Here is a 227,838-nt window from a genome sequence, read left to right on the forward strand (position 1 = left end):
CGTCCAGCAACGGCCAGGTGACGAGATCACGCACCATCGCAAGGGCCTCGGCCTGGCCAAGGCTGCCGTCCGGTGGCAGCAGGCGCATCGTCGTGTCCTTGAACAGTTCGGCCGTGACGCCGCCCATTCCGAGGAGGATGGCCGTTCCCAGAGGATCGCGATGCATTCCGAGAATGATCTCGACGCCATCGGAAACCATCTCCTGAACCAGGAATTGGTCGGGCCGCGTCCCGACCCTGGCCTCGACCTCGTCTGCCATCGCCGTCAGGCGGCCGCCGATCGTCTCGGCAGTCAGGTTGACCGCGACGCCGCCGACATCGCTCTTGTGCGCGATCTCGCGAGAGAGAATTTTGAGCACGACCCGGCCGCCGAAGTCTCGTGCGGCCTGTTCCGCTTCGCTCGCCGTTGCGACCACTTTCTCTGCCACGACCGGAACACCAAAGCGGGCGAACAACGCCTTGGCTTGAGCCTCATCCAGCGATCCTGCCGGGAAGTCGCCGATGTCGACCATCGTCTCGATCGCACCGGAGGTCTGGACCTGCTCCGGCATTGCGGCCCGCAAGAGCCCGTTGAGCGCAGCCGTGCAGCTCTCAGCGGATGTGTAAGCGGGGACGCCTCGGCGGGTGAGGACGGAAACCACCTCGGGCGCGTAGGGGCTCACATAGGCAATGACGGGCTTGTCGCTCAGCGGCAGGCAGTCGTGGATGGCATCGGCCATCAGGCTCGGCGATCCCACGGCCGACGAGCCGGCAATGACGACCAGCGCATCGTAGGAGGGACTTGCGAGCAGGATGCGGATGGCGGCGCGCAGCAGATCCGGCTGCAGGCCGGCGAGGGTCACATCGATCGGGTTGCGATCGAGGTTGGCTTGCGGTCCCGACTGCAGCGCGCGCAATTGCGCGGCCGTCTCAGCATCGGGGGCGGGTGTCACAAAGCCGGCGACGCCGAGACTGTCTGATACGATCGTGCCGGCGCCGCCGGTCGAGGTGAGGATCGCAACACGCCGGCCTGACAGCTTCCGTCCCGCACCAAGGGCTGCGGGAATATCGAGCAGGTCTTCGAACGTTTTGGCGCGGATCACGCCGACTTGCCTGAACAAGGCGTCATACATGCGATCGGAGCCGGCCAGCGCGCCGGTGTGCGAGACCGCCGCCAGTGCGCCCGCTTCCGATCGACCGATCTTGAAGGCCACGATGGGTTTGCCGGCGCGGCGCGCTTTCAAAACCGACTCGCGAAAGCGAGCCGGTTTGCGGATCGCCTCGACATAGAGCGCGATGACCTTGGTTGCGCTGTCGTCGGCGAGAAAATCGATGAAATCGGCGAGGTCGAGATCGGCCTCGTTGCTGGTCGACACCAGCTTGGACAGACCGACCCCGCGCGCCGCGGCGCGCGACAGCAAGGCGCCGAGAATGCCCCCGCTTTGCGAGATCAATCCGATGGACCCCGCCGGGAAGTCATCCATCGCCAGCGCGCCCGACGCCGACAGCACGATATTGTCGGTGAGATTGACGAGGCCGATCGTGTTCGGCCCGAGGATCCGCATGGAGCCGGCGGCCTGCATGAGCTGCTTCTGCCGCTCGGCGCCTTCCGCCCCTGTTTCAGTGAAGCCACTGGCAAGAACGATCGCCGCGGCGGCCCCCCGCTCGGACAATTCGCGCACCGCGACGTGCGCGCGCTCGGCACCGAGCAGGACAAGGCCGACGTCAGGCACATCGGGCAGCGAGGCGATGTCGGGGTAGCAAGTCAGACCGCCGATGCTTGCGACCTTCGGATTGACGGGATAGATCGCGCCCGCAAAGCCATGCTTCCGGAGATAGGACACCGGCCGCCCCGACGTCTTACTCGGGTCCGCGGAAGCGCCGATGATGGCGACGCTGCGGGGCCGGATCAGGCGTTCGATCGCATCCATGGCTCAATCCTTCGACGCGGATTGCGCAAGGAACGCGGTCACCGCGTCGCGATGCTCCGCGCTGGTGTAGCAGATGGCCTGCGCCTGGCTGCCGAGACTGAAGATGTCGTTGGCGGAATGCTCGAACGTCTCGTTCAGGATCTTCTTGCCCAGCGCCAGCGCGGTGGGAGAGCCTTGAGCCAGTTCGGCCGCCCAGGCCTGCGCGGCCGGCAGGAGCTCGCTCGAGGCCACCTTGCGATCGACGATGCCGAGCGCGAGCGCTTCGTCGGCCTCGACGACGCGTCCGGTGAAGATCAGCTCCTTGGCCTTGGGAAGCCCCACCCGGCGCGGCAGGAAATACAGGCCGCCGCCGTCGGGGATCAAACCGCGCTTGATGTAGGACCAGGTGAATTTCGATCGCTCCGTTGCCATGACCAAGTCGCAGGCGAGCGCAGTGTCCGCGCCGAGACCCGCCGCGGCGCCGTTGACGGCGGCGATCGTCGGTTTCGGCAGCCCGAGCAGGAACGACTGCACGTGATGCACGCCCTGCTGACGGCTCCATCCGTTGAATGCGACTTCGCCCTGCGGCGCCTCGAGCCGGCGCTTCATTCCGCTGATGTCGCCGCCGGCGCAGAACGCACTGCCGCGCCCCGTCAGCACCAGAGCCTTGATCGCTTTGTCCCGAGCCACGGTTTCGAGCGCAGCAACGAACTCGGCGCGCATGTCGTCGCTCATGGCGTTGCGCCGGTCCGGCCGGTTGAATGCAATCGTCGCGACACCCGCCGCGACTGAAAATTCGATGAGCTGATAGGACATGGCAAGCTCCTTGGTTGGAGTCGGATCGATCGCCGCGACGCATTGCGGATGTCGAATGCCGATTTCAGGCGGTGCCGTTTCCTCGTTGAGCCCCAGCACGGCCGGGCATTCTTCTTGCCGGTGCTGATAGCGGCTTGCGCCCGCCGGAACATCCCCCTAATTTCACTTAGTGGAAACGCTGGACGGAGGCTGGATGTGGCGCAGGTGCGCACATATGCGGGCGGGGTTGACGGCAACCGGTCGCTCGAACGGGGCATCGAGATCCTCCGGGCGTTCCGGCCCGGCGTCGACACGCTGGGCAACGGCGAGATTGCGGAGCGAACAGGACTGCCGCGATCGACGGTCAGCCGGCTGACACGAACGCTGGTCAACTCCGGGATGCTCGACGAAGTTCGCGCGAAGCGGACCTACCGGCTTGCCGCGTCCGTCATCAGCATCGGTCACGCGATGCGGACGGGATCACCGGTGCTCAACGCGATCGGACCGATAATGCGGGCCGAATCGGCCAAGCGCCGGCTCAACGTGGGCCTCGCGACGGCGGATCGAGCCATGATGGTTTACCTGGAGTCGATCCGCTACAGCCCCCGAGCGGCACTGCGGAACGTCGTCGCGGGTCAGCAGGTCCCGATGGAGTTGACGTCGCTCGGGCGCGCTTATCTGGCCGGCATTGCCGAGGCCGAGCGCGAGCGATTGCTGAAGCAGTTCAAGCGGCGCAGCGCGGCGGCCACGAAGGCGCTGCTTGCGGACGTCAGGGCATCGATACGCTCAGTCGAACGCAACGGTTATTGCGCAGTGTCGTGGCAACCCGGCGTTCTCGCCGTTGCCACGCCCATCGTGCTGGCCGGGCTTCCGGTCTACGCCCTCAACATGAGCCTGCAAAATGTCGAGCGGTCCGTTGCGCTGGCCAGCGAACTCGGCGCGTACCTCAACGCGTTTGCGGCAAAGTGCAAGGAGGTGCTGGGTTGAGGAGATCACACGCCTATGGCATGATATGCCATAGGTTGCCTGGCTTTGAGCAACAGGGAAATGCCGATGCCCACCCGAAACGTCGTGCTGACTGAGCGTCAGGAAGAGCTCCTTGAGACCCTCGTCAAGTCTGGCCGCTACCAGAATGCCAGTGAGGTGCTGCGCGACGGGTTGCGGCTCGTGGAGCAACGCGAGGCGGAGGATGCAGGCAAGCTGAAAGCCCTGCGGGCCGCGGCGCGCGCCGGTGTCGGGGCATTGGACCAGGGAGACTTCAAGGAATTCGGAAGTATCGAGGACCTGCAAACTTATTTGAACGATCTCTCGGAGAAGATCATCTCCCGAACCGCCGAATAGAGCCGTCATGGCCGGGCCGAGATGGCGCGTTCGTCTCGGCGCAGCCGCAGAGGTCGATTTCGCCAACATCCTCAGGTGGACCACAGAGAATTTTGGCGCGCGACAATCTCGAAGCTATCGCGACACCCTTGTTCAGGCGATGGGCGAGCTTGCCGACGGTCCCAATGTTGCGGGCTCCAGGCCGCGGGACGAGATCATGGCAGACCTTCGCACGCTTCACGTGGCGCGGCACGGCCGTCGCGGAAGCCATTTCCTGATGTATCGGGCCGCGGCGGACAGCACGATCGAAATCGTGCGCATCCTTCACGACAGAATGGACTTTCGGCGCCACGTTCCACCCGCCAGCGACGAAGGGCACAGAGTAGGCTCGCGGCATTTCAGAGAGCGCTCTCGAGGCCTCTGGATACGCCAGCATGCTCTGGCGTGGAATTGCGCCGCTACAATTTCCCATAGACCCGCCCGGCGACCGCCTTCAGGCGCTCGACCGAGCCGGATTCCGGATGCGGCTTGACCGGGGCAAACACGATCGAAGCCTGCCTGCCGTTCTTCCAGACATAGATGGTGACGGCGTTGCCGTTGCCCTTGGTGCAGGAATGCTCACCGAACGCCTCGCTGCCAAGCTCGGGGATCGCCGCGTGCTTGCAGGGACCTGCGCGCTTCATCATGCCGATGGCGGTGTCGCGCGAGGTCGCGATCACCGCGACGATCATGGTGTTGGCGTCGCGATCGAACATCATGCAGCTGCCCGCGCCGGTGCGCTGGACCGTCAGCGTGCTCTTGTCGAGAAAGCCGTCGGCATCCGCGGCCGTGAGCCACTCGCAATTGCCGAACCGCTCGCTGCTCTTGCTCACGCTGGCGATGGCCACGCGCGCGGCTTCGGTGACCGGCTCGAGCAGCGCGTCGTCGGCACGCCGGCCGACCGGATAGACGGTGATCTGCAGAATGTAATCGCCGGACAAGGCGACGACCGAGGCCTCCTGGCGCTCTGCGCCGGCCGCGCTCGTTCCGCCCTGGCCTTCGTCGCCGATCCCCGCGACTGCGTTAAGCGGCATGCGCTCGCCAAGCGTCTTGACGAAGGTCGCGTACAATTCCCTGGCGCGGTCCTTGTCCGGGTTGCGGAACACGGAGAGCATCATCGTGTCGCCGCGCCCGGCCTGGTAGATGCAGCCACGGCCGTCCTGATTTGAAATCAGCGACCATTTGAGCGCCGGCATCGCGGCGGCGAGATCCTTGGCGCTGATGAACGGGCAGGTTTCGGCCGCGCGCGCGGGAAGCGCGGGGACGGCTGCGATTGCAAGGAACAGAACGAGGCAGGAGAACAGGCGATCGATGGTACGCATGGGACGTACTTACTATCGAAAGGGCGCGTCCGGAACAATTCGAACGTCCGCCCCTCAGATCCGTCGTTTGATGCTCTATCCAGCCGAGCCAAGGACGGCCCGCGCCGGATCAGCGCAGGGCCATCGCTACTGCCCGTTATATTCGGCCCAGCAGTCCGCCGTTTCATAGACCCGGACCGCCGACAGCTGTCGAAGGCTCGGCTTCAACTGGTCCCAGATCCAGATCGCGATATTCTCGGCGGTCGGGTTCTCGAGGCCTTCGACCTCGTTCAGGCAGTGGTGATCCAGCGCGCCCAGGATGTCGGCGAAGCTTTTTTCGATGTCGAAGAAATCCGCGACGAAGCCGGTATGCGGGTCGACCGGCCCGTCCAACTGGACCTCGACCCGATAGGAATGACCATGCAGCCGGCGGCATCGATGGGTCTCGGGCACGTTCGGCAGCCGATGCGCCGCCTCGAACTTGAACGCCTGCGATATCTTCATTCCGCTCCTCACACGGCGTCGCCATCCGGTCTCGGGCCCGTCTGGCGACCAGATGCTGCTAGGTCCTGACCTTTCGGCGAAGAATGGCGCGCCCGGAACGATTCGAACGTCCGACCCTCAGATTCGTAGTCTGATGCTCTATCCAGCTGAGCTACGGGCGCGTTTTTCGCAAACAGCGCGGGCTTGGCCCGCAGGCAGCCCCCGGCAAAGCCGGAGGGGGTGCGAAAGAGCGCTCTGACTAACCGCTCTTGCCCCGATTGGCAAGGTCCGGGATGGGGAGATTTTGCAGGGAAATGACGGTTTGGATGTCATTCCGGGGCGATGCGCAGCGTCGAACCCGAAATCTTGCGCCAAAGCTCGGGAGGGTTCTCGCTACGCGAGCCCCGGAATGACGGGAGATTATAGGCCTCTGGCCGACTAGGCCCTCTGCCGCTCGTTGCGGATGGAGAGGAGCTCGACGGGGCGGTCGGGAATGACGATGCGGAAAGTGGCGCCGATGGTGCCTTCGACCAGGTGGATATCGCCGCCATGGGCGCGGACCAGCTCGGCGGCGATGGCGAGGCCAAGGCCGCTGCCGCCGGGGCGGCCGGAGGTCTGGAACGCCTCGAACAGGTGCTCCCGGGTCTTCGGGGGGACACCGGGGCCGGTATCGGAAACCTCGAGAATTGCGACCGCGCCCTCGCGTTTTCCCGTGATCCGGATCTGCTGCACCCCGCCCTCGCCGGAGGCGTGACTTTCCAGCGCCTGGGCGGCGTTGCGGACGAGGTTGAGCAGCACCCGGAACAGCTGATCGGGATCGGCATCGACCGCAAGCCCGCGATCGATCGCGGCGACCCAGGCGATCGAGGCGTCGGAGGCGAGGCCCGCGGTCTCGCGCACCTCCAGCACGACAGGCTCGATCAGGATCATGCGCCGGTCCGGTGCGGCCTCCTGGGCGCGGCCGTAGGACAGCGTCGACTGGCAGAAGGCGATGGCGCGCTCAAGCGAGCGCACCAGCTTTGGCGCAAAGCGCTGCACCCGCGGATCCGGCACGCTGGCGAGCTGGTCCGACAGCAGCTGGGCCGAGGCCAGAAGATTGCGCAGATCGTGGTTGATCTTGGACACGGCGAGGCCAAGGGCGGCGAGCCGGCTCTTCTGATGCAGCATCGACATCAAATCGCGCTGCATGTCCGACAATTCGCGCTCGGCGACTCCGATCTCGTCGCTGCGCTGGCTCGGCACGATGATCCCCGCTGAGCTTTCGGGGTTCTCGTGGAAGCCGACCAGGCTCGCGGTCAGCCGCCGCATCGGGCGCACGAAGAGATAATGAAGCGCGAGATAGACGAGGCCCGCGGTCAGCGCGGCGATGATCAGCGCGACCACCACGACGTTGCGGGAGAACCGGTACATCTGCTGCCGCAGCGGCAGCTCGTCGGTGACGATCTCGATGAACTGGGCATTGCCGACGCCGGGCCCGACGATGCGGATGGCCTGATTGCCGGTCTCCAGCATCATCCGGAACGAGCCGGTGATCGCCTCCCATGCCGTCATGTCGCGCAGGTCGATGTCATGCTCGATGGCGGCCGGAATGTTGTCGCTGGCGAGCAGCCGGCGCTGCTGGCCCATCTTGATGGCGACGGCGCGGGCATTGATGCTCTTCAGGATCTGCCGCGACAGCGAATCAGGAACCATGCCGAGCGGAGCCGCATCGAGCACCAGCGCCGCGGTGTTGGCGGCGGCGACGCGGTCGTTCAGCCGATTGACCCAGAAGTTGGCGATGGCGGGCACATAGAGCAGGCTGGCCGCGATCATCACCAGGGGAACGGTGAGCAACAACAGCTTGCCTGACAGCCCGAGGCCGCGCGTCCCACGGGGGCGCATCGCCGGCTGGTCCGGCTGATCCTGATCCTGGATCGGCTGGAGGTCTGTCGCTGCCACGAAAGTCGCCCTCGCTGCCTTTGGCCGGTAAAGGATTGGCGGTATGAAGATGCGACCCGACCCCGGTCCGGTCAAATTACGGATCGCTAATCTGCCAAGGTGGGATGTAAGCGCTGATATCGCGAGTCGCCACCTCAAGGGTTAAAAACCCCGCACAAACAGCGATATTCACCGGAATCGTGCGCTTGTGCGGCGTTGACGAAAAGAAGGCACTCCCTTATAAGCCGCGCAAATTGTCCGCGATGACCCGGTGCGACACCGGGAGCGGCTCTCTTGGGGCCGGAAACGGCTCGTTTTGGGCCGCATCTTCCGGACTTTACCTTCAATTCTACAGGCAAATTGCCCGGTCAGCGGAGAAAAACCCGTGAAGCGGACTTATCAACCCAGCAAACTGGTGCGCAAGCGCCGTCACGGCTTCCGTGCTCGTCTCGCCACTGCCGGCGGCCGCAAGGTTCTCGCCGCCCGCCGCGCCCGCGGCCGCAAGCGTCTGAGCGCCTGAGCCGGACCCCCTTTTCCGGGATTTCATCATGGATCGGCTGAGGCAGCGGGCGGATTTCCTCGCCGTTGCCAATGGCGCGCGGGTGAACAGTCCCGCGTTCGTCCTGCAAAGCCGCCCCCGCGATGACGGCGGCCCGATCCGGATTGGCTTCACCGTTACCAAAAAGAACGGCAACGCCCCCGCGCGCAATCGTATCCGGCGCCGGCTTCGCGAACTGGTGAAGCGGCTCGATCCGGTGTCGATGCAGCCCCATCATGATTATGTCCTGGTCGGACGAAGCGGCGCGCTCTCGCGCGACTTCGCCACCATGCTCGACGATCTGCGCATGGCGTTCACGAAGCCGGCGCGGCATACGGCCAAGGGACCTGCGAAGGGACGCAGCCCGAGGACTGACCGTACCGGGCCCAGCCCCGCTCCTGCTGCCAGCCGCAAACCGGATTGATGACGAGACCCCAGAGATGACCGACAATCGCAATACCATCCTCGCCGTCATTCTGTCGGGCCTCGTCCTGATCGCCTGGCAATATTTCTACAATGTTCCGCAGATGGAGAAGCAGCGCGCCCAGCAGCAGACGCAGGCCGAGCTCCAGAAGACCACGCCGCAGCCGTCGGCCTCCGCGACGCCGGGCGCGGCGCCGCAGCAGCCGGGCAACGCCGCTCAGCCGGCAACGCCGGGCGCGAACCAGCAGGCCCAGCCCGTGGTGGCGCGCGAGGCCGCCATTGCAGCCAGCCCGCGCGTGAAGATCGACACGCCGCGGATTGCCGGCAGCATCGCGCTGAAGGGCGGCCGCATCGACGACATCGCGCTGGTGCAATTCCGCGAAACGGTCGATCCGAAATCGCCGCCGATCATCCTCTATTCGCCCTCGGGCACCGCGGAGCCCTATTACGCCGAATTCGGCTGGGTGGCGGCAACGGGCGTGACGGCGAAGATGCCTGATGCCCAGACCGTCTGGCAGCAGGACGGCAGCGGCAGCCTGACGCCGACGACGCCGGTGGTGCTGAAATGGGAGAATGGCGATGGCCTCACCTTCCGCCGCACCATCGCAGTCGACGACCATTATCTCTTCACCATCAAGGACGAGGTGAGCAATGTCGGCAATGCGCCGGTTACGCTCTATCCGTTCGCGCTGATCTCGCGCCACGGTGCGCCGCAGGTCTCCGGCTACTACATCCTGCATGAAGGCCTGATCGGCTATCTCGGCGACCAGGGCCTGCAGGAATATGCCTACAAGAAGATCGACGAAAGCAAGAAGGTGGACTTCAAGGTCACCAACGGCTGGCTCGGCATCACTGACAAGTACTGGGCCTCGGCGCTGCTGCCCGATACCAATGCCCAGTTGCAGGCGCGCTTCTCGTCGAACCCATCCGGCAACGTCCACACCTACCAGACCGACTACCTGCTCGACCCCGTCACCGTCGCGATCGGCGGCACTGCGACCGCGAACGCGCGGCTGTTCGCCGGCGCCAAGGAAGCCGGCGTGGTCGGCGTATTCCCGTTCGCCGGCCTCGGCGGCTACAACAAGGAGCTGGGGCTGAACCATTTCGATCTCTTGATCGACTGGGGCTGGTTCTACTTCATCACCAAGCCGATGTTCCTCGGCCTCGACTTCTTCTACCGCTTCTTCGGCAATTTCGGCATCTCGATCCTGCTCGTGACCGTGATCGTGAAGCTGCTGTTCTTCCCGCTGGCGAACAAGTCCTACGCCTCGATGGCGAAGATGAAGTCGGTTCAACCGCAGCTTCAGGCGCTCAAGGAGCGCTACCCCGACGACAAGGTGAAGCAGCAGCAGGAGATGATGGAGATCTACCGCAAGGAGAAGATCAATCCGGTCGCCGGCTGTCTTCCCGTGCTGATCCAGATCCCCGTGTTCTTCTCGCTCTACAAGGTGCTGTTCGTCACCATCGAGATGCGGCACGCGCCGTTCTACGGCTGGATCAAGGACCTCTCGGCGCCGGATCCGACCAACCTCTTCAACCTGTTCGGGCTGATCCCGTTCGATCCGACCACGATCCCGGTGTTCGGCCATTACCTCGCGCTCGGCATCTGGCCGATCATCATGGGCATCACGATGTGGTTCCAGATGAAGCTGAACCCGACGCCGCCGGATCCGACGCAGCAGATCATCTTCAACTGGATGCCGCTGATCTTCACCTTCATGCTGGCGGGCTTCCCCGCGGGCCTCGTGATCTACTGGGCCTGGAACAACCTGCTCTCGGTGATCCAGCAGAGCTACATCATGCGCCGCAACGGGGTGAAGGTGGAGCTTTTCGACAATCTCAAGGCGACGTTCGCGAAGAAGGCGACGTAAGTCTCACACTCTGTCATTCCGGGATGGTGCGAAGCACCAGACCCGGAATCTCGAGATTCTCAAGTGCGCAATAGCGCACCAGAGCTCGATGCTTCGCATCGCCCCGGAATGACAGGAAGCAAAGAGCTTCGCATGACCGACGACAAAGATGCGAAGCTGATCGAGGCCGGGCGGAAGCTGTTCGCACGCGACTGGCAGTTCATCTGGGCCTCGCCCTCGATCCAGACGCTGCCGCCGATGGCGGGGCTGGAAGTCGCCTTTGCCGGGCGCTCCAATGTCGGCAAGTCGAGCCTGATCAACGCGCTGACGGGGCGCAACGCGCTGGCGCGCACCTCGCATACGCCGGGACGCACCCAGGAGCTGATCTTCTTCGAGGTGCCCGGCAAGACCGACCTGCGCCTGGTCGACATGCCCGGCTACGGCTATGCCAAAGCGCCCAAGAGCCAGGTCGCGTCCTGGACCGAGCTGATCCACAAATTCCTGCTGGGACGCGCCTCGCTTGCGCGCGTCTACGTGCTGATCGACGCGCGGCATGGCCTCAAGGAGGTCGACCTCGAGGTCCTCAAGACGCTCGACCGCTCGGCGGTCAGCTACCAGATCGTGCTGACCAAGGCCGACCAGGTGAAGGCCTCCGAGCTGCAATCGCGCATCGCCGAGAGCGAGGCGGCGCTGGCCAAGCATCCGGCCGCCTTCCCGAACGTGCTCGCGACCTCGTCACGCAGCTCGACCGGCATGGAGAGCTTGCGCGCCGCGATGGCCAAGCTGCTGGAAGAGCGGGCCTCGTGATGGTGGCGCAGCGCCTGCTGATCGGGCTTGCCGGCTTGATGGGCGCCGCCGGCGTCGCGCTGGCCGCCGCCTCGGCGCATGGCGGCGATGCGAGCCGGCTGGCCTCGGCCAGCGCGATGCTGCTGTTTCATGCAACTGCCATACTTGCAGCTGTCGCCTTGCTCGCGCGCGGCCTTCTGCACGGCGGAATTGGCCTGATCGGCGCATTCGGCTTCGTGATCGGCGCCATGCTGTTCGCGGGCGACCTCACCTTGCGGCAATTTGCCGGACACTCACTGTTTCCGATGGCGGCGCCGACGGGCGGGACGGTGATGATTTTGGGCTGGCTGGCGGTGAGTGCGGCGGCGGTGGCGGCGAGGAAGTGATACGCCTTCTTACCCTCCCCTGGAGGGGGAGGGTCGCCAGGCATGCAGCGAAGCGAAATGCGTAGCGGGGTGGGGTGACAGTCTCTCCATAGAAGTAGTGCCCGTGTGGAGAGATCACCCCACCCCGCTCGCGCTACGCGCGATCGACCCTCCCCCTCCAGGGGAGGGTAAGAACGAACACCACACTTTGCGCCACGCCCGCCAATCGGATAGAACGCAGGCCGCTCCAGTCCCGCCAGCGAGATCCGCGACATGACCGACATCTCCCCGCTCGACCAGGCCCGCATCCTGTCGGAAGCGCTGCCGCATATGCAGCAGTATGACGAGGAAACCATCGTCATCAAATATGGCGGCCATGCCATGGGCGACGAGGAGACCGCGAAGAATTTTGCCCGCGACATCGTGCTGCTGGAGCAGACCGCGATCAATCCGGTGGTGGTGCATGGCGGCGGGCCGCAGATCGCGACCATGCTCAAGCGTCTCGGCATCGTCTCGGAATTCGCCGCCGGCCTGCGCATCACCGATGCGGCGACCATCGAGATCGTCGAGATGGTGCTCGCCGGCTCCGTCAACAAGCAGATCGTCGGCTACATCAACGAGGCCGGCGGCAAGGCCGTGGGGCTGTCCGGCAAGGACGGCAACATGGTGAAGGCGTCGAAGACGACGCGCACCATCATCGATCCGGGCTCGAACATCGAGAAGGCAATCGATCTCGGCTTCGTCGGCGACCCCGAGAAGGTCGACCTCACGCTGCTCAACCAGCTGATCGGCTACGAGCTGATCCCGGTGCTGGCGCCGCTCGCAACCTCGAAGGAAGGCCAGACGCTGAACATCAATGCCGACACTTTTGCCGGTGCGGTTGCCGGCGCGCTGAAGGCCAAGCGGCTGTTGCTGCTCACCGACGTGCCCGGCGTGCTCGACAAGTCGAAGAAGCTGATCCCGCAATTGTCGGTGAAGGATGCCCGCAAGCTGATCGCCGACGGCACCATTTCCGGCGGCATGATCCCGAAGGTCGAGACCTGCATCTATGCGCTCGAGCAGGGCGTCGAGGGCGTCGTCATCATCGACGGCAAGATGCAGCACGCCGTGCTGCTCGAGCTCTTCACCAACCAGGGCACGGGAACACTGATCCACAAGTGAGAGACGAGCGGACAAAGAAAACCGTCATGGCCGGGCTTGTCCCGGCCATCCACGATCTTTCGATCCGCGCCAAGAACGTGGATGGCCGGGACAAGCCCGGCCATGACGAGCGGAGAGAGCGGAGAAATCGCCGCTCGCCCCTGACCCGCTTCCTGATGGCGTTGCCGGCGGCGGCCGTCTCGTTCCTGTTCTCCTCGGTGCCGGCCTTCGCCGATCTGAAGATCTGCAACCGCATGTCCTACGTCGTCGAGGCCGCGATCGGCATCGACGACAAGGCGGCGACCGCGACGCGCGGCTGGTTCAGGGTCGATCCCGCCGCCTGCCGCGTGGTCGTGCAGGGCACGCTGACCGCCGACCGCATCCTGCTCAATGCCCGCGCGCTCGGTGTCTATGGCGCCTCCCCGATCCCGCAGAACGGCAGCGACATGCTCTGTGTCGCGCAGGACAATTTCGTCATTGCTGCGGCCCGGCAATGCCGCACTGGCCAGATCCAGGCCGCGTTTACGCAAGTCACCCCGACGCAAAGCGCGGACGGCAACCTCATTGCCTATCTCGCCGAGGATTCCGAATATGACGACGAGCAGGCCCGCCTCGCCGGCATCCAGCGGCTGTTGGTCATTGCGGGCTACGACGCCGCGCCGATCGACGGCGTCGACGGGCCGAAGACGCAGGCAGCCCTGGCCGCGTTCCTGAAGAGCCGCGGATTGTCCTCGGACATCGTGGGCTCGCAAAACTTCTTCAAGACCATGGTCGATGCGGTGCAGACGCCGTCCGCGACCGGCCTCACCTGGTGCAACGATACGCCGCACAAGGTGATGGCGGCGATCGCGACCGACGACGGCAAGTCCGTGACCAGTCGCGGCTGGTATCGCATCGATCCCAAGACGTGCCTGCATCCTGACGTGTCCGGCCAGCCGAAGCAGATCTTCAGCTTCGCGGAGGCCGTCGACGCCGACAACCGCGCCGTCAAGCTGAAGGACCGGCCGCTGAACTGGGGCGGCGACAGGCAGCTCTGCACACGCGAGACCAAGTTCGAGACCGTTGAGCAGACCGATTGCGGCGCGCGCGGTTTCGGGGCGACGGGATTTGGCGCGGTGGACATGTCGAGCGGCGGCAAGACGCTCCGCTTTGCGGTGCCGTGATGGTGTTGCTGTGATGGTCGCGGCGCCACAAACTCCGCTGTCGTCCCTGCGAATGCAGGGACCCATAACCACAGGGAGTGGTTGTGGCGCGAAGCTGGTCACCCCGAATCTTCGCCAAACCACTCCCTGTGGTGATGGGTCCCGGATCGCGCTTCGCTTGTCCGGGACGACGAGCTGAGAAAGTTGATATGAACCAACCCCGCACCTTTGCCCATGTCGACACCTGGGTATTCGACCTCGACAACACGCTGTATCCGCATCACGTCAATCTGTGGCAGCAGGTCGATGTGCGGATCACCGAGTTCGTGTCGAGCTGGCTGCAGGTGACGCCGACGGAAGCGCGAAAACTGCAGAAGGATTATTACCTGCGTTTCGGCACCACGATGCGCGGCATGATGACCCTGCATGGCGTGTCCGCCGACGACTATCTCGCCTACGTCCACAAGATCGACCATTCGCCACTGGAGCCGAACCCTGCGCTCGGCGAGGCCATCGCAAAATTAACGGGGCGCAAGCTGATCCTGACCAATGGCTCGGTCGACCATGTCGATGCGGTGCTGGCGCGTCTCGGCCTGGCAACGCATTTCGACGGCGTGTTCGACATCATCGCCGCCCAGTTCGAGCCGAAGCCGGCGGCGCAGACCTATCAGAAATTCCTCGCCGACCACGCGGTCGATCCGACCCGCGCCGCCATGTTCGAGGACCTCGCCCGCAACCTCACCGTCCCGCACCAGCTCGGCATGACCACCGTGCTGGTGGTGCCGGACGGAACGAAGGAGGTGGTGCGGGAGGATTGGGAACTGGAAGGCCGGGATGCCGCCCATGTCGACCACGTCACGGATGATCTGACGGGGTTTTTGGCGGGGTTGTCGCCCAAATAACCGCTGTCGTCCCGGGCTCGCTTCGCGCCCCGGGACGAAGGCGGAGTATGCCTTGACTCTCCCCCGCCAAATCCCGAAAAAGCGCTCCAATTCACACGAAACCACGCCTTCCCCCAGAGGAAATCCCGATGTCTCTTGCAGCCCTCGAATCCACCATCAACAGTGCCTTCGACGCGCGTGACGGCATCTCGACGTCGACCAAGGGTGAGGTGCGCGAAGCCGTGGACCAGGCGCTGGAGACCCTGGACAGGGGTGAGGCACGCGTTGCCGAGCGCGGGGCCGACGGCAAGTGGAAGGTCAATCAATGGCTGAAGAAGGCGGTGCTGCTGTCGTTCCGCCTCAACGACATGGACGTCATTCCCGGCGGCCCCGGCCAGGCGAGCTGGTGGGACAAGGTGCCCTCGAAGTTCGAAGGTTGGGGCCCGAACCGCTTTCGCGACGCCGGTTTTCGCGCGGTGCCTGGCGCCGTCGTCCGCCGCTCGGCCTTCATCGCCAAGAACGTCGTGCTGATGCCGTCCTTCGTCAATCTCGGCGCCTATGTCGATGAGAGCACCATGGTCGACACCTGGGCCACGGTCGGCTCCTGCGCCCAGATCGGCAAGCGCGTGCACATCTCCGGCGGCGCCGGCATCGGCGGCGTGCTCGAGCCGCTCCAGGCCGAGCCCGTGATCATCGAGGACGATTGCTTCATCGGCGCGCGCTCCGAGGTCGCCGAGGGCGTGATCGTGCGCAAGGGCGCGGTGCTGGCGATGGGCGTGTTCCTGGGCGCCTCGACCAAGATCGTCGACCGCGAGACCGGCGAGGTCTTCATCGGCGAAGTGCCCGAATATTCGGTGGTGGTGCCCGGCGCGCTGCCCGGCAAGCCGATGAAGAACGGCCAGATCGGCCCGAGCACCGCCTGCGCCGTCATCGTCAAGCGCGTCGACGAGCGCACGCGCTCCAAGACCAGCATCAACGAGCTGCTGCGGGATTGAGCTAGAGCGACGATCCCAGACCCATCCCCGTCACCCTGAGGTGGCCGCTCCTTCAGCGGCCCTCGAAGGGCGACGGCCCGGCTGGCGGCGACATCGCGGGCCGTTCATCCTTCGAGGCTCCCGGCGCGATGCTTTGCATCGCGCCACTCGCACCTCAGGATGACGGGTTCGAACCCCCTCTCCCTCCATCGCGACCAATCCTCGGGCGGCTCCTCCCGCCCGGAGCCGTTCGCATGGACTGGACCTGGTATCTGTTCCGCTTCGACGGTCGCATCAACCGCGCCCTGCTGTGGCAGGCGCTGCTGATCGTCGCGCTGCTGGCGGGCTTGCTCGGCGTGATCGGTCAGGTGATCCACCTCCTCAATGCCGACGGATCGTTGAAGCTATCCATCAAGCTCGATTTCGACTTCGGCCTCGACGACCTCTTCAAGCTGGTCGATCCCCGGACCTATCGGTCGCTGGCCTCCTTTGACCGCACGAATCTGATCCTGAAGTCGTCCGGCCTTTCGCTGTTCTCATGGATTTTCCTGGCGACGGCCATCAAGCGGCTGCACGATCGCGACAGGAGCGGCTGGTGGATCGTTCTGTTCTTCTTCGTGCCCGGGCTGTTCAGCCAGTTCTCGGACCTGCTGCCCGACGCCAGTTGGGTGCTTCCCTTCAGCCTCGCCGCGTCCGCTCTGTGGCTGTGGGGAATCATCGAGCTGTTCATCGTGCCCGGCACTGCGGGCCACAACCGCTTCGGCCCCGATCCGCTCGCCGACTTCGACGATGGCTCCGCATCCGCCGTTCCCCCTGCGAAAAGCTGGGACCAGAGCCGCGAGATCGAAATTGTCCCGCCCCGCGCTAGCCCACCCGGCGGCATGCATGTTAAGCGGGGCGCATGACCGATGCTCTGTCCATTGCCCGCGATCTGATCCGCTGCCCCTCGGTAACCCCTGAAGATGCCGGTGCGCTCGGGGTGCTCGAAAAAGCCCTCACCGCCGCCGGCTTCACTTGCCACCGCGTGACCTTCAGCGAGGAAGGCACTGCCGACGTCGACAATCTCTATGCGCGGATCGGCACTGAAGGCCCGCACATCACCTTTGCCGGCCACACCGACGTGGTACCAGCAGGTGACGAGAGCGCCTGGAGCGTCGGTGCGTTCTCCGGTGAGGTAAGGGACGGCGTCCTGCACGGCCGCGGCGCGGTCGACATGAAGGGCGGCATCGCCTGCTCGGTCGCCGCGGTGCTGGAGCATCTCGCCGCCAATGGCGGCCAGCCGCGCAGCGACGGAAAGGGCTCGATCTCGTTCCTGATTACGGGCGACGAGGAAGACGTCTCCATCAACGGCACCATCAAGCTGTTGAAATGGACGGCCGAGCGCGGCGAAAAATTCGACCATTGCGTGCTGGGCGAGCCCTCCAATGTCGAGACGCTCGGCGACACCATCAAGGTCGGCCGCCGCGGCTCGCAATCCGGCACGCTGTATGTGGATGGCGTGCAGGGCCATGTCGCCTATCCGCACCGCGCCTCCAATCCGGTGCCTGACATCGCAAGGCTGATCGTGGCGATCTCCGACGAGCCGCTCGACCATGGCAGCGCACAATTCCAGGCCTCCAATCTCGAGTTCACCTCGGTCGACGTCGGCAACAAAGCCAACAACGTGATCCCCGGCGAGGCCCGCGCCAAGTTCAATATCCGCTACAACGACAACCACACCCAGGCCTCCTTGCGCGAGCTGGTCGAGACGCGGCTGACAAAAGCCTGCGGCAACCGCATCAGGGCCCGCATCGTCTGGGAGCCCTCGAACTCCAACGTGTTCGTCACCAAGCCCGGCCCGTTCACCGATCTCGCGGTCTCTGCGATCGAGGAGGTGACGGGGCGGAAGCCCGAGCTGTCGACGTCAGGCGGCACGTCGGACGCGCGCTTCATCTCGAGCTATTGCCCGGTGATCGAATTCGGGCTGGTCGGCCAGACCATGCATCAGGTCGACGAGCGGGTGCCGGTTAAGGATCTGGAAAAATTGACGCAGGTCTATCGCGGGATTTTGACGCGGTATTTTGCTTAATACTCCGCTGTCATCGCCCGGCCAGTGCGCAATTGCGCACTAGGACCGGGCGATCCAGTATTCCAGAGACGATAGTGATCGAACCGAAAGGCCGCGGCGTACTGGATGCCCCGGTCAAGCCGGGGCATGACAGCGAGGGTGTGGAGAGAGCGCGCAGTCTCTGCGCTCTCACACCTCTAATAATCCACCTTCATCAGATACAGCCCATCCGGCGGGGCGACGATGCCGCAGGCGGCGCGGTTGCGCGCCTCCAGCGCTGCGGAGAGATCGTCGGCGGTCCAGCGGCCCTCGCCGACCCAGACCAGCGAGCCCACCATCGAGCGCACCTGGCTGTGCAGGAACGAGCGCGCCGAGGTGACAATGGTGATGTCGCGGCCGTCACGCAGCACGTCGAGCTGGTCGAGCGTCTTCTCCGGCGACTTGGCCTGGCACTCGGTGTCGCGGAACGTGGTGAAATCGTGCTTGCCGAGCAGGCGCTGTGCCGCCGCATGCATCGCATCGGCATCGAGCCGGCGCGGCACGCGCCAGGCGTGGCCGATGTCGAGCGCGAGATTGGCGCGGGTGTTGACGATGCGGTAGCGGTAGTGGCGCTTCACCGCCGAGAAGCGCGCTTCGAAGGTGTCAGGCACGATCTCCGCCTCCAGCACCGCGATCGGATGCGGGCGCAGATGCGCGTTGAGCCCGTCGCGAAACCGGCCCGGCGGAAACTGCTTGTCGATGTCGACATGCGCGACCTGGCCACGCGCGTGCACGCCGGCATCGGTGCGGCCGGCGCCGTGCACCCGCAAATCCGCGCCGGTCATCGCCTTCACGGCCGCCTCCAGCGCACCCTGCACCGAGGGCAGCGTGTCCTGCACCTGCCAGCCGAAGAACGGCGCGCCGTCATATTCGATGGTGAGCTTGTAGCGGGGCATCGCTGATTAGTTGAACCTCGCTCCCGCCTTCAACGGCACGCCGCGCAGGAAGTCCGCGGCCTGCATCCGGCCCTTGCCCTCGCGCTGGAGCTCGATGATGCGGATGGCGCCCTCGCCGCAGGCGATGGTGAGCTTGTCATCGAGCACTTCGCCCGGAGCGCCCTCCCCCTTTGCCAATTCACACCGCAAGATCTTGACGCGCGCATTCTCGCTGACGCCGGCAAGCTCGGCCCATGCGCCGGGGAATGGCGACAGGCCGTGGATGTGGCGCAGCACCGCGCGCGCCGGCCCCGTCCAGTCGATTCGCGCCTCGGCCTTGTCGATCTTGGCGGCGTAGGTGACGCCGTCCTCGCTCTGCTTCTTGAGCTGGAGCCCATCGCGGGCGAGTGCGGCCATCGCGCGCACCATGAGATCGGCGCCGAGGCGGGAGAGACGATCGTGTAAATCGAGTGCAGTCATATTGTCGGTGATCGCGAGGCGCTCGGCCATGGCGACATCGCCGGTATCGAGGCCGACATCCATCCTCATCACCATCACGCCGCTCTCGGCATCATCAGCCATGATCGCACGGTTGATCGGCGCTGCGCCGCGCCAGCGCGGCAGCAGCGAGGCGTGCAGATTGTAGCAGCCGAGTTTTGGCGCATCGAGGATCGCCTGCGGCAGGATCATGCCGTAGGCGACGACCACGGCGGCATCGGCATCGAACGTGCTGAACTCGTCGAGCGCTTCCTGGGTCTTCAGCGTCTTCGGCGTCAGCACGGGAATGCCGAGCTTTCGCGCAGCTTCTTCGACCGGGGTTGGCTGCAATTGCAGGCCGCGCCGCCCGCCGGGCTTCGGCGCGCGGGTGTAGACGGCGACGATCTCGTGGCCGTGCGCGACCAGCTCGAGCAGCGTCGGCACGGAGAAATCGGGCGTGCCCATGAAGATCAGGCGGAGGGGCATGACAAGGACTCGATGCGTTCCCTCCCCCCTTGTGGGGGAGGGCTAGGGAGAGGGGTGCCACACGACGCGCTCTTTCGGGACAAGCGTTCGCGGCACGCACTCGATTCAGATGACGGATAGACTTCCGCCTGGGCTACCCCTCTCCCCCGCCCTCCCCCACAAGGGGGGAGGGAGCGCAGGGGAATGCGGGCAGCACCAAAACTCACTCCGCGCGCTTGGCGGCTTTCTCGAACTTCTTCATGACGCGGTCGCGCTTGAGCTTCGACAGATAGTCGACGAACAGGACGCCGTTGAGGTGGTCGATCTCGTGCTGGATGCAGGTGGCATAGAGGCCTTCTGCGTCCTCCTCGTGCACCTTGCCGTCGAGATCGGTGAAGCGGACGCGCACCTTCGCAGGGCGCTCGACCTCCTCGTAGTATTCGGGGATCGAGAGGCAGCCTTCCTCGTAGACCGAGAGTTCCTCCGACGAGGCGATGATCTCGGGGTTGATGAAGACGCGCGGAAGCGGCGTGGTCTCGCCGTTCTCGTCGCGCTTGGCGAGGTCCATGGTGATCAGCCGCAACGGCTGCGCGATCTGGATCGCGGCGAGGCCAATGCCGGGCGCGTCGTACATGGTCTCGAACATGTCGTCGGCAAGCTTGCGGATCTCCGAGGTGACTTTCTCGATCGGCTTGGAGACCAGACGCAGCTGCCTGTCGGGCAGGATGATGATTTCTCTGAGGGCCATGGCCGCGATTTAAGCCCCGCGCCGGGTGCGGTCAATGCGGCCGGGAACCCCGTTAACTCTCCGCTAACCATAAAACTTCGCTTTTCATTAACCATGAAAATTAGGGGACCATTAACTGTCAACGTTCCCTCTTCGTTCGCGGGAGCCAGCGAATCGGCTAGAAGGGCGGCATGAATGAGATCATTTTCATGCTGGGCGACTGGCCGGTGCGCACGATCGATGCGCTGATCGGCTTCGGCGCGCTCGTCCTCATCCTCCTGGTGGTCATCGCCGTCGTGATCGCCCGCTCGGGCCGGCGCGGCGCGGAACTCGCGATGGCGCATGCGATCCGGGCCGACGAGCTCGAGGAGCGCCTCAGCGAGGTGCTGCGCGCCCAGAGCGAATCCTCAGGGCGGGTCGACGCCATGACCCAGGCGCTGGCGGGACGCCAGGCCGAGATGGCGCGCGCGGTCAACGAGCGGCTGGATTCGGTGACCCATCGCGTCGGCCAGTCGATGGAACATTCGACCCGCAACACCATGGAGAGCCTGCGCGCACTGCACGAGCGGCTCGGCATCATCGACAGCGCCCACAAGAACCTCACCGATCTCACCACCCAGGTGACGACCCTGCGCGACGTGCTCGCCAACAAGCAGTCGCGCGGCGCCTTCGGCCAGGCGCGGATGGAGGCGATCGTCCAGGACGGTCTGCCGAAGGGCGCCTACGAGTTCCAGTTCACGCTCTCGACGGGAAAGCGGCCGGACTGCGTCGTGTTCCTGCCCGACCAGCGCCCGCTCTGCATCGACGCGAAATTTCCGCTGGAGGCGATGACGGCGCTGCACGACGCCCGCACCGACGAGGAGCGGCGCGTCGCCACGCAGCGGCTGCGCGGCGACGTGATGAAGCATGTCAGCGACATCGCGGAAAAATATCTCGTCACCGGCGAGACCCAGGAGATGGCGCTGATGTTCGTGCCGTCGGAATCGGTCTACGCCGAGATCCACGACGGTTTCGACGACGTGATCCAGAAGGCCTATCGCGCCCGCGTGGTGCTGGTGTCGCCCTCGCTCTTGATGCTCGCGATCCAGGTGATGCAGCAGATCATGAAGGACGCGCGCATGCGCGATGCCGCCGACCAGATTCAGACTGAAGTGATCAAGCTCGGCGACGATCTGGGACGCCTCAGGGATCGCGTGGTCAAATTGCAGAAACACTTTTCCGATGCGAACGAGGACGTCCGCCAGATCCTGATCTCCGCCGACAAGATCGAGAAGCGTGCCGGAAGGATTGAGGAGCTCGATTTCAGCAAGAGCGATGCGGAAGGGCCGCGGCTGGTGGCGACGGGCGCGGGTGAGCTGTTCGCGCGGAAGCTCCAGGCGGGGGAGTGACATCTTCACCTCTCCCCGCTTGCAGGGCGAGGTCGGATCGCCTCGGCGATGCAAAGCATCGTCCGGTGCGATCTGGGTGAGGGGGTACGGGTCCCTCCGCGACTTCATCCGCGGAGAGAGGCCCCTCACCCCGCCCTCTCCCCGTAAGAACGGGGAGAGGGATACGAGGCATCACGGCCAGAATCTGCTAACACCGTCCCATGACCGCTCCCGACGCGACCTCCCCCGCCGCGACCTCCGCTCCCGCCGCCTCCTGGCGCGATAGCCTTGCCGTTTACCTGCAGCCGCGGGTGCTGATCGTGCTGTTTCTCGGCTTCTCTTCCGGCCTGCCGCTGGCGTTGTCGGGCTCGACGCTGCTGGTGTGGATGCGCGAGGCCGGGGTCGATCTGAAGACGATCGGGCTGTTCGCGCTGGTCGGCACGCCCTACACGCTGAAATTCTTGTGGGCCCCGCTGGTGGATGCGCTGCACGTGCCGCTGTTCACCCGGGCGTTCGGGCGGCGGCGCGGCTGGCTGGTGTTTTCGCAACTACTGCTGATCGTCGCGATCCTGCTGCTGGCGATGACCGACCCGGCCAGCTCGCCGTTCTACGTCGCGCTGGGCGCGCTGCTGGTGGCGACGACGTCGTCGACGCAGGACATCGTGGTCGACGCCTTCCGCGTCGAGAGCTTGCCGGAGAGCGAGCAGGCCGCCGGCATGGCGGCTTACGTTGCGGCCTACCGCATCGGCATGCTGGTCTCGACCGCGGGCGCGCTGTTCATCGTCTCGGGCTTCGAAGGCACCGGCATAGCCCGCACCTCGGCGTGGATGTGGGGCTACGTGGTGATGGCCGCGATGGTGCTGATCGGCACGATCACCGCGCTGGCGGCGACCGAGCCGGCGCAATCCGCACAGGCGGAAGCTGCGACACAAACCGAGACCGCATTTGCGCGTGTGTTGAGCGCGGCGATTGGCGCGTTCTCCGAATTCCTGTCGCGCAAGGACGCACTCGCCGCGCTCGCCTTCGTCGTGCTGTTCAAGTTCACCGATGCCTTCTCGGGCACGATGACGGCGCCGTTCGTGATCGACCTCGGCTTCACCCGCAACGATTATGCCGCGATCGTGAAGGGCGTCGGCCTCGCCGCCACCCTGATCGGCGGGTTTGCCGGCGGTTTCGTCGCGCGGCGTTATTCGCTCGCGACCAGCCTCTGGATCGGCGGCGTGGTGCAGGCGCTGGCCAATTTGTCCTTTGCCTGGCTCGCAATGGTCGGCACCAATCAATGGGCGCTGGCACTCGCGATCTGCGCCGAGAACTTCACCAGCGCGATCGGCACCGTGATCTTCGTGGCCTACCTGTCGGCGCTCTGCCAGAACCCGCTGCACACGGCGACGCAATATGCGCTGCTGACCGCGCTCGCGGCGGTGGGGCGGACCTATCTGTCGTCGAGTGCGGGCTATGTCGCGGAGACGACGGGCTGGCCGCTGTTCTTCGTGATCTGCGTGCTGGTGGCGATTCCGAGCCTGCTGCTGCTCGCTTGGTTGCAGAAGCGCGGGCATTTTGAGGCGCTGGGGCCAGTCAGGGTGTGATGGTCTCGTAGTTTGAAGGTCTCGTAGGGTGGGCAAAGGCGCGACGCGCCGTGCCCACCATCGCGCCAGGAATTCCAGAGAGGTGGTGGGCACGCTTCGCTTTGCCCACCCTACGGCATGTCGCCTCGCCGCCCCCTACTGCTTCTTGATCAGGCTCCACTTCGTGATCACGGCTTCGCTCATCTGGCCGGGATCGCTGGCGCAGGCGACTTCGTCGACCTTGACCGAGATTTCCTTGCCGACGAACGTCTTCAGCTGCGCCGCTTGCGCATCGCCGCTCGGAACGAGCTGGAAGGTCTCGGGCCCGGTCTCGAGATTGCACAACCCATTCGGCGGCGGCAGGCGGCGCGGCTCGGACGTGATCTGGTAGGTCGCAACCCGCTTGCCGGCATTCTTGACGTCGCGCACTTTCAAGGCGTTCAACTCGCCGGACAACACCTCGCCGGCGTTGATCGGCTTGCCCGGCTTGGACGGCGGCGGCGCCCCGTCGTCCTGCTGCGCGGAGATGGCCGGGCTCGCCAGCAGCATCATCGTCGCGACCAAAGCCAAGCGTGTGGCGAAAAGTTTCGTCATGTCGTCCGTTCCGTAAAGTCTGGATGGCTAGAACAGGGTACGCTGCCGCATCGCGGCCGATAGCGTACCTTCATCGAGATAATCAAGCTCGCCACCGACAGGCACACCATGGGCCAGCCGGGTTACTTTTACGTTGGCGTCCTGAAGCAGGTCGGTGATGTAGTGCGCCGTGGTCTGGCCGTCTACCGTCGCATTCAGCGCCAGGATGATTTCATGCACCCGAGAATCATGTGCGCGCGCGACCAGCGCGTCGATGGTCAGATCCTGCGGGCCGACGCCGTCGAGCGGCGACAATGTCGCGCCCAGCACATGATAGCGACCCTGGGTCGCATTGGCGCGCTCCAGCGCCCAGAGATCGGCGACGTCGGCGACGACGACGATGATGGCGTCATCGCGCTTCGGATCGGTGCAGACAGTGCAGGGATTTTGCGTATCGATGTTGCCGCAGGTCTTGCAGACCTGGACCTTGTCGAGCGCGACCTGCATGGCCGAGGCCAGCGGCATCATCAGCGCTTCGCGCTTCTTGATCAGATGCAGCGCCGCGCGCCGCGCCGAGCGCGGACCGAGGCCCGGCAGCCGCGCGAGAAGCTGCACCAGCCGCTCGATTTCAGGACCCGCAACCGCGCCCATCTTACTGGCCGAACAACCCCGGCGGCAGGCCGAGCCCGCCGGTCAGCGACTGCATCTTCTCCTGCATCGCAGTCTCCGCCTTGCGGCGGGCATCACTGAGCGCGGTGACGAGCAGATCTTCGAGCACTTCGCGCTCTTCCGGCTTCATCAGCGAGGGGTCGATCTTGATGCCCTTGACGTCCATCTTCGCGGTCATGCGCACGGCGACGAGGCCGCCGCCGGAGATGCCCTCGACTTCCACGTTGCCCAGCTGCTCCTGCATCTCCTGCATCTTGGATTGCAGCTGCGCCGCCTGCTTCATCATGCCGAGAAAATCAGCCATCGGTGCTCGTCCTTGGAAAAAGATGGGCTCAGAGATCGTCGCCGTCGGAACCGTCGGGCGGATCGTCACTGCCATAGTCAGCGTTTATATTGGCTTCCGGCGTCTCGGGGGCAAGCCTGCGGACCTCGACAACCTTGGCGCCAGGGAAACGCGACAGCACCTCCCGCACGCGCGGATCGGCCTCCGCGGTACGGGCATGCTCCTGCTTCGCCGCCTGGTTCACCGAGCGCAGCGTCGGCTGGCCCTGCTCGTTGGAGACAATCACTGTCCAGCGGCGGCCGGTCCACAGCTCGAATTTCCTCGCGAGCTCGGAGATCATGGTCTTGGAGGCGTTCGGCTCGAGCGCGACCTCCAGCCGGCCCTCCTCGAAACGGACGAGGCGCATGTCGCCTTCGAGCGCGCTCTTGGTCATGATGTCGCGCTTCTGCCCGGCCAGCGCGACGAGCTGGGTGAAACTCGTGATGCGCAACGCCGGCGCCGCGCCTTGCGGATCCGGCGCAGGTGCGGCCATCTGCGGCCGCGCACCACCACCGCCAAATGAAGGCGACGAGGTCGGCATGCGAACAGGCGCTGCGGAGGCCGTCGGCGCGGCCGGTACGCTGCGTGCAGCGCCGCCGCCGCTCGCGACCGGCGAGCCGCCGCCGTTCTGCTCCAGCATCCTGATCGCTTCGTCCGGCGTCGGCAGGTCGGCGACATAGGCGATGCGCACCAACACCATCTCGGCGGCCGCAGCCGGGCGCGTTGCGGCCTGCACCTCGGTGATGCCCTTGAGCAGCATCTGCCACATCCGCGACAGCACGCGCATCGAGATTTTCGAGGCGAACTCCTTGGCGCGAACCCGCTCGGTCTCGCCATAGGCGACGTTGTCGGCAATCGCCGGAATGACCTTCACGCGGGTGACGAAATTGACGAATTCGGCAAGGTCCGAGAGCACGACGATGGGATCGGCGCCGACGTCGTACTGGTCGCGGAACTCCTTGAAGGCGGCGGCGATATCGCCGCGCGCCAGCGAATCGAAGAGGTCGATGACGCGGGTGCGGTCGGCGAGCCCCAGCATCTGCCTGACCGCGTCGGCCTTCACCGTGCCTGCCGCATGGGCAATGGCTTGATCGAGCAGCGACAGCGAATCACGCACCGAGCCTTCGGCGGCGCGCGCGATGATGCCGAGCGCCTCCGGCTCGATCTCGACGCTTTCCTTCGCGGCGATATTGGCGAGGTGCTTCATCAGCACGTCGGCCTCGACGCGGCGCAGGTCGAAACGCTGGCAGCGCGACAGCACGGTGACGGGAACCTTGCGGATCTCGGTCGTCGCGAACACGAATTTGGCGTGCTCCGGCGGTTCCTCCAGCGTCTTCAGGAAGGCGTTGAACGCCGCCGTCGACAGCATGTGGACTTCGTCGATGATGTAGACCTTGTAGCGCGCGCTGGCCGGCGCGTAGCGCACGCTGTCATTGATCTGGCGGACGTCGTCAACGCCTGTGTGCGAGGCCGCGTCCATTTCCAGCACGTCCATGTGCCGGCTTTCCATGATCGCCTGGCAATGCACGCCCAGGGTCGGCATGTGGATGGTCGGGCCCTTCACCGAACCATCCGGCATCTCGTAGTTGAGTGCACGTGCCAGGATGCGCGCAGTGGTGGTCTTGCCGACGCCGCGGACGCCGGTGAGGATCCAGGCCTGCGGAATTCGCCCGGTCTCGAACGCATTGGAGACGGTGCGGACCACCGCTTCCTGGCCGATCAGATCGTCGAAACTGGAGGGACGGTATTTGCGCGCCAGCACCCGGTAGGGCGCGTTGCCCGGGCCGGCGCTGTCGGGGTTGGGAGGGGCGCCAGCGTCGGTCATCGGTCGATCCGCAATGAAATGTCTCTTGGCCGGCTTTTGCGGAAAGGAGCGCGCTGGCGGCTGGTGCCGCCGGCGCTGATTCGCTCGAAAAACAGGTAGGAGACTGACGAGCGACCCGATCCGGACCTCGTTAGGGCTGCTTCCTTCCGGACCTGACCCGGTTGGCGAGTGGCTCGTCCACCGCCAATCTCCCGGTCCCTATTTGGGGCCAAAAGGGTCGGAAAGCAAGCGGCGATCGCCCTTGATCGACGGTGCCTGCCCAGCATCCGGGCAATTCCCGATCTGCCCAGCCGATAGGCTGTGCTTTCACTGAAAGTGCGACCTTGGTATGAACCTGCCGGAACCTGTCTCAACCAGAAAAGCGATTGATCCCAATGGTTACACGTCGTGATGTTGCATCGATTGTCGGACTTGGCGCGATGACCGCGGCCGTGCTGGCTTCGCCCGCTGTGGCCCAGACCGCCGATCCGAACGAATCGACCTTCGCCCGGATCCGCCGGACCAAGAAGATGCGGATCGGCGCGGTCGGCGGCGGCGCTCCCTATTACATGAAGGATCTCTCCAGCGGTCAGTGGAAGGGCTTCTACATCGACATCGCCAAGGGGCTCGCCGACGATATGGAGGCCGAGCTCGAGATCACCGAGACCACCTGGGGCAATTCGGTGCTCGATCTGCAGGCCAACAAGATCGACATCTTCTTCGGCCTCAACCCGACCCCGAAGCGCGCGCTGGTGGTCGACTTCTCGGTGCCGGTGTTCAACAACGCCTTCGCCATCCTCTGCAAGAAGGACTTCAAGCCGAAGAGCTGGGCCGAGCTGAACTCACCCGACATCAAGATCGCGGTCGACCAGGGCTCCTCGCACGATCAGGTCGTCAGCCGCCTGACACCGAAGGCGCAGATCACGCGGCTGAAGACCGCGGACGACGCCACCGCCGCGCTGCAGACCGGCCGCGTCGACGCGCAGTGCCTGATCACCATGCTGTCGTTGACCGTGCTGAAGAAGAACCCCTCGCTCGGCCAGCTCGTGCTGCCGACGCCGATCTTCGCCACGACGTCGAATGCCGGCTTCCGCCGCGAGACCGACAAGACCTGGCGCGACTACGTCAACACCTGGATCGACTTCAACAAGGGCCTCGGCTTCATCCGCAACGCGATCATCACCAACATGGAGCTGGTGGGCGTGACCGAAGCGGACATTCCGCCGGGCGTTTCGCTGTAACAACCGGTAAGGTTAGGCTGGCTATCTCCGCGCACTCCGCTCTGTCCCCTCTCCCGCTTGCGGGGGAGGGTTGGGGTGGGGGTCTCTTCACAAAGAGACTCCCCTAGAGGAGAGAGCCCCCACCCGCCGCGCTCTGGCGCGCAAGTGCGCTGCCGAGCGCGTCGACCTCCCCCGCAAGCGGGAGAGGTGCACCGAGAACGACGCAACACCGTTCCAAGCTTTTCGCCGGCTGAGTAAAAACACACATGTATCAGTGGGACTTCGGCATCCTCTGGAGCTATCGCTGGCTCTTTCTCAACGGGCTTGGCGTCACCGTCGGCTTCACCGTGGTCATCGTCGTGTGCGGGCTGCTGTTCGGCCTGTTTGGGGCGTTCGGCACCCTGTCGCGTTTCAAGGCGCTGCGCCTGCTCGCCCTCACCTTCATCGAGGCGTTTCGCTGCACGCCGATCCTGGTGCAGCTGATCTGGTTCTATTACGCGCTGCCGATCCTCGCCGGCGTCGAGATGACGCCGATCACGGCCTCGGCGCTGGCGCTCTCGCTCTATGGCGGCTCGTTCTATTCGGAAATCATCCGCGGCGGCATCATCTCGATCGACCGCGGCCAGTCCGAAGCCGGCGCCGCGCTGGGCATGACGCCGATCCAGACCATGCGGCGCATCGTGCTGCCGCAGGCGATCAAGCGCATGATCCCGGCGCTGATGAACCAGTCGATCATCCAGTTCAAGAACACCTCGCTGGTCTCGGTGCTGGCGGTGCCTGACCTCGTCTATCAGAGCCAGGTCGCCGCCCATGACAGCTACCGGCCGCTGGAGACCTACACCGCGGTCGCGGTCGCCTATGCGGCGATCCTGATCCCGCTCACCATCCTCGTCCGCCGCGGCGAGAAGCGATTGGCGGTCAGCGAATGAGCGAGACGCAAAAGATCGAGATCCGCAGCCTGCGCAAGAGCTTTGGCAGCAACGAGGTTTTGAAGAACATCAATCTCGACGTCGCCAAGGGCGGCGTGGTCGCGCTGATCGGGCCATCAGGCTCGGGCAAGTCGACGCTGCTCCGCTGCATCAATCTGCTGGTCGTGCCCGATGGCGGCAGCGTTCGTGTCGGCGACACGCGCTTTGCGTTCGGTGACGGTGCGAAGCTGCCCGACGTGAAGACGCTGGCAAAATTCCGCGCCACCACCGGCATGGTGTTCCAGCACTTCAATCTGTTCCCGCACATGACGACGCTTGAGAACGTGATGGAGGGACCGGTCACGGTGCGGCGCATGGCCAAGGCCGACGCCGAAAAGCTTGCGCGGACGCAGCTCGCCAAGGTGGGGCTTGCGGAGAAGGCCGACCAATATCCGGCGACGCTGTCCGGCGGACAGAAGCAGCGCGTCGCGATTGCGCGCGCGCTCGCGATGGAGCCTGACGTGATGCTGTTCGACGAGGCGACCTCGGCGCTCGATCCCGAACTGGTCGGTGAGGTGCTGAATGTGATCCAGCAACTGGCCTCCGAAGGCATGACCATGGTGATCGTGACCCACGAGATCGCCTTTGCCCGCGAGGTCGCCGACCGCCTCATCTTCATGCGCGATGGCGTCGTGGTCGAGGAAGGCCCCGCGCGGCAGGTGATCGACAACCCAACGGAGGCCGCCACCCGCGCCTTCCTCAGCCATTTCCACCGCACCGGCGCATTGCCGCCGGCCACAACGGCATCGTGATGTCCGACATCAACCGCGTCTATCTCGTCACCGGTGCCGCCAGCGGCATCGGCCGTGCCACCGCCAAACTGCTCGCCGCGCCGGGCGTAGGGCTTCTGCTCCACACGCGATCGAACGCAGAAGGTCTTCAAGCCACCGCGGCGGACATTGAAGCGAAGGGCGCCGTGGCAGCAAGTTGCCTTGGCGATCTCGCCGAGGAGAGCGCGGCCACCGACGCCATCGCCGCCGCGAAGGCCGCCTTCGGCCGGCTCGACGGATTGATCCTGGTCGGCGGCCATGCCCGCCGCGGCAGCGCGATCGGCACGCCGGCGGATCAATTCCGGCAGGCGATGGACGAGTCTGCGCTGGCCTTCACGCGTCTGGTTGATGCCGCGCTCCCACTGCTGCGCGCGGGGCATGATGCACGGATCGTCGCCGTGTCCTCCTTCGTTGCGCACGCGATCCGGCCCGAATTCGCGCCGTTCGCGGCAACGGCCGCAAGCCGTTCCGCGCTGGAAGCGCTGGTGCGACTGACCGCGATCGAGCTCGCCAGCGACGGCATCACCGTCAACGCGGTGTCGCCCGGCCTCATCGTCAAGGACAAGCCGAGCGAGAGCCGGCTGTCGCCCGAGCAGATCGCCGCGACCGAAGCGCTGATCCCGATGCGCCGCCGCGGGCGACCGGAAGAGGTCGCCGAGATCATCGCCTTCCTGGCATCCCCAAAAGCATCCTACGTCACCGGCCAGGTCTGGCACGTCAATGGAGGCCTGACATGAGCGAAGCAACCGTCGAACGTCTCAGGCTGTTCCTGATCGAGAGCCCGATCAAGATGGCGCGCCTGCAGGGCGTCGGCAACGTCAAGGGCACGGTGAAGCGCGTGCTGATCGAGCTCACCGCGAGCGACGGCGTGGTCGGCTGGGGCGAGGCGGCGCCGTGGGAAGTGTTCACGGGAACGCCGGAAGCCGCGTTCGCCGCGCTCGATATCTACTTGCGTCCCATCGTCCTCGGCAAGCCGGTGCGCCGCATCCGCGCACTGATGGCCGAGCTCGACCGCGCGCTGGTCGGCCATGCCGAAGCCAAGGTCGCCATCGAGATGGCGCTGCTCGACATCGTCGGCAAATCGTCGGGGCTCTCGGTCGCCGACCTCCTCGGCGGCCGCGTGCGCGACACCATTCCCCTCTCCTTCTCCATCGCCGATCCGGATTTCGCCGCCGATCTCGAGCGCATGCGAAAGATGGTTCCGGACGGCAATGTCATCTACAAGGTCAAGACCGGCGTGAAGCCGCATCGCGAGGATCTCGACCATCTCGAAGCGATCCGAAAGGAGTTCGGCGACAAGGTCGATCTGCGCGTCGACTACAACCAGGCTCTCGCGCCGTTCGGCGCCATCAAGATTTTGCGCGACGTCGAAGAGTTCGCGCCGACCTTCATCGAGCAGCCGGTGCCGCGCAAATATCTCGACGTGATGGCCCAGCTCACCGCGGCGCTGGAAACGCCCGTGCTGGCCGACGAAAGCTGCTTCGACCGCCGCGACATGATGGAAGTGGTGTGCCGCGAGGCGGCCGACGCCGTCTCGATCAAGCTGATGAAGGCCGGCGGCCTGTTCGAGGCGCAGGCGATCATGGCCATCGCCGACATCGCCGGCCTGCCCGGCTATGGCGGCACGCTGTGGGAAGGCGGCATTGGCCTAGCCGCCGGCACGCAGCTGATCGCGGCAACGCCGGGCATTTCGCTCGGCTGCGAATTCTACATGCCCCACCATGTGCTGACCGAGGACGTGCTGGAGGAGCGCGTCGCCAACCGCGCCGGCCATGTCGTGGTGCCCGACGGCCCCGGCCTCGGCATTCGCGTCAGCGAGGCCTCGATCCGCGCCAATGCAAGGGTGCTGGCGGAGGTGTGAGCCTGCGGTCGCAGCTACAAACTCCGCTGTCGTCCCGGCGAACGCCGGGACCCAGACCGCGTGATCTAACGATGAACACAGGTCGTTGTACCGCGGAACGACGCTTCAAACGACGACCGTGTATGCAGCAAGAGCGGGGCGCCATCCTTCCCCTTGCCAACTCCCTATCGTATGGTCGGGCCAAACACGCCCGAGCCGATCGGGCCATCCGGAAACCTTCATGCCCGAACCCGCCTGGACGCTGCACTCCCGCCTGAAAGAGGACACCATCGACATCGGCGATCTGCCGCTGTCGAAGGTGCTGGTCATCAAGGACGCGCATTATCCCTGGCTGCTGCTGGTGCCGCGGCGCACTGATGCGGTCGAGATCATCGATCTCGACGAGGTGCAGCAGGCGCAGCTGATGACGGAGATCTCCCGCGTCTCGCGCGCGCTGAAGGAGATCACCAGTTGCGACAAGCTCAATGTCGCGGCGCTCGGCAACCTCGTGCCGCAGCTTCACGTCCACATCATCGCGCGGCGCACCAGCGATGCGGCCTGGCCGCGGCCGGTCTGGGGCGTGATGCCGCCATTGGCGCATGACGCCGCAGAGGTTCAGAATTTCATCAGCGCGCTTCGCCGCAAGATCTGGTTGGGTTGAAAGAACGATAATGTCAGCATTCAACGCATTTCCGCTGGGACAGCCGGCCTTCGTCACCAACATCCTCGATCGCGCCGCGCATCTGCGCCGCGACGACCAAAAGCTGTTCGCGATGGAGCAGAAGCCCTCCTCGCGCGCTTATGTCGTTTACCGCGACTCGCTCCTGATCAAGCGCGAGGGCGACAAGATTCGCGCGCTGCTCTCGATCGACGAGGCGCTGAAGTGCGGCGCCAATCCCGGCACGATCTTCCTGGGGCTGCGGGACGGCGCTGCGATGTTCGGCATGGGGCTGTCGCAGGCCGCGGCCGAGAAGCTGGTCGGACGCGAGGACTACACCGTGACCGAGCTGCGCGGCATGGCGATGCAGGGCGCGATTCCGCCCGAGGAGCTGTCGGCGATCGCGATGGCGAAGTCGATGGTCGGTTGGCACCAGCGCCATGGCTATTGCGCCAATTGCGGCTCTCGCAGCGCGATGAAGGAAGGCGGCTGGAAGCGCGAGTGCCCGGCTTGCAAGGCCGAGCATTTTCCCCGGACTGACCCTGTCGTGATCATGCACGTGGCCACCGGCGACAAGTGCCTGCTTGGCCGCCAGAAGCAGTTTCCGGCAGGGATGTATTCCTGCCTCGCCGGCTTCGTCGAGGCCGCCGAGACCATCGAGGACGCGGTGCGCCGCGAGATCCTGGAAGAATCCGGGATCCGCTGCACCGACGTGCAATATTACATGACGCAGCCCTGGCCCTATCCATCGTCGCTGATGATCGGCTGCAGCGCGCGAGCCGTGAGCGAGGACATCGTCGTCGATCACTCGGAGCTGGAGGATGCGCGCTGGTTCACGCGCGAGGAGGCCGCCCTGATGCTGACGCGGACGCATCCGGACGGACTCGCCGGCCCGCATCCCTTCGCCATCGCCCATCATTTGCTCGGCCGCTGGGTGCACGACAAGAGCTGACCGCCGTGGCCGCACCTGGGATCGCGCCGCGCATCCTCTGCATCGGCATTCCCGTGCGCGACCTCACCTTTCGGGTCGAGGCCGTGCCGGCGCGCGGCAGCAAGGCCAACGCCAGCCACCTCGCCGAGATCTGCGGCGGCAACGCGCTCAATGCCGCCATCGCGATTGCGCGACTTGGTGGCCGTGTCTTTTTCGCAGGTCCCATGGGCGATGCGCGGGAGACGTCGAGCGGCTTCATCCTCGACCAAATGGCGCAGGAGGGCATCGACACCACGCACATCGTGCGCATGCCTGATGTGACCACGCCAGTCTCGGCGATCATGATCGAGCCCTCGGGGGAACGGACGCTCACGATCTATCGCGATCCCGGCCTGTGGAGCGTGACGCTGCCTGATGCCGACGAATTGCTGGCCGATTGCCGCGCCGTCCTCGTCGAAAGCCGTTGCGCCTCATTCTGCATTGATCTCTGCGCCGAGGCCCGGCGACGTGGCATTCCCGTCATCGTCGGCGTCGATCGCGTGATGTCGTTGCAGGACGGCCTGCTGACCGCCGCCTCGCATCTGCTGTTCGCCAGCGAGCAGGTGCAGGAGACCGCCGGCATCGCCGACGACGCCGAAGCGTTGCAACGCCTGGCCAGGCTGACGCCCGCCTTCCTTGCCGCAACCCGCGGCCCGCTCGGTACCATCTGGCTGAACGAGGCAGGCGAGCTGGAGGAGACCGCGGCCTTCCCGGTCCAGGCTGTCGATACGCTCGGCGCCGGCGACGTCTTTCATGGCGCCTTCGCGCTCGGCCTCGCTGAGAGCGGCGACGTGGGGCAGGCGCTGCGATTCGCCGCGGCCGCGGCAGCACTGAAATGCACTCGCCATGGCGGTGGCATGGCTGCACCCCAACGCATTGAAGTTGAAGAGTTTTTGCGAGGGAGGCCCTAGAGCAATTCCATGGATGAGCCGAGATTATGGGCTTGCTGGGGAAAGATTTTCTCTATATCAGGGAAATCGGCCCCTGAAATGGAACAAAGTTCTTCAAATGACCGACGTCGCCGTCCAGATCCCCGAGACCAGCCGCCGCCTCGATGCCATCGACCGCAAGATCCTGATGGTTCTGCAGGAGGATGCCTCCCTGTCCGTCGCCGAGATCGGCGACCGCGTCGGACTGTCCTCGACCCCCTGCTGGAAGCGCATCCAGCGCCTGGAGGCTGACGGCGTGATCCTGAAACGGGTGGCCCTGGTCGACCAGAACAAGATCGGGCTCGGCATCTCCGTGTTCGTGTCGGTGGAAAGCTCCGATCATTCCGACGCCTGGCTGAAGAAGTTCGCCGAAGCCGTCAGCGCCATGCCCGAGGTGATGGAATTCTATCGCATGGCCGGCGACGTCGACTACATGCTGCGCGTCGTGGTCGCGGACATGCAGGCCTATGACGTGTTCTACAAGAAGCTGATCAGCGCCGTGCCGCTGAAGAACGTCACCTCGCGTTTCGCGATGGAGAAGATCAAGTCGGTCACCGCGCTGCCGATCCCGGCGGTGGTGGCGGCGTAGGTCGCGCCACACAGACGCTGTCATCGCCCGGCGAAGGCCGGGCGATCCAGTATTCCAGAGACAGCGATTGGATACGGAGAAGCTGCGGCGTACTGGATTCCCCGCTTTCGCGGGGAATGACAGCGGAGAGACAGGCACGGATCGTGCCTCACTCGAGCAACCTCAAATTTTCTGATTGTACTCGCCGACCTCGGGATGCGTGCGCAGCACGCTGTTCACCATCTCGAACATGTCGTGCATGCGCTGCTCGGATACCGGGCTCTCGACCACGACGACGAGCTCGGGCTTGTTGGAGGAGGCGCGCACCAGGCCCCAGCTGCCGTCCTCGACCGTGACGCGCACGCCATTGACGGTGACGAGATCGCGGATTGCCTGCCCGCCGATCTTGGCGCCCTTGGCCTGCAAGCCCTCAAAATGCTTCACCACCTGGTCGATGACGCCGTATTTGGTCTCGTCGGCGCAATGTGGCGACATGGTCGGCGACGACCATGTCTTCGGCAGCGCGTTCTTCAGGTCCGCCATCGACTTGCCCGGCGCGCGGTCGAGCATGTCGCAGATCGCGATCGCCGACACCAGGCCGTCGTCATAGCCGCGTCCATACGGCTTGTTGAAGAAGAAGTGGCCGGACTTCTCGAAGCCCGCCAGCGCGCCGGTCTCGTTGGTGCGGCGCTTCATGTAGGAATGGCCGGTCTTCCAATAGGCGACCTTCGCGCCCTGCTTCTGCAGCACCGGATCGGTGACGAACAGGCCGGTCGATTTCACGTCGACGATGAACTGCGCGTCCTTGTGGATCGCCGACATGTCGCGCGCCAGCATCACGCCGACCTTGTCGGCAAAGATCTCCTCGCCGGTATTGTCGACGACGCCGCAGCGGTCGCCGTCGCCGTCGAAGCCGAGGCCGACATCGGCCTTGTGATGCAGCACCGCATCGCGGATCGCGTGCAGCATCTCCATGTCTTCGGGGTTCGGATTGTATTTCGGGAAGGTGTGGTCGAGCTCGGTGTCGAGCGGAATTACCTCGCAGCCGATCGCCTCCAGCACCTGCGGCGCGAAGGCGCCGGCGGTGCCGTTGCCGCAGGCCGCAACGACCTTGAGCTTGCGCTTCAGCTTCGGACGAGAGGTGAGATCGGCGATGTAGCGCGCCGGGTAGTTCTCGTGGAACTGGTAGGAGCCGCCGGCCTTGTTCTTGAATTCGGCGCCCAGCACGATCTCCTTCAGCCGCGTCATCTCGTCAGGGCCAAAGGTCAGCGGACGGTTGGCGCCCATCTTCACACCGGTCCAGCCATTGTCGTTGTGCGAGGCGGTCACCATCGCGACAGCGGGCACGTCGAGATCGAACTGCGCGAAATAGGCCATCGGCGTCACAGCGAGGCCGATGTCGTGCACCTTGCAGCCCGCCGCCATCAGGCCGGAGATCAGCGCGTATTTGATCGAGGCCGAATAGCCACGGAAGTCGTGGCCAGTGACGATCTCCTGCTTCACGCCGAGCTCGGCGATCAGCGCGCCCAGCCCCATGCCGAGCGCCTGCACACCCATCAGGTTGATTTCCTTCTGGAACAACCAACGCGCGTCGTATTCGCGAAAGCCCGTGGGCTTCACCATCGGCTCGGATTCGAAGGCGTAGGTGTTGGGCAGCAATACGGATTTCGGCTTGGGGAACATTGAGACGGTCTCGTGAAAAAGGGCAGGAATTGATGCAGCCTTAGCGAATGCCAGGCCGCAGCGGAAGGCGGGAATGAAGGCTTATGGCCGATAATTGCGGCAGTTTGGTAACGAAGAAACGTTACCGCGAGGGCGGTCGAGGCAAATAGCTATCTTGAAATGGACCGCGCTTGATCGCGAAAGGCTCCGCCTATTGCTCCAGCACCATCTGGCCGTTGGAATATTCGAAGCGCTTCAGGCGGGAGAGGAAGGAGAGGCCGAGCAGGTTTTCCGACAGCGCCTCGTCGGGCAGCACCATGGCATCGACGTCGCGCACGACCAGACCGCCGACCTCGAGCATCGCGATACGGGTGCGCGCGGCCTTGATGGTGCCGTTCGCGGTGGAGACGGTGGCGTTGTAATCGCCGCGCGAGGGACGCAGGCCGAAGCGGGCGGCCGAGGTCTCATTCAGCGCAACCACGGAGGCGCCGGTGTCGAGCATGAAGCCTATGCGCTGACCGTCGATCCGGCCCTCGGTCTGGAAATGACCGCGGCCATCGCGGGAAATGGCAAGGCTGCGGCCCCCGGCGGGTGCAGTCGCCGCGACGGCGATCGTGGTGCGCGGCACCGAGCTTGCGGAGGCGGAGCTCATCTTGTCCGCCATCTGCGCCATGAAGGTGCCGAGGCCGATCATGACGGCTGCGATGATCATAATGTTACGCATCACACCACTTCCGAGCCGGAAAGCCCGATTTCAACACGCGACACGCCAGGCCGCGAGCATTGCTGCGGCCAGAGCGATGCTATTTTGACGAAAAGGATGAGCGGACGGTTAACGCGCCCTCACGTTCCGCGCGGCTTGGCGCGTCGGGTCGGCACTGCGCTGGCCGGATCGTCCGGCCAGGGATGACGGGGATAGCGGCCGCGCAGGTCGGAACGGACCGCGGCGTAGCTGCCGCGCCAGAAACTGGGAAGGTCGCGCGTCACCTGCACCGGGCGCTGCGCCGGCGACAGCAATTCCAGCACCAGCGGCACCTTGCCGGCCGCGATGGAGGGATGGCTGTTGAGGCCGAACAATTCCTGCAGCCGCACCGCGATGGTCGGCCCCTGCTCGGCCTCGTAGTCGATCGCGAGCACGCTTCCTGTCGGCGCCTCGAAATGCGTCGGCGCCTCGCGCTCGAGCCGCGCGCGCATCTCCCACGGCAGCAGCGCCATCAGCGCGTCGGAGAGATCGCCGGGCGAGACGTCCTTGAGCGCGATCTTGTCGTAGAGCGCCGGCACCAGCCAGTCGTCGCGGCGCGCGATCAATCCCTCGTCGGACAGGTCGGGCCAGCTGTCGCCCTCGGCCTTGCGCAGGAACAACACCCGGTCGCGCCATTGCTTTGCAGCCTTCGACCAGGGCAGCCGATCGAGGCCGGCGGCGATCAATCCATCCGCGAAAATGCGCGCGGTGTCCTCGGAGGGCGACACGGCCAGTGTCGCCTCGGACAGCGTGATCGCGTGCAGCACGCGCTTGCGCCGCGCGCGCAGCGCCATCGCCCCGCGATCGAACGAGATCTCGTCGGCGCTCTCGATATGCTCGGCGAAATGCCGCTCGATCTCGCTCTCAGTGATCTGCGCAGCGAGCAGGATGCGCCCGCTCGCCGCCGTTCCCGTCATCTCGCCGATCGCGATGTAGGGCGCGCGGGCCAGCGATGAGGTTTGCTCGACGGCGGCGCCGCGGCCGTTGGCCAGCACGAAACTGCCATTGCCGCGATTGCGCGCGACGCGGTCCGGGAACGCATAGGCGAGCATCAAACCCGTCGAAAGATCATCCTGCGGTCCCGCCTTCTCCGAAGCCGCCACTTGCGAGGCCCAGCGCCGTGCCAGATCGCGGGCGCTGCCGGCGCGGGGCGAGCGGTCGCGGCGGAATTGATCGCGCCGGTGCTCGAGATCGACGCTGTCACCGCCAAGCCCGCGCTCGGTGATGATGGCCGCGATCTCGGCGGCGGCTTCGCCCTCGCCTGCGCGATGCGAATCCACGATCATGCGCGCCAGCCGCGGCGGCAGCGCCAGTGCACGCAGGCTTTTTCCCTCTGCGGTGATGCGGCCATCGCCATCGAGCGCGTTGAGCTCGGAGAGCAGGCTTTTTGCCTCCTTCCAAGCGGGCGCCGGCGGCGGATCGAGGAACGACAGCGCGGCAGGATCGCTGACGCCCCATTGCGCGAGATCGAGCACCAGCGAGGAGAGATCCGCGCTGAGAATTTCCGGTTGCGTGTACGGCGCGAGTGAAGCCGTCTGCGGCTCGTCCCAGAGCCGGTAGCAGATACCTGGCTCGGTACGGCCGGCGCGACCGCGGCGCTGATCCACTGCCGCGCGCGCGGCGCGCACGGTCTCGAGCCGCGTCAGCCCGATGTCCGGCTCGTAGCGCGGCACGCGGGCAAGACCGGAATCGACCACGATGCGCACGCCTTCGATCGTCAGCGAGGTCTCCGCGATCGACGTCGCCAGCACCACCTTGCGCGTGCCCTTGGGCGCGGGCGCGATGGCGCGATCCTGCACGGCGGCATCGAGCGCGCCGAACAGCGGCACGATCTCGATGCTGGCGTCCTGCACGCGCTCGCTGAGGAAATTCTGGGTGCGACGGATTTCGGCGGCGCCGGGCAGGAACGCCAGCACCGAGCCGCTGTCGGCACGCAGCGCGGATGCAATCGCATCCGCCATCTGCCGCTCCACCGGCGCGTCCGCCTTTCGGCCGAGATAGCGCGTCTCGACGGGGAAGGCGCGGCCCTCGCTCGCGACGACGGGCGCATCGCCAAGCAGCTTTGCAACGCGCGCACCATCGAGCGTGGCCGACATCACGAGGATGCGCAAGTCCTCGCGCAGGCCGGTTTGGGCGTCACGGGCGAGCGCCAGGCCCATGTCGGCATCGAGCGAGCGCTCGTGGAATTCATCGAACAGGACGGCGGCAACGCCTGACAGCTCGGGATCGTCGAGGATCTGGCGGGTGAAGATGCCCTCGGTCACCACCTCGATGCGCGTGGTGCGCGAGATCTTCGAGCCGAACCGGACGCGGTAGCCGACGGTCTCGCCGGCGCGTTCGCCCAGCGATTTGGCCATGCGGTCGGCACTGGCTCGCGCCGCGATGCGCCGCGGCTCCAGCACGATGATCTTCTTGTCCTTCGCCCAGGGCGCATCGAGCAGCGCCAGCGGCACGCGCGTGGTCTTGCCGGCGCCGGGCGGCGCCACCAGCACGGCGGCATTGTTGGCCTCCAGCGTGCGCGACAAATCGTCGAGCACGGCATCGATCGGGAGGGGCGTGTCGAAACTGCGGGGCAAGATCTCGTATCCGTCATCACCCGCCTTGCGCGCCGGGCGGGTGATCCAGTCAACTCAGATCCCGATCATCACGAAGATCGGGATTACTGGATACCCCGCCTTCGCGGGGTATGACAATCGTGTGTGGCGATCAGCCCTGCACAGGCGGCCGGCCGATGCTGTCATAGGTGAAGCCGGCGGCTTCCATGTCCTCGGGGCGGTAGATGTTGCGCAGGTCGACGATCACGGGCTGCGCCATGACGCTCTTCAGCCGGTCGAGATCGAGCGCACGGAACTGCACCCATTCGGTGACGATGACGAGCGCATCAGCGCCTTGCGCGCAGGAATAGGCGTCCTCGCAATAGGTGATATCGGGCAGCTCGCCCTTGGCCTGCTCCATGCCGACGGGATCGAAGGCTTTGACCTTCGCGCCCATGTCGATCAGGCCCGTCACCAGCGGGATCGATGGCGCATCGCGCATGTCGTCGGTGTCTGGCTTGAAGGTGAGGCCGAGCACCGCAATGGTCTTGCCGCGCAGCGAGCCGCCGAGCGCCTGGCTCACCTTGCGCGCCATCGCGCGCTTGCGATTTTCGTTCACGGCCAGCACGGATTCGACGATGCGCAAGGAGACATCGTAGTCCTGCGCGATCTTGATCAGGGCCTTGGTGTCCTTCGGGAAGCACGAGCCGCCGAACCCGGGACCGGCATGTAGGAATTTGGTGCCGATGCGGTTGTCGAGGCCAATGCCGCGCGCGACCTCCTGGACGTTGGCGCCGGCCTTCTCGGAGAGATCGGCGATCTCGTTGATGAAGGTGATCTTGGTCGCGAGGAACGCGTTCGCGGCGTATTTGATCATTTCGGCGGTGCGACGCTCCGTGAACATCAGCGGCGCCTGGTTCAGCGACAGCGGACGGTAGATATCGCCCATCACCTTGCGGCCCCGCTCGTCGGAGGTGCCGACCACGACGCGATCGGGAAACTTGAAGTCGCGGATCGCCGCGCCTTCGCGCAGGAACTCGGGGTTCGAGGCGACCACGACGTCGGCGTTGGGATTGGCCTCGCGGATGATGCGCTCGACCTCGTCGCCGGTGCCGACTGGCACGGTCGACTTCGTCACCACGACGGTGAAACCGGTGAGCGACCGCGCTATCTCTTTCGCTGCGGCGTAGACATAGGAGAGGTCGGCATGGCCGTCGCCGCGCCGCGACGGCGTGCCGACCGCGATGAACACGGCATCAGCATCGGCGACCGGCTTGGACAAATCGGTGGTGAAGTCGAGCCGCTTGGCCTTGACGTTGGTCGCGACCAGCTCGTCGAGCCCGGGCTCGTAGATCGGGATCTCGCCGCGATGGAGCGCCGCAATCTTCTTCTCGTCCTTGTCGACGCAGGTGACGTCGTGACCGAAATCAGCAAAGCAGGCTCCGGACACCAGTCCCACATAACCCGTGCCGATCATCGCGATGCGCATGAAAATCCCTGTTTTAGATTGGTTAACGAAACCCCGACACGGGGCGGTTTAGCATTTTCCCGAGGGGAGGGAACAGTCCGCAGGCAAAAAAGCGGCATGGGAATTGAACCGGTAAAGAAGTCGGAAACCGTGCAGGCCCCACACTGCCCCGCCCCCGAACAGGACGGGCGGAACGCGCCTCGAAAAGAGACACCATGGCACCATCTGGCACAATCGCAGGGAGCGGAGGCAGCCAAGCCCCTTCTGCCGCGCGTGTCGACTGGATCGACTACGCTAAAGGCATTTGCATCATCATGGTCGTGATGATGCATTCGGTGCTGGGGGTCGAGCTCGCCGCCGGCGAGACCGGTTTCATGCATGTCGCCGTGGCCTTCGCAAAGCCGTTCCGGATGCCGGATTTCTTCCTGATCTCGGGCCTGTTCCTGCCGCTGGTGATCGATCGGGACTGGCGAACCTATCTCGACCGCAAGGTGGTGCATTTCGCCTATTTCTATGTCGTCTGGGTGACGATCCAGTTCGGCTTCAAGGCGCCGGCTTTCGCGGCGGAGTCGAGCTGGCACCACGTTGGCCTCCTGTATCTTGAATCCTTCATCGAGCCGTTCGGCACGCTGTGGTTCATCTATCTGCTGCCGGTCTTCTTCGTCGTCACAAAACTGACACGCAAATTCCCGCCGCTCGCGATCTGGCTGGTCGCCGCCGCCCTGGAGACGGCCCGCATCTCGACCGGCTGGACCGCGATCGACGAGTTCTGCTCACGCTTCGTCTATTTCTATTCGGGCTATCTGTTCGCACCTTACGTGTTCGCGCTTTCGGATCGCGCGCGGAAACATCCCGCCCTTGCGCTCGCAGCGCTCGCGACCTGGGTGCTGGTCAATGCCGGCCTGGTCGGGTCGGGGGCCAGCGAATGGAAGATCGTCTCGCTCGTGCTCGGCTTTGCCGGTGCCTGCGCCATCATCACGATGGGCACGCTGCTCGCGCGCGCGCAGTGGCTAAATTTTTTCCGCTTCTGCGGCGAGCATTCGATCGTGGTCTATCTCGCCTTCTTCCTGCCGATGGCGGCGACGCGGACGCTGTTGCTGCGCACCGGCATCATTCCCGATATCGGCACGGTGTCGCTAATCGTCACCATTGTCGGCGTGGTCGGAGCGCTCGCGATCTGGCGGGGCGCCTTGCTGTTCAATGCCCGCTTCCTGTTCGAACGGCCGGACGCGTTCTGGATCGCGCCAAAGAAGGCCGGGCCGGTGTTGCAGGCGGCGGAGTAGCCGCCCTCGCAGTCGTCCCTGCGAACGCAGGGACCCATACCGCGTGATCTGTCGATGGATCGCGGTCTTCGTACCGGAGCCTGGTCACAGTCAGCCTTCGCCAAACTAATCCCTGTGGTTATGGGTCCCCGCGCCCCGTGCGCAATTGCGCACTAGGCGGGGACGACGAGAGGTGTGGGAATCCGCCCAAAAATCCCCCTCCCAAGGCTGTCAAAGCCCGCAAAAATTCATACATTGCGGCCATGCCAAAGACCTCCCCGAAGACCTCCGCCAAAGCCGATACCCCCACTGCCGCGACAGCTGCTGCCAAACCTGTCGCGGCCAAACCGGTTGCAGCAAAGGCGGCCGGCAAGGGCGACCACGTCTTCCTGGTCGACGGTTCCGGCTACATCTTCCGCGCCTATCACGCGCTGCCGCCGCTGAACCGCAAGTCCGACGGCCTGCAGGTCAACGCCGTGCTCGGTTTCTGCAACATGCTGTGGAAGCTGCTGCGCGACATGCCGGAAGACAACCGGCCGACGCACCTCGCGATCATCTTCGACAAGTCGGAGGTCACGTTCCGCAACAAGATCTACCCCGAGTACAAGGCCCACCGGGCGCCGGCGCCTGACGATCTCATCCCGCAATTTGCGCTGATCCGCGAGGCGGTCCGCGCCTTCGACCTGCCCTGCCTGGAACAAGTGGGCTTCGAGGCCGATGACCTGATCGCAACCTATGTGCGACAGGCCTGCGAGCGCGGCGCCAGCGCGACCATCGTGTCCTCCGACAAGGATTTGATGCAGCTCGTCACCGATTGCGTCACCATGTACGACACCATGAAGGATCGCCGCATCGGCATCCCCGAGGTGATCGAGAAATTCGGCGTGCCGCCGAACAAGGTCGTCGAGGTGCAGGCTTTGGCCGGCGATTCCACCGACAACGTGCCCGGCGTGCCCGGCATCGGCATCAAGACGGCGGCGCAGCTGATCACCGAATATGGCGACCTCGATCAACTGTTGTTCCGCGCCGGCGAGATCAAGCAGCCCAAGCGGCGCGAGGCGCTGCTCGAGAATGCCGAGAAAGCGCGGATCTCGCGGCAGCTCGTGCTACTCGACGACAAGGTCGACCTCGAGGTGCCGCTGGACGACCTCGTGGTCCATGAGCCCGACGCACGCAAGCTGGTCGCCTTCCTGAAAGCCATGGAATTCACGACGCTGACGCGGCGCGTCGCCGAATATTCGCAAATCGATCCCGCCAATGTCGATGCCGACCCTGGCTATGCCAGCGGCGCCAGCGTGTTCACGACGCTGCCGCCCTCGGATGTCGTGCCTGCGCCGGGCGGCGATACGTCGGCGCAAGCCCGGGCGAAAGAGCCCAACAAGTCAGCGGGCAAGGAGGACAAGGCTGCGAGCGCGAAGGGCGCCCCGATCTCGCTGGCCGCCGCGCGCGAAGAGGCGCTGCGCAAGCTTCCGGTCGATCGCGCCAAATATCAAACGATCAAGTCGCTCAAGGAGCTCAACGCCTTCATCGCGCGCATCCACGATACCGGTCATGTCGCGGTCGAAATCCGCGGAAACTCGATCGATCCGATGCAGGCCGACTTCTGCGGCATCGCGCTGGCGCTGGCGCCGAACGAGGCCTGCTATGTGCCGCTGGCGCACAAGCAGTCCGGCGGCGGCGCCGGCCTGTTCGACGCCGGCCTTGCGCCGGATCAGGTCAGGCACACGGATGCGATCGAAGCGCTGCGGCCGGTGCTGGAATCGGCGGGCATTCTCAAGATCGGCTTCGACCTCAAATTCACCGCCGTCATGCTGGCGCAGCACGGCATCACCTTGCACAACACCGACGATGCGCAGCTGATCTCCTACGTGCTCGATGCCGGCCGCGGCTCGCATGCGATCGAATCGCTGTCCGAGCGCTGGTTCGGACACGCCATGCTGAAGGAGAGCGAGCTGCTGGGCAGCGGCAAGGGCAAGATCACCTTCGACCAGGTGCCGATCGACAAGGCCGCGGCGCTGTCGGCCGAAAGCGCCGATGTCGCCTTGCGCGTCTGGCGCGTGCTTAAGCCGCGCCTCGTCGCCGAGCACATGACCGCGGTCTACGAGACGCTGGAGCGGCCGCTGGTCGCGGTGCTTGCGCGCATGGAGCGGCGCGGCATCTCGATCGACCGCCAGGTGCTGTCGCGCCTGTCCGGCGACTTTGCCCAGACCGCAGCGCGCGTCGAGGCCGAGATCCAGGAGATCGCGGGCGAGCCGGTCAATGTCGGCAGCCCGAAGCAGATCGGCGACATCCTGTTCGGCAAGATGGGACTGTCAGGCGGCACCAAGACCAAGACCGGGGCCTGGTCGACCACCGCGCAGGTGCTGGACGAGCTCGCCGAGCAGGGCCACGACTTCCCGAAGAAGATCCTGGAGTGGCGCCAGGTCTCGAAGCTGAAATCGACCTACACCGACGCGCTGCCGACCTACGTCAATCCGCAGACCCATCGCGTGCACACGACTTACGCGCTGGCGGCGACCACGACGGGCCGGTTGTCGTCGAACGAGCCGAATTTGCAGAACATTCCGGTGCGCACCGAGGATGGCAGAAAAATCCGCCGCGCCTTCATCGCAACACCGGGGCACAAGCTGGTGTCCGCCGATTATTCGCAGATCGAGCTGCGGCTGCTGGCGGAGATCGCCGACATTCCCGTGCTGAAGCAGGCGTTCCGCGACGGTCTCGACATTCACGCCATGACGGCGTCGGAGATGTTCGGCGTGCCGATCAAGGGCATGCCGAGCGAGATCCGCCGCCGCGCCAAGGCGATCAATTTCGGTATCATCTACGGCATCTCGGCCTTTGGCCTCGCCAACCAGCTCGGCATCGCCCGCGAGGAAGCCTCGGCCTACATCAAGAAATATTTCGAGCGCTTCCCCGGCATCCGCGCCTATATGGACGAGACGCGCGATTTCTGCCGACAGAATGGCTACGTCACCACGCTGTTCGGCCGCAAATGCCACTATCCCGACATCAAGGCCTCAAACGCCTCGGTGCGCGCCTTCAACGAGCGCGCCGCGATCAACGCGCGGCTGCAGGGCACCGCGGCCGACATCATCCGCCGCGCCATGACGCGGGTGGAGGATGCCCTCGCCGAGAAGAAGCTGTCGGCGCAAATGCTGCTGCAGGTGCATGACGAATTGATCTTCGAGGTCCCCGACGCCGAGGTCGAGGCGACGCTGCCGGTCGTGCAGCACGTGATGCAGGACGCGCCGTTCCCGGCGGTGCTGCTGTCGGTGCCGCTGCATGTCGATGCGCGCGCCGCGAATAATTGGGACGAGGCGCATTAGTTCTTCTTTTACTTCTCCCCGCTTGCGCTCGCTGACGCCACACAGTCGGTGTCGTCCCCGCGTTCGCGGGGACGACGTTGGAGTGACATGCGAGAACCTGAATTGTCCTCCGAGCAATTGCGCGATGGCCCCAACTCGCCTCGCATATTAGAACCGTGCCATCTCCCGCACCGGTTCACCCATGCCCCACACCTCTGCCCTGCTCGGCTTCGCCCTCGTCTGCCTTGGCCTCGTGCTCACGCCGGGGCCGAACATGATCTACCTGATCTCGCGCTCGATCACGCAAGGACCGGCGGCGGGCATCGTCTCGCTCGGCGGCGTGGCGCTCGGCTTCGTGTTCTACATGCTGTGCGCGGCGTTCGGCATCACGGCGCTGCTGCTCGCCATTCCCTTCGCCTATGACGCGCTGCGCTTTGCCGGCGCGGGCTATCTGTTGTGGCTTGCCTGGCAGGCGGTGAAGCCGGGCGGACGCTCGCCATTCCAGGTGAAGCAGCTCGCGATCGACAGCCCGCGCAAATTGTTCGCGATGGGTTTTGTCACCAACCTGCTCAACCCGAAGATCGCGATGCTTTATCTGGCGCTGCTGCCGCAGTTCATCGATCCCACCGCCGGCAGCGTGCTGACGCAGTCGGTCGTGCTCGGCGCAATCCAGATTGCGATCAGCGTCAGCGTCAACGCGATGATCGCGCTCGCGGCGGGATCGATCGCGCTATTCCTGGCGAACCGGCCAAGCTGGATGCTGGTGCAGCGCTGGCTGATGGGCACGGTGCTGGCCGGCCTCGCGGTGCGGATGGCGGTCGAAGCGAAGAAGGTGTGATGTTCTTTCTTCACCCTCCCCTGGAGGGGGAGGGTCGGCTCACGTGGAGCGGAGCGAAACGTGAGACGGGGTGGGGTGACGGTCTCTCCCCATCCAACGGTGCCCGAGCGGAGAGACCACCCCACCCCGCTCGCGCTGCGCGCGATCGACCCTCCCCCTCCAGGGGAGGGTAAGCGAAGATCAATCCAGCTTCGCGTCCATGCCCCGCTTCACCGCCGGGCGGGCCATCAGGGTCTCGTACCAGCGCTTGACGTTGGGGAAGTCCGCCAGCTCAACCTTGTGGCGAGGGTGGCGCCAGGCCCAGCCCAGGATGGCAAAATCGGCAATCGAGAGCTCGCCGGCGACGAAGTCGCGGCCGTCCAGCTGGCGGTCGAGCACGCCGTAGAGCCGGCGGGTCTCGGCCATGTAGCGCTTCAGGCCGTAGGCGCGGTCGTGCTCGTTCTCGAGTGCGATGAAATGGTGCACCTGGCCCGGCATCGGGCCGAAGCCGCCCATCTGCCACATCAGCCATTCATAGACCGGGATGCGGGCGCCCAGCGATTTCGGCAGGAATTTGCCGGTCTTTTCACCGAGATAGAGCAGGATCGCGCCTGATTCGAAGATGCTGACGGGCTTGCCGTCCGGGCCCTCGGGATCGACGATCGCCGGGATCTTGTTGTTCGGGGAGAGCTTGAGGAACCCCGGTGCCATCTGCTCGCCCTTGGTGATGTTCACCGGGATCACCTTGTAGGACAGCCCCATCTCCTCCAGCGCGACCGAGATCTTGCGGCCGTTCGGCGTGTTCCAGGTGTGCAGCTCAATGGTCATTCCCATGTCCTTCCCCAACAGATTGGCATTCCACCTACTCCAGAAGGTCGCGCCCCCACAACCGGCGGTCCGGGATGGCCGATCCCTGTTGACGAGGGACGCCCCCTCTGGAATGTCGCGGCCGTCGCGGATAAATTCCGCCTCCTCCAAAAACGCTCCCGAGGGACCGCCGTGTCGAAATCAGCCTCCCGCGCTCGCCTGTTCGAAATCATCCGCCGGCGCTCATTCGGCCGCGGCGAGGTGACGCTCGCGTCGGGCCGCAAGAGCGATTTCTACTTCAACCTCAAGCCGACCATGCTCGACCCCGAGGGGGCGACCCTGCTCGCCGAGCTGACCTATGAGGCGCTGAAGGACGACAATCTCGATTTCATCGGTGGCCTCGAGATGGGCGCGGTGCCGCTCGCCGGCGCGCTGGCGCAGATCTCCTGGATCAAGGGCCATCCGATCGCGGCGTTCTTCGTGCGCAAGAAGCCGAAGGAGCATGGCGCGAAACTCGCGATCGAGGGCCTGCCCAAGGGCGAGACGCTCGCCGGCAAACGTGTCGTGATCGTCGAGGACGTCACCACGACAGGCGGCTCGGCGATGAAGGCGGTGGAATCGGTGCGCGAGACCGGCGCCGAGGTGGTGCTGGTGCTGACCATGGTCGACCGCGAGGAAGGCGCCACCGACACGTTCGGTGCGGCCGGCCTGCCGTTCCGCTCGCTGTACAAGGCCTCGGAATTCTTGAAGGCCTGACGCGGCGAAACATCCCTTGCCGTCATGCCTCAGTGTGCCCCGGACGCAACCATCCGTCCAAAGCTGCGCCCGGCCCTAAAGAGGCCACCGCCTCGTCTTGAAACCGCCTCCGCTCAACTGCTCATTTACCATCGCGCCTTATGGTGAATCATGTGCTGAGACCCCTTGAGGTCCCAGCCGGTTCGGAAGCGTCGGGTGGAGTAAGCGTTTGCGTACAGTCCTGTCCCATGCGCGCCGGCGGCGTCGCGCGATGCTTGTGGCCGCCACCCTTGGAGCACTTGCGGCTCCGGCCCCGGTTTCGGCCGAGGGCCTGTTCGATTTCTTCTTCGGCGGCATGCAGCAGCAGCGGCCGCAGCGCGAGGTGCCGCAACAGTCTAGCTCCTACGCCGATCCCTTCACCGGGCAGCAAAATGCCGCAACCCCGCAATATGTGCCGCCGACCCGCGCGGCGGCGGCCGGCGGCTCCGGTCCGGCCTTCTGCGTACGCAGCTGCGACGGCAAATATTTTCCGCTGATGCGCGGCCTCGCCTCGCCGGCCCAGATGTGTCAGGCGTTCTGTCCTGCCAGCGCGACCAAGGTCTATTTCGGCTCCTCGATCGACGGTGCCGCCTCGCAAACCGGCGAGCGCTACGCCGACAGCGAGAACGCGTTCGCCTATCGCAAGGCGCTGCGCGCCGATTGCACCTGCAACGGCCGCGAGCCGGTCGGCCTTGCCCCGGTCGATCTCGCGCTGGACTCATCGCTGAAGGCCGGCGACGTGATCGCCACCACCGACGGCCTCGTCGCCTATACCGGCATCCGCGTCGGCAACGACCAGGCTGCGGACTTCACCCCGGTCGCCTCCTATCCCGGCCTCACCGCGCAAGTCCGCGCCCGCCTCGGCGAGATGAAGGTGGCCCCGGTGCGGGCGGAGACGGTGTCGGCAGATGCGCCGGCTGCGGAGATCGTGCGTGAGACGCTGCCCGATGTGACGGTGCCGAAGTCGGCGGCGCAGAAGCCGGCGAAGCGGGCGGGGCTGGATTAAAGTCGCTTTCGTGTCCCGGACGCGCTGCAACGCTAATTGACGTTGCTGCGCAGAGCCGGGACCCAGAATGCCGCGAGCATGGGCCCGGCTCTGCAGCGCACCGCTGAACCGGACGATGCTTCGCATCGCCGGGAGAGCGTTGCACTGCGTCCGGGGCACGAGACTATCGTCCGATAATCACCCCGATCACGTTCGGCGCTGCCAGATATTTCTCCTCGATCGCCGCGCGCGCGGCGGCGCGGTTTTCCGCCGTCAGCAGCCCGCGCTTCTCGGCCAGGATCATCCAGCAGAAGCCCCACCAGTCCGTCAGCATGCCCTGATCGCCGACGAGGTCGTAGCCCTGCTCGGCCGCGAAGATGCGCGCCTGCGCTTCATCCAGCGTGTCCAGAAACAGATGATCCTCGGCCGAGAACAGATCGTCGCTGACGTCGTCGATGGTGTAGCCCCAGATCGACTGGCACACCGCGTTGAACTCGCGGTCGAACTGGTCGTCGTCGACCCTCTGGCGTCGTGCCGCCTGATGCAGGCGCGACAGCGAGCGCGCGAAATCGGCGATCCGGGTGAGGGCAAATTGATCGAAGGCGATGGTGGACATGTAGTCCTCGCAAAGTCTGACAGACGCTAGATATTGTGTCGGCGACGCGCCGAATCACAATGATATATCAAAGACTTGCTAAAGTGTTCTTAATTCGTTCTATGGCGGAGCGGGAGACGGCCCCGAAGCCGGCTACGGGCTGCCAGAATCGAAAGGGGCCGCTTCGCAGCGGCCCCTCGCCGGTTACAATTCTTGTTCGGGATGAGAAATTCCAGCCCCGGCAAGCGTAACGTTAGAACCGGCAACGGGCTTGGGCGATTCCGGAAAACTACTGAACGTAGTGCTGTCCCAATTTTTGGCGTCAGAAGCAGCGTGAAGCCGCAATGGCGTGGACGCGGCGGTCGCCCAGCAAATGGGCGACAAAACCATTGGCCGGAAAGATCTTCGCGAAGGCGACGTCGCGGATGCTGAGGCCGCCGGCATAGGCGCCGAACGCCGGCATCACCGCACGCATCCCGTCGGAGGCGAAGCAGCGGCGCTCCAACGAGCGGCCGCGCGCGGAGACGCGCGCCTTGGGATGGAGATGGCCGGCGATCTCGCCGCACGCACCGGTCGGCTCGTGACGGAAGGTGATCGGGCCGATCGCGACCTCGTCCGCGACGGTGCCGCCGAGATCGCGCGGCAGCATGGGATCGTGATTGCCGGAGATCCAGATCCAGTCTCGGCCGGTCTGGAGGGCGGCGACGGCATCGCGATCGTCGACCGACAACCGCTCATGCGCCGTGCGGTCGTGAAAGCTGTCGCCGAGTGCGATGACGGTGCGCGGATCATGGCGGGAGATGACAGCAGCGAGACGGCTCAGGGTCGCGAGCGTATCGTAAGGCGGCAGCAGCACGCCGCGGGTGGCGAAGCTGGAGCCTTTTTCCAGATGCAGGTCGGAGACCACGAGCAGGCGCTGCTCGTCCCAGAACAGCGCGCCGGAGAGATCGGCGGCGAAGGTTACATCGCTGATGGTGACTGTTGACACGCGCATGTCGTCGACATCTCCTGAAACCTGCGCGCCAATCGTCACGTCTTACCCGCTTCTATCCATCGCCTCTTTGACGAGCTCATCGGCGGCTTCGGCCAAGAGTTCGTCTGCAGCTTCGCCATAAACTGACTCGCGGCCGATTTCCAGCATCACGGGCACGGCGAGCGGAGAGACGCGGTCGAGTTCCCGGTGGGTGATGCGGCCGTGGATGCGCGTCAGCATGTCGCTGAGGCGGCGCAGATCGAGCAGGCCGGTGGCGGCATCGGCGCGGGCGGCGCGCAGCAGGACGTGATCGGCCTGGTGCTTGCGCAGCACGTCGTAGACCAGATCGGTCGAGAACAGCACCTGGCGGCGGCTCTTCTCCTCGCCGGTATGCCGGCGCGCGATCAGCCCGGAGATGATCGCGCAGTTGCGGAACGTGCGCTTCATCAGTGCTGACTCGGCGAGCCAGGCCTCCAGATCGTCACCGAGCATATCAGGGTCGAACAGCGCGTTGAGGTCGATCCGGCCATCACGGATCATGAAGGAGAGATCACCGAGCGCCCAGATCGCGACCGCATATTCGTTGGCGACGAAGCCGAGCGGCCGGGCGCGGGCGCGCTCCAGCCGGCGCGTCAGCAGCATGCCGAGGGTCTGATGCGCGAGACGGCCCTCGAACGGATAGCAAACGATGTAGTGCTTGTTGGCGCGCGGAAAACTCTCGACCAGGAGCTCGCGCACCGCCGGCACGCGCGAGACGTCCTTTTGCAGCGACAGCCAGTCGCGCACCTGCTCCGGCAAGCCGCCCCAGGCGCGGCCGTCATCGAGCAGCCGGCGCACGCGCTCGGCGAGATAGGTCGAGAGCGGAAACTTGCCGCCCATATAGGACGGCACTTTCGGGTCCTTGTCGTTGGCGCGGGAGACATAGACCTGGTCCTCGACCAGCGTTTCATAGCGCACCACCTCGCCTGAGAACACGAAGGTGTCGCCGGGGCTCAAGCCCTCGATGAAGGCCTCCTCGATCTCGCCGAGCAACCGACCCCCGCGCGCGATGACGCCGGTCGAGCCCGCTCCGCCGCCGCGCGAGCGCACCAGGCGCACCTTCAGCATGTCATCCTCGACGATGGTGCCAACATTCATCCGGTAGCTCTGCCGCACCTTGGGATTGGCGACGCGCCAGCGCCCCTCCTTGTCCTGCTTGATGCGGGCAAAGCGTTCATAGGTCTTCAGCGCGTAGCCGCCGGAGGCGACGAAATCGACGACGTCGTCGAAATCCGGCCGCGACAAGTCGGCGTATGGCGCTGCGGTGCGCACTTCGGCATAGAGTTCATCAGAGAGGAACGGCTCGCCGCAGGCACAGCCGAGCACGTGCTGGGCCAGCACGTCGAGCGCACCGGTGCGCAGGGGCGGCGTGTCCTGCGCGTTCTCGGCAATGGCATCGATAGCGACGCGGCACTCCAGCACTTCGAAACGATTGGCCGGCACCAGCACCGCGCGCGAAGCTTCGTCGAGACGGTGATTGGCGCGGCCTATCCGCTGCATCAGGCGCGAGGAGCCCTTTGGCGCGCCGATATTGACGACGAGATCGACATCCCCCCAGTCGACGCCGAGGTCGAGCGAGGAGGTGCAGACCACGCCGCGCAGGCGCCCCGCCGACATCGCGTCCTCGACCTTGCGGCGCTGGGCGACGTCGAGCGAGCCGTGATGCAGCGCAATCGCGAGCCCGTCGTCATTCATGCTCCAGAGATTCTGGAACAGCATCTCGGCCTGGCTGCGGGTGTTGACGAAGACCAGCGTGGTCTTGTTCGCCTTGATCAGCTCGTAGATCTCAGGGAGCGCATGGCGCGCGCTGTGGCCCGCCCAGGGCAGGCGCTCGCGCGTATCCAGCATCTCGACCAGCGGCGGCGCCGCGCCGCCGGCGATGACGATGTCGGCTGCTCGCTCCTCGCCGTCGGGCTGCGGCACCAGGAAGCGCGCGAGCTGATCCGGCTCAGCGACCGTCGCCGACAGGCCGATCGCACGCATCTGCGGGGCCAGCCGCCACAGCCGCGCCAGCCCGAGCGAGAGCAGATCGCCGCGCTTGGACGTCACCAGCGCGTGCAGCTCGTCGAGCACGATCCGCTTCAGCGAGGAGAACAGGAACGGCGCGTCATCCGAGGACAGCAGCAGGGCAAGCTGCTCGGGCGTCGTCAGCAACACATCAGGCGGATAGCGCCGCTGCCGCTGCCGCCGCGACACCGGCGTGTCGCCGGTGCGGGTCTCGACCTTGATCGGCAGCGCCATCTCCGCGATCGGCCGCTCCAGATTGCGCGCGATGTCGACGGCAAGCGCCTTCAGCGGCGAGATGTAGAGGGTGTGCAGGCCGCCGGTCCGCTGCACGCTGCGGCCGGTGGAGACGAGGCTTTGCTTCTGACCCGCCTTCCGTTCGGCCGCCTCGGTCGAAAGCTCCACCAGCGTCGGCAGGAATCCCGCCAGCGTCTTGCCGGCGCCGGTCGGCGCGATCAGCAGCGCGCTAGCGTCCTCGCGCGCCTTCTCCAGCAGCGCCAATTGGTGCGCGCGCGGCGACCAGCCGCGGGCTGCGAACCATTGCTGGAAGCGGCTCGGCAGCAGCGTGGCCGGCTCGGCCGATGTTTGGAGGATACGGGGCGGCACGGCATGACAGGTAAGCCGTGAAGATCACTTCGTCGAGGGGTGCCGCCCTCCCCGCCTGCACGAGGAGGGCCAGCGGTCTCACGCCCCGGCCGGCACCTGATCCAGAAATCCGGTCACGCTTCTGATGCGGCCGTCCTTCAGCACCGCGAAATCCGTGCCCTTGATCGGGCTGTCGGTGCCATCGGCACCAAGTCCCCATGAAAAGCGGATGTGATCACCGTAGCCGTTGGGCTCGCCGATCAGCTTGAACCTGAAATCGGGAAAGCGCTGCTGCACGCCTGCGATCAGCGCCTCGATGCCGTCGCGGCCGTCGCCCTTCATCAGGGGATCGACATAGCTCGCATCGCTCGTCCAGTTTTCGCTGAGCAGCTCGCGGCGCCGGCCGGCGGTGCGCTCGTTCCAGAGCTCGATGTAGCGGCGGGCGATGGTGATGGGGTCGGTCATGGTGCTCTCCTTCAATGACGCCGTGGTTGGCTGTCCCTGACTATCGAAGGATCGCGCGCGCCGATCGATTACCTCGCAGGTCATGCGCATGATCCGGAAAAGTGTAGAGCGGTTTTCCGGCCAGATCATGCGCAAAAAGAACTGAGCCGCGCGAAAAAAATGGAGCGCGATGATGTTGTCATCGCGCTCCATTCGCATGCGAATTGATCGTGAAGATTACTTCGCGGCCGTGACCATGATCTCGACGGTGTATTGCGGCGCCGCCAGCTTGGCTTCGACGGTGGCGCGGGCGGGGGTATTGCCGGCCGAGACCCAGGCGTCCCACACTGCGTTCATCTCGCCGAACGTCTTCATGTCGGTGATGTAGATCGTGGCCGAGAGCAGCTTCGACTTGTCGGTGCCGGCCTTGGCGAGATGGCCGTCGATGGTCGCCAGGATGTCCTGGGTCTGCTTCGTCACGCTTTCGCCGGCGGCCTTGTTGGCGACGACGCCGGCGAGATAGACGGTGTTGCCATGCACGACGACCTGGCTCATGCGCGGGCCGGTTTCGAAACGCTGAATGCTCATTTACGGATCTCCTCACTGGAATGGCGGCCCTGTCTAGCCCAGCACCTCGCGCCGTGCCACCCCGGGCACGCATGCGTTGCCTGCGGCGCATGCGTTGCCGGGCACGCATGCCGTCAACGCCGAGCATGTGCGCCTCATGGAAACCGACTGAAAAAAGCCCAGATCGTCTCGGCGCCATCGATGTCGCCGTTCTGCGGCCCGAGCAGGCCGGCTGCGACCCTCGGGAAGCGGGCATCCGGAGAAAATCCAGGCATGCGGTGGCCGCCATGGTTGATGCGATAGAGCACGACGTCGTGTCCCCTCGGGCAGCGCGATGAGATCCGGGTCACTGTCGATTGGTCTGCAGGCGCCTTGTCGGGCAAGTCGGTCACGCTGGCATCGTCGGTCTCACAACCATTGAGCTTGCGCCAGAACGCCAGCGTCTCCTCGGTCGACCAAAACCCGTCCGCGGCAAAATAGCTCGATCCGCGACCGCCCTCATACGGGACCAGCTGGTCGGCCGTTCCGTTCATGAGCAGCATCGGCAGAGGCCTTGACGGATGGCAAGTGACGGCGGCCTCATCGGTGAGATTCATGATCACGCTCGCACCGGCCGCAAACAGATCGGCGCGGGCGCAGACCATGGTCATCGCCATGGCGCCGCCATTGGAGACGCCCGCGACGAAGACGCGCTTTGCATCGGCCGTGCCGTCGGCCACCAGCTTCTCGACGAGCTTTGCGAGGAAGGCGACGTCGTCGGTGCCCGCGGGCGGTCCGCGCAGCGCAGGCCCCGCCTTGGTTCGCGCGTCCGCCCAGGCATTGTTGAGCCCGTCCGGAAAGACCACGGCCAGGCCCTCGCGCTTTGCGACCTGCGGCCAGGCCGTCCGCGAGATCATGTCGGCGCCGCGCTGGGTCTTGCCGTGCAGCACGATCACGAGCGGTGCCGGCTTCTTCGCGGGAAGCTGCGCGGTGTAGGACCGCTTCACGCCGTTGACGTCGATCGTCTCGGCGGATGCGACCGACGCGGCAGCCAATGCCGCGAGCAGCGCGCCGATGCGCAGCATCCACCGCCGCATGACCTACCCCACCGCTTTCGCCGCGGCCCGGCCGGCATTGCGGCCTGAGAACAGGCAGCCGCCGAGGAAGGTGCCTTCCAGCGAGCGATAACCATGCACGCCGCCGCCGCCGAAGCCGGCGGCCTCGCCGACCGCATAGAGACCGGGAATGACGGCGCCCTCGCCGCCGAACACACGCGAGTCGAGATCGGTCTCGAAGCCCCCCAGCGTCTTGCGGGTGAGGATGTTGAGCTTGACCGCGATCAGCGGCCCTTGCGCGGGATCCAGGATCCTGTGCGGGGAGGCGGTGCGGATCAGCCTGTCGCCGATATATCGGCGCGCATTGTGGATGTTCATCACCTGCGCGTCCTTGACGTAAGCGTTGGCGATCTCGCGGTCGCGCGCCTCGATCTGCATCCTGATGTGCTCGAGCTTGAGAAGGTCGCTGCCGGCAAGCTTGTTCATCTCCGCAACAAGGTCCTCGATCTTGTCGCGCACGATGAAGTCGACACCATGGCTTTTGAATGCTTCGACCGGCGCGGGGGCGCCCTTGTTGGTGGCGCGGCGCAAGGTCATGCGCCAGCTCTTGCCGGTGAGGTCGGGATTCTGCTCCGAGCCCGACAGCGCAAACTCCTTCTTGATGATGCTCTGGGTCAGGATGAACCAGGAATAATCATAGCCGGTCGACATGATGTATTTGAGCTGGCCGAGCGTGTCGGAGCCCGGGAACAGCGGCGCCGGCAGCCGCGTGCCTGTGGCGTCGAACCACATTGAGGACGGGCCGGGCAGGATGCGGATGCCGTGGCGCGGCCAGATGGGATTCCAGTTCTGGATACCCTCGACATAATGCCACATGCGGTCGCGATTGATCAGCCGCGCGCCTGATTTCTCGGTGATACCGATCATGCGGCCGTCGACATGTTCGGGCACGCCGGAGATCATGAACTTCGGGGGATCACCGAGCCGCTTCGGCCAGTTCTGTCGCACCAGCTCGTGATTGCCGCCGATGCCGCCGGACGCCACGATCACGGCCTGCGCCTTCAGCGCAAACTCGCCGACGACGTTGCGCGAGGAGCTCTTGCCGCGCTCGACGTTGTCAGGCGCGAGGACGGCGCCGCTGACGCCATCCACGGTGCCGTTGGTGATCGAGAGCGCGTCGACGCGGTGGCGGAACCTGAAGCTCAGCCGGCCGCTTTTCATTGCCTCGCGCGCACGGCGCTCGAACGGCTCTACGAGCCCGGGCCCGGTGCCCCAGGTGACGTGAAAGCGCGGCACCGAATTGCCGTGGCTCATCGCGTCATAGCCGCCGCGTTCGGCCCAGCCGACCACCGGGAAGATGCGATGGCCCATCGCCCGCAGCCAGGCGCGCTTCTCGCCGGCCGCGAATGCCACATAGGCCTCGGCCCATTGCCGCGGCCAGAAGTCCTCGTCGCGGTCGAAGCCGGCGGCCCCGATCCAGTCCTGCATGGCCAGGTCGAAGGAATCCTTGATGCCGAGCCGGCGCTGCTCCGGCGAATCGACCAGGAACAATCCGCCGAACGACCAGAACGCCTGGCCGCCGATCGACTGCTCGCCTTCCTGGTCGACCACGATCACGCGCTTGCCCGCATCCGCGATCTCGGTTGCGGCAACCAGTCCCGATAGGCCCGAGCCGATAACGATGACGTCAGCATCTTCAGCCATGTGTTTCCCCCTCCATGATTCCCCCGCCACAGGTTCCTCCCTGTAGTCGCCCGGATTGAAGCCAGCGGTTGTAACTGAGATCAAGGGTGTGGCGCATAAGACATCATTAACTTGTTCCACTTTGGGATAGAGACCCATCGGGTGCAGCGCGGACGCAACACTGGATTTGAATTTGTTTTGAGCGAGCCGGCCTGCCTAGACAAAACCGCGGTTACGACAGACGCTAGTCGCGCATCACCACCGAACACGCAGATTCGAATTCGACTGGGGCGGGGGACAATGAAGTTTCTGACGGGGTTGCTTGCGGCGGTTCTCCTGATCGCTTGCATGGGGGCTTCTCACGCGGTGGTTCGGATCGCGGATGACCGCGGTGGCCGGATCGGAACCTATGTCGACAAATACCAGGACCTGCGGCAGTCAGGTGACACCGTCATCATCGACGGCCTCTGCGCCTCGGCCTGCACCATCGTCCTCGGCGCCATCCCGCACGACCGCATCTGCGTGACCTCGCACGCGACGCTCGGCTTCCACGCCGCGTGGGATTTCGGCACCAACGGCCGAGCCGTCACCAACGCCGAAGCCACCCAGATGCTCTACGCGATGTATCCGTCGCAGGTGAAACGCTGGATTAGTCAGCGCGGCGGCCTCACCCCGCACATGCTGTTCCTGAAGGGCAAGCAGCTCCAGGCCATGTACAAGCCCTGCTACCTGGACGCGCAAGCCTCGGCCAACAAGCCGTCGTCGCGGTAGGCGCACATTCGTCCCTTCCAGCGCTGTTCTTTCGTCACGGCCGGGCTTGTCCCGGCCATCGACGTTTTTGGGCTCGGTGAAAAGCGCGTGGATGCCCGGCCCTTCGCCGCGCCGAAGCGGCTTCGGCCGCGCAGGCGGGACAAGCCCGGGCATGACGAGAATGGGACGTACTTCCGCACCCCGTGATCCCCCTCCCGGCCGCCGCGCTTGCCCGGCCACGCCCCAGCGCCTATTTGAAAGGCAGGGAACCCCGACCTTCGCCCCGATCGTTGCCATGGCTCAACCGCTGCACCCCTCGCATCCGCTACAGGACAATTCGCCCACTGCCGGCCGCACGCCGTTCGTGCTGCTGTTGGCGGGCGCGGGGCTCAGCGGATTGCTCGTGCTCGGCGCGCTGGCGCTGTGGTTCCACTACGGCCCGCAGATGTTCTTCGAAATGATCAGGACCGGTTTCGCCGCCTGCTTCTGATCCGCCACAGGAAGTTTTCCGCTCATGAGTTCCGCCGCCCGTCCGCTGGTGATTGCGACCGCCTTCGCTGCAAGCCTCGTTGTCGGCCTCCTGATCATGTTCTGGGCCATGGGCGGTGTCAGCAAGGTGGCGCAGCCGGCCGCGATCGGCGGCCCGTTCCAGCTGACCGACCAGAACGGCAAGGCCGTCACCGACAAGAGCCTGAAGGGCAAGCCGACCCTGATCTTCTTCGGCTACACCCATTGCCCAGATGTTTGCCCGACCTCGCTGTTCGAGATCTCGGAAGTGCTGCGCGCGATGGGCAAGGATGCCGACAAGGTCAATGCCGTCTTCATCTCGGTTGATCCCGAGCGCGATACGCCGGCGACCATGAAGGAGTATCTGTCGAGCTTCGATCCGCACCTCGAGGGCCTCAGCGGCGATCCCGCCGAGACCGCCAAGGTCATCACCTCCTACCGGGTTTACGCCAAGAAGGTCCCGACCAAGGACGGCGACTACACCATGGACCACACCGCGCTGATCTATCTGATGGACCGCGACGGCCGGTTCGTCTCGCCGTTCAATTTGAAGCGGACGCCGGACGAGGCGGCGGCGGATTTGAAGAAGTATCTCTGAGAAGAGCGCAGGATCGAGCGGCATTCTCGGTGCAACCTCTCCCGCTTGCGGGGGAGGTCGGCGCGCACAGCGCGCCGGGTGGGGGCTCTCTCCACATTGGGGCTCTCGCCCGCGGAGATACCCACCCCGGCCCTTCCCCGCAAGCGGGAGGGGGGGCGCACCTCGACTTGGCTGCATTCCATGCTCGCGTTCCCGTCGGGATCGTCTATAACGCCCTCCGATCCCAATGAAATTCGTTCATTTCCGGCCGATGGCTCCATCGCAACAGGCGAAATCGCCCAAATCTGCCCGTAGCTTGCTGGCGGGGCTAGCCGTCGGCGCCTGCCTGCTCATGGGCTTGCCCGACGCCCAGGCCCAGGCGCCCGCCAAGCGGCCCCCGGCGGCGCCTCAGGCCACGCCGCAGGTCGCGCCCCAGGCCGCCCCGCAGGCCGTGCCCGGGTTCTGGGACCCGCGGCGGCGACCGGAGCGGCCGGACCTGTCGCGCCTGACCGTGATCCGCTTCCTGACCGAGACCGACTATCCGCCGTTCAATTTCACCGGCGCCGACGGCAACCCGGCCGGCTTCAACGTCGATCTGGCCCGCGCGCTGTGCGAGGAGATCAAGGTCACCTGCACCGTGCAGATGCGCCGCTTCGAGACGCTGGTCGACGCGCTCTCCTCCAACCGCGGCGATGCCATCATCGCCTCGATGGCGGTCAGCCCGCAGCTGCGCGCCCGCGTCGACTTCACCGACCCCTATTACCGCGTGCCGGCGCGCTTCGCCTCGCGCAAGGACGCGGTGATGCCGGAGATCCGCCCGGAATATCTCGAGGGCAAGAAAGTCGGCGTCATCGCCGGCTCCGCGCACGAGGCCTATCTCAAGGCGATGTTCACCGACGCCGAGCTGCACCCGTATCCCAACGACGACGCGATGCGCGCCGCCCTTCGCAAGGGTGAGGTCGATTTCATATTCGGCGACGCCATCTCGCTGGCGTTCTGGATCAACGGCACCGATTCCGGCGATTGCTGCGCCTTCTCCGGCGGCCCCTTCGTCGAGAGCCGCTTCTTCGGCGAAGGCATCGGCATCGCCGTGCGCAAGGGCAACGACGTGCTGCGCCAGGCCCTGAATTGGGCCCTGTTCCGCGTCTGGGAAAAAGGCCGCTACACCGATCTGTGGCTGCGGTATTTCTCGGTGAGCCCGTTTTAGCCCTGCGCTCGCGACGAGCAAACTGCCGTTGGGTGGGCAAAGGCGCGTCAGCGCCGTGTCCCACGTCTTTGAGGTGGTGGGCACGCTTCGCTTTGCCCACCCTACGATCCCCGCGATAGTTGCTCCGCAACTTTTGCATTCTGCCCGGAAATCGCTATTTTCCGCGGCCCGGAGGCCCCCTTGATGTCCGTTATCGATCCCAACATGAGCCCGAGCGATTTGCGCGCGCTCGCCGAACAATCCAACGCCTGGCCGTTCGAACAGGCGAAGGCCATTGTCGCGCGGCTGAAGAAAAGCCCGAAGGACGAGGTGCTGTTCGAGACCGGCTACGGGCCGTCAGGCCTGCCGCATATCGGCACGTTCGGCGAGGTCGCGCGCACCTCGATGGTGCGCCATGCCTTCCGCGTGCTGACCGAGGACAAGGTCAAGACGCGCCTCCTGGCGTTCTCCGACGACATGGACGGGTTTCGCAAGGTGCCAGACAACGTCCCCAACAAGGAGATGCTAGCCGCGCATCTCGGCAAGCCGCTGACGCGGGTGCCGGATCCGTTCTCCAACGAGTACCCCTCGTTCGGTGCACACAACAACGCGCGCCTGCGCGCGTTTCTGGATCATTTCGGCTTCGACTACGAGTTCGCGAGCTCGACCGACTATTATACGTCCGGCCGCTTCGACGCGACGCTGCTCAAGATGTTGGCTGCCTACGACAAGGTGATGGCGATCATTCTGCCGACGCTGGGACCCGATCGCCGCGCGACCTATTCGCCGTTCCTGCCGATCAGCAAGACCAATGGTGTCGTGCTGCAAGTGCCGATGATCCGCCGCGACGTCGCCGCCGGCACCGTGACCTATGTCGACCCCGACACGAACCAGGAAGTGGAGACGCCCGTCACCGGCGGCAACGTCAAGTGTCAGTGGAAGGCCGACTGGGCGATGCGCTGGGTCGCGCTCGGCGTCGATTACGAGATGGCCGGCAAGGATTTGATCGATTCGGTGAAGCTCTCGGGCGCGATCGCCAGGGCGCTCGGCGGCACGCCGCCCGAAGGTTTCAACTACGAGCTCTTCCTCGACGAGCAGGGCCAGAAGATCTCGAAGTCGAAGGGCAACGGCCTCACCATCGACGAGTGGCTGCGCTACGCCTCGCCGGAATCGCTGTCGCTGTTCATGTATCGCGAGCCCAAGGCGGCCAAGCGGCTGTATTTCGACGTCATCCCGCGCAACGTCGACGATTATCAGCAGTTCATCGACGGCTTCGCCAGGCAGGATGGCAAGCAGCAGCTCGGCAATCCGGTTTGGCACATCCACAACGGCAAGCCGCCGCAGGGCGACATGCCCGTCACCTTCCAGCTCCTGCTGACGCTGGTGTCGTCGTCGAACGCGGAGAATGCCGAGACGCTGTGGGGTTTCATCGGCCGTTATCGTCCGGGCGTCTCGCCGCAGACGCATCCCAAGCTCGATGCGATGGTCGGCTACGCCATCAATTACTACCGCGACTTCGTCGCGCCGACGAAGCAGTTCCGCGTGCCCTCGGACACCGAGCGCAGCGCGCTGCAGGATTTGCGCGATGCGCTGTCACAGCTTGCGCAGGACGCATCTGCCGAGGACATCCAGAACGTCGTCTACGAGATCGGCCGCCGCGAGCCGTTCCTCGATCAGGTCAAGAAGGGCAAGGACGGCCGTCCCGGCGTCACGCTGGACTGGTTCAACATGCTCTATCAGGTCCTGCTTGGCCAGGAGAAGGGCCCGCGCTTCGGCTCCTTCGTCGCGGTGTACGGGGTGCAGAACGCGGTCAACATGATCGACGGCGCGCTGGCGCGGAGCGCGTGAGGCAAGAGGTAGCCCGGATGGAGCGAAGCGCAATCCGGGGTTCTCGCAAATTGCACGCCTGGTCCCGGATTACGCTGCGCTCCATCCGGGCTACGGACCGTTTGCTTCAGCTCAAATCGATTTCAGCACGTAGCGCCGGTTGTCCTTCTGCACCGGGCGCGCGTTCATCGGATAGAGTTTTGCGAACGCAGCGACGTCAGCGGCGGACACCTGAATCGGGGTGGTCAGCAGCAACCATTCGACCACTTCCGAACAGGGCGGGGTCGTCAGCGAGCCGGGATAGCGGAAGTAGCTCAGCTTTTGCGGCAGCATGGCGTGCGGATCGATGCTCGCATCCGCCTTCACCGCCGGGCCTTCCGCCGCCGGCATGGTCTTGACGATCTTGCCGAACGCCGGGTTCGGCCTGCCCTCGGCCATCAGCACGCCGACCACGGCGAGGCCGCCGGCTTCGTTGCGATGGACGAAATGCGCCTCCATCGGAAAATTCTTGCCGCCGATCATGTGCTCGCTCGGCCGGTGGAAGTGCACCTGGAGCAGCTTGTACTTGACGTCGCCGAGCATCAACGTGCTGCCCTCGGCGAAGTTGAGCTGGATCGTGTGTCCGTTGTTGACGATGGTGTCGGCGCTCTTGCCCCAGTTCAGCTTCAGAACCGGCAATTGCGACTTGATCGTCCCCTCGATGTCGATCGGCGATTGCTGCAGGCCGACCGCGCAGGCCTTGTTGGCCGCATCGAGATCGCCCCATTTGGCCGGTCCGCCGACGCCCTCATAGCTCCAATGCGCGCCTTCGGCTGCGAAGGCCGGCTTGCAGAGCGGACAGAGCGCAAGACCCGCGAGAGCCTTCAATGCGTGACGGCGATTCATCGTATTCCCCCAGAGATGAATTTGACTGGCAATATCGGCCGCAACCTATGCGAGAGCGGCGGTGAGTCGCAATGGCGATGCAAGAGTGACGCGAGCCGGAAGCGGATTCAGACCTTCTGGCGAAAGGTCTCCAGCACGGCCGCGACGATCTTCTGCCCGTTTCTGCGCAGCTTCCTGGAATCCTCGGCGTGGGGCAGCAGCAGTCCGATCTTGCAGATCATCGCGTCGATCATCCGGCTGAGCAGATCGACATCGTCCGCGTGCAACTCCCCATCGCGCTTCAGCGCACGCAGCGTCGCGATCAGGAGCGCGGTCGGGTAGGTCTCCTCGATCTCGCGATAGCGCGGCTCGCCGAGCACGGCCTGCGCTTCCTGGATGACGATGCGCGCGTAGTCCGGCTCTTCGCAGGCGTCGAGATAGGCGTCGATGCCGGCGCTGAGACGATCCCAGATCTTGCGCTCATTGCGCGCCGCGATCTCGATTCTGCCGGCCGCCTCGCGCTGCATGGCGACGACGACGGCGTCGAACAGCGCCTTCTTGTCCTCGAAGTGATGGTAGAACGCGCCGCGCGTGACCCGCGCCGCCCGCGAGATCGCCTCCATGCCGGCGGCCTGAAATCCGTGGGCTGCAAACGCTTCGCGGCCGGCATCGAGCAGCGCCTGCCTGGTGGCCTCGCTGTACTCTTCCCGACGACTTCTCGGAGGATCCTTCGCCCGCATCGCGCGCAACCTAATGCTTGACGCGTCGGTATCAAATCGCATATAACATACATGACGTATGTATTATACGCACAGAATGTAAAAGTTGTCGAGGTAGCCATGGACGGCAAACGCATGTTCGAGCTGGCGGAAGGGCTGGCGATCGCGAAGAGCCGGCAGGACGTCGCTGCGGCGCTGGAGGTTCTGCATCCCGACATGGTGCTGGAGACGCCGGCCTTCGGCACGAGGGCGCAGGGTCTTGCCGAAAACGAGCGCATCCTGACAAGCTTCTTCAAGTCATTCCCGGACTATCACGTCACCCTCGACGGCCACGCCAATTCCGCCGACACGCTGGTCTGCTGGGGCACCGCGCGGATGACGATGACGGGGGATCGCTTCGGGGCCGTGCCGAACGGCCGTCGCGCCGAGCTGCCGGTGTTCATCGCCTTCGCCTTTCGCGACGACAAGATCGCATATGAGCGCTTCGTCTTCGATCTCTCCGAGCTCTGCGCCCAATCCGGCGTCTCGACCGACGCGGTCAGGCGCAAGCTGTTCGGCGAAGCGACGCAGGCGGCGTAACTCCATCCACGCAACAGGAGCGTCAGACCATGGCCGATCCCCGCATCAAGCCCGTCGGTGACCTCGCGACCAGACTTCTCTTCGACATCGTTGTCGACCTCGATCCGCGCCTTAATTTCGGCGCCGGGCCGGTCGGGCAGCGCGTGCTGTTCGGGGCGGCCAAGGGCTCGTTCGAAGGCCCGCGCCTGCGCGGCGAGGTGCTGCGGGGCGGCGGCGACTGGGCCTTGTTCCGCGCCGATGGCACCATGACGCTCGATGTGCGCCTGTCGCTGCGGACGCATGATGGCGAGCTGATCTACATGACCTATGGCGGCCGCTGGGTGACGCCGCAGGCTTTGCGCGCCGAGATGGCGGATCCCGCGCAACGCACCAAGGTCGATCCCGCCGGATATTACTTCCGCACCAATCCGCTGTTCGAGACCGGCTCGCAGACCTACGCCTGGCTCAATGACATCGTCTGTGTCGGCAAGGGTTATCTCGTCGAGGGCGCCGTCGCCTACAAGGTCTTCGAGGTGCTGTGAGAGCTTCCGTGGATGCGTTGAGTGCGGTGCACGTGAGTAACCCCCTCGCCTTCACTGGCTCGCCCACATGATGCGCGCCATCCACGCCACATCACTCGCCGCCATGGTGCGCCTGGCCTGCGACGCATCGAGCGATTGAAGCTCCAGCGCCTTCGCGGTGCGGCGCCCCAGCGTCGCGACCATCACCTCGCCCGCCCTGGTTTTCACCACCACGCGATCGCCTTTGCGGATCGGCGCGCCGGGTGAGACCAGAATGAGGTCGCCATCGCGATAGGCAGGTAGCAGCGCATCGCCGGAAATCTCCAGCGCAAAGGTGTGGCTGTCCTCGGTGGGAAGCGCGATTTCGGTCCAGCCCTTGCCGGATGGAAGGCCGGCCTCATCGAAAGCGCCGCTCGCGCCGGCCAGCGCGAAGCCGAGCAGCGGTACCGAGCGGCCGTCGCCGGCGTCATCGTCGATCAGCCGCGCAAAGCTCTCGATCGAGGACTCGGCCGCGGCCAGCGCCTTTGCGATCGATTCGGTCGAGGGCCAGCGCTCGCGGCCGTTGGAGGTGACGCGCTTGGACCTGTTGAAGGTGGTGGGATCGAGCCCGGCGCGCTTCGCAAGACCGGACGGCGACAGACCGGCGCGCGCCGCCAACCGATCCAGGGCGACCCAGATCTGGTCGTGCGTCAGTATCCTCTGCGCTTTGGCCTGCCTGACCATGCAAGGTCCAGCCCGTCGCAACTCAGGAAAACTATCCTCAAATCAACCGGTTTTCCGTTTTTCGCGCAAGAGGCGGCGGGGCAGCCGCCCTCAAGCGAAATGGATACCGGCTGGCCCCAGGAAAACGCCGCAAGAAAACGCACCAAAACAGGAATTTAGAGACCCGTTCCGATTTCATCGGAGCGGAATAGGCTCTAAGCCTTGAGTTCGGAAGGGGCGGCCTTTACGGTCGCGCCCGGGTTTCGGGGACCCGCACGCGGCGAAAAAACCCAAGAAACTCAACGAGCTGACTCAAAGAGCAAACAGGGCTGCGCAAGCGGTGGTCAAGATCTACAAAATCTGTCCGGCCTCGGCCTGGCGTGAGGCGGAACGGCAGGGTGTCTACCGGGGCAGCGCGGACGATGCGCGCGACGGCTTCATCCATTTCTCCACCGCTGCCCAGGTTCCCGAGACCTTGCGCAAGCACTATGTCGGACAGCGCGCGCTGTTCCTGGTCGAGGTCGATGGCGACGCGCTCGGCAGCGAATTGCGCTGGGAGCGCTCGCGCAATGACGAGCTGTTTCCACATCTCTATGGCGAGCTCGACCTCGGCGCGGTGCTGTCGGTGATGAACCTCAACATCCGCTCGGACGGCGGCCACGACACTCCGGAGCTGCTGCCGTGATCCGCGCTTTCGACGCCTTTTCGCTGCCGGTGCTGCGCTGGCTCGATCCGGAAGACGCCCATCGCCTCGCGATCCAGGGATTGCGCTTCCTGCCGCCGGTCAAGCCGCGCGCTGACGATCCCAAGCTTGCGATGCGCGCCTTCGGGCTCAACTTTCCCAATCCGATCGGCATGGCCGCGGGCTTCGACAAGAGCGCCGAGGTGCCCGACGCGCTGCTGCGGCTCGGCTTCGGCTTCGTCGAGATCGGCTCGGTGACGCCGAGGCCGCAGAGCGGCAATCCGCGGCCGCGGCTGTTTCGTTTGGAGCGCGATGAGGCCGTCATCAACCGCATGGGTTTCAACAATGACGGCGCGGACGTTGCCTTGCGCCGGCTCGCCGCGCGCGCGCAGCATGGCGGCATCGTCGGCGTCAATGTCGGCGCCAACAAGGATTCGCCGGACCGCGTCGCCGATTACGTCAAGCTGATCGAGACCTTTGCGCCGGTCGCGAGCTATTTCACCGTCAACGTCTCCTCGCCGAACACGCCGGGCCTGCGCAATTTGCAGGAAGGCGCCCTGCTCGACGATCTCCTCGCCCGGGTGATCGACGCCCGCGAGCGTGTGCGTCAGAAGGCCGGCGACACGCCGGTGCTGCTCAAGATCGCGCCTGACCTCAGCCTCGCCCAGCTCGACGACGTCGTGCAGGTGGCGCGCTCGCGCCGGGTCGACGGCATGATCGTGTCGAACACGACGATCGCGCGGCCGAGCACGCTGCGCGAGGAGATGCGCGCCAAGGAGCAAGGCGGTCTGTCGGGCCGGCCGCTGTTCCGCCTGTCGACGCGGATGGTCGCGGAGACCTATGTGCGCGTCGAGGGCGCATTCCCGCTGATCGGCGTCGGCGGCGTCGATTCAGGCGGTGCCGCGCTGACCAAGATCCGTGCCGGCGCGAGCCTGATCCAGCTCTATTCGTCGCTGATCTACAAGGGCCTCGGCCTCGTCGACGAGATCAAGCGCGACCTCACCTCGACGCTGCTCCGCACCGGCCGGGATTCCCTGTCCGAGATCGTTGGCGCGGACGCCGCGACGCTGACCGCGGAAGACTGGCCGGGGATGTAAGGCGGTCTCGCGCCCCGGACGCAGTCATCGTCCGGGCTACGGTTCTTCTACGATTTCGAAAACGTCGCCCTGAACTGCGCGGGATAGCGTGCGGCCTGCAAGCCGCCGCGCGAGAGGTAGGAGGCCATCAGCGCCGACCACAATCCGGCATTGCCGAGCGATTGCAGCGCCCACCAGGCGGCGAGGAAGATCAGCAGCGAAGCCAGCATCAGATTGCGCATCTCGCGCGCCCAGGTCGCGCCGATATAGATGCCGTCGAAGCCGAAGGCGAACACGCCGGGGATGGGCACGAGCACGACGAACGGCAGGAATTCGCGCGCGGCACGGCGGACGTCGTCACTCGCCGTCATGAAATCGATCAAGGCGGGCCCGAACAGCGCGAACAGTCCCGACACCACCAGCGCGAAGCCGAGCCCCCATAGCAGCACCAGCCGGGTCGAATCCGCAAAGCCCTTTGCATCGCGCGCGCCAACGGCGCGGCCGCACAGCTGCTGCGCTGCGTTGGCGAGACCGTCGAGGAAGAAAGCGCTGACCAGCAGGAAATTGTTGAGCACGGAGTTGGCGGCCAGCGTGACGTCGCCGGCCTGCGCGCCCTTGGCGGTGAAGAACAGGAATACGGCGATCAGCGCCGCAGTGCGGATCAGGATGTCGGTGTTCACCGCCAGCATCCGCAACAGCTTGTCGCGGTCGAGCAGGGTCGCGTACGGCACGGCAAAGCCGCCATCGGCATAATGGCGGCAGACGATCACGCCGAGGGCGAACCCGACCGCTTCCGACAACAGCGCGGCGATCGCGGCACCGGCGATGCCGGTGTCGTAGATCAGCACCAGCAGGATCGTCGCCGCCATGTTGACGAGGTTGATGACGACCTGAAGCATCAAGGCCGAATTGGCACGCGTCTGGCCGATCAGCCAGCCGAGGATGACGTAATTGGCGAGCGCGAACGGCGACGACCAGATCCGGATCTTGAAGTAGGTCTTCGCGGCCTGCGTCACACCCTCGCTGCCGCCCATGAGATCGAACAGCAATGCGGCCAGCGGCAGTTGCAGCACGATCAGCGCGGCGCCGATCAGGCCGGCAACGATGAAGCCGCGCGCCAGGATCGCGGTCGGCTCGCGCGTGTCGCCCGCGCCCAGCGATTGCGCGGTGAAGGCGAGCGTGCTCATCCGCAGGAAGCCGAACAGCCAGAACAGGCAGTCGAAGATCACCGAGGCCATCGCGACGCCGCCAAGCAGCGCGGCATCGTCGAGGCGGCCGATCGCCGTGGTCGAGACAATGCCGATCAGTGGCGTGGTCAGGTTCGCGACCATCGCCGGCCCGGCGATGGCGAACACTTCACGTGTGCCGACTTTGGGATGGACGGGCGCGTGCATGGTTCAGAACACGACGACCATGCCGTCCTCGGCCGCCATATGGGGCAGCGTGTCGAGGCGCGACAGCATGTCGTCGCTCATATGGGTGAGGACGAGCCGCTTGGCGCGGATGTCGGGCAGATGCTGTTCCAAGGTCTTCAGGCTGAGATGGTTCTTCACCACCTTCTCGTACATATAGGCTTCAGCGATGAAAATATCCGCGCCATGCGCCAGCGGAATGAGCGTCTCCGTCCATTCGGTATCGGCGCTATAGGCGAGCGTGCGGCCCTCGGCCTCGACGCGGTAGGCGAGGAAGGGGCCGCCGGATTCGCCGTGCACGACCGGATAGGGCGTCACCGTCACGGCACCGAAAGTCCGGCTTTGCTCGGGCGAGAGCTCGACGACGGAGAGCTCGAAGCGCTGCTTCGTCTTTGAGGAATGCTCGAACAACACATCCATCACCTCGCCGAGCCGCGTCTCGATGCCTTGCGGGCCGGCGATCGTGAGCGGCCGCGTCCGCCGCGAGAATTGCGCGTCGAGCAGGACAAACGGCAGCCCGGCAAAATGATCACCGTGGAAATGCGTGATCAGGATGAGATCGATGTCCTCGCACGCGATCTCGAGCCGCTTCAGCGCCGGCAGAGCCGACGCACCGCAGTCGATCAGGAAGTTGGCCTCGCGCCCCGAGACATGGAAGCAGGTATTGAGCCTGCCGCCGGAGCCGAAAGCATCGCCGCAGCCGACAAAACGCAATTGCATCGGCTGCGGACCTTCAAAATCTCACCGGCCGCGCGGCGTGCCGAACACGCGCGAGAGCAGCCAGATCGGGATCACGATGACTGCGCCGAGCAGGAAGTAGCGCCACAGCCAGTTGATGGTGTCGAAGCCGAGATCCCAGAGCCGCTGGAACAACAGGCGAATGCTGGTGAGGATGTTCCAGGGATCGAAGCCGATCGCGGCGAGCACGACGCCGACCAGGATCGAGAGCAGGACCAGGCGAAACGCGACCGCCAGCGGCGAGCCGCCGAGAAAGCGGTTCAGCCCGTCGTTGCGGCCGGCCGGCAAATCTCTGACGTCTTGGACCATCTCAAACTCCTGTAGGCGGATCCGACCCATTATAGGGCACGGCGAGGCAGATGGGGAACCCGTGACGGACCGTCAATCGGGTTACGGGAGTTTAATTCGGGTAGCCTCGGTTTGGGAGCGCTGCCGGCCGCGGTCGCCAACCTCTCCCGCTTGCGGGAGAGGTCGCGCCGAAGGCGCGGGTGAGGGCTTTCTCCTCTAGGGGATTGTCCCATCGCGGGGACAGCCCTCTCCCCAACCCTCTCCCGCAGGCGGGAGAGAGAGCGCATCTCCGCCTTGGCGACAATCGAGCGCTCTCATAAAACGCACTCACATCTCAATCTCCGCCGCCTCCGCCTTCAGCATCCTCTCCAGCGTCTCCAGCCGATCGGCCTCGCGCGGCGGCTTGTCCCAGCGCAGGCGGCTGATGCGGGGGAAGCGCATGGCGACGCCGGATTTATGGCGCGGCGAGCGCTGCAGGCCCTCGAACGCCACCTCCAGCACCAAGCCCTTGTCGCCCTCGTGCACGACATGGCGGACGGGGCCGAATTTTTCCGTGGTGTTGCGGCGGACGAAGCGGTCGATCTGCAAGAGCTCCTCGTCGGTGAAGCCAAAATAGGCCTTGCCGACCGGCACCAGCTCGTCGCCGCCCTCGCCCGCGGTCCAGACGCCGAAGGTGTAGTCGGAATAAAAGGACGAGCGCTTGCCGTGACCGCGCTGCGCATACATCAGCACGGCATCGATGATGTGCGGATCGCGCTTCCACTTCCACCACTGCCCCTTCGGCCGGCCCGGCAAATAAGGCGCATCGCGCCGCTTCAGCATCACGCCCTCGACGGCGTCCGCGTCTTCGCCGGCACCGGCGCTTGCGGGATCGGCGCGTGCGGCGGTGAGCGCGTCCCAGCTTGCGAAGGCGACGGTGGGCGACAGATCGATGCGGGGATCGTCGAGCTTCTTGATGAAGGTCTCCAACCATTCGCGCCGTTCCGCGAACGGCAGCTCGCGCAAATCGTTCTCGTCGTCGCCGAGCAGATCGTAAGCGCGCAGGTGAATCGGAAATTCCTTGATCAGCTTTGGCGAGACGACCTTGCGATTCAGCCGCTGCTGCAGGACGTTGAAGCTCTGCACACGGCCCTCGCGCAGGATCAAGAGCTCGCCGTCGATCGCGCCGGGCAGGCGCAGCGACGGCACGAGATCGGGAAAGCTCCCCGTGATGTCCTCGCCGGTGCGTGAATAGAGCCGCGCCGTGATGTGGCCGCGATCATCGCGGCCCGCCACCGCCTGCACGCGGATGCCGTCCCATTTCCACTCGGCGATGTAGTCGGCGGGATCAAGGCTTTGGAAATCGCTGTCCTCGATCGCATGCGCCAGCATCACGGGCCGGAACGGCGCGGGATCGCGGTTGACCGGCTTTTCGGCACGGCCTTCCAGCCATGCGAACAGGTCGAGATAGGGTGGCGCAAGGCCAGGCCAGATCAGCTCGACCTCATGCGGATCCTTGTCGCCGAGCGCGGCCGCCGCGGTCTTCGCCAGCCGCGCGGAGATACCAATCCGAAGCGCGCCAGTGACGAGCTTCAGCAGCGCCCAGCGGCCGGTCTCATCAAGCTCGTCGAGCCAGCGCTCGAGCTGCTTCGGCAGCTCGGTCTTGCCGAGCGTGCGCAACGTGGTGACGACTTCGGTCAGGGTCGGCGGCGGTGGATTGTTGTGGTTGCGGGCGTGAGGGGACTCATTGGCATCTCGCCCGCGGGACCCCCCTCCCTGACCCTCCCCCACAAGGGGGGAGGGAACGGAGAGGCTCGTGCGTCCCTCACTTTGGAAATCGCTGAGAGATATTGTGCTCGCTGACAACGCCGCACTGCGCTGCGCTCCCTCCCCCCTTGTGGGGGAGGGCGGGGGAGAGGGGTGGCCCGGAAAAGACTGCGAATTGTTTTGCGCCTTCGGCCACATCAGCGCCACCGTCTCCGAGAGATCGCCGACATAGTCGTAGCTCAAACCGAACAGCACCGGATCGGTGCGCGCGGCGATGAGATCGCGGATCAAGGCGGGCTTGGCGTGCTTGAAGCTGAGCGCGCCGGTGAGCGCGGCCAGCGCGTAGCCGCGGTCGGGGTCTCCAACCTCGCGGAAATAACCGGTGAGCAGCCGCAGCTTGTTGTTGCGGCCGGGCTCGTAGGCGAGACGGTCCAGGAGTTCGGCGAAGCGGTTCATGCCTCGGCCTCGTCTGTGGCCGGTGTCTCGCTCTCCTCCTCGTCGCCATAGCCGACGAGATCGAGCGGCTGCGCGCGCAGGCCCCTGCTCTGGCACCAATGCACCAGCGCATCTTCCTGGCCGTGCGTGACCCAGATCTCGCCGGCGCCGGTCGCGGCGATGGTGGCGGTGAGTCCGTCCCAGTCAGCATGATCGGAGATCACCAGCGGCAGCTCGATGCCACGCTGCCGCGCCCGGGCGCGCACGCGCATCCATCCCGAGGCAAACGCGGTGACGGGATCGGGAAACCGCCGCGTCCAGAGATCGGAGGTCGCCGAGGGCGGCGCCAGCGTGATGGTGCCGGCGAGCGCCGCCTTCTTCACGCCCTTCACTGGCCTGAGCTCGCCGAGATCGATGCCGCGGCTCTGGTAGTACTCGGTGATCTTCTCCATCGCGCCATGCAGATAGATCGGTGCGTCATAGCCGGCCTGCCGCAGCAGCGCGATCACTCGCTGCGCCTTGCCGAGCGAATAGGCCCCAACGAGATGCGCGCGCTCCGGAAACAGCGTGACCGAGGCCAGCAGCTTCTTCACCTCGTCGCTCGCATCGCCATGCCGGAATACCGGCAACCCGAACGTCGCCTCGGTGATGAAGACGTCGCAGGGCACCAGCTCGAACGGCGTGCAGGTCGGATCGGGCGCGTCCTTGTAGTCGCCGGAAGCGACGATGCAGGTGTCCTTGCAGGTCACAGCAATCTGTGCCGAACCCAGCACATGGCCGGCCGGGTGGAATTTCACGCAGACGTCGCCGAGCCGGATCTCCTCGCCATAGTTGATGACTTGCGTCGATCCGGCAAAATTCTCGCCGTAGCGCAGCCGCATCATGTCCAGCGTTTCCTGCGTCGCCAGCACCGCACCATGGCCGGCGCGGGCATGGTCGGAATGGCCGTGGGTAATCACGGCCCGCTCGACCGGGCGAACGGGGTCGATATGGAAGCCGCCGGGCTTGCAGCACAGGCCGGCAGCAACTGGCAGCAGGATGTCTTGGGGGCGCATGGTGGTCATATAGGAAGCGAGCGCCTCCAATTCACCCGTCATGCGCGGACTTGACCCGCGCCTCCATCCACTTAAACAGTTGCTTTTTTGATGGATTGCCGGCGAGCCGGCACGACGAGTGTTGGTTCCCAATGCCCCTCCGCCTGTTCCAGACCTCCGGCGATCTCATGGCCGACCGCCGCTTCGAGTTCGCGCGCGACCTCCAGCTCAAGGGCGACCTGCCCGCCGCCGCTGACCTCATAGAGCAGGCGATCGAGCTTGCGCCGAACTTCACCTCGGCCTGGTTCACGCTCGGCGAGATCCGTCAGCAGCTCGGCGAGCGCGACAAGGCGATCGAGGCTTTCCGCAAGGCGCGCGATTCCGATCCTGATGACCAGCACGGCGCCGGCCTGCATCTGATGCGGCTCGGCGACGCCGAGATGTCGGAGATGCCCAAGGCTTACGTGCAGGCGCTGTTCGATCAATACGCGCCACGCTTCGAGCATGCGCTGATCAACGATCTCGGCTACCGCGCCCCCGGATTGATCTTCAAGGCGGTGCTGGCCGCGCGCGTCGCGGCGAAGAAGCCAGCCTTCTTCAAGCGCACCATCGATCTCGGCTGCGGCACCGGCCTCGCGGCCGCCGCCTTCGCCAAACAGGTCGACCATTTCATCGGCATTGATCTGTCGCCCGGCATGATCAAGGAGGGGCGCGCCACCAACCTCTACGCCGAGCTCGAAGTCGCCGACATGATCGACGGCCTGCGCAGCAAGGACGACGGATGCGCGAACCTCGTCGTCGCCGCGGATGCGTTCGTCTATCTCTCCGATCTCGCGCCGGTGCTGAGCGAAGCCAAGCGCGTGCTCGTATCCGGCGGCGTGCTCGCCTTCACGCTGGAGACGCATGACGGCAGCGGCATCGTTCTCGGCGAAGGCCTGCGCTATGCCCATTCGGCGGAATATGTGCGCGGCGCCATCGCCAAGGCCGGCCTCAAGCTGCTGACACTGGAGCCGGCCTCGCCGCGGATCGAGAACAACGAGCCGGTGCGCGGCCTTGTGATCGTTGCCGAAAAAACTTGAGTTTAGGCGCTAACGCCCCGTGATTTGAGCGTCATTGCGTCGCAAAGCCGTGACTTCCCACTTGCGAGCCGTGCTGCGTTCCCAGCACAATGCGCGCATCAGGGAGAAAACAACAATGACCAAGAATCCATCGCGGCGCGATTTCAGCGCCGCCGCGCTCGCCACCATCGCCGCATCCACCTTGCCCGCGCCTTACGTCTGGGCTGCGGAGAAGAAATATGATGCGGGCGCCAGCGACACCGAGATCAAGATCGGCCAGACCGTGCCGCATTCCGGCCCCGGCTCGCTCTACGGCGTGCTCGGGCGCATCGGCGAGGCCTATTTCCAGATGCTGAACGAGAAGGGCGGCATCAACGGGCGCAAGGTCAAGTTTCTCACCATGGACGATGCCTATAGCGCCCCGAAATGCGTCGAGGCGACGCGGCGCCTGGTCGAGCAGGAAGAGGTGCTCGCGCTGTACGGCTCGCTCGGCACCGCGCCGCAGACCGCCGTGCACAAATACCTGAACTCCAAGGGCGTGCCTCAACTGCTGCTCAACACCGGCGCGTCGAAGTGGAATAACCCGAAAGAGTTCAAATGGACGATGGCGGGCCTGCCGCTCTATCCGACCGAGGCGCGCGTCCTGGCGCGGCACGTCGTCAGCGTGAAGCCGAATGCCAAGATCGGCATCCTCTACCAGAACGACGATTTCGGCCGCGACTTTCTCGGTCCCTTCAAGAAGGTTTTGGAGGACGCCGGCGGCACCGCAAAGGTGATCATGGAGCAAACCTACGATCTCACCGAGCCGACCGTCGATTCCCAGCTCATCAATCTCTCCAAGTCGGGCGCCGACGTTTTCTACAACATCTCCACCGGCAAGGCGTCGTCGCAGTCGATCCGCAAGGTCGCCGAGCTCGGCTGGAAGCCGCTGCAGCTTCTTTCCGCCGGCTCGACCGGCCGCTCGATCCTCAATGCCGCGGGCCTCGAGAATGCCACCGGCATCGTCGCCATCCGCTACAACAAGGAGGTCGGCCTGCCCAAATGGGAGAAGGACCCCGACGTGATGGCGTTCGAGGAATTGCGCAAGAAGTACACGCCGGCCATCGACCCCGACAACACCATCGCCTTCGCCGGCTATGGCCAGGCCGTGACCATGGGCGAGATCCTGCGCCGCTGCGGCGACGACCTCACCCGCGCCAACGTGCTGAAGCAGGCTTCGACGCTGGCGGGCTTCCACTCGCCCTACTTCCTCGACGGCGTCACCTACAGCTATACGCCCGGGGACTACACGCCGATGAAGACGCTCTTCATCTCCACCTTCACCGGCAAGGACTGGGACATCTCCGACAAGCCGACGTCGGAATAGGCTGAGGCGCACGCCGCGGCTTCCTCCCTTCTCCCCTTGTGGGAGAAGGTGGCGCGAAGCGCCGGATGAGGGGTTGCTTCAGCAAACTCAAATGCAAACGATAGCTCGCGGAGAGAGACCCCTCACCCGTCTCGCCGCTCCGCGGTGAGCCACCCTCTCCCACAAGGGGAGAGGGTAAGAGCGCGCATTTGCTGCAATTAACTTAACCGATACGCAGCCTTGGCATTCGCCCCAAAAGCCTTGTCCCGCAGCTGCGGGCCAAGCTTCGCCAGGCAGGCTTCCAGCGCGCTCTTGATCTCGCCATAGCTCCCCGCAAGCAGGCACACCGGCCAGTCCGAGCCGAAGATCAGCCTGTCTTCGCCAAAACACCTCGCGGCGTGCGCGACGAATGGAAACAGCCGCTCCGCATCCCAGTCGTTCCAGACCGCTTCGGTCGCAAGCCCTGAGATCTTGCACCAGACATTGCCGCAAGCCGCGAGCGCCTTGATGCGATCGGCCCACTCGTCGCTGCCGCCGTCGGCGATCGGCGGCTTGGCCGCGTGGTCGAGCACGAACCGCGCTTGCGGAAACGCCTGAGCGGTTGCGATCGCCGGCGGCAGCTCGCGGGCGCGGACGAGGAAATCGTAGGTGAGATCGCGGGCGAACAATGCGGTGAGGCCGCGCTGGACGTCCTCGCGCAGCAGCCAATCGGGATCGGCTTCATCGTGGACCTGGTGGCGGATGCCGACCAGCTTGCCGCCGCCGGGTGAAGCGCGAAGCCGATCAAGGGTTTCGCCAAGCGTACCATCCGTCAGATCAGCCCAGCCGACCACACCAACGACGAAGGGATTTTCGTGCGCAATGCGCAAGAATTCCTCGGTCTCCTCCAGCGCGGAGCGACATTGCACCACGATGCTGGCGTCGATGCCGTTCGCTTTCAACAGTGGCGCGAGATCGGCCGGACCGAAGGCGCGGCGGATCGGCGTCAGCTCGTCCGCTGCCATCCAGGGATAATCGGCGCGTGCAGGATCCCAGAAGTGTTGATGGGCGTCGATGATCATGCCTTACGCCCCGCCCGGCAGCGGCGAGCGCGCATCGACGAGGTTCCGTGCCCGCAGCTCGTGTCAGAACGCGGCCGGCACCGCACTCTCCGACATCGCGATGTTGTCGGAAACTTCAGCGGCATTGCGCGCGCCCATCACGGCGACCGTGACGGCCGGATGCGCCGTGCAGAACTGGAGCGCGGCGGCCTTCAGCTCGGTGCCATGCTTGCGGCAGAGCGCGTCGAGCTCCAGCGCTCGCGCCACCAGCGTTGCGTCGGCGTCCTGATAATTGAACTTCGCACTGGTGTGCGGATTGGCCAAAATGCCGCTGTTGTAGATGCCGCCGAGCAGGATGCCGATGCCTTTCGCCGCGCAGAGCGGAAATAGCGCATCCAGCGCCCCCTGGTCGAGCAGCGTGTAGCGCCCGGCGAGCAGGAAGCAGTCGACCGGCACGGCCTCGGCGAAACGGACCTGCATCTCCGACTGGTTCATGCCGGCGCCGATCGCCTTGACGGTGCCGTCCTCGCGCAAGCGCTGGAGCGCGCGAAAGGCACCATTGACCGCCTCGTCATAGTGATCGTCGGGATCGTGCACCAGGAGGACGTCGACACGGTCGAGCCCAAGGCGACCCAGGCTCTCCTCCACCGATCGCAGCACGCCGTCATAGCTGAAATCGAACACGGGCCGCTCGCGCGGCGTACCCTTATAGTGCTCGTCCTCGGCGGCGCCGCCATCTGGCGCGCGCAGCAGGCGGCCGACCTTGGTCGAGATGGCGTAAGACTCGCGCTTCTGCTGTCGCAGGAAGGCCCCTAATCGCCGCTCGGCGAGGCCGAAGCCGTAGAGCGGCGCCGTATCGAAGAAGCGCACCCCAAGCGACCAGGCGCGCGCGATCGTCGCTTCCGCATCGGCATCGCTGACCGGGCTGAACAATCCGCCGAGCGGGGCGGAACCGAGACCGATTGAAGTGACGTCGAGCGAGCCGAGCCGCGACCGTTTCATTCCCATTGCCTTGTCTTCATTCCAACAGTCCAGATCATCTCCCCCGCTTGCAAAAATCGCAAGCGGGGGAGGCATGCAGGAGCGCGGGGCTGGCGGACGCTCCTACTTCAACATCTGCGCGACGTTGTCCTTGGTGACGAGATCGAGGCCGGTGTAGACGATCTCCGGCACCTTCTCGCCCTTCTTGATGGCGAGCAGCGTGTCCATCGCCTTCTCGCCCATCTCGAACGGACGCTGGCCGACCAGCGCGTTGGCATAGCCGTCGCGCAGCAGCTCGAGCTGCATCTTCAGCGTGTCGGCGACGACCAGCGTGAACTTGCCGGAGTCAATGTCCTTCTTGTTCCTCGACGCGAAGGCCTTGAAGCCTTCAGGGGCGAACATCGGCCAGCCGCCGATAGGAACGATGGCGGCAAGATCCGGCGTTGCGGTGCGCATATCCGTCATCTGCTGGACCGCGAGTGCCGGATCGTCGTTGCAGAAGGTCGGAGAGCCCGCGACCTCCGTCCATTTCGAGCCCTTCAGCGCCTCGCGCACGCCGTCGACACGCTCGGCGAGGTTCTTGGCGCCGGGGCCGCCCGAGACCATGGCGTATTTGCCGCCATCGGGCCGCATCTTCACCAGCTGCTTGCCAAGCGCGACGCCGAACTCCTTATTGTTGGTGCCGATATAGGCGATGCGCTTGGAGCCCGGCGCATCGGCATCGAAGGTGATGACGGGGATGCCGGCGGCCGTCGCCGCCTCGATCGACTTGGTCATGGCCGCGACGTCGGCGACCGAGATGGCGAGACCGTCGACCTTCTGCGTGACGAAGTCCTGGATGATCTGGGCCTGCGTCGCCGGCTCGTGCTCGACCGGTCCCTTGTAGATGCACTCGATATTGCCGAGCTCCTTGGCGCGCTTCAGGCAGCCGTCGCGCGCGAAGTCGAAGAACGGATTGTTCATCGCCTTGGGCACGATGACGAAGCGGTAGTTCGCGGCCAACGCCGGCGTTGCCATCATTGCGACGGCGATGCCGGCAAGAAGAAGTTTCCTCATTGTCTCCTCCACCCTTCTCTGGCGCCCGTCCTCTTTGAAACGTCCGGGAAGCGGACAGGCGGCATCTTCGTTGTTTTCCCGGAACGACGTCACCTTCAGCTCATCTGCGAGCGGATGCGGTCGACCAGCACGGCCAGGATGATGATCACGCCTACCAGCGTCTGCTGCCAGTAGGAGGAGACCTGCGCCAGCACGAGGCCATTGCGGATCACTTCCAGCAGCACGCAGCCGACGATGGCCCCGAGCGGACCGCCGATGCCGCCGGCGAGGTTCGCGCCGCCGATCACGGCCGCCGCGATCACGTTGAGTTCGTAGGACGTCGCCATGTTGGCGGGCGCCGATCCGAGCCAGCCGGAGATGATGATGCCCTGGAGGCCTGCGGCGAGGGCGCAGATCACATAGACCTCGATCTTCACCCGCACGACCGGGATGCCGGTCAGCTCCGCCGCCTTCTCGTTGCCGCCGAGTGCGAAGACGTGGCGGCCGAACGAGGTGTGATGCAGGACCACGGCCATCGTCAGTGCGAGGATCACGAGATAAATGAAAGGCACGGGCACGCCGAGCACGTCGCCCGAGGTGAGCGCGTAGAAACGATCGGCATCGGGCCCGCCCGGAAAGCTGCCGCGGCCGTTGGAGACGACATAGCCGAGCCCGCGCACGATCGAGAGCATGCCGAGCGTGGTGACGAAGGGCGACAGGCCGAGCACGGCGATGCAGAAGCCGTTGACGAGGCCGGCGATCAGCGCGACGCCGAGGCCGGCGAGGATCGAGATCAGCAGGATCAGGCCCGGCACGTTGGCAATTACGGTCTTGCCGTCGGCCGCCAGATGCACGAACAGCGCGCCCGCCGGCGAGCCGGGCGCCGACAGCTCGGTCATCACCATCGAGGTGATCATGGCCGAGAAGCACATCATCGATCCCACCGACAGATCGATGCCGCCGGTGATGATCACGAAGGTGACGCCGAGCGTCGCAATGGCGATGAAGGAAAAATTCTTCGCCACGTTCTGTATATTGCCTTCGGTGAAGAAATAGGGGCTGGCGAAATGCATGATCACCAGCAGCACCGCGAGCGCGAGCAGCACGTAGCCGGTCTGGGAGGCGAAGATGCCGCGCTGCCACCATCTGATCCGGCCGACATTGGTGAAGCTGATCGGGGATTCCATGGGCATGGCCATCACGCCGCCTCCTTCGCGCCGGTGATGAGCGCGGTGACTTCCTCTGGCGAGGTCTGGTGGATCGGCTTGTCGGCCCGCTTCTCGCCGCGGCGCATGACGATGACGCGGTCGCAGACCGCGAACACGTCAGGCATGCGGTGCGAGATCAGCATCACGGCGACGCCCTGCTCCTTCAGCCGGTGGATCAGGCCGAGCACCTGCTCGACCTGGCGCACCGAGATCGCGGCGGTGGGCTCGTCCATCATCACCAGCCGCGCATTGGAGAGCCGCGTCCGCGCGATCGCGACCGCCTGGCGCTGGCCGCCCGACATCTGCTTGACGAGATCGTCGGGACGCGTCTCCGAGCGCAGCTCGCCGAACAATTCCAGCGCACGCGCCGCCATCGCCTTGTGGTCGAGCAATGCGATGGGCCCGAACCTGCGCTTCAGCTCGCGGCCGAGGAACACGTTGGCCGCCGCCGTGAGGTTGTCCGATAGCGCGAGGTCCTGGTAGACGACCTCGATGCCGACGGCGCGGGCATCGACCGGCCGGTTGAAATGAACCGCGTTGCCGGCAAAGCGGATCTCGCCGTGGCTGGGGCGGAAATTGCCGGCGATGATCTTGACCAGCGTCGACTTGCCGGCACCGTTGTCGCCCATCAGGCCGACCACCTCGCCCGGCATGACCTGCATGTCGACGCCATGCAGCGCGCGGATCGCGCCGAACTCCTTGCCGATGCCGGTCAGCTCGAGGACCGGTGTCGCGTCAGCGTTTGCCATCAGCAGCCTCGCTCAGACATAGCGGTTGACCAGGGATTCCAGATATTCCTGCCGGCCCGAGCGCGGCTGCGGGTCGAAGCCGGGACGAAGCGCACGGTCGGCGAGATCGGCGAGCGAACGCTGGCCACCAAGAATGGCGCGGCCCTCGGTGCCGGCCCATCCCTCGTATCGCTCGGTGAGCGGCGCCGTGAGGGCGCCGGCATCGAGCATGTCGGCGGCGGCGAGGAACGCGCGCGCACAGGCATCCATCGAGCCGACATGGGCGTGGATCAGATCGTCCGGGTCGATCGACTGCCGCCGGATCTTGGCATCGAAATTGAGCCCGCCGGTGGTGAAGCCGCCACGGTTCAGGATCTCGTGAAACACCAGCGCCAGCTCCGGGACGTTCATCGCGAACTGGTCGGTATCCCAGCCGAGCAGATCGTCGCCCCGGTTGACGTCGAGCGAGCCGAACACGCCGAGCGCCTCGGCCAGCGCGACCTCATGGTGGAAGGAGTGACCGGCGAGGATGGCGTGGTTCTGCTCGATGTTGAGCTTGACGTCTTTCAAGAGGTCGTAGCGCGCAAGGAAGCCGTAGCAGGTGGCGACGTCGAAATCATATTGATGCTTGGTCGGCTCCTTGGGCTTCGGCTCGATCAGGATCGGCCCCTTGAAGCCGATCTTGTGCTTGTGCTCGACGACCAGCGAGATGAAGCGGCCGAGCTGGTCGAGCTCGCGCTTGAGATCGGTGTTGAGCAGCGTCTCGTAGCCCTCGCGCCCGCCCCACAGCACGTAGTTCTGGCCGCCGAGCCGGTGCGTCACCTCCAGCGCGGCGCGGACCTGGCCGGCGGCATAGGTGAATATCTCCGGGTCCGGATTGGTCGCCGCGCCCGCCATGTAGCGGCGATGCGTGAACAGGTTGGCGGTGCCCCAGAGCAGGCGGACCTTGCTCGATGCCATCTTCGCTTCGAACAGATCGGCGATCGCATTGAGATTGGCGACGGACTCGGCGAGCGAAGCGCCCTCCGGCGCTGCATCGACGTCGTGGAAGGTGAAGTAGGGCACGTCGAGCAGGCGAAACAGCTCGAAGGCGATATCGGCCTTGGCCCGCGCCTGCGCCATCGCGTCACCGCCCTGGTGCCACGGCCTCAGGAAGGTCTCGCCGCCGAAGGGATCGCCGCCCGGCCAGCAGAACGAATGCCAATAGCAGACCGCAAAGCGCAAATGATCCTCGAGCCTGCGGCCGTGTACGAGGCGATCCTTGTCGTACCAGCGGAACGCGGGCGCCTGTCCCGCGTCCTTGCCGGCGAAGGCGACAGGTGTGGTTGCATCGAAGAATTTGGCTGACGCGTTCACTTAAGGAGACTCCTTCAATGCGGGATAAAGCTCGCGCCATCGCCGGTAGGCCTCGTCATAGGCTTCCGTGACGGATGCGCGGGGCGTGAAGCTCGCGAGCCGCCGCGGGTGGGTGCAGACAGCTGCGGGTCTTTCGCCGGTGGCGGCGAGCCGGCCGAGCCTGGAGGCACCGAGCGCCGCCCCCACCTCGCCTTCCTCGATGCGATGGACGGGAACGCCGAGCACGTCGGCACAGATCTGCGCCCATAGCGGTGAGCGCGAGCCGCCGCCGACGAGATCGAGCTCGGTGATCGCCCCGCCTGCCGCGCTCAGCGCCGCCAGATTGTCGCGCGCGGCGAAGGCGACGCCTTCGAGCACGGCCTGCACGATCTGCGTCCGCCCGGTCGCACCGCGCAGGCCGACGAAGGCGCCGCTGGCGGCGGCATCGTTGTGCGGCGTGCGCTCGCCGTCGAGATAGGGCAGGAATTTGATCGGGCTCGGCCCATCGACGCGCTCGCCGAGCGGCGCCAGCAGCGCTGGGGCCGGCGTCTCCATCACACCGGCAAGCCAGGCCAGCGAGGCCGCCGCCGAGAGCATCACGCCCATCTGGTGCCAGAGGCCGGGCAGCGCGTGACAGAACGCATGCACCGCCGAGGCCGGTGCCGGCGCGAAGCGGTCGGTGACGCGGAACACCACGCCGGACGTTCCCAGCGACAGGAACGCATCGCCCGGCGCGATCGCGCCGAGCCCGATCGCGCTCGCGGCATTGTCGCCGGCGCCTCCGGCGACAACGACGTCCTTCGCCATGCCCCAGCGCTGCGTGAATTCCGGCGCGAGCATCGCGCTGACCGCGCTGCCCTCGACGAGGCGCGGCATGTGGTGGAGATCGAGCCCGGTGGCATGCAGCAACAGCGGCGACCAGCGGCGCAGACCGACATCGAGCCACAGCGTGCCGGCCGCATCCGACATATCCTCGATCATCTCGCCGGTCAGGCGATAGCGTACATAGGCCTTGGGCAGCAGCACCTTTGCGACGCGCGCGAAGATTTTTGGCTCATGCCGCGCGAGCCACAACAGCTTCGGCGCGGTGAAACCCGGCATCGCGAGATTGCCGGCAATCGCATGCAGCGAGGGGCACCGCTGCTCCAGCACGGCGCATTCGGCCTGCGAGCGGCCGTCGTTCCAGAGGATCGCCGGACGCAGCGGCCGTCCATCCTCGTCGAGCAACGTCGCGCCATGCATCTGGCCCGACAGGCCGATGCCGCGGATCCGCGTGACCTCGCGTGGATGGCGGGCGGCGAGATCGTCGACCGCACCGATGGCAGCATCGACCCAGGAATCGGGATCCTGCTCGGACCACAACGGCGCCGGATGCGACAGCGCAAGCTCGCGCGCCGCCGTCGCGAGGATCGCGCCGGCTTCGCTCACGAGCACCGCTTTCACGCCGGACGTGCCGATGTCCAGTCCGAGATACAAATCGTCCTCCTCTTTGCCCTTTTGCGAGGCGCGATCTTGACGTCACGCTCTCCGCCACGGCCGTTCGATATCCACCTGCCGCTAAGGCAGATTGTCCCGCATCACGATGTCGATCCTGATCTTCTCCTGCTCGCGCAAGATCGGCTCGCCGCGGGCGAGTGCGAGCAGCACGCGCACGGCGGCGCGCGCTTCGTGTCCGGGGTTCTGCGAGATCGCGGCATCCATCACGCCCTGCAGCAGCAGCCGGCGGGTCAGCACGGTGACGTCATGACCGACAAACACGACCTTGTCGCGGCCGGCATCGCTCAACGCCTTGTCACTCAAGGCCTTGGCGACGCCCTGGGTGCCGGCGCCGACGTTATAGAGGCCGACGATGTCGGCATGCTTGCCGAGCAGCCGCGCCAGCACCTGTTCGGAACGATCGTCCTCGTCGCGCCCTTCCAGCACCGGCAGCACGCTGAGGCCGGAAAATTCCGACGCCATCACCTGGTTGAAGCCGAAAATGCGCTCGGCATGGTCGCGCAGGCCCTGCGAGCCCGCGACGATCGCAACCTTGCCGGATCTTTGGCCGACCAGCCGTCCGACCAGCGCGCCGGCGGTGCGGCCCGCCGCGATGTTGTCGATGCCGACATAATGGTGGCGGCGCGACGACGGCACGTCCGAAACCAGCGTCACCACCTTGGTGCCGGCATCGACGAGATCGTTGATCGCGGCACGGACGCTCGGATGATCCAGCGCCACCACGGCGACGCCATCGTAATCGCCCGACAGCGCCTCCAATGAGGCCGCGAGCACGGAGGGGTCAAACACGTCGGTCGCGACCATCTCGACGCTGAGCCGGCGGGCCGACAGCCAGGCGGACATCTCGCCGAGATAGGCCTCGATCTGCTGCATGAACGGGTTCGGCCCCGAGGGCATCACGAAGGCAAAGCGGCGGGCGCGGCCACGGGCGAGCTCGGCGGCGGCGACGTGCGGCTGGAACGCGTTGCGCTCAATGGCCGCCTGGACGCGCCGCACCGTGTCCGGCCGCACCCCCGGGCGATTGTGCAGCACGCGATCGACCGTCGCCAGGCTAACGCCCGCCTCGCGGGCGATGTCCTTCAGCGTCAGCGCGGTCGCGGTGAGGGTCTCGGCCATCGCTGAAGGTTAGCAGAGGTGTTTTGAGGTACGCAACTCATTTTGAGGATCGTCGCCGCAGCGCCTCGAGTTGCGGTTGTAACCACAGAGGTAAACACGCCCCCTGCCCGACCCGTCTCGCTCGAACCCTGGACGCGCGGCTACCACCGCCTTGCCTGGTCGGCAAGCGGGTCAGCCGCTCCCGCAGCCAGCCAGAGCGTTGACCGGACTTGTCGACAGCCACAGGGCCTGCTCTGATCTCACATCTTCCCGTAGGAGGCGCCGCGCCGCGTGATGATGACGTAGCGCGCGTCCTGCCTGGTTTCGTTCTCGAAGATCACCGCGCGCATCACGTCGAAATCCAGGCAATCGCCTTCGCGCAGCCGCACCGCCTTGGCGTCGATGTGCACGGCGATCGCCCCCTCCAGCATCAGCAACTGCTGGGTAAAGGCGTTGCGGCCCCAGGGGCTGTACGGCACCCGCGCGCCGGCCGGCAGATCGACGACGATGATCTCGATGCCGCTCGCCGCATCCGTCGGCGAGGCGTGCCGGCGGCGATAGCCGCTGTCGGGGTCACGCCAGTGCGGCTGGTCGGCAAGCTGCACCAGCCGCTCCGGCGGCTTCTCGGCGAGCGCGACGACATCGCTGAGCGACACGTCGAGCGCCGCGCAGAGTCGTCCCAGCAGCGCAGCCGTCGCGCTGCTCTGCGCCCGCTCCACCCGCCCGATCATGGCGCGGCTGACGCCGGAACGCGCGGCGAGCTCGTTCAAGGTCATGCCGGCCTGCGTCCTCAGCGTCTTCAGGCGGCGACCGATCGCACGGTCGAGTTTCTGCTGGTCCATTTTTTCCGGTCTTGGCCTTCATCCGAACATGGCCCGGCACAAGGACCACAAGCCGCCGGGCGAGAGCAGCTTAGGGCGAGTAAGCAGTCAGCGCCGGGAGCGAGGAGCTAAGATATTGGAATCTCATGCACCGCGAATGCGCGCATTGTCAGGTTGTCGAACGGGACATTTCAATCGGGGAAGCTTGGAGCGGGCGAAGGGAATCGAACCCTCGTATGCAGCTTGGGAAGCTGCCGTTCTACCATTGAACTACGCCCGCTTATGCGCGGCTTGCGCGCCCGTCCTGATTAGCCGAGACGGCGCCTCCCGCCAAGCGGTTTGGCGCAGCCAGCCGGCCGGTTATTAACGTCTTGGCAAGATTTTGGGTGCGTCGGATTGTGGCGGTGTTATGATCGCGTGTCTGGGGAGAGACGTGCACTGAGTGGGGCGTGTGCATGGTGGGGCGTGGCTACACGATATTCGACACGGCGATCGGACGCTGCGGCATCATCTGGAGCGACACCGGCGTGGTGGCTGTGCAATTGCCGGAGGCGCGGGAGATCGACACTCGCCGCCGCATTTTTGCGATCCATCCCGAGGCGCGCGAGCAGCGCCCTTCCAACAATGCCGAGCTTGCGATCGAGGGCATCGTGAGCCTGCTGCAGGGCAATGATCCCGATTTTTCCGAGGTCAGCCTGGATGCCGGCGGGGTGCCCGGCTTCAACCGCCGCGTCTATGAGTTCGCCTGCTCCATTCCGCGCGGGGAGACGCGGACCTATCACGAGGTCGCCAAGGCGCTGGGGGCTTCAGGCGCGGCACATTCGGTGGCACAGGCCATCGCCAAAAATCCCTACATGCTGATCGTGCCCTGCCACCGGGTGCTGGAGGACGGCAATTACACCGATCGGCTCTCGCCGTATGGCGGGGTGATCTCCAAGCGGCGGCTGCTGGCGCTCGAGGGCGCCCAACCGGTCGCCAGCAAGACGCTGTTCGAGGTGCTGCTCCCCGTTGCTCCGCCGCGCGCGCCCAGCTAGGGCGCGATCATGGTCGCACCCTAGCTTTTTTGGGCATGATCTTATCGGACAACCGCTACACACTTGTCCGGATCATGCCTAGATAGGCGGGATGGACGCGACCACACTGCTGACGTCACAATCGATGATCGTTTCCGAGTTTCGCTGCGACGCGGGACCGGACGACACGCCATTTGCCGAATGCCGCACCGGGCATTCCATTGCCTATGTCCGCTCGGGCAGCTTCGGCTGCCATTGCCGCGCCGGCTTCTTCGATCTGGTGGCGGGGTCGATGCTGGTCGGGGCGCCCGGCGAGGAATACACCTGCACGCATGAGCATGTCAGCGGCGATGTCTGCCTGTCGTTCTTCCTCAGCGCGGACATGGTCGATGCCCTCGGCGGGAGGCGCGAGATCTGGCAGGTCGGTGCCACGCCCCCGCTGCCCGAATTGATGGTGCTGGGCGAGCTCGCCCAGACGGCGGCAGATGGCAACAGCGATATCGGCCTCGACGAAGTCGGCCAGATCCTGGCCGGCCGTTTTATCGACGTCGTTTCGGGCAGGGCGCGCAAGCCGGCCACCCCCACCGCCCGCGACCGCCGCCGCGCGGTCGAGGCCGCGCTGTGGATCGACGACAACTCGCATGCCGAGGTCGATCTCGAACAGGCCGCCAAGCAGGCGGGCCTCAGCCCGTTCCATTTCCTGCGGCTGTTCTCGAGCGTGCTCGGCGTCACCCCGCATCAATATCTGTTGCGCTCGCGGCTGCGGCACGCCGCGCGGCTGCTCACCGATGACGACATCGCGGTCACTGATGTCGCCTACGACGTCGGCTTCGGCGATCTCTCCAACTTCGTCCGCACCTTCCACCGCGCTGCCGGCGTATCGCCGACCAAGTTCCGCCAGGCCTCGCGCGGGGAGCGCAGAATCTTCGCTGAACGCCTCGTCCTCAACTGAGACAGGTCGGCGGAATGGCGGGGTAATAGTCTGTTGACCAGACGGGCGCGTCGTACTGGGCTTACGGCACGCCGCGCGATATTACAACCAAAGAGCGAATCAACGCTCTTTGAGTGCGGCGACCCGGCAGATGAACAGTGCCCCGAGTGACGTGATTGCGGCCACACTGATCGCGCTTGCCGTCGGCCTCGCCTTCATCGCCGGCTGTGCCGTCTATTATGGCCGCCAGATCACCTCGCGCAGGATTCCGATGCAATGGGGCACCGACGGTCAGCCGGCCTGGTTTGCACCACGCCTCATCGGGCTCTGGTTCAGCTTCGGCGTCACGGCCGCCCTCTCCGCGTTCCTGCTCGTCCTCGCCCTTCATGACCCGCAGAAGCTCACGGCCCTGATCGTCGCAACGGTCAGCGTGATCGGAACGAACATGTGGGTTCACGTCTATCACCTGAAACGGGTGATCCGGTGGCAGTCGGAGGTGCCGGCGAGCTAAAGCGCGATGCGATGAGGATGAATCGTCATCGCGCTTTGGTTTATTGTTTGAGCATGATCTTTTCGGAAAACCGCTGCGCACTTTTCCGGAACATGCTTTAGCCGGCTGCCGAGCGCAAGATTCTCCAAGAGTCGCCCGCCTCACCCCGACTAGGGTTGTCTCCGGCGCGCGCCATTTTCGGCACGCTTTGCAAATGGAGACGATCATGTACGACCACATCGGACTTCGCGTTGCCGATCTCGACGCCGCCACGCGCTTCTATACCGCGGTGCTGGCGCCGCTCGGTTACGTCCTGTGCTCCAGCGGCGACGGCTATGCCGGCTTCGGGCCGAAGGGCCAGCCGGCGCTGTGGTTGCACCTGAACAAGGGCCGCAAGGCCGACGGCGCGCACATCGCGTTCCGCGCCGGAAATCATGACGCGGTCAAGGCGTTCCACAGCGAAGGTCTGAAGACCGGCGGCCGCGACAATGGCGGCGCCGGGCCGCGCAAGGATTACAGCCCGACCTATTACGCGGCGTTCCTGATCGACCCCGATGGCAACAATGTCGAGGCGGTCTGTGTGTAGAAGCCGCCGCGCACGAGCACTCGTAGGGTGGGCAAAGCGACTTGTCCGACGTAGCTCGAAGAGCGAAGGCGGAAGCGTGCCCACCAACTGTCCCGTCAATCCAAATGGTGGGCACGGCGCTACGCGCCTTTGCCCACCCTACAAAATTGCTTTTGAGGAAACTCCATGGCCTCCATCCACAACGACATCTCCATCAACGCCCCGGCGCGCGACGTCTGGGATGCGGTGCGCGATTTCGGCGCGCTGCATGAACGGCTGGCACCCGGCTTCGTCACCGCCTGCACGCTCGACGGCGATGCGCGTATCGTCACCTTCGCCAACGGCTCGGTGGCGCGCGAGGTGCTGGTCGATTGCGACGACGCGCGGCAGCGCCTCGTCTATGCCATCAACAACGAGCGGCTGAGGCACTACAGCGCGTCGGTGCAGGTGATCGCCGACGGCGAGCGGAGAAGCCGCCTGGTGTGGATCATCGACATGCTGCCGAACGAGCTTGCAGCCTACGTCCAGGGCCAGACCAAGGACGCCGTCGTTGCGATACATAAAGCGTTTCCGCCCGCTGCAGCCTAGCGGCGGTCCGCGCGGCTCTGTGAGTTTTCTCACAGAGCTCCGCCCTCGCCAGCCGTAACCATCGCGGCGTGCGTCCTGTTGGCTCCACTCTCCCGGCGGCGCCACGCACGCGAGGAGCATGTCATGCGAGGTGCGGACAAGGTGATTTGCCAGGCGGCCGCCGTGCTGCTGCTGTTTTCCGTCGCGAGCTCGCCGGCGAAGGCGCAGTTCTTCGGCGGCGGAGGTGCCGGCGGCGAGGACATGATGACCCAGATGGCCCCGATGCTGGAGATGATGAAGGCGAAGATGGGCAAGCGCCGCTTCGCCATGATGATGCAGACCATGGGCCCAATGATGAGCCGCATGATGGAGAATGGCGGAGGAGGGCTTGGTGGCATGATGGGCAGTGGCCTCGGCGGCCATCTCGGCGGCGGCTTTGGCGCACCTAATTACGGCGGCTACACCCCGATGGCTGGCGGCACCATGCCGGCCGGTTATGGCGGCGTTGGTGGCGGCGACGTCATGGGCATGCTCGGTGGTGCCGGAGGCGGCGACATGATGGCGATGATCCCGCAATTGATGCGGCTCGCCAATGTCGGCGGCGGCCATCGCCGCCACAAACATCGCTAGTCGGCAGCGCCCGAGAGAGCCGGCTTGATCGCAGCCTTGCTCGCGCGCGGTCCCCAGCGCGTCAGCACCACGCTGGAGAATGAGAGCAGGCCGAGCACGACCATCGAGCTTGCGGCCAGCCAGAAAAAGCTCTGTGCGGTCGCCTCGTGGGTCGACAGCCACCAGCCCGCCGCCGAGATGTAGATCAGTCGCGCCGTCTGCGCCAGCACCGGACCGATCACCTTGGCCGCGCCTTGCGACGAGAAATACATCGTCGTGGCAATGCCGAAAAAGGCGTAGAACGGTCCGACCGTCGAGAGATATTGATGGCTCGCCGCGCGCACGGCCGCGCTGTCGGTGAAGATGTTGATCCAGAGATCGGGGAACATCGCAACGACGCATGCCGGCGCGCCGACGGCCACGAAGGCGGCAGCACTGGCGATCCAGGCGACGCGCCGCGCACGCGCGATGTTGCCTGCGCCGATTGCCATGCCCACCATCGGCACGCAGGCGATACCGAACGAGAACGCGATCGAGGTCAGCAAAAATTCCAGCCGCGCGCCGATGCCGTAGCCGGCGAGGATCGTGGTGCCGAATGTTGCCAGCATGTGGGTGAAGATCGAGATCGTCAGCACCGATTGCAGCGGCGAGAAGCAGGCGATCGCGCCGACCTTCAGGATGTCGAAAAACATCGCCCACTGAATGCGCAGGCCACGCAGCTTTGGTGTAACCCGGGCGCGGCCGGAGAACAGGTACCAGCCCATGATGCAGATATTCATGGAATAGGCGATCAGCGCGCCGGCCGCGACGCCGCGCATGCCGAACTGCGGCACCGGCCCGAGCCCAAGGCCGAGCGTGCCGCCGAGCACGATCTGCCAGGCCGCCGAATTGAGGATCAGGAACGACGGCAGCTTCATGTTGCCGGTGCCACGCAGCACGCCGGCCATGGTGTTGAGCAGCCAGGGCAGCACGGCGCCGCCGAAAAATACCTGCGTGTAGGCGACCGCATGAGTCAGCACATCGCCGCGGCCGCCGAGCATTTCCAGCACCCGCGGCCCGAAGATCAGCATGCCCAGCATGAAGACGAGGCCGAAGCTGATGCCGATCAGGATCGCATGCATGGCAAGCGTGCCGGCACGCTCGCGATCGCCAGCACCGAGCGCGCGTGCAATGGCGGACGCGACCGCACCGCCCATGGCGCCGCCCGACATCGTCATGGTCAGAATGATTGTCGGAAACACCAGCGCCATCGCCGCCAATGCCTCGACGCCGAGCCGGCCGATATAGGAGGTCTCCGCGATTACCGTACAGGTGCCGGCCGAGAGCGCGATCACGTTGGGCCAGGCGAGGGAGAGCAGCGTGCGCAGGATCGGCCCGTCTACAAGCGCGCTTCGCACCGGCCGCGGGGGCGGCGGCAGCGGACGCTCTTGCTCATCGACCGGGATTTCGGCGATGTCGGACATGTCCTCTCCGGGGCACGGGGCGCCATTTGCGGCGCGGCAATGCGTAGCTGTGCCAATTATTTTCTTCGCGCAGAAGGCGCGGCGAGAGGCTTGTTAGCACGGCCCGCAGCGATTTCTCCTGCGCCAGTTGCAGGCGTGCCCTGCGGCAGCGCATTTCAGCCCGTGAAATTGCGCCTGTTGTTCTCCCTCTCCCCGCACGCGGGGAGAGGCGAAGCGCGCGGCGGCGCCATCGCCTATTCCACGACCCAAACCAGCGGAGGACGGCCGCCAGCAGCAGTGCGCATGTGCACGCCGATGTGCCGCCCGCATCCCGCAGCCAGGCCTTCGAACAATCCCTCCAGGACCTTGGCGCAGGCGCCGTGATAGTCGGCGACGTCGTCCATCAGCTTCCAGCTCTGCTGGTGGATTTCGAACGTGCCTTCGGATTGCGAGGTCTCGGCCGTGTCATCCTGCGCCGCGAACAGGGCGCCCAGGAATGACGCGAACGCGCTTGCCCCGCCGCGGCTCATCGCCAGCGCGGCGGCGACTTCGTCGAAATATTGCATGCCGATCAGCTTACCGGTGAGGTGCAGCAGATAACCGGCGTCTTCCGGGCCAAACAGCTGCACCATCACGGGCGCGGCGGTGCGGACATATTCCATCGCGTACTTGCGGTAGGCCTTTTCGAGGCGCGGTTTTGGCCAGCTCGCAACCGGCAAAGCCGGCGCAGTCTTCGCATCGAACAGCGGCGCTTCGAGGTGGCGCGCGAACACGAGCCGCTGATCGAGCTCGAGCGGATGGTCGTACTGGTGGTAATAGCCTTCCAGCCCATCCTGGCCGTCGACGCTCTGCTTGGTGCAGACGAAGCCGAGCCTGAGATCGCCGAGCGCAACGCCATTATTGGCGTGCCATCCCCGCAGCATCGCGCGGGAGACCTCGCCCGGCACGCCGCAGATCGCGGTGCCCTTCCAGATCCAGCGCGGCGGCGGATAACGGATCCAGGCCTTGGCGTCGCTCTCATACATGTATTCGACATGCACGCCGCCGATCCAGTTCGAGAGATAGTGATATTGCGCGGCCGCCACCGCCGGCGGCAGATGATCGATCCCGAGCTTCCTAAGCCCGGGCAGGAAGCGCTCCTGCTGCTGGCGGCGGAATACGCGGAAGACGAACTCCGCTGCATCCGCAGTGCCGCGCCGCGTGACGACGGTGAGGATGAGGCCGGTGAAATAGGCGTGGTAGAGGTCGGCGACCGCCCGCCAGCGCTTCCATTGGGCTTCCTGCGCTGCGTCAGCTGCGGCGGTCATTCGTTTCGCTCCCGATCGTTGTTGCGATCGAGTGTGTCACCGCGCCTTCCGGCAGGCAACATGACGCCCGTGCAGGGCGCCCTGCGCGGCCACCCGCCAATTCCGCATCACGAAGTTTGCTGCGGTGGCGTCTTGGCCGCGCGCTCTCGCTCGACCCGTTCGGTGACATCGCGCGCCATCGCGACCGATCCCAGGACGGTGCCGCCGGAATCCCGCACCAGTGCGAACGTCATCTCGATGTAGAGCTTGCGCCCGCTCTTGTGCAGCGCGCGGGTCAGGGTCGGCCTGCCCGCAAGCTTCATGCTGCCGCTGGCCAGCGCAGCTTCAAAGCCCTTCCAGTGCGCGGCGCGCAGATGCTCGGGAATGATCAGGTCGAGATTCTGGCCGAGCGCTTCCGTCGCGGAGAAGCCGAACAGCGCCGCCGCTGCACGGTTCCACCGCATGATCGTGCCGGAGCGATCCGAATAGATCAGCGCATCCGCGACGTCGTTGAGGATGTTTGCGTCGAGCTGGGATTGATCGGTCATGTCACCACCTCGTGTGGACTGTAGCCCGGATGGAGCGAAGCGTAATCCGGGATCGTGCCACAAGCGAGGGTGTCCCGGATTGCGCTTCGCTCCATCCGGGCTACGGAATTACACCCGAAAATGCTTGCTCAGCTTCAGGCCCTGGGCCTGGTAGTTCGAGCCGATGCGCTGGCCGTACATCGCGTCGGGACGGGCCAGCATCTTCTCGTAGACGAGGCGGCCGACGATCTGGCCGTGCTCAAGGATGAACGGCACTTCGCGCGAGCGCACTTCCAGCACGGCGCGCGCGCCTTGCCCGCCGGCGCCGGCATAGCCGAAGCCGGGATCGAAGAATCCGGCATAGTGCACGCGGAATTCGCCGACCAGCGGATCGAACGGCACCATCTCCGCGGCGTAATCGGGCGGCACCTGCACGGCTTCCTTCGACGCCAGGATGTAGAACTCGCCGGGATCGAGGATCAGGCTGCCGTCGGGGCGGGCCGAGATCGGCTCCCAGAAATCTTCCACCGCGTAGCCGGAGCGACGATCGACGTCGACGACGCCGGTGTGGCGCTTGGCGCGGTAGCCGACGAAGCCGTTTGCCTTCTCGCCGGAGAGATCGACGGAGACGGCGACGCCGCCCGAGAGATCAGCATCGTCGATGTCGACGAGGCGCTCGGCGGCATGCAGGCCATCGAGCTCGTCGGCGTTGAGGATGGCGTCGCCGGTGCGGAAGCGCACCTGCGACAGACGCGAGCCCTCGCTGACCAGCACCGGAAACGTCTTCGGGCTGATCTCGGCATAGAGCGGGCCGTGATAGCCGGCGCCGATCATATCGAAGCGGCGGGTGCCGTCGGCGATGACGCGGGTGAAGACGTCGAGCCGGCCGGTCGAGCTCTTCGGGTTCGCCGCCGCGACGATCTCCGGCGGCAGCGCGAGGCTCTCCAGCAGCGGCACGATGTAGACGCAGTTGGTCTCCAGCACGGCGCCGTCGGCGAGGCTGAACTCGTGCAGCTTCAATTCGTCGATGCGCTCGGCGACGGTGGCGCCGGGACCGGGCAGGAAGCTGGCGCGGACGCGATAGGCGATGTCACCGAGACGCAGATCAAGGCTCGCCGGCTGGATCTGGCTCTCGACGAAGTCATAGGCGGGCAGGATGAGCCCCGCCGCCGCCATCGCCGCGATCATGCGGTCGGGCAGGATACCATTGGCGTCGGGCGCAACCGTGAACGTCAACCGGGGGTCCTCATCAGGGGTCAGATGCATCCGGACATGCCGGAAATACAAGTCTTTTACGGCTATCCGATGGACGCCTTGACGGAAAGGGCATTGCGGAATATGAGCATCACTTATCCCGTGGTGATTTGAGCCGGCCGGCTTGCAGCCACGTTAAATAAGTCGCTAAACAGGCCGGGGACCTCTGTGATCCCGGCCCGTGGATATATCCAGGCCGGTTTTTTTGTGACCGTTTTCGACGAGACGGTCATGTCGGAGGTACCTATGTCGAAGTCGACCACCAACTACCGTCCCGAAACCCGCCTGGTCCATTCCGGCACCCTGCGCTCGCAATATGGCGAGACGTCGGAGGCGCTGTTCCTGACCCAGGGCTACGTCTACAACAGCGCCGAGGAGTGCGAGGCGCGGTTCAAGGGCGAGGATCCCGGCTTCATCTATTCGCGCTACTCCAATCCCACCATCGCGATGTTCGAGCGCCGCATGATCGAGCTCGAAGGCGCCGAAGCCGCACGCTCGGCGGCGACCGGCATGGCCGCGGTGACGACGGCGATCCTGGCGCCACTCAAGGCCGGCGACCACGTGGTGGCCTCGCGCGCCCTGTTCGGCTCGTGCCTCTACGTCGTCCAGGACCTGCTGCCGCGCTACGGCATCGAGACCACGCTGGTCGACGGAGCCAATCTCGATGAATGGCAACGCGCGGTGAAGCCCAACACCAAGACGTTCTTCCTGGAGAGCCCGACCAACCCGACGCTGGACGTGCTCGACATTCCCGGGATTGCCGAGATCGCGCACAAGGGCGGCGCGCGACTCGTCGTCGACAACGTGTTCGCGACCCCGATCTGGCAGAGCCCGCTCGCGCTCGGGGCCGACGTCGTGGTCTATTCCGCGACCAAGCATATCGACGGCCAGGGGCGCTGTCTCGGCGGCATCATCCTGTCGTCGGAAGCCTTCATCGCCGAGCACATCCACAATTTCATGCGCCAGACCGGCCCGTCGATCTCGCCGTTCAACGCCTGGGTCCTGCTCAAGGGCCTGGAGACGCTGGGCGTGCGCGTGCGCGCGCAGACCGAAACGGCCGCGCGCATCGCCGACGTGCTGGCGAGCCATCCGAAGATCTCGCGACTGATTTTCCCGGGCCGCGCCGATCATCCGCAGGCAGCACTGGTGAAAAAGCAGATGCGCGGCGGCTCGACGCTGGTCGGCTTCGAGGTGAAGGGCGGCAAGGCCGCGGCGTTCCGCGTGCTCAATGAATTGAAGCTGGCGAAGATCTCCAACAATCTCGGCGACGCCAAGAGCCTCGTCACGCATCCGGCGACCACGACGCATCAGCGCCTGAAGCCGGAGGACCGCGCCGCGCTCGGCATCAGCGAAGGGTTCATCCGCTTCTCGGCGGGGCTCGAGCATGCCGACGACCTGATCGAGGATCTGACTGCGGCGCTGGAGAAGGCGTGAGGCGAAGCGAGATCTCGTAGGGTGGGCAAAGCGAAGCGTGCCCACGTCTTCTTCCTTCGTATCACTGAGCGATGGTGGGCACGGCGCTTTGCGCCTTTGCCCACCCTACGGCAGCGTGCCTACATCGGCCGATACGTTCTTACGTCCGCGGGCACGTTCACGCCCAGCTTGATCTGCCCCACCGAGCGGATGATGTCGTCGCCGAGCAGCTGGGCGAAGCAGGCATAGCCCCAATCGTTCATGTGCAGACCGTCGGCGATGACGAAGCTCTCGACCGGAATCGACTGGTTCTCGTGCCAGTCGCGCATCACCTCGAAGCGCGGGAAGATGCCGACGTGACGAAGCTCGGCGACCTTGCCGAGCAGCTTCACCATCTTGCCGGCGCTTTCGCCGCGCTGGTTGACGGCCGGCGAATATTGCGGATCGACCAGCACGATGTCGGCGCCGCCGGCGGCCTGGATGCGGCTGATGCCGTCCTCGACCAGTTTGGCGGTGTCGCCGGGATCGAGATTGCGCAGCACCGCGTTGGTGCCGACCTGCCAGATCACGAGATCCGGATGCACGTCGATCACCTGGGTCTGGAGGCGCTTCATCATCTCGGGCGCATCCTCGCCGCCGACGCCGGCATTGACGACGGTGATGTCGGCGGTCGGATAGTGTCGGCGCAGCTGGGCGGCGAGACGGTTCGGATAGTTGAACTCCGGCGAGCTCGCGCCGAATCCTGCGGTCGACGACGAGCCGAACGCGACGATGAGGACGGGCTGGCCGGCGACGAGCTTGCCCGCGACATGCGGCAGCGAGCCCATCGCCTTCGAGCCGCCCTTCGGCGGCAGGCAGGGCACGCGGTTGAAGACGTCGCCGGCGGATTTGGCGACCTGCTTCACCTTGTCGATGGCGCGCGCGGTGATGCCGCGCTGCTCGGGCGAGGTCACGGCAACGGTGGTCTGGGACGGCGAAGCGGGAGCGGGATCAGCCGACTGCGCCGGTGCTTGTGTCGCCTGCGCGGCTTGGGTCTGCGCATGGGACCGCGGGGCCGGCGCCAGCAACAACAGCACTGCTGCTGCAGGCGCGGCCAGCCATGCCGTCAGGCAAAAAGGGCGGAGAGAACTCATTAACACTAGACCTCAATTTTGCTGCTGGGCCGGCTCCAGATGGGCTGCGTCGATCACGAACTGTGCCAACGCCCGGCCAAGGCAATCATGAACCTGCTTCGCCAGTTCGGGCCCGCGGGACGGGCTGAACAGGTCGAACTGACCCTGATCATTCCACTGCCGCATGATCGTGAAACGATCGAACAGCGGAATATCATGCTCCTGCGCCACGACGCGCATATTATCGAGAAACGGTTGGGCCGAGATCATCGTTTCGGTACGCGGGCTGTACTGCAAATTCATCAAGACGACGTCGGCCCCTGCCTTTTGCAACGCAATAACCCCCTCGGTGACGGCGCTGCGAAATTCGTCGGGATCGATGGATCGGATGGCATCCACGGTCCCGGTCTGCCAGACGACCAAAGTAGGCGTTTTTGCTTCCATCAGCTTAACGAAGGTCGAGGCGGCCTCCTCCGCCGTTCGCTTGCTCTGTATTTCTACGGAGACGTGCACTGCTTCCGACGGCGGCAGCTTTTCCTTCAGAATCGCTTCCATACGCGCCGGATAGGAGCTGCCCTCCGAGGATGGAATCGTGGTCGAGCGGCTGCCGACGACCAGGATTTCGAGCGGCTTGCCAGCCTTGACGGCCTCGGCGACCTTGGGAAGCTGGCTTTCGCTGGTAAGCAGATAAGACGGCAATTCGCACGCCGCGGGCGCGGTGGCAGCGCCAGACGCAGCATCGCCCGCGCGCGCCACAGGCGCGGCGAGGCTACCGCATAGCAGGACCAGGCTCAGGAGAACCTTCGCCTTCATCAGCCCCCTCCCGCCAGATCGGCGTTGCCGACGGCGTTTTTGGTTTTCGCACCGCTCTTGTCAGCCACGCGCTTGTACCACGAAATCACCCAGGCCACGCCCCACATGATCAGGACCCCGGAGAGACTAATCAGCGCATGCATGGCTGCGCCGCCGGAGACTTCGGCGAGAATGAAATGCCCGGCGAAGGCCAGGAAGACGCCGAGGCAGAAGATCTCGAGAGAATGCTGGCCACATAGAATCAATGGTCGTAGCCAGCGCGATTTCAAGCCCGGCCAATCCCGGGGTAGGAAGCGTACGGTGAGCGCGGCCAGCGCCAGGAAATGCGTGAAGCGCAGCACGTCGAGATCGGTCTTGTCGATCGGATACATCCACTTCTCGACCCGCTTCGGCATGAATTGGGAGAGCTGCGGCACGTACCAGGTCAGCGTCACGTAGAACGCCGCGGCGAGGTATGCGATCGCGATCCACATTGTCACGGGCGAAGCCAGGATACGCGACATCCGTCGCGCACCTCCGAGCGCGCACCATGCACCGAAGACGAACAGCAATTGCCAGGCGAAGGGATTGAAGGCCCAGAAGCCGTTGGGATAGGCCGACAGGTAAAGATCGTATTCCCACGTGACCGCGTAGAGCGCGACCGAGAGGCCGAGCGTGACGTCGGGACGCCATTTCATCGACCACAGGATCAGCGGCAGCGCCAGCATCAGCACGATGTAGAGCGGCAGCACGTCCATATTGACGGGGCGGAAACGCAGCAACAGCGCCTGCACGATGGTGACGTCGGGCTGCTTGAGGAAATCCATGATGCCCATCTCTTCGGTGTAGAGCGGGTTCTCGAACCTGGTCGCGACATAGGAGATTTCGGCGAGGAAGATCGTGAACAGGAAGACGTGGGCGACGTAGATCTGCCAGACCCGGCGCAGGATGCGCGCGGTGGCGATGACGACGCCACTCTCCAGCATCGCCCTTCCGTAGACGAAGGCGGCGGTGTAGCCGGAGATGAAGATGAAGATCTCGGTGGCGTCGCTGAAGCCGTAATTGCGGATCGTGAACCAGGTCAGCAGGCTCGGCGGCAGATGGTCGATGAAGATCAGCCACAGCGCCAGCCCGCGAAACAGGTCGAGCCGGAGCTCGCGCTCGCCGATGGCAGGCAGCGTGATGGCCGGCGCGGTCGCGCGCGGCTTCGCCCCCGCGGGCTTGCTGTCCCCAGGCGTGCAATCTACAGGCTTGCTGTCTACAGGCTTGGCGTCTGCAGGCTTGGCGGTTCCCGCGATCGTCGATCCCGTCACATGGTCGGCAATGGTCATCGGGGCCTAGAAACCCTTCCGCAAATCGCGACGTTGAGGAGTGTACCGGTCCGGTCGTCATCTCGCAAAGCCGCCGGATCACGTCCGGGTGTCATTCCCTTCGAATTCTGGCGGGACGATGTCGCCAAAGCCGCCTCCGGCGTTTGGTTCCAGCGCCGGATTTCGGTATGATAGCAATCATGTACCGCGCCGTGACCCGCCAGATCGAAGTGACCGTCGAGCCGAACTTTGTTCCGGAGCAGTCGTCGGCCGACCGCTCCCGCTACTTCTGGTCCTACACCATCGTCATCGTCAATTCGGGCGAGGAGACCGTGCAGCTCAAGACGCGGCACTGGATCATCACCGACGCCTCCGGGCGCCAGCAGGAGGTGAAGGGCGAGGGCGTGGTCGGCGAGCAGCCGATCCTGGCCCCCGGCGAGCGCTTCGAATACACCTCCGGCGTCCCGCTCTCGACCGCCTCCGGCTTCATGACCGGCCGCTACCAGATGGTCACCGAAAGCGGCGAGCGCTTCGAGATCGACGTGCCGGCGTTTTCGCTGGATAGCCCGGACAATAAGAGGGTGCTGAATTAGGGCCTCGCTCTCGTGTCCCGGACGCGCTGCGGCACGTAGTGGCGCTGCGCAGAGCCGGGACAAAGGAGCGCCACGGCACGCGGCGAGATGGGCCCGGGCTCTGCAGCGCATCACTTCGTGCTGCGCAGCGTCCGGGGCACGAGATCGGAGAGGGCGCATGCATTGCGATGCTCCCCTGCACATCCCAGCGGCGCTGCCGTAGGGTGGGCAAAGGCGCATAGCGCCGTGCCCACGATCTCTTTCCATCAACAACAAGGCGTGGGCACGCTGCGCTTTGCCCACCCTACGATATCGAGTTTGTGGCACGCAGCTCAGCTTGCAGACACGCCTTGGCGGCCTCGCGGCTTGAATCGCCCGAGATTTGCTTGGTCTCGCTACCCTCTAAAGCCAAGAGGGCGCAGGGAAGGCCGGGTGCCGGCTGGCACCCGCGGTCTGCTGCGCGAAAAGCGCACGCAAGAAGACCGCACAGCAGCATACAGGTGTCGCCGATCACTCGGCCTTCCCTGCGCGATGGTTGGACGGCTTATGCCGTGATCTCCCGGGAGCCGACCATTCCTTCTGGCCTCCCTCGCCGTTCGAATTGACGATGCCGTCCACCCGGTTGGGCTCGCGCGCATCTTCGAACAGCTTGACCGTAGCAACGACGGCCAGGACCACACGGTTTTGCCGTACGCGCGTTCGCTGGTCACCACATTATCTCCCGGCCTTGTCGACGTTGCCGAAAGAATGTGGCGAGACGAACTGAACAGCGCCGCTCATCTACACGCGGTTTCGGGCTCACAGGGACTACCCGCCCTGCCCGCACCTCTCGTGCCGACGCTGCCGCGTCCACCGCAAGCCCGGCTCGCGACAGTGACGACACATAGTCGCCCCTCTTGGGTGAGCCGGGATGGGCAACACATACGCCGAAACCGAATTTCGGTAAAGTGGAATATTTTTAGCGAAGCGGATTGACAGAGCGCGACACAGGGCAGGCGCCGTAGGGTGGGCAAAGCGAAGCGTGCCCACGTCTTTCGCCGCCGTCGAGAGCTCGTGGGCACGGCGCAAGTGCGCCTTTGCCCACCCTACGAGAGCTCGCTACGCGCCTTCGACGCCCGCCTCGTCCGGCGTGAAATCATACACCGAGCTGCAGAACTCGCAGGTGACGACGACCTTGTCGTCCTTGACCATGGCGGCGCGGTCGTCGGGCGAGAAGCTCTTCAGCATCGCGGCGACCGCATCGCGCGAGCAGGAGCATTGCGCCTTGAGGACCATCGGATTGAACACGCGCACGCCGCGCTCGTGAAACAGGCGGAACAGCAGCCGCTCGCCGGAGAGCTCGGGATCAATCAGCTCGACGTCCTCGACGGTCTCGATCAGCGAACGCGCCTCGACCCAGGCGTCGTCTTCGGCAACGCTGTGCACCTCGACGCCATCGGGGGCATCGCCGGGATGCAGATCAGCCTGCCGCGCGCGCTCCGCCGCCTTGGGCAGAAACTGCATCAGCATGCCGCCGGCGCGCCAGCGATGCTTGCCGCCGTCGTTGGAGCGCCACTCCTCGCCAACCGCGAGGCGCACGCGCGTCGGGATCTGCTCGGAGCGCAGGAAATATTCGTGGGCGGCGTCTTCGAGGCTGCCGCCGTCGAGCGCGACCAGACCCTGGTAGCGACTCATGTCGGGGCCCTGGTCGATGGTCATGGCGAGATGGCCGCGGCCGAGCAGCGTGCCGGAATCTTTGGTATCGCCGAGACGCGCGGCATCGAAGCGCGCATAGGCCCGCAGGCGATCCGGCGCCATGTAGTCGACGACCAGGAACGACACCGGGCCGTCGGTCTGGGCCTGCAGGATGAAGCGCCCCTCGAATTTCAGCGCCGAGCCGAGCAGCGTCGTCAGCACGATGGCCTCGCCGAGCAGCTTGCCGACCGGCGCGGGGTAATCGTGCTTGGTCAGGATCTCGTCGAGCGCCGGGCCAAGCCGCACCAGGCGCCCGCGCACGTCGAGCGCGTCGACCTCGTAGGGCAACACGGCGTCATCGATCGGAACCGCTGATGGCGCGCGAACCGGGCCTTCGGGGCCGGCTTTCATCTGAGGGGATTGGGAAACCATGGGTCGTTATCTGGGGTCGGTCGGTGGGAAATGGAAGGGGCGCGGGGTGGTGGGTTCGGGGGCGATAAGGTTGCACAACGTTGCGGCAAATTCGATGTCGTCCCGGACAACCGTAAGCGCAGCTCCGGGGCCCATAACCACAGGATGCGGTTTGGCGAAGACCGCTCGCCTCCGCCAGCCCGCCACAAGAGAGATTCCGCGGTATGGGTCCCTGCGTTCGCAGGGACGACAGTTGTGTGTGAGGCGGCCGTCGGGCTTGCAGCGCCCTTACTTCACCGCATCGAAGCACCAGGCCAGGATGCCCTTCTGCGCGTGCAGGCGGTTTTCGGCCTCGTCGAACACGACCGATTGCGGACCGTCGATCACGTCGTCGGTGACTTCCTCGCCGCGATGGGCGGGCAGGCAGTGCATGAACAGCGCATCGGGCTTGGCCAGCGACATCAGCTTGCCGTTGACCTGATAGGGCTTGAGCACGTTGTGGCGGTGCTCGCCTTCCTTGTCGCCCATCGACACCCAGGTGTCGGTGACGACACAGTCGGCGCCGCGCACGGCGGCTTCCGGATCGGTGCCGAGCATGATCGGCGCGCCGGTCGCCTTGATGAAGTCGCGCATCACTTTTTTCGGCGCGAGCTCCGGCGGCGTCGCGACATTGAGCTGAAACTTGAAGCGCTCGGCGGCGTGAGCCCAGGACGCCAGCACATTATTGTCGTCGCCGGTCCAGGCCACCGTCTTGCCCTCGATCGGGCCGCGATGCTCCTCATAGGTCATGAGATCGGCCATCACCTGGCAGGGGTGCGAGCGCCGCGTCAGGCCGTTGATGACGGGCACCGTCGCGTTGGCCGCAAGCTCCAGCAGCGCGTCATGGTTGAGGATACGGATCATGATGGCGTCGACATAGCGCGACAGCACGCGCGCGGTGTCGGCGATGGTCTCGCCGCGGCCGAGCTGCATCTCGGCACCGGTGAGCATGATGGGCTCGCCGCCGAGCTGACGCATCGCGACGTCGAACGACACGCGTGTCCGGGTCGACGGGCGCTCGAAGATCATCGCCAGCGTCTTGCCTTCGAGCGGCCGCACCGGCTGCTGCGCCTTCTGCTTCGCCTTCATGGCGGAGGACGCCGCGAGCATGGTCTTGAGCTCCGACAGCGGCAGCTCGTTGATATCCAGGAAGTGCTTCGGGGACTTGCTCATCAGCTTGCCGCCCGCTTGGTCTGGCTGGACGAGATCGCGGCGCAGGCGCGCTCTAACCGCCCGACGCTGTCCTCGATCTCGGCTTCGGTCACGATCAGCGGTGGCAGGAAACGCACGACATTGTCTCCGGCCCCGACCGTGAGCAGTTTTTCATTGCGCAGCGCCGCGACGAGATCGCCGGAGGGCACCACGGCCTTGATGCCGATCAGAAGGCCCTCGCCGCGCACTTCGCTGACGACATCGCCATGACGGTCGATCACGGCGGCGAGCTTCTGCTTCAGCAGCAGCGACATCTTCTGCACGTGGTCGAAGAAGCCGGGCTTGAGCATGACGTCGAGCACCGCATTGGCCGCGGAGATCGCCAGCGGATTGCCGCCGAAGGTCGAGCCGTGCGAGCCGGGCCCCATGCCGGCTGCCGCATCCGCGGTCGCCAGCACAGCGCCGATCGGGAAGCCGCCGCCGAGCGCCTTTGCCAGCGACATCACGTCAGGCGTGACGCCGGTGCGCCGATAGGCGAACAGATCGCCGCTGCGGCCCATGCCGGTCTGCACCTCGTCGAAGGCCAGCAGCAGGCCCTTCTCGTCGCAAAGCTGGCGCAACGCCTTGAGGAAGGTCGGCGTTGCCGAGCGCACGCCGCCCTCGCCCTGGATCGGCTCGATCAGGATGCCGGCGGTGTGCGGGCTGATCGCCTTCTTGACGGCCTCGATATCGCCATGCGGCACCTGGTCGAAGCCTTCCATGGGCGGGCCGAAGCCTTCGAGATATTTTGCAGAGCCGGTCGCGGCCAGCGTTGCCAGCGTGCGGCCGTGAAAGGCGCCTTCGAAGGTGATGATGCGATAACGTTCCGGATGCCCCTTGGAGAAGTGATGATGGCGGACCAGCTTGATCACACCTTCCAGCGCTTCGGCGCCCGAATTGCAGAAGAACACGAAGTCGGCAAAGCTCTCGTTGCAAAGCCGGCTCGCGAGCTTCTCGCCGTCCGGGCTCTGGAACAGGTTCGACATGTGCCAGAGCTTCGTCGCCTGCTCCTGCAGCGCCTTGATCAGATGCGGGTGGCAATGGCCGAGCGCATTCACAGCTACGCCCGAGGTGAAATCGAGATAGCGATCGCCATTGGTCGCGATCAGCCAGCAGCCTTCGCCGCGCTCGAAGCCGAGGTCGGCTCTGGCGAAAACGGGGAGCAAATGCGGCGCTGCGCTGTTAGTCATGATGTCACTTGAATGTTGCGGACGGTGTGACGCGTGCATTGCGCAACGCACCATCGACCGGCCCGGAAAACGAAACGTGCCGCCTTTTAAGGGCGGCACGCGGGACTATCTTATGCTTGGCAAGACGGGTGTCAATGCCGCCCGGAAAGCCTCAGGAAACGCTGAATCCGTAGTCTTGCGGTGCCGATTTTGCGGGTTTTCACCACGGAACATGTGGAAGCGAGTCGGCGGACTCTTGCGCGGGAGTCACGCCATATTGTAGCGTTTGGATTGTCAGATACGACATCTCGTGCAGCGGTTCTGATCCCAAGAGTCCTCTTGTACCGGCGTAAACGTTCGGGCGTCAGTCACGCGCCCGGCGAGCCTTAAGGGATTCTGACGGCACGGGTTTTTGAAGGCTTAGGCAATCGCTGCGAGGCCCCAGGATGGCTGGCGCGTAGCGAGGGAAAGGGTGCAATGACGGTTTTGACCTGGTCCGACGATCGCGTCGAGCAGCTGAAAAAGCTCTGGGAGGCCGGACTTTCGGCCAGCCAGATCGCAGCTGAGCTCGGCAATGTGACCCGCAATGCCGTGATCGGCAAAGTGCACAGGCTGGGTCTGTCCGGCCGCGCCAAGAGCCCTTCATCGGCAGCGCCCCGGCCGCGCAAGGCGCGTCCTGCGCAGCACATGATGCGGGTGACCCGCCCCATCGCGCGCGGCAACACCGCGCTGGCGCAGGCCTTCGAGGTCGAGGTGGAGGCTGAACCCGTCACCTACGACAACGTGGTGCCGATGGGCCAGCGGCTGTCGCTGCTCGAGCTCAACGAGGCGACCTGCCACTGGCCGGTCGGCGATCCCTCGAGCCCGGATTTCTTCTTCTGCGGCGGCAAGGCACTGTCCGGCCTGCCCTACTGCGCCCAGCACTCGCGCGTGGCGTATCAGCCGGCGGCGGATCGCCGGCGCGCGCCGGCGAAGCCGGGTCCGCGCTGAGTTCGCGGAATTCTCTGATCGTCAAGACTGCAGCCGTCACACGATGACGGCTCCACCAACTCGGTGTCATCCCCGCGAACGCGGGGATCCATAACCACAAGGCGCAGTTGTCGCGCGAGATGGTCACTCCGAGTCTTCGCCAAACCACTGCCTGTGGTTATGGGTCCCTGCTTTTGCAGGGACGACACCGGAGAATGCGGCGGCAGCCCGCCAAAGCCAACGCCAGCAAACCTTACGTCTGCTCCGCCTTCGCGAAGCGGTCGTCGAGCGCGTAGCCGGCGCCGCGGACGGTGCGGATCGGGTCCTGCTCGCGGCCGAGATTGAGCAGCTTGCGCAAGCGGCCGATATGGACGTCGACAGTGCGCTCATCGATGTAGATGTCGCGACCCCAGACGCTGTCGAGCAGCTGCTCGCGCGAGAACACGCGGCCGGGATGCTCCAGGAAGAACTCCAGCAGGCGATATTCGGTCGGGCCGAGATCGATCGGCCGGCCCGAGCGCGCCACGCGGCGCTTGTCGCGGTCGAGCTCGATGTCGCCATAGGCCAGCACTGTCGCGAGCCGCTCAGGACTGGCGCGCCGCAGCAGGCCCTTCACGCGCGCCAAAAGCTCCGGCACCGAGAACGGCTTGACGATGTAGTCGTCGGCGCCGGTCGCAAGCCCCCGCACCCGCTCGCTCTCCTCGCCGCGCGCGGTGAGCATGATGATCGGGAGCTGCTTGGTGTCGGGGCGGGTGCGCAGGCGGCGGCACAGCTCGATGCCCGACAGGCCCGGCAGCATCCAGTCGAGCACGATCAGGTCCGGGATGTGCTCCTTGAGGCGGGTGTCGGCGTCGTCGCCGCGCATGACCGTCTCGACGTCATAGCCGTCGCCTTCGAGGTTGTAGCGAAGCAGCTCGGTGAGAGCTTCCTCGTCCTCAACCACCATAATGCGTGCGCCCATCGGGTCGTCGCTCCTTCAAGTCTTCAGGTATTCGGGACCGTCGTGGCGAAGGTGGTCATGTCGCCCTTCGGCCGCTTGTCGGTGATCGCCTGGCCCTCGATCATGTAGAACACGGTCTCGGCGATGTTGGTGGCGTGGTCGCCGATCCGCTCGATGTTCTTGGCGCAGAACATCAGATGGATGCAGAACGAGATGTTGCGCGGATCCTCCATCATGTAGGTGAGGAGCTCGCGGAACAGCGAGGTGCAGATCGCGTCGACCTCCTCGTCGCCCTTCCACACCGCCATCGCCGCCGGCAGGTCATGCGCGGCATAGGCGTCCAGCACCGACTTGACCTGCTGCTGCACGAGGTCGGTCATGTGCTCCAGGCCGCGGAACAGCTTCAGCGGATGGAAGTCGGTCTCCAGCGCGGCGACGCGCTTGCCCATGTTCTTGGCGAGGTCGCCGATGCGCTCGAGGTCGGTCGCAACGCGCATGGCGCCGACGATCTCGCGCAGGTCCACCGCCATCGGCTGGCGGCGGGCGATGGTGAGCACCGCGCGTTCCTCGATGCGCTTCTGCAGCGCGTCGAGCTCGGCGTCGATGGTGACGACGCGCTGGCCGAGCGCGACGTCGCGGCGGATCAGCGCGTCGACGGAATCGACGATCATGCGCTCGGCGATGCCGCCCATCTCGGCGACCAGGCGGGTGAGCTCCTGGAGGTCGGTGTCGAAAGCCTTTGCGGTATGTTCAGTACCCATGTCGCGTCTCCTCAGCCGAACCGGCCGGTGATGTAATCCTGCGTGCGCCGGTCGCTCGGCGACGTGAAGATCTTGCTGGTGTCGTCGAACTCGATCAGCTCGCCGAGATACATGAAGGCGGTCTTGTCGGAGACGCGCGCCGCCTGCTGCATGTTGTGGGTGACGATCGCGATCGTGTAGTTCTCGGACAGTTCCTGGATCAGCTCCTCGACCTTGGCGGTCGAGATCGGATCGAGCGCCGAGCAGGGCTCGTCGAACAAAATCACTTCAGGGCGCACCGCGACGGTGCGGGCGATGCACAGGCGCTGCTGCTGGCCGCCGGAGAGCGACAGGCCGGAGGCGTTGAGCTTGTCCTTGACCTCGTTCCACAGCGCGCCGCCGCGCAGCGCCTTCTCGACGCGGTCGTCCATCTCGGACTTCGAGATCTTCTCGTAGAGGCGGATGCCGAAGGCGATGTTCTCGTAGATCGTCATCGGGAATGGCGTCGGCTTCTGGAACACCATGCCGACCCGGGCGCGCAGCAGATTGAGGTCGAGCCTGGGGTCGAGGACGTTGGTCTGGTCCAGCATGAGCTGGCCGGTGGCGCGCTGGCCCGGATAGAGATCGTACATCCGGTTGAAGATGCGCAGCAGGGTCGACTTGCCGCAGCCCGACGGGCCGATGAACGCCGTGACGCGGTTGGCGCCCAGCGTCAGGTTGATGTTCTTCAGCGCGTGGTGCTCGCCGTAATAGAAATTGAGATTGCGCACCGTCACCTTGGCCGGGGCTTCCGGCAGCGGCTGCGAGGCCAGATGAGCGTTGGAACTCATGGATACGGACAGGTCGGTCATTTTGCAGTCCTCTCGGCGCCGAGGATGCGCGCGCCAATGTTCAGGGCAAGCACGGTGAGCGTGATCAGCAGCGCGCCGCTCCAGGCGAGCTGCTTCCAATAGGCGTAGGGGCTCTGGACGAAGTTGTTGATGGTAACCGGCAGGTTGGCCATCGTCTTGTTCAGGCCGAGGCTGAAGAACTGGTTCGACAGCGCGGTGAAGAGCAGCGGCGCGGTCTCGCCGGCGACGCGGGCGGTGGCGAGCAGCACGCCGGTGATGAGGCCCGACCGGGCCGCACGATAGGCGATACGCTTGATCACCAGCGAGCGCGGCAGGCCGAGCGCCGAGGCCGCCTCGCGCAGGGGATTCGGCACCAGCAGCAGCATGTCCTCGGTGGTGCGCAGCACGACCGGGATCACGATGACGGCGAGCGCGAGCGCGCCCGCGATCGCGGAGAAGCCACGCATCGGCACCACCACCGCGCCATAGATGAACAGGCCGATGATGATCGAAGGCGCCGAGAGCAGGATGTCGTTGATGAAGCGGATCACCGAGGTCAGCTTGTCGTTGCGGCCGTATTCGGCAAGGTAGGTGCCGGCGAACAGGCCGAGCGGCGCGCCGATGCCGACGCCGATCAACGTCATGATGATCGAACCGACGATCGCGTTGCGCAGGCCGCCTTCGGTCGAACCGGGCGGCGGCGTATCCGCGACGAAGATCTGAAGATTGAGGCCGGCCAGGCCGTTGAAGAGCAGCGTGACCAGGATCAGCGCGAGCCAGGTGACGCCGAAGGCGGCCGCGGCGAAGCAGAGCCCGCGGATGACGATATCCTTGCGGCGACGACGCGAATAGATCGGATTGAGCGCCATGACGTTACTTCCCCGCCTTCTTGTCCAGCCGCATCAGCATCAGCCGCGCTGCGGCCAGCACGAAGAACGTCAGCACGAACAGCAAGAGGCCGAGCAGGATCAGGCCGGACTGGTGCAGGCCGTCGCTCTCGGCGAACTCGGATGCGATCGCCGCCGAGATCGTGGTGCCCGGCGCGAAGATCGATGAGGAGATGCGGAACGAATTGCCGATGATGAAGGTCACCGCCATGGTCTCGCCGAGCGCGCGGCCCAGCGCCAGCATGACGCCGCCGATGATGCCGACGCGGGTGTAGGGGATCACCACGCTGCGGACGACTTCCCAGGTGGTGCAGCCGACGCCGTAGGCGGCCTCCTTCAGCACCGGCGGCACCGTCTTGAACACGTCGACCGAGATCGAGGTGATGAAGGGCAGCACCATGATGGCGAGGATCAGCGCGGCGTTGAACGTGCTGAGATAGGACGGCGGACCTGCGAAGATCGCGCCCAGCACGGGCACGCCGTCGAAGATCCTGATCATGAAGGGCTGGAAGGTGTTGGCCAGGAACGGGCCCAGCACGAAGAAGCCCCACATGCCGTAGATGATCGAGGGAATGCCGGCGAGCAGCTCGATCGCCATGCCGATCGGGCGACGCAGCCATTGCGGGCAGAGCTCAGTGAGGAAGATCGCAATGCCGAGACCGACGGGAATGGCGATCAGCATCGCGATGAAGGAGGTGACGAGCGTGCCATACATCGGCCCGAGCGCGCCGAGCACGGGCGGATCGGCCGACGGCGCCCAGCGCTGCGTCCACAGGAAGGAGAAGCCGTATTCCTTCATCGCCGGGAACGCGCCGACGATCAGCGAGACGATGATGCCACCGAGAATGAGGAGCACCGAGATCGCGGACAGCCGCGTGATCCAGTAGAAGGTGACGTCGCCGAGCTTGAACGCACTCAAGGCCTTGGCGCGGTCATACGGTCCGGCGTCGTCGATTACATCGCTCTGAACGGCCATTTCTGCCACGCCGATCCCCTGTGCCCGATAATATACGCTTGTTGTCAGTCTTTTTGTCGGTCTCGCGCTCCGGACACGGCATGACCGATCCGGAGCGGAAGTCTTGCGGGTCCCGGCTCTCGCGGAGCGGCACCTGGACGATGCTTCGCATCGCCAGGGCCGCGCCGCGTCCGGGACGCGAGAGCCCTACTTAGCTCTTGATCTCGGCAGCCCAGGTCTTCTCGATCAGGGTCACGACGCCTTCGGGCATCGGGATGTAGTCGAGCTCTTCAGCCGCCTTGCCGCCGCTCTTGAAGGCCCAGCGGAAGAACTTGATGGCTTCCTGCGAGGCCGCCTTGTCGGTGGCGTCCTTGTGCATGAGGATGAAGGTCGCCGCGGTGATCGGCCAGGACTTCTCGCCGGGCTGGTCGGTCAGGATGACGTAGTAGCCGGGCGCCTTGGCCCAGTCGGCGTTGGAGGCGGCCGCCTGGAAGGCTTCGACGGTCGGCTGCACCGGCTTGCCGGCCTTGTTGACGAGACCGGTGTAGGTCAGCTTGTTCTGCTTGGCATAGGCGTACTCGACATAGCCGATCGAGTTCTTGGTCTGGCTGATGTTGCCCGACACGCCTTCATTGCCCTTGGCGCCGACGCCGACCGGCCACTCGACCGCGGTGCCCTCACCGACCTTGCTCTTCCAGTCCGCGCTGGCCTTGGAGAGGTAGTTGGTGAAGTTGAAGGTGGTGCCCGAACCGTCCGAGCGGCGGACCACGGTGATGGCGTCCGAGGGCAGCTTCACGTTCGGATTGAGCTTCTTGATCGCGGCGTCGTCCCACTTGGTGATCTTGCCGAGATAGATGCTGGCGAGCGTCTCGCCGTCGAACACCATCTCGCCGGGCTTCACGCCCTCGAGGTTGACGACGGGGACGATGGCGCCCATCACCATCGGCCACTGGACGAGGCCGTCCTTCTCGAGCTGCTCGGCCTTGAGCGGCGCGTCGCTGGCGCCGAAGGTCACGGTCTTGGCCTGGATCTGCTTGATGCCGCCGCCGGAGCCGATCGACTGGTAGTTCAGACCGTTGCCGGTCTCCTTCTTGTAGGCGTCAGCCCATTTGGAATAGATCGGGAACGGGAAGGTGGCACCGGCACCCGTGATGTCGGCAGCGAAGGCCACCGTCGTCGATGCGGCGAGCAAGCCGGCAGCGACCATGGTTTTGATGAAATTCATGCTGGTCTCCATACAGGGGAGCGAAGCGCCAACCGCGCCCGATCGCGCTCCCCGCGCCGCCCCTTTAGGAGCGGTCGGCTGTGCTTTTACGAAGGTTTCGTGACAGTCGGATGACACACTCAAGCGATTGAAATCGCTGGAGTTTCAGGCTTAAACTAAGTCTTAGCCTGGGGAAAACAGGCGGTGAAAGTGGCCCCCTGACGGGGCACGCTTTCGATCAAAAGGCGGCCGCGATGGCGGTTAAGAATATGTTTCACCAGCGATAATCCGAGCCCGGTGCCGCCCTGCGAGCGACTGTCGCCGACGTCGACCCGGTAGAACCGCTCGGTCAGCCGCGGCAGGTGCTCGGGCGCGATGCCGGGGCCGAAATCGCGGACTATGATCCGGATTTCCTGAGTTCCATCAGTGGCTGCGGCTGAGGTCAGCGACACGATGACGCGTCCGCCGGAGGCGCCGTATTTGAGCGCGTTCTCGATCAAATTCTCGAACAGGCGGAGCAGCTCCTCGCGGTCGCCCGCGATCATCACCGGTCCCTCGGGCAGATGGATCTCGACCTCGACCTGACGCTCGCGCGCCAGCGGCTCGAGCCCGTCGGCGACCTGGCGGATGATCGGCAGCAGGTCGACCAAGGTGTCGGGCCGGACATGGGCCGACAGCTCGACCCGCGACAGCGACAACAGGTCGTCGATCAGGCGCGCCATGCGGGTGGCCTGGTTGTGCATGATGCCGAGGAAGCGCTCGCGCGCCTTGGGATCGTCCTTGGCCTGGCCCTGCAGCGTGTCGATGAAGCCCGACAGCGCGGCCAGCGGCGTGCGCAGCTCGTGGCTGGCATTGGCGACGAAGTCGGCGCGCATCTCCTCGACCCGGCGCAGCGGCGTCTGGTCGTGGAAGGTCATCAGCATGCATTTGTCGGCGCCGCCGAAGCTGGTCGGCACCGGCACCGGCGTGATCATGAGCTCCAGCCAGCGGTCGACCGGGACGTGGTCGAGATAGGTCGCGCGCCGCGGCTCGGTGGTCGCGATCGCTTCGCGCAGCGCCGTGATGATCTCCGGCGAGCGCAGCGCGAACTGGGCGAGCTCGTTCCGGCGCAGCGCCGGCGCGAGCTGAGCGGCGGCGGCGTTGAGGTGGATGACGCGGCCGGCGCGGTCGAGCAGCACCGCCGGATCCGGCATGCCGGCGACGACCGCGGCCACCGCCGCGCTCTCGACCGGGTTGATGCGCCTGACGTCGTCGCGCGAGGCGGCGGGATCATGCAGTCGCCACGGGACCAGCGCCGCCGCCGCGATACAGAGGAACACGATCGCGGCGTGCAGCGCCGACAATTCGCCGAGCGAGACGACGACGGACAGCGCCAGCGCCGCGGCGATCAGGATCACGGTCGAATGCCGCAGCCGGTCGGACCAGGGCTGGGCGGAGGGAGAAGATGGGGCGTCGATCGCCATCGGGGCGGACTTCTCCTGGGGCTTGTCTGAAGGCCTGTCCAAATAAGGCTTGGCGCCGTCAGGCACCGCTGTCGCTGCGCTCTCTCACATAAGCGGCTTCACGCGCCGGGCCGGGGTCGAGCTTGAGCGCCGCCTGCTGCAAGCGCTTCGATCGTGCGCCGATGATAACTTCGCGAAACGTCAGCAAGATTACAGATATGACGAAGGGCGACAGATAATAGAGGACGCGGAACAGCAGCATGCCGCCCAGAAGTTCCTCGCGATCCATCTGCCAGAGACCGACCAGCATGGCGGCGTCGAACACCCCGAGCCCGCCGGGCGAGTGGCTGGCGAAGCCGAGCAGGGTGGCCGAGACGAAGATCACCGCGACGACCACGAAGCCGAGATTGGGCTCGTCCGGGACCAGCACGTACATCGCGAGCGCGCAGAAGCCGAGATCGACGATGCCGATCGCGATCTGCAGCAGCGTCAGCGGGCCGCCCGGCAGCACCACGGTCCAGGGCCCGCGGCCGACCACGCGCGGCTGGGTCCAGACCCAGACCACGTAGCCGACCAGCCCGACGATGATCATCAGCGCCAGCGTCCGGTTCAGCCATGGCGGCAGCTGGTCGATCGAGGCGGCGGCCTCCGGATGATAGGAGATGCCGAGGCCGAGCACGGCGGCATTGCCGAGCCAGAAGGTCAGGCCGGCGAGGAAGCAGATCTTCGCGACGTCGATCGCGTTCAGCCCGTAGGCCGAATAGATGCGATAGCGCACCGCGCCGCCGGTGAAAACGGATGCGCCGACATTGTGGCCGATCGAATAGCTGGTGAAGGCCGCGAGCGCGTTGACGCGATAGGGCACATGGGCATGGCCAATCGCGCGCACGGCGAACAGGTCGTAGAAGGTCAGGGTGAAATAGCCCGCGGTGACGAACAGCGCCGCCATCGCGATCTGGGTCGGCTCGGTGCTCTTGATCGCTTCGAGGACTTCGTTGAAATCGATGCCTCGCAACATGTGGTAGAGCACATAGCAAGCGATGCCGATGACCGCGACGCTGATCACAACGCCAAGCTTATGCAGGACTTGCTTCTGGCGCAGAAACGACGTCGCCCTGCGTATGGCTTCCAGCATCTAGACCTCGAACAACGCTTCAGCGGCCAGGGTGGCCGGCGAACAGGCGGACGACGCACTGGCACTCAACGAACCCTCGCCGCCGGCTCCGGTATCGCGCATGCCCCCTGCCCCTCCACTAGCGCGTTTTGGGACGAAGTGGAATTCGCCAATTCGAACAAAAACACGTGCATTCAATATTTTAGGCAGGGTTGCGGGCTCCTGATGCACGGTTTGGCGCCTTCGGCGGCAGGACTTGAGGCGAATCTCCATGGCGATCCTGCGCAGGCGCCATGAAGTTTTGATGATTTCGGCCGCACAATGTTCCTTCACGCCTTAAGCCGACGTCAATCTATGGACCGCGCCCGCCTGTTGAAAGAGGGGGCAATCCCGGCGTCCGTCCGACGGGTTGTCCGATGCGCCGGAAGGTCGCGGGCCCCGGGCGCGGCCTCAAGGCGCGGTCAAATAGCCGCGGCCATAGGCGCCGGCCTGATCCTCGAAGATCGCCATGGCCGTGGTCATCCGCCTGAAACCCAGGCGTTCATAAAACCCTTCCTTGCCCGGGACGGCGTAGAGGATGATCTTGCGATGGCCGCGGCAACGCACAAGCAAACGCTCGATAATGTCGCGGCCGAGACCTCGCCCCTGGCGGTCCGGGTGCACGGCGATATCACAGAGATAGGCGCAGTCGCGGCCGTCGGCCAGGACGCGTCCCGCAGCCACGATGCGACCATCCTCATTGGCGAAGGCGCGAAACATGCTGTTGCCGAACACCAGCGCGAGATCGGCCGGCGCCTTGTTGCCCAGCGGCGCGATGCGATAGAGCTCGGATAGCTCATCCCAGTCGATCCCGGCGAGATCGTCGGCCCAGACAATCGACATCGCAAAGGCCCTCCTCAGTCCCGCGCGGCGGTGACGGCAGCGACGATTTCGTCGCCATCCGGAAAATGTCCTTTGCTGCGGCTGGCGACGATCCGGTCGCCGAGCTTGACCTGGAAAACGCCGCCCTTGCCGGCGACGAGATCCGCTTCCAGCCCGAGCTGCCGGCGCAACGCCGCGGCCGCCTCCTTGGCACGCTTCTCGTATCCGCACGGCCGGCAATAGATGATGGTTACCTCGGACATCTCGTCCTCCTTCAGGCCGCAAGCTGGGGACGCACCGCTTCAATGCCGGCGATCCAGCCGGCAACGGAACGGCCGATCGCGTCGGGGTGATCCTCCTGGAGGTAATGCCTGCCAGGCCCGAGGCGGACGAGCGCGCAGTGCTGCAGCGAGGCCGCAAAGGTCTCGGCAAATTCGGGAGCGACGACGGCCCCCGGCTCCCCTGCGAACAGCAGCTTCGGATATGCAGACGCCTTAAGCGACGCATGAGCCGATTGCAGCGCTTCATAGACATCGGCGGGTTCGCCCGCGATCGGCAATTCCCGAGGGAATGCAAGAACGGGACGGCGGCTGTCCGGCGTCGGAAAGGGCGCGCGATACGGCTCCATCTCGTCGTCGCTCAGGGTGCGCATGATGCCGCCGGGCAGCACGCGTTCGACGAAGGCGTTCGCCTCCAGGATCATGGCCTCTCCCTCGCCTTGCGTCCTGAATTTGCGGAAAGCCTGGCGCGCGGGTTCGGTCTGGTGGAAATCCTGCCAGGTCGGCATCGGCCGGATGAACTCCATGAAGGCGAGCCCGCGCACGAAGGCCGGCCGGCGCGCCGCGAGATGAAATGCGAGCGCCGTGCCCCAATCCTGCGCAACGAGATAGGCCGAGGTGAGGCCGAGCTCGTCGATCAACGCGTCGAGATAGCGGACATGGTCGAAGAAGCGGTAGGCGATGTCGGGCTTGCCGGAGCGGCCGAAACCGATGAGATCGGGCGCGATGCAACGCGCCACAGGCGCCACCAGCGGCAGGATGTTTCGCCAGATATGCGACGACGTCGGATTGCCGTGAAGGAAGAGCGCGACCGGCGCATCCTGCGTGCCCGTGTCGCGATAGGCCATCGTGCTTCCCAGCACGGCGGCGCTGCGGATCTGGATCTCGGAATGCTGGCTCATGTCGGCTCCTTGAAGACGGTCTTGAATGCGATGGTCTTGAAGCGCTCGAGCGCCTTGGGCGTGCGGTCGACCTTCATGCGCAGGATCGCGCCCTGCCAGGACGCGAGCAGGAAATCGGCGAGCTCCTCGGGCTCGAACTCGGAATCGATCTCGCCGCTTCTCTGCGCCTCGCTGATGCAGGCGGCGAAGGGCATGCGCCATTCGGCGAAAATTTCGGCAAGGCGGCTGCGCAGCATCTCGCTGCTGCCGGCCGCCTCCAGGCTGAGATCGCCGATCAGGCAGCCGCGTCCATAGCCGTCGGCTTCGAGCCGGCCGGTGATGATGTCGAGATAGCGTTTGAGCCGCGCCCGCGGGGTCAGGGAGGCGTCTTCAAGGGCCTCCGCGACCAATCCCTTCGTGATCTCGAAATAGCGATCGAGCACCTCCGAGGCGAACGCTTCCTTGGAGCGAAAATGATTGGTGAAGGACCCCTGCGGGGCGCCTGCCGCAGTGGTGACATCGCGCACGCTGGTGCCGTGATAGCCGGTCCGGAACATGACCTTGAGACCGGCGTCGAGGATGGCGTCTTTGAGTGAGGGCTTGGACATGGCGGAATAATACGTACGTACGTATTATTGTCAAGCGGAGCGTTTGACGTCTCTCTCAACGACGTGTCCAAAGAGAAAAAGGGGGTTGGCGGCGGAGCTTCAGCCGGTCCGCATGCTGCGCGAGACCACGCGGTCGCGCAGCCAGGCGCCGATGGTGCAGCCGACCAGATAGCAGGCGAACATGATCAGGCCGAGGTCGAGCCAGTAGCCGAAGCGGCCGGGGACGATGTGTGCGAACGAGGCCGCGACCAGGGCGGCAGCAAGCGCGGCGAGCCAGCGCGCCGTCACCTTCGAGGTGCCGTTGCCGCGCTGGACCACCGAGATCCAGCCCATGCAAAAGCCCAGCAGCAGCGAGCCGATCAGCCAGCCCAGATGGAACGAGACGAGATAGGGCATCGTCACCTCACCAGGAATTCGATACGGCGGTTCTGCGCCTTGCCTTCGTCGGTGTCGTTGCCGGCAAGCGGCTGCGTGCTGCCATGGCCGACCGCGGTGAAGCGGCTGGCGGGCAGGCCGGCCTTGACCAGATAGTCGATCACCGCCTGTGCGCGCTTTTCCGAGAGAGCGCGGTTGAAGCCGTCCTCGCCGTCGGCATCGGTATGCCCGGCGACCTCGACATTGGTGGTGGGGCAGCGCAGCGCCGTCTCGATCAGATGATCGAGAATGGCGGCGGAATCCGGATCGATGTCGGCGCGCTTGGCCGCGAAGCGGATCTTGCCCTTGGCCAGAAGGTCCGTGAACAATTGCTGGCACACGGTGCCATCGACCGGGCCTGCCGCGGGCTTCACGGTGATCTCCGGCTTGTACTGCCAGTTTTTCGGGAAGTCCTTGCCGAGGCCCGCGCGGATGTCGTTGGCGGCGCCCTCGTAGAGCGCATCGCCCGACAGCTTCACCTCGCGGTCGGAGACGACGAGCGTGCCGGTCGACAGCCGCGACAGCGCGCCGAGCGCGGCGATCACGGCGGTGTTGAAGGAGCCGGGCGCGCCGATGCTGGCCTTGAGATTGTCGACGACCTTCTCGGTGAAGAACTTTCGCGCGGCGCTGGTGGCGATTGCGGCGTGGATGGTGTTGTCGGGAACGTAGCCGGTCAGCGTCACGGTCGCGGCGACCGGATCCTTGTAGGCCTGGAAGATATAGGGCGGCGCCTTGACGTCGTTGGCGGCGATCGAAAAGCCCTCGGGCAGGTTCTTCAAAGCTGCCACGATGGCCTCGCGGCCACCGAGATCGCGCGCCATGCCCGACAGATTGACCTTGGTGTCCGTGATCGTGATCTTGCCGTCCTTCAGCTTGCCGATCTGGTCCAGCAACAGCGTCGCTGCGGCCTCGAACCGCGGCGGCGCACCGCGCGCCAGCCCCATCTGGTCGGCCACCTCGACGCCGCCGACTTCCTTGCGGGCCGCCTCGGTCAGCCGGCCCTTCATCGACGGCAAGGGCGCGGAGCCTGACAGCGTCACCCGCACCACGTCGCGCTCGGCGTTCCAGACGAAGGGTTTGGCCTCGGGAACAAGGCGGGTCCGGTCGTCGACCAGGCGGACGCCGGGGACGGTCTCCACCGCCATCACGGCATCCCGCCGCCCCTCCTCGGAGAAGGCGTCCGCGGCCAGGCTGACATCGCGGCCATCGACCGCGATCCGGGTCTTGTCCAGGACGGTGTCCTTCAGCGCAGCCGAGCTGCGCGCCGACAGGTCGGCTTCGACCGGTAAGGTATTATTCCAAGCCGCAAATCCCCACATGACGGCCAAGGGGATCAGCCCGGGCCACCATTTGCTGGCCCACCTAAAAAGCTTCTTCATTCGACGACCCGAACTCTGGAACCGGAGACAAAACAAACCCTTGGCAGGCTGTCAAACCGGAAATGTTGCCCTTGCGAAGGCCTTAGCCGGACAATCGGAATAACTTTTTCTTCAAGGGTTCTTCCGTAAGTTGAAAGCGGAATGCCAGAGTCCGCCAGCGGGTCATGAAACAACTGCGTAACAACGTCATCCGCGCCGGGCTGGGAGCACTCTATTTCAGCGGGGCGCACCACCTGCTGCGCCCGCTTTTGTCGGGCGTCGGCGCCATTTTCATGCTGCACCACGTGCGACCGGCCCGCGAGGCCGTGTTCCAGCCGAACCGGCATCTCGAAGTCACCCCCGAATTCCTGCGAGCGACGCTGTGCCATCTGCGCTCGCGCGACATCGACATCGTCAGCATGGACGATCTGCATGAGCGGCTGGTGCAGGGCCGGTTCGACCGCCGCTTCGCCGCCTTCACCTTCGATGACGGCTATCGCGATAATCTGGACTACGCGCTGCCCGTGCTGCGGGAATTTGACGCGCCTCTGGCGGTCTATGTCGCGAGCGATTTTGCCGAGGGCACTGGACGGTTGTGGTGGGTGGCGCTGGAGGCCGTGATCGCCAAGGCCGAGCAGGTCGACGTCAGAATAGGCAATTCCGCGCTGCGGCTCGATGCGACGAGCCCCGCCGCCAAGCAGGCAACCTTCGACCGCCTGCACGACTGGCTGCGCGCGCTGCCGGGCGACCACGATCTGGCGCGAGAGATCGAGGCGCTCTGCACGACATACGACGTCGACATGGCAGCGCTGTGCCGCAGCCTCTGCCTGTCCTGGGCCGAGGTGAAGAGCTTTGCCGCCGACCCGCTGGTCACGATCGGGGCGCATAGCGTCAGCCATTGCAATCTCGCCAAGGTGGCCGAAGACGTCGCCGCGCAGGAGATCGCCACGAGCCGCGCGCGGATCGAGCAGGCGCTGCAGCGCCCGGTGCTGCATCTCGCCTATCCCTATGGCGACCGCGAGGCCGCGGGGATGCGCGAATTCGGCCTTGCTGCAACCGCGGGCTTCAAGACCGCGGTGACGACGCGGCCCGGCATGCTGTTCGCCGACAATGCCGCCCACATGACGGCGCTGCCGCGCGTCTCGCTCAACGGCAATTACCAGGACGCAAGAATCCTCCCCGTTCTGACCTCGGGCGCGGCGACCGCGATGTGGAACGGCTTCCGCCGGATCGCAGCGGCGTAGGCGCTGCTCCAATCTCCGCCGTCGTCCCTGCGAAAGCAGGGACCCATACCGCGTGATCTATCGATTGCGATCGAAGACCTACCGAACGACCAGCCTTCGCCAAACTACTCCCTGTGGGTATGGGTCCCCGCGTTCGCGGGGACGACACCGCCTTGGATGGAGCGCTCTCGCGCTACACTCCTATCGCATCCAGCGCCTTTCTTGACTCCCCACCCCTCCCCGCCCAAAACATCGCCAACCAAGGGAGGAGGCACCATGTTCAACAATCTGTTCTCGCTCAAAGGCCGCGTCGCACTGGTGACCGGCGGCTCGCGCGGCATCGGCAAAATGATCGCGGCAGGATTTCTCAGCGCCGGCGCCGCGAAGGTCTACATCACCGCGCGCAAGGCGGGACCGTGCGAGGAGACCGCCAAGGCGCTCACCGCGCAATATGACGGCGAGTGCATCGCGCTGCCGATCGACATCTCGACGCTCGCCGGCGCCGAGCTGCTGGCAACCGAGTTCAAGAAGCGCGAGCCGAAGCTCGACATCCTCGTCAACAATGCCGGTGCCGCCTGGGGCGCGGAGTTCGACGAATTCCCGGAGAGCGGCTGGGACAAGGTGATGAACCTCAACGTCAAGGCGCCGTTCTTCCTGACCAAGGCGCTGGCCGGCCCGCTGCGCGCAGCCGCAAGCGCGGAGCGGCCGGCGAAGGTGATCAACATCGCCTCGATCGACGGCATCTTCGTCAACCCGATGGAGACCTATTCCTACGCCGCGAGCAAGGCCGGGCTGATCCATCTGACCCGGCGCATGGCGGTGAAGCTGATCTCCGACCACGTCGTGGTCACGGCGATTGCGCCGGGCCCGTTCCAGTCCGACATGAACCGCGCCGCGCGCGACCATGGCGACGAAGTCGCAACGCGCGTGCCTGCGGGGCGCATCGGCACCGACGAGGACATGGCGGGCGCCGCAATCTATCTCGCCTCGCGCGCGGGCGATTACGTGGTGGGCGCGACCATCGCGGTGGACGGAGGCATCGTCTATGCCAACCCGGGGATCAAGGGGAGCGGGTGGGATAGCTGAGGGGGCGAATGGTAGTTCGCCCTCACCTCACCCTCCGCGGTCATGCCCCGGCTTGACCGGGCATCCAGTACGCCGCGGCCTCTCGATTTATCTCTGACGCCTCTGGAATTCTGGATCACCCGCTTTCGCGGGTGATGACACCATTTGTGTTGCGCCGGCGGCGGCCCTGACGCCTACGACTCGATCTTCACGTACTCGAAATCGCCGGGCTTGTTGTCGATACCGACCTTCGGCGGCGAGATCCAGGAGGCGAACTTGCCGCTCTCGGTGACGGGCTGCATCAGGGAGGTGATGAAGTCGCCGTCGGCGGTCGAGGGCAGCCATTCGTCCTTGCGCTTCGCCCAGGTGGCATCGTCGATCAGAAGGCCGTCGGGCGTCGCGTGCACGTCCTTGAACTCGCCGATGTGGCGGTGGAAGGCGACGTTGGGCAGGGTCAGCTTGAAGTCGTAGCCCGCGGTCGAGATCACCTTGTTCCAGCGCAGCATGCCCTTGACGCAATCCTGGCTGTAATCGTCGCGCAGGCGCATGTTGAGCGCGGTCAGCGCCGGCTCGTCGACCAGCTTGATCTCGCCGTTGATGAACTTCAGCACCGGATAGGTGGCGTTCTTGAGCTGGTGATCGTCCTCGATCTGGGTCTCGTGATAGCGGCCCTTGATGCCGGCATTGAAGGCGTTGGCTGCGTTGGTCGAGACCTCCGAGCCAAACAGATCGAGCGACAGCGTGTAGTGCAGGTTCAGCTTCTTCTGGATGGTCGGCAAGTCGATCACGCCGAGCGCGCGGACTTTGGCGATGTCGGTCGGATCGGTGATGCCGGCCTCGCGCATCGCATCGCAGGTGCGCTGCACGACGCGGGTGATGCCGGTCTCGCCGACGAACATGTGGTGCGCTTCTTCCGTGAGCATGAAGCGGCAGGTGCGCGACAGCGGATCGAAGCCGGACTGCGCGAGCGAGTGTAGCTGCATCTTGCCGTCACGGTCGGTGAAATAGGTGAACATGAAGAAGGACAGCCAGTCCGGCGTCGCCTCGTTGAAGGCGCCGAGCATGCGCGGCGCATCGGCATCGCCGGAGCGGCGGCGCAGCAAATCATCTGCTTCCTCACGGCCGTCGCGGCCAAAATATTTCTGCAGCAGATAGACCATCGCCCAGAGGTGGCGGCCTTCCTCGACATTGACCTGGAACAGGTTGCGCATGTCGTAGAGCGAGGGCGCGGTCTTGCCGAGATGGCGCTGCTGCTCGACCGAGGCTGGCTCGGTGTCGCCCTGGATCACGATCAGGCGGCGCAGCATGGCGCGATGCTCGCCCGGGACTTCCTGCCAGGCCGGCTCGCCATAATGCTCGCCGAACGGCACGACGCGGTTCTCTTCCTGCGGCGCAAGCAGAATGCCCCAGCGATAGTCGGGCATGCGGACGTAGTCGAACTTGGCCCAGCCGCGCGGATCGACCGAATAGGCGGTGCGCAGATACACCAGCGATTCCTGGAAGCCTTCCGGCCCCATGTCGCTCCACCAATCCATGTAGCCGGGATGCCAGCCCTCGAGTGCTTTGAGCACCTGGCGGTCTTCGGCGAGATTGACGTTGTTGGGAATCTTGGTCGAGTAGTCGACGTTCATGATGTTCATGTTCATGTGGACCTCCCGTGGGGGACTAGCTCGTTAAAGGGGCGAATGGCGAATGGCGAGTAGCGAATGGAAACTCCTATTCGCCATTCGCCACTCCCTACTCGCTAGACTCGCGTCATATCGAATTTCGGCTTCTGGCCGCTGCCATAGCGGCGCAGCGCGCCTTCCTCGCCGACCGCGTTGGGGCGCTGGAAGATCCAGTTCTGCCACGCGGTCAGGCGCGAGAAGATTTTCGATTCCATCGTCTCCGGGCCGACGAAGCGCAGGCTTGCTTCCATGCCGGTGAGGCTGTCCGGCGAGAAGCTGGCGCGCTCCTCCAGGAACACGCGGACCTCGTCGTCCCAGTCGATGTCGTCGAGCGCGAAGGTGACCAGGCCGAGCTCCTCGGCCTGCTCGGCGTCGAGCGCGGTGCCCATCGTGGCTTCGGCGCGCTCCACATCCGACGGATCGGCCTGGAAGCGCGACTCCAGCCGCGTCAGGCCGTGGCTCATCGGATACGGGCCGAAATTCATGGCGGAGAGCTCGATCGACGGCGGCGGACGGTTGTCGCCCTGGCGCGTGCCGATCAGCATGTAGGAGCGGTCGGCGGCGAAGACGAGCTCGGCGAGCGTGCCGGCAAAGCAGGAGCCTGGCTCGACCAGCGTCACCAGCGTGCGCGAGGTGACGTCGATGCGCTTGAGCACGCGCTTCCAATAGTGCCTGATTTCGTTGACCAGCCAATGCGCCTTGTTGGCTTCGAGGAACGCGTCGTGCGCGAGCACATGGGCGCGGTCGCCATGGCTCTTGAACACCAGCATCGCGATCTCGAGCTCGTTGATGCGCAGATGAAGGATGGCGTCGTCGAGCTCACGCGCCACTTGCAACGGCCAGAACGAGGCGCCTTGCGCCATCATGCCGTCGATATCGGCGGGCGGTGCCACCTCCGGCGCCTTGATCGAGATGGTAGCGATGCGGGCCGTGCGGTCGATATCGACCGTGACGAAGCCGTAGCGGATGCTGTTTTCGTCGATGAGGCGCTTGAGCTGCGTCAGCGCGATGCCCTTGCCGCTGCCCTTGCGCTTCGAGGCGGCCGCGAACTCCTTGGCACGCTCGGCGATCTTGGCCTCTAACTTCGAGTTCGGCGCAATCTCGTCGACGAGACGCCATTGCACGGCGCGCTTGCCCTTGACGCCTTCCTCGATGGTGCAGAAGAAATCGGCATGGTCGCGGCGCACCTTGCGCTTGTCGACGACGCGGGTGAGACCGCCGGTGCCCGGCAGCACCGCGAGCAGCGGCACCTCAGGCAAAGCAACGGCAGAGGAGCCGTCGTCGGCGAGGATGATGTGGTCGGTCGCGAGCGCCAGCTCGTAGCCGCCGCCGGCGGCGGAGCCGTTCACCACCGTGATGAAACGCTGGCCGGAATTCTCCGACGAATCTTCCATGCCGTTACGGGTCTCGTTGGTGAACTTGCAGAAGTTCACCTTGTGGGCATGGGTCGAGCCCGCGAGCATGCGGATGTTGGCGCCGGCGCAGAACACGCGGTTCTTGGCCGAGCGCATCACCACGACCTTCACCTCGGGATGCTCGAAGCGCAGCCGCTGGACCGCATCCGCCAGCTCGATGTCGACGCCGAGATCGTAGGAATTGAGCTTGAGCAGATAGCCCTCGAACAGGCCGCCATTCTCGTCGACGTCCATGGTCAGGGTCGCGACGTCACCCTCGACCGCGAGCTTCCAGTGCTTGTAGCGGGACGGTTCGGTCTGGAAATCGATGAATGTCGCGCCGCCTGCGAGGCGCCGATCTTCCCCGGCCATGGGCCACCCTTGAGCTCGTTTTGGTTTAGCGTTAGATGCACAATAGTGCATCTTTTTGGATGCGTCTAGCCCTTAACCGCCGGCGCATGCACTTTGTTTCATGCAGCGGGCCAAGACCGCACGATCGCGCCAAGCGCGATCCAGTCGGCTTTTGCGAGCTGCGGGCGGCCGATCTTGGCCTGAAGCAGCGCCATCAGGGCCGCGACCGGAAAGCTCTCGACGAAACCGTCGCCGCCGCTGGCGACCTTGCGTGCGCTCAACGCGCGTAGCTCGGTCAGAGCGTCGCCGAACAGGCGCGCGGCCGAATGCGCCTTCTGCATGCGCAGGCGCAAATTGGCATTGGCGATGTGGATGCAGGCGCGCAGCAGGATGCGTTCGCGGCCGCTCTGCGGGGCTGCGGCCCACACCGTCTCCAGCACCTCCTGCGCTTCCCAGAAATAGCCGCGATCGTTGAGCGCGAGCCCGTAGCGCAGCGCCGGATGGCGGGCCGGCACGTAGCCGCGAAAGGCCGAGGGCACCAGCGCCTTGGCCAAGCGAAGCGTCTCGTCATCGGCCTCGATGGCGCCGGTCTCGCCCGGCACATAGGCCCATTGCGGCCATGGCAATTGGCCGCTCGCATGTGAAGGCACATTCATCGATGTGCCTCCGCATGGTCATGCGGCGCGTCCCTGGAATCCCTGATCGTCGCGCAGGGCCGCTTTTGCAAATTGCTCAATCGCGTCAAGCGTCGCCCCCGGCGCTTCACGATGCGGGGAATGGCCCGCGTCTGAAATGACTTTAAAATCTATCGGACAGTAACACTCTTCCTGCGCAATTTCGACCTGACGCAATGTCCCATATTGGTCGCCTGCACCTTGCAGGACCATCATGGGGACGCGGATATAGGCCAGATATTCCGAGATGTCCCAATCGCGGAATTTCGGATCGAGCCAGGCGCCGTTCCAGCCGTAGAAGGCGTTGTCGACATCCTTGTGCCAGCGCGACAGCTTGGCCTTGAGGTCGGTGGTCTCGAAGCTGGTCTTGATCTCCGCGATGGATTTCACCGAGATGTCCTCGACGATGAAGTGCGGCGCGATCAGCACGAGGCCGCTCAGGCGGTGATCCTGATGCGCGCCGGCATAGATCGTCGCGATCGAGCCGCCGTCGGAATGGCCGAGCAGCAGGCCGCGCTTGAAGGGAACTGCGTCGAGGATTTTCGGCAACACGTCCAGCGCCTCGCGCTGCATGTAGTCGAGCGGCCGCGGCAATGTCACCGGGCTCGACTGGCCGTAGCCTGCCCGCGAATAGGCGAAGATGCCGGCACCGGTGGCTTGCTGCAGCTTCTCGGGAAAATCGCCCCAGAGCCCAACCGAGCCGAGGCCCTCATGCAGCATGACGATGGTGGGGGCGTCGGCCGATGCAGGCGCGAGCCATTTGTATTCGAGGCTGGCGCCGCCGATGCTGAGGAAGCCGGTGGGGGTGAGGTTGGTCATGGTCTTCTTCCTGTTCGCTCCGTCTGCACCCTCCCCTGGAGGGGGAGGGTCGGTCACATCGAGCGCAGCGAGATGTGAGACGGGGTGGGGTGACAGTCTCTCAGCGGATGCGGTGCCCGTGTGGAGAGATCACCCCACCCCGCTTCGCATTGCGCTTCGCTCCATGCGAGCGACCCTCCCCCTCCAGGGGAGGGTAAGCAAGCGTGTCCGGCGTCTGCGTTGTCAATTCGCCCCTGCCCGCAGCTTGAACCGCTGGATCTTTCCCGTCGCCGTCTTCGGCAGGGACTCCACCACGTCGATCCAGCGCGGATATTTCCACGGGCCGATCTTCTGCTTGACGTGCTCCTTCAGCATTTCCTGAAGATCGCTAGTCGTCGCGCCGGGGCGCAGCACGACGAAGGCCTTCGGCTTGAGCAATCCTTCCGGATCGGCCTCGGGCACGACGGCGGCCTCCAGCACGGCCGGATGGGTGATCAGCGCGCTCTCGACCTCGAACGGCGAGACCCAGATGCCGGAGACCTTGAACATGTCGTCGGCGCGGCCGCAGAAGGTGTAGCGGCCGTCTCCATCGCGAACATATTTGTCGCCGGTGCGGGTCCACGGTCCCTCAAAGGTGCGGCGGCTCTTGTGGCGCTGATTCCAGTAGCCTTCGCCGGCGGAGGGCGCATCGACCAGGAGCTCGCCGACCTCGCCGTCGGCGACATCCTGGCCGGCCTCGTTGACCAGCCGCACCGCATAGCCCGGCACCGGCTTGCCGGAGGAGCCGTATTTGATGTCGCCGGGCGCGTTCGACAGGAAGATGTGCAACAGCTCGGTCGAGCCGACGCCGTCGAGAATGTCGACGCCGAAGCGCGCCTTCCAGCTGGTGCCGACGGATTCCGGCAGCGCCTCGCCGGCCGAGGTGCAGATGCGCAAGGCGCTGCCGCCACGCTCGGCCTTCATGGTCTCGTCGTTGAGCATGGCCGCGAACAAGGTCGGCACGCCGTAGAAGATCGACGGCCTGTAGCGGTTCATCAGATCGAACATCCGCGCCGGCGTCGGCCGTTCGCTGTTGAGGATCACGCTGGCGCCGACCGACATCGGGAAGGTCAGCGCGTTGCCGAGGCCATAGGCAAAGAACAGCTTTGCCGCGGAAAGACACACGTCGCTCTCGCGGATGCCGAGCACCTGTTTTGCGTAGGTGTCGGCGGTCGCCTGCAAATTCGAATGGATATGGCGCACGCCCTTGGGCATGCCGGTCGAGCCGGACGAATAGAGCCAGAACGCCGGCTCGTCAGGATGCGTCGCGGCGGTGGTGAACTGATCGCTCTCGCCCGCAAGCTCTTCAGCGAGCTGCTTGTGCCCGTTCTGCTTGGCGCCGGAGACCACGACATGCTCGAGGTCGAGCATGCGGCCGACCACGTCCTTGATGACAGGGTAGAGCGCCTCGGAGACGAACAGCACACGCGCGCGGCAGTCGGCGAGGATGTAGGCGTATTGATCCGCGGTCAGCAGCGTGTTCAACGGCACGGGCACGATGCCGGCGCGGATCGCGCCCAGGAACACGACCGGAAAGTCGATCGTATCCAGCATGATCATCGCCACGCGCTCCTCGCGGCGGACGCCGAGCCGGCGCAGCATGTTGGCGGCGCGTCGGCTCTCGCGCTGAAGCTCGCCATAGGTGAGCCGCGAGACGGTGTCGTCGAAGGCCAGCTTGTTGCCGCGGCCCTCCTCGACGTTACGGTCGAGCAGCCAGGTCACCGCGTTATAGGATCCCTCGCTCACGGACTTCTCCCCGAATTTAGAATTATAATTCATAGAAAGACACCGCAGCGGCTTGCTGTCAATGCTAGCAGGCATTATGTTTCATTAAAATGCGCCGCAGGACACCCTTCAAAAAGACATCCCTTAAAGAAGGCTCATGACCGAAAGTCCCGACGCCGAATCCCGATTTCTCGAACAGCTCGGCCAGCGCGTGCGCACCATGCGCGCGTTGCGCGGCATGTCGCGCAAAGTGCTCGCCAAGGTATCGGGGATTTCGGAGCGCTACATCGCGCAGCTCGAAAGCGGTAAGGGCAATGTCTCCATCGTGCTCTTGCGCCGCGTCTCGGACGCGATGGGCGCTCATCTCGAAGATCTGCTTCCCAGCGCCGACCCGACGCCGGACTGGCAGATGTTTCGCGATCTGTTGCGCAAGGCCACGCCTGCGCAGATCGCGCAGGCAAAAGATCTGCTCACTGGGGGCAGCGCGTCGGCACCGCGACGCGCGCCGTTCTGCGGCATCGCGCTGATCGGCCTGCGCGGCGCCGGCAAGTCGACGCTGGGGCGCATGCTGGCGAAAAAGATCGGCTGGAGCTTCGTCGAGCTCAACAAGGAGGTCGAGCAGCAGAATGGGCTCTCGGTCGCCGAGATCATCGCGCTGTACGGCCAGGAAGGTTTTCGCCGCATGGAGCAGGCGGCGCTGCAGCAGCTGCTCGCGCGCAACGAGCTGATGGTGCTGGCGACCGGCGGCGGCATCGTGTCCGAGCCTTTGACGTTCGACCAGATCCTGACCTCGTTCTACACGATCTGGCTGAAGGCCGAGCCCGAGGAGCACATGGCCCGCGTCCGTCGCCAGGGCGATTTGCGCCCGATGGCCGACGACCGCTCCGCCATGGCGGAGCTGCGCAACATCCTGCTCAGCCGCGAGCCGCTGTACTCGCGCGCGACGGCGGTGGTGGACACGGCAGGTCTCTCCGTCGATGCGGCGGCCGCACGGCTGATCGATGCGGTACGGCCCGTGCTGCAGAACGAGGCCCGCAGCTTCGGCCTGCGGAGTGTGGCGCTGTAGGGCGATTGGATCTCGCTGGAGCTACACTCTCCGCTGTCGTCCCTGCGAAAGCAGGGACCCATACCGCGTGATCTATCGGTAGCGCGCGCCGCCCATCCCGAACGACCAGTCTTCGCCAAACTCCTCGCTGGGGTAATGGGTCCCTGCGTTCGCAGGGACGACAGCGGAGATTTGTGATCGAGCTGCGATCATCATATATGCTGGCCCAGCAGCAAACATCCGGACCACCAATGACCTCCACCGACGTCACCACCTCCATGTTCGATCGGATCGGCGGCAGTGCGACGATCGACGCTCTCGTCGACCGCTTCTACGAACGCATGGACACGCTGCCGGAGGCGAAGATCATCCGCGCAATGCATACGGACGACCTCGGCCTGATCAGGGATGTGCTGAAGCGCTATCTCACCGAATGGACCGGCGGCCCGCGGCTCTATACCCCCGAGAAGGGCCATCCGCGGCTGCGCCAGCGCCACATCGGCTTTGCCATCGGCGATGCCGAGCGCGATGCGTGGATGCTCTGCATGCGCGGCGCGATGGAGGAGACGGTGACCGACACGGCGGCGCGGCTGGAGCTCGACAAGGCGATATCGGGCCTCGCCGACTGGATGCGTAACCGGCAGTGACAGGGCGGCAGCGCCTCGACGCAATTCGAAGGCGTATCATGGACCCGCATCGCGTGATTTGAGTTCCGCGGCGATCGCCTGCTAAGCTCCAGACATGACCGACATCCTTCCCGATACCATCCGCCGCCTCTACACCGATCCCGGCGAGTACATCGACAGCGATCATCCGGCCGTGCAGCAATTTGCGGCCAACGCCGTGTGCGCGGATGCGAGCGCGCGCGAAAAAGCGAGCGTGCTCTACAAGGCGGTGCGCGATGGTATCCGCTACAATCCTTACGTCAGCATGCGCCTCGCCGAGACGTTTCGTGCTTCGAGCGTTCTCGCCGCGGGCCAGGGCTATTGCGTCGGCAAGGCCGCGCTCTATGCCGCCGCCTGCCGCGCGCGCGGCATTCCGGCACGGGTCGGCTTTGCGGACGTGAAGAACCATCTCACCACCGAGAAGCTGCGCACGAGCATGGGCACGGACATCTTCACCTGGCACGGCTTTACGGAGGTGCATGTCGATGGCGCCTGGCGCAAGGCGACGCCGACCTTCAACGACACGCTCTGCGCCAAGGTCGGCGTAGCCCCGCTCGATTTCGACGGTCATACCGACGCACTGCTGCATCCCTTCGACGGCGAGGGGCGCGCCTACATGCAATATGTCAATGACCGCGGCACCTATCACGACGTGCCCGCAAAATTCCTGATGCGCGAAATGGCGCGCGACTACGCCAACATGCAGGGCGAAGATCTGTCGGGCCGTGACATGGAGCGCGAAGCGGCGGAGCGGTAGCACACGATGGACGCACCTGCCGATGTCATCCGTCGACCGGCCTCGCCGCGCCTTGCACGGCTGATCTCGAGCATCTCGTTCTATCGCGAGCGCGGCCTCGGCCTTTCCGCCTTCCGGCACGCCGCGCCGCTTGCGCTGCCGCTCCTGGTGAATCTGGGAACGCCCTTCCGCATTGCGCTCGGACACCAACCGGATCGTGCCGACGCGCAGCCGAGCTTCGCGGCGGGTCTGTTTCCCGGACCGGTCGTGATCGAATCCGACGGCCGCGCCGAATGCGTTCAGGTCGATTTCACGCCGCTCGGGGCGTATCGCTTCTTCGGAGGCGCCGTGCCCGACCTGACCGCGCGCATGGTCGGCCTCGACGACATTCTGGGACGGGATGGCGAGAACCTCCGCGCCAGGGTCGCCGAGGCGGTCGGCTGGCAACGGCGGTTCGAGATCGTGGAAGACTTCGTGCTTGGCCGCGCCGTGCACGAGCCCTCGCCTGCGGTGGCTTTCGCCCTGGAGATGCTCTGGCGAGGCGCGGGCGCGGTCAGGATCGCCGACATCGCCTCAGACATCGGCTGGAGCCGCAAGCATCTCACGCGCCGCTTCCACAACGAGATCGGCGTTGCGCCGAAAACGCTGGCCCAGATGCTGCGCTTTCATCGAGCCTGCGCGCTGGCCCGGACGGACGGCACGGGCGGCTGGGCAGCCATTGCCACGGACGCCGGCTATGCCGACCAGGCACATCTCGCGCGCGATTTCCGGATCTTCAGCGGCGAGACGCCGACCGGATGGGCCGCGCGGCTCGACGTCGTCGATCCCCGCCTGATGCGCGACGGCGGCGGCTAGCGCCAAACAGCGGCCAGGACGGCGCGAGACGGTCAGGTCCCATTTGTTCAAGCCGGCCGCCGCGATCCGAACTAGGGTCAGCTCTGCAGCAAGCTTGCACGCACTTGCATCGAACGTCTTGCATCAAACCTGGAGAGTTTCATGAACCAGCCGAACGGCTATGAAGCGCCGCGCCTCTACCACACCATGCGCTGCAGGGATGCGGAGGCGATGATCGCCTGGCTGAAGAACGTTCTCGGCTTCGCCGAACGCGTAGTGTACCGCAACGAGGGCACGGTCGTTCACGCCGAGCTGGCGTTCGGATCGTCGATCCTCATGCTGGGCGCGCATCGCGACGATGCCTACGGCAAACTGGTTGGCGATATCGGCGGCCGGCGGACGGATGCCGTCTACATGGCCGTTGATGATCCCGACGCGCTCTATGCGAAGGTGAAAGCCGCTGGTGCAGAGATCGAGATGGAGCCCTACACGACCGATTATGGCAGCCGCGATTTCGCCGCGCGCGATCCGGAGGGCGGCCTCTGGAGCTTTGGCACCTATTGGCCCAAGGTCGGCGAACAGCCGCTCGCCGGATAGGTGGACGCTCACGTCAGCGACTGCTCGGCGGCCGCGGCTCGAGCCCAGCCGCGTCCGCGCCGGGAATGCGGGCGGCCCGGCCGTCTTGCTTGCTAGATCGACCAGTAGTTCGGATGCTGGTAGGGCCGCGAGCGGTCGCCCCAGTCGAACTCATCGCCATCGAATTCGCAGGGACCGCTGCTCAATTGCTCCGGCGTCAGGTCGGCCTGGAAGGCCTGGCGTCCCGGATCATATTTCAACGCGCTCCACTGCACGGGATAATGATGATGTGTCCCGAGCAGCCTGCCGGTCTTGACCACCGCGTAAGCGACCGTTCCACTGACCTTGTCGAGCATCAATCGCTCGATCGTGCCGAGCTTCGTGCCGTCACACCCATAGACGGCGACGTGCTCGACGCGATCACTGGGAACCATGGTGTGTTGCATGGCGTGCTCCCTGGGTTCTTGCGTTGCGGGCATTATAGTCCTGTAGCCCGGATCAGCGAAGCGACATCCGGGGCCTTGCGATGCTTCCCGGGGTATCGCGACGCTCGCCCGGGCTACAGCTAGAGCAGTTGCGAACGCACGGAGTCCGCGCCTTCCCGCAACAGCGGCAGGAACCGGTCGATCAATTCCTGCGCCGGCACGCGGTCGACATGGGCGCCCATGTTGATGGCGGCGACGATCACGTCGTCGTAGCGGCGCACCGGAACCGAGATCGAGCGGAAATGCGGCTCGGCCTCGCGGTCGACCAGTGAATAGCCTTGCGTGCGATCGGCGGCGATGCGCGCGAGCAGCGCCTTCGGGTCGGTCTGCGTCTGCGGCGTCAGCGCCCCGCGCGTCATCGCCTTCAGGCGCGCGGCAAGGTCGGCATCGTCGAGCTGGCCCAGCATGGCGCGGCCGACCGAGGTGCAGAACGAAGGCAGCCGATAGCCGATCTCCAACCCGCCCGAGAAAACGCGCGCCGGGCTGCCTCGGGCAATGAACACGACATCATCACCGTCGAGCACGGCGAGCGAGGAGATTTCGTTCGCCGCGGTCGCAACGCGATCGAGCACGGGTTGGAGCACCGCAACGAGCTGATTGGAACGCAAGTAAGATGCCGCCAGCGTCAGCACGTGCGGCGTGAGCGAGAACAGCTTGCCATCGCCGCTGACAAAACCGCCGCGCTGCAGCGTGAACAGCATGCGCCGGGCGGTCGCGCGCGGCAGGTCCGCGGCGCGGGCGAGATCGCTCAGCGTCATCGGGCCTGCATTGCTGCCGAAACATTGCAGCAGGCGCAGGCCGCGATCGAGCGCCTCGACGAAATCCGTCGCGCGCTCATCGCTCTCACTGCGCTTCAGCTTGGGCATGTCCGGGACAATCCTGCAAAATAGTGCTTGCTGCCTTTCCAAGGCATGTCATAATTCGCCCATTCGTTCAATAGGCGAACAAGCGCCACTCCACAAGGATGCACCGCCATGATGAGCCAGGAGCAGAACGACCTGATCACCCGCACCGGGCCGAAGGACCCGTGTGGCAAGCTGATGCGGAGCTACTGGCAGCCGGCGGCGCTGGTGGATGAGCTGGAGGGCGAGCGGCCGATCCGTCCCATCAAGCTGCTCGGCGAGAACCTGGTGCTGTTTCGCGACGAGACCGGACGCTACGGCCTGATCGACCGCCACTGCGCCCATCGCGGCGCCGACCTCGCCTTCGGACGGCTCGAGCATGGCGGTCTGCGCTGCGCCTTCCATGGCTGGCTGTTCGACGCGACCGGCCAGTGCATCGAGACGCCGGCCGAGCCGAAGGACTCAAAACTCTGCCAGAACATCCGCCAGCGCTCCTATCCCGTGGTGGAGAAGAGCGGCATCCTCTGGGCCTATCTCGGCGAGGGTGAGCCGCCGGCTTTTCCGGAGCTCGACTGTTTCGTCGCCCCTGATACTCACACCTTTGCGTTCAAGGGCCACATGGCCTGCAACTGGCTGCAGGCGCTCGAAGTCGGCATCGATCCCGCGCACGCCTCCTACCTGCATCGCTTCTTCGAGGACGAGGACACCTCTACCGCCTACGGCAAGCAGTTCCGCGGCGCCTCCGCGGGCTCCGACCTGCCGATGACGAAAATCCTGCGCGAATACGACCGCCCGATCATCAATGTCGAGCACACCGAATATGGCCTGCGGCTGATCGCGCTGCGCGAGATCGACGAGGAGCGCACCCATGTGCGCGTCACTAACCAGCTCTTCCCGCACGGCTTCGTCATTCCCATGAGCACGGAGATGACGATCACGCAGTGGCACGTGCCGGTCGACGACGAAAACTGCTACTGGTACGCGATCTTCACCAGCTATTCGAATCCGGTCGACAAGCAGAAGATGCGCGACCAGCGGCTCGAGCTCTATGAGCTGCCCGACTACGTCTCGCGCAAGAACCGTAGCAACGATTACGGTTTCGATCCGCACGAGCAGCAGACCGCGACCTATACCGGCATGGGCACCGACATCAACGTCCACGACCAATGGGCGGTGGAATCGATGGGCGCGATTCAGGATCGCACCAAGGAGCATCTCGGCTCGAGCGACAAGGCGATTGTGCAATATCGCCGCCTGCTGCGACAGGAGATCGAGAAGGTCGGCGGCGGCGAGAAGCCGATGCTGTTTCTGGACGAGAGCAGAGCACGCAGCATCCAGGGACCGGCCACCATGGACGGCATCGGGCCGACCCAGGGGTGGGAGCTCTACTGGATGGAGGTCGACGTCAAGCGCCGCCGCGGCGCACCTTGGGCCGCACCGGTGCCGAAGGAGATCGCCGACAACGTGCACCGGCTAACGGCGGCGGAGTGACGTTCGTGCACGGACCCCGTAGGGTGGGCAAAGGCGCAAAGCGCCGTGCCCACCATGCTTTCGTTCAGATGACAGACTGCGTGGGCACGCTTCGCTTTGCCCACCCTACGGCAGTTGAGGGAGTAGCACAGTGACTTTCGTCGCGCGTCATGCGCTGTGGTCGGATGAGCAGAGGGACGCGGCGACGCGCATGCGCCGCATCGTCGAGGACAAGAATCTCGAGGTCATCCGCCTCGCCTTCCCCGACCAGCACGGGATCTTGCGCGGCAAGACCATCATCGCCTCCGAGGCCATCGCCTCGCTGGAGAGCGGCTGCTCCATCACCACCACCATGCTGGCCAAGGATACTTCGCACCGCACGGTATTCCCGGTGTTCACCGCGGGCGGCGGCTTCGGCATGAAGGAGATGGAAGGCGCGGCCGACGTGCTGATGGTCGCCGACCCCACCACGTTTCGGGTTTTGCCATGGGCGCCGACCACGGGCTGGGTGCTGTGCGACCTCTGCTTCAATGACGGCCGCCCGGTGCCGTTCGCGACGCGCGGGCTCTATCGCAAGGTGCTCGACGAGCTCGCGGGCCGCGGCCACGATTTCGTCGCCGGCCTCGAGGTCGAATTCCACATCTTCAAGCTCGACGACCCGCATATGCGCCCCGAGGACGCCGGCCAGCCGGGCACGCCACCATCAGTGAGCCTGCTCAGCCACGGCTATCAATATCTCACCGAGCAGCGCTTCGATCAGATGGAGCCGGTGCTGGAGATCCTGCGCCGCGACATCGTGGCGCTCGGACTGCCCTTGCGCTCGGTCGAGGTCGAGTTCGGGCCGAGCCAGTGCGAGTTCACCTTCGCGCCGCGGAAGGGGATCGAGCCCGCCGACAACATGGTGCTGTTTCGGAGCGCCGTGAAGCAGATCGCGCGGCGGCACGGCTATCACGCCACCTTCATGTGCCGGCCGAAACTGCCGAACGTGTTCGCGAGCGGCTGGCATCTGCACCAGTCGATCGTCTCGCGCGCCAGCGGCGAGAATCTGTTCATGGTGAAAGACGGCGGCGAGCCGCTCAGCGCCTTCGGCCGCTCATACCTCGCCGGCCTGCTCGACCACGCCCGCGCCTCGACATTGTTCACCACCCCGACCATCAACGGCTACAAGCGCTACCGTTCCTACTCGCTGGCGCCGGACCGCGCGATCTGGGGCCGCGACAATCGCGGCGTGATGATCCGCGTGCTCGGCGGCGCCAATGATGCCGCAACGCGCCTGGAGAACCGCATCGGCGAGCCCGCCGCCAATCCCTATCTCTACATGGCCTCGCAGATCCTCTCGGGCCTCGACGGCGTCGACCGCAAGCTCGATCCCGGTCCCTCCGCCGACACGCCCTACGAGACCAAGGCGCCGCTGCTGCCGAAATCGCTGCGCGATGCGGTCAGCGCGCTGAAGGACGATCCGTTCTTCCGCGAGAAGTTTGGGCCGGAGTTCGTCGACTATTACACCCACATCAAGAACGCCGAGATCGACCGCTTCCTGTCTGAAGTGACCGACTGGGAGCACCGCGAATATTTCGAGGTGTTTTGACATCCTGTCTGGGGATTCCTCTCAAGGCGAGTACGGCTCACGGCCGTGTGAAGCGACTTCGTCGCGCCGGTTCCGACGACATCGCACCGCTGCCGGACGAAGCCATTTTCCATCCCCGCGAAAACCCATGGAAAGACTCCTGCGCTAGGATTGCTGCATGTGATCAACAGTGGAGTTCGATCATGTGGGAACAATTATTCAGTCTGATCTACCGTCTGTCCTGCCGGACAACCTTGATCAACATCGGTGTGCATCGTCTGGCGCGCTGAAACTCAATGGATGCGCGATAGGTAAGACGGATTGACCAGATTAGGAGCGTTTCCATGCGCAAGCTGATCCTGATCGCGACGGTATCCCTGCTTACAAGCCAGGCCTATGCGGGTGGGTCGCGGAGCCTCAGTCTCGCAGCGAGCAATTCAAGCCAGCCGGCGACCGAGCAAGCCGCCACGGCGGCAACGGTCTCGCCGCAAACCACCCAGGCGCCGTCGCAGCCGGCAGACATCCAGACTGCGACCACCGCACCAACCTCAGCGACGGCACCGGCGGCCACGACGGCACCAGCATCAGCCACGCCATCACCGCCGCCGGCAAGCACGGCCGGAACGACCAAGCCGAAGCGCCGCCAGCTGTCCACCGAAGCCCAAATCGTCCGCGCGCTTCATCGCCACGGGATCTATTGGTGAGATCGGCGGCCGGCTCCGGTCTTCACCATCGCCATACTCACCAGCGATAGCCGAGCGTTGCGATGACGGTCAGTGGTGCGCCGCGGTAGCAGTACCCAACCTGGCACGTCGTGTAGTGCAGATTGAACAGGTTCTTGGCGTTGACCTGGAACTGCAGGCCCTTCAGCTCCTTCGCCGCCTGGCCAAAATCATATTTCAGCGCAGCATCAACCAAGGTCACCGAGCTGTTCTTGAACGTGTTCAGATCGTCACCATAGCTCCAGGACATGTATCGCACGCCGCCACCGATGCTCAAGCCGGCAAACGGGCCGGCGAGCGGCAGGGCATAATTGCCCCACAGCGTCGCGGTGTGCGGCGGATTGCCCGACGGAAACTTGCCGATCTGCGCGCTGTCGCCGGCCTGCTTGGTGACCATGTCGAGATAGGTGTAGGACGAGGTGATGTCGAAACCACCGCCGAGGCTCGCCAGCGCCTGCAATTCGAAGCCGCGGCTTTGAATCTCGCCGCGCTGGACCGTGACGCCGGTCCCGGTCGTGACGAGGCCCCCGCTCTGGGTCAGGTCGAACACCGCAGCAGTGATGAAGCTCCTCGTCCCCAGCGGCTGGTACTTGACGCCGATCTCGGTCTGCTTGCCGGTGGTAGGCTTGAAGAAGGCGCCGGTGGGATCGACGCCGAGATTGGGAAAGAACGAGGTTGAATAGGCGACATAAGGCGCAACCCCGGAATCGAATACATAGGTCAGCCCGGCGCGCCCGCTATAGGCCTGTTCGGACTGCTGCTGGCGGGTCAGCGCGAACTGATCCTCGCCCGTGGTGCGAACCCAGTCGCTGCGGCCGCTCAGTGTCAGGATCCAGTGGTCGAGCTTGGCCTGGTCCTGAATGTACACGCCGGATTGGGTCTGCCGCTGCTGCGTCGAGGACGAGATCGCGGGATCGGGAATGGATTCCGGCGCGTAGACCGGGGCGGCCAGATTGAGGGGGGAAACCCCGAAGCCAAATCCCTGCTTGTCGTTGAATTTCGACGCCGTGTAATCGGTGCCGACCAGGAGCGTGTGCTGCACCGGGCCGGTCGAGAGCTTTGCCTCGACCTGGTTGTCCATGATGGCCGATTGCAGCGTGTCGTGGACGTAGCCGGTATAGCGCGAGACGACATTGCCGACGGGAGCGCCGAGAAAGCCGACATAGCGCGTGACCGCATCGACATCGACATAGCGGAATTTCTGGCGAACGGTCACGGCGTTGTTGAACGCATGCTCGAACAAATAGCCGACGCGTCCCTGCTCCTGGTCGAGCGAATTGTAGGACGGACTGCCGGTGAAGATGTCCGTCGTGGTGCCGGTGCCCGTGGAATAGGTGAACATCGAGCCCGGCGTCTTCGATTTCTGGTAGGCGCCGAGAATGGTGAGGGTCGTCGATTGGTCCGGCTTCCAGGTGACGGCGGGAGCGACATAGACACGATTGTCCTTGCCGCCGGGCACGAACACGTCGGCGTCGCGCACGACGCCGGTCAATCGATAGGAAAATTGACCGTTGGGATCGACCGGACCCGAGAAATCGAAATTGCCCTGCACGCGCTCGCGGTCGCCGAACACCGTCTGCACCTCGTGGAACGGCTGGCTGGTCGGCAGCTTGCTTTGCAGGTCGATCAATCCGCCGGGCGAGCCGAGGCCGTAGAGGGCCGAGCTCGGCCCGCGGACCACGGTGATGCTGTCGACGCCATAGGGCTCGGTCTTGAACACGCCGAGACCGGCGCCGACGAGGCGCAAGCCGTCGAGATAGATGCCGTTATAGGTGATGTCGAAGCCGCGGATCGAGATGGCATCGAAGCGCGGATCGTAACCTGAAGCATCGATGCGGACGCCCGGTTCATAGCCGACCGCCTCGGTCAGCGTCTGCACGGCGCGATCGTTGAGCTCCTTGCGGGTCACGACCGAAATCGACTGCGGCGTCTGGAGCAATGGCGTGTTCGTCTTGGTGCCCGCCGAGCTGCTGCTTGCGACATAGCTGTTCTCGCTCGACGGATTGGCGCGGCCGCTTCCCGCCTCGCGCGTGTCCGCGTTTCTGGCTTGTCCGGACCCGGCATTGCGCGGCGTCGCGGCGCGGCCACGCTGCGATTGTGAGGCGCGCTGGACAGATTGGGCACGCGGACGCGCCTGGCTCGGTGCCTCCACCGTGACCGGCGGCAATGTGCCCGCCGTCGAAGGCGAATTGGTTCCGGAGACCTGTGCGGCCGAGGGCGTCGCGTGCAGGACCATTCCCAAACCGGCCGCTCCCAGACCAGTTCTCACCAACCGTTCCCAGCCGAGCGTCTGCCCGTCGTTCCGCCTCATCGTCTTCCCCGAGTTCCGTGTTCAACAACCCGGGTGTAACCAGATCAAAGCGGCCGCCGCCTTTGCGCGCGCGCAAATCACCTTTGATCCCACGTGGAGGCTTTCAAGTTTACTGATAGCGGCTCGGCGAATGGCCAAAGCGCCTGCGGAAAGCCGTCGCGAAATTTGCCGGATGGGCGTAGCCGACCCGATAGGCCGCTTCGGTGACGGACAAGCGCTGGTGAATCAAATAGGCACGTGCGGCATCGAGCCGCTGAGCCCTGAGATAGTCGATCGCGCTCTGGCCATATGCCATCCGGAATTTCTGGTTGAAGGACCTGCGGCTCAGCCCCGCGTTCCGCGCCAGTTCGTCGATGCTCCAGGGATAGGCGAGATCGGCATCCATCCGCTGCTTCACCGATTGCAGCCGCGTCCACTGCAGATCGGTGGCGGGATCGGCCGCAATCCGGCCGCGCTCGCCGAACAGGGCGTGGACCACGATCTCGGCGGCATGCGCCGACAGCAGCAATTGCGCCGCGCTGCCGGTGACCGGCGGCGAAAACATTTCTGCCGCGACCGCCTGTATGCGCGCAGATGCCCTCAGCGAGACGATCGCTGCGCCCGAGACGTCGTTCGCAAACAGCGCCCGAAACTCATCGCCGAGTCCAAGTCCATCGATCGAGGTTTGGGGAAACGCCAGGCCGATTGCGGAACGCTCGCCGGAATGAACCGCGCGTTCCGCTGCGCAGGTCTCGCGCACGGCAATTGCCGTCATCTGCCCGTCGCAGCCAGCGCTGCGCGTCAGAATGCCGCGGCCTGCGCCACCATCAACGGAGACCGAGATGAACAGACCCGGGGCTGCGATCGCAGAGCCTTCGGCATCGGCTCGAAACTCGCCTCTGACAAACACGCAGCCCGGAAAATCCAGCCATTGCGCTGTCGAAGCGCCCGGCTGTGCGGAACCGATGTCGTCTTGAGGCCGTCCGACAATTTGATCGTAGAAGTCCCGCATCGAATCCGCTTACGCCGCGGCTTCTTTGACCGCTTGACGGCGGCGCGCTCAAGAGCTCTACGCGCGGTTTGGAGGGATTCGAAACTGGATTTGCTCGAAGAGAATCTTGCGCGTCGCGCGCGGTCGGCAGGAACGCGCCTCAGATGCCGAGATATTTGTGCTGGAGATCCGGTTCCGCCATCAGCTGATCGGACGTGCCGCTCCACACCGTCTTGCCGCGCTCGATGATGGTGTGGCGGTCGCAGATGCGAGCGAGATGGTCGACGTTCTTGTCGACGACCAGGATCGACTGTCCGCGGCTCTTGAGCAGCGACAGGCAGTTCCAGATTTCCTCGCGGATCAGCGGCGCGAGGCCTTCGGTCGCTTCGTCCAGAATCAGGAGTTTTGGATTGGTCATCAGCGCGCGGCCGATCGCGAGCATCTGCTGCTCGCCGCCGGAGAGCTGGTTGCCCATGTTGGCGGCGCGTTCGGCAAGGCGCGGAAACAACACGTAGATCGCGGCCAGCGTCCAGGGATTGGGGCTGCCGAAGCGGTCGGCGGCGGCCGCGACCAGGTTTTCGCGCACGGTGAGGTTCGGGAAGATCTGGCGTCCCTCGGGGACCAGGCCGACGCCGAGCTTTGCGATCCTGTAGGAGGGAAGCTGCCTGACCTCGGCGCCCGCGAAACGAATGCTGCCGGCGCGCGCCGGCGTCAGGCCCATGATGGAGCGGATGGTCGTGGTCTTGCCCATGCCGTTGCGGCCCATCAGCGAGACCATCTCGCCCGGCTTGATCGACAGCGACAGGCCGAACAGCACCTGGGAGAGGCCGTAGCAGGTCTCGATGCCGTCGACCTCGAGCAGCGTGTCAGCCATGATGCGTCACCACGTGCTGGTCGCCGAGATAGGCGCGCTTGACGTCCTCGTTGGCCCGGATCGCGGCCGGATCGCCCGAGGCGATGACGCGGCCATAGACCAGCACCGTGATGCGGTCGGCAAGCGCGAACACCGCCGGCATGTCGTGCTCGACCAGCACGATCGAGACTTCCTTGCGCAGCTCCTGGAGCAGCTTCACCATGCGCTGGGATTCGGTGACCCCCAAGCCCGCCATCGGCTCGTCGAGCAGCAGGAGCTTCGGCTTGCTCGCGAGCGCCACCGCGAGCTCGAGCTCGCGGCGCTCGCCATGGCTGAGCCGGTTCACCACGACATCGGCACGATGCAACAGGCCGACGCGATCGAGCGCGGCGTGGGCGGCATCGCGCAGGGATCGCTCCTTGCGCGCATTGGCAAAGAAGCGAAACGAGGTGCCGGCATGGGCTTGCGCCGCCAGCGCGACGTTGTCGGCGGCGGTGAAGCCGAGCAGCAGCGAGGTGATCTGGAACGAACGTGCCAGGCCCAGCGCGCAGCGGCGATAGGCCGGCAAATAGGTGATGTCGCGTCCCGCCAGCGAGACGCTGCCGGAATGCGGCTCGAGATGTCCGGTGAGCTGGCTGATCAGCGTGGTCTTGCCGGCGCCGTTCGGGCCGATGATGGCGTGCAGCTCGCCCGCGGCGACGTCGAGCGAGACATTGTCCGTCGCAACGATGCCGCCGAAGCGACGCACCAGCTTTTCGACGCGAAGCAAGGGTTCAGCCACGGCCGGCCCTCCCGAGCATGCCCATGATGCCGCCGCGCCCGAACAGCACGATCAGCAGCAGCAGCGGGCCCATGATCAGCGCCCAATATTCGGTGATCTGCGACAGGAATTCCTCCAGCAGCAGGAACACCACCGCGCCCATGATCGGGCCGAACAGCGTGCCCATGCCGCCCAGGATCACCATCACCATGAGATCGCCCGAGCGCGTCCAGTACATCACGGCCGGGCTGACGAAGTCGGTGTTGTTGGCGAGCAGCGCGCCGGCGAGGCCGCACATCGTGCCTGAGATGACGAAGCAGACCAGCTGGTAGCGCTTTGCCGGGAAGCCGATCGCCTGCATGCGCTGCTCGTTGGAGCGCAGCCCCTGCACGACGAGGCCGAAGCGCGAATTGACGATGCGCCAGATCAGGAAGACGACGCCGAGGAGGCAGGCGAGGCAGAGATAATAGAACTGCGTGCGGTTGGACAGGTCGATCAGCCCGGAGAAGTCGCTGCGCTTGTAGACGGTGAGGCCGTCATCGCCGCCGTAGCGCGCCAGCCCCGAGGCGACGTAATAGGCCATCTGCGCAAAGGCCAGCGTGATCATGATGAAATAGACGCCGCGGGTGCGCAAAGAGAGCGCGCCGATCACGAGCGCATAGATCGCGGAGGCCGCGAGCGCGACCGGAAACTGGATGAAGCCGGAACCGACGCCCTCCTGTGCCAGCATGCCGACGGCGTAGCCGCCGATGCCGAGATAGGCGGCGTGGCCGAAGCTCATCATGCCGCCAAAACCCATGATGAGGTTGAGGCTCGCGGCCGCCAGCGCCAGGATGATGATGCGGGTGAACAGCGTCAGGATGAAGATGTTGCCGGAGAGCTGCGAATAGAGCGGCAGCAGCACGAGGCCCGCCAGCACCATGGCCGTGACGGCCTTGCTCACAGTGAAAGACTTCATCGACGGTTGGCCGGAAACAGCCCCTCCGGCCGCACCACCAGCACGATCGCCATCAGGAGATAGATCAGCATGGAGGACAGCGCGGGCGCTGCGGTGGAGGCGGCGGCGCCGCTCAGCACCTGCCGCAGCAGATTGGGCAGGAAGGCGCGACCGAGCGTGTCGATCATGCCGACGAAGATCGCGGCCAGGAACGCGCCGCGGATCGAGCCGATGCCGCCGATCACGATGATGACGAAAGCGAGGATCAAAATGTTCTCGCCCATGCCGATCTGCACGGTGAGGATCGGCGCCTGCATCAGGCCCGCAAGGCCGGCGAGCGCGGCCCCCAGGCCGAACACCAGCGTGTAGAGCAGCTTGATGTTGATGCCGAGCGCGCCGATCATCTCGCGGTTGGAGGCGCCGGCGCGGATCAGCATGCCGATGCGGGTGCGCATCACGCCGAGATAGAGCAGCAGCGCCACCAGCAGCGCCACGATGATGATGGCGAGGCGATAGGCGGGATAATGAATACCGGGCAGGATTGGCACCGGCACGGTGAGCCAGGCCGGCAGCGGCAGCGCAAGGCCGGCCGGGCCCCAGATCAGCCGCACGGCTTCGTTGAAGAACAGGATCAGGCCGAAGGTCGCCAGCACATGGTCGAGATGGTCGCGGCCGTAGAGATGCCGCAGCGCGCTCATCTCGAGCACGATGCCGAGCACCAGCGTAGCCCCCAGCGCCATCAGCGCCCCGAGCAGGAAGCTGCCGGTCCACGCCGCGAAAGTCGCGGCGAAATAGGCGCCCATCATGTAGAGCGAGCCGTGCGCGAGGTTGACGAGATCCATGATCCCGAACACCAGCGTCAGGCCGGCGGCGAGCAGGAACAGCAGCAGGCCGAACTGCAATCCGTTCAGGAACTGTTCGACGACGAGCAGCATCAAGACTCTTTCAGGCGCACGCGGTGTCGCGCCGATGTTCGAACACGGTCGCCATCAGTGAAAGAGCTCCCCCTGCCTGTTCAAGGCGGAAAAATGGGTAATGGCAGTATCGTTCAGAGGCAAGAGCGATTCGACACCAAACATGCACTTTGTTGCATGCGGGTGCATGCGGTCGAGACGCTCCTGCAAGAAGGCTGCCGTGCAGGCTGGGGCAACCTGCCGCACCCAAACGATGACCCCCTCGCCGGTGGCCGGCGAGAGGGTGCGACTTCGTCGGAATGCAAGGAAGGATTACGTCTAGTGCGACGTCATCTGCTGGGGAAGATCGTCCGGTTCGGCGAGCACGCTGTTGGCCGTCGAGGCCTCCAGCGCCGCCATCCGGAACAGATAGGCGAGCGTCGCCAATCCGGTGTCTTCCGCCATCTGCGCCAGCTCGAGCGCCATGTCGGACATGTAGCCGAGATTCTCGTCCCTGATCTGCGCCATGATCTGGCTGTCCCGCATCATGTTCGACATCTCAGGCGCTCTTTCGTTGTGCGGCAGCAGCGCCGCAGAGGTTGGCACGGGCGACGGCGTCCAGACGCGGGCCGTCCTGGCGCACGACCGAGGTCATGCCGATACGATCGTGCAGGGCATCGAGGGTCTCGCGACGAATGTCGATGGTCGCCGCCATGGTCCATGCATCCTCCACCAGAGCCGGCAGGCCAAGCGGGGTCACCATGAAGCCGGCCTCGTGGAAGCGCGGCAGCCACCAGGTCTCCATGATCGCGCTGACCTGCGCGATCCCCTGATTGAGGCAGAACTCCTGCACCGCCGCCATCAGTTGCAGGTTGAGCGCGCCGTCGCGGCGATCACGCACGACGAAGTAGCGCGACCATTCCCAGACCAGCGGATCCGCGGGGCAGCCGCGCACCGACGCCAGATGCGGGAACACCTCGCTCATCATCGAGGGCTTGGTCGTCGGGTAGAGCCGGTGGCCACCGATGACGCGCCGTCCCTCCAACGCAAGCAGATAGACGGTATCCTCGTCGTCATAGGAATCGATCTCGCGGCAATCCGGCCTGCGCAGCGTCTCCCAGCGCCGCTCCTCGACGAAGATATCGTGGCGCAATCGGAAATGCTGCTCGATCACGTCTTCATAAAGGTGACGATTTACCGCAGAAATTGCGTGAATCATGAAAACCCCCAATCATCCTCAATGGGGGCAGAGTCTGCGAAAAGAGCCGGATTCGATATTGGGAAATTTCCCAGTACGGCGCTTACGGATTGATGATTTTGTTCCGAATCGCCAGCGCTACCGCATGCGTGCGGTTGACGGCACCGAGCTTGCGCGCGGCAGTTGCAAGATGCTCTTCGGCCGTGCGCTGCGTGATGTGCAAGATCTCGCCGATCTCCCAGGCCGACTTGCCCTGCGAGGCCCAGGAGATCACCTCGCGCTCGCGCGGGGTGAGGCGCGTCGAGGGATAAGGCGTCGGCTCGAGCAGACGGCGTATGTGGTCGAAGCCATACATCGCCATCAGATGCAGTGCCGGCTTGCTGCGCGGATTGAGGTCGAGATGAACGCCGCCAAGCGACACCGCCGCTTCATAGCCGGTGAGCCCGTGGATCGGCACGATGAAGCCCCGCGACATGCGAAAATCGGTGGCGCGGTTCATCACCTCGGCCGCGTTCGGCTCGAGTTCGGCGTCATAGGGCGCTTCCGACCATTCGAACGGATTGACCGATTGCCGACACAGCCGCACCACCGGATCGAAGCGGTCGTAATTGTTCTGGGTGTAGAGGCTGAACCAGCCCGCCGGCCAGCGCTTGGCAAGCACCATCTGCGCAAACCGCTGGTCGGGATTGGGCAATCCCGTCACGATGATGGTTTCGAAGCCGAAACGACCGAACGCCGTCTCGAGCGCATTCATGGCATCGGGCACCTTGCGATAGGTCCCCAGGCCTTCAATGAAGTCGAGCGCCTCCCGGCCATAATCTACGGCGGACATCGGTGCGTTTCCTGCCCCACACCGCCTCGTATAGCACGTATTTGGGGACTGCCTCAATTCGCTGCGGCCGTAGTTTCCCGGTGCTCATCTGCCCTGAAGATTTAAACTACTTGTGGCAGAATTGGCCTCACGATACACCTGAGACGACCGAAGCGGGAACACCACGATGGAAGACGAGGATATTGCCCTCAACAGCGTGCTCGGCCTGGAATTGAACCGCGTGTTTTTCGCCGTCCGCGAAACGGCAAACAAGCAGAAGATCATCGAGTTCGCGCGCGCGGTGCTGGAAAGCGAGCGCGAGGAGCTGGCCGAGAGCGTATTGCCCGAGGGCCCGGCGAGCTGAGACACAGCCGCAGCGCCGACGAACCAATTCGAGCGCCGCCGCCCTTCTGTTCGAACGCGCTGATTTTAGTCGAAAACAATCTGACAGCGAACTTGAGTTTCCCTTCTTCCCTTGTGGGAGAACGTGGCATAGGCGGCCTTCGGCCGCCGTTCTAAATGGACGCCGAAGCGACACTTCGGCTATGGCGCCGGATGAGGGTCTCTATCCACAAGTGCAGTATCGTAGGGTGGGCAAAGCGACTTGTCCGCCATAGCTCGAAGAGCGACGGCGGAAGCGCGCCCACGTCCTGCCTGTTTGGTGAGACGACGTGGGCACGGCGCAAGTGCGCCTTTGCCCACCCTGCGATTCCGGACTCGCTGAGAGAGACCCCTCGCCCGTCTCGCCGCTTTCGCGGCGAGCCACCCTCTCCCCCAGGGGCAGAGGGTAAAAGCTCCCCTCCGCCATCCACATCCACCCACACTTGCCGCTGGATGACAGCGCAGCTCTCGTGAGATGATTGCCGCCATGATCATCTTTCGGATGCCAAGGACATTTCACGAGCATGATGACGCTGCGCCAGGTTGAAGTGATCCGTGCCGTGATGGTGACGGGCACCATCGGCGGTGCGGCGAAGCTGCTCAACGTCTCGGCGCCCGGGATCAGCCGCCTCGTCAAATACACCGAGCGCTCGCTCGGCATCCGCTTCTTCCAGCGCCAGAACGGGCGATACTTCCCGACGCCGGAAGCCGAGAACATCTTCGAGCAGATCAACGGCGTCTACAAGAAGGTCGACGATCTCTCAGAGATCATCTCCAAGATCGGCCGTGGCGGCCTGTCGGAGCTGCGCATCGGCTCGGTGCCCAGCATCTCGCAGGTGATGGTGCCCCGCGCGATCGAGCGCGTCCGCCGCCGCTATCCCGATCTCGGCATCGACATCAACATCCTCAAGCTCGAGGAGGCCATCGACTATCTCATGCTCGGCCGCGGCGAATGCGTGGCGATGAGCTACCGGCTGGAGCATTCCGGACTCGACTTCATGCCGCTGGCCTCGGGCGAGCTGTACTGCATCGTGCCGCCGGGGCACGAACTCGCCGGCCGCAAGCAGGTCTCGGCCGCCGAGATCACCCGCTATCCGCTGATCGGCATCGATCCCAACGATCCCTACGGCCGGATCATGGCCGAGATCTTTGCCCGCAACCGTCTCGCCTACAACATCACCATCCGCGCGCGCTTCGGCACCACGGTCTGCGCGCTGGTGAAGGCGGGCCTCGGCATCGCCATCATCGACCAGTTCACCGTGGCCCATGGCGGCTATCCCGGGATCGAGCTTCTGAAGATCACCGAGCCGACGCGGTTCGATACTTACATCGCGGTCAAGCGCGGCGCGCCGCTGTCGCTCCATGCCGAGTCTTTCATCGAGTCGCTGCGCGCGGAGATGCGGGCGGTCGAGCCATCCCGCGGCAACGGCAAGGCCGCCGGTGCGCGCGGACGGAAGAAATAACATCATGTTAGGTTTGTCGGATAAAAGGGTAATTGTGTTAGGCGGGGGAAAGACTATCGTCGCAGCTGGAACTCCCTTGGACTTGCGGAGATTTCCCCGCTAATGGCCGGGACCGAACGGGCCCAACGAGACGATAGCGAACCATGTCCAAGCGCGGATACGCCGCCAGCAAGAAGCTCCTCACCGGCCTGATCGGCGCGCCGATCGTGCATTCCGCGTCCCCCGCCATGCATGAGCGCGCCGCCGAAGCGCTTGGCCTGCGCGGCCACTACCAGCTCATCGAGGTCGCCGGCGCCGATGCGGCCGGGCTTCGCATGATGCTCGAGGGCGTGCGGCGGCTCGGCTTTGCCGGCGTCAACGTCACCTACCCCTACAAGGAGGCCGTGGTGCCGCTGCTCGACGAGCTGGCACCGGCTGCGGCGACCATGGCGGCGGTCAACACCGTCGTCGTGAGAGACGGCCGGCTGATCGGCCACAACACCGACACGACCGGCTTTGCCCGCGCCGTCGCGCCGCTGCTGGCGTCTTCCGGAAATGCGGTGGCCGTGATCGGCACCGGCGGCGTCGGCAAGGCGATTGCCTTTGCGCTGGCGAGCCTGAAAGTGACGAACCTCCGAATCTTCGACAGCGAGCCGGCACGCGCCGAAAAACTCGCCGCGCTGCTGGCCAGGCATGGCGGCGCGCGGGTGGCTACGAGCGTGGAAGACGCGCTTCGTGGCGCAACCGGCCTCGTCAACGGCACGCCGGTCGGCATGCTGCCGAACCGGGACATCCCGGTCCCAGCCTCGCTGCTGCGCGAGAACCTGTGGGTCGCCGACGCCGTCTACTCGCCGTTGATCACGCCGCTGCTGGCGGCGGCGCAAGCCAAGGGCGCGCGGATCATGACCGGGCGGGAGCTCGCGATCTATCAGGCGGCCGACGCCTTCGAACTGTTCACGGGCCTTGCCCCATCGACCGAGATCATGGGACAGGCATTCGACGAGGTGATGGCGGCACGAAGCTCGGCCTATCACGCTGCGTAACCGAAGCGGCCGACACAAGGCCGCGGACAATCTCGACGAAAAATGGGAGGAGAAACCATGAAATCGACCCTGCTGGCAGGCGCCCTGCTTGCCTTCGCGACTGCAACCAGCGTCCACGCCCAGGCCATCAAGCTCGCCAACGTCGCCGAGCTCTCGGGCGGCGGCGCCACCGTCGGCACCAACTGGAAGAACGGCATCGATCTCGCGATCGAGGAGATCAACGCCAAGGGCGGCGTGCTCGGCCGCAAGCTGGAAGTCAGCCATGCCGACTCGCAATCCAACCCCGGCGTCGCCCGCGCCCAGGTGCAGAAGGCGCTCGACGCCGAGCCCTATGTGCTGCTCGGACCCGGCTATTCCGGCTCGGTCAAGGTCACCGCGCCGCTCGCCGCCGAAGCGGGCATCGCGCAGATCATGGGTGGTGAGGCCGCCGAGTTGACGCAGGCCGGCAACAAATTCCTGTTCCGCACCTCGTTCGGCCAGCAATCCTCGATGCCGAAGGTCGCGAAATACATCCACGACGAGATGAAGGCGAAGACGGTCGCGGTGGTCTGGGTCAACAACGACTTCGGCCGCGGCGGACGCGACGTCGTCGTCAAGGAGCTCGACCGGCTCGGCTCCAAGGTGGTCGCCGACCTCTCGACCGAGGCGGGCCAGGCCGATTTCGCCGCCGACGTCGGCAAGATCAAGGCCGCCAATCCGGATGCCGTGTTCGTCTACCTGAACGAGGAAGAGAGCGCGCGCATCCTGAAGGAGCTGAAGCGCCAGGGCGTCACCGCGCCACTGATGGGCGAGACCACGCTGATCGGCCAGAAGGTGATCGAGCTCGCCGGCGACGCCGCCAACGGCGCACGCGGCCATGTCGGCCTCACCACCGATGCACCGGTCGATCTGATCAAGGTATTCCGCGAGAAGTTCTCCAAGAAGTACAATTACGTGCCTGACCATAACGGCCTGAAGGGCTATCTCGCCGTCTACATGGTGAAAGCCACCACCGAGAAGATGGGCAAGGTCGACCCGAAGAAGTTTGCCGAGACGCTGCACGGCCTCACCATCAAGGCCGCGGACGAGCCGGGCATCCTGATGGACGTCACCTTCAGCGACACCGGTGACATCGACCGCCAGAGCTTCCTGGTCGAGGTGGTCGAAGGCAAGCAGGTGGTGAAGCAGGTGCTGCCCAAGGTGAAGTGAGGTCTTCTTCACCTCTCCCCGCCTGCGGGGAGAGGTCGGATCGCATCAAGATGCGATCCGGGTGAGGGGGAGCCTCCGCGAGTCCAACCATCAGCGACCTCGCGGAGATTCCCCCTCTCCCCGCAAGCGGGGCGAGGGAGACGGGACACGAGAGGGGAACATGTCCAACCTATTCGATCTTCTGGTCGCGGGACTGGCCACCGGCGCGATCTATGCGCTGGTCGCGGTCGGCTTCACGCTGCTGTGGCAGACTTCGCAGACCATCAATTTCGCGCAAGGCGAGTTCGTGATGCTGCCGGCGTTCCTGATGCTGGCGGCGATGCATGCCGGCGCGCCGTTCTGGCTCGCGATCATCCTCGGCATCCTCTTGTCGATGATCCTGCTCGGGCTCGCTTTCAAGATGCTGCTGGTCGATCCGATGATGCGCCATGGCGTGCTGCCGCTGGCGATCGCGACCATGGCGCTCGCGATCGGCCTCAAGGAAGCCGTCAAGCAGTTCTTCAGCGCCGAGGCCTCGCCCTTTCCCTCGATCGTGCCGACCGGTGACATCTCCATCCTCGGACACGCGGTGTCGCTGCAAAGCATCGGCGTCCTCGCCGTTGCCATCGTTGCCGTGTTCGGCTTGACCGCCCTTCTCAACCGCACCTCGCTCGGCCACCAGATGCAGGCGGCGGCGCAGAACCCGACGGTCGCGCGCATCATCGGCGTGCCCGTGGAGCGGATGATCCTGCTGACGTTCCTGATCAACGCCTTCCTGGTCGCGCTGGCGTCGCTTTTGATCACACCGATTTACCTCGCAAAATTCTCCTCCGGCGAGGTGCTGGGACAGGCGGCTTTCATCGCGGCGATCGTCGGCGGCTTCAACCAGGTCCGCGGCGCTATCGCCGGCGGTCTTTTGATCGGCGTGCTCGACAATCTCGCGGCCGCCTATGTCTCGACGCAGTACCGCGCCGCCGTGCCGATGATCTTCCTGATCGTCGTCATCCTGTTCCGGCCGCAAGGACTGCTCGGCCGCGCCGAGGAGCGCACGGTATGAGCAGCTTTGCCAAGCCCCTGAAGATCGCGCTCGGCCTCATTGTCATCGCCGGCCTGATCATCGTTCCCATGAACTTCAACCGCTACGGCTTGTTCATCCTGAGCCAATGGGCGGTGATGACCATCGCCGCGATGGGGCTGAACCTCACGCTCGGCTATGCCGGCCAGGTCTCGCTGGCGCAGGGCGCGTTCGTCGGCATCGGCGCCTATGCGGCAGCGATCATGACCACCCATGGCTGGCCGCTGCCGGCGGCGATCCTGGTTGCGATCGTGCTCAGCTTCGCGGTCGGCTGGGTGCTCGGCTATCCCGCGCTGCGCGTGCAGCATCACTACCTCGCCTTCGTCACCCTGGCCTTCTCCACCCTCGCCTTCCTCGTGTTCCGCAACGAGAGCTGGCTCACCGGCGGCATCTACGGCATCTCCAACATCCCGCGTCCGCATATCTTCGGTTTCGCGACCAACAAGCCGCTGCCGTTCTACTATGTCTGCCTCGGCTCGCTCGCGATCGTGTCGCTGGCGGTGTGGTGGCTGATCCGCTCGCCCTGGGGCCGCGCCTTCATGGCGCTGCGCGAGAATCCGCTGCGCGCGCAATCGCTCGGCATCGACACAAGGCGCTACACGCTGATGGCGTTCGCGATCGGCTCGGCGCTCGGCGGCGTCGCCGGCGCGCTCTATGCGCCGCTGACGCAATATATCGACCCCGTGCCCTTCAACCTGTCGCTCTCGCTTGACCTCCTGATGATGGTGATCGTCGGCGGCGCGGGCTTCTATTTCGGTCCCTTCCTCGGCGCGATGATCGCGGTGCTGCTGCCGGAATGGCTACGCTTCACCGAAGGCTATTATCTGATGCTCTACGCGGTGGCGGTGATACTGCTGCTGATCTGGTCGCCGACCGGCATTCTGGGAATCCTCGACCGCTATCTCGCCGAACGCCGGACCAAGGCGGCCTCCGCGCTGCGCGCCGTCGCAAAATCCCGCCTGGAGACGGTGCAATGAGTGCGGTGCTCGAAGTCTCCGATATCAAGAAGAACTTTGGCGGTATCAGCGCCGTCGACGGTGTCTCCTTCGACGTGCGCGAGGGCGAGATCCTCGGCCTGATCGGTCCGAACGGCTGCGGCAAGTCCACGCTGTTCAACTGCATCCTCGGCCAGCTCACGCCGTCGGGCGGTGAGGTCAGGCTCGACGGCAAGCTCGTCACGGGCCTCCGCCCGTCCGAGCTCAACAAGCTCGGCGTTAGCCGCACCTTCCAGCTGCTGCAGGTGTTTCCAAAGCTCTCGGTGCGCGAGAACCTGATCCTCGCGGGCCAGGAGCACCAGGGCAACATGGCCTCGCGCCTGGTCGGCCGCTCCGATGCCGGGTTGACCGAGACCGCCAACCAGATGATCGGCTTCTTCAAGCTCGATCATCTCGCCGACGAGCCGGCCGGCGGATTGTCCTACGGCCAGCAAAAACTGCTAGACGCCGCCATGACCTTCATGGGCGGCCCGCGCCTGGTGCTGCTCGACGAGCCCGCCGGCGGCGTCAACCCGTCGATGCTGGCGGACCTGAAGGACCGCCTGGTCGCGATCAACCGCGAGAAGAACGCCACCTTCGTCGTGATCGAGCACAACATGGAGTTCGTGATGTCGCTGTGCTCGCGCGTGATGGTGATGGCGGAAGGCAAGGTGCTGGCGATGGGACGGCCCGACGAGGTCCGCAAGAACCCCGCCGTGATCGAAGCCTATCTCGGACATTGAGGAGCCGATCATGAGCGAGCCAATCCTCTCGGTTCACAATCTCGTCGGCGGCTACGGCAAGATGACGATCCTGAACGGCACGAATTTCGCCGTGCCGCAGGCGACCATCACCACGATCATCGGCCCGAACGGCGCCGGCAAATCCACCGTGTTCAAGGCGATCTTCGGCTTGTTGAAGCTGCGCGAGGGCAAGATCAGCTTTGCCGGCCGCGACGTCACCAATCTGAGCCAACGCGCGCTGCTCAATGCCGGCATCTGCTACGTGCCGCAGGGCCGCAACATCTTCCCCGAGCTGTCGGTGCGCCACAATATCGAGCTCGGCGGCGTCGCCGCAGGCAAAGGCCTCGACCTGCCCAGGCGGATCGAGGCGGCCCTCGATCTATTCCCCGCCTTGCGCCGCAAATCGACGCAGCAGGCGTCCACGCTATCAGGCGGCGAGCAGAAGCAGCTCGAGATTGCCCGCTCGCTGCTGCTCGAGCCAAAACTGGTGCTGATCGACGAACCCTCGATCGGCCTGTCGCCGCTGATGGTGCAGCAGACCTTCGACATCCTCAAGAGCCTGCGCGACCGTGGTGTCACCATCCTGATGATCGAGCAGAACGCGCGCTCGGCGCTGGAGATCTCCGACATCGGCATCGTGCTCGAGCTCGGCCAGACCCGCATGGTCGACGACGCCAAGCGCATCCTGAACGATCCGCGCATCGGCCAGCTCTTCCTCGGCGGTGCCATGGAGGAGAGCGCGGCATGAGCGGGCGTATGCGCATCGCCGTCGCCGGCGCCGGCCTCATCGGCCGCCGCCACATTGAACTGATCCAGTCCTCCGGGGATTGCGTGCTGGCCGGCATTGCCGACCCCTCGCCTGCGGCCAGGGAATTCGCGCAAGCACGCAACGCTCCCTGGTACGCCGATCATCGCGCATTGCTGGAGCAGGAAAAGCCCGATGGCCTGATCATCGCCTCGCCCAACGCGCTCCATCTTCAGATGGCGCTCGACTGCGTGGAGGCGGGCGTGCCCGCGCTGATCGAGAAGCCGGTGACCGACAGCGTCGCGGCGGCACGTCGTCTCTGCGAGGCAGCCAAGCGCAGCGGCGTGCCGATGCTGGTCGGCCACCATCGCCGCCACAATCCCATCATCAAGGCCGCCCGCGAGGCCGTCGTGGCCGGCAAGCTCGGCCAGCTCACCGCCGTGGCCGGGCTGTGGCTGCTGAAGAAGCCCGACGATTACTTCGAGATCGCCTGGCGGCGCGAGCACGGCGGCGGGCCGCTGCTGATCAACCTGATCCACGACATCGACAATCTCCGCTTCATCTGCGGCGAGATCGCCGAGGTGCAGGCGCTGACGTCGAACATGGTGCGCGGCTTTGCCGTCGAGGACACGGCCGCGCTGCTGCTGCGCTTCGCCAATGGCGCGCTCGGAACCATGACGGTCTCGGATGCGACGCCCGCACCATGGAGCTGGGAGCTGACCTCGGGCGAGAACGCCGCGTATCCGAAGCAGGATCAGCCCTGCTACATCCTCGCCGGCACGGGCGGCTCGCTGTCGGTGCCGAACATGGAGCTGTGGTCCTATCCACAAAATCCCGGCTGGCACGCAGCGCTGGTTCGCGCGCCCGTCGCACTCTCCGCTTACGATCCACTCGTTGAACAGCTCCGGCATTTCCTGGCGGTGATCGCAGGCCGCGAACAGCCTCTGATTCCGGTCGAGGATGCGACAGCGACACTCGCCGTCGTCGAAGCCGTCAGCGAAGCGGCACGCACGGGCCAAAAAATCTCACCGGGGCGGATCATGGAGCAGGCAACATGAACAAGCGCTCGATCGCAACCGTCTCCCTCTCAGGCGCCCTCGACGAGAAGCTCCGCGCCATCGCATCCGCCGGCTTCGACGGGGTCGAGATCTTCGAGAACGATCTGCTGTCGTTCGGCGCCGGCCCACGCGACATCGCAAAGCTCTGCCGCGATCTTAACCTGAAGATCTGCGCGTTCCAGCCGTTCCGCGATTTCGAAGGTGTGCCCGAGCCGCAGCGCGCGCGCAACTTTGCCCGCGCGGAACGCAAGTTCGATCTGATGCAGGAGCTCGGCACCGATCTGCTGCTGATCTGCTCCAACGCCTCGCCCGCCTCGCTCGGCGGCATCGATCGTGCTGCGGACGATTTTCGTGAGCTCGGCGAGCGCGCCGCCAAGCGCGGCTTGCGCGTCGGCTACGAGGCCTTGGCCTGGGGACGCCATGTCAACGACTATCGCGACGCCTGGGAAATCGTACGCCGCGCCGATCATCCCGCGATTGGCGTCATCCTCGACAGCTTTCATGCCCTGGCACCGGGCTTTCCGACCCGTGCGATGGCCTCGATCCCCGGCGACAAGATTTTTCTGGTCCAGCTTGCCGACGCGCCGAAGCTCGATCTCGATATCCTGTCGTGGAGCCGGCACTTCCGCTCCTTCCCCGGCCAGGGCGATCTGCCGGTCGGCGAGTTCATGGCGGCGATCGCGGCAACCGGCTATGCCGGGCCGCTGTCACTGGAGATATTCAACGACCAGTTCCGCGCCGGCTCGGCCGCGCAGACCGCGCTCGACGGCCTGCGCTCGCTGATCCTGCTGGAAGACCAGCTTGCGCCGGATTGGCCGAGATTCGCCGCCGAGCCGCTGGCGCCGAAGGCGAAGAGCCGCGGCACCGGGTTCGTCGAATTTGCTGTCAATGAGACCAAGGCGGGCGAGCTCGGCCGCCTGTTTTCGCAACTCGGTTTCCGCAAGACCGGCGCGCATCGCAGCAAGGCGGTGGAGCGCTGGTCGCAGGGCAAGGTCGAGCTCGTCATCAACAGCGAGACCGACGGCTTTGCGCATTCGCACTATGTGACGCACGGGCCCGGCGTCTGCGCGATTGCGCTCGATGTCGACAATGCCGGCCTTGCCATGCAGCGCGCCGAGATGCTGAAGGCGCGCACCTTCTACCAGCCGGTCGGACCGGGCGAACTCGAGATCCCGGCGATCCACGGCGTTGGCGGCAGCCTGCTGTATTTCCTGGACCAGGCCGGCAAGAACTGGGACACGGATTTCGAGCCTGTTGCGAGCGACGAAGGCGCGGACGCGCTGCTCGCGGTCGATCACATCGCGCAGTCGATGCCCTATGACGAGATGCTGTCCTGGCTGTTGTTCTACACCGGCATCCTCGACCTCAAGCGCCTGCCGCAGATGGAGATCGCCGATCCCCGAGGCCTCGTGCAGAGCCAGGCCATCATCAACGCCGACCAGAGCCTGTGCTTCGTGCTCAACGGCTCCTCCGCCAACCGGACGTTGCCGGCACGTTTCATCTCGGAGTTCTTCGGCTCGGGCGTGCAGCACGTCGCGTTCTCGTGCCGGGACATCTTTGCGACGGTCGCGGAGATGCGCAGGCGCGGCGCCGATTTCCTGGATATCCCCGCCAATTACTACGACGACATCGAGGCCAAATACGACCTCGCACCCGACCTGATGGCGCAGCTGCGCGCCAATCACATCCTCTACGACCGCGAGGGCGACGGCGAGTTCTTCCAGGTCTACACCCACATTTTCGACGAGCGGTTTTTCTTCGAGATCGTCGAGCGCAGGGATTATCAGGGGTTCGGCGCGGCGAATGCCGGGATCAGGCTCGCAGCCCAGGCCCGCGAAGTGCGGCCCGTCAGCATGCCAAGAGTGTAGGCACTTCTTCCCCTCTCCCCTTGTGCGAGAGGGTGGCTCGCCGCAAAGCGGCGAGACGGGTGAGGGGTCTCTATCCGTGCGATCACCTCGCAGGGAATCTGCGGAGAGATACCCCTCATCCGGCGCTTCGTGCCACCTTCTCCCACAAGGGGAGAAGGGGCAACGTCGCGCGTGGCTAACACCTCACTTCATCTTGCACTTGTCGTGGAAACGATCCTGGTCATTCTCCACGATGGTCGCGACAGTCTTCAGCGAGAGCTGGCCTTCGGCGTCCTTCACGACGTCCTGGAGATAGAAGCTCTGCACCGGGATGTGGTTCTTGCCGTATTTGAACGCGCCGCGCAGCGACTTGAAGTTGGCCTTCTCCATCTCGGCCTTCATTGCGTCCTTTTTGCTGGTGTCGCCCTTCACCGCGACCACCGCGCTGTTGATGAGCTGGGCGGCGTCATAGGATTGCGCGCCGTAATAGGTCGGGCGCAGGCCGGGATATTTCTTGCGGTAGTCGGCGACGAAGCGCTTGTTCTGCTCGTTCGGGAGGTCGTTGACCCATTCCTGCGCGCCGGGAACGCCGAGCGCGTTCTCCTTCTGCAGCGGCAGCGAGAGCTCGTCGACGGTGAAGGCGGTGTAGAGCGGCATCGTGCTCTTCAGGCCGGCCTGCGCATATTGGTTGAGGAACTGCACGCCGGCTGCGCCCGGATAGAACACGAAGATCGACTCCGCGCCCGAGGCGCGCGCCTTGGAGAGCTCGGCGGAGAAATCCAGCTGGCTCGGCCACACCGTGTATTCCTCGCCCTTGATCTCGCCCTTGAACGTGTTCTTCAGGCCCGCGAGCATGTCCTTGCCGGCCGCGTAGTTCGGCCCGATCAGGAACACGCTCTTGACGCCTTTCTGGTTCATGTAGAGGCCCATCGCCTGCGGCGTCTGGTCGTTCTGCCAGGAGGTCGAGAACACGTAAGGCGAACAGAGTTCGCCGGCGAGCTGCGACGGGCCGGCATTGGCCGAGATCAGGAAGGTCTGCGAGTCGACCGCGGTCTTCAGCGAGGCCAAAAGCACGTTCGACCAGATGTAGCCGACGATGAAATCGACCTTGTCCGACTGCACCAGCTTCTCGGTCTTCTGCTTGCCGACATCGGGCTTCTGCCCGTCATCCTCGTAGATGACCTCGACCGGCTTGCCGTCCATCTTGCGGCCCATGTGGTCCAGCGCGAGCTCGAAGGAGTTGCGCATGTCGTTGCCGATCACGGCGGTCGGGCCGCTGAAGGTCGAAACGAAACCGATCTTGATGGTGTCGCCGGCGAATGCCGGGCTCGCCAGCACCAGCGCCGCTGCGCCCGCCAGCCAGAATGCCGTCCTCATAACCACTCCCCTCCTTATTATCGGTCCCGGAAAACGGGGTGATCGCCGCCCCGGGCCTGTCTCTATTGAACGCAAAATCTGTCGCGCCGCCAATGGCTCAGCGGCCGCTGCTGCACCATATTTCGCTCCAATCGGCGATGGCAAGAAATATAATTCTACTCACTTCGACCAACCCTGCGGCGCTTTTTCGCGCCCGATCGATACATCCGGCCTATGCGGCGATTGATGACAGCTATTGGACCGCAGTGTCCGATCCGCACTTAAATGGGAGTGTGGAGCAGCGAGATTCGAGGGCACATCATGACCACGACACCGCATCGCGTCGTCATCGTCGGCGCCGGCTTCGGCGGGCTGGAGACGACCTACCGGCTTGCGGGTGCGCCGGTCGAGATCACGCTGATCGACCGCCGCAATCATCATCTGTTCCAGCCGCTGCTGTATCAGGTCGCAACTGCCTCGCTCGCGACCAGCGAGATCGCCTGGCCGATCCGCCACCTGATGCGAGACAGGCCCGAGGTGACGACGCTGTTCGCGACCGTCAGCGGCGTCGATGCGGCAAGGCGCTGCGTGCTGATCGACGACGGCAGCGAGGTGCCTTACGACACGCTGGTGCTCGCCACCGGCGCGCGGCACGCCTATTTCGGCCATGACGAATGGGAGCAGTTCGCACCTGGCTTGAAGACGCTGGAGGACGGCACCACGCTGCGCCGGCACATCCTGGTGGCGTTCGAGCGCGCCGAGCGCGAGACCGATCCAGCCAAGCGCGCGGCGCGGCTGACCTTCGTCATCGTCGGCGCCGGCCCGACCGGCGTCGAACTCGCCGGCACCATCGCCGAGATGGCGCGCCACACGCTGCCCGGCGATTTCCGCAACATCGACACGACCAAGGCGCGCGTGGTGCTGATCGAGGCGGGGCCCCGCGTGCTCGCAGGCTTTGCCGACGACCTCTCGGCCTATGCGCAGGCCTCGCTGGAGAAGATCGGCGTCGAGGTCGTGCTGGGACAGGCCGTCACCGAGATCAATCGTGAGGGCGTGGTGTTCGGCGGCAAGCTGCTCGAGGCCAAGACCCGAATCTGGGCGGCCGGCGTGCGCGCCTCGCCCGCCGCAGAATGGCTGGACGCGCCAGCCGATCGCGCCGGGCGCGTGCAGGTGGAAGACGACCTGACGATACCGGGCCATCCCGAGATCTTTGCGATCGGCGACACCGTCTTGATCAACGCCTGGGACGGCAAGCCGGTGCCCGGCATCGCGCCGGCTGCGAAGCAGCAGGGCCGTCACGTCGCCGAGACCATCAAGGCGCGGCTGCGAGGCGAGACGAAGGGCGCGTTCCGCTACAAGCATGCCGGCAGCCTCGCCCAGATCGGCAAGCGCCTCGCCGTGATCGACTTCGGCCGCTTCAAGCTGCGCGGCGCGATCGCATGGTGGATCTGGGGCATCGCCCACATCTACTTCCTGATCGGCCTGCGCCACCGCCTCAGTGTCGCGCTGAGCTGGCTGTGGATCTACGCGCGGGACCAGCGCGCGGCGCGATTGATCACGCAGGGGTCAAGCAAGGTGGTGTAGCCTTCTTCCTTCTCCCCTTGTGGGAGAAGGTGGCGCGAAGCGCCGGATGAGGGGTATGTGTCCACTCGCACGGCCGCTCGTGAAGAGAGAGACCCCTCACCCGGCTTCGCTTTGCGAAGCCACCCTCTCCCACAAGGGGAGAGGGTGCAGCGGTGCCCTTCGCTAAATTCACTTCACCAGCTCGCATCCACCCTCCGCCAGCGGCCGAAACGCCTGCTCCGCGGGAATCGTCGAGACCAGCTTGTAATAATCGTACGGGTATTTCGACTCCTCCGGCTTCTTCACCTCAAACAAGTACATCGGATGCACGACGCGGCCGTCCTGGCGGATGGTGGTGTCGCCGAACAGTTTGTCCTTGCCTTTGAACTTCTTCATCTCGGGCACGGCGTCCTTGGCATTGTCGCTGCCGGTCGCGGCGACCGCGTTGAGATAAGCGAGCGTCGAGGCATAGACGCCGGCCTGGTTGCCGCTCGGCATCTTGCCGTTCATGCCCGGCCGCGCGGCGAAACGTTTGGCAAAGGCGCGGGTGTCATCGTTCATGTCCCAGTAGAAGGCTTCCATGAGCTGGAGGCCCTGGGCGACCTTGATGCCCATGCCGTGGACGTCGTTGATGAAGAGCAGGAAGGCGACGAGCTTCTGGCCGCTCTGCTGGATGCCGAACTCGGCGGCCTGCTTCACCGCGTTGATGGTGTCACCGCCGGCATTGGCGAGGCCGATCACCTGAGCCTTCGAGCTCTGCGCCTGCAACAGGAAGGAGGCGAAGTCGGAGGTGCCGAGCGGGTGCTTGGAAGAGCCCAGCACCTTGCCGCCATGCCCCTCGATAAATTTCTGCGCCTCCGCCTCGATGCCCTTGCCGAGCGCGTAGTCGACGGTCAGGAAATACCAGTCCTTGCCGCCGCGCGACATCATCGCGGCCGCGGTGGTGTTGCCGGTTGCCCAGGTGTCGTTGACCCACTGAATGGTGTTGGGCGAGCAGGCCTTGCCGGTGAGATCCGAGCTTGCGGTCGATGACGCCAGGAACGTCATGCGGCTGTCGCGCAGCAGCGTGTTGATGGAGAGGCCTACGGCCGAGTTCGGCACGTCGACAATGGCATCGACGCCCTCGACATCGAGCCATTTGCGCGCAATGGCGTTGCCGACATCGGCCTTGTTCTGGTGGTCGGCATAGACGATCTCGACCTTGATGTTCTTGCCGCCGCCGTTGAAATCCTCCGCCGCCATGCGCGCGGCTTCCACCGAGCCCATTCCGTTGGTGTCCTGGAAGATGCCGGAGATGTCGTTGAGCACGCCGACGCGCACGACATTGTCCGAGATCTCGGCGCTCGCCGCGCCGGTCACCAGGCTGGCGGCCAGCGCAAGCGTCCATTTCAGATGTTTCATCGTTCCCTCCCCTGTTTGATGGATTGCCGCGCCGGTCGCTGCCGGCGCGTCGAGACTCAGACTTGCCGCTGCGGCAGCTTCACCACGAGCCCGTCGAGCTCCGGCGTGATTGTGATCTGGCAGGACAGCCGGCTGTTGGGCAGCCGCTCGCTCGCAGTGCCGTCGAGCAGCGCATCCTCATCGTCAGCCACCGCGGGAAGCCGCACGAGCCAGCTCTCGTCGACATAGACGTGACAGGTCGCGCACATGGCGTTGCCGCCGCATTCGGCCAGAATGCCGTCGAGACCGTGTCGGGTCGCCGCCTGCATGGCGCTCTCGCCGTCCGCGGTCTCGACGCGGTCGGACTTGCCGTCGGGATGGATGAAAGTGATGGCGGGCATCAAAGCTCCTGGTCAAGCCGGGGTGATGGTGACGGGCAGGCTGTCGAGCCCGCGCAGCGTGTTGTTAAAGCGGCGCTTCGGCTCGCCCGTGATCTCGATCTTCGCGATGCGCCGGGCCAGCGCCGTCAGCATCACCTCACCTTCGAGGCGGGCGACGAGCTGGCCGACGCACATGTGGATGCCCGAGCCGAAGCCGACATGACCGGAAGTGCGGCGGGTGATGTCGTAACTATCAGGCTCGTCCCAGCGTCTGGGATCGCGATTGGCGGCGGCGAGAAACATCAGCACTTTCTCGCCCTCGCCGATCGTCGCGCCTGAGAGCTCGACCTCCCGCGTCGTGGTGCGGAAGAAGGTCTGCACCGGGCTTTCGAACCGCACGGCCTCCTCGAAGGCGTTGCGCGCCAACGTCAGATCAGCGCGCAGGCGCTGCCACTGGTCGGGGAAGCGCGCGAGGCAATAGACGGCAGCACCGATGCCGTTGACGGTGGTGTCGAGACCGGCCGACAGCAGCGAACGCACCAGCAGCGGAGCCTCGGTCGCGGTGATCTCGCCGTCGTCGACGCGGGCGTGGATACAAGCACCGAAGCCGCCGGGCGCTAGGTTGTCGCGCTGGCATTGCTCGGCAACATAGGCCTGGTGCGGCGTCGAGCGCGCGATCGCCTCCTGGCGCAACTGGTTGGGCGGGCCGAACGCGTTGAACACGACGCTCGCGTAGGGAATCAGATGCTCGCGCCCCTCCACCTTCAGGCCCAGCGCATCCGGAAAGATCGAGAGCGGATAGGCCTCGGCAAGATCGGTGATCGCATCGAAGCTGCGCTTGTCCAGCAGTGCGTTCACGCGCTCCTCCGCCGCGGCGGCAAAGCGATCGCGCACCTGCTTCATCACGGTCGGCGACAGCACCTTCGACAGCACGGCGCGGGTGCGGGTGTGCGCAGGCGGATCGGCCTCGAGGATCAGGCTCGGCGGCCGCCACGGCGTCTCCTTCTTGAAGTCAGACAGGCCGACGCCGCGGCTGGAGCAGAAGGTCGCGGGATCGTTCAGTACCGCATGGACCTCGGCATAGCGCGCCACGCCATAGACGTTCCACTTGTCGAGATAGACCACCGGACCGGCCTCCCGCAGCCGGTGATGCGTCGGATACGGGTCGGCGAAGAAATTCATGTCGAAGGGATCGACGTCGATTTGCGGAACGGCCGCAGAGCCTGTCGATGCAGGGCTGCCGGATGCGGTCATGGGAGACCTCTCTCATTTTGATCTTGTGAAAGCGCAGCGCATGCCTTTAGGTCGGTGGCCTCACCGCGAGACAGAACGCCGACATGCCTGCGCCTTCGACCAAACCCCGCCACAAGCCTGCGCCCGCAGAGGCCGGACCGACGCTCGATCTCGAGCGTTACGTCCCGGCCTTCGTCACCTTCATCGCCAACAAGCTCTCGAACAGCGCAACCGCGCTCTATCAGCGCGAGTTCGGCGTCAACGTCACGGAATGGCGGGTCATGTCGCTGCTGGCAATCGAGCCCGGCATTCCGGCCTCGCGCATCTGTCACGTCATCGGCTTCGACAAGGGGCCCGTGAGCCGGACGCTGGCGGGCCTCGAGAAGCGCGGGCTGATCTCGATCCGCACCGACCCGAACGACGGCCGCACCCATTCGATTTCCCTGACGGCGAGGGGCCGCGCCACCCATGACAAGGTGATCGCCGCGGCGCTCGAACGCGAGCGGCGGCTGTTGTCCTGCCTCAACAAGGACGAGCGCGAGGTGCTGATCGGCCTGCTCCGCCGGCTGCACGAGAATCTCGGCGCGGTCACCGGCGGCACCGAGACCTGACGGGGCGCGCTTCAGGCACCGTCCTCCGTCACGTCCAGGCATGCGCCGGCGCTTGCCGACGGCACCGTTCGGGCCGAGCATCGTTTCCTCCAGGATCAGACGCGGCAGTTTTCCCGCCGTCATCGCTCTCTGGAACGGTTCGCATAAATTAGTTGCTTAGGCAACAAACGAATCAGCAATATATTGCGGCAGGGTAACTGGCCTATGGGTGAGATGTCTCGCTTGCTTCCTTCTCCCCTTGTGGGAGAAGATGGCGCGAAGCGCCGGATGAGGGGTTGTCTCCGCGACTACACGTGGCAGTGTGAGACCCGGAGAGAACCCCTCACCCGTCTCGCCGCTGCGCGGCGAGCCACCCTCTCCCACAAGGGAGAGGGAAACGCGGCCAGCTACAGCCCGATCCACTCCGCCGACGCATCATCATTCAACCGCGCCACCGCATCGGCGCGGCGCGTCAGCACGGCGCGCTGGTTGATGTAGCCCTTATCGGTGATCTCGCCGCCATCGACCGATGGCGGCTCGGCGAGAAGCAGCGCGCGCGTGGCGTGGCCGGAGGAGTTGGGGCCCTGCTGCCTGAGTTTCGCCAGGCCGTGTGCGATCGCGCTCCTGACCTTGTCATGCGCGAGCACCTCGTGCAGATCCGCCGTCTCGCCCAAGCCGGCATGGGCACGGCAGGCCGCGATGTTCGGGAACACCAGAAAGCGCACCTCGTCGCCGCCATGACCTGCGACGACGATGTCCTGCGCCAGCGGTGCCAGCGCGGCGATGCCGGCGACACGCAGTGTGCCGACGCTGACCCAGGTGCCGGAATTGAGCTTGAAATCCTCGGCGACGCGGCCGTCGAAGAACAGTCCGCGCTCCGGCCGCGCGTGATCGGCAAGCTTCACCGCATCGCCGATGAGATAAAAACCCTCTTCATCAAAGGCCTGCTTCGTCAGCTCCGGCGCCTTCCAATAGCCCGGCGTGACGTTGGGACCGCGCACCCGCACCTCCAGCTTGTCGCCGGAGGGGACGAGCTTCAACTCGGTGCCGGGAATGGGGACACCGATATTGCCGGAGCGCTCCGCGAGGAAATGGCAGTCGGCCGCCAGCGGCGACGTCTCGGTCGAGCCCCAGGCCGAAACCATCGGCATCGCGCGGCCCACGGTCTTAATCGAGAGGTCTTCGAGCGCATCCCAGAGATTCTGCGGCAGTGCCGCGCCGGCATAGAAGGCGAACTTCACCTCGCTGAAGAAGCGGCGGCGCAATTCCTCGTCGCCGCGCAGTGCCGCGATCAGCATGTCGAAGCCGCGCGGCACGTTGAAATAGACCGTCGGCATCACGCTTTTCAGATTGGCCAGCGACGTCGCAAACAACCCGGGCGCCGGCTTGCCGCCGTCGATATAGAGCGAGCCGCCATTGCGCAGCACGAGATTGAAATTGTGGTTGGCGCCGAAAGTGTGGCTCCAGGGCAGCCAGTCGAGGATGACGAGGTCGCCGCGGCTTTGTTCGAGGAAGGTCCAGGTCTGCGCCTTGGCCTGCTGGCTCGAGGTCAGCATGCGTTGAGTGTTGATGACGGCCTTGGGCGCACCGGTTGACCCCGAGGTGAACAGGAGTTTTGCGATCGTATCCGGCGTCACCGCGGCGAACGCCGTTGCGACGTTGGGCGTTTCGGGCGTCGCGGCGATGGTGTGGAACGCGAGCGCACCGACATCGTCAGCGTTCCCGCTGATGATCTGCGCCTTGTGCAGCGGCTTGATCGCCGCCAGCGCTGCCGCAAATGGTTTCGTGGCGGAGACATAGATCGCGCCCGGCTCGAGCAGCGCGATCATACTCTTGAGCTTGTCAAAGTCTTTCGACATCAGCGAATAGGCCGGCGAGATCGCGGCCGAGGGCACGCCGACATGCTGGGCGGCGAGCGCGAGCAGCGCGTGGTCGATGCTGTTGTCGGAGAGGATCGCGAGCGGGCGCTCGGCGCTGAGGCCCTGCGCCAGAATCCAGGACGCCGCCGCACGCACCTGGCGCAGCGCCTGCGCATAGGTGACGTTGGTCCAGGGTGCATCGACGTGGCCGCGCTCGGCAAGGAAGATCGTGTCAGGCGTTTGCCGCGCCCATTGCTCCAGCCAGTCGCCGACACAGCGCGCGCCATCGCGCAACGGTTCGGGCGAGCGCAGCACGATGCTGCCGTCGGCGCGATGCTCGGCGACGGTTCTGGGTGTTGCGAACAGGCTTGCAGCGTCGCCGTGTGGCGCGACTGTCATGTGTTTCCTCCTCCGCCCGGCCCCCGGGATCGGCCGCAGCCTCGTTCCGGGCTGCTTTGGCCATAATGTTGGGCATGACAATTGTTGTCGTCAACAACAATCTTTCGCCCGGGCAACAGAGACGCTACAACAGGTGCGGCAGGAGACGCGATTTGACAGCCACCGCAGCCCAGACCTCCGCACGCAAGCGCGCCGGCAACGGCGCGGCGCCGCGCGATATCGCCGACGATGTCGGCCTCGACGCGCTGGTCGGGCACGCCGGCTATGCGGTGCGGCGCTTCCAGATCTGGATCTTTCAGGACTTCATCAGGACGCTCGGCGATGTCGACATCCGGCCGACGCAATATTCGGTGCTGACGGTGATCGGCACCAATCCGGGCCTGTCGCAGATGGCGGTGGCAAAGCGCCTCGGCATCGAGCGCGCCCGGCTGGTGCATCTGCTCGACAGCCTCGAGCAGCGCAAGCTGGTGAAGCGGGTCAAATCGAAGGCGGATCGTCGCTCCCACGCGCTGCATCTGACGACCCAGGGCGAGACGGCGCTGGCGAAATTCAAGCGGCTTGCGGCCGAGCACGAGCGACATGTCGAAGAGAAGATCGGCAAGGAAAACCGGGCGCAGCTGCTGCGGATCCTCGCTGGCTTCACCTGATCTCGACTGCCCATGATTTGAGCAGATGCCCGTCACAGGGCGCTGACATCGCTGCCCGCCCGCCTGTCGAAATATCCCCCAAGCCACTGATCACACGGATAATATCCGCAGCAGGATTCCTGCCCGGATAATGTACACAATGGCACATCGCTTGCTTCACTCCGGATGAAGCAGTTGCCGGAGTTTTTGTCGCCATGAGGGCTGAAATGGGGGCTGAGCAGCCTGAAACGATCGCCGCGATTGTGGCCGCGCATCGCGCGGGCACGCTGACGCCGGCGCAGACGATCGCGCGGACCTATCAGCGCATCCGCGACCACAATGACCCCGCCATCTTCATCAGCCTGCGCGACGAAAAGGATGCGATCGCCGAGGCCGAGAGGCTTGCTCCGAAGGACGCCGCCAACCTGCCACTCTACGGCGTGCCCGTTGCGGTGAAGGACAATATCGACGCGCTGGGCTTTCCGACCACGGCGGCCTGCCCGGCCTTCTCCACCACGCCGACGCATGACTCGACTGCGGTGGCGCGGCTGCGTGCCGCCGGCGCGATCATCATCGGCAAGACCAATCTCGACCAGTTCGCCACCGGCCTCGTCGGCGTGCGCTCGCCTTACGGCATTCCCAAAAATTCGATCCGCGACGATCTCATTCCCGGCGGCTCCAGTTCGGGCTCCGCTGTGGCGGTCGGCGCGGGGCTCGTACCGCTGTCGCTGGGGACCGACACGGCCGGCTCCGGCCGCGTGCCGGCGATGGTCAACAACATCGTCGGGCTGAAGCCGAGCCTCGGCATGATCTCGAACGCGGGCCTCGTGCCGGCCTGCCGCACGCTGGACTGCATCTCGGTGTTCGCCTTGACGGTGGATGATGCTGCGCTCGCGCTCTCCGTGATGGCGGGGCCGGACCCGGCCGATCCCTTCTCGCGCGACCGGCCACTGGGCGCGCTCACGCCGTTCCAGGCAGGCTTGCGCCTCGGCGTGCCGCGCAACGGACAGCTGATCTTCTTCGGCGACAAGAAATCGGAAACCGCCTACGCCGATGCGCTGAAGCGCTGGACTGCGCTTGGAGCCAGGCTCCTCGAGTTCGATCTCGAGCCGTTCTATGAGACCGCGCGGCTGCTCTACGAGGGCCCCTGGGTCGCCGAGCGCTATCTGGTGATCAAGGACTTGCTCGCGTCCGCGCCTGATACGATCCATCCGGTGACGCGCGAGATCACCGCGGCCGGCGCGCGGCTCACCGCTGCGGACACGTTCTCGGCGCTCTATCGCCTGCAGGGCCTGCGCAAGATCGCCGAGCGCACGTTCGCCAATATCGACGCGCTGGTGTTGCCGACGGCGCCGACAGCCTATACGACCGCGCAGGTGCTGGCCAATCCGATCGAGCTCAACAGCCGGCTCGGCACCTACACCAATTTCGTCAATCTGCTCGACCTCTGCGGCCTCGCCGTGCCGGCATCGATGCGCGCTGACGGCATTCCGTTCGGCATCACGCTGCTGGCGCCCGCGGGACATGACGCGCGGCTCGCGAGCATCGGCCGCGTCTTCCATGCCGATACCAAGCTGAGCCTCGGCGCGAACGGCACGGCGCCAGCGCCGCTTCCGTCGCTGCCGGCAAGCAGCGGCGACGAGATCCCCATCGCCGTGGTCGGCGCACATCTATCCGGCATGGTGCTCAACGGCGAATTGAAGGCGCTGGATGCAAAGCTGATCGAGGCGACAAGAACCGCGCCCGACTACAAGCTCTACGCGCTCAAGACCACGCCGCCGAAGCCCGGCATGCTGCGCGTCGAAGCCGGCAAGGGCGCTTCGATCGAGCTGGAGATCTGGTCGCTGTCGCCGTCCGCCTTCGGCAAGTTCGTCAATGCGATTCCTTCGCCGATGGCGATCGGCGCGGTGCGGCTGGCGGACGGACGCAGCGTAAAGGGGTTTCTCGTCGAGCCCGAAGTGCTGGGTGACGCGCGCGACATCACCGCGTATGGGGGATGGCGCGCGTATATGAAGGAAGCTGCGACAAAGTAGGTCTCGTAGGGTGGGCAAAGCGAAGCGTGCCCACGATCCCGACCTTCATGAAAAACCGTGGGCACGGCGCTTTGCGCCTTTGCCCACCCTACAGCACCGATCGCGCGGCGCTACACCGACACCGCGTAAATCTCGTACTCCCCGCGCACCAATTCGATATGCGCGCGCATCGCGGCGGCTGCGCCCTGCTTGTCGCCGCGCATGATGGCGACGACGACGCGGTCGTGCTCGGCTTGCGATTTTGCGAGACGGCCGAGGTTGCGGAACTGGGCGCGACGGAACGGTTGCACGCGTACCCGCGTCGCCAGCGTGATCTCGGCGATGTAGCCGTTCTGCGATCCGGCATAGATCGCGTTGTGGAAGCGTTCGTTGACCTCGTGAAAGCGATCGGGATTGCCGGTGTAGCTCAGCACCCGCAGCTCCTCGTGGATGGCCTCCAGGCCGTGGCGCTCGGCCGCGGACATGCGCTCGGCGGCGAGCCCGGCGCACAGCGCCTCGAGTTCGGCCATCGCCTCGAACATGCTCGTCAGACGCTCGATCGAGGGCTGCGCCACCACCGCGCCGCGATGGGCACGCGCTTCGACGAGGCCGCTGGCCACGAGCTGACGCAGCGCTTCGCGTACCGGCGTGCGCGAGACGCTGAAGCGGCGCGCGATGTCGGTCTCGTCCAAGGGCGCGCCGGGCGCCAGGGTGCCGCGCACGATCTCGTCGGCGAGCTGCAGGCGCAACTCCTCGGCGCGCGTGACCTTCAGCACCGATGGCGAGGCGCGGTCGACGCGCGGCACCACCGGCTCGGCCGGCAGTGCTCCCTGCGGAAGATCCTCAAGCGTCATGCGGTCAGGTCTCTTTCGGCTCGTCGATGATGCTGACATGGGCAGCGACGACGCGCCAGCCCTCCGGGAAGCGAATCCAGGTCTGCATCTGCCGGCCGACCTTGCCGGGCGCGGTGTCGCGATAGAACAAAGTGGAGGCCACGGCCGTGTCGCGGCCGTAGCTGGAGATGACGGTCTTTGCGGTGCGGCGGTTCAGGCCGACCGGCGAGCGGCCGGCGCGGAAACCGCTGATCGCCTCATAGCCATAGAGATTCTCGCCGATGCCGTAACGCAGCGTGCGGGGATCGTTGCGGAAGAGCTCGCCGAGCACGGCCACGTCGTTGCTGACGAGGGCCTGCTCATAGCGATCGAACGCGGCTTTGACTTCCGCGATCACCTCGGGGAGATCGATCTCCATGTCAGACTCCTCTCGGCGCGGGCGCTGCGGCGACGCCCATCTTTTCCAGGGCGTAGGCAACGCGGAGCGCAATGTCCTCGCGCCAGGGCGCCGCGATGATCTGCACGCCGATCGGCAGCGGCTCGAGCGGCACTGGCACGGCGACCACCGGCAGGCCGATGAAGGAGATCGGCTGGGTGTGGATGCCGATATTGGCGCGCACCGGCAGCTCGACGCCGTCGAGGTTGAAATTCACCTGACCGAGCTTTGGCGCGGTGCAGGGCGTCGCCGGCGCGAGCAGCACGTCGACGGTCTTGAAGATCTCGGCGAGCTGCGCGCGATACCAGCGGCGGAATTTTTGCGCCCGATCGACCATCGGCGCAGGCACCATCGCACCCGCGATCAGCCGGTCGCGCACGGCCGGATCGAAATCGTTCGGCCGCTTGCGCAGGCGATCGAGATGCAGCGAAGCGCCCTCGGTGGTGGTGATGACATAAGCCGCCGCGCGGGCGCGCGCGGCTTCGGGGATATCGACCACCTTGGTTGCGCCAAGCGCCTTGGCAACGCGGCTGACGGCCTCGACCGCTTCCGGAAACACGTTCTTCTGGAAATACCCGCCGGCGATGGCGATGCGCAGATCCGAGACCGGGTTGGCGATCAGCGGCAGCGTCGGCTCCAGACCGCGCGTCGTGCAGGCGCTGTCCTCCGCGTCCGGGCCCTGCATCGCGTCATAGGCGAGCGCGAGATCGGCGGCCGAGCGCGCGAACGGGCCGAGATGATCGAGGCTCGCGACGAACGGGAACGAGCGCGCCCGCGACAGCCGGCCATAGGTCGGCTTCAAACCAAAAATGCCGCAAAACGAGGACGGCACGCGGATCGAGCCGTTGGTGTCCGAGCCGAGCGCGATCGGCACCAGCGCGCCGCCGACGGCGCTGCCCGAGCCGCCGGAGGAGCCGCCGGTCATCCGCGTTGTGTCATGCGGATTGCGCGAGGGACCGTCATGGACGTTCTCGCCGGTGAAGTCGTAGGCGTATTCGCCCATGTTGAGCGCACCGACCAGCACCGCGCCGGCCGCCTCCATGCGCTCGATCAGCGTCGCATCGCGCGCTGCGGGGACGCGATCCCGGTTGATCTTCGAGCCCGCGCGCGTCGAAAGGCCCGCGACGTCAAACAGGTTCTTCACCGCGAAAGGCACGCCGGCGAGCGGGCCGACTTCCTTGCCGGCGGCGATGTCGGCGTCGATGGCACGCGCCTTCGCACGAGCGCGATCGGCGGTGACGTCGGTGAAGGAATTGAGGATGCCGTCGTGCTGCTTGATGCGCGACAGCGCGGCTTCCGTGGCGTCGAGCGCGGACATCCTGCGGCCCGCGACTGCACTCGCGATTTCGGCGCCCGTCATCTCTGGCTTGCTGGTCATGGCAGCATCACGCCGTGAAAATCGGTGCCGGCTCGGTCTCGTCCGGCAACGCGAATTCGTCGACGAGGCGGGCGAGCCGCAGCGAGACTTCGAGGTTGGCGCGCACCGCCGGCCTCCAGGCCTCCTCGACCGGCAGCGCCAGCGCTTTCGATACGGCGTCGATATAGTCGTCCAGCGGCTCGGCCATCACGCTCCCAAACTATCTCTCTAGGTTGTTATTTGAGCATGATCTTTTCGGAAAACCGCTGCGCACTTTTCCGGATCATGCTCTAGTGTACCTGCAACGGCGGATGCGGGATCGCCGTCAGCAGCTCCTTGGTGTAGTCGTCCTGCGGATCGCTGAGGACCTGCTCGGAAGAGCCCTCTTCGACGATTCGACCGGTCCGCATCACAATGACACGATCGCACAGCAAGCGCACTACGTTCAAATCATGCGAGACGAACAGATAGCTCATACCTAGCCGCGCCTTGAGATCCTGAAGCAGGTTCAGAACGACAGCCTGCACAGAGACGTCCAGCGCCGCCGTCGGCTCATCCAGGATGACCAGTTTTGGATGCAGCGCAATGGCGCGGGCAATGCCGACGCGCGCCTTCTGGCCGCCGGAGAGCTGGTGCGGGAAACGATCCAGCAGGTTGTGCGGCAGGCCGACCATGGTGGCCAGCTCCTCACAGCGGGCGCGAAGCGCATCGCGTCCCCTGATGTCGCCCAATTGCATGATCGGGTCGGCGATGGCGCGCGCAGCGGTGAAGCGCGGGTTGAGGCTGTCGGTCGGATCCTGGAACACCATCTGGATGCGGCTGCGCTGCGGCAGTCGGGCGAAGGACGCAGGCTGGATGGCGCCGATGTCCTCGCCGTCGAACTGGATCAGGCCGGAGGTCTGGTCCAGGAGCCGCATCACCATCATCGACGTGGTCGACTTGCCGCAGCCGGACTCGCCGACGAGGCCGACGCTCTCGCCATGGCCGATCGAAAAGCTGATGCCGTCGACGGCGCGGAACACGTCCGGCTCCAGCGGCGGCTTGCGGCCGAACAGTTTTCCGAGCGTCGCGGTGGCACCCTGGCGCGGGTATTCCTTGACGAGCTTTTCGACGAGGAGGAGGGGTTTCTGCCGCTCCTCGGCGGCGGGAGCGGTTTCCACGAGCAACGCGCTCGCGGCAGGTGAAGCACCCTCCTCCTCCGGCAACAGATCCCGCAAGCTCACACCCAGCCGCGGCGTCGCGCGCATCAGCTTCTTGGTGTAGGGGTGTTGCGGGTTCGCAAAAATGTCGGCGGCCTTGGCGGTCTCGACCACGCGGCCCTTCTCCATCACCACGACGCGGTCGCAATGGGCGGCGGCGAGGCCGAGATCGTGGGTGATCAGGATGGTCGACATCGCCTTGCGTTTTGTGAGCTCGACGATCAGGTCCATCACCGCTTTCTGTGTGGTGACGTCGAGGCCGGTGGTCGGCTCGTCCGCGATCAGCAGCTGCGGATTGCAGGCGAGCGCGAGCGCGATAACGACGCGCTGGCACATGCCGCCCGAGAGCTCGAACGGATAGGCGTGGTAGCGCTCGCGCGGACGGGCGATCTTGACCTGCTCCAGCGCCTCGATCGCCTTCTCGCCGTGATCCTTGACCTGGGCCTGCTGCACATGGGTGCGCAAGACGTCCTCGATCTGGTCGCCGACTTTTCGGATCGGGTTCAGCGCCGCGCGCGGGTTCTGAAAGATCATCGAGACTTCGCGGCCGCGCAGGTCGCGCATCTGGTCTTCGGTCGCAGCCTTCACGTCGATGCCGGAGAACATCACCGAGCCCTCGGCGATCTTGCCGGCGCGATCGAGAATGCGCATCACCGCGTAGGACGTCACCGACTTGCCCGAGCCTGATTCACCGACGATGGCGAGCGTCTCGCCCTTGGCGACGGAAATATTGACGTGCTGTACGGCCTTGACGATGCCGCGGCGGGTGGTGAATTCGACGGTGAGGTCCTGGACATCGAGCAGCGGCTGGGCGGTCATGCGGGCCTGCCGATCAAAAAACGCGAAAACAACCCCATGCGCAGTAGAAAGAGGTTGGATTCGTTGGGGAATTTTTGACGTAGATTTACGCGTGAGGCAGGCACCGGCCTCTCGCTCCCTCCCCCCTTGCGGGGGAGGGTTGGGGAGAGGGGTGGCTCCAAGCGAAGTCGGAGTTCGTGGCTACCCCCCTCCCTTCCCCTCCCCCACAAGGGGGGAGGGAATGAGAGAGCCGTGGCAACCACACTCCCAAGCGTCCCGATCTTCTCTCTGCCCCCAACCATCATCACGTCCTCCGCTGGGGGTCGACGATGTCGCGCAGGCCGTCGCCGAGGAGATTGAAGCAGAACACGGCAATCATCAGCGCGAGACCGGGGAAGAGTGCGATCCACCATTCGCCTGACACCATGAAGCCGGCGCCCTCGGCGACCATGATGCCCCATTCGGCGGTCGGCGGGCGAACGCCAAGGCCGATGAAGGACAGGCCCGCGGCGTTGAGGATGGCGTAGCCCATGGTCAGCGACATCTGCACGATCATGATCGGCATGATGTTCGGCAGGATATGCACCAGGAGGATGCGGAATTCGCCGTTGCCCGACAGGCGCGCGGCCTGCACGAAGCCGGCATTGCGGCGGACATTGGCCTCGGCGCGCGCGACGCGGGCGTAGAGCGGGAAATTCACGATGGCGGTGGCCAGGATGATGTTCTGCACGGTGTTGCCGAGCGCGGCGACGATGCCCATGGCCAGCACGAACAGCGGGAAGGCCATGATGGTGTCGGCGATGCGGCCGACGATGCGATCGGTCCAGCCGCCGAAATAGCCGGCCGCGATACCGGCAAGGCCGCCCATCAGGAACACCAGCGCGACCGAGGCGACCGCGATGAACGTATCGAGCCGTGTCGCGACGACGACGCGGCTGAAGATGTCGCGCCCCAGCTGGTCGGTGCCGAACCAGTGCGCGGCCGACGGCGGCTTCAGCGCCGCGGCGGTGTCGGAGGCGAGCGGATCGTACGGCACGAGATAAGGGCCGACGATCGCGGCGGCGAGGATCAGGATCAGCAATGCGAAGGCAAAACCGGTGACCTTGTTTTCGCTGAGGACGTAGCGGGTCTGTTCGAGCACCGCGACGAGGCCGGAGGTGCGCGCGGGACCGACGGGTTCAACAGCAGGCGCAACGGAGCTCATGGCTTTACTCCTGGAGCTTCTGAGCGTGGGGACGAACGGCCAAGCGGCGAGCGCGCTTCACCTCTCCCGCTTGCGGGAGAGGTCGCGCCAAAGGCGCGGGTGAGGGCTCTCTCCTCTTGGGGGCTCTCGCCCGCGGAGACCCCCCTCCCCAGCCCTCCCCCGCAAGCGGGAGAGGGAGCGGACCGCTCGCGTGGCTCGTATTGGGCGAGATCATGACGGTCTACCCTTCCAACCGCACGCGCGGATCGATCACGCCGTACAAAATGTCGATCACGAGATTGAGCAGCACGTACATGACCGCCATGGTGAGCACAAAACCCTGCACCGGCGCGAAGTCCGACGAGATCAGCGCTTCCACCGCATAGGAGCCGATGCCCGGCCAGGCGAACACTTTCTCCACCAGCACGTTGGCGCCGAGCAGGAACGAGAACACCATGCTGAGCGTGGTGATCACGGGCAGCATCGCGTTCCGAAACGCGTAGGTGACGATGACGGTCGACGGCGACAGGCCACTGGCGCGCGCGGTGCGGACGAATTCGGACGCGAGCACCGCCAGCATCGAGGCGCGCGTCATGCGCGCGATCGGCGCCAGCGAGAAGATCGCCAGCGTGGTCGCCGGCAAGATGAGCTGGCTCAGCGCCGAGCGGAACGCTTCGAGATCGCGCGCGATCAGGGTGTCGATCAGATAGAAGCCGGTCACCGTCGGCGGCGCGCTGGTGAACACGTCGAGACGCCCGAGCGGCGCCGGCGACCAGCCGAGCCGGAAATAGAAGACATAGACCAGCACGAGGCCAGTGAAGAACACCGGCAGCGAGACGCCGGCCGTCGTCGTGACGCGGCATAAATGATCGACCCACGATCCCGGCCGCGTCGCCGCGAGGACGCCGAGCGGAATTGCAATCACGACGGAGACGATGAGGCCGAGCAGCGTGAGTTCAGCCGAGGCCGGCAGGCGGTTGCGGATCTCGGCCGCGACCGGCTGACCCGTCGTCAGCGAGTTGCCGAAATCGCCGTGGGCAAGATCATTGGTGTAGCGGAAGAACTGCTCGATCAGCGGCTTGTCGAGGCCGAGCTTCTTGCGGATCTGCTCGACGGCTTCCTTGGTCGCGGCGGGACCGGCGAAATAAGCGGCGGGATCACCGGGCAGCGCGCGTGTCAGCAGGAAGGTGACGATGACCACGCCGATCAGCGAGGGAATCGCGAACATCAAGCGCTTGCCGATCATGGTCAGCATGGGCGACTTCCCGTGATGAGAGGAGATGACGCAACAGGCACAACTGCGCCCCCTCTCCCGCTTGCGGGGGAGGGTTGGGGTGGGAGTGCTTCCGCATTGGGGTTCTCCGTGTGGAGAGAGCCCCCACCCGCCGCGCTCTTCGAGCGCGTCGGCCTCCCCCGCAAGCGGGAGAGGCGGACGGAGCCAGCCGACAAGCTTTTGAACATCATGTTCGACTGCCTAGCGCTCTCGCTATTCGCTACCCTCACCCCTTCGCCATCGCGCGATAATCGAGCCGCCGGTGGAACCAATACTGATAGCCGCTGATGTTCTTCTGCATCGCGACGTTGACGAAGGGCTGGTACAGCGGGATACGCGGGATGTCGGTGTAGGCGAGATCGACGAAGCCCTTCACGTCCTTGTCGTAGGCCGCTGTATCGCCGGCCGCAGCGGCGGTGCGCGCGCCGTCGATCAACTTGTCCATCTCCGCCGACTTGTAGCTCATGGTGTTGAAGACGGAATTGTTGCCGTGATAGCACCAGTAGAAGAAGTATTCGGGGTAATCGAGCCAGCCCGAGAATACGTTGGTGAAGAGCGGCATCTCCTTCTTGTTCAATTCGGTGCGCCAGTTGGCGCCGGGCACCTTGTTGATGGTGGTCTTGATCCCGATCTGCGCGAGGCTCTCCTGCACCAGCACGCAGAGCGGCTCGTTGACGCCGGCGAAATTCAGATCGAACGAGATCGTGGTCTCGAAGCCGCCTGCGTAGCCGGCTTCGCTAAGCAGCGCCTTCGCCTTGTCCATGTCGGTGTTGTATTTGTGCGGCTGCGGCCAGGCGACTTCGGTGGCCTTGTCCGCAGGTGCGCCGAACATCGGGTTGGCAAGGCCGAACATCACGGCCTCCATGATCTTCTGATAGGGCAGCGCATAGGCGACCGCCTGACGCACCTTCGGATTGTCGAAGGGCGGCTTGGTGACGTTCATGCCGATATACTGGATGCCGTTGGAGAACGGCAGCGACACCACGTTGAGCTTGCCGTTGGCCTTCATCTCCTGAAAGTCCTTGTTCGGCAGTTCGTAGGAGATGTCGGCATCGCCGCGTTCCAAGAGCGCGCGGCGGTTGCCGGCCTGCGGCACCATGCGCCAGATCACGCGCTTGATCTTCGGCAAGGGGCCGCCGACCCAATCCTCGTTGCGCTCCATGATGACTTCGGTGCCCGCGGTCCATTTCGTCACCTTGTAGGCGCCGGAGCCAGCGGTCTGCTGTTTTGTGAACTCGAGACCCCAGGGGTCCTTCTCGCTGGCGTTCTTCTTCACCAGCTCGGAGTTGACGATGCAGGGCACGATCACGGCGAGATCGGGGATCGTGAGCTTGTCCTTTTTCAGGAAGTCGACGCGCACGGTGTAGTCGTCGATCACGACGAACTGCTCCGGCTTGGTCAGCGAGCCCGCGCTCATCTGGAAGGTCGGGAAGCCGCCGACGCTGACGGCGCGGTCGAGCGACCATTTCACGTCCTTGGCGGTCACCGGCGCGCCGTCGTGGAATTTGGCGTTCTTCTTCAGCTTGAAGGTGACCGACATGTCGTCGATCCTGAAATCTTCGGCGAGCTCGCCCTTGAACTTGTCGCGGTCGTAATAGGGCACGCCGCCCGGGCCGCTCTTCATCGCGTGGCTGATCAGGCGGTCGTAGCAATTCCAGGACACCTCATAGCCGGGCACGTTGGTGCCGACGCCGTGGATGTCGAGATTGTTGGGGCCGCCTTCCGAGACGATCAGCAGCGTCTCCGAACGGGCGTCGGCATAAGCGGAAGAGATGACCTGGGGCATGGCCGGAAGCGCCGCTCCGGCGGCCAATCCGGAAACGGACTTGAGGAAATCGCGGCGCTTCATGAAATCGCTCCAACACAACGTTTTTGGTTGGAACCGGATTCGCAAGGTTCGTGCCAGAGCTTAACGGATGTTTACGATCAAGTTAATGAACTGATATCGCTTATGAAATGTCGATTTAGGCGCGTCGCGGCCTTCGTCTCGATCTCCCGATATTGCATACAAAGATACAGATTTGCCTATTCAATGAGCTTAATTTGATTGGCGCCCGCCCAATAAGCACGGCTGCCATCCGGGGCGATGCGCAGCATCGAGCCCGGAATCCATCGGGCGGCAGCACGCACAGGATCATGGATTCCGGGCTCGCCGCTCCGCGGCGCCCCGGAATGACGGAGAGAGGTGGGGCCGGCGCTCACCCCGCCCAGATCAGCTCCTGCAGCTCGACCAGATCGTCCGCCTGCTCCTGCCAGCCCGCGATGCAGATGTGGCTGTTGAGGTCGCTGGCGCGGTGCAGCAGCATCAGGGCCATCAGCCGGCGCTTGAGCGTGTAGTCGAGCTTCGCATAGCCGAAGCCTTTGAGCAGGCTCTTCACCCTTCCCGGCCGGCCCGCCGCCATGAACGCCCCGGGGCCGAGCAGGTCGTAATCGCGCCATCCCGCCAGCACGTCCCCGAAGTCGAACAGGCCTTTGAGCGACCACTGGCCGTCATCGCAGGCGAGCAGGAAGTTCTCCGGAATGTACTCGCCGACCAGAAAGACCGGCGGCGCATCCAGCGGGATGAGCTTTTCCGCATCGCACAGGAGATCATCGAGGCCGGCAAGAAATTTCGGCGCGAGGCCGAGACGCGTGTGCCGCGCCCTGCAGCCCTGCATCTGGGCACGCATGAAATCGTCCCAGCGCGGCTCGATCTCTGCAAGCGGCCCGAGCGGGGCGCGCTGGACGCTCGCAATGGTCTCGCCGATCTGGCGCAGCAGGCGTTCCTTCTGCGCTTCCGGCAGGTGCGGCCACACCTCCGAGCCGAGCGTGCCTGATAGCCGCGTGATGACGAGATAGGGCCAGCCGTCGCGTATCCCTTCCGCGACGATCTCGGGGATCGGCAGATCGAGATGGCCTTTGAGCTGCATCAGCGAGCCGCGCTCGGAGACGAATTGTGCGTACAGCATCGGCGGGAAGATTTTGAGGATCGGCCCCTCGCCGAGGCCGACGACGAGGTTGGTGCCGGTCGCGAACACATGCGGCGCGCTGATATCGAGACCGTGGCTGCGCGCAATGTCGAGCGCGATCGGAAGCCATTGCGAGGAAGCGGAGCGAAAGGCGCGGAAGCTTTCGGCGTCGGTGAAAGCCGGGAGTTGTTGCGATGGAGCGTTAGTCATCATCGTTACGAGCTTGATTGATTCGTCAGTGCGAGCCGAGGAGACGGTGCACCTCTTCCGCTTGCGGGGAGGTCGACGCGAAGCGTCGGGTGGGGGCTCTCTCCCCGCGGGGACACTCTCCGCAGACGTCAGGCAATCCCAGCGTGGAGAGCGCCCTCTCCCCAACCCTCCCCCGCAAGCGGGGGAGGGAGCGCCTCCCGCGCGGCCACAGCGAAGCCCAATCGCAACATGCACTACCGTTCCGGGCTGGCGCGCTCGAACTGGCGCAGCAGTTTGTTGCCGCGCTCGACGGCGGAATCCAGGGCGGATTGCGCGCTCTTCTGGCCGGAAAAGGCCTGCTCCAGCTCGTCCTCGATCGCGCCGCGGATCAGGACGAAGGAGCCGAGCCGGATGCCCTTCGAATTCTCCGTCGGCGGGTTGAGCGTGATCTCCTCGAACGAGATCGACGAGCCCGGGTTGCGCTCGTAAAAGCCCTGCGCGCGCGTCAACTCGGAGGCGGCGCGGGTGATCGGCAAGTACCCCGTGTTCTGATGCCAGGCGGCCTGCACGCCGGGCTGTGACAGATAGGCGAAGAACCGCGCCACGCCCTTGTATTCCTCGCGCGGCCGGTCGCGCAGCACCCAAAGCGTGGCGCCGCCTATGATCGAGTTCTGCGGCGCGCCCTTCACGTCGGGCCAATACGGCATCATGCCGTAGCCGATCTCGAATTTCGAATTCGCCTTGATGTCGGCGCGCGTCGCCGAGGAGCCGATGAAGATGCCGCATTCGCCGCTCTGGAAGCGCGGCTCGGCCGCTTGGCCGCGGCCGCCATAGTCGAACAGTTTTGTCTTTTGCCATTCGGCGAGCTGGGCGATGTGCTTGACCACGACCGGATTGTTGATGGTCAGCTCGGCATCGAGCCCGGCAAAGCCGTTCCCGCGCGTCGCCAGCGGCAGATTGTGGAAGGCGGAAAAATTCTCGACATGGATCCAGGACGGCCATGATGTGGTGAAGCCGCAAGCAGCGCCGCGGTCGCGCAGGCGCTTTGCAGCGGCCCCCAATTCCGGCCAGGTCTTCGGCGGCGTCTCCGGATCGAGGCCCGCGTCGCGGAACATGGTCTTGTTGTAGTAGAGGATCGGCGTCGAGGAGTTGAACGGGAACGACAGCAGGTTGCCGGCCGCATCGGTGTAGTAGCCGGAGACGGCTGGCAGGTAGTCATTGAGCGAGAACGGCTCGCCCTGGTCCCGCATCAGGCTGAACACCGGATAGATCGCGCCCTTGGCCGCGGTCATGGTGGCGGTGGCGACCTCGTTGACCTGGACGATCGCGGGCTGGCTGCGCGAGCGGAAGGCGAAGATCGCCGCCGTCACCGTCTCGGTGTAGTTGCCCTTGTAAGCGGGCACGATGCGGTAATCGGACTGCGAGGCGTTGAAGTCCGAGGCGAGCTTTTCCAATTGCCGCCCAAGCTCGCCGGACATGGCGTGCCACCACGCGATGTCGGTGGCGGCGCGCACGGGCGCGGCCAATGAGAGGGCCGCCAAGGCGGCGACGAGCTGCAAAAGGCGCAATGCTGAAGTCACGATGGCGCTTCCCATGCCGCGCGACAAAGGCGGCTGCCCTGCTTAAGGCGCGGCATTTGCGGTTTCAACCGGGAATGAGCGCCGGCCGCGCCGCACAATTACACGGCCGCGCCGGGCGGGATGGCCTTCCCCCGACCATCTGCTAGATTGCATTGAACCTTTTGCCTCCGCCATAGACTCCACCACTGAGGGGTTGAGTGTGCCAGTGTTGAGCCGTGCCGAACTCTCGCGGACCGGAGTGATCGTCGTCGCGCTTCTGCTTGCCGTCTGTGCGACGGGCGCCGTCGCACGCGAATTTCGCGCCGCCGATACCCAGACCGAGGATTACCCGACCGTCCAGGCGCTGCGCTACATGGGCGCGCTGATCGCCGAGCGCAGCGGCGGCCGCCACGAGATCAAGGTGTTCCATTCCCGCCAGCTTGGCGAGGAAAAGGAGACCATCGAGCAGACCCGGGCCGGCGCGATCGACCTCAACCGGACCAATGTCGCGCTGATCGGCAACTTCGTTCCGGCGATGAACGTGCTCGCCATGCCGTTCCTGTTCCGGTCCATCGAGCACATGCAGAAGGTGCTGGACGGCCCGATCGGCAGCGAGATTCTGAACAGCTTCGAGCCCTATGGCTTCGTCGGGCTCGCCTTCTACGATTCCGGGGCGCGGTCGATCTACAATGGCGCCCGCCCGGTGAAGACCATCGCGGATCTCAAGGGATTGCGGATCCGGGTGCAGCAGTCGGAGTTGATGAGCCAGATGATCCGCTCGCTCGGCGCCGAGCCGGTCGAGATGCCCTATGGGCAGGTGCTCACCGGGCTCGCCAACCATCTGATCGACGGCGCCGAAAACAATTGGCCATCTTTCGTGACGACGGATCATTACACGCATGCCGGGCATTATACGCTCACCGAACATACGATGAGCCCCGAAGTGCTGGTGATCTCGCTGAAGGCCTGGCAGAGCCTGTCGCCGGACGACCAGAAAATCTTCCGGGAGGCTGCGCAGCGCTCCAGCCGGTTCATGCGCGAGAAATGGCGCGACCTCGAGGAGCAGTCGCAGCGCAAGGCGCAGGAGGCCGGCGTCACCATCATCAGGGATATCGACCGCAAGCCGTTTGAGGACGCGATGGCCCCGATCTACGCCAAGGCCGGGCGCGATCCCGCCGCGGCCGCGCTGATCGAACGTATTCGCAAGGTGGAGTGAGCCGCGTTGGCTGCACTTGGACATACCGAGCACCCAGACCGGCCGTCCGGCCCGATCGGACGGCTGCGCGCACGGCTGGTCGGCGTGCTGCGCGCGGTGCCGATCCGCTGGCGCATCCTGTCGATCGCGGCGCTGAACTCCGCCGTGGTGGTGGTGCTGGTGGGGATGATCTGGAACGGCGCGCAGGTGCTGGGCTCGGCCTGGGGCGACGTCCGCCAGGTGCGCGAGTCCGACCGGATCCTGGCGCTGCTCGAAAGCGAGACCGGGCGCCTGCACAATCTGATCCACCGCTACATCAACCAGCCGAGCCCCGACCTGTTCGCCGAAATCCTGCTGCTGCGCGAGGCGGTGTTGGGCACGCTGACCAACCGCGCCGCCAAGGACCCGATGCTGTCGGGCTCGGTCGAGGAGCTGGAGCGCACCACCGACCGCTTCCTCAACGGTTTCGGCGAGCTGCGCAGCGTGCAGGCCACCATTGCCAAGACCTATGAGGATCAGGTGCAGGGCCCGGCCAGGGACATGGCCGGCCTCTATTCCATCATCGAAGGCGCCACCGGCCATCGCGACGCGCTGATCTGGCCCTCGCTCGGAAAATCCCGCGAGGCCTTCACCGCGATGCTGGTGGCGGCCAATTCCTATTATCTGTCGCTGTCAGCGGGCGCGGCCGACGACGCGCGCCGCAACACCGAGACGATCGAGAAGACCATCCCCGTCATGATCGATCTCGCCGACAACGATCTGCAGAAGATGGCCTTGCGGCGGCTCGGGGCCCGCACCGCCGCACTGCGCGAGGGCTTTGCAAAGCTCTCCGAGCAGCTTGCCAGCCGCACCGAGCTGCTCCGCAATAGCATCGACGCCAGCCAGGCCGAGGCGATCGGCGCCATCGACGACCTCTCCACCAAGATGCGCAAGCGCGAGCAGAAGGCGCAGGAGACATTTGACCGCACGCTGGCGGACATTTCCCGCCGCGTCCTTTCCATCGCGGTGATCTTCCTCGGCATCATCCTCACCGCCGGCGTGATGATCGCGCTGTCGATCCGGCTGCCGCTGCAGCAGATCATGGCGGCGATGCGCGCGATCACGCTCGGCGACCTCGACCGCGAGGTGCAGGGCACCAAGGCCCGCGACGAGGTCGGGGCCATGGCGCGCGCGGTGGAGGTGTTCCGCGAGAACGCGATCGCAAAGCGCGAGACCGAGGACGAGCTGCGCGCGTCGAAGGAGAAGGCCGAGAGCGCGCTGCTCGAGCTCAATACCGCGCAGCAGAATTTGATCGATGCCGAACGGCTGGCGGCGCTCGGCGGCCTCGTCGCCGGCGTCGCGCATGAGGTCAACAACCCGATCGGCATCAGCCTCACAGTTGCCTCGAGCTTTGCCCGGCGCACCGAGATCTTCGAGGCCCAGCTCAAGGGCGACGGGGGCCTGCGCCGCTCGCAGCTGGAGGAGTTCGTGCAGTCCTCGCGCGACGCCTCGCAGCAACTGGTCGCCAATCTGCAGCGCGCCGGCGAGCTGATCCAGTCGTTCAAGCAGGTCGCGGTCGACCGCTCCCATGCCGAGCGGCGGCAGTTCTCGCTCAGCGAGGCCACCGACCAGATCATCGCCAGCCTGCGCCCGGTGCTGAAGCGCTCGCCGATCACGCTGCAGGTCGACGTGCCGGAGGGGCTGCTGCTCGACGGCTATCCCGGCTCCTATGGCCAGATCCTGACCAACCTCTTCCTCAACGCCGCCAATCACGCCTTCGCCGACGGGCGTGCCGGCACGATCATCATCCAGGCGCGGCCGCGCGGGACCGAGGACGTCGAGCTTATCTTCACCGACGACGGGGCCGGCATGACCCCCGACGTGCAGCGCCAGGCCTTTGACCCTTTCTTTACCACCCGGCGCAATGAAGGCGGCACGGGACTCGGGCTTCATATCGTCTATAACCTCGTCACCCAGCAGCTCGGCGGGCGCATGATGCTGGAATCCAAGCTGGGACAAGGCACCACTTTTCGCATTATCATGCCCCGGGTCGCCAAGGGCGGCGCGCAAAGCACAGAAAGTGACGGGACTTCTCAATGGCCGAACAGGACGATGTCCTCCACCTGATCGACGATACCGGTACCGCGTCGGAGGATGCCAACGCCCGGAAATGGAAGATCGCCGTCATCGACGACGATCCGGCCGTGCATGACGGCACCCGTTTTGCGCTGTCCGACTATAGCCTCAACGGCCAGAGCCTGGAGATCCTGTCGGCCTATTCCGCGGCGGAAGGCCGCAAGCTGATGGCCGAGCACAGCGACATCGCCGCCGTGCTGCTCGACGTCATCATGGAGACCGACGTCGCCGGCCTCGAGCTGGTCGAGTTCATCCGCAACGAGATCCGGAACGAGACGGTGCGCATCATCCTGCGCACGGGACAGCCCGGCCAGGCGCCCGAGCGGCGCGTGATCGTGCAGTACGACATCAACGACTACAAGGCCAAGACCGAGCTCACCGCCGACAAGCTGTTCACCTCGCTGACCGCGGCGCTGCGCTCCTATCAGCAGCTTGAGCGCATGGTGCAGACAAGGCGCGGGCTCGAGATCATCATCGACGCGGCCTCGACGCTGTACGACTTCAAGTCGATGCAGCGGCTCGCCGAGGGCGTGCTGACCCAGCTCGCCTCGCTGCTCAACGTCGATTGCGCCGGTATACTGGTCTTGCGCGACAATGGCGGCATCGACCCGGAGCTCTCGGTGCTCGCCGGCAGCGGCTGCTACAGCCGCTTCATCGGCACCACGACGTCGAAGGCGCTCGACCCCGAGCTGCGCGAGATGGTGGAGGCCGCGTTCCAGCGCCGCAAGAACGAATTCGCCGACCACCGCAGCGTGATCTATTTGCGCACCGGATCCGGCCGCGAGGTGGTGGTGCTGCTGCAGGCCGAGCGCGAATTGTCCGAGACCGATCGCTCGCTGGTCGAGATCTTCTCCTCAAGGCTCTCGATCGCCTTCGACAACGTCATCCTCTACCAGCAGCTCCAGGCCGCCAACACCCAGCTGGAGGACCGCGTCGCCCAGCGCACCCGCGCGCTGATGCAGGCCAATCGCCGCCTCTCGGCGCAATGGCTGCGGCTGCAGCGCGCCAACGGCTTCAAGAACGAGATTTTGGGCACGGTCGCGCACGATCTGAAGAACCCGCTCGGCGTCATCCTCGGCCGCACCGAGATGCTGAAGGAGCTGATCTCGACCGGCGCCTCGGAAAACGGCGTGGTCGCCCAGGTCGACCACATCCGCGACGCCACCAAGCGCCTGACCACGATGGTCGACCATCTGATCTCGGATGCGATGGCTGACGCCTTCGACATCACCATCCGCCGCGAGCCGGTCGACGTCGCCGCCCTGGTCAAGGAGGTCGCCGAGGCCAACCAGCCGCTCGCCGTCAACAAGCAGCAGGCGATCAGCGTCGCCGCGCCGGCCAACATCGTCACCATGTGCGACACCGACCGCATCCGCGAAGCCATCGACAATCTCATCAGCAACGCCATCAAATACTCACCAATCGGCGGCAAGATCGACGTGGTCGTCAGCCACGAGGGCAGCGACACCGTCGTCCGCGTCAGCGACGAGGGCGCCGGCCTGTCGCCGGAAGATCTCGGCCGCCTGTTCGGCCGGTTCCAGCGGCTGTCGGCCAAGCCGACCGCAGGCGAGAGCTCGACGGGGCTTGGGCTCTCCATCGTCAAGCGTATTGTCGACATGCATGGCGGCGAGGTGACCGCCGACAGCGAAGGGCCCGGCAAAGGCTCGACCTTCACCATCACCCTTCCCGCGACCGAAATGCCGTGATCTCAAGACCATGACCCAAAGCCAGCACATCATGATCGTCGACGATGAAGCCCCGGCCCGGGAGATGGTCGGCGATTATCTCAAGATGCACGGCTTCACCGTGACGCTGTGCGACGGCGGCAAGTCCTTGCGCGCCGCGATCCAGGGCAGCATGCCTGATCTCGTCGTGCTCGACCTCAACATGCCCGAGGAAGACGGCCTCTCGATCATCCGCGATCTCAAGAGCCGCATCAACGTGCCCGTCATCATGCTGACGGCAACCGCGAGCCCGATCGACCGCGTGGTGGGGCTCGAGCTCGGCGCCGACGATTACGTAGCCAAGCCCTGCGAGCTGCGCGAGCTGATGGCGCGCATCCGCTCGGTGCTGCGGCGGAGCGGGCCGGCCAAGGCCGCCGCGCCTGATGCGGCGGCGGCGAAATCCGACAAGGAGCAGCTGGTACGGTTCGGGACAAAGTGGCTCGACCTCGAAGCCCAGGCCTTGCGCGACGACGAGGGCAACGAGCATCCGCTGACCGCCTCCGAGTTCGGATTGCTGAAAGTGTTCGCGGCCAATCCGAAGCGCGTGCTATCGCGCGAGCGCCTGCTGGAATTGGCTAACGCGCGCGACGCCGAAGCCTTCGACCGCGCCGTCGACCTGCGCATCATGCGCATCCGCCGCAAGATCGAGCCCGATCCGGCAAAACCCGCCGTGATCCGCACCATCCGCGGCGGCGGCTATCTGTTCTCGCCGGCGGGCGAGAAGGCGTAAGTCGCGCGGGCGGCAGCCGCGGTGCCGTAGGGTGGGCAAAGCGAAGCGTGCCCACGCGTCTGTCGCCATATCGGAAAGATCGTGGGCACGGCGCGCAAACGCGCGCCTTTGCCCACCCTACGAGATCACCGTCCCGGCTGCCTGTGCCGGCCCCGGGACGACGGCAGTGGGTCTGGCGCGACCGAACGCAAGTCACCGAGATTCGTTCCGTGGCGCCTCCGTCCGGCTCAAAACCCTACCCCCGTATTTTCCGTACATTGAAATTCCACGCTTTTTCGTCCCGAATGTTTCGTCATCCCTTCTCCGACGAAACAATTTGGCGGCGCACGAAACCATTTTCCGCTTTTCGTGCAGACGTCCCGAAACGTTGGCTCATTAACACTTTGGTCCAAGGAAACGCCGCTCGGTCGCGGCGCTACGGGGAGCCAAGTCAATGCGGAACGTCATCGCCATCAACGCCCAGGCCAGCCAGAGCATCATCGCCGCTCAGGCGACTTCGGACGACATGCTTCTCGAAAGCATTGCCGACGGCAACCGGACGTCGATGCACATCCTTTATTGCCGGCACAGCGTGCGGGTGTACCGCTTCATCCTGCGCATCGTGCGCGACGCTACCGCGGCCGAAGACCTCGTCAGCCAGGTGTTCCTGGACGTGTGGCGGACCGCCGGCCAATTCCAGGGCCGCTCGCAGGTTTCGACCTGGCTGCTCTCGATCGCCCGCTTCAAGGCGCTGACCGCGATGCGCCAGCGCCGCTTCGAGGACATCGACCAGGAGGACGTGCGCCAGATCCCCGACGATTCCGACACGCCGGAGACCTCGCTCGACCGCAGCGACACCAGCGCCATCCTGCGCGCCTGCGTGCAGAAGCTGTCGCCCGCGCATCGCGAGATCATCACCCTCGTCTACTACCACGAGAAGTCGGTGGAGGAGGTCGGGCAGATCATCGGCATCCCCCAGAGCACCGTGAAGACGCGGATGTTCTACGCCCGCAAGCAGCTGGCCGAATTGCTTAAGGGTTGCGGCGTCGAGCGCTTCGCTGCCTAAGTTAAATGAACTCAAAGGGATAGGGCCGCCGATCTGGCCCTCTCCCGGGACACGGAAGTGTTACTGCCGACGAAACAATTGAAACAAAGCACAACATCAGGCGGAAAAACTTCCCTCCTATAAAGCTCACATACGGTTTCGTTAAACCTCCCAAGACTTCCAGCGACCCGGACGGGATGCCCCCCTCCGGGTCGTTTTGTGTTTGGGCTTGAAGTGGCAGCCTCGGGCTCCCGCCTCTCCCGCCTGCGGGAGAGGCCGACGCGCCCCGGGCGATGCGAAGCATCGTCCCGCGCGCGGCGGGTGAGGGTTCTTTCCTCTGGGGGGATGTCCCGTCGCGGAGAGACCCCCACCCCAGCCCTCCTCCGCAAGCGGGAGAGGGAGCGCACCGGCCGTGCGATTGGCAGCTCCCGTCACGAAGCCGTGACGCTCCGTAACGACCGCTCCATGCCGCCCGAACCATCCTCGTGACCTCCTTCACGAGTGCCCCATGCTCGAACTTGTCTTCGCCGTCCTTGCCGGCATCCTCACCATCGCCGCGCCCTGCACGCTGCCGATGCTGCCGATCCTGCTTGGCGCCTCGATCGGGCGCGCGGGACATCTGCGCCCTGCGATGATCGCGCTCGGCTTCGTCATCTCCTTCTCGGCGACCGCGCTGCTGCTGGGCGCAATCACCCGCCTGTTCGATTTCGATCCGAACGTGCTGCGCGAAGCCGCCGCGATCCTGCTGCTCGGCTTTGGCCTGCTGATGCTGTGGCCGGCGCCGTTCGAATGGCTGTCGAGCCGGCTCAATGGCTGGCTCGATCTCGGCAACACCGGCGCTACCCAGCGCGAGGGTGCGCTCGGCGGGCTCATCCTCGGCACCACGCTGGGCCTGGTCTGGACGCCATGCGCCGGCCCGGTGCTCGGATCGATCCTGACGCTGGTTGCGACCTCGAAGAACCTCAGCTGGGCCGGCACGCTGCTGATCGCCTATGCGATCGGCGCCGCGATCCCGATGCTGGGAATAGCCTATGGCGGGCAGGCCGCGACCACGCGGGTGCGCAGCCTGGCGCGGATCTCGCCGCGGCTGCAGCAGGGCTTTGGCATCGTCGTGATCGGCTTCGCGCTCGCCGCCTATTTCCAATACGACACGCTGATCGTGGCGTGGCTCACCGGCTTCTATCCCACCGGCCAGATCGGCCTGTGATCATCCCTCATCTTCACCGGAGGACGCTTCCATGACTTTCAAGCTGCTTGCCGTCTCGGCCGCCCTGATCGGCTTCACCGTTACCGGCGCCGTCATTCCCGGCATCTGCGAGGAGGCCGCGCGCGCCGCGCCAATCGTCACCGCCGCAGGCCAGCAGACCGCGCCCGACTTCACCGGCATCACCAACTGGTTCAACTCGAAACCACTGAGCATGGCCGGCCTCCGCGGCAAGGTCGTGCTGGTCGATTTCTGGACCTATGGCTGCGTCAACTGCGTCAACACGCTGCCGCACGTCACCGAACTCTACGCCAAATACAGGGACAAGGGCCTGGTCGTGGTCGGCGTGCACACGCCGGAATTCCCGTTCGAGCGCTCGGCCTCCAACGTGCAGGCCGCGCTCAAGCGCCACGGCATCACCTATCCGGTGGCGCAGGATAACGATTCGAAGACCTGGAACGCCTACAGCAACCAGTATTGGCCGGCGCAATACATCATCGACCAGCACGGCAAGATCGTGTTCCAGCACGCCGGCGAAGGCCGCTACGACGAGATCGACCGCACCGTGGCGAAGCTGCTCAACGCCAGCAGCTGAGCACGACGGCCAATCCTGAGGTTGCGGCAGGGACCAGACACTCTTCTTGCTTGACTCCCCCGGGCCGTTCGCGGAGCTTCCGCCGCGACGGGGGAGTTTGACGCACGCAATGACCGACGTAACGACCGGAAGCGAAGTTCGTCTCCGCAAGAATACATCTTCCGAAGGTCGCCTTGTTGGGGCTGGCTTGGCGACCTTCGTATTGTTTATTTCTGTTTGCAACCTCGCAACCTGGAACGGATACGCAGAAATCGTTGCAGCGTTGGTCGGCCTGGTGATCGGCGTTGCAATGCTCTACGAAGCAGCCTTCGGCGCCGATGAGCTTTGGACCATCGCCCTAGACATGATCGTCGTCGAAAAGACGCGACCATTCGGCCAGCCTAACACCCGATTCATCCGGAGAGAGGAGATATCTGGAATTCGGATCAATCGCGACAAGGCCGACCCAACGTGCTTCCGCCTCGCTTTGCAGCTGACGTCAGGTGAGCGCCTGATCTCGCCGCAGCTTCCGGAGGTCACGCACGTCCGTGAGACCACAGCGCGGATCGCCGAACAGCTAAGCTTCGTCGATATCGACCCTCCGGTGAACCCGCTTGACGCCACCAATTTGGAGATGCGGATCGGCGAACCTGTCCGAAAGGCCGCCGGCACGGAGCGGCGAATCGTCGCCCTGATCATCGCGGGCCTCTGCGCCATTCGCTATGCGTACAGATTCTGGAACGGCGCGCCTCTCACGACTGCCGAAATCATATTCGGGGTGGCCGTCGCCGTCATTGCCCTCCTCTCTTTTCGATATGCGCACACGTCCGCCGGCGCATTCTGGATTGTCCACCACGGCGAACTGCGCGTCGAACGGCTGACACGTGACGGCAAGCCAATTGTTGATACGATCACAGGCAGCGACGTTGCTACGATTGGGCTGGCGCCCGACAGCAGGGCCGAGGGGGAGCTCTACGTCGTCAGGATCGACCTTTTGAGTGGGCAGAAGTTCCTCAGCCAGAGCATCGGAACGAAGGAAGAGACGCAGGCGGTGAGCGACGAGATTGCCCGACGGCTGGGGATCGCTCCTGAAGGGGTGTGCCGCTGAGTCACATGACCGGCGCGAGTCTCGCCCTTGTTGCTTGACTCCACGGACCCGTCCGTGGAGTTTCCAACGCGACGGAATCAGCCGCCCGCGATGGACGATACAACGACCGCTCCCGACATCCGCCTTCGTGAAGGCTCCTCGATCGCGCAGCGGCTGGTGATGTCCGCTTTTGCGGCGGCCGTTGCGCTGTGCTTCACGCCCGGCCTGTTCACGCGCGACACGCTGGAGATCATCATCTCGGTGGTCGCGCTGCTGGTGGGAGCGGGATTCGTCGTCGGCATCATGATGGCGCCGGCGGTGGTGTGGATCATCACGGCGAACGAGATCCTGATCGGGCGGCAAAGTCCGTTCGGCAAGCTGCGCACGCGGATCGTCGCGAAAGACGACATCACGGCGTTGCAGGTTCCCGGCAGCAAGCGGGTGAAGGCCCGCTTTCAACTCGTCTTCACGCTGGCCTCGGGAGAGCGCCTGACGTCGCCGCCGATCTCCGACGTCACCCATGTTCGCGATACCGTGGCCCGGATCGCGACGCAGTTCGAGGTTCCCAATGTCGAGGAGCCCGTCAACCCGCTCGATGCCAGCAATCCCGAGATGCAGCTCGGCGAGCCGCTCGAGGCATTTTCCGCGCGGGACATCCGCATCGTGTCCCTGATCGCCGTCGCATTGTCCGCCCTGCCCTATGCCTACAAGCTGTGGCGCGGATGGCCGCCCACCCATGTCGATATCCTGCTGCTTCCGCTTGGTGTGATCGCGGCGTTCGCCGTGCATCGCTATGCCAACCTCGTCACCGGCGCGTTCTGGATCATCCGCGAGCACGACATCCGCGTCGAACGCCTGTGGGGCGACGGCACGCCGCGCGCCGATCATATCGAAGGGCACGACGTGAAGACGATCACGGTCGACCGTCGCGGCCGGTCCGAGGACGAGCACTGCATTGTCACGATCCGGTTGCACTCGGGGCGAAGGTTTCGCAGCCCGCGGATCGGCTCGCGGGTGGAAGCGCGCGCGGTGGGGACGGAGATTGTGCGGCGGCTGGGGATCGCGCCGGAGAGCAACAAGATCTGACATCGATGCCTGTTGGCTCAGGTGATCTAGCTGCGGGCTCGCTGCAACCTCTCCCGCTTGCGGGGGAGGTCGGCGCGTAGCGCCGGGTGGGGGCTCTCTCCTCTGGGGAGTCTCCCTAGAGGAGACACCCTCTCCCCAACCCTCCCCCGCAAGCGGGGGAGGGAGCGCACCCCGCCCAGCCGCAACATCCTAGGCTTTTCGCGCCATCCCCTGTTTGTGGCATTGCCGGGCGGGCGTCAAAAAACCAAAGCATTCTCGTGACATATCAGGACGGCGCGCCATCAACTTGCCATGAACATGCCCCTCAGGTTTGATGGTTCCGAATGATTTGCGCCGTGGCAGTGGGGAGAGCTTGAAATGACGGATTTTCGTCGCCTGACCGGGATGTTCGTGGCCGCGATCGGCCTGATCCTGTCCGCACCACAGGCCATCGCGCAGCAGCCCGACCGCGGCGACGAGCCGGGCTTGGTCGCCGACGACGGCTACCAGCTCGAGCCGGAATGGCAGAAGCAGGTCGTCTACTTCCGCACCACCGAGGCACCGGGCACCATCATCGTCTCGACCGCCGAACGGCACCTCTATCTGGTGCAGCCGGGCGGGCGTGCGATCCGCTACGGCATCGGCGTCGGCCGCGACGGCTTCCAGTGGCAAGGCCTCGTGACCATCACCAACAAGAAGGAATGGCCGGACTGGACGCCGCCGCCGGAAATGATCCAGCGCCAGCCCTATCTGCCGCGCTTCATGGCCGGCGGCCCCGGCAATCCGCTCGGGGCCCGCGCCATGTATCTCGGCACCACCGTCTACCGCATCCACGGCACCAACCGCCCCGACACGATCGGCACCAAGGTGTCCTCGGGCTGCTTCCGTCTCGTCAACAACGACGTCGCCGATCTCTATGAGCGCGTCCCCGTCGGCACCAAAGTGGTGATCCGGCAGAAGCCCGAGCTCTGAGGTTTTTGATCCGGGCATGGTCCTCCGGACCATGCTTGTCGCCTTCCCTCCTGATTCCTTTTCCCGATTTTTCGAGAGAGCAACATGATGCGCACTTTTCGAGGCGGCCTGCTGATCGGGCTCGCGGTCGCCGTGCTGGTCGCCGTTCTGGCCATCATCTACGAGTTCTACGATACCCGTACGCTGAAGCGCACCGTTCGCCGCGGCGAGGTGCTGTGCGGCGTCAACAAGGGCCTGCCGGGCTTCTCGTACTCCGAGGACAACAAGAACTGGACCGGCTTCGACGTCGATTTCTGCCGCGCGGTGGCCGCGGCGATCTTCAACGACCCGGGCAAGGCGAAGTTCATCCCGCTCGATGCAGGCGAGCGCTTCAAGGAATTGCAGAGCCGGAAGGTGGACATCCTCTCGCGCAACTCGACCTGGAGCATGGCGCGCGAGCTCGACTACGACCTCTATTTCCCCGCGGTTGCCTATTACGACGGTGCGGGCTTCATGCTGCCGCGTTCGCGCAACAAGGAGACCTCGCTGGACCTGACCGGCAGCAAGGTCTGCGTCCAGGCCGGCACCACGACGGCACTCAACGTCACCGATTACTTCCGTGCCAACAACATGAAGTATGACGAGGTGAAGTTCGACAAGCTCGACGACGTCGTGAAGGCCTACGACACCGGCAAGTGCGACACGCTCTCCGCCGACGTTTCCCAGCTCTACGCGCTGCGGATCAACCTGGCGAAGCCCGGCGACCACATGATCCTGCCGGATATGATCTCCAAGGAGCCGCTCGCCCCCGTGGTGCGCCAGCGCGACGACGACTGGATGATGATCGTGAAGTGGACGCTCTATGCGATGATCAACGCCGAAGAGCTGGGTGTCACCTCGGAGAACATCGACGAGGCCCTGAAGTCGAAGAAGCCGGAAGTGATGCGGCTCGTCGGCACCGAAGGCAATTACGGCGAGCAGCTCGGCCTCACCAAGGACTGGGCCGTCCGCATCATCCGCCACGTCGGCAATTACGGCGAGATGTACGAACGCAACATCGGCGAGAAGTCCAAGCTGAAGATCCCGCGCGGCATGAACCAGCTGTGGAACGCCGGTGGCGTGCAGTACGCGCCGCCGATGAGGTAAGGAAGAGGCGGCTCTCTCCGCTGTCGTCCCGGCGAACGCCGGGACCCGTACCGCGTGATCTATCGATAAGCACAGGTAACAGTACCGCGGAGAGACTCTTTAAACTCCGAGCCTTCGTCAAAGTACTTCCTGGGGTTATGGGTCCCGGCGTTCGCCGGGACGACACCGAGGGGTGAGGCGCGCGCTCGCGTCTCACGTCTATCGCCTCAATACCCCCGCGCCCGCGCCAGCTGCTCGGTGTGGTAATTGGCGTCGCCGAACAATTCCTCGCACACCCGGGCGCGCTTCATGAAGAAGCCGATGTCGAATTGGTCGGTCATGCCCATGCCGCCATGCATCTGCACGCCTTCCTGCACCGCGCGGGTGGCGGTGGTGCCGGCGCGGGCCTTTGCCACGGCGACGGCTGAGGCCGCCTTCGCGACATCGCCGTCCAGCGCCTGCAGCGCCTTCATGGTGGCGGCGCGGGTGATCTCGATGTCGACATAGAGCTCGGCGGCGCGGTGCTGCAGCGCCTGGAATTCGCCGATCAGCTTGCCGAACTGCTTTCTGTTTTTGAGGTACTCGACGGTGCGGTTAAAGACCTCGTCGCTCAAGCCCACCATTTCGGACGCGACCGCGCCACGGCCGATGTCGAGCACGCCGTCGAGCAGCGCGGCGCCCTGATCGACCTCGCCGAGCACGCTGTCGGCATTGACCTCCACATTCGCGAGCGCGATCCGCGCCGCATTGTGCGAATCGACCATGATGGTGCGCTCGATTGCGACGCCCTTGGCTTTGGGGTTGACCAGGAACAGCGTCAAGCCTTCGCGCTCGCCGGCGGAGCCGGCAGTGCGCGCGGCCACGATGAGCAAATCAGCAACATGGCCATCGACGACCAGCGCCTTGGCGCCGGAGAGCTTGAAGCCGTTGCCGGCGCGCACGGCCTGCAGACTGGTCTGCAGCGGACGATGCTTGGGGCCTTCGTCGATCGCCAGCGTCGCGAGCAGCGAGCCGCTCGCGATCTTCGGCAGATATTCCGACTTCTGCGCAGCATTGCCGCCGCGGTTCAGCGCCGAGGCCGCGACCACGCTGGTGGCGAGAAACGGCGACGGCATCAAGGTGCGGCCGATCTCCTCCATCACGACACCGGCCTCGACATAGCCGAGCCCGCTGCCGCCGAATTCTTCCGGCACCAAAAGGCCGGCAAAGCCCATCTCGGCAAAGGAATGCCAAAATTCCTTGGAGAAGCCGGTGGGGTCTTTGCTGTCGCGCAAATGGCGCAGGTGCGACACCGGCGCCTTGTCGCTGATCAGCCCGTGCGCGCTATCGCGGAGCATTGATTGTTCTTCGGTGAGGACGAGGGCCATGGTGTGTTTCCGATTCGAAATCTATTTGGTTCGTCATTCCGGGATGGCCCGAAGGGCCAGGCCCGGAATCCATAACCACGATCGGGAGTATGGATTCCGGGCTCGCGCTGCGCGCGCCCCGGAATGACGGGTGGTGAGAACGTGCGCCCTAAGCCCCCGGCAAATCCAGGATGCGCTTGGCGACGATGCCGAGCATCACCTCGGTGGTGCCGCCCTCGATCGAGTTGGCCTTGGTGCGCAGCCAGGCGCGCGGGCGGGCGCCCTGCTTGGAGCGCTCGCTCTCCCATTCCAGTGCATCGACGCCGCCGGCTGACATCAGGATCTCGTAGCGGCGCTTGTTGAGCTCGGTGCCGTAATATTTCATCGCGGAGGAGAACGCCGGATGCGCCTGTCCCGCCTTGGCGAGATCGACCGCGCGCTCGGCGCAGGCCGCAAGCGCGGCTTCATCGACGTCGAAGCTGGCGATCTTGCCGCGCAGCATGGAATCATCGAGCCGCCCCTGCGCATCGGTGCCGACGGAATCGGCCGCGATCTGACCGAGCGGACGGCCGACGCCGCGCTCGCCCATGCCGGAAATCATCGCGCGCTCGTGCTGCAGCAGGTATTTCGCGACGTCCCAGCCGCGGTTGACGGTGCCGACCACATGCGATTTCGGCACGCGGACGCCATCGAAGAAGGTCTCGCAGAACGGCGAATAGCCGGAGATCAAGAGGATCGGCTTGGTCGTCACGCCCTTCGAGGTCATGTCGAACAGGATGAAGCTGATGCCGTCATGTTTCTTGGCGGCGGGATCGGTGCGCACCAGGCAGAAGATCCAATCGGCGTAATTGGCGTAGGAGGTCCAGATCTTCGATCCCGTGATGACGAAATCGTCGTCATCGCTTTCGGCGCGGGTCTGCAGCGAAGCCAAATCAGAGCCGGCGTTCGGCTCGGAATAACCCTGGCACCAGCGAATCTCGCCCGCCGCGATTTTCGGCAGGTGCTCCTTCTTCTGGGCCTCGTTGCCGTATTTGAGCAGCGCCGGCCCGAGCATCCAGATGCCGAAGCTCGACAGCGGCGGGCGCGCGCCGATCCGTGCCATCTCGGCGCGCAGCACCTTGTGCTCGGCCGCGCTGAGGCCACCACCGCCATATTCCCTAGGCCAATCCGGCACGGTCCAGCCCTTGTCGCGCATGCGCTCGAACCAGATGCGCTGCGGCTCGGACGAGAACTTTGCGTTACGTCCGCCCCAGAACACGTCGGCATCCGACGTTGCGGGCTTGCGCATCTCCGGCGGGCAATTGGCTTCCAGCCAGGCGCGCGTCTCGTTGCGGAATGATTCGAGATCGGCGGTCTCAGATTCGCTGGTTTTGGAGTCAGTCATTGGTCGTTTCCATCAATCAATCGACTTGTTGGGCGCGACTCTGGGCCAAGCTCCCGCGGAATTCAACCACTTCCGCGAGCCCGCATTCCGCTATAGTCGCGACCAAGACGGTGCTTGAAAACAAAGAGGAAACGACGATGCGCCTGAAACTTCTTTCGCCTGGCGAAATGAACGATAGCCAGCGGCAGACCTACGACGAGTCGATTGCCGGCAAGCGCGGCAAGCCGCCGGCGCCGATGATGGCCTGGCTGAACAGCCCCGACATGGCCCGTCACGCCACGCGGCTCGGCGAGGTGCTGCGTTACGATACCATCTTCCCGGCAAAGCTCTCGGAGATTGCGATCCTGGTGACGGCGCGGCACTGGACCGCGCATTACGAATGGTACGCGCATAAGCGGCTGGCACTGGCGGGCGGCATGAAGCCTGAGATCATCGACGCGATCCGCGACCGTCGCACGCCCGAGTTCGACGATCCCAAGGGCAAGATGGTCTACGACGTGGCGAAATCGCTGCACGAGGGCCACGGCGTCGAGAAGGGTCTGTATGATGAGGCGGTGAAGCTTCTCGGCGAACGCGGCGTGGTCGAGGTGATCGGGCTGTGCGGCTATTACACGATGGTGTCGATGACGCTGAACACGTTCGAGTTCGAGCTCCCCGAGGGTGAGGTGCCGGAACTGGCTTAGTTTCCGATCCTGATGCGCAATTGCGCATCAGGAAACGCTGGGTTTCGGGAACGGCCGTAGCAGAGCCCCGGAGCCCGCCCTATGTGCATGCTTTCAACGGAGCATTCCCATGTCGCAAAGCCCAGCTGTCGCCGCCGGCACCAGGATCGGCCACGTTCACCTCAAGGTCGCCGATCTCGATCGCGCGCTCGGCTTCTATTGCGGCGTGCTCGGCTTCGAGCTGATGCAGCGGATGGGCTCGGGCGCCGCCTTCATCTCGGCCGGCGGCTATCATCACCACATCGGGCTCAACACCTGGGAAAGCAAGGGCGGCTCGCCGCCGCCGCCGGGCACGACCGGGCTCTATCACACCGCGATCCTCTATCCGACGCGCGCCGCGCTCGCTGATGCGCTGCACCGCGTGCGCTCGGCCGGCATTGCGCTGGATGGCGCCAGCGACCACGGCGTCAGCGAGGCGCTGTATTTGCGCGATCCCGACGAGAATGGTGTCGAGCTGTACTGGGACAAGCCGAGGGAACAATGGCCGTTCGAGCCGGATGGCAAGCTCGCGATGTTCACCAAACGGCTGGATGTGGAGGGACTGCTGAGGGACCGGCAAGGATAGTCTCGTAGGGTGGGCAAAGCGAAGCGTGCCCACGAAACCCTGCTGACTCATCGAAAAATCGTGGGCACGGCGCTTTGCGCCTTTGCCCACCCTACGCGAGCTTCGTCCGCGGCGTCCCGCGCACCATGATCAACGCGGCGGCCGCCACTTCCAGCGCGATACAGAGATAGAACGGCAACGCGTAGCCACCGGACCAATCGCGCAAGGCCCCGACGACACCGGGGCCGAAAGCATACGTCACCTGGTTGATCGCGGTGTTGAGGCTGATCAGCACGCCGAACGAGGCCGAATCGAACTCCCGCTGCACGATCAGCGACGGCAGGGTGATGAGGTTGCCGACGGAGAAGCCGAACACCGCGCAAGCCGCGATCAGCACGTAATCGTTGTGCAGGTTGATAACGACCAGAAGCGCCGCGGCCTGGCTGAGGAACGACAGCGCGGAGGCCAGCCGCTGGTTGAGACGATCGATCACCAGCGAGAACAGCACGCGGCCGACCACCGCCATCGCAGTCAGCACCGCGACGGCGACCGCGGCGCGTTCGCGGCCGATCACGGGATCGAGGAACGAGATCAGATGCACGATGAAGCCGACCTGCGCGAACAGCACCAGCGCAAACGCAATCGTCACCGTGAGGAAGCCGACGTCGCGCAGCGCCCATGCGCGAATCTGCGTCGATGATTGCGGCTTCGCCTTCGCCGCCGCGTGCCAGCCATGGTGATCGGGCGGCCGGCCGACGAGAACAAGGATCACCGGCAGCAGCAGCACCAGCATGGCGCCGGCGGCGTCGTACATCGCGCTGGCGAAGCCGACATGGCCGATCAGGGTCACCAGCAGCGGCACGCCGACGATGCCGCCGAAGCTGGCGCCATTGAGCGCCAGGCTGATCGCCATGCCGCGCTTGTGGTCGAACCACAGGCTGATCGTGTTGGTGATCATGGCGAGACTGGTGCCGGCCCAGCCGAAGGCGAGCACGGCGTTGGCGAGATAAAGCTGCCAGGGCTCGCGCACCGCGCCGATCGCGACGCTAGCTGCCGCCATCGCCAGCGTGCCGGCGATCAGGCAGAGGCGCGGGCCGTATCTCCTGACGGCTTCGCCGACGAACACGACGAGCAGCGCGCCGAACAGATAGAAGAACGTGGTGCCTGACGAGATCAGCGTGGTCGGCCAGCCCCGCGCGCGCTGCAGCTCGGCGACATAGACGCTCTGGCCGTAGAAGCCGAGCCCCCAGCCGAAGGTCGCGAGCAGGAAGCAGACCGCAACGATGCGCCAGCCTTCGTAGCGGAGGGAGGATTCATCGAGCGCTGGGGTCTGAGGATTGTCGAGCATCGCCGCTTACTCCGTCATCCCGGGCATCCACGTTGTTCGATCCGAGCACCTAAGACGTGGATGGCCGGGACAAGCCCGGCCATGACGACATCTAAATGGCCCTTACCTTAAAATCACTTCGACCTGGATCGAAGTATCAAGGTTGCTGACAGCCTCCTGCCAGTCAGATCGCATCCGGGAACTCGCCCATCGCCGCCTCCAGCCGCGCCTTGCGGCGGCGGGCCCAGGAGACCAGCGAGAGCACGGCAAGGCCCAGCGCCACCGGCGGGAACACCACCAGGTTCACCGCCGACCAGCCGTAGCTGGCGAGCAATTGCCCGGAGGAGAACGAGCCGATCGCCATCATGCCGAACACCAGGAAATCGTTGAAGGCCTGCACCTTGTTGCGCTCCTGCGGGCGGTGCGTCTCCAGCACCAGGGCGGAGGCGCCGATGAAGGAGAAATTCCAGCCGACGCCGAGCACGATCAGCGTGGCCCAGAAATGCATCGCGGTGAGACCGGAGAGGCCGATGCCGGCAGCGCCGGCCTCCAGCAGCAGGCCGGCGGCCACGACTTTCGGTGCGCCGAAGCGGGCGATCAGCGTGCCCGTGAAGAAGCTCGGCCCGTACATCGCGACGATGTGCCATTGAATGCCGAAATTGGAATCGGACACGGACAGGCCGCACATCTTCATGGCGAGCGGCGCCGAAGTCATGACGAGGTTCATCATGGGATAGGAGATGATGCCGCACAGCGCCGCGGCGATGAAGCGCGGCTGGCTCACGATGGTGAGCAGCGGCCGGCCACCATGCAGATCGGCCGGTGCGGGCTTGGGCATATCGACGCCGGCGACGATGCCCATCGCGATCAGCGCCACGGCGGCCTGCACCAGGAAGCTGAAGGCGAACAGATAAGGCTGCCAGACGTCCATGGTCCATTGCACGAGCTGCGGACCGAGCACACCGGCGAACACGCCGCCGGCCATCACCCAGGATACAGCTTTCGGCCGGTAGGCCGCGCTGGCGCCGTCGGCGGCCGCGAAGCGATAGGATTGCGCCACGGAGCCGTAGAGGCCGCCGAGGAAGGTCGCGATGCAGAACAGCGCGAACGAGCCGTGCAGGATCGCGAACGAGCCGAGCACGCCGGTGAGCGTGCCGAGAGCGGTGCCGATGACGAAGGCCGCGCGGCGGCCGAAGCGGTGCGAGATCGCGCCGGTCGGCAGCGTTCCGGCGGCGAGTCCGACCACATACATCGAGATCGGCACCGTCGCGAACGACATGTCGGGCGCGAGCGTGGAGCCGACGATCGCGCCGGTAGCGAAGATCACCGCCGAATTGGCACCGGTCAGCGCCTGGGCTGCAGCCAGGCGCACCACATTGGCGCGCACGCGGGCGTCGTCGGCGATTGCATGGGCAGAAGTCACGTCAAGCATCGGCTTTTTCTGCCCGAACGGGCTCAAGGGCTGGTTGATTCCCGGCACTATGGAGGGACGCGAGTGGCCGGACAACCGGCGCAAACGGGCGCTGGCCATGCCTCTGACGCAATCGGTGCGATCATAGCAGGCCGCGCACTTGACGGCTTGCGCTCGATCAAATCCTATCCGCCGCTATTTTTCGGAGTTTCGTTCATGACCGTCGACGACAGGCCCACGCTCAGCGCTCCCGACGACGATCCCTGGCTCTGGCTGGAGGAGATCGAGGGCACGCAAGCGCTCGATTTCGTCGAGCGGCAGAACCAGCTGACGCTCGCGGCGTTCGGCGGCAAAGCCTTCGGGCATGACCGCGACATCCTCGCAGCGATCTACGATCGTCCCGACAACATTCCCTATGTCAGCCGACGCGGCAGCGACCTGCACAATCTCTGGAAGGACGCTGCCAACCCGCGCGGCCTGTGGCGGCGGACCACGCTGACGGAATTTCGCAAAGCTACTCCTGCGTGGGAGACCATGCTGGATATCGACCAGCTCGCAGCGCGCGAAGGCGAGGATTGGCTGCTGAGCGGGATCGCCACGACGCCGGGAAGCTCGCGCGCCATTTTGAGCCTGTCGCGCGGGGGCAGCGACGCCGTGACCTTGCGCGAATTCGACCTCGTTGCGAAGGGCTTCGTGGCGGACGGCTTTACACTGCCGGAAGCCAAGGGCGGCGCGGACTGGCTCGATGCCGATACGCTGCTGCTGTCGAGCGCCCATGGCGAGGGTATGGTGACGGACTCCGGATACTCGCGGACAGTTCGCCTGTGGCGGCGCGGCCAGCCGGTCGATCAGGCTGAGATGATCGCCGAGACCACCGCCGATCACATGATGATCTATGGCGGCGCCGACGACACCGGACCTGAGCCGCGGGTCTGGATCGTCGAGCAAATCGACTTCTTCAATCACGCGGTCTGGCTGCGCGATGCCGCCGGTCGCATGACCAAGCTCGATCTGCCGACCGGCATCTGGCTGCAGGCCCATGGCGACTGGTTCGCGATGAAGCTGCGCAAGGGCTGGACGGCCGGCGGGCGGACCTACGCCACCGACACCGTGCTCGGCATCTCGCTGTCGGCGTTCCTGAACGGCAGCCGCGATTTTGCGGTGCTGTTCGAGCCGGCGCCGCGGCGCGCGTTGCAAGGCCTGTTCTGGGCCGCGGGCAAGCTCGTGCTGTCGATCCTCGACGAGCTGCGCCCGCGCTTCGAGATCTGTGCGCCGTCCGCCGCGGGCTGGAGCCGCGAGACGCTTGCCGGCCTGCCGCAAATCGGCGTCGTCGACGTCTGGCCGCTCGATCGTCATCCCAGCGAGAGCAACGGCGATCTGCTCGCCAATGTGCAGGATCCACTCACCCCGCCGTCACTGCTGTTGATAGAGCGCGGCGTCGCCAGCCCGATCGTCCTGAAGCAGGCGCCGAAGACGTTCACCGCCGACGGGCTCGTGGTGACGCAGCACGAGGCGGTCTCTGTTGACGGCGAGCGCATTCCCTATGTCCAGACCGGGCCGGCAGGCGAGACCGGCGACACGCCGGTCTATATGAGCGCCTATGGCGGCTTCGCCCATTCTGTGAAGCCGTACTACAATTCCTCGCTCGGCAAGCTGTGGCTGGAGCGCGGCGGCACCATTGTGCAGGCGAACTTGCGCGGCGGCGGCGAGTTCGGCACGCGCTGGCACGACGCCGGCCGCCTCGCCGGCAAGAAACTCTCGCACGACGATTTCGCCGCGGTTGCGGCCGATCTCGTCCGCCGCGGCGTGACGCAGCCGAAGCGCATTGCGGCACAGGGCGGCTCGAACGGCGGCATCCTCATCACCAACATGCTGGTGCGCTACCCCGAGCACTTCGGCGCGCTGTTCTGCACCATCCCGCTGATCGACATGCGCCGCTACACAAAACTGCTCGCGGGCGCGAGCTGGATCGCGGAATACGGCGATCCCGACAAGCCCGAGGAATGGGAGTGGCTGAAAACCTACTCGGCCTACCACAATGTGAAAGCCGGCCAGACCTATCCGCCGATCCTGATCGCCACCACGCGGCGCGATGACCGCGTTCATCCCGGCCACGCCCGCAAGATGACGGCCAAGCTGCAGGCCATGGGCTATGAGGCCTGGTTCTACGAGCCGGAAGCCGGCGGCCACGGCTACGGCAAGGACAACAGGGAACGCGCCGGCTTCGAGGTGCTCGGCTTCCGGTTCTTGAAGGAGAAGATCGGGTGGAGGGATGAAGGGTGATGGGACTCGTTTGGTCGGTGCAGACCAAGGCCGGCTCTTACCTCTCCCGCTTGCGGGAGAGGTCGACGCGCTCGAAGAGCGTGGCGGGTGAGGGTTTTCTCCTCTGGGGGATGTCCCGTTGCGGAGACACCCTCTCCCCAACCCTCCCCCGCAGGCGGGGGAGGGAGCACACCTTCCGAGTCGCTTACCGCTCGAACACCAGCGTCAGATTGTTCGCGGGCATGTCGATCGTATCGACGAGGCGAAGACCTGCAGCCTTCGCGAGCGTTTCGACATCGCTGATGTCGCGCACGCCCCATTCGGGATTGCCTTCACGCAAGGAGGTGTCGAACACCGCATTGCTGAGCGCGGTGTGCTTGCCGTCGCGCTTGAACGGGCCATAGAGGAACAGCTTGCCGTCGGGGCGTATGTAGCGGCCGGCGCCGGCGAACAGGCCCTCGGCCACGGCCCAGGGCGCGATGTGAATGACATTGGCGCAGAACACCGCCGCAAGGCTCGTCGGCGCCTGTCCGCTTTTCATCTCTTCGCACCAGTCGGGATCGGTGAGATCGATCCGCAGGGGGCTGCGGATGTTCGCGAGGCCTGTATGGACGCGCCAGGCCTCAATGCTCTTGAGGTGGCGCTGGTTGAGGTCGCTCGGCCACCAGATCAGGCCGGGCGTGTGGCGGGCGAAATAGACCACGTGCTGGCCGGTTCCGCTGCCGAGCTCGACCACGTTGCCGGTCAGCCCGGTGAGGTGCTTTTCCAGCGCCGCCCAGATCGGCACATGGTTGCGATGGAACGCCGGTGCATCGAGCCGTCCATCCGGCTCGACCCGTCCGCCATCCCTGCCAAATTCGACGACATATTCAGCCAAGTCAGTCCCCAATGAATGTGAAACAGAAAAGACGGCCCGTAAGGGCCAAACGCCCTAGAATAATTTGCTAGTGCCAACCTGTTAGGATGAACAAACTATCTCATCGGTTGCAATGCGCAGGATATTAACTCCATTTTGCCGCGTGCATAGTCTTGATTGTCAGGCGATGCCCTTTGTGCTTTGGAACGCTTATATTTCCGCAAACGAGATCATCGACATAACGCCTGGGACGATGCCTTGACCGCCTTTCCTTGCAAGCTTGCCGTCCTGGTGGCGCTGGTCCTTTCCGCCGGCGCGGCTGTGGCTCCGGCGCGGGCACAATCCGCTGTCGCCGACGGCCAGAAGCTCGCCTTCGATCGCGGCAAGGGCAATTGCCTGACCTGCCACGTCATCAAAGGCGGCGACCTGCCGGGAACAATCGGGCCGGAACTGAAGGACCTCAAGGCCAAATACCCTGATCGCAACGAGCTCACCGCGATCATCTTCGACGAGACCAAGCGCAATCCGCAGACCATGATGCCGCCGTTCGGCCGGAACCGGATTTTGACCGAACAGGAGATCAGCGCGATCGTTGATTTCCTGCAGACGCTGTAACGGCCGGCTGCCAGGAGATTTGAGATGACCACGACCACCGGCCCGCTTGCGACAAGGCGCCTGATCCTTCAGGGCGCGGCCTCTGTCGCCCTGCTCGGCCTTGGCAATCTGCCGTTCGCGGCGGCGCCCGCGCGCGCCGCGGCCAACGACAAATATCCGGACGAAGCCTTCAAGCAGAAGAACGAGGCCGACGCGATCAAGGCGCTCTATGGCAAGACCGCCGAGCCCTCCGACAAGGTCAAGCTGGATGCGCCCGAGATCGCCGAGAACGGCGGCGTGGTGCCGGTCTCGGTGACGACGACGCTCGACAAGGTGACCTCGATCTCGTTCCTCGTGACCGAGAACCCGTACGCGCTCGCAGCGTCCTACAAGGTCGCCGACGGCACCATTCCGCACGTCGCCAACCGGCTGAAAATGGCCAAGACCACCAAACTGGTCGCCATCGTCGAGGCTGACGGCAAGCTCTACAGCGCGACCAAGGAAGTGAAGGTCACCGTCGGCGGCTGCGGCGGCTAGGAGGATCGGTCCGATGGCATCAAGCATTCGCGTGCGCGCAACATCCAACGGCGACATCACCGAGGTGCAGGCGCTGATCCAGCACCCCATGGATACCGGCCTGGTCAAGGATCCCAAGGGGGAGCTGATCCCCGCGCACTACATCCAGCAGCTGAAATTCGAATGTAACGGCAAGGACGTCTTCGTCGCCGAGTGGGGCACTGCGGTCTCCAAGGACCCCTATGTGAAGTTCAGCTTCAAGGGCGCCAAGAAGGGCGACGACCTCAAGATCTCCTGGACCGACAACAAGGGTGCGTCGGATACGACCACCGCGAAGATCGCGTGATGAAGACCCGGTCTGCATTGCTGCTTGGCTCGCTCAGCGCCGCACTCGTTGCGTTCGCCCTCACCTCTCCGCGCGTCGTCGCGGCCGACAAGGTCGATCCCGTTGCCGACGCCAAGGCGTTCCAGAACTTCTTCTTCCAGAAGTTTCCCGACGTAAAGCACGAGGACTTCGTCAACGGTCCGTATTCCATGAACGCGGACATGAAGCGGCAGTGGCAGGAGAAGGAAGAATTCCCGCCTTACGAGTTCGCGCTCGACGCCGGCAAGGAGATGTTCGCCACCCCGTTCAAGAACGGCAAGACCTATGCCGATTGCTTCCCCAACGGGGGCGTCGGCATCCGCCAGAACTATCCCTACTTCGACGAGAAGGAAGGCAAGGTCGTCACGCTGGAGCTCGCGCTCAACCGCTGCCGCGAGGCCAATGGCGAGGCGCCCTACTCCTACGTCAAGGACGAGATGGCCTCGCTCACCGCCTACATGGCCTTCACCTCGCGCGGCAAGCCGATGGACATCAAGATTCCCGACGATCCTCGTGCGCTCGCGGCATTCGAGAACGGCAAGCGCTACTTCTATACGCGGCGCGGCCAGATGAATTTCTCCTGCGCCAGTTGCCATGTGCAGAGCCCGGGCGAGCGCATCCGCGCCGAGGTCCTGGCGCCGGCGCTCGGCATCCTGAACGCGATGCCGATCTACCGCTCCGAATGGAGCGGCATGGGCACGACCAGCCGCCGCTTCGTCACCTGCAACAGCCAAACCCGCGCGGTTCCGCTGGAGCCGCAATCGGACGAATATCGCGACGTCGAATATTTCCTGTCCTATGTCGCCAACGGCCTGCCGATATCTGGCCCGGGAGCGCGGCCATGAAGCGGTCACTTCCCCTCGCCATGCTGCTGGCGTTCGGCCTCGCGCCAGCGGCGCGCGCGGCAAATGAAGCGGACTACAAGGCGGCCTACGCCACCGCGGAAGCCGCATCGAAGGAGGCTGCCGGCTTGCGCAACCAGTGGACCGTGACCGTCTCGACGCTGGCCGCGGCCAAGAAAGCGGCGGATGGCGGCGATTTCGACCGCGCCACCGCCGCGGCCAGGGAGGCCGAGGCGCTGGCAAAGGCGTCGATCTTCCAGGCGGCGTCCGAAAAAGAAGCCTGGAAGGCGATGGAAATCCGCTAGACTGGCCTGAACTGAAACAGTCTTGCGACATTGAGGGCGCGGAGAATTTTGGTATGGCGATCCGCCGCCGCGATTTCCTGAAGAGCGCAGGCCTTGCCGCTGCATCGCTCAGTCTGCCGCGGCTTGCGCGGGGCACTGAGTCCGCGAGCATTTACGACCTCGAGCGCTTCGGCAACGCGCGCATCCTGCACATCACCGACACGCATGCGCAGCTCAACCCGGTTTATTTCCGCGAGCCCAGCATCAATATCGGCGTCGGTGAGATGGCCGGGCGGCCACCGCATCTGGTCGGCCGCGCCTTCCTCGATCGTTTCGGCATCCGTCCCGACAGCGCCGATGCCTATGCATTCACCTGCGTCGAGTTCGAGAAGTCGGCAGGCCGCTTCGGCAAGCTCGGCGGCTTTGCCCATCTGAAGACGCTGGTCGATCGCTTGCGTGGCGATGTCGGCGAGAAGCGTTCGCTGCTGGTCGACGGCGGCGATCTCTGGCAGGGCACCGGGCTCGCCAACGTCATGCAGGGCCGCGACATGGTCGAGGTCGCCAATCTGCTCGGCATCGAAGCGATGACCGGGCACTGGGAATTCACCTATGGCGAGCAGGCGCTGCGCGACAATCTCGAGCGCTTCAAGGGCGAGTTCCTGGCGCAGAACGTGTTCCTGACCGAGGAAGCCGCGTTCAACGATGCCCCCGCATTCGACAAGGCCACCGGGCGCGTGTTCAAGCCGTCTGTCATCAAGGAGATCGGCGGCCATCGGGTCGCGATCGTCGGCCAGGCCTTCCCTTACGTGCCGATCGCGCACCCCAAGCGGTTCACGCCGGACTGGACCTTCGGCATCCGCGAGGAGGAGTTGCAGAAGCATGTCGATGCCTTGCGCGGCACCGATAAGGTCGACGCCGTCATCCTGCTGTCGCACAACGGCATGGATGTCGACCTCAAGCTCGCAAGCCGCGTCACGGGCATCGACGTCATTCTTGGCGGCCATACCCATGACGCCGTACCGCAGCCGATTGCCGTGAAGAACGCGGGCGGGACCACGCTCGTCACCAATGCCGGCTCCAACGGAAAATTCCTCGCCGTGCTCGATCTTGCGATCGACAAGGGCAAGGTCAGCGACATTCATTATCATCTGCTTCCTGTTTATTCCGAACTGCTGAAGCCCGATCCTGGAATGGCCGAGCTGATCGGCCGGCTGCGCGCGCCGCATGTGACCGACTGGTCGGCAAAGATCGCAACGCCTGACCGCCTGCTCTATCGGCGCGGCAATTTCTCCGGGCCCGTCGACGAGCTGATCTGCACGGCGCTGCGCACCGAGCTCGATGCCGAGATCGCGCTGTCGCCGGGGTTCCGCTGGGGCGTCACCGCGCTGTCGGGCCAGGCGCTGACCATGGAGGATCTGCTCACGGAGACGGCGATCACCTATCCCGAGACCTATGTGCAGGAGATGACGGGCGCCCAGATCAAGGACGTGCTGGAAGACGTCTGCGACAATCTCTTCAACGCCGATCCCTATTATCAGCAGGGCGGCGACATGGTGCGTGCCGGCGGGCTCAGCTACACCTGCACGCCGACCGCCGCGATCGGCGGCCGCATCTCGGAAGTGAAGCTCCATGGCGGCAAGGCGTTCAGCGCCAGCCACCGCTACAAGGTCGCAGGCTGGGCTTCGGTCAACGGCCAGCAAGGCGCGCCGGTGTGGGACGTCGTCGGCAAATATCTGCGCTCGGGCCGGATGTTCCAGGAGCGGCTCGGCTCCGGCGTGACGCTGAAGGGCGTCGAGGACAATCCGGGCATTGCGGGACAAGGATGATGCGGGCGCAAATGTTTCGCGCGATGCTACTGACGCTGCTGGCCTGGGCCGCGGTGCCGCCAGCATTTGCGCAGCAGATGCCGCTTCAGGACAAGCCGTTCGCCGAGCACAAGATCGTGCTGCAGCTTTCCGACGGTGATGCGAAGAAGCAGGCGCTGGTGCTGAGCGTCGCCAACAATCTTCTGAAGGCGTACGACCCCGACAAGATCGCGATCGAGGTCGTCGCGTTCGGCCCCGGCGTCGATCTCCTGCTGTCCGGCAGCGAGCGCCGCAAGCAGGTCGAAAGCCTGATCGCGCAAGGCGTGCGCTTCGACATCTGCCTCAACACGGTGGATACGATCGAGCGCGAGACCGGCAAGCGGCCGGAGTTCATCCAGGCCGCGACCCCGGTGCAGGTGGGCGTCGGGCAGATCCTCTTCCTGGCGGAGAATGGCTACACGCTGGTGCGGCCGTAGGGGGCGTTGTCCCGCCGAACACGCGTGTACCCAATCCGTCCGGCGGACGACGTCCGCATGACCGTCGGAAACAGACAAAGGAGGCGCGCTTGGTCATGTCGGCCAAGGACCAGATCCGGACTCATGCTGCGAATTTCAAGAAGGTGTGGCGGACCCGGCGAGGTATCCACGCTTGCCTCACACGGCATAACGCCGGTAGAGCACAACGATTACAGCGAGTACCGTCCCGGCATAAATGATCCGCGCTGCGTGATCCAAAACAATAGCGGCGCGCTTTCGGCCGGCGTCTCGAAGTTTTTCATGTTTGTAGCCCGCCAATATCGTCATCAGGCATAGTATGAAGAAAATGTAGAACATCTCTTCGACGACCACCGTATATCCGACATCGCCGACCTGACTGGCGACCGTCACGAGCAGCACCGCGCTCGCCAGGATCGAGGTCACTGGAATCGTCACGCGTTCACGAAACATGGTTTCGGGAAAGAACAGCGTCGCGAACACGACGAGCACGAGCAGAAACAGCGGCAATAGGTTCTTCAGCATGTAGATGGCGGAGCTGCGGCGCAGCATGATGGTCGCATCGAAGCCTGCGAATTCCGTCATTGCCTCGGCACCAAACGAGGACGCCTTTCCGAGCGTCGATCCGCTGGACTGAGATTCAACGAAATAGTTCAGTCCGAGAAATCGCCAGAGCTGAAGTCCGGAATAGGCCCCATCCTCGGCCCGCGAGCTTCCGTCGCCGGCGAGGCGCAAGCCGAACCGATCGATGACATAGGTGATGAGTTCCCGCCGCTGCTCCGTGTTCTGGAAACGTAGACGCAATTCCTGCGTGTCGAACGGATAATCATGGAGATCGAAACGGGCTTTGAAATCGCCGTTGATTCGATAGAGCCGATAGCTCAGGCCGTCTTCCTGTCCAATCTGAATCGGCCGAGCCGGATCGAACGCCCCGCGATCCAGCAAGGCCGGGAATTCGACGTGCGTCTGCGCCTCATCGTCCCCGGCGAACCGCATCCAGAGATAGAAGTCGACGTTGAACGAATTTTGCTTCACGTCGACCCGGCTGACGCGAATGATGTCGATGCCGGTATAAACGACGCGCTGAATCCAGTAGTGTCGGTCGCCGAACGTGACGACATGGCCCTTCTCTCGTTCCGCGGCGAGATCGATTCCTTTGGGCTGATCGATGCGCACGAGTTGCAGCGGCGCAGTGACGAACAAACCGTAACGGAAGAAACCCAGTCGAATCGGGCGCAGAATGTCGCGGTTCGTGTTGAAATAGAGCCGCCCAGTCAGCCCGACGACCGCCGATTTCGGATCGTTGATCGCGGCGAGCGCGACGCGCACACGGTCGCGATCTGCGACCTTGCTGTCGGATCGTTTCTGAATTCCCTGCCCCATAAACCGGGGATGTACGGCGGCTCGTTTTAGCGCATCGATCATCAGGCGCGCAGCGTCATACGAGCCGCCGGCAACCCAGCTTGGCAAGGTTCCCGCTTTCGCTTTGTAGTCGGCGGCAAAGACCTGCGCTGCCACGCCGGCACTGTCGAACATCAGCGAGGAAGCAGCATACAGATTCTCGCTGAAGAAACCCGGCTGCGCTTTTTCCTCGGGCTCATTGGCGAAATTCTGCAAATAGCTTTCGCGGGCCGCGGCTTGGGATGCAATGATCATTCCCTTGATACCGCGGCGGCGGAGCGCCTTGACGATGTCTGCGCTAAAATCGGTTGCCGCGCCGACGACAATAACACCGGGCCCGGGCTCCTGCGCGGCAGCGTCCAGCGCCTCATCCGTCGATCCGATCTGACCGGCTGCGACGTCCAGTCCGAACACACGCAACTGCTCCGCCGGATAGGCCGTCGCAAATCCATGCTCAAAACTCTTGCCGTAGGAATCGCGCGTGTGAACGAGACGGACTTTTGGCTCCCTCATCACGGCGCGCAGATGTTCCGCGATCGAGCGCGCCTGCACGGAGACCGGCGACAGCGCACGAAAATAATATTCACTGTTGTTTGTCAGATCGTCGGCAGCCGAGCTTCCCGTGAGTGCCGGTATCCGCGCATCCTTGTATATCGGCGCCGCCGCGAGCGACGCGGAACTAAGATAATGTCCGAGCACAGCGACGCACGGGCTGTCGGCAATCGCCTGCGCATTCGCGCGCGCCACAGCTGGATTGCTTGCGTCGTCGAACAGAACGAGCTCAATCAGCCGTCCGTTGACACCGCCCTTGGCGTTCACCTCGTCGATTGCAAGCTGCGTAGCGACCAGGCTTTCCGCCCCGATCGGGGCGGACGGGCCAGAGAGCGAATTGGCGAACGCGATGCGAATAGGCTCTGGGCGCGTCCAGAGGATGGCGGCCCAGGCGACAGCAAGCACCAGGACCACGCCCGCGACAACGGCAAGCCACACTATCGGCCGCTGCTTCATCGTCGATCCTCGCATCGGTCGGCATAAGCCGAGATTCGTCAGATCGAAGCCTCAATCAGGCCGAGACTGCCGCCGCTGACAGCGTTTTTCAAGCCCGCCCCATCGCCACCGGCCGTCCGCTCACGTCCGGCCCACCCTGATAAGCCGACGAGAAGCGGCTTGGCCCCGGTGTCACGCTGAAGGGCGTCGAGGACAATCCAGGCATTGCGGGACAGGGATGATTCGAGGTCCGATCTTTTGCGCGCTGATGCTGGCGCTGCTGGTCCGGGTCGCGATCCCAACGGCCTCGGCACAGCAGGTACCGCTGCAGGACAAGCCGTTCGCCGAGCACAAGATCGTGCTGCGACTCTCCGACGGCGACGCCAGGAAGCAGGCGCTGGTGCTCAGCGTCGCCAATAATCTCCTGAAGGCCTACGACCCCGACAAGATCGCGATCGAGGTCGTCGCGTTCGGCCCCGGCATCAATCTCCTGTTGTCCAGCAGCGAGCGTCGCAAGCAGGTCGAAAGCCTGATCGCGCAAGGCGTGCGCTTCGACATCTGCCTCAACACGGTGGATACGATCGAGCGCGAGACCGGCAAGCGGCCGGAGTTCATCCAGGCCGCGACCCCGGTGCAGGTGGGCGTCGGGGCAGATCCTGTTCCTGACGGAGAATGGATATACGGTGGTGAGGCTCCTGAGGGGGCGCTGCGCTCCCGCGTCGCACTCAGCTGTCGTCCCTGCGAACGCAGGGACCCAAACCGCGTGATCTCTCGATCGCGGCGGCAGGCGCACCGAACGGCTGGTCTTCGCCAAACTCCACCCTGGGGTGATGGGTCCCTGCGTTCGCAGGGACGACACTGAACTTGTGGGACGGCCATCGCGTCCAATCGGAGATTCGATCCTGCAAAGCAAAAATCTTCCAAAACTTGCGATCCGCCCAGTGAATTACTTCTCTTTCCGGCCCGGAACGTAGTAGAATCCTCGAAACCAGTTCCACCGCCGGACTTCCCGCCATGATCTTCCGCCAGCTCTTCGACAGCGTTTCGGGCACCTACAGTTACGTCCTCGCCAGCCGCCCCGGCGGCGAGGCGCTGATCCTCGATCCCGTGCTTGAGAAAGTCGACCGCTACTGCCAATTGCTGCGCGAGCTCGACCTCAAGCTGGTCAAGGCGGTCGACACTCATCTGCATGCCGACCACGTCACCGGCCTCGGCGAGCTGCGCGACCGCACCCATTGCATGACCGTGATGGGCGACCAGACCAAGGCCGACGTGGTGGCGATGCGGGTCGCCGACGGCGACAAGGTGACGATCGAGGGCCTGTCGCTCGACGTGATGTACACGCCCGGCCACACCGACGATTCCTATTCCTATCTGATGGGCGATCGCGTCTTCACCGGCGATACGCTGCTGATCCGCGGCACCGGCCGCACCGATTTCCAGAACGGCTCATCGCGCGCGCAATACGAATCGATCTTCAACCGCCTGCTCAAGCTGCCGGACGAGACGATGGTATTCCCGGCGCACGACTACAAGGGCGACACCGTCTCCACCATCGGCGAGGAGAAGCGCTACAACCCGCGGCTCCAGGTGCGCTCGGTCGACGAATATATCGAGCTGATGGCCAACCTGAAGCTGCCCAATCCGAAGATGATGGACGTGGCGGTGCCCGCCAACATGCATGTCGGCCTGCATCAGGAGGAGCTGGAGAAGGAAGGCCGCGCGCTCAGCGCGGTCGAGGCGATCCGCATTCTCGGCCGGCCCGATATGCTGCTGGTCGATCTGCGCGAGACCAACGAGCGGATGAAGCACGGCATGCTCGAAGGCGCGCTGCATACGCCCTATCCGTCCGTCGAGGAGAGCCTCAAGCCCGGCGGCATGCTGCGCGAGGTCGCCGCCGCCACCGGCCGCCGCATCGTGTTCTTCTGCGCCTTCGGCGAGCGCTCGGCGATGGCGGTGGCCGCCGCCAAGGCGGCCGGCCTTTCCAACACCGCCCATATCGCCGGCGGCGTGGATGCCTGGAAGAAGGCGGGCGGGCCGCTGGTGCACTGACGGCCTGCTTGCGATAGGTCAGAAACTACACATATGTTCCGTATAGGATCGGATGCAGCATCACCATCCGGGAACAGCCATGGCCAAGATCGGCAAGCCAAGCGAGCCGCCCAAAATCGCTGACAAAAAGCGGGCGGAAGACAAGGTGAAGATACCGCCGCCTCCTCTCGATGACGATGACTACGAGGACGGCGACATCGCGACGCCCAAACGCGACCGCTACGGTCCGGATGACGACCCGTTGTGAGGGCGGCCCCAAACTCCGCTGTCGTCCATGCCTAGTGCGCAATTGCGCACGGGGCGCAGGGACCCGTAGCCACAGGGAGGAGTTTTGCGGAGATCGTCGTTCGGCACTTCAACCGATCACAATCGAGACATCACGCGGTATGGGGGTCCCTGCTTTCGCAGGGACGACGGCGTGGAGGCACCTCAACGCGCTCTTCTACCACCCGCACTACCTGCCATGCGCCTGCGTTCATGGACAAATAACCGCTCTCCCCGATAGTTTGCGCGCCTTCCAGGGAGTGAAACCGGAATTGCAATGGTCGACGTTCTCGCCGCACCGCAGCAAGGCAAGGCGGACACCGCACTACGCACGCTGACCGGAATCTCGATCGCGCATTGGGTCAGCCATTTCCATCTGCTGGTCCTGCCGATGCTGTTCCCGTTCCTCAAGGCGCAGCTCGGCGTTGGCTATATCGAGCTCGGCTTCGCGCTCACCGTGTTCGCGGTGGTGTCCGGACTGACGCAGGCACCGACCGGCTATCTCGTCGACCATTTTGGCGCGCGGCGAATTCTGCTGGCCGGCCTCACGCTCGGCGGCTTCGCGCTGATCCTGCTTGGTCTGCACCTCAGCTACGCCTCGCTGATCGCCTGCGCCGTGCTGCTGGGCCTCGCCAACAGCGTCTACCACCCCGCCGACTACGCGATCCTGGCCGAGCACATGGACGAGGCACGGATGGGCCGCGCCTTCTCGATCCACACCTTTGCCGGGTTTCTCGGCGGCGCGGTGGCGCCGGCGATCGTGGCTGCACTCGTCACCCTGTCCGGCGGCGTCGGCGCGCTGATCGCCTCGGGTGCGATCGGCATTGCGGTGGCGATGCTGCTGCTCGTCATGAACATTCCCGACGCCGGCGCCAGCAAGAAGAAGCCGGGCGCGGAGAACGCACCGAAGCAGGCTGTCATCACGCCGGCGCTGATCGTGCTGACGGCGCTGTTCATGCTGCTCAGCCTGTCGGTCGCCGGTATCAACAATTTCGGCGTTGTCGCGCTGATGAGCGGCTATGGCACGTCCTATTCGGCCGCCAACGTCATGCTGACGGCATTCCTTGGCGCCAGCGCCGCCGGCGTGCTGGCCGGCGGTTTTCTCGCCGACCACACCGAACGCCACGGCTATGTCGCCGCGGCCTGCTTTGCCGTGAACGCGGCAATCGTGCTGCTGATCGCGCTCGTGACGCTGCCCGGTTGGGCGCTGACTGCCGCGATGACGCTCGCAGGCTTCCTCTCCGGCGTAATCGCTCCCTCGCGCGACATGCTGGTGCGCAACGCAGCACCTCCCGGCGCCGCGGGGCGCGCCTTCGGCATCGTCTCCACCGGCTTCAATCTCGGCGGCATTATCAGCCCGCTACTGTTCGGCTGGATCATGGACCAGAGCGCACCGCACTGGGTATTCGGCGCGTCGGTGATCTTCATGGTCGCGACGGTGGCGCTGTCGCCGTTCACGGAGCGGAAGCGGGCCAAGGCAAATTGAGTCGCCGGTATCGCCACAAATTGAGCTGTCGTCCCCGCGAACGCGGGGACCCATAACCACAGGGAGAAGTTGCGGCACGAGGTGGTCACTCCGAGTCGTCGCAAAACATCTCCCCGTGGTTATGGGTCCCGGATCTGCGCGCGCTTAGGGCGCGCTTGTCCGGGACGACGACAAGAAACAAGAAACAAAACGGGAAGAAACACATGAGCAATCCTGATCTGGTGATCCGCGGCGGCACCGTCGCGGACGGTCGCGGCGGCGAGCTGTTCGAGGCTGATGTCGCCATCACCGGCGGGAAGGTCAGCGAGGTCGGCAAGGTCTCTGGCAAAGGTGCCGAGGAAATCGACGCCCGCGGAAAACTGGTGACGCCGGGTTTCGTCGACGTGCACACCCATTACGATGGCCAGGTCACCTGGAGCCAGGACATCACGCCGTCCTCGCAGAACGGCGTCACCACCGCGATCATGGGCAATTGCGGCGTCGGCTTCGCGCCGTGCAAGCCCGCCGACCACACCCGCCTGATCCAGTTGATGGAAGGCGTCGAGGACATTCCCGAGCCTGTCCTGAGCGCCGGCATTCCGTGGGCGTGGGAGAGCTTTCCGGACTACATGAACTGGCTCTCCAAGCGCGATTTCGACATCGATGTCGGCGCGCAGCTGCCGCATGCGGCGCTGCGGGTCTATGTCATGGGCGAGCGCGGCGCGCGCCGCGATCCATCGACCGCCGAGGATAATGCGGCGATGGCCAAGCTCGCGGGCGAGGCGGTGCGCTCCGGCGCGCTCGGCTTCTCGACCTCGCGCACGCTCAACCACCGCACCTCGACCGGCGACTTCACACCGACGCTGAAGGCCGGCGAGGACGAGCTCACCGCGATCGCCGAGGCGATGCACAGCCAGGGCCGCAGCGTGCTGCAATTCGTGCTCGATCTCTCCACTATCCACGAAGATTTGCCGATGATGTTGCGGGTCGCCGACCCGACGAAGTGCCCGATCTCGTTCTCGATCACACAGAACGACAGATCGCCAAACCGCTGGCGCCAGACGCTGGACGAGATCAATGCAGCGGCGAAGCGCGGCCTCTCCATCACCGCGCAGATCGCAGCGCGCCCGGTCGGCCTGCTGCTCGGGCTCGAGCTGTCGCGCAATCCGTTCCAGACCCATCCGAGCTACAGGGCGATCGCGCATCTTCCCTTGAAGGAGCGGCTGGCACGGCTGCAACAGAGCGATGTGCGCAAGGCGATCCTGAGCGAGACGGCAACCGCCACCGACGATCCACTGTTCTTCCGGCCCAACTACGACAAGATGTTTCTGCTCGGCGATCCCCCCGATTACGAGCAGCCGCCGGAGAACGCGCTGGGGCCGCAGGCGCGCAAGCAGGGCCGTCAGCCGGAAGAGCTCGCCTATGATGCGATGCTGTCGGACGAGGGCCGCGGCATGCTCTACGTGCCGTTCCTCAACTATGCCGACGGCAATCTCGACGCGACCCGCGAGATGCTGATCGACCCGCAATCGGTGCCGGGCCTGTCCGACGGCGGCGGCATCATCTGCGATGCGAGCTTCCCGACCTATCTGCTGACGCACTGGACGCGCGACCGCACGCGCGGCGAGAAACTGTCGATCCCATTCGTGGTCGCGGCGCAGTCGCGCAAGACCGCACTCTCGGTCGGTCTCACCGATCGCGGCCTGATTGCGCCCGGCTACAAGGCCGACGTCAACGTGATCGACTATGACCGTCTGCATCTGCATCCGCCGAAGGTGCACTACGATCTGCCGGTCGGCGGGCGGCGGCTGTTGCAGGACGTCGACGGCTACGAGGCGACGATCGTCTCAGGCGTGGTGACGCGGCGGCACGGCGAGGCCACGGGCAGGCGGCCGGGGAAGTTGATTCGTGGGGCGCAGGGGCTCGCGAGCTAGCGGCGTTGTTGCTTACCCTCCCCTGGAGGGGTCCGGGACGACCGTAGCTCGCCCGTAGGTCGGCTCACACGGAGCGCAGGCGAAATGTGAGACGGGGTGGGGTGACAGTCTCTCCCCAACCAACGGTGCCCGAGCGGAGAGATCACCCCACCCCGCTCGCGCTTCGCGCTCTCCCCCTCCAGGGGAGGGTAAGAGAGCAGCCCCTTACGTCGGCGACACCACGCCCTTCAGCGCAGCTGGCTGCGGGGCGGCACCGCGCGTCAGCCTGGCCTTTTCCGAGTTCGGCCACAGCAGCAGCAGGCCGAGCAGGCCGGAGCCGACCATGATCACGGCGTTGATGGTGAAGCCGGCCATGTAACCATCGACCGTGCTGCCGGCACGCTGGATCATCGCCCCCATCACGGCCGGCGCGATGATGCCGGCCAGCGTGTAGAGCGCACCGTAGATCGCAAGGATCGCGCCACGCTGCGACGTCGGCGTGAACTCGCCGAGCATCGGCGGGCAGACCACATAGATCGCCCCGCACAGGCCAGAGCCGACCACGAGCAGCGCGATCTGGAGGCCCGCGCCCTGAACGTGCGGCATCGTCGCCAGAATCAACCCGCCGATCACCAGCGGCACCGAACCGAGCACGCCGCGCGCCACGCGGGTGTTGTAGCCGCGCGCCATCATCACCTGCGAGATCCACCCGGTGAGAATGACGATGGTGGCGCCGAACACCCAGGGCAGGATCGAGATGAAGCCGGCCTGGCTCTGCGAGAAGCCGAGCCCCTTGACGATGAACGGCGTGAACCAGGTCAGGCCGAGCGAGAGCGCCCAATAAGCACCGAAGGTCGCGGCGACACAGCCGATGAAGGTGCGAGAGGTGAGAAGCTGCAAGTAAGGGATCTTCTGCTCGGTCGCGGCGAGGACCTGCGTGTCCTCCAGCGGGCCTTCCTTGCCGAGCGCGAGCCAGGCACACACCCAGATCAGGCCGACGACGCCGAGCGCGCCGAAGGCGTAGTGCCAGGAATGGTTGACGATGATCCAGTTCAGCGCCGGCACCGCGAGGATGACGCCGAAGGCCGAGCCCTGCGACAGGATCGCGGTCGGCAGCGTGCGCTTCTCGTCGGGAAACCATTTGTAGATGGCGTGCGCGGCGACGGAGAAGGCCGGGCCTTCGCCGGCACCCAGCACGATGCGGCAAATCAGCAGCGTGGTGAAGGAGACGGTGCCAACCATCGGAAACTGCGCCAGCGCCCAGATCACTGCGAGCACGAGCAGCACCCAGCGCGTCGGCACCTTGTTGACGATGAAGCCGACCACGATGGCGGCGATCGAGAACAGGAAGAAGAACGAGGAGCCGAGCAGGCCGAACTGCTCCGGGGTGAGCTTCAGATCGGTCATGATCGGCACGCCGGCGAGACCGACGACGATCTTGTCAGCGAAGTTCACGACCATGAAGAGGAAGAGGAGAAACGTGACGGTCCAGGCGCCCTTTGGCGTTCCCTTGGTCCCGATCGCCTTGCCGGCTACCTCCGTCGTTCCCTCAACGCTCATGATTCTCCCCCGTCGATGTCTTTTGGTTTTTGGCACTTTTCTGATTTGGCTGTCTTGGGAGCTAACAACGGCTTCGAGACCAACGCAACCCGGCATTTCCGCAGCAAGTGTGCTACGCAGCAATTCCGCTCATTCCGCCCGGCGCCATTCATCGTGTTGAGCATCAAGAATCTCTCCAAGACCTTCTCCTCGGCCGGCGAGCCGGTCCATGTGCTGCGCGGCGTCGATCTCGACCTCAGGGCCGGCGAACGCGTCGCGCTGACGGGTGAGTCCGGCAGCGGCAAGAGCACATTGTTGCACCTGATCGCGGGACTCGATGCCGCCGATGGCGGCGCGATCCGGCTAGAGGACATTGAGGTCACCGCGCTGTCCGATGCAGGGCGCGCCAGCTTGCGGCGCGACCGGATCGGTCTGGTTTTTCAGCAATTCAACCTGATCCCGAGCCTGTCGGTCGCGGACAATCTGGCCTTTCAGGCGCGGATCGCCGACCGTCACGATGCAGCCTGGACCAAGGAGCTGGTCGAACGGCTCGGGCTCGGCGCTCTCCTGAAGCGCTATCCCGAGCAATTGTCCGGCGGCCAGCAGCAACGGGTCGCGATCGGCCGGGCGCTGGCGACAAGGCCGTCGCTACTGCTGGCGGATGAGCCGACCGGCAATCTCGATGAGGCCACCGCCGAGAACGTGCTGGCGCTGACGCGCGACCTGGTCGCGCGCACCGGCTGCGGCTTCCTGATGGTGACCCATAGCCTGCATCTGGCCGGCACGCTCGACCGCCATCTCAGCCTGCATGCGGGGCGGATCGCATGAGACGCGCGCTCTGGGTCCTCGCGGTGCTGCTCAGCCATTGGCGGCGTCACAAGATGCAGTTCGCGACGCTGCTGGTCGGGCTGATCGCGGCGACCGCGCTGTGGAGCGGCGTGCAGGCCATCAACCAGCAGGCCCGCAACGCCTATGACCGCGCCGCCGCGACGTTCGGCGGCGTCCGCACCGCCATGCTGGTCGCGCCTGCTAGCTCGACATTTCCCCAGGAGCTGTTCATCAAGCTCCGCCGCGCCGGCTGGTCGGTGTCGCCGGCGCTGGAGGGCCGGGTCCAGATCAACGGACGCTCGGTGCGGCTGCTCGGGGTCGAGCCGGTGACGCTGCCGCTCGAAATCGGCAACGCACCGCGTCTCGGTGCTGCGGATTTGGGCAGTTTTGTTGCACCGCCGGGCCAGACATTGGTGGGGCGGGAGACGCTGAGCGACTTGCAGGAAGCGGATGGCGCTGCGCCACCGATCAGCAACGGCGCGAAATTGCCGCCGCTGCGCGTGCTGCCGCAGCTCGCGCCCGGCGTGCTGGTGGTCGATATCGGCGTGGCGCAGCGTCTGCTGAACAAGCCGGATCAGCTGTCGCGGCTTCTGATCGGCAAGCCCAAGAGCAAGCCTGCGCCGCTGGCAAGCGTGGTCGGCGACCGATTGCAGCTGGTCGAGCCGAACGCGGAGACCGAGCTGGAGCGCCTCACCGACAGCTTTCATCTCAACCTCACGGCGTTCGGCCTGTTGTCGTTCTTCGTCGGGCTGTTCATCGTCAACTCGGCCGTCGGCCTCGCTTTCGAGCAGCGGCTGCCGATGTTGCGAACGCTGCGCGCCTGCGGCGCCTCGGCGCGGCTGGTCAACACCGTGCTGGTGATCGAGCTCGTGGCGCTGGCGCTGATCGCCGGCCTGATCGGGCTCGTCTGCGGCTATTTCATCGCGGCCGTGCTGCTGCCCGACGTCGCGGCGTCACTGCGCGGGCTCTATGGCGCTCAGATCCCGGGGCAGCTGACCTTACAGCCTGAATGGTGGCTCGCCGGCATCGGCATCAGCATTGCGGGCGCGCTCGTTGCGGCGGCGACCAGCCTGATCAAGGCGATCAGGATGCCGGTGCTGGCGACCGCGCAGCCGCACGCCTGGCAGCAGAGGCAGCGCCGCTGGCTGATCCTGCAGAGCTGTGCGGCCTGCGCCGTGTTCGCGGTCGCGCTGCTGTTGCTTCAGTACGGGCAATCCCTGATCGCGGGCTTTGGCGTGCTGGCGGCGCTGATGTTCGGCGCGGCGCTGATCCTGCCGGCGCTGCTCGAGATCATCCTGCTCGCGGGTCAGCGCGCCGCGAGAAAGCCGCTTGCGCTGTGGTTCTGGGCGGACAGCCGGCAGCAGCTTTCCGGATTGTCGCTCGCGCTGATGGCGCTGCTGCTCGCGCTCGCCGTCAATGTCGGGGTGTCCACCATGGTGGAAACCTTCAGCCGCACCTTCCTCGGCTGGCTGAACGGACGGCTCGCAGCCGACGTCTACATCAGCGCCTCCGACAATGCGCAAGGCGTTGCCATCCGCAACTGGCTGCGCGAGCGCAGCGACGTGCAGGCGATCCTGTCGGGCGGCCGTGCCGAGGCGCAGGTTCAGGGCCAACCGGTGGAATTGCTCGGCCTGCCCGACCACGCGCTCTATCGCGAGCGCTGGCCGCTGCTGGAAGCCGCGCCGCGCGGCTGGAGCCGGCTCGTGCCGGGCAATGCCGCCTTCATCAGCGAGCAGCTCAGCCGCCGCCTCAACGTCCGCATCGGCGACGTCGTCGAGGTGCCGGCACCTAGCGGGACATGGGAGCTCGACATCGTCGGCATCTATGCCGATTACGGCAATCCCAGGGGGCAACTCACCGTCAACGTCGCGGCGCTGATCCGGCAGTTTCCGCAGACGCCACAGACGCGGATCGGCCTGATCGTCGCGAAGGAGAACATTCCCGGCCTGATCGCGGCCTTGCAGAAGCAATTCGCACTCGACGACCGCAGTGTGGCCGACCAGGCGACGGTGAAGGCGGAATCGATCCGCATCTTCAACCGCACCTTTGCGGTGACATCGGCGCTGAACGCATTCACGCTCGGTGTCGCCGGGATCGCGCTGTTCACGAGCCTGCTCACGCTGGCGAACTCCCGCCTGCCGCACCTCGCGCCACTGTGGGCGATCGGCATCACCCGGCCGCGCCTGGCCGCGATCGAATTGACCAAGACGCTGTCGGTGGCGCTGTTCACGGCGCTGCTCGCCGTGCCGCTCGGCCTCCTGGTGGCGTGGTGCCTGATCGCGATCGTGAACGTGAAGGCGTTCGGCTGGCGGCTGCCTTTCCACGTATTCCCGCTGCAGCTGGTTGAGCTGGTCGCGGTCGCGCTGCTCGCGTCGCTGCTTGCGGCGCTGTTGCCGGTGGCACGGCTGGCGCGGATGCAGCCGGAAAATCTCGTCAAGGTGTTTGCCAATGAGCGCTGATCGCATGTCGCGCCGCGCCTTCGCCAGCGGCATCGCCGCGCTGGTGCTCGCACGCCGCGCCAGCGCGCAGGGCTATGCCGGGCTCGGTGAGAAAGCGGATGGCTTTGGGAAGGTGACGCCGGGAAAGCTGTTTGCCTTTCCTGGCGATCACGGGCCGCATCCGGAGTTTCGTATCGAATGGTGGTATCTGACGGCAAACCTCGTCGACGGCAGCGGCGCGGCGTGCGGCCTGCAATGGACGCTGTTCCGTCAGGCGGCGCAGCCGGGCCCGCAAGGCGAAGGCTGGGCCAATCAACAGGTGTGGATGGCGCACGCCGCGGTGACGCGCGCCGACACCCACCGCTTCAACGAAGTCTTTTCACGCGGCGGCGTGGGGCAGGCCGGCGTCACGGCAAAGCCGTTCGATGCCTGGATCGATGATTGGGAGATGAAGGGTTTTGAGCGCACCGACGATCGCACTTTGGCGCCGGTGGCGCTGAAGGCGTCCAGCACCGATTTTAGCTACGCGCTGACGCTGGAGGCCGACCGGCCGGTCATCTTACAGGGCGATCGCGGCTACAGCCGCAAGTCGGAGCGTGGGCAGGCGTCCTATTATTACAGCCAGCCGTTCTACCGCGCCCGCGGCACGCTCACCATCGACGACAAACCGGTGGACGTGACGGGCCAGGCCTGGATGGACCGCGAATGGAGCAGCCAGCCGCTCGACGCCGACCAGACCGGCTGGGACTGGCTGTCGCTGCATCTGTCGTCAGGCGACAAGCTGATGCTGTATCGGCTGCGACAGAAGGACGGCAAAGACTATCCGTTCGGCAACTGGATCAGCGCTGCCGGCGAAACGCAGATGATCGCGGGCGACGACATCCAGATGATCCCGAAGGCGACGGCGGAGGTTGCGGGACGCAAGCTGCCGGTGGAGTGGCAGATCGCGATCCCGTCGCGATCGTTCTCGATCCACTGCAAGCCGCTCAATCCCAGGGCCTGGATGGGGACCGGCTTCTCCTATTGGGAGGGGCCGATCAGCTTTGCCGGGACGCATGACGGCGTTGGCTATCTCGAGCTGACCGGGTATTGAAGCGCGGTCTGTTTGAAGGAACCAGCGATGTATCATTTCACCGCCCTCGTCACGCTGCTGGCGATCGCGTTTTATTTCTTCACCGCCATCAACGTGTCGCGCTCGCGCACCAAGACCGGCGTCAAGGTGCCGGCGATGTCCGGCCATCCGGATTTCGAACGCGCCTTCCGCATCCAGATGAACACGCTGGAATGGATGCCGATTGTCCTGCCGGCGCTCTGGCTATTCGCGATCTATATCGGCGACGGCATCGCGGCAGCGATCGGCGCGGTCTGGATCATCGGCCGCGTCGTCTACTTCATCGGCTATACGAAGGCGGCAGCCAAGCGCGGCACCGGCTTTGCGATCCAGGCGCTCGCCGCCATGGCGCTGTGGGCGGGGGCGCTTGGAGCGGTGGTGTTGCGGATGGTGTGAGGGATGATCTGCGGCCCCACGTTTCGCGTCGTCCCGGACAAGCGTAGCGAAGCGGAGCGCTGATCCGGGACCCATACTCACAGGGAGAGGTTTGGCGAAGACTCGAAGTTATCAGCCCGCGCGACAACTTCCCCCTGGGGTTATGGGTCCCCGCGTTCGCGGGGACGACAGAGAGTTTGTGGCACGAGCGTGGGTCCCGGCTCTGCGCAGCAGCGTTTCACGCTGCAGCCCGTCCGGGACACGAGAGCCGTCACTTCGTCAGCGGGCAGCCGCTTTCCTTGGCCGTGAAGAAGGCCTTGTCGCCGGGGACGGTGGCGAGCAGCTTGTAATAGTCCCAGGGCTTCTTCGATTCCGAGGGTTTCTTGACCTCGAACAGATACATGTCGTGGACCATGCGGCCGTTCTCGAGCACCTTGCCGCCCTGCGCGAAGTCATCGTTGACCGGGAGTTCCTTCAGCTTCTTGGCGACGGCTTCCGGATCCTTGGTGCCGGCGGCCTTGACCGCCTTGAGATAGCTCAGCGTCGCGGAGTAGGTGCCGGCGTGGATCATGCTCGGCATCCGGCCGGTGCGCTTGAGGAAGCGTTCGCCGAGATTGCGGGTCTTGTCATTGAGATCCCAGTAATAGCCCTCGGTCAGCACCAGGCCTTGCGCGGCCTGCAGGCCGAGGCCGTTCACTTCGGCAAGCGTCATCAGCAGGCCGGCAAGCTTCTGCCCGCTGGCGACTATGCCGAACTCGGACGCCTGCTTGATCGAGTTGGTGGTGTCGAGGCCGGCATTGGCGAGACCGACGATCTTCGCCTTCGAGCTCTGCGCCTGCAGCAGGAAGGAGGAGAAGTCCGACGAGTTGAGCGGCACGCGCACCGAGCCGACCACCTTGCCGCCATTGGCGGTGACGATCTCGCTGGTGTCCTTCTCCAGCGCGTAGCCGAAGGCGTAGTCCGCGGTGAGGAAGAACCAGGTGTCGCCGCCGGCCTTGGTCAGCGCACCACCGGTGCCGACGCCGAGCGCGCGGGTGTCATAAGCCCAGTGGAAGCCGTAGGGCTGGCACGCATCGCCGGTGAGTCGCGAGGTCGCCGCGCCGACGACGATGTCGATCTTCTTCTTTTCCTTGGAGAGCTCGTGGATCGCGAGCGCGACCGAGGAGGTCGTCAGCTCCGTGATCATGTCGACGTTCTCGACGTCGTACCAGCGCCGCGCGATCGAGCTCGCGAGGTCAGGCTTGTTCTGGTGGTCGGCGGTGACGAGCTCGATCTTCTGGCCGAGCACCTCGCCGCCAAAATCCTCGATCGCCATCCTGGCCGCCTCGACCGACCATTTGCCGCCGTAATCGGCATAGACGCCGGATTGGTCGTTGAGGATGCCGATCTTGACGCCTTGCGCGGAGGCCGGCGCTGCCAGCACCAGAGCAGAGGTTGCGACGGCGGCCAAAAGTGCTGATTTCATCTGTTAGCTCCCAGCAGTTTTCTGTTTTGAAATCGCGCGGATACTAGTGAAGAACCCCGCGCCTGCCCATCCATTTCGCGTTGGTCGTTAGTATGGGCGTGTGCCAATTGGCATCGCGGATGGCGCGACAAAATGAGCTGTCGTCCCGGACGAGCGAAGCGAAGATCCGGGATCCCGGCGCGAGCGCTTGCGCTCGTCGCCATAACCACAGGGAGAGGTTTGGGGCGAAGCTCGCAGCTCCGAGTCTTCGCCAAACTGCTCCCTGTGGCTTTGGATCCCCGCTTTCGCGGGGACGACACTGGGAGTGAGGGGACGCAAGTGGCCGCCACCGACAACTAGGGGCCCGCCACCTGCGGCTTCTTCCCCTCATTCCGCCCTTCCGCCAGGTTCCGCACCACCACGTAGAAGATCGGCGTGAACAACAGGCCGAACAGGGTGACGCCGATCATGCCGAAGAAGACGGCGACGCCGACGGCCTGCCGCATTTCCGAGCCGGAGCCGCTCGATATCACCAATGGCAGCACGCCGAGGATGAAGGCGAAGGACGTCATCAGGATCGGTCGCAGGCGCAAGCGGCAGGCGTCGATCACCGCCTCCAGCCGCGGCTTGCCTTCGTTCTCGATGTCGCGCGCGAACTCGACGATCAGAATCGCGTTCTTGGCCGCCAGCCCCACCAGCACGACGAAGCCGATCTGGGTGAGGATGTTGACGTCCTGGCCCATGATGCGCACGCCGATGGTGGCAGCGAGCAGGCACATCGGCACGATCAAAATCACCGCGAACGGCAGTGTCCAGCTGCCATATTGCGCAGCGAGCACGAGGTAGACGAACAGCACGCAGATCGGAAACACGTAGAGGCCGGCATTGCCGCCGGTGATCTGCTGATAGGACAGATCGGTCCATTCGAAGGTGAAGCCGCTCGGCAAGGTGTCGTCCGCCAGCTTCTTGATGGTGTTGAGCGCCGTGGTCGAGCTGGTGCCCGGTGCCGGCTCGCCCTGGAGCTCGGACGCCGCATAGAGATTGTAGCGCGCGACGCGGTCGGGACCCGAGACGTCCCTGAACTCGACCACGCTGCCGAGCATCACCATGTCGCCGGCGGCGTTGCGCGTGCGCAGGCGTGCGAGGTCGCTGGGCTCTTTCCGGAACGGGAAGTCGGCTTGCGCGGTGACGTGATAGGTGCGGCCGAACAGGTTGAAGTCGTTGACATAGGTCGATCCGAAATAGCTCTGGATCGTGTCGTTGATATTGGAGATGGGAACACCGAGCTTCTGCGCCTTGGTGCGGTCGATGTCGACGAAGAGCTGCGGCGTGTTGGCCGAGAACGGCGAGAACACCGTGGGGCCGAGCAGCGACGGCGATTTGCGCGCCGCGGCGACCAGCTCGTCGGTGGCCGCGGCGAGCAACTCAGGCCCGCGGCCCTGGCGGTCCTGGATGCGGATGGTAAAGCCGCCGCCGGTGCCGATGCCAGGCACGGCCGGCGGCGGAATCACGATGATGAAGGCGCCCTGGATCGCCTGCAGCCGCTTGCGCAGCTCGCCGGTGATGGCGTTGGCCGTCAATCCTTTCTTGATCCGCGCCTCCGGTTCATCGAACACCGGGAACAGCGCCGCGGCATTACCCGCCTGCGTGCGCGTCGCGCCGGAAAAGCCGGCAAAGGCCGCGACGCGGACGATGCCAGGCGTGTCCAGCGCGATCCGCTCGATCTCGCGCACGACCTCGGTGGTGCGCGCCAGCGATGCCGCTCCGGGCAATTGCACGGAGACGATGACATAACCGCGGTCCTGCGCGGGGATGAAGCCCTGCGGCGTCGTCACGATCAGCCAGCCGGCGCTGCCGATCAGCGCGACGTAGATCAGGATCATCACCACCGCATGGCGGATGACGAAATCGGCGAGGCCGGCATAGCCGTGCGCCAGCCGGTCGAACACACGGTTGAAGACCGCGGTGAAGGCGCCCCACGCCCGCGCGACGACATTCCAGCTTGCCGGCGGCCGCTTCTCCTCGTGCGGCACCAGGATCTGCGAGGCCAGCGCCGGCGACAGTGTCAGCGAGCAGAAGCAGGAGATCGCCGTCGCGACCGCAATGGTGACGGCGAATTGCTGGAAGAACTGCCCGGAAATACCGCCCAGAAACGCGGTCGGGACGAACACCGCGCACAGCACCAGCGCGATCGACACCAGCGCGCCGCCGACCTCCTCCATGGTCTTGAGCGCGGCGTCGCGCCGGCTCATGCCGTGCTCGAGATGGCGCTCGACGTTCTCGACCACCACGATGGCATCGTCGACCACGATGCCGACCGCGAGGACGAGACCGAACAAAGTGAGATTGTTGATCGAGAAGCCCAGCGCCGCCATCACCGCGAAAGTGCCGACCAGCGACACCGGGATCGCGATGATCGGAATGATCGCGGGCCGCCAGCCCTGCAGGAACACCAGCACGACGATGACCACGAGCAGCATCGCCTCGTAGATGGTCTTGATCAGCTCGTGGACGGACTGGGCGATGAACTCGGTCGGGTTATAGCCGATATTGTAGTCGAGACCTTTCGGGAAGCTCTCCTTCAGCCTCGTCATGGTGTCGGAGATGTTCTTTGCCGTCGCGAGCGCGTTCGATCCCGGCCGCTGCGTCACCAGCATGGCGACGGCGGATTTACGCAGCAGGAAGCTGTTGGTGCTGTAGGCGAGCGCACCGAGCTCGATGCGGGCGACGTCGCGCAACCGCACCACGCGGCCGTCGGAGCCGGCCTTGATCAGGATGTCCTCGAACTGCTTCTGGTCCTTCAGGCGGCCGGTGAAGGTGAGGTTAGGCTGGAAGGCGCGGTCGGCAATCGGCGGCTCGGCGATCTGGCCGCCCGCAATCTGCACGTTCTGGGCGCGGATCGCGGCCAGAACCTCGGCCGAGGTCAGACCGAGATTGGCAATTCTATCGGGGTCGAGCCACAGCCGCATCGAATAGTCGCGCGCGCCAAAGATCTGGATGTCGCCGACGCCGTCGAGACGCAGCAGCTGGTCGCGGACCTGCAGCAGCGCGTAGTTGGAGATGTAGAGCTGGTCGAAGGTGTCGTCCGGCGACAGCATGAACACGACCATCAGGATGTCGGGCGAGTTCTTGCGGGTGGTGACGCCGTTGCGCTGGACCTCCTCGGGCAAGCGCGGCTGCGCGATCGCGACGCGGTTCTGCACCAGCACCTGGGCCTTGTCGAGATCGGTGCCGAGCTTGAAGGTGACGGTGATGGTGAGCTGGCCGTTCGAGGTTGCCTGGCTGTAGAGATACAGCATGTCCTCGACGCCGTTGATCTCCTGCTCGATCGGAGCTGCGACCGTGTCGGACACGGTCTGCGCGGAAGCGCCGGGATATTGCGTGGTGACGACGACGGTCGGCGGCACCACTTGCGGATATTCGGAGACCGGCAGCGTGGTGTAGGCGATCGCGCCGACGATCAGGAGAACGATCGACAGCACCATCGCCAGGATGGGCTGGTTGATGGAGAGACGACCGAGATTCATGACTTGCCACCGGCCGGGGCTTGCGCGGTCTGCGGGGCAACCTTGGCTCCGACACGGGCACGCTGGATGCCGTTGACGATGACGCGATCCTCGGCCTTCAATCCTTCGCGGATCACGCGCAGGCCGTCATCGAGCGGCCCGAGCACCACGGGACGCGCCTCGACGGTGTCGTCGGGTTTCACCACGAACACGATCTTGCGGGACTGGTCGGTCGCGACGGCAGCATCCGGAATAAGCAACGCCTCATAGGGCGCGCTGCCGATCAGCCTGACACGCCCGAACTGGCCCGGCAGGATCGACAGATCGGTATTCTTGACCACGGCACGGCTGCGTAGCGTGCCGGTGGAAACGTCGAGCCGGTTGTCGAGGAAGTTGATGGTGCCTTCATGCGACGGCTTGGTTTCGCCGGCCAGCGTCACCTGCACGGGATTGGCCGTATCGCGCGAGCTCGGACGCCGCCCCTCGAACCACAGCTTGCTATATTTGATGAAAGTCGCCTCATCCATGTCGAAATAGACGTAGATCGGGTCGAGCGTGACGATCGAGGTCAGGAGGGTCGAAGAGCCATTGTCGCTGCCCTGCACGAGATTGCCGGGGCTGACGAGATGGCGGCTGACGCGGCCGGTCAACGGCGCCGCCACATGGGTGAATTCGATGTTCAATCTGGCGGCTTTCAGCGCGCCTTCAGCCTGCACCTCCGCCGCATGCGCAGCTTGCAGGGCCTGGCGGCGCTGGTCGACGACCTGCTCGGAGACGGCGCTGGTCTGCACCAGGCTGAGGCCGCGGTCGAGCTCGCGCTTGGCAAGCTCCACCTTGGCGCGGGCATCCGACAGCTGCCCTTCCGCCTGCGTGGCCACCGCCTCGAACGGACGCGGGTCGATCACGTAGAGCAGGTCGCCCTGACGCACGATGGCGCCGTCCTGGAATTCGACCGAGTTGACGAAGCCGCCGACGCGCGGGCGCACCTGCACCTCCTCCACCGCCTCAAAGCGGCCGGTGAACTCGTCCCAATCTGTAACGGTGCGCTTGACCGGCTGGGCGACCGTCACGGGCGCCGGCGGCGGGGCAGCACCTTGCGAGGCGGGCTGCCCGCAACCGGTGAGCGCGAATGAAGCGACGAGGAGACCCGCTAGTGCGCAATGCCGCGGCTGGACGAATTCGTGCTTTTTGACAAGTCGCTCGCTTCCATCCGGTCCAGCCATCCCAGGTCCTCGCATCGTCCGCATGTCAAAAGCCGCAGAAAAAGCAGGGTAGGCATTTACCCGCGGGCGTCCCAAGATGGGTGGAGTTGATGACCACTTCAAGACCAAAGCGCGTGCAGGGCTTCCGAGCGCGCCCTGACCGGATGGCGGGTTGACAGGGGGTGAGTGGAGCTCTCTCGGGCGATACGAGACCGGTGACGAAGGCACGACGCCACCCTCCCCTGGGTAGGGCTATCGCGTATGGATTTCGTGAGGGCCGCGGGCTTGCTCGGCCTCTCCCGCTTGCGGGAGAGGCCGAAGCGCTCGCAGAGCGCGGCGGGTGAGGGTTGTCACCACTCGGGGACATCGTCCGCAATTCTCAACAATCCCAATGCGGAGACAGCCCCCACCCCAGCCCTCCCCCGCAAGCGGGAGAGGGAGCCGACCGCCAATGCCGCCGCATCGTGCACACCATATGCGATCGCCCTACTCTCCTGGAGGGAGGGTAAGAGAGAGAGCCAGCGCCTTCGCACATGACGAACGCCATCCGCTCGGCTAGATTGCCCTCACAAGAACAAGACGAATTGTCCGGGAGGACAGGCGTGCACCAGGGACGTGTCGTTTTCGGCGCGATCGAGGAGGTCGTGTTCGGCCATCCTGCAACTGAGGCCATCGTCGCGCAGATGGACCGGCTGGGAACGCGCCGCGCCTTCCTGATGGTTTCGGGCACGCTGAACCGGCAGACCGACGAAATCGAGAAAATCAAGCAGGCTTTGGGCCCCCGCTGCGCCGGCCTGTTCGATGCCATGCCGGCGCACACGCCGCGCGAGGCGGTGATCGCGGCAACCAACGCGGCGCGCGAGACCGGCGCCGATTTGATCGTCACCGTCGGCGGCGGCTCGATCACCGACGGCGCCAAGGCGGTGCAGCTTTGCCTCGCCAACGGCATCGACGATATCGACGGCATCGAGCGGATCCGCGTGCACAAGGGCGTCGCACCGGAGATGACGGCGCCGACCGTGCGCCAGGTCAGCGTGCCCACCACGATCGCCGGCGGCGAGTTCAGCTCAATCGCGGGGGTTACCGACCTCAGCACCCATGTGAAGCAGATGCTGCGGCATCCGCTCGCCGTGCCGCGCGCGACCATCCTCGATCCCGCCATCACCGTGCACACCCCGGAATGGCTGTTCCTGTCGACCGGCATCCGCGCCATCGACCATTGCGTCGAAGCGATCTGCTCGCGCGAGACGCATCCCTATGCCGACGCGCAAGCGGTGAAGGGCCTCGCCATGCTCGCCGACGCGCTGCCGCGGGTAAAAGCCGACCCCGCCGATCTCGACGCGCGGATGGATGCGCAGATCGGCACCTGGCTGTCGATGGGCGCGCTCGCGGCCGGCGTTCCCATGGGCGCGAGCCACGGCATCGGCTACGTGCTGGGCGCGGCCTTCGACGTGCCGCACGGCTACACCTCCTGCATCATGCTGCCGGCGGTGATGCGCTGGAATGCGAGCGCCAATGCCGAGCGGCAGATGATCGTCGCCGCTGCCATGGGCTATCCCGGCCTCAACGCCGCCGACGTGCTCGATGCCTTCATCCGCTCGCTCGGCATGCCGCGCAGCCTCGCGGAGGTGCGTGTATCGCCCGAGCATTTCGAGACAATCGCCGAGCAGGCGATGCGCACCAACTGGATCCCGCGCAACCCGCGCAAGATCGAAGGCCCGGCGCAGGTGCGCGAAATCCTGCTTCTCGCCGCATAGTCCAAAGCCGGAGGATAAATGTACCCAGGTCAGCATGCCCGCCTACGCCCGCTGCAGCCCGCCTTCATCATGGCGGCCACAGGCGAGGCCGTCACCTATCGCGAGCTCGATGCGCGCAGCAACCGGCTGGCCCATCTGTTCCGCCAGCACGGCCTGAAGCGGCTCGACCATTACTCGATCTTCATGGAGAACAATTCGCGCTATCTGGAGGCCTGCGGCGCCGGCGAACGCTCCGGGCTGTACTACACCTGCATCAACTCCTTCCTGACGCCGGGCGAGCTCGCCTATCTGCTGGTCAACAGCCAGTCGAAGATCCTGATCACCTCGGTGGCGAAGCTCGCCATCGCCCGCGAGGCGATCAAGGCCTGCCCCGACATCAAGCTCTGCATCGTGGCCGACGGGCCCGGCGAGAGCGAACGCATCGTCGGGCTCGCGGACGTGACCGCTGGTCTGCCGGCGACGCCGATCGCGGATGAGTGGCTCGGCACCGCCATGCTCTATTCGTCCGGCACGACGGGACGGCCGAAAGGCATTCTGCGGCCGCTGCCGGAGGAGCCGCCGAAGCATAATCTGCCGCTGTTCGATTTCCTGACCAAGCTCTGGCACTACCGCGAGGGCATGGTCTACCTCTCGCCGGCCCCGCTCTATCACTCGGCGCCGCAGGCGGCCGTGAACCTCACGATCCGCATGGGCGGCACCGTGATCATCATGGAGAGCTTCGATCCCGAGCGTTACCTCGAGCTCGTCCAGCGGTGGGGCATCACCCACACCCAGCTGGTGCCGACCATGTTCTCGCGCATGCTGAAGTTGCCGGAGGAGGTGCGCAAGCGCTACGACCTGTCCTCGCTGGAGATCGCGATCCACGCCGCCGCGCCCTGCCCGGCCCTGGTCAAGGACGACATCATCAAATGGTGGGGACCGATCATCCACGAATATTACGGCGCCACGGAGGGCCTCGGCTTCACCGCCTGCAACAGCGAGGAATGGCTTAGCCATCGCGGCACCGTCGGCAAGGTGCTGCTCGGCGACCTCCACATCCTCGACGAGAGCATGCGGGAATGTCCGACCGGAACTCCGGGCCAGGTCTGGTTCAAGACCGCCTCGCCATTCGAATATTTCAACGATCCGGAGAAGACCAAGGAGGCGCGCTCGGCCGACGGCAGC

The 227,838-nt window shown here is 65.1% G+C and carries 211 protein-coding genes, 2 tRNA genes, 1 other RNA gene, 1 pseudogene and 1 riboswitch (2 of these 216 only partly in view); of the genes and pseudogenes, 106 read left to right on the forward strand and 109 right to left on the reverse strand.

The genetic code is table 11. The features are described from left to right. On the reverse strand, positions 1-1,909 hold the 5' portion of the coding sequence (locus tag GGD65_RS13750; protein WP_183235609.1) for an acetate--CoA ligase family protein. 179 nt of this gene lie to the left of the window's left edge; only the first 1,909 of its 2,088 coding nucleotides appear in the window; its start codon is at positions 1,907-1,909; its stop codon lies off the left edge, out of view. A gap of 3 nt (positions 1,910-1,912) precedes the next feature. Then, positions 1,913-2,704 (reverse strand): enoyl-CoA hydratase/isomerase family protein, encoded by a 792-nt coding sequence (locus GGD65_RS13755; RefSeq protein WP_183235610.1) that lies wholly within the window; start codon positions 2,702-2,704, stop codon positions 1,913-1,915. Positions 2,705-2,899: 195 nt separating this feature from the next. On the opposite strand from GGD65_RS13755, the gene GGD65_RS13760 reads away from it, so the two are divergent. From GGD65_RS13760 to GGD65_RS13770, 3 genes are all read left to right on the forward strand, one after another. Further along, on the forward strand, positions 2,900-3,670 hold the full coding sequence (locus tag GGD65_RS13760; RefSeq protein ID WP_183235611.1) for an IclR family transcriptional regulator: 771 nt from the start codon (positions 2,900-2,902) through the stop codon (positions 3,668-3,670). 66 nt (positions 3,671-3,736) lie between these two features. Then, complete coding sequence (locus GGD65_RS13765; protein ID WP_179738220.1) at positions 3,737-4,024, forward strand: type II toxin-antitoxin system ParD family antitoxin; 288 nt, start codon at positions 3,737-3,739, stop codon at positions 4,022-4,024. Positions 4,025-4,031: 7 nt separating this feature from the next. Continuing rightward, entirely contained in the window at positions 4,032-4,535 is a 504-nt protein-coding gene (locus tag GGD65_RS13770; RefSeq protein WP_246783280.1) for a type II toxin-antitoxin system RelE/ParE family toxin, read from the forward strand. On the opposite strand, the gene GGD65_RS13775 is transcribed toward GGD65_RS13770, so the two are convergent. The 4 genes from GGD65_RS13775 to GGD65_RS13790 all read right to left on the reverse strand — a co-directional run bounded on the left by GGD65_RS13775 (position 4,462) and on the right by GGD65_RS13790 (position 7,764). After that, positions 4,462-5,364: a hypothetical protein gene (locus tag GGD65_RS13775; RefSeq protein ID WP_183235612.1), complete on the reverse strand. Its 903-nt coding sequence runs from the start codon at positions 5,362-5,364 to the stop codon at positions 4,462-4,464. The two genes, GGD65_RS13770 and GGD65_RS13775, sit on opposite strands and share 74 nt — an antisense overlap. Positions 5,365-5,490: 126 nt before the next feature. Next, positions 5,491-5,847, reverse strand: coding sequence for a 6-carboxytetrahydropterin synthase QueD (queD, locus tag GGD65_RS13780; RefSeq protein ID WP_183235613.1), 357 nt, complete (start codon positions 5,845-5,847; stop codon positions 5,491-5,493). A gap of 84 nt (positions 5,848-5,931) precedes the next feature. After that, a tRNA-Arg gene (locus GGD65_RS13785) sits at positions 5,932-6,008 on the reverse strand. Positions 6,009-6,264: 256 nt separating this feature from the next. Then, positions 6,265-7,764, reverse strand: coding sequence for a HAMP domain-containing sensor histidine kinase (locus GGD65_RS13790; protein ID WP_092251795.1), 1,500 nt, complete (start codon positions 7,762-7,764; stop codon positions 6,265-6,267). Between the two features lie 364 nt (positions 7,765-8,128). On the opposite strand from GGD65_RS13790, the gene rpmH reads away from it, so the two are divergent. From rpmH to dapE, 11 genes are all read left to right on the forward strand, one after another. Then, positions 8,129-8,263: a 50S ribosomal protein L34 gene (gene rpmH / locus GGD65_RS13795; protein ID WP_008542748.1), complete on the forward strand. Its 135-nt coding sequence runs from the start codon at positions 8,129-8,131 to the stop codon at positions 8,261-8,263. A gap of 28 nt (positions 8,264-8,291) precedes the next feature. After that, positions 8,292-8,705, forward strand: coding sequence for a ribonuclease P protein component (rnpA, locus tag GGD65_RS13800; protein ID WP_183235614.1), 414 nt, complete (start codon positions 8,292-8,294; stop codon positions 8,703-8,705). Between the two features lie 16 nt (positions 8,706-8,721). After that, positions 8,722-10,575, forward strand: coding sequence for a membrane protein insertase YidC (gene yidC / locus GGD65_RS13805; RefSeq protein WP_018321164.1), 1,854 nt, complete (start codon positions 8,722-8,724; stop codon positions 10,573-10,575). Between the two features lie 132 nt (positions 10,576-10,707). After that, the gene (gene yihA / locus GGD65_RS13810; RefSeq protein WP_183235615.1) at positions 10,708-11,361 is read left to right on the forward strand and encodes a ribosome biogenesis GTP-binding protein YihA/YsxC; all 654 of its coding nucleotides are present in this window, start codon (positions 10,708-10,710) and stop codon (positions 11,359-11,361) included. Continuing rightward, entirely contained in the window at positions 11,361-11,726 is a 366-nt protein-coding gene (locus tag GGD65_RS13815) for a DUF423 domain-containing protein (RefSeq protein ID WP_177236889.1), read from the forward strand. The genes yihA and GGD65_RS13815 overlap by 1 nt, the downstream gene beginning before the upstream one ends. 252 nt (positions 11,727-11,978) lie before the next feature. Further along, a complete protein-coding gene (gene argB / locus GGD65_RS13820) occupies positions 11,979-12,866 on the forward strand; it encodes an acetylglutamate kinase (protein ID WP_018320775.1) in 888 nt (295 codons plus the stop codon). A gap of 155 nt (positions 12,867-13,021) precedes the next feature. Next, positions 13,022-14,008 (forward strand): DUF1036 domain-containing protein, encoded by a 987-nt coding sequence (locus GGD65_RS13825; protein ID WP_183235848.1) that lies wholly within the window; start codon positions 13,022-13,024, stop codon positions 14,006-14,008. Between the two features lie 188 nt (positions 14,009-14,196). Beyond that, complete coding sequence (locus tag GGD65_RS13830; protein ID WP_092251787.1) at positions 14,197-14,889, forward strand: pyrimidine 5'-nucleotidase; 693 nt, start codon at positions 14,197-14,199, stop codon at positions 14,887-14,889. Between the two features lie 128 nt (positions 14,890-15,017). Then, a complete protein-coding gene (dapD, locus tag GGD65_RS13835) occupies positions 15,018-15,863 on the forward strand; it encodes a 2,3,4,5-tetrahydropyridine-2,6-dicarboxylate N-succinyltransferase (RefSeq protein ID WP_183235616.1) in 846 nt (281 codons plus the stop codon). A gap of 128 nt (positions 15,864-15,991) precedes the next feature. After that, positions 15,992-16,747: a DUF805 domain-containing protein gene (locus GGD65_RS13840; protein ID WP_312017704.1), complete on the forward strand. Its 756-nt coding sequence runs from the start codon at positions 15,992-15,994 to the stop codon at positions 16,745-16,747. Further along, positions 16,744-17,910: a succinyl-diaminopimelate desuccinylase gene (gene dapE / locus GGD65_RS13845; protein WP_183235617.1), complete on the forward strand. Its 1,167-nt coding sequence runs from the start codon at positions 16,744-16,746 to the stop codon at positions 17,908-17,910. The genes GGD65_RS13840 and dapE overlap by 4 nt, the downstream gene beginning before the upstream one ends. 176 nt (positions 17,911-18,086) lie before the next feature. Here dapE and truA read toward each other — a convergent pair whose 3' ends face one another. From truA to def, 3 genes are all read right to left on the reverse strand, one after another. After that, positions 18,087-18,824 carry a tRNA pseudouridine(38-40) synthase TruA gene (truA, locus tag GGD65_RS13850; RefSeq protein WP_092251780.1) on the reverse strand — a complete coding sequence of 246 codons (738 nt, stop codon included), beginning with the start codon at positions 18,822-18,824 and terminating at the stop codon, positions 18,087-18,089. Between the two features lie 6 nt (positions 18,825-18,830). Then, entirely contained in the window at positions 18,831-19,766 is a 936-nt protein-coding gene (gene fmt / locus GGD65_RS13855) for a methionyl-tRNA formyltransferase (RefSeq protein WP_183235618.1), read from the reverse strand. A gap of 202 nt (positions 19,767-19,968) precedes the next feature. After that, positions 19,969-20,493 (reverse strand): peptide deformylase, encoded by a 525-nt coding sequence (gene def / locus GGD65_RS13860; RefSeq protein ID WP_092251777.1) that lies wholly within the window; start codon positions 20,491-20,493, stop codon positions 19,969-19,971. 170 nt (positions 20,494-20,663) lie between these two features. Here def and GGD65_RS13865 point away from each other — a divergent pair, with 170 nt between their 5' ends. Next, positions 20,664-21,860: a DNA recombination protein RmuC gene (locus GGD65_RS13865; protein ID WP_183235619.1), complete on the forward strand. Its 1,197-nt coding sequence runs from the start codon at positions 20,664-20,666 to the stop codon at positions 21,858-21,860. A 200-nt stretch (positions 21,861-22,060) separates the two neighbouring features. Then, the gene (locus GGD65_RS13870) at positions 22,061-23,425 is read left to right on the forward strand and encodes an AmpG family muropeptide MFS transporter (RefSeq protein WP_018320786.1); all 1,365 of its coding nucleotides are present in this window, start codon (positions 22,061-22,063) and stop codon (positions 23,423-23,425) included. A 135-nt stretch (positions 23,426-23,560) separates the two neighbouring features. On the opposite strand, the gene GGD65_RS13875 is transcribed toward GGD65_RS13870, so the two are convergent. The 5 genes from GGD65_RS13875 to ffs form a co-directional block, all read right to left on the reverse strand. Continuing rightward, positions 23,561-23,998, reverse strand: a complete 438-nt coding sequence (locus GGD65_RS13875; RefSeq protein ID WP_018320787.1) for a hypothetical protein — start codon at positions 23,996-23,998, stop codon at positions 23,561-23,563. A gap of 27 nt (positions 23,999-24,025) precedes the next feature. Further along, positions 24,026-24,628, reverse strand: coding sequence for a recombination mediator RecR (gene recR / locus GGD65_RS13880; RefSeq protein WP_018320788.1), 603 nt, complete (start codon positions 24,626-24,628; stop codon positions 24,026-24,028). Position 24,629: 1 nt separating this feature from the next. After that, positions 24,630-24,950, reverse strand: coding sequence for a YbaB/EbfC family nucleoid-associated protein (locus GGD65_RS13885; protein WP_018320789.1), 321 nt, complete (start codon positions 24,948-24,950; stop codon positions 24,630-24,632). Between the two features lie 28 nt (positions 24,951-24,978). Then, on the reverse strand, positions 24,979-26,793 hold the full coding sequence (locus GGD65_RS13890) for a DNA polymerase III subunit gamma/tau (protein WP_018320790.1): 1,815 nt from the start codon (positions 26,791-26,793) through the stop codon (positions 24,979-24,981). Positions 26,794-26,888: 95 nt separating this feature from the next. Next, positions 26,889-26,985, reverse strand: an RNA gene (ffs, locus tag GGD65_RS13895) — signal recognition particle sRNA small type. Positions 26,986-27,167: 182 nt separating this feature from the next. Here ffs and GGD65_RS13900 point away from each other — a divergent pair. The 9 genes from GGD65_RS13900 (at position 27,168) to GGD65_RS13940 (ending at position 34,716) form a co-directional block, all read left to right on the forward strand. Beyond that, the gene (locus GGD65_RS13900) at positions 27,168-28,013 is read left to right on the forward strand and encodes a transporter substrate-binding domain-containing protein (protein WP_018320791.1); all 846 of its coding nucleotides are present in this window, start codon (positions 27,168-27,170) and stop codon (positions 28,011-28,013) included. Positions 28,014-28,258: 245 nt separating this feature from the next. Beyond that, complete coding sequence (locus GGD65_RS13905) at positions 28,259-28,921, forward strand: amino acid ABC transporter permease (protein ID WP_028140846.1); 663 nt, start codon at positions 28,259-28,261, stop codon at positions 28,919-28,921. After that, positions 28,918-29,712 carry an amino acid ABC transporter ATP-binding protein gene (locus GGD65_RS13910; RefSeq protein WP_183235620.1) on the forward strand — a complete coding sequence of 265 codons (795 nt, stop codon included), beginning with the start codon at positions 28,918-28,920 and terminating at the stop codon, positions 29,710-29,712. Before GGD65_RS13905 ends, GGD65_RS13910 begins: the two co-directional genes overlap by 4 nt. Next, positions 29,712-30,467, forward strand: coding sequence for an SDR family NAD(P)-dependent oxidoreductase (locus GGD65_RS13915; protein ID WP_183235621.1), 756 nt, complete (start codon positions 29,712-29,714; stop codon positions 30,465-30,467). Before GGD65_RS13910 ends, GGD65_RS13915 begins: the two co-directional genes overlap by 1 nt. Further along, positions 30,464-31,591 carry a muconate cycloisomerase family protein gene (locus GGD65_RS13920; RefSeq protein ID WP_183235622.1) on the forward strand — a complete coding sequence of 376 codons (1,128 nt, stop codon included), beginning with the start codon at positions 30,464-30,466 and terminating at the stop codon, positions 31,589-31,591. The genes GGD65_RS13915 and GGD65_RS13920 overlap by 4 nt, the downstream gene beginning before the upstream one ends. A 220-nt stretch (positions 31,592-31,811) precedes the next feature. Next, complete coding sequence (locus GGD65_RS13925; protein ID WP_183235623.1) at positions 31,812-32,231, forward strand: HIT domain-containing protein; 420 nt, start codon at positions 31,812-31,814, stop codon at positions 32,229-32,231. A 10-nt stretch (positions 32,232-32,241) separates the two neighbouring features. Then, positions 32,242-33,180, forward strand: a complete 939-nt coding sequence (gene nudC / locus GGD65_RS13930) for an NAD(+) diphosphatase (protein ID WP_183235624.1) — start codon at positions 32,242-32,244, stop codon at positions 33,178-33,180. Positions 33,181-33,185: 5 nt separating this feature from the next. Continuing rightward, entirely contained in the window at positions 33,186-34,109 is a 924-nt protein-coding gene (locus GGD65_RS13935) for a sugar kinase (protein WP_183235625.1), read from the forward strand. Between the two features lie 97 nt (positions 34,110-34,206). After that, the gene (locus GGD65_RS13940; protein WP_018320799.1) at positions 34,207-34,716 is read left to right on the forward strand and encodes an Lrp/AsnC family transcriptional regulator; all 510 of its coding nucleotides are present in this window, start codon (positions 34,207-34,209) and stop codon (positions 34,714-34,716) included. Between the two features lie 162 nt (positions 34,717-34,878). Here the strand turns inward: GGD65_RS13940 and GGD65_RS13945 are convergent, their stop codons facing one another. From GGD65_RS13945 to GGD65_RS13960, 4 genes are all read right to left on the reverse strand, one after another. Then, a complete protein-coding gene (locus GGD65_RS13945; RefSeq protein ID WP_179738188.1) occupies positions 34,879-36,378 on the reverse strand; it encodes a phosphomannomutase/phosphoglucomutase in 1,500 nt (499 codons plus the stop codon). Between the two features lie 190 nt (positions 36,379-36,568). Beyond that, positions 36,569-37,081 carry a TIGR02281 family clan AA aspartic protease gene (locus GGD65_RS13950; RefSeq protein ID WP_183235626.1) on the reverse strand — a complete coding sequence of 171 codons (513 nt, stop codon included), beginning with the start codon at positions 37,079-37,081 and terminating at the stop codon, positions 36,569-36,571. A gap of 119 nt (positions 37,082-37,200) precedes the next feature. Then, positions 37,201-39,675 (reverse strand): ATP-dependent helicase HrpB, encoded by a 2,475-nt coding sequence (gene hrpB, locus GGD65_RS13955; RefSeq protein WP_183235627.1) that lies wholly within the window; start codon positions 39,673-39,675, stop codon positions 37,201-37,203. A gap of 130 nt (positions 39,676-39,805) precedes the next feature. Beyond that, on the reverse strand, positions 39,806-41,122 hold the full coding sequence (locus GGD65_RS13960; RefSeq protein ID WP_183235628.1) for a UDP-glucose/GDP-mannose dehydrogenase family protein: 1,317 nt from the start codon (positions 41,120-41,122) through the stop codon (positions 39,806-39,808). A gap of 194 nt (positions 41,123-41,316) precedes the next feature. Between GGD65_RS13960 and GGD65_RS13965 the strand changes: the two genes are divergently transcribed. From GGD65_RS13965 to GGD65_RS13975, 3 genes are all read left to right on the forward strand, one after another. Continuing rightward, positions 41,317-42,384, forward strand: a complete 1,068-nt coding sequence (locus tag GGD65_RS13965) for an acyltransferase family protein (RefSeq protein WP_183235629.1) — start codon at positions 41,317-41,319, stop codon at positions 42,382-42,384. Positions 42,385-42,626: 242 nt separating this feature from the next. Continuing rightward, a complete protein-coding gene (gene polA / locus GGD65_RS13970) occupies positions 42,627-45,689 on the forward strand; it encodes a DNA polymerase I (RefSeq protein WP_183235630.1) in 3,063 nt (1,020 codons plus the stop codon). A 181-nt stretch (positions 45,690-45,870) separates the two neighbouring features. Then, complete coding sequence (locus GGD65_RS13975) at positions 45,871-46,506, forward strand: LysE family translocator (RefSeq protein ID WP_018320806.1); 636 nt, start codon at positions 45,871-45,873, stop codon at positions 46,504-46,506. 180 nt (positions 46,507-46,686) lie between these two features. Here GGD65_RS13975 and GGD65_RS13980 read toward each other — a convergent pair whose 3' ends face one another. Further along, entirely contained in the window at positions 46,687-47,313 is a 627-nt protein-coding gene (locus GGD65_RS13980) for a glutathione S-transferase family protein (RefSeq protein ID WP_183235631.1), read from the reverse strand. A 171-nt stretch (positions 47,314-47,484) separates the two neighbouring features. Between GGD65_RS13980 and pyrE the strand changes: the two genes are divergently transcribed. Together pyrE and GGD65_RS13990 are read left to right on the forward strand one after the other, a co-directional pair. Then, complete coding sequence (gene pyrE / locus GGD65_RS13985) at positions 47,485-48,048, forward strand: orotate phosphoribosyltransferase (RefSeq protein ID WP_018320808.1); 564 nt, start codon at positions 47,485-47,487, stop codon at positions 48,046-48,048. A gap of 250 nt (positions 48,049-48,298) precedes the next feature. Further along, positions 48,299-49,072 (forward strand): DUF2865 domain-containing protein, encoded by a 774-nt coding sequence (locus GGD65_RS13990; RefSeq protein WP_049815009.1) that lies wholly within the window; start codon positions 48,299-48,301, stop codon positions 49,070-49,072. Positions 49,073-49,235: 163 nt separating this feature from the next. Here the strand turns inward: GGD65_RS13990 and GGD65_RS13995 are convergent, their stop codons facing one another. The 7 genes from GGD65_RS13995 to GGD65_RS14025 all read right to left on the reverse strand — a co-directional run bounded on the left by GGD65_RS13995 (position 49,236) and on the right by GGD65_RS14025 (position 56,996). Beyond that, the gene (locus GGD65_RS13995; protein ID WP_018320810.1) at positions 49,236-49,667 is read right to left on the reverse strand and encodes a hypothetical protein; all 432 of its coding nucleotides are present in this window, start codon (positions 49,665-49,667) and stop codon (positions 49,236-49,238) included. A gap of 301 nt (positions 49,668-49,968) precedes the next feature. Beyond that, positions 49,969-50,640 (reverse strand): ligase-associated DNA damage response endonuclease PdeM, encoded by a 672-nt coding sequence (gene pdeM, locus GGD65_RS14000; RefSeq protein WP_183235632.1) that lies wholly within the window; start codon positions 50,638-50,640, stop codon positions 49,969-49,971. 42 nt (positions 50,641-50,682) lie between these two features. Continuing rightward, positions 50,683-53,268, reverse strand: a complete 2,586-nt coding sequence (locus tag GGD65_RS14005) for a ligase-associated DNA damage response DEXH box helicase (RefSeq protein WP_183235633.1) — start codon at positions 53,266-53,268, stop codon at positions 50,683-50,685. A gap of 78 nt (positions 53,269-53,346) precedes the next feature. After that, positions 53,347-53,712: a nuclear transport factor 2 family protein gene (locus GGD65_RS14010; protein WP_183235634.1), complete on the reverse strand. Its 366-nt coding sequence runs from the start codon at positions 53,710-53,712 to the stop codon at positions 53,347-53,349. A 216-nt stretch (positions 53,713-53,928) separates the two neighbouring features. Continuing rightward, positions 53,929-54,279, reverse strand: a complete 351-nt coding sequence (locus GGD65_RS14015) for a RidA family protein (RefSeq protein WP_018320814.1) — start codon at positions 54,277-54,279, stop codon at positions 53,929-53,931. A gap of 134 nt (positions 54,280-54,413) precedes the next feature. Further along, a complete protein-coding gene (locus GGD65_RS14020) occupies positions 54,414-55,334 on the reverse strand; it encodes a PHB depolymerase family esterase (protein WP_183235635.1) in 921 nt (306 codons plus the stop codon). Positions 55,335-55,337: 3 nt separating this feature from the next. After that, positions 55,338-56,996, reverse strand: a complete 1,659-nt coding sequence (locus GGD65_RS14025) for an FAD-binding dehydrogenase (RefSeq protein WP_183235636.1) — start codon at positions 56,994-56,996, stop codon at positions 55,338-55,340. Positions 56,997-57,275: 279 nt separating this feature from the next. On the opposite strand from GGD65_RS14025, the gene GGD65_RS14030 reads away from it, so the two are divergent. The 5 genes from GGD65_RS14030 to GGD65_RS14050 all read left to right on the forward strand — a co-directional run bounded on the left by GGD65_RS14030 (position 57,276) and on the right by GGD65_RS14050 (position 61,843). Then, complete coding sequence (locus tag GGD65_RS14030) at positions 57,276-57,746, forward strand: hypothetical protein (RefSeq protein WP_183235637.1); 471 nt, start codon at positions 57,276-57,278, stop codon at positions 57,744-57,746. A 274-nt stretch (positions 57,747-58,020) separates the two neighbouring features. Further along, positions 58,021-58,215 (forward strand): hypothetical protein, encoded by a 195-nt coding sequence (locus GGD65_RS14035; RefSeq protein WP_183235638.1) that lies wholly within the window; start codon positions 58,021-58,023, stop codon positions 58,213-58,215. 24 nt (positions 58,216-58,239) lie between these two features. Beyond that, the gene (locus GGD65_RS14040; protein ID WP_018320819.1) at positions 58,240-58,830 is read left to right on the forward strand and encodes an SCO family protein; all 591 of its coding nucleotides are present in this window, start codon (positions 58,240-58,242) and stop codon (positions 58,828-58,830) included. Between the two features lie 250 nt (positions 58,831-59,080). After that, positions 59,081-60,016 (forward strand): transporter substrate-binding domain-containing protein, encoded by a 936-nt coding sequence (locus tag GGD65_RS14045; protein ID WP_092251981.1) that lies wholly within the window; start codon positions 59,081-59,083, stop codon positions 60,014-60,016. 183 nt (positions 60,017-60,199) lie between these two features. Then, positions 60,200-61,843 carry a lysine--tRNA ligase gene (locus tag GGD65_RS14050; protein WP_018320821.1) on the forward strand — a complete coding sequence of 548 codons (1,644 nt, stop codon included), beginning with the start codon at positions 60,200-60,202 and terminating at the stop codon, positions 61,841-61,843. Between the two features lie 111 nt (positions 61,844-61,954). Here GGD65_RS14050 and GGD65_RS14055 read toward each other — a convergent pair whose 3' ends face one another. Beyond that, positions 61,955-62,707, reverse strand: coding sequence for a carbonic anhydrase (locus tag GGD65_RS14055; protein WP_018320822.1), 753 nt, complete (start codon positions 62,705-62,707; stop codon positions 61,955-61,957). 107 nt (positions 62,708-62,814) lie between these two features. After that, positions 62,815-63,426, reverse strand: coding sequence for a TetR/AcrR family transcriptional regulator (locus GGD65_RS14060; RefSeq protein WP_179740023.1), 612 nt, complete (start codon positions 63,424-63,426; stop codon positions 62,815-62,817). 99 nt (positions 63,427-63,525) lie between these two features. Between GGD65_RS14060 and GGD65_RS14065 the strand changes: the two genes are divergently transcribed. Further along, positions 63,526-63,984 carry an ester cyclase gene (locus GGD65_RS14065; RefSeq protein WP_183235639.1) on the forward strand — a complete coding sequence of 153 codons (459 nt, stop codon included), beginning with the start codon at positions 63,526-63,528 and terminating at the stop codon, positions 63,982-63,984. A gap of 29 nt (positions 63,985-64,013) precedes the next feature. Next, a complete protein-coding gene (locus tag GGD65_RS14070) occupies positions 64,014-64,505 on the forward strand; it encodes a DUF3237 domain-containing protein (RefSeq protein ID WP_183235640.1) in 492 nt (163 codons plus the stop codon). Positions 64,506-64,556: 51 nt separating this feature from the next. Here the strand turns inward: GGD65_RS14070 and GGD65_RS14075 are convergent, their stop codons facing one another. Beyond that, positions 64,557-65,207 (reverse strand): helix-turn-helix transcriptional regulator, encoded by a 651-nt coding sequence (locus GGD65_RS14075; RefSeq protein WP_183235641.1) that lies wholly within the window; start codon positions 65,205-65,207, stop codon positions 64,557-64,559. 319 nt (positions 65,208-65,526) lie between these two features. Between GGD65_RS14075 and GGD65_RS14080 the strand changes: the two genes are divergently transcribed. Together GGD65_RS14080 and GGD65_RS14085 are read left to right on the forward strand one after the other, a co-directional pair. Then, entirely contained in the window at positions 65,527-65,871 is a 345-nt protein-coding gene (locus tag GGD65_RS14080) for a DUF952 domain-containing protein (protein ID WP_018320827.1), read from the forward strand. Then, positions 65,868-66,965, forward strand: coding sequence for a quinone-dependent dihydroorotate dehydrogenase (locus GGD65_RS14085; RefSeq protein ID WP_018320828.1), 1,098 nt, complete (start codon positions 65,868-65,870; stop codon positions 66,963-66,965). Before GGD65_RS14080 ends, GGD65_RS14085 begins: the two co-directional genes overlap by 4 nt. A 47-nt stretch (positions 66,966-67,012) precedes the next feature. Here the strand turns inward: GGD65_RS14085 and GGD65_RS14090 are convergent, their stop codons facing one another. The 5 genes from GGD65_RS14090 to GGD65_RS14110 form a co-directional block, all read right to left on the reverse strand. Continuing rightward, positions 67,013-68,338, reverse strand: a complete 1,326-nt coding sequence (locus tag GGD65_RS14090) for an MATE family efflux transporter (RefSeq protein WP_183235642.1) — start codon at positions 68,336-68,338, stop codon at positions 67,013-67,015. 3 nt (positions 68,339-68,341) lie between these two features. Next, positions 68,342-69,076 carry an MBL fold metallo-hydrolase gene (locus GGD65_RS14095; RefSeq protein WP_183235643.1) on the reverse strand — a complete coding sequence of 245 codons (735 nt, stop codon included), beginning with the start codon at positions 69,074-69,076 and terminating at the stop codon, positions 68,342-68,344. A 21-nt stretch (positions 69,077-69,097) separates the two neighbouring features. After that, entirely contained in the window at positions 69,098-69,403 is a 306-nt protein-coding gene (locus GGD65_RS14100; protein ID WP_018320831.1) for a DUF6460 domain-containing protein, read from the reverse strand. Between the two features lie 306 nt (positions 69,404-69,709). Then, positions 69,710-71,584, reverse strand: a complete 1,875-nt coding sequence (locus GGD65_RS14105) for an ATP-dependent DNA ligase (RefSeq protein ID WP_183235644.1) — start codon at positions 71,582-71,584, stop codon at positions 69,710-69,712. Beyond that, positions 71,581-72,618 carry a ligase-associated DNA damage response exonuclease gene (locus GGD65_RS14110; RefSeq protein WP_179740038.1) on the reverse strand — a complete coding sequence of 346 codons (1,038 nt, stop codon included), beginning with the start codon at positions 72,616-72,618 and terminating at the stop codon, positions 71,581-71,583. The genes GGD65_RS14105 and GGD65_RS14110 overlap by 4 nt, the downstream gene beginning before the upstream one ends. 131 nt (positions 72,619-72,749) lie before the next feature. On the opposite strand from GGD65_RS14110, the gene GGD65_RS14115 reads away from it, so the two are divergent. Together GGD65_RS14115 and GGD65_RS14120 are read left to right on the forward strand one after the other, a co-directional pair. Continuing rightward, positions 72,750-73,676: a class I SAM-dependent methyltransferase gene (locus GGD65_RS14115; RefSeq protein ID WP_183235645.1), complete on the forward strand. Its 927-nt coding sequence runs from the start codon at positions 72,750-72,752 to the stop codon at positions 73,674-73,676. Between the two features lie 115 nt (positions 73,677-73,791). Continuing rightward, a complete protein-coding gene (locus GGD65_RS14120; RefSeq protein ID WP_183235646.1) occupies positions 73,792-75,021 on the forward strand; it encodes an ABC transporter substrate-binding protein in 1,230 nt (409 codons plus the stop codon). A 197-nt stretch (positions 75,022-75,218) separates the two neighbouring features. On the opposite strand, the gene GGD65_RS14125 is transcribed toward GGD65_RS14120, so the two are convergent. From GGD65_RS14125 to GGD65_RS14170, 10 genes are all read right to left on the reverse strand, one after another. Beyond that, a complete protein-coding gene (locus GGD65_RS14125) occupies positions 75,219-76,061 on the reverse strand; it encodes an amidohydrolase (protein ID WP_183235647.1) in 843 nt (280 codons plus the stop codon). 63 nt (positions 76,062-76,124) lie between these two features. After that, on the reverse strand, positions 76,125-77,042 hold the full coding sequence (locus GGD65_RS14130; protein WP_183235648.1) for an aldo/keto reductase: 918 nt from the start codon (positions 77,040-77,042) through the stop codon (positions 76,125-76,127). A gap of 102 nt (positions 77,043-77,144) precedes the next feature. Continuing rightward, the gene (locus GGD65_RS14135) at positions 77,145-78,077 is read right to left on the reverse strand and encodes a sugar-binding protein (RefSeq protein ID WP_038973213.1); all 933 of its coding nucleotides are present in this window, start codon (positions 78,075-78,077) and stop codon (positions 77,145-77,147) included. Positions 78,078-78,172: 95 nt separating this feature from the next. Continuing rightward, a complete protein-coding gene (locus GGD65_RS14140; protein WP_183235649.1) occupies positions 78,173-79,255 on the reverse strand; it encodes an ABC transporter permease in 1,083 nt (360 codons plus the stop codon). Then, the gene (locus GGD65_RS14145; protein ID WP_183235650.1) at positions 79,255-80,013 is read right to left on the reverse strand and encodes an ATP-binding cassette domain-containing protein; all 759 of its coding nucleotides are present in this window, start codon (positions 80,011-80,013) and stop codon (positions 79,255-79,257) included. The genes GGD65_RS14140 and GGD65_RS14145 overlap by 1 nt, the downstream gene beginning before the upstream one ends. 12 nt (positions 80,014-80,025) lie before the next feature. Next, positions 80,026-81,348, reverse strand: coding sequence for a xylose isomerase (gene xylA, locus GGD65_RS14150; RefSeq protein ID WP_183235651.1), 1,323 nt, complete (start codon positions 81,346-81,348; stop codon positions 80,026-80,028). Further along, positions 81,349-82,803, reverse strand: a complete 1,455-nt coding sequence (gene xylB / locus GGD65_RS14155; RefSeq protein WP_183235652.1) for a xylulokinase — start codon at positions 82,801-82,803, stop codon at positions 81,349-81,351. It abuts the gene before it with no gap. A gap of 81 nt (positions 82,804-82,884) precedes the next feature. After that, entirely contained in the window at positions 82,885-83,940 is a 1,056-nt protein-coding gene (locus GGD65_RS14160) for a LacI family DNA-binding transcriptional regulator (protein ID WP_183235653.1), read from the reverse strand. Between the two features lie 239 nt (positions 83,941-84,179). Next, complete coding sequence (locus GGD65_RS14165) at positions 84,180-84,761, reverse strand: helix-turn-helix domain-containing protein (protein WP_183235654.1); 582 nt, start codon at positions 84,759-84,761, stop codon at positions 84,180-84,182. A gap of 185 nt (positions 84,762-84,946) precedes the next feature. Beyond that, positions 84,947-85,020 (reverse strand) — tRNA-Gly (locus tag GGD65_RS14170). 175 nt (positions 85,021-85,195) lie between these two features. On the opposite strand from GGD65_RS14170, the gene GGD65_RS14175 reads away from it, so the two are divergent. From GGD65_RS14175 to GGD65_RS14200, 6 genes are all read left to right on the forward strand, one after another. Then, a complete protein-coding gene (locus GGD65_RS14175; protein ID WP_183235655.1) occupies positions 85,196-85,774 on the forward strand; it encodes a methylated-DNA--[protein]-cysteine S-methyltransferase in 579 nt (192 codons plus the stop codon). 91 nt (positions 85,775-85,865) lie between these two features. Beyond that, the gene (locus GGD65_RS14180; RefSeq protein ID WP_018320846.1) at positions 85,866-86,705 is read left to right on the forward strand and encodes a helix-turn-helix transcriptional regulator; all 840 of its coding nucleotides are present in this window, start codon (positions 85,866-85,868) and stop codon (positions 86,703-86,705) included. Positions 86,706-86,835: 130 nt separating this feature from the next. After that, positions 86,836-87,195 (forward strand): hypothetical protein, encoded by a 360-nt coding sequence (locus GGD65_RS14185; protein WP_018320847.1) that lies wholly within the window; start codon positions 86,836-86,838, stop codon positions 87,193-87,195. Positions 87,196-87,400: 205 nt separating this feature from the next. Continuing rightward, positions 87,401-87,760 (forward strand): VOC family protein, encoded by a 360-nt coding sequence (locus GGD65_RS14190; RefSeq protein WP_183235656.1) that lies wholly within the window; start codon positions 87,401-87,403, stop codon positions 87,758-87,760. A gap of 165 nt (positions 87,761-87,925) precedes the next feature. Next, the gene (locus tag GGD65_RS14195; protein WP_179739989.1) at positions 87,926-88,327 is read left to right on the forward strand and encodes an SRPBCC family protein; all 402 of its coding nucleotides are present in this window, start codon (positions 87,926-87,928) and stop codon (positions 88,325-88,327) included. A gap of 123 nt (positions 88,328-88,450) precedes the next feature. Beyond that, positions 88,451-88,936 carry a hypothetical protein gene (locus GGD65_RS14200; protein WP_183235657.1) on the forward strand — a complete coding sequence of 162 codons (486 nt, stop codon included), beginning with the start codon at positions 88,451-88,453 and terminating at the stop codon, positions 88,934-88,936. On the opposite strand, the gene GGD65_RS14205 is transcribed toward GGD65_RS14200, so the two are convergent. The 4 genes from GGD65_RS14205 to GGD65_RS14220 form a co-directional block, all read right to left on the reverse strand. Next, entirely contained in the window at positions 88,933-90,378 is a 1,446-nt protein-coding gene (locus GGD65_RS14205) for an MATE family efflux transporter (RefSeq protein WP_183235658.1), read from the reverse strand. The two genes, GGD65_RS14200 and GGD65_RS14205, sit on opposite strands and share 4 nt — an antisense overlap. Before the next feature lie 233 nt (positions 90,379-90,611). Beyond that, on the reverse strand, positions 90,612-91,664 hold the full coding sequence (locus tag GGD65_RS14210) for a hypothetical protein (protein WP_183235659.1): 1,053 nt from the start codon (positions 91,662-91,664) through the stop codon (positions 90,612-90,614). Positions 91,665-91,771: 107 nt separating this feature from the next. Next, positions 91,772-92,191 carry a PAS domain S-box protein gene (locus tag GGD65_RS14215; protein WP_018320852.1) on the reverse strand — a complete coding sequence of 140 codons (420 nt, stop codon included), beginning with the start codon at positions 92,189-92,191 and terminating at the stop codon, positions 91,772-91,774. Positions 92,192-92,299: 108 nt separating this feature from the next. After that, positions 92,300-93,436 (reverse strand): 2'-deoxycytidine 5'-triphosphate deaminase, encoded by a 1,137-nt coding sequence (locus GGD65_RS14220; RefSeq protein WP_409333963.1) that lies wholly within the window; start codon positions 93,434-93,436, stop codon positions 92,300-92,302. An 80-nt stretch (positions 93,437-93,516) separates the two neighbouring features. Continuing rightward, positions 93,517-93,596: riboswitch (SAM riboswitch) on the forward strand. A gap of 74 nt (positions 93,597-93,670) precedes the next feature. On the opposite strand from GGD65_RS14220, the gene GGD65_RS14225 reads away from it, so the two are divergent. Continuing rightward, a complete protein-coding gene (locus GGD65_RS14225) occupies positions 93,671-94,858 on the forward strand; it encodes an O-succinylhomoserine sulfhydrylase (RefSeq protein ID WP_183235850.1) in 1,188 nt (395 codons plus the stop codon). A gap of 119 nt (positions 94,859-94,977) precedes the next feature. Here the strand turns inward: GGD65_RS14225 and GGD65_RS14230 are convergent, their stop codons facing one another. The 3 genes from GGD65_RS14230 to GGD65_RS14240 are packed head-to-tail and all read right to left on the reverse strand — an operon-like array spanning position 94,978 to position 98,072. Continuing rightward, a complete protein-coding gene (locus tag GGD65_RS14230; RefSeq protein WP_018320855.1) occupies positions 94,978-95,970 on the reverse strand; it encodes an SGNH/GDSL hydrolase family protein in 993 nt (330 codons plus the stop codon). Positions 95,971-95,982: 12 nt separating this feature from the next. Continuing rightward, a complete protein-coding gene (locus GGD65_RS14235; RefSeq protein ID WP_183235661.1) occupies positions 95,983-96,762 on the reverse strand; it encodes an SGNH/GDSL hydrolase family protein in 780 nt (259 codons plus the stop codon). Beyond that, positions 96,762-98,072, reverse strand: coding sequence for an OpgC domain-containing protein (locus tag GGD65_RS14240; RefSeq protein WP_018320857.1), 1,311 nt, complete (start codon positions 98,070-98,072; stop codon positions 96,762-96,764). Before GGD65_RS14240 ends, GGD65_RS14235 begins: the two co-directional genes overlap by 1 nt. A gap of 179 nt (positions 98,073-98,251) precedes the next feature. Between GGD65_RS14240 and apaG the strand changes: the two genes are divergently transcribed. After that, positions 98,252-98,644 (forward strand): Co2+/Mg2+ efflux protein ApaG, encoded by a 393-nt coding sequence (apaG, locus tag GGD65_RS14245; RefSeq protein WP_026202434.1) that lies wholly within the window; start codon positions 98,252-98,254, stop codon positions 98,642-98,644. Positions 98,645-99,721: 1,077 nt separating this feature from the next. On the opposite strand, the gene GGD65_RS14250 is transcribed toward apaG, so the two are convergent. From GGD65_RS14250 to GGD65_RS14260, 3 genes are all read right to left on the reverse strand, one after another. Further along, positions 99,722-100,729, reverse strand: coding sequence for an Hsp33 family molecular chaperone (locus GGD65_RS14250; RefSeq protein ID WP_018316917.1), 1,008 nt, complete (start codon positions 100,727-100,729; stop codon positions 99,722-99,724). 267 nt (positions 100,730-100,996) lie between these two features. After that, positions 100,997-101,920, reverse strand: coding sequence for an ornithine carbamoyltransferase (gene argF, locus GGD65_RS14255; protein ID WP_179739976.1), 924 nt, complete (start codon positions 101,918-101,920; stop codon positions 100,997-100,999). Next, positions 101,920-103,128 carry an aspartate aminotransferase family protein gene (locus tag GGD65_RS14260; protein ID WP_183235662.1) on the reverse strand — a complete coding sequence of 403 codons (1,209 nt, stop codon included), beginning with the start codon at positions 103,126-103,128 and terminating at the stop codon, positions 101,920-101,922. The genes argF and GGD65_RS14260 overlap by 1 nt, the downstream gene beginning before the upstream one ends. Before the next feature lie 456 nt (positions 103,129-103,584). Here GGD65_RS14260 and GGD65_RS14265 point away from each other — a divergent pair, with 456 nt between their 5' ends. Then, positions 103,585-104,097 carry a GcrA family cell cycle regulator gene (locus tag GGD65_RS14265; protein ID WP_018316914.1) on the forward strand — a complete coding sequence of 171 codons (513 nt, stop codon included), beginning with the start codon at positions 103,585-103,587 and terminating at the stop codon, positions 104,095-104,097. 232 nt (positions 104,098-104,329) lie between these two features. On the opposite strand, the gene phoB is transcribed toward GGD65_RS14265, so the two are convergent. The 14 genes from phoB to GGD65_RS14335 all read right to left on the reverse strand — a co-directional run bounded on the left by phoB (position 104,330) and on the right by GGD65_RS14335 (position 116,609). Next, the gene (gene phoB / locus GGD65_RS14270; RefSeq protein ID WP_018316913.1) at positions 104,330-105,037 is read right to left on the reverse strand and encodes a phosphate regulon transcriptional regulator PhoB; all 708 of its coding nucleotides are present in this window, start codon (positions 105,035-105,037) and stop codon (positions 104,330-104,332) included. Positions 105,038-105,060: 23 nt separating this feature from the next. Then, positions 105,061-105,777, reverse strand: coding sequence for a phosphate signaling complex protein PhoU (gene phoU / locus GGD65_RS14275; RefSeq protein WP_018316912.1), 717 nt, complete (start codon positions 105,775-105,777; stop codon positions 105,061-105,063). Positions 105,778-105,788: 11 nt separating this feature from the next. Beyond that, a complete protein-coding gene (gene pstB / locus GGD65_RS14280) occupies positions 105,789-106,607 on the reverse strand; it encodes a phosphate ABC transporter ATP-binding protein PstB (RefSeq protein WP_018316911.1) in 819 nt (272 codons plus the stop codon). After that, positions 106,604-107,455, reverse strand: a complete 852-nt coding sequence (pstA, locus tag GGD65_RS14285) for a phosphate ABC transporter permease PstA (protein ID WP_018316910.1) — start codon at positions 107,453-107,455, stop codon at positions 106,604-106,606. The genes pstB and pstA overlap by 4 nt, the downstream gene beginning before the upstream one ends. A 4-nt stretch (positions 107,456-107,459) precedes the next feature. Further along, complete coding sequence (pstC, locus tag GGD65_RS14290; protein WP_026201750.1) at positions 107,460-108,449, reverse strand: phosphate ABC transporter permease subunit PstC; 990 nt, start codon at positions 108,447-108,449, stop codon at positions 107,460-107,462. Positions 108,450-108,639: 190 nt separating this feature from the next. Beyond that, complete coding sequence (gene pstS, locus GGD65_RS14295; protein ID WP_179739972.1) at positions 108,640-109,653, reverse strand: phosphate ABC transporter substrate-binding protein PstS; 1,014 nt, start codon at positions 109,651-109,653, stop codon at positions 108,640-108,642. Between the two features lie 155 nt (positions 109,654-109,808). Continuing rightward, on the reverse strand, positions 109,809-111,095 hold the full coding sequence (locus tag GGD65_RS14300; protein ID WP_183235663.1) for an ATP-binding protein: 1,287 nt from the start codon (positions 111,093-111,095) through the stop codon (positions 109,809-109,811). Positions 111,096-111,153: 58 nt separating this feature from the next. After that, the gene (locus tag GGD65_RS14305; RefSeq protein WP_183235664.1) at positions 111,154-112,209 is read right to left on the reverse strand and encodes a lysylphosphatidylglycerol synthase domain-containing protein; all 1,056 of its coding nucleotides are present in this window, start codon (positions 112,207-112,209) and stop codon (positions 111,154-111,156) included. A 429-nt stretch (positions 112,210-112,638) separates the two neighbouring features. Continuing rightward, the gene (locus GGD65_RS14310) at positions 112,639-113,070 is read right to left on the reverse strand and encodes a GNAT family N-acetyltransferase (protein ID WP_183235665.1); all 432 of its coding nucleotides are present in this window, start codon (positions 113,068-113,070) and stop codon (positions 112,639-112,641) included. 14 nt (positions 113,071-113,084) lie between these two features. After that, on the reverse strand, positions 113,085-113,312 hold the full coding sequence (locus GGD65_RS14315) for a SelT/SelW/SelH family protein (RefSeq protein ID WP_183235666.1): 228 nt from the start codon (positions 113,310-113,312) through the stop codon (positions 113,085-113,087). Between the two features lie 11 nt (positions 113,313-113,323). Continuing rightward, on the reverse strand, positions 113,324-114,229 hold the full coding sequence (locus GGD65_RS14320) for a haloalkane dehalogenase (protein ID WP_183235667.1): 906 nt from the start codon (positions 114,227-114,229) through the stop codon (positions 113,324-113,326). Beyond that, on the reverse strand, positions 114,226-114,816 hold the full coding sequence (locus GGD65_RS14325; protein ID WP_183235668.1) for a TetR/AcrR family transcriptional regulator: 591 nt from the start codon (positions 114,814-114,816) through the stop codon (positions 114,226-114,228). Before GGD65_RS14325 ends, GGD65_RS14320 begins: the two co-directional genes overlap by 4 nt. 99 nt (positions 114,817-114,915) lie before the next feature. After that, positions 114,916-115,212: a hypothetical protein gene (locus tag GGD65_RS14330; protein WP_018316902.1), complete on the reverse strand. Its 297-nt coding sequence runs from the start codon at positions 115,210-115,212 to the stop codon at positions 114,916-114,918. 2 nt (positions 115,213-115,214) lie between these two features. Then, a complete protein-coding gene (locus GGD65_RS14335; protein WP_018316901.1) occupies positions 115,215-116,609 on the reverse strand; it encodes an OmpA family protein in 1,395 nt (464 codons plus the stop codon). Between the two features lie 164 nt (positions 116,610-116,773). Between GGD65_RS14335 and GGD65_RS14340 the strand changes: the two genes are divergently transcribed. Then, the gene (locus tag GGD65_RS14340) at positions 116,774-117,832 is read left to right on the forward strand and encodes a polysaccharide deacetylase family protein (RefSeq protein ID WP_183235669.1); all 1,059 of its coding nucleotides are present in this window, start codon (positions 116,774-116,776) and stop codon (positions 117,830-117,832) included. A gap of 255 nt (positions 117,833-118,087) precedes the next feature. Then, on the forward strand, positions 118,088-118,897 hold the full coding sequence (locus GGD65_RS14345; RefSeq protein ID WP_179739948.1) for an SDR family oxidoreductase: 810 nt from the start codon (positions 118,088-118,090) through the stop codon (positions 118,895-118,897). A 173-nt stretch (positions 118,898-119,070) separates the two neighbouring features. Here the strand turns inward: GGD65_RS14345 and boxB are convergent, their stop codons facing one another. From boxB to GGD65_RS14370, 5 genes are all read right to left on the reverse strand, one after another. After that, a complete protein-coding gene (boxB, locus tag GGD65_RS14350) occupies positions 119,071-120,522 on the reverse strand; it encodes a benzoyl-CoA 2,3-epoxidase subunit BoxB (protein ID WP_018316898.1) in 1,452 nt (483 codons plus the stop codon). Between the two features lie 98 nt (positions 120,523-120,620). After that, positions 120,621-122,309, reverse strand: a complete 1,689-nt coding sequence (gene boxC, locus GGD65_RS14355) for a 2,3-epoxybenzoyl-CoA dihydrolase (protein ID WP_183235670.1) — start codon at positions 122,307-122,309, stop codon at positions 120,621-120,623. Between the two features lie 98 nt (positions 122,310-122,407). After that, complete coding sequence (locus GGD65_RS14360) at positions 122,408-122,944, reverse strand: DUF309 domain-containing protein (protein ID WP_183235671.1); 537 nt, start codon at positions 122,942-122,944, stop codon at positions 122,408-122,410. 18 nt (positions 122,945-122,962) lie between these two features. Beyond that, positions 122,963-123,781, reverse strand: coding sequence for an alpha/beta fold hydrolase (locus GGD65_RS14365; RefSeq protein ID WP_183235672.1), 819 nt, complete (start codon positions 123,779-123,781; stop codon positions 122,963-122,965). 222 nt (positions 123,782-124,003) lie between these two features. Beyond that, on the reverse strand, positions 124,004-125,545 hold the full coding sequence (locus tag GGD65_RS14370) for a benzoate-CoA ligase family protein (protein ID WP_183235673.1): 1,542 nt from the start codon (positions 125,543-125,545) through the stop codon (positions 124,004-124,006). Positions 125,546-125,681: 136 nt separating this feature from the next. Here GGD65_RS14370 and GGD65_RS14375 point away from each other — a divergent pair, with 136 nt between their 5' ends. The 5 genes from GGD65_RS14375 to GGD65_RS14395 all read left to right on the forward strand — a co-directional run bounded on the left by GGD65_RS14375 (position 125,682) and on the right by GGD65_RS14395 (position 129,401). After that, positions 125,682-126,590: a helix-turn-helix transcriptional regulator gene (locus GGD65_RS14375; protein WP_183235674.1), complete on the forward strand. Its 909-nt coding sequence runs from the start codon at positions 125,682-125,684 to the stop codon at positions 126,588-126,590. Between the two features lie 230 nt (positions 126,591-126,820). Beyond that, positions 126,821-127,216, forward strand: coding sequence for a group II truncated hemoglobin (locus GGD65_RS14380; RefSeq protein ID WP_183235675.1), 396 nt, complete (start codon positions 126,821-126,823; stop codon positions 127,214-127,216). Positions 127,217-127,310: 94 nt separating this feature from the next. Beyond that, positions 127,311-127,991, forward strand: coding sequence for a transglutaminase family protein (locus GGD65_RS14385; RefSeq protein ID WP_183235676.1), 681 nt, complete (start codon positions 127,311-127,313; stop codon positions 127,989-127,991). Between the two features lie 6 nt (positions 127,992-127,997). Next, positions 127,998-128,825 (forward strand): AraC family transcriptional regulator, encoded by an 828-nt coding sequence (locus GGD65_RS14390; protein WP_183235677.1) that lies wholly within the window; start codon positions 127,998-128,000, stop codon positions 128,823-128,825. Positions 128,826-128,966: 141 nt separating this feature from the next. Continuing rightward, complete coding sequence (locus GGD65_RS14395) at positions 128,967-129,401, forward strand: VOC family protein (protein ID WP_018316889.1); 435 nt, start codon at positions 128,967-128,969, stop codon at positions 129,399-129,401. A 92-nt stretch (positions 129,402-129,493) separates the two neighbouring features. On the opposite strand, the gene GGD65_RS14400 is transcribed toward GGD65_RS14395, so the two are convergent. Further along, positions 129,494-129,826, reverse strand: a complete 333-nt coding sequence (locus tag GGD65_RS14400) for a PRC-barrel domain-containing protein (RefSeq protein ID WP_018316888.1) — start codon at positions 129,824-129,826, stop codon at positions 129,494-129,496. Positions 129,827-129,945: 119 nt separating this feature from the next. Continuing rightward, positions 129,946-130,731 (reverse strand): IclR family transcriptional regulator C-terminal domain-containing protein, encoded by a 786-nt coding sequence (locus GGD65_RS14405; RefSeq protein WP_179739935.1) that lies wholly within the window; start codon positions 130,729-130,731, stop codon positions 129,946-129,948. Between the two features lie 108 nt (positions 130,732-130,839). On the opposite strand from GGD65_RS14405, the gene GGD65_RS14410 reads away from it, so the two are divergent. From GGD65_RS14410 to GGD65_RS14420, 3 genes are all read left to right on the forward strand, one after another. Continuing rightward, a complete protein-coding gene (locus GGD65_RS14410) occupies positions 130,840-132,198 on the forward strand; it encodes an aromatic ring-hydroxylating dioxygenase subunit alpha (protein WP_183235678.1) in 1,359 nt (452 codons plus the stop codon). A 130-nt stretch (positions 132,199-132,328) separates the two neighbouring features. Beyond that, the gene (locus tag GGD65_RS14415; protein WP_183235679.1) at positions 132,329-133,765 is read left to right on the forward strand and encodes a glutamine synthetase family protein; all 1,437 of its coding nucleotides are present in this window, start codon (positions 132,329-132,331) and stop codon (positions 133,763-133,765) included. A 323-nt stretch (positions 133,766-134,088) separates the two neighbouring features. After that, the gene (locus GGD65_RS14420) at positions 134,089-134,448 is read left to right on the forward strand and encodes a hypothetical protein (protein WP_183235680.1); all 360 of its coding nucleotides are present in this window, start codon (positions 134,089-134,091) and stop codon (positions 134,446-134,448) included. Between the two features lie 37 nt (positions 134,449-134,485). Here the strand turns inward: GGD65_RS14420 and GGD65_RS14425 are convergent, their stop codons facing one another. The 9 genes from GGD65_RS14425 to GGD65_RS14465 all read right to left on the reverse strand — a co-directional run bounded on the left by GGD65_RS14425 (position 134,486) and on the right by GGD65_RS14465 (position 143,220). Continuing rightward, a complete protein-coding gene (locus GGD65_RS14425) occupies positions 134,486-136,777 on the reverse strand; it encodes a TonB-dependent siderophore receptor (RefSeq protein WP_246783281.1) in 2,292 nt (763 codons plus the stop codon). 109 nt (positions 136,778-136,886) lie between these two features. Further along, positions 136,887-137,666 (reverse strand): AraC family transcriptional regulator, encoded by a 780-nt coding sequence (locus tag GGD65_RS14430; protein WP_312017705.1) that lies wholly within the window; start codon positions 137,664-137,666, stop codon positions 136,887-136,889. 241 nt (positions 137,667-137,907) lie between these two features. Beyond that, entirely contained in the window at positions 137,908-138,621 is a 714-nt protein-coding gene (locus tag GGD65_RS14435; protein WP_092251679.1) for an ABC transporter ATP-binding protein, read from the reverse strand. Then, on the reverse strand, positions 138,614-139,381 hold the full coding sequence (locus tag GGD65_RS14440; protein ID WP_183235682.1) for an ABC transporter ATP-binding protein: 768 nt from the start codon (positions 139,379-139,381) through the stop codon (positions 138,614-138,616). Before GGD65_RS14440 ends, GGD65_RS14435 begins: the two co-directional genes overlap by 8 nt. Continuing rightward, positions 139,374-140,318: a branched-chain amino acid ABC transporter permease gene (locus tag GGD65_RS14445; protein ID WP_183235683.1), complete on the reverse strand. Its 945-nt coding sequence runs from the start codon at positions 140,316-140,318 to the stop codon at positions 139,374-139,376. The genes GGD65_RS14440 and GGD65_RS14445 overlap by 8 nt, the downstream gene beginning before the upstream one ends. Then, entirely contained in the window at positions 140,315-141,232 is a 918-nt protein-coding gene (locus GGD65_RS14450; RefSeq protein ID WP_018316878.1) for a branched-chain amino acid ABC transporter permease, read from the reverse strand. The genes GGD65_RS14445 and GGD65_RS14450 overlap by 4 nt, the downstream gene beginning before the upstream one ends. A gap of 297 nt (positions 141,233-141,529) precedes the next feature. Beyond that, positions 141,530-141,748: a hypothetical protein gene (locus GGD65_RS14455; RefSeq protein ID WP_018316877.1), complete on the reverse strand. Its 219-nt coding sequence runs from the start codon at positions 141,746-141,748 to the stop codon at positions 141,530-141,532. Between the two features lies 1 nt (position 141,749). After that, a complete protein-coding gene (locus GGD65_RS14460) occupies positions 141,750-142,409 on the reverse strand; it encodes an acyl-homoserine-lactone synthase (protein WP_177236864.1) in 660 nt (219 codons plus the stop codon). 82 nt (positions 142,410-142,491) lie between these two features. Beyond that, positions 142,492-143,220 carry a LuxR family transcriptional regulator gene (locus GGD65_RS14465; RefSeq protein WP_092251675.1) on the reverse strand — a complete coding sequence of 243 codons (729 nt, stop codon included), beginning with the start codon at positions 143,218-143,220 and terminating at the stop codon, positions 142,492-142,494. Positions 143,221-143,386: 166 nt separating this feature from the next. Between GGD65_RS14465 and GGD65_RS14470 the strand changes: the two genes are divergently transcribed. The 10 genes from GGD65_RS14470 (at position 143,387) to GGD65_RS14515 (ending at position 153,695) form a co-directional block, all read left to right on the forward strand. Further along, positions 143,387-143,563 carry a hypothetical protein gene (locus tag GGD65_RS14470; RefSeq protein ID WP_018316874.1) on the forward strand — a complete coding sequence of 59 codons (177 nt, stop codon included), beginning with the start codon at positions 143,387-143,389 and terminating at the stop codon, positions 143,561-143,563. Between the two features lie 541 nt (positions 143,564-144,104). Beyond that, on the forward strand, positions 144,105-145,043 hold the full coding sequence (locus GGD65_RS14475; RefSeq protein ID WP_018316873.1) for a LysR family transcriptional regulator: 939 nt from the start codon (positions 144,105-144,107) through the stop codon (positions 145,041-145,043). 143 nt (positions 145,044-145,186) lie between these two features. Beyond that, complete coding sequence (locus GGD65_RS14480; RefSeq protein WP_183235684.1) at positions 145,187-146,065, forward strand: shikimate dehydrogenase; 879 nt, start codon at positions 145,187-145,189, stop codon at positions 146,063-146,065. A 57-nt stretch (positions 146,066-146,122) separates the two neighbouring features. After that, on the forward strand, positions 146,123-147,253 hold the full coding sequence (locus tag GGD65_RS14485) for an ABC transporter substrate-binding protein (RefSeq protein ID WP_183235685.1): 1,131 nt from the start codon (positions 146,123-146,125) through the stop codon (positions 147,251-147,253). A gap of 160 nt (positions 147,254-147,413) precedes the next feature. Beyond that, entirely contained in the window at positions 147,414-148,289 is an 876-nt protein-coding gene (locus tag GGD65_RS14490) for a branched-chain amino acid ABC transporter permease (protein WP_018316870.1), read from the forward strand. After that, positions 148,286-149,284 carry a branched-chain amino acid ABC transporter permease gene (locus GGD65_RS14495; protein WP_183235686.1) on the forward strand — a complete coding sequence of 333 codons (999 nt, stop codon included), beginning with the start codon at positions 148,286-148,288 and terminating at the stop codon, positions 149,282-149,284. Before GGD65_RS14490 ends, GGD65_RS14495 begins: the two co-directional genes overlap by 4 nt. Beyond that, entirely contained in the window at positions 149,281-150,024 is a 744-nt protein-coding gene (locus tag GGD65_RS14500; RefSeq protein WP_183235687.1) for an ABC transporter ATP-binding protein, read from the forward strand. Before GGD65_RS14495 ends, GGD65_RS14500 begins: the two co-directional genes overlap by 4 nt. Positions 150,025-150,034: 10 nt before the next feature. Next, positions 150,035-150,772 (forward strand): ABC transporter ATP-binding protein, encoded by a 738-nt coding sequence (locus GGD65_RS14505; RefSeq protein ID WP_092251669.1) that lies wholly within the window; start codon positions 150,035-150,037, stop codon positions 150,770-150,772. Further along, positions 150,769-151,827, forward strand: a complete 1,059-nt coding sequence (locus tag GGD65_RS14510) for a Gfo/Idh/MocA family protein (RefSeq protein WP_183235688.1) — start codon at positions 150,769-150,771, stop codon at positions 151,825-151,827. Before GGD65_RS14505 ends, GGD65_RS14510 begins: the two co-directional genes overlap by 4 nt. Beyond that, positions 151,824-153,695 carry a bifunctional sugar phosphate isomerase/epimerase/4-hydroxyphenylpyruvate dioxygenase family protein gene (locus tag GGD65_RS14515; protein WP_183235689.1) on the forward strand — a complete coding sequence of 624 codons (1,872 nt, stop codon included), beginning with the start codon at positions 151,824-151,826 and terminating at the stop codon, positions 153,693-153,695. The genes GGD65_RS14510 and GGD65_RS14515 overlap by 4 nt, the downstream gene beginning before the upstream one ends. Before the next feature lie 183 nt (positions 153,696-153,878). On the opposite strand, the gene GGD65_RS14520 is transcribed toward GGD65_RS14515, so the two are convergent. Beyond that, positions 153,879-155,051: an ABC transporter substrate-binding protein gene (locus tag GGD65_RS14520; RefSeq protein ID WP_026201746.1), complete on the reverse strand. Its 1,173-nt coding sequence runs from the start codon at positions 155,049-155,051 to the stop codon at positions 153,879-153,881. A 300-nt stretch (positions 155,052-155,351) separates the two neighbouring features. On the opposite strand from GGD65_RS14520, the gene GGD65_RS14525 reads away from it, so the two are divergent. Then, entirely contained in the window at positions 155,352-156,614 is a 1,263-nt protein-coding gene (locus GGD65_RS14525) for an NAD(P)/FAD-dependent oxidoreductase (RefSeq protein WP_183235690.1), read from the forward strand. 168 nt (positions 156,615-156,782) lie between these two features. On the opposite strand, the gene GGD65_RS14530 is transcribed toward GGD65_RS14525, so the two are convergent. Genes GGD65_RS14530 through GGD65_RS14540 form a run of 3 tightly spaced genes read right to left on the reverse strand, consistent with a single transcriptional unit; the run spans position 156,783 to position 159,607 of the window. Next, positions 156,783-157,994 (reverse strand): ABC transporter substrate-binding protein, encoded by a 1,212-nt coding sequence (locus GGD65_RS14530; RefSeq protein ID WP_183235691.1) that lies wholly within the window; start codon positions 157,992-157,994, stop codon positions 156,783-156,785. Between the two features lie 56 nt (positions 157,995-158,050). After that, positions 158,051-158,374: a 2Fe-2S iron-sulfur cluster-binding protein gene (locus GGD65_RS14535; protein ID WP_183235692.1), complete on the reverse strand. Its 324-nt coding sequence runs from the start codon at positions 158,372-158,374 to the stop codon at positions 158,051-158,053. Positions 158,375-158,386: 12 nt separating this feature from the next. Next, positions 158,387-159,607 (reverse strand): cytochrome P450, encoded by a 1,221-nt coding sequence (locus GGD65_RS14540; RefSeq protein ID WP_183235693.1) that lies wholly within the window; start codon positions 159,605-159,607, stop codon positions 158,387-158,389. A gap of 83 nt (positions 159,608-159,690) precedes the next feature. On the opposite strand from GGD65_RS14540, the gene GGD65_RS14545 reads away from it, so the two are divergent. After that, positions 159,691-160,197, forward strand: a complete 507-nt coding sequence (locus GGD65_RS14545; RefSeq protein ID WP_183235694.1) for a MarR family winged helix-turn-helix transcriptional regulator — start codon at positions 159,691-159,693, stop codon at positions 160,195-160,197. Positions 160,198-160,583: 386 nt separating this feature from the next. On the opposite strand, the gene GGD65_RS14550 is transcribed toward GGD65_RS14545, so the two are convergent. After that, positions 160,584-162,434, reverse strand: coding sequence for a feruloyl-CoA synthase (locus tag GGD65_RS14550; RefSeq protein ID WP_183235695.1), 1,851 nt, complete (start codon positions 162,432-162,434; stop codon positions 160,584-160,586). Between the two features lie 152 nt (positions 162,435-162,586). Between GGD65_RS14550 and GGD65_RS14555 the strand changes: the two genes are divergently transcribed. Both GGD65_RS14555 and atzF read left to right on the forward strand, forming a co-directional pair. Next, positions 162,587-163,081: a MarR family winged helix-turn-helix transcriptional regulator gene (locus GGD65_RS14555; RefSeq protein WP_183235696.1), complete on the forward strand. Its 495-nt coding sequence runs from the start codon at positions 162,587-162,589 to the stop codon at positions 163,079-163,081. A gap of 206 nt (positions 163,082-163,287) precedes the next feature. After that, a complete protein-coding gene (gene atzF, locus GGD65_RS14560) occupies positions 163,288-165,093 on the forward strand; it encodes an allophanate hydrolase (protein WP_183235852.1) in 1,806 nt (601 codons plus the stop codon). 110 nt (positions 165,094-165,203) lie between these two features. Here atzF and GGD65_RS14565 read toward each other — a convergent pair whose 3' ends face one another. The 10 genes from GGD65_RS14565 to ugpB all read right to left on the reverse strand — a co-directional run bounded on the left by GGD65_RS14565 (position 165,204) and on the right by ugpB (position 176,883). Beyond that, complete coding sequence (locus GGD65_RS14565) at positions 165,204-165,926, reverse strand: GntR family transcriptional regulator (RefSeq protein WP_179740154.1); 723 nt, start codon at positions 165,924-165,926, stop codon at positions 165,204-165,206. Positions 165,927-165,930: 4 nt separating this feature from the next. Further along, a complete protein-coding gene (gene hpxZ / locus GGD65_RS14570) occupies positions 165,931-166,323 on the reverse strand; it encodes an oxalurate catabolism protein HpxZ (protein WP_018316855.1) in 393 nt (130 codons plus the stop codon). 1 nt (position 166,324) lies between these two features. Next, on the reverse strand, positions 166,325-167,719 hold the full coding sequence (locus tag GGD65_RS14575; RefSeq protein WP_183235697.1) for an AtzE family amidohydrolase: 1,395 nt from the start codon (positions 167,717-167,719) through the stop codon (positions 166,325-166,327). Between the two features lie 7 nt (positions 167,720-167,726). Further along, positions 167,727-167,906, reverse strand: coding sequence for a DUF4089 domain-containing protein (locus GGD65_RS14580; RefSeq protein ID WP_018316853.1), 180 nt, complete (start codon positions 167,904-167,906; stop codon positions 167,727-167,729). A gap of 82 nt (positions 167,907-167,988) precedes the next feature. Beyond that, positions 167,989-169,716: an ABC transporter ATP-binding protein gene (locus GGD65_RS14585; protein ID WP_183235698.1), complete on the reverse strand. Its 1,728-nt coding sequence runs from the start codon at positions 169,714-169,716 to the stop codon at positions 167,989-167,991. 283 nt (positions 169,717-169,999) lie between these two features. After that, a complete protein-coding gene (locus GGD65_RS14590) occupies positions 170,000-170,899 on the reverse strand; it encodes an ABC transporter permease (protein WP_183235699.1) in 900 nt (299 codons plus the stop codon). Positions 170,900-171,119: 220 nt separating this feature from the next. Further along, complete coding sequence (locus tag GGD65_RS14595) at positions 171,120-172,133, reverse strand: ABC transporter permease (RefSeq protein ID WP_179740144.1); 1,014 nt, start codon at positions 172,131-172,133, stop codon at positions 171,120-171,122. Between the two features lie 244 nt (positions 172,134-172,377). Then, entirely contained in the window at positions 172,378-174,000 is a 1,623-nt protein-coding gene (locus GGD65_RS14600) for an ABC transporter substrate-binding protein (RefSeq protein WP_183235700.1), read from the reverse strand. 349 nt (positions 174,001-174,349) lie between these two features. Then, complete coding sequence (locus tag GGD65_RS14605; protein ID WP_183235853.1) at positions 174,350-175,309, reverse strand: phosphotransferase; 960 nt, start codon at positions 175,307-175,309, stop codon at positions 174,350-174,352. A 233-nt stretch (positions 175,310-175,542) separates the two neighbouring features. Beyond that, the gene (gene ugpB, locus GGD65_RS14610) at positions 175,543-176,883 is read right to left on the reverse strand and encodes a sn-glycerol-3-phosphate ABC transporter substrate-binding protein UgpB (RefSeq protein ID WP_183235701.1); all 1,341 of its coding nucleotides are present in this window, start codon (positions 176,881-176,883) and stop codon (positions 175,543-175,545) included. A gap of 184 nt (positions 176,884-177,067) precedes the next feature. Here ugpB and GGD65_RS14615 point away from each other — a divergent pair, with 184 nt between their 5' ends. The 11 genes from GGD65_RS14615 to GGD65_RS14665 all read left to right on the forward strand — a co-directional run bounded on the left by GGD65_RS14615 (position 177,068) and on the right by GGD65_RS14665 (position 189,662). Next, entirely contained in the window at positions 177,068-178,063 is a 996-nt protein-coding gene (locus GGD65_RS14615; RefSeq protein WP_018316846.1) for a TRAP transporter substrate-binding protein, read from the forward strand. 6 nt (positions 178,064-178,069) lie between these two features. Continuing rightward, on the forward strand, positions 178,070-180,148 hold the full coding sequence (locus GGD65_RS14620) for an ATP-binding protein (RefSeq protein ID WP_210311080.1): 2,079 nt from the start codon (positions 178,070-178,072) through the stop codon (positions 180,146-180,148). Continuing rightward, entirely contained in the window at positions 180,118-181,863 is a 1,746-nt protein-coding gene (locus tag GGD65_RS14625; protein ID WP_038970747.1) for a DUF3369 domain-containing protein, read from the forward strand. Before GGD65_RS14620 ends, GGD65_RS14625 begins: the two co-directional genes overlap by 31 nt. 10 nt (positions 181,864-181,873) lie before the next feature. Further along, entirely contained in the window at positions 181,874-182,611 is a 738-nt protein-coding gene (locus GGD65_RS14630) for a response regulator (protein ID WP_018316843.1), read from the forward strand. A 433-nt stretch (positions 182,612-183,044) separates the two neighbouring features. Continuing rightward, positions 183,045-183,656: a sigma-70 family RNA polymerase sigma factor gene (locus GGD65_RS14635; RefSeq protein WP_018316842.1), complete on the forward strand. Its 612-nt coding sequence runs from the start codon at positions 183,045-183,047 to the stop codon at positions 183,654-183,656. Between the two features lie 487 nt (positions 183,657-184,143). Further along, positions 184,144-184,842: a cytochrome c biogenesis CcdA family protein gene (locus GGD65_RS14640; RefSeq protein WP_183235702.1), complete on the forward strand. Its 699-nt coding sequence runs from the start codon at positions 184,144-184,146 to the stop codon at positions 184,840-184,842. Between the two features lie 31 nt (positions 184,843-184,873). Then, positions 184,874-185,434, forward strand: coding sequence for a thioredoxin family protein (locus GGD65_RS14645; RefSeq protein WP_183235703.1), 561 nt, complete (start codon positions 184,874-184,876; stop codon positions 185,432-185,434). Between the two features lie 109 nt (positions 185,435-185,543). Then, positions 185,544-186,521 carry a hypothetical protein gene (locus tag GGD65_RS14650; RefSeq protein WP_183235704.1) on the forward strand — a complete coding sequence of 326 codons (978 nt, stop codon included), beginning with the start codon at positions 185,544-185,546 and terminating at the stop codon, positions 186,519-186,521. 90 nt (positions 186,522-186,611) lie between these two features. Next, a complete protein-coding gene (locus GGD65_RS14655) occupies positions 186,612-187,586 on the forward strand; it encodes a hypothetical protein (protein ID WP_183235705.1) in 975 nt (324 codons plus the stop codon). A 357-nt stretch (positions 187,587-187,943) separates the two neighbouring features. Next, positions 187,944-188,537 carry a L,D-transpeptidase gene (locus GGD65_RS14660; protein ID WP_018316837.1) on the forward strand — a complete coding sequence of 198 codons (594 nt, stop codon included), beginning with the start codon at positions 187,944-187,946 and terminating at the stop codon, positions 188,535-188,537. An 87-nt stretch (positions 188,538-188,624) separates the two neighbouring features. Continuing rightward, on the forward strand, positions 188,625-189,662 hold the full coding sequence (locus GGD65_RS14665) for an amino acid ABC transporter substrate-binding protein (protein ID WP_026201740.1): 1,038 nt from the start codon (positions 188,625-188,627) through the stop codon (positions 189,660-189,662). A gap of 206 nt (positions 189,663-189,868) precedes the next feature. On the opposite strand, the gene GGD65_RS14670 is transcribed toward GGD65_RS14665, so the two are convergent. Then, positions 189,869-191,008 carry an acyl-CoA dehydrogenase family protein gene (locus GGD65_RS14670; RefSeq protein WP_183235706.1) on the reverse strand — a complete coding sequence of 380 codons (1,140 nt, stop codon included), beginning with the start codon at positions 191,006-191,008 and terminating at the stop codon, positions 189,869-189,871. Positions 191,009-191,156: 148 nt separating this feature from the next. After that, complete coding sequence (locus tag GGD65_RS14675; protein ID WP_183235707.1) at positions 191,157-192,371, reverse strand: acyl-CoA dehydrogenase family protein; 1,215 nt, start codon at positions 192,369-192,371, stop codon at positions 191,157-191,159. A gap of 137 nt (positions 192,372-192,508) precedes the next feature. Between GGD65_RS14675 and GGD65_RS14680 the strand changes: the two genes are divergently transcribed. Together GGD65_RS14680 and GGD65_RS14685 are read left to right on the forward strand one after the other, a co-directional pair. Continuing rightward, entirely contained in the window at positions 192,509-193,054 is a 546-nt protein-coding gene (locus GGD65_RS14680) for a carboxymuconolactone decarboxylase family protein (RefSeq protein ID WP_183235708.1), read from the forward strand. Positions 193,055-193,163: 109 nt separating this feature from the next. Then, a complete protein-coding gene (locus GGD65_RS14685) occupies positions 193,164-193,658 on the forward strand; it encodes a VOC family protein (RefSeq protein WP_092251648.1) in 495 nt (164 codons plus the stop codon). Positions 193,659-193,749: 91 nt separating this feature from the next. Here GGD65_RS14685 and GGD65_RS14690 read toward each other — a convergent pair whose 3' ends face one another. Both GGD65_RS14690 and GGD65_RS14695 read right to left on the reverse strand, forming a co-directional pair. Continuing rightward, the gene (locus tag GGD65_RS14690; protein ID WP_183235709.1) at positions 193,750-194,985 is read right to left on the reverse strand and encodes an MFS transporter; all 1,236 of its coding nucleotides are present in this window, start codon (positions 194,983-194,985) and stop codon (positions 193,750-193,752) included. 163 nt (positions 194,986-195,148) lie between these two features. After that, entirely contained in the window at positions 195,149-196,396 is a 1,248-nt protein-coding gene (locus GGD65_RS14695) for an MFS transporter (RefSeq protein ID WP_183235710.1), read from the reverse strand. Between the two features lie 195 nt (positions 196,397-196,591). Between GGD65_RS14695 and GGD65_RS14700 the strand changes: the two genes are divergently transcribed. Next, positions 196,592-198,658, forward strand: coding sequence for a prolyl oligopeptidase family protein (locus GGD65_RS14700; RefSeq protein ID WP_183235711.1), 2,067 nt, complete (start codon positions 196,592-196,594; stop codon positions 198,656-198,658). Positions 198,659-198,842: 184 nt separating this feature from the next. On the opposite strand, the gene GGD65_RS14705 is transcribed toward GGD65_RS14700, so the two are convergent. Further along, positions 198,843-199,514, reverse strand: coding sequence for a DUF938 domain-containing protein (locus tag GGD65_RS14705; protein WP_183235712.1), 672 nt, complete (start codon positions 199,512-199,514; stop codon positions 198,843-198,845). Between the two features lie 267 nt (positions 199,515-199,781). Between GGD65_RS14705 and soxX the strand changes: the two genes are divergently transcribed. From soxX to GGD65_RS14740, 7 genes are read left to right on the forward strand one after another with little or no spacing between them, the layout of a single operon-like run. After that, a complete protein-coding gene (gene soxX / locus GGD65_RS14710; RefSeq protein WP_409333941.1) occupies positions 199,782-200,108 on the forward strand; it encodes a sulfur oxidation c-type cytochrome SoxX in 327 nt (108 codons plus the stop codon). A gap of 24 nt (positions 200,109-200,132) precedes the next feature. Then, a complete protein-coding gene (soxY, locus tag GGD65_RS14715) occupies positions 200,133-200,624 on the forward strand; it encodes a thiosulfate oxidation carrier protein SoxY (protein ID WP_183235713.1) in 492 nt (163 codons plus the stop codon). Positions 200,625-200,637: 13 nt separating this feature from the next. Further along, positions 200,638-200,949, forward strand: a complete 312-nt coding sequence (gene soxZ / locus GGD65_RS14720; RefSeq protein WP_183235714.1) for a thiosulfate oxidation carrier complex protein SoxZ — start codon at positions 200,638-200,640, stop codon at positions 200,947-200,949. Next, entirely contained in the window at positions 200,949-201,812 is an 864-nt protein-coding gene (gene soxA / locus GGD65_RS14725; protein ID WP_177236858.1) for a sulfur oxidation c-type cytochrome SoxA, read from the forward strand. Before soxZ ends, soxA begins: the two co-directional genes overlap by 1 nt. Then, complete coding sequence (locus GGD65_RS14730) at positions 201,809-202,114, forward strand: hypothetical protein (RefSeq protein WP_183235715.1); 306 nt, start codon at positions 201,809-201,811, stop codon at positions 202,112-202,114. The genes soxA and GGD65_RS14730 overlap by 4 nt, the downstream gene beginning before the upstream one ends. Before the next feature lie 53 nt (positions 202,115-202,167). Further along, entirely contained in the window at positions 202,168-203,919 is a 1,752-nt protein-coding gene (soxB, locus tag GGD65_RS14735; protein ID WP_183235716.1) for a thiosulfohydrolase SoxB, read from the forward strand. Next, positions 203,916-204,374 (forward strand): hypothetical protein, encoded by a 459-nt coding sequence (locus tag GGD65_RS14740; protein WP_183235717.1) that lies wholly within the window; start codon positions 203,916-203,918, stop codon positions 204,372-204,374. Before soxB ends, GGD65_RS14740 begins: the two co-directional genes overlap by 4 nt. Positions 204,375-204,551: 177 nt before the next feature. Here the strand turns inward: GGD65_RS14740 and GGD65_RS14745 are convergent, their stop codons facing one another. After that, the gene (locus GGD65_RS14745; protein WP_183235718.1) at positions 204,552-206,801 is read right to left on the reverse strand and encodes an ABC transporter substrate-binding protein; all 2,250 of its coding nucleotides are present in this window, start codon (positions 206,799-206,801) and stop codon (positions 204,552-204,554) included. A 217-nt stretch (positions 206,802-207,018) separates the two neighbouring features. On the opposite strand from GGD65_RS14745, the pseudogene GGD65_RS14750 reads away from it, so the two are divergent. The 5 genes and pseudogenes from GGD65_RS14750 to GGD65_RS14770 form a co-directional block, all read left to right on the forward strand. Then, positions 207,019-207,472 (forward strand): annotated as a pseudogene (locus GGD65_RS14750) (hypothetical protein); the annotation flags it as partial. A 322-nt stretch (positions 207,473-207,794) separates the two neighbouring features. Next, entirely contained in the window at positions 207,795-208,832 is a 1,038-nt protein-coding gene (locus tag GGD65_RS14755; protein WP_018316818.1) for an MBL fold metallo-hydrolase, read from the forward strand. 79 nt (positions 208,833-208,911) lie between these two features. Continuing rightward, positions 208,912-209,079, forward strand: a complete 168-nt coding sequence (locus tag GGD65_RS14760; RefSeq protein WP_018316817.1) for a hypothetical protein — start codon at positions 208,912-208,914, stop codon at positions 209,077-209,079. Positions 209,080-209,373: 294 nt separating this feature from the next. Then, positions 209,374-210,582, forward strand: a complete 1,209-nt coding sequence (locus tag GGD65_RS14765) for an MFS transporter (protein ID WP_183235719.1) — start codon at positions 209,374-209,376, stop codon at positions 210,580-210,582. Between the two features lie 203 nt (positions 210,583-210,785). Beyond that, entirely contained in the window at positions 210,786-212,495 is a 1,710-nt protein-coding gene (locus GGD65_RS14770; RefSeq protein WP_183235720.1) for an amidohydrolase family protein, read from the forward strand. A 204-nt stretch (positions 212,496-212,699) separates the two neighbouring features. On the opposite strand, the gene GGD65_RS14775 is transcribed toward GGD65_RS14770, so the two are convergent. Beyond that, positions 212,700-214,034 carry an MFS transporter gene (locus GGD65_RS14775; RefSeq protein ID WP_092251637.1) on the reverse strand — a complete coding sequence of 445 codons (1,335 nt, stop codon included), beginning with the start codon at positions 214,032-214,034 and terminating at the stop codon, positions 212,700-212,702. 153 nt (positions 214,035-214,187) lie between these two features. Between GGD65_RS14775 and GGD65_RS14780 the strand changes: the two genes are divergently transcribed. Genes GGD65_RS14780 through GGD65_RS14795 form a run of 4 tightly spaced genes read left to right on the forward strand, consistent with a single transcriptional unit; the run spans position 214,188 to position 218,786 of the window. After that, positions 214,188-214,841: an ABC transporter ATP-binding protein gene (locus GGD65_RS14780; protein ID WP_183235721.1), complete on the forward strand. Its 654-nt coding sequence runs from the start codon at positions 214,188-214,190 to the stop codon at positions 214,839-214,841. Further along, positions 214,838-217,300 (forward strand): FtsX-like permease family protein, encoded by a 2,463-nt coding sequence (locus GGD65_RS14785; RefSeq protein WP_183235722.1) that lies wholly within the window; start codon positions 214,838-214,840, stop codon positions 217,298-217,300. The genes GGD65_RS14780 and GGD65_RS14785 overlap by 4 nt, the downstream gene beginning before the upstream one ends. Then, positions 217,290-218,372 (forward strand): lipocalin-like domain-containing protein, encoded by a 1,083-nt coding sequence (locus tag GGD65_RS14790; protein WP_183235723.1) that lies wholly within the window; start codon positions 217,290-217,292, stop codon positions 218,370-218,372. Before GGD65_RS14785 ends, GGD65_RS14790 begins: the two co-directional genes overlap by 11 nt. Before the next feature lie 27 nt (positions 218,373-218,399). Further along, the gene (locus GGD65_RS14795; protein ID WP_018316810.1) at positions 218,400-218,786 is read left to right on the forward strand and encodes an MAPEG family protein; all 387 of its coding nucleotides are present in this window, start codon (positions 218,400-218,402) and stop codon (positions 218,784-218,786) included. A 250-nt stretch (positions 218,787-219,036) separates the two neighbouring features. On the opposite strand, the gene GGD65_RS14800 is transcribed toward GGD65_RS14795, so the two are convergent. The 3 genes from GGD65_RS14800 to GGD65_RS14810 form a co-directional block, all read right to left on the reverse strand. Next, complete coding sequence (locus GGD65_RS14800) at positions 219,037-220,230, reverse strand: ABC transporter substrate-binding protein (RefSeq protein WP_179733004.1); 1,194 nt, start codon at positions 220,228-220,230, stop codon at positions 219,037-219,039. Positions 220,231-220,565: 335 nt separating this feature from the next. Then, positions 220,566-223,736 carry an efflux RND transporter permease subunit gene (locus tag GGD65_RS14805; protein ID WP_183235724.1) on the reverse strand — a complete coding sequence of 1,057 codons (3,171 nt, stop codon included), beginning with the start codon at positions 223,734-223,736 and terminating at the stop codon, positions 220,566-220,568. Continuing rightward, complete coding sequence (locus GGD65_RS14810) at positions 223,733-224,938, reverse strand: efflux RND transporter periplasmic adaptor subunit (protein ID WP_177236856.1); 1,206 nt, start codon at positions 224,936-224,938, stop codon at positions 223,733-223,735. The genes GGD65_RS14805 and GGD65_RS14810 overlap by 4 nt, the downstream gene beginning before the upstream one ends. A gap of 581 nt (positions 224,939-225,519) precedes the next feature. Here GGD65_RS14810 and GGD65_RS14815 point away from each other — a divergent pair. Continuing rightward, positions 225,520-226,674, forward strand: coding sequence for an iron-containing alcohol dehydrogenase (locus GGD65_RS14815; RefSeq protein WP_183235725.1), 1,155 nt, complete (start codon positions 225,520-225,522; stop codon positions 226,672-226,674). A gap of 18 nt (positions 226,675-226,692) precedes the next feature. Next, positions 226,693-227,838: the 5' portion of an AMP-binding protein gene (locus GGD65_RS14820; RefSeq protein ID WP_183235726.1), read on the forward strand. The gene runs 405 nt beyond the window's last position; the window shows 1,146 of its 1,551 coding nt (coding positions 1-1,146); it begins with the start codon at positions 226,693-226,695; its stop codon lies off the right edge, out of view.

The organism is Bradyrhizobium sp. CIR18, from assembly GCF_014198295.1.
GTDB lineage: Bacteria > Pseudomonadota > Alphaproteobacteria > Rhizobiales > Xanthobacteraceae > Bradyrhizobium.

Bases quoted from the DNA above. Each gene is read 5' to 3' on its own strand.
- GGD65_RS14495 (WP_183235686.1), top strand. From the start codon at position 148,286: ATGAGCAGCTTTGCCAAGCCCCTGAAGATCGCGCTCGGCCTCATTGTC.
- GGD65_RS14760 (WP_018316817.1), top strand. From the start codon at position 208,912: ATGGCCAAGATCGGCAAGCCAAGCGAGCCGCCCAAAATCGCTGACAAA.
- dapD (WP_183235616.1), top strand. From the start codon at position 15,018: ATGTCTCTTGCAGCCCTCGAATCCACCATCAACAGTGCCTTCGACGCG.
- GGD65_RS13875 (WP_018320787.1), bottom strand. From the start codon at position 23,998: ATGACGAAACTTTTCGCCACACGCTTGGCTTTGGTCGCGACGATGATG.
- GGD65_RS14205 (WP_183235658.1), bottom strand. From the start codon at position 90,378: ATGTCCGACATCGCCGAAATCCCGGTCGATGAGCAAGAGCGTCCGCTG.
- soxA (WP_177236858.1), top strand. From the start codon at position 200,949: ATGAAGACCCGGTCTGCATTGCTGCTTGGCTCGCTCAGCGCCGCACTC.
- GGD65_RS13965 (WP_183235629.1), top strand. From the start codon at position 41,317: ATGGCACCATCTGGCACAATCGCAGGGAGCGGAGGCAGCCAAGCCCCT.
- apaG (WP_026202434.1), top strand. From the start codon at position 98,252: ATGTACCGCGCCGTGACCCGCCAGATCGAAGTGACCGTCGAGCCGAAC.
- GGD65_RS14050 (WP_018320821.1), top strand. From the start codon at position 60,200: ATGTCCGTTATCGATCCCAACATGAGCCCGAGCGATTTGCGCGCGCTC.
- GGD65_RS14800 (WP_179733004.1), bottom strand. From the start codon at position 220,230: ATGAAATCAGCACTTTTGGCCGCCGTCGCAACCTCTGCTCTGGTGCTG.
- truA (WP_092251780.1), bottom strand. From the start codon at position 18,824: ATGCCCCGCTACAAGCTCACCATCGAATATGACGGCGCGCCGTTCTTC.
- GGD65_RS14745 (WP_183235718.1), bottom strand. From the start codon at position 206,801: ATGAAGCAGCGGCCGATAGTGTGGCTTGCCGTTGTCGCGGGCGTGGTC.
- GGD65_RS14470 (WP_018316874.1), top strand. From the start codon at position 143,387: ATGGAAGACGAGGATATTGCCCTCAACAGCGTGCTCGGCCTGGAATTG.
- queD (WP_183235613.1), bottom strand. From the start codon at position 5,847: ATGAAGATATCGCAGGCGTTCAAGTTCGAGGCGGCGCATCGGCTGCCG.
- GGD65_RS14655 (WP_183235705.1), top strand. From the start codon at position 186,612: ATGGACGATACAACGACCGCTCCCGACATCCGCCTTCGTGAAGGCTCC.
- GGD65_RS13980 (WP_183235631.1), bottom strand. From the start codon at position 47,313: ATGACCATTGAGCTGCACACCTGGAACACGCCGAACGGCCGCAAGATC.
- GGD65_RS14010 (WP_183235634.1), bottom strand. From the start codon at position 53,712: ATGACCGACCCCATCACCATCGCCCGCCGCTACATCGAGCTCTGGAAC.
- GGD65_RS14640 (WP_183235702.1), top strand. From the start codon at position 184,144: ATGCTCGAACTTGTCTTCGCCGTCCTTGCCGGCATCCTCACCATCGCC.
- boxB (WP_018316898.1), bottom strand. From the start codon at position 120,522: ATGAACATGAACATCATGAACGTCGACTACTCGACCAAGATTCCCAAC.
- GGD65_RS14600 (WP_183235700.1), bottom strand. From the start codon at position 174,000: ATGAAGCGCCGCGATTTCCTCAAGTCCGTTTCCGGATTGGCCGCCGGA.
- GGD65_RS14435 (WP_092251679.1), bottom strand. From the start codon at position 138,621: ATGGCTGACACGCTGCTCGAGGTCGACGGCATCGAGACCTGCTACGGC.
- GGD65_RS13975 (WP_018320806.1), top strand. From the start codon at position 45,871: ATGCCCCACACCTCTGCCCTGCTCGGCTTCGCCCTCGTCTGCCTTGGC.
- GGD65_RS14140 (WP_183235649.1), bottom strand. From the start codon at position 79,255: ATGGCCATGCCCATGGAATCCCCGATCAGCTTCACCAATGTCGGCCGG.
- GGD65_RS14400 (WP_018316888.1), bottom strand. From the start codon at position 129,826: ATGCAACACACCATGGTTCCCAGTGATCGCGTCGAGCACGTCGCCGTC.
- GGD65_RS14535 (WP_183235692.1), bottom strand. From the start codon at position 158,374: ATGCCCGCCATCACTTTCATCCATCCCGACGGCAAGTCCGACCGCGTC.
- GGD65_RS14675 (WP_183235707.1), bottom strand. From the start codon at position 192,371: ATGACTGACTCCAAAACCAGCGAATCTGAGACCGCCGATCTCGAATCA.
- GGD65_RS14015 (WP_018320814.1), bottom strand. From the start codon at position 54,279: ATGAGCATTCAGCGTTTCGAAACCGGCCCGCGCATGAGCCAGGTCGTC.
- fmt (WP_183235618.1), bottom strand. From the start codon at position 19,766: ATGCCCCTCCGCCTGATCTTCATGGGCACGCCCGATTTCTCCGTGCCG.
- GGD65_RS14020 (WP_183235635.1), bottom strand. From the start codon at position 55,334: ATGCGGCGGTGGATGCTGCGCATCGGCGCGCTGCTCGCGGCATTGGCT.
- GGD65_RS14485 (WP_183235685.1), top strand. From the start codon at position 146,123: ATGAAATCGACCCTGCTGGCAGGCGCCCTGCTTGCCTTCGCGACTGCA.
- GGD65_RS14565 (WP_179740154.1), bottom strand. From the start codon at position 165,926: ATGACGCTTGAGGATCTTCCGCAGGGAGCACTGCCGGCCGAGCCGGTG.
- GGD65_RS14230 (WP_018320855.1), bottom strand. From the start codon at position 95,970: ATGAGTTCTCTCCGCCCTTTTTGCCTGACGGCATGGCTGGCCGCGCCT.
- GGD65_RS14100 (WP_018320831.1), bottom strand. From the start codon at position 69,403: ATGGTCCAAGACGTCAGAGATTTGCCGGCCGGCCGCAACGACGGGCTG.
- GGD65_RS14420 (WP_183235680.1), top strand. From the start codon at position 134,089: ATGCGCAAGCTGATCCTGATCGCGACGGTATCCCTGCTTACAAGCCAG.
- GGD65_RS14515 (WP_183235689.1), top strand. From the start codon at position 151,824: ATGAACAAGCGCTCGATCGCAACCGTCTCCCTCTCAGGCGCCCTCGAC.
- argF (WP_179739976.1), bottom strand. From the start codon at position 101,920: ATGAGCAAGTCCCCGAAGCACTTCCTGGATATCAACGAGCTGCCGCTG.
- GGD65_RS13900 (WP_018320791.1), top strand. From the start codon at position 27,168: ATGGTTACACGTCGTGATGTTGCATCGATTGTCGGACTTGGCGCGATG.
- soxZ (WP_183235714.1), top strand. From the start codon at position 200,638: ATGGCATCAAGCATTCGCGTGCGCGCAACATCCAACGGCGACATCACC.
- argB (WP_018320775.1), top strand. From the start codon at position 11,979: ATGACCGACATCTCCCCGCTCGACCAGGCCCGCATCCTGTCGGAAGCG.
- GGD65_RS14805 (WP_183235724.1), bottom strand. From the start codon at position 223,736: ATGAATCTCGGTCGTCTCTCCATCAACCAGCCCATCCTGGCGATGGTG.
- GGD65_RS13945 (WP_179738188.1), bottom strand. From the start codon at position 36,378: ATGTTCCCCAAGCCGAAATCCGTATTGCTGCCCAACACCTACGCCTTC.
- GGD65_RS14650 (WP_183235704.1), top strand. From the start codon at position 185,544: ATGACCGACGTAACGACCGGAAGCGAAGTTCGTCTCCGCAAGAATACA.
- GGD65_RS14445 (WP_183235683.1), bottom strand. From the start codon at position 140,318: ATGAAGTCTTTCACTGTGAGCAAGGCCGTCACGGCCATGGTGCTGGCG.
- hpxZ (WP_018316855.1), bottom strand. From the start codon at position 166,323: ATGGAGATCGATCTCCCCGAGGTGATCGCGGAAGTCAAAGCCGCGTTC.
- ugpB (WP_183235701.1), bottom strand. From the start codon at position 176,883: ATGGGAAGCGCCATCGTGACTTCAGCATTGCGCCTTTTGCAGCTCGTC.
- GGD65_RS14380 (WP_183235675.1), top strand. From the start codon at position 126,821: ATGACCTCCACCGACGTCACCACCTCCATGTTCGATCGGATCGGCGGC.
- GGD65_RS14025 (WP_183235636.1), bottom strand. From the start codon at position 56,996: ATGGCTGAAGATGCTGACGTCATCGTTATCGGCTCGGGCCTATCGGGA.
- GGD65_RS14345 (WP_179739948.1), top strand. From the start codon at position 118,088: ATGTTCAACAATCTGTTCTCGCTCAAAGGCCGCGTCGCACTGGTGACC.
- GGD65_RS14480 (WP_183235684.1), top strand. From the start codon at position 145,187: ATGTCCAAGCGCGGATACGCCGCCAGCAAGAAGCTCCTCACCGGCCTG.
- polA (WP_183235630.1), top strand. From the start codon at position 42,627: ATGCCAAAGACCTCCCCGAAGACCTCCGCCAAAGCCGATACCCCCACT.
- nudC (WP_183235624.1), top strand. From the start codon at position 32,242: ATGTCAGCATTCAACGCATTTCCGCTGGGACAGCCGGCCTTCGTCACC.
- GGD65_RS14755 (WP_018316818.1), top strand. From the start codon at position 207,795: ATGATCTTCCGCCAGCTCTTCGACAGCGTTTCGGGCACCTACAGTTAC.
- GGD65_RS13950 (WP_183235626.1), bottom strand. From the start codon at position 37,081: ATGCGTAACATTATGATCATCGCAGCCGTCATGATCGGCCTCGGCACC.
- GGD65_RS14635 (WP_018316842.1), top strand. From the start codon at position 183,045: ATGCGGAACGTCATCGCCATCAACGCCCAGGCCAGCCAGAGCATCATC.
- GGD65_RS14410 (WP_183235678.1), top strand. From the start codon at position 130,840: ATGATGAGCCAGGAGCAGAACGACCTGATCACCCGCACCGGGCCGAAG.
- GGD65_RS13920 (WP_183235622.1), top strand. From the start codon at position 30,464: ATGAGCGAAGCAACCGTCGAACGTCTCAGGCTGTTCCTGATCGAGAGC.
- pdeM (WP_183235632.1), bottom strand. From the start codon at position 50,640: ATGCGCGTGTCAACAGTCACCATCAGCGATGTAACCTTCGCCGCCGAT.
- GGD65_RS14105 (WP_183235644.1), bottom strand. From the start codon at position 71,584: ATGAACCGCTTCGCCGAACTCCTGGACCGTCTCGCCTACGAGCCCGGC.
- GGD65_RS14225 (WP_183235850.1), top strand. From the start codon at position 93,671: ATGTCGAAGTCGACCACCAACTACCGTCCCGAAACCCGCCTGGTCCAT.
- GGD65_RS14425 (WP_246783281.1), bottom strand. From the start codon at position 136,777: ATGAGGCGGAACGACGGGCAGACGCTCGGCTGGGAACGGTTGGTGAGA.
- GGD65_RS14130 (WP_183235648.1), bottom strand. From the start codon at position 77,042: ATGAAACGGTCGCGGCTCGGCTCGCTCGACGTCACTTCAATCGGTCTC.
- GGD65_RS14325 (WP_183235668.1), bottom strand. From the start codon at position 114,816: ATGTCCAAGCCCTCACTCAAAGACGCCATCCTCGACGCCGGTCTCAAG.
- GGD65_RS14175 (WP_183235655.1), top strand. From the start codon at position 85,196: ATGGTGGGGCGTGGCTACACGATATTCGACACGGCGATCGGACGCTGC.
- GGD65_RS14330 (WP_018316902.1), bottom strand. From the start codon at position 115,212: ATGCCCTATCTCGTCTCGTTCCATCTGGGCTGGCTGATCGGCTCGCTG.
- GGD65_RS14135 (WP_038973213.1), bottom strand. From the start codon at position 78,077: ATGAGGAAACTTCTTCTTGCCGGCATCGCCGTCGCAATGATGGCAACG.
- atzF (WP_183235852.1), top strand. From the start codon at position 163,288: ATGGGGGCTGAGCAGCCTGAAACGATCGCCGCGATTGTGGCCGCGCAT.
- GGD65_RS14405 (WP_179739935.1), bottom strand. From the start codon at position 130,731: ATGCCCAAGCTGAAGCGCAGTGAGAGCGATGAGCGCGCGACGGATTTC.
- GGD65_RS14795 (WP_018316810.1), top strand. From the start codon at position 218,400: ATGTATCATTTCACCGCCCTCGTCACGCTGCTGGCGATCGCGTTTTAT.
- GGD65_RS13885 (WP_018320789.1), bottom strand. From the start codon at position 24,950: ATGGCTGATTTTCTCGGCATGATGAAGCAGGCGGCGCAGCTGCAATCC.
- GGD65_RS14260 (WP_183235662.1), bottom strand. From the start codon at position 103,128: ATGACTAACAGCGCAGCGCCGCATTTGCTCCCCGTTTTCGCCAGAGCC.
- GGD65_RS14575 (WP_183235697.1), bottom strand. From the start codon at position 167,719: ATGACCAGCAAGCCAGAGATGACGGGCGCCGAAATCGCGAGTGCAGTC.
- GGD65_RS14115 (WP_183235645.1), top strand. From the start codon at position 72,750: ATGCCCCTCCGCCTGTTCCAGACCTCCGGCGATCTCATGGCCGACCGC.
- GGD65_RS14775 (WP_092251637.1), bottom strand. From the start codon at position 214,034: ATGAGCGTTGAGGGAACGACGGAGGTAGCCGGCAAGGCGATCGGGACC.
- GGD65_RS14250 (WP_018316917.1), bottom strand. From the start codon at position 100,729: ATGGTTTCCCAATCCCCTCAGATGAAAGCCGGCCCCGAAGGCCCGGTT.
- GGD65_RS14645 (WP_183235703.1), top strand. From the start codon at position 184,874: ATGACTTTCAAGCTGCTTGCCGTCTCGGCCGCCCTGATCGGCTTCACC.
- GGD65_RS14060 (WP_179740023.1), bottom strand. From the start codon at position 63,426: ATGCGGGCGAAGGATCCTCCGAGAAGTCGTCGGGAAGAGTACAGCGAG.
- GGD65_RS14065 (WP_183235639.1), top strand. From the start codon at position 63,526: ATGGACGGCAAACGCATGTTCGAGCTGGCGGAAGGGCTGGCGATCGCG.
- GGD65_RS14460 (WP_177236864.1), bottom strand. From the start codon at position 142,409: ATGATTCACGCAATTTCTGCGGTAAATCGTCACCTTTATGAAGACGTG.
- dapE (WP_183235617.1), top strand. From the start codon at position 16,744: ATGACCGATGCTCTGTCCATTGCCCGCGATCTGATCCGCTGCCCCTCG.
- GGD65_RS14680 (WP_183235708.1), top strand. From the start codon at position 192,509: ATGCGCCTGAAACTTCTTTCGCCTGGCGAAATGAACGATAGCCAGCGG.
- GGD65_RS13770 (WP_246783280.1), top strand. From the start codon at position 4,032: ATGGCCGGGCCGAGATGGCGCGTTCGTCTCGGCGCAGCCGCAGAGGTC.
- GGD65_RS14520 (WP_026201746.1), bottom strand. From the start codon at position 155,051: ATGAGGACGGCATTCTGGCTGGCGGGCGCAGCGGCGCTGGTGCTGGCG.
- GGD65_RS13940 (WP_018320799.1), top strand. From the start codon at position 34,207: ATGACCGACGTCGCCGTCCAGATCCCCGAGACCAGCCGCCGCCTCGAT.
- GGD65_RS14110 (WP_179740038.1), bottom strand. From the start codon at position 72,618: ATGCGCCCCCAAGACATCCTGCTGCCAGTTGCTGCCGGCCTGTGCTGC.
- GGD65_RS14550 (WP_183235695.1), bottom strand. From the start codon at position 162,434: ATGACAGTCGCGCCACACGGCGACGCTGCAAGCCTGTTCGCAACACCC.
- GGD65_RS14685 (WP_092251648.1), top strand. From the start codon at position 193,164: ATGTCGCAAAGCCCAGCTGTCGCCGCCGGCACCAGGATCGGCCACGTT.
- GGD65_RS14315 (WP_183235666.1), bottom strand. From the start codon at position 113,312: ATGTCCGAGGTAACCATCATCTATTGCCGGCCGTGCGGATACGAGAAG.
- GGD65_RS14395 (WP_018316889.1), top strand. From the start codon at position 128,967: ATGAACCAGCCGAACGGCTATGAAGCGCCGCGCCTCTACCACACCATG.
- GGD65_RS14095 (WP_183235643.1), bottom strand. From the start codon at position 69,076: ATGCAATTGCGTTTTGTCGGCTGCGGCGATGCTTTCGGCTCCGGCGGC.
- GGD65_RS14200 (WP_183235657.1), top strand. From the start codon at position 88,451: ATGCGAGGTGCGGACAAGGTGATTTGCCAGGCGGCCGCCGTGCTGCTG.
- GGD65_RS14690 (WP_183235709.1), bottom strand. From the start codon at position 194,985: ATGCTCGACAATCCTCAGACCCCAGCGCTCGATGAATCCTCCCTCCGC.
- pstC (WP_026201750.1), bottom strand. From the start codon at position 108,449: ATGGCCGTTCAGAGCGATGTAATCGACGACGCCGGACCGTATGACCGC.
- GGD65_RS14665 (WP_026201740.1), top strand. From the start codon at position 188,625: ATGCGCACTTTTCGAGGCGGCCTGCTGATCGGGCTCGCGGTCGCCGTG.
- GGD65_RS14595 (WP_179740144.1), bottom strand. From the start codon at position 172,133: ATGCTGACCATGATCGGCAAGCGCTTGATGTTCGCGATTCCCTCGCTG.
- GGD65_RS14510 (WP_183235688.1), top strand. From the start codon at position 150,769: ATGAGCGGGCGTATGCGCATCGCCGTCGCCGGCGCCGGCCTCATCGGC.
- GGD65_RS14185 (WP_018320847.1), top strand. From the start codon at position 86,836: ATGAACAGTGCCCCGAGTGACGTGATTGCGGCCACACTGATCGCGCTT.
- GGD65_RS14035 (WP_183235638.1), top strand. From the start codon at position 58,021: ATGGCTCAACCGCTGCACCCCTCGCATCCGCTACAGGACAATTCGCCC.
- GGD65_RS14335 (WP_018316901.1), bottom strand. From the start codon at position 116,609: ATGAAGAAGCTTTTTAGGTGGGCCAGCAAATGGTGGCCCGGGCTGATC.
- GGD65_RS14160 (WP_183235653.1), bottom strand. From the start codon at position 83,940: ATGGCCGAGACCCTCACCGCGACCGCGCTGACGCTGAAGGACATCGCC.
- GGD65_RS14145 (WP_183235650.1), bottom strand. From the start codon at position 80,013: ATGGCAAACGCTGACGCGACACCGGTCCTCGAGCTGACCGGCATCGGC.
- yidC (WP_018321164.1), top strand. From the start codon at position 8,722: ATGACCGACAATCGCAATACCATCCTCGCCGTCATTCTGTCGGGCCTC.
- GGD65_RS14810 (WP_177236856.1), bottom strand. From the start codon at position 224,938: ATGGCTGGACCGGATGGAAGCGAGCGACTTGTCAAAAAGCACGAATTC.
- GGD65_RS14540 (WP_183235693.1), bottom strand. From the start codon at position 159,607: ATGACCGCATCCGGCAGCCCTGCATCGACAGGCTCTGCGGCCGTTCCG.
- boxC (WP_183235670.1), bottom strand. From the start codon at position 122,309: ATGGCCGGGGAAGATCGGCGCCTCGCAGGCGGCGCGACATTCATCGAT.
- GGD65_RS14700 (WP_183235711.1), top strand. From the start codon at position 196,592: ATGACCGTCGACGACAGGCCCACGCTCAGCGCTCCCGACGACGATCCC.
- GGD65_RS14695 (WP_183235710.1), bottom strand. From the start codon at position 196,396: ATGCTTGACGTGACTTCTGCCCATGCAATCGCCGACGACGCCCGCGTG.
- GGD65_RS14090 (WP_183235642.1), bottom strand. From the start codon at position 68,338: ATGCACGCGCCCGTCCATCCCAAAGTCGGCACACGTGAAGTGTTCGCC.
- GGD65_RS13865 (WP_183235619.1), top strand. From the start codon at position 20,664: ATGAATGAGATCATTTTCATGCTGGGCGACTGGCCGGTGCGCACGATC.
- GGD65_RS13825 (WP_183235848.1), top strand. From the start codon at position 13,022: ATGGCGTTGCCGGCGGCGGCCGTCTCGTTCCTGTTCTCCTCGGTGCCG.
- GGD65_RS14475 (WP_018316873.1), top strand. From the start codon at position 144,105: ATGATGACGCTGCGCCAGGTTGAAGTGATCCGTGCCGTGATGGTGACG.
- GGD65_RS14215 (WP_018320852.1), bottom strand. From the start codon at position 92,191: ATGACCGATCAATCCCAGCTCGACGCAAACATCCTCAACGACGTCGCG.
- GGD65_RS13905 (WP_028140846.1), top strand. From the start codon at position 28,259: ATGTATCAGTGGGACTTCGGCATCCTCTGGAGCTATCGCTGGCTCTTT.
- GGD65_RS14120 (WP_183235646.1), top strand. From the start codon at position 73,792: ATGACCAAGAATCCATCGCGGCGCGATTTCAGCGCCGCCGCGCTCGCC.
- pstB (WP_018316911.1), bottom strand. From the start codon at position 106,607: ATGACCGACCTGTCCGTATCCATGAGTTCCAACGCTCATCTGGCCTCG.
- GGD65_RS13765 (WP_179738220.1), top strand. From the start codon at position 3,737: ATGCCCACCCGAAACGTCGTGCTGACTGAGCGTCAGGAAGAGCTCCTT.
- GGD65_RS14545 (WP_183235694.1), top strand. From the start codon at position 159,691: ATGCCTGCGCCTTCGACCAAACCCCGCCACAAGCCTGCGCCCGCAGAG.
- GGD65_RS14785 (WP_183235722.1), top strand. From the start codon at position 214,838: ATGAGACGCGCGCTCTGGGTCCTCGCGGTGCTGCTCAGCCATTGGCGG.
- GGD65_RS14530 (WP_183235691.1), bottom strand. From the start codon at position 157,994: ATGAAACATCTGAAATGGACGCTTGCGCTGGCCGCCAGCCTGGTGACC.
- def (WP_092251777.1), bottom strand. From the start codon at position 20,493: ATGGCCCTCAGAGAAATCATCATCCTGCCCGACAGGCAGCTGCGTCTG.
- GGD65_RS14670 (WP_183235706.1), bottom strand. From the start codon at position 191,008: ATGGCCCTCGTCCTCACCGAAGAACAATCAATGCTCCGCGATAGCGCG.
- GGD65_RS14660 (WP_018316837.1), top strand. From the start codon at position 187,944: ATGACGGATTTTCGTCGCCTGACCGGGATGTTCGTGGCCGCGATCGGC.
- GGD65_RS13840 (WP_312017704.1), top strand. From the start codon at position 15,992: ATGCTTTGCATCGCGCCACTCGCACCTCAGGATGACGGGTTCGAACCC.
- GGD65_RS14605 (WP_183235853.1), bottom strand. From the start codon at position 175,309: ATGACTAACGCTCCATCGCAACAACTCCCGGCTTTCACCGACGCCGAA.
- GGD65_RS14045 (WP_092251981.1), top strand. From the start codon at position 59,081: ATGGCTCCATCGCAACAGGCGAAATCGCCCAAATCTGCCCGTAGCTTG.
- GGD65_RS14030 (WP_183235637.1), top strand. From the start codon at position 57,276: ATGAAGTTTCTGACGGGGTTGCTTGCGGCGGTTCTCCTGATCGCTTGC.
- GGD65_RS13870 (WP_018320786.1), top strand. From the start codon at position 22,061: ATGACCGCTCCCGACGCGACCTCCCCCGCCGCGACCTCCGCTCCCGCC.
- GGD65_RS13995 (WP_018320810.1), bottom strand. From the start codon at position 49,667: ATGTCCACCATCGCCTTCGATCAATTTGCCCTCACCCGGATCGCCGAT.
- pstS (WP_179739972.1), bottom strand. From the start codon at position 109,653: ATGAATTTCATCAAAACCATGGTCGCTGCCGGCTTGCTCGCCGCATCG.
- GGD65_RS14585 (WP_183235698.1), bottom strand. From the start codon at position 169,716: ATGACCGCCCAGCCGCTGCTCGATGTCCAGGACCTCACCGTCGAATTC.
- GGD65_RS14490 (WP_018316870.1), top strand. From the start codon at position 147,414: ATGTCCAACCTATTCGATCTTCTGGTCGCGGGACTGGCCACCGGCGCG.
- GGD65_RS13755 (WP_183235610.1), bottom strand. From the start codon at position 2,704: ATGTCCTATCAGCTCATCGAATTTTCAGTCGCGGCGGGTGTCGCGACG.
- GGD65_RS14235 (WP_183235661.1), bottom strand. From the start codon at position 96,762: ATGAAGGCGAAGGTTCTCCTGAGCCTGGTCCTGCTATGCGGTAGCCTC.
- GGD65_RS14210 (WP_183235659.1), bottom strand. From the start codon at position 91,664: ATGACCGCCGCAGCTGACGCAGCGCAGGAAGCCCAATGGAAGCGCTGG.
- GGD65_RS14765 (WP_183235719.1), top strand. From the start codon at position 209,374: ATGGTCGACGTTCTCGCCGCACCGCAGCAAGGCAAGGCGGACACCGCA.
- phoU (WP_018316912.1), bottom strand. From the start codon at position 105,777: ATGGGTACTGAACATACCGCAAAGGCTTTCGACACCGACCTCCAGGAG.
- GGD65_RS13915 (WP_183235621.1), top strand. From the start codon at position 29,712: ATGTCCGACATCAACCGCGTCTATCTCGTCACCGGTGCCGCCAGCGGC.
- GGD65_RS14500 (WP_183235687.1), top strand. From the start codon at position 149,281: ATGAGTGCGGTGCTCGAAGTCTCCGATATCAAGAAGAACTTTGGCGGT.
- GGD65_RS14390 (WP_183235677.1), top strand. From the start codon at position 127,998: ATGGACGCACCTGCCGATGTCATCCGTCGACCGGCCTCGCCGCGCCTT.
- GGD65_RS14165 (WP_183235654.1), bottom strand. From the start codon at position 84,761: ATGGACCAGCAGAAACTCGACCGTGCGATCGGTCGCCGCCTGAAGACG.
- GGD65_RS14070 (WP_183235640.1), top strand. From the start codon at position 64,014: ATGGCCGATCCCCGCATCAAGCCCGTCGGTGACCTCGCGACCAGACTT.
- GGD65_RS14040 (WP_018320819.1), top strand. From the start codon at position 58,240: ATGAGTTCCGCCGCCCGTCCGCTGGTGATTGCGACCGCCTTCGCTGCA.
- soxB (WP_183235716.1), top strand. From the start codon at position 202,168: ATGGCGATCCGCCGCCGCGATTTCCTGAAGAGCGCAGGCCTTGCCGCT.
- GGD65_RS13830 (WP_092251787.1), top strand. From the start codon at position 14,197: ATGAACCAACCCCGCACCTTTGCCCATGTCGACACCTGGGTATTCGAC.
- phoB (WP_018316913.1), bottom strand. From the start codon at position 105,037: ATGGGCGCACGCATTATGGTGGTTGAGGACGAGGAAGCTCTCACCGAG.
- GGD65_RS13910 (WP_183235620.1), top strand. From the start codon at position 28,918: ATGAGCGAGACGCAAAAGATCGAGATCCGCAGCCTGCGCAAGAGCTTT.
- GGD65_RS14300 (WP_183235663.1), bottom strand. From the start codon at position 111,095: ATGGCGATCGACGCCCCATCTTCTCCCTCCGCCCAGCCCTGGTCCGAC.
- GGD65_RS14180 (WP_018320846.1), top strand. From the start codon at position 85,866: ATGGACGCGACCACACTGCTGACGTCACAATCGATGATCGTTTCCGAG.
- rnpA (WP_183235614.1), top strand. From the start codon at position 8,292: ATGGATCGGCTGAGGCAGCGGGCGGATTTCCTCGCCGTTGCCAATGGC.
- GGD65_RS14360 (WP_183235671.1), bottom strand. From the start codon at position 122,944: ATGAATGTGCCTTCACATGCGAGCGGCCAATTGCCATGGCCGCAATGG.
- GGD65_RS14075 (WP_183235641.1), bottom strand. From the start codon at position 65,207: ATGGTCAGGCAGGCCAAAGCGCAGAGGATACTGACGCACGACCAGATC.
- GGD65_RS13960 (WP_183235628.1), bottom strand. From the start codon at position 41,122: ATGCGCATCGCGATGATCGGCACGGGTTATGTGGGACTGGTGTCCGGA.
- GGD65_RS14195 (WP_179739989.1), top strand. From the start codon at position 87,926: ATGGCCTCCATCCACAACGACATCTCCATCAACGCCCCGGCGCGCGAC.
- GGD65_RS14770 (WP_183235720.1), top strand. From the start codon at position 210,786: ATGAGCAATCCTGATCTGGTGATCCGCGGCGGCACCGTCGCGGACGGT.
- GGD65_RS14220 (WP_409333963.1), bottom strand. From the start codon at position 93,436: ATGCATCTGACCCCTGATGAGGACCCCCGGTTGACGTTCACGGTTGCG.
- GGD65_RS14375 (WP_183235674.1), top strand. From the start codon at position 125,682: ATGACCGAAAGTCCCGACGCCGAATCCCGATTTCTCGAACAGCTCGGC.
- GGD65_RS14630 (WP_018316843.1), top strand. From the start codon at position 181,874: ATGACCCAAAGCCAGCACATCATGATCGTCGACGATGAAGCCCCGGCC.
- GGD65_RS14125 (WP_183235647.1), bottom strand. From the start codon at position 76,061: ATGATCATCGACGCCCATCAACACTTCTGGGATCCTGCACGCGCCGAT.
- GGD65_RS14365 (WP_183235672.1), bottom strand. From the start codon at position 123,781: ATGACCAACCTCACCCCCACCGGCTTCCTCAGCATCGGCGGCGCCAGC.
- GGD65_RS14265 (WP_018316914.1), top strand. From the start codon at position 103,585: ATGACGGTTTTGACCTGGTCCGACGATCGCGTCGAGCAGCTGAAAAAG.
- GGD65_RS14580 (WP_018316853.1), bottom strand. From the start codon at position 167,906: ATGGCCGAGCCGCTGGACGACTATATCGACGCCGTATCGAAAGCGCTG.
- GGD65_RS14190 (WP_183235656.1), top strand. From the start codon at position 87,401: ATGTACGACCACATCGGACTTCGCGTTGCCGATCTCGACGCCGCCACG.
- GGD65_RS14340 (WP_183235669.1), top strand. From the start codon at position 116,774: ATGAAACAACTGCGTAACAACGTCATCCGCGCCGGGCTGGGAGCACTC.
- GGD65_RS14740 (WP_183235717.1), top strand. From the start codon at position 203,916: ATGATGCGGGCGCAAATGTTTCGCGCGATGCTACTGACGCTGCTGGCC.
- GGD65_RS14240 (WP_018320857.1), bottom strand. From the start codon at position 98,072: ATGACCATTGCCGACCATGTGACGGGATCGACGATCGCGGGAACCGCC.
- GGD65_RS14465 (WP_092251675.1), bottom strand. From the start codon at position 143,220: ATGTCCGCCGTAGATTATGGCCGGGAGGCGCTCGACTTCATTGAAGGC.
- GGD65_RS14790 (WP_183235723.1), top strand. From the start codon at position 217,290: ATGAGCGCTGATCGCATGTCGCGCCGCGCCTTCGCCAGCGGCATCGCC.
- GGD65_RS14450 (WP_018316878.1), bottom strand. From the start codon at position 141,232: ATGCTGCTCGTCGTCGAACAGTTCCTGAACGGATTGCAGTTCGGCCTG.
- GGD65_RS14525 (WP_183235690.1), top strand. From the start codon at position 155,352: ATGACCACGACACCGCATCGCGTCGTCATCGTCGGCGCCGGCTTCGGC.
- GGD65_RS14625 (WP_038970747.1), top strand. From the start codon at position 180,118: ATGGCCGAACAGGACGATGTCCTCCACCTGATCGACGATACCGGTACC.
- GGD65_RS14320 (WP_183235667.1), bottom strand. From the start codon at position 114,229: ATGAGCCAGCATTCCGAGATCCAGATCCGCAGCGCCGCCGTGCTGGGA.
- GGD65_RS14505 (WP_092251669.1), top strand. From the start codon at position 150,035: ATGAGCGAGCCAATCCTCTCGGTTCACAATCTCGTCGGCGGCTACGGC.
- GGD65_RS13815 (WP_177236889.1), top strand. From the start codon at position 11,361: ATGGTGGCGCAGCGCCTGCTGATCGGGCTTGCCGGCTTGATGGGCGCC.
- GGD65_RS14385 (WP_183235676.1), top strand. From the start codon at position 127,311: ATGACCGACATCCTTCCCGATACCATCCGCCGCCTCTACACCGATCCC.
- GGD65_RS14310 (WP_183235665.1), bottom strand. From the start codon at position 113,070: ATGTCGATTGTCTGGGCCGACGATCTCGCCGGGATCGACTGGGATGAG.
- GGD65_RS13775 (WP_183235612.1), bottom strand. From the start codon at position 5,364: ATGCGTACCATCGATCGCCTGTTCTCCTGCCTCGTTCTGTTCCTTGCA.
- soxY (WP_183235713.1), top strand. From the start codon at position 200,133: ATGACCACGACCACCGGCCCGCTTGCGACAAGGCGCCTGATCCTTCAG.
- GGD65_RS13925 (WP_183235623.1), top strand. From the start codon at position 31,812: ATGCCCGAACCCGCCTGGACGCTGCACTCCCGCCTGAAAGAGGACACC.
- GGD65_RS14305 (WP_183235664.1), bottom strand. From the start codon at position 112,209: ATGCTGGAAGCCATACGCAGGGCGACGTCGTTTCTGCGCCAGAAGCAA.
- GGD65_RS13890 (WP_018320790.1), bottom strand. From the start codon at position 26,793: ATGACCGACGCTGGCGCCCCTCCCAACCCCGACAGCGCCGGCCCGGGC.
- recR (WP_018320788.1), bottom strand. From the start codon at position 24,628: ATGGGCGCGGTTGCGGGTCCTGAAATCGAGCGGCTGGTGCAGCTTCTC.
- pstA (WP_018316910.1), bottom strand. From the start codon at position 107,455: ATGGCGCTCAATCCGATCTATTCGCGTCGTCGCCGCAAGGATATCGTC.
- GGD65_RS14590 (WP_183235699.1), bottom strand. From the start codon at position 170,899: ATGAGCTCCGTTGCGCCTGCTGTTGAACCCGTCGGTCCCGCGCGCACC.
- GGD65_RS13990 (WP_049815009.1), top strand. From the start codon at position 48,299: ATGCTTGTGGCCGCCACCCTTGGAGCACTTGCGGCTCCGGCCCCGGTT.
- GGD65_RS14730 (WP_183235715.1), top strand. From the start codon at position 201,809: ATGAAGCGGTCACTTCCCCTCGCCATGCTGCTGGCGTTCGGCCTCGCG.
- GGD65_RS14055 (WP_018320822.1), bottom strand. From the start codon at position 62,707: ATGAATCGCCGTCACGCATTGAAGGCTCTCGCGGGTCTTGCGCTCTGT.
- GGD65_RS14455 (WP_018316877.1), bottom strand. From the start codon at position 141,748: ATGTCGAACATGATGCGGGACAGCCAGATCATGGCGCAGATCAGGGAC.
- yihA (WP_183235615.1), top strand. From the start codon at position 10,708: ATGACCGACGACAAAGATGCGAAGCTGATCGAGGCCGGGCGGAAGCTG.